This window comes from Snodgrassella sp. W8124, from assembly GCF_016100875.1.
Taxonomy (GTDB): domain Bacteria; phylum Pseudomonadota; class Gammaproteobacteria; order Burkholderiales; family Neisseriaceae; genus Snodgrassella; species Snodgrassella alvi.
In genome coordinates, this window is record NZ_JACFRP010000001.1 from 230,686 (window position 1) to 461,371 (window position 230,686).

General features: G+C 42.2%; 213 protein-coding genes, 1 tRNA gene and 1 pseudogene. 128 read left to right on the plus strand and 87 right to left on the minus strand.

Annotated elements, in window-relative coordinates:
* Positions 1 to 7 precede the first annotated feature (7 nt).
* The 4 genes from H3U73_RS00990 to H3U73_RS01005 form a co-directional block, all read right to left on the minus strand.
* The gene (locus H3U73_RS00990; RefSeq protein WP_198189836.1) at positions 8 to 1,000 is read right to left on the minus strand and encodes an MDR family oxidoreductase; all 993 of its coding nucleotides are present in this window, start codon (positions 998 to 1,000) and stop codon (positions 8 to 10) included.
* 172 nt (positions 1,001 to 1,172) lie between these two features.
* Positions 1,173 to 1,793: a TetR/AcrR family transcriptional regulator gene (locus H3U73_RS00995; RefSeq protein ID WP_084552107.1), complete on the minus strand. Its 621-nt coding sequence runs from the start codon at positions 1,791 to 1,793 to the stop codon at positions 1,173 to 1,175.
* A 49-nt stretch (positions 1,794 to 1,842) separates the two neighbouring features.
* Positions 1,843 to 2,685 (minus strand): SDR family NAD(P)-dependent oxidoreductase, encoded by an 843-nt coding sequence (locus tag H3U73_RS01000; RefSeq protein ID WP_198190320.1) that lies wholly within the window; start codon positions 2,683 to 2,685, stop codon positions 1,843 to 1,845.
* Between the two features lie 210 nt (positions 2,686 to 2,895).
* Entirely contained in the window at positions 2,896 to 3,855 is a 960-nt protein-coding gene (locus tag H3U73_RS01005) for a PhoH family protein (protein WP_084552105.1), read from the minus strand.
* Between the two features lie 242 nt (positions 3,856 to 4,097).
* On the opposite strand from H3U73_RS01005, the pseudogene hisB reads away from it, so the two are divergent.
* The 13 genes and pseudogenes from hisB to H3U73_RS01070 form a co-directional block, all read left to right on the plus strand.
* Positions 4,098 to 4,688 (plus strand): annotated as a pseudogene (hisB, locus tag H3U73_RS01010) (imidazoleglycerol-phosphate dehydratase HisB); the annotation flags it as partial.
* Positions 4,689 to 5,217: 529 nt separating this feature from the next.
* Positions 5,218 to 5,865, plus strand: coding sequence for an imidazole glycerol phosphate synthase subunit HisH (hisH, locus tag H3U73_RS01015; RefSeq protein ID WP_084552104.1), 648 nt, complete (start codon positions 5,218 to 5,220; stop codon positions 5,863 to 5,865).
* A gap of 49 nt (positions 5,866 to 5,914) precedes the next feature.
* Positions 5,915 to 6,652, plus strand: coding sequence for a 1-(5-phosphoribosyl)-5-[(5-phosphoribosylamino)methylideneamino]imidazole-4-carboxamide isomerase (hisA, locus tag H3U73_RS01020; protein ID WP_084552103.1), 738 nt, complete (start codon positions 5,915 to 5,917; stop codon positions 6,650 to 6,652).
* A 147-nt stretch (positions 6,653 to 6,799) separates the two neighbouring features.
* Positions 6,800 to 7,129, plus strand: coding sequence for a hypothetical protein (locus H3U73_RS01025; RefSeq protein ID WP_025331288.1), 330 nt, complete (start codon positions 6,800 to 6,802; stop codon positions 7,127 to 7,129).
* Between the two features lie 34 nt (positions 7,130 to 7,163).
* Positions 7,164 to 7,931 carry an imidazole glycerol phosphate synthase subunit HisF gene (hisF, locus tag H3U73_RS01030; protein ID WP_025331287.1) on the plus strand — a complete coding sequence of 256 codons (768 nt, stop codon included), beginning with the start codon at positions 7,164 to 7,166 and terminating at the stop codon, positions 7,929 to 7,931.
* 51 nt (positions 7,932 to 7,982) lie between these two features.
* Positions 7,983 to 8,399, plus strand: coding sequence for a phosphoribosyl-AMP cyclohydrolase (gene hisI / locus H3U73_RS01035; protein ID WP_025331286.1), 417 nt, complete (start codon positions 7,983 to 7,985; stop codon positions 8,397 to 8,399).
* 12 nt (positions 8,400 to 8,411) lie between these two features.
* Positions 8,412 to 8,759 carry a phosphoribosyl-ATP diphosphatase gene (locus tag H3U73_RS01040; protein WP_078475718.1) on the plus strand — a complete coding sequence of 116 codons (348 nt, stop codon included), beginning with the start codon at positions 8,412 to 8,414 and terminating at the stop codon, positions 8,757 to 8,759.
* Between the two features lie 84 nt (positions 8,760 to 8,843).
* Positions 8,844 to 9,044: a Sec-independent protein translocase subunit TatA gene (gene tatA / locus H3U73_RS01045; RefSeq protein ID WP_025331284.1), complete on the plus strand. Its 201-nt coding sequence runs from the start codon at positions 8,844 to 8,846 to the stop codon at positions 9,042 to 9,044.
* A 9-nt stretch (positions 9,045 to 9,053) separates the two neighbouring features.
* The gene (gene tatB / locus H3U73_RS01050) at positions 9,054 to 9,530 is read left to right on the plus strand and encodes a Sec-independent protein translocase protein TatB (protein WP_025331283.1); all 477 of its coding nucleotides are present in this window, start codon (positions 9,054 to 9,056) and stop codon (positions 9,528 to 9,530) included.
* Positions 9,531 to 9,543: 13 nt separating this feature from the next.
* On the plus strand, positions 9,544 to 10,311 hold the full coding sequence (gene tatC, locus H3U73_RS01055) for a twin-arginine translocase subunit TatC (protein WP_025331282.1): 768 nt from the start codon (positions 9,544 to 9,546) through the stop codon (positions 10,309 to 10,311).
* 111 nt (positions 10,312 to 10,422) lie between these two features.
* Positions 10,423 to 12,231, plus strand: coding sequence for a PglL family O-oligosaccharyltransferase (locus H3U73_RS01060; RefSeq protein WP_084552101.1), 1,809 nt, complete (start codon positions 10,423 to 10,425; stop codon positions 12,229 to 12,231).
* A 162-nt stretch (positions 12,232 to 12,393) separates the two neighbouring features.
* On the plus strand, positions 12,394 to 13,077 hold the full coding sequence (locus H3U73_RS01065; RefSeq protein ID WP_084552100.1) for a response regulator transcription factor: 684 nt from the start codon (positions 12,394 to 12,396) through the stop codon (positions 13,075 to 13,077).
* Positions 13,078 to 13,119: 42 nt separating this feature from the next.
* On the plus strand, positions 13,120 to 14,550 hold the full coding sequence (locus H3U73_RS01070; protein WP_084552099.1) for a cell wall metabolism sensor histidine kinase WalK: 1,431 nt from the start codon (positions 13,120 to 13,122) through the stop codon (positions 14,548 to 14,550).
* A 134-nt stretch (positions 14,551 to 14,684) separates the two neighbouring features.
* On the opposite strand, the gene yihA is transcribed toward H3U73_RS01070, so the two are convergent.
* Complete coding sequence (gene yihA / locus H3U73_RS01075; protein ID WP_198189838.1) at positions 14,685 to 15,332, minus strand: ribosome biogenesis GTP-binding protein YihA/YsxC; 648 nt, start codon at positions 15,330 to 15,332, stop codon at positions 14,685 to 14,687.
* A gap of 274 nt (positions 15,333 to 15,606) precedes the next feature.
* On the opposite strand from yihA, the gene H3U73_RS01080 reads away from it, so the two are divergent.
* Positions 15,607 to 17,172, plus strand: coding sequence for a TerC family protein (locus H3U73_RS01080; RefSeq protein WP_100116022.1), 1,566 nt, complete (start codon positions 15,607 to 15,609; stop codon positions 17,170 to 17,172).
* 63 nt (positions 17,173 to 17,235) lie between these two features.
* On the opposite strand, the gene H3U73_RS01085 is transcribed toward H3U73_RS01080, so the two are convergent.
* The 8 genes from H3U73_RS01085 to H3U73_RS01120 form a co-directional block, all read right to left on the minus strand.
* Complete coding sequence (locus tag H3U73_RS01085) at positions 17,236 to 17,439, minus strand: glycine zipper 2TM domain-containing protein (protein ID WP_025331276.1); 204 nt, start codon at positions 17,437 to 17,439, stop codon at positions 17,236 to 17,238.
* A 191-nt stretch (positions 17,440 to 17,630) separates the two neighbouring features.
* Positions 17,631 to 17,969 carry a ribosome hibernation-promoting factor, HPF/YfiA family gene (hpf, locus tag H3U73_RS01090; RefSeq protein ID WP_084552097.1) on the minus strand — a complete coding sequence of 113 codons (339 nt, stop codon included), beginning with the start codon at positions 17,967 to 17,969 and terminating at the stop codon, positions 17,631 to 17,633.
* Between the two features lie 64 nt (positions 17,970 to 18,033).
* Positions 18,034 to 19,410 (minus strand): RNA polymerase factor sigma-54, encoded by a 1,377-nt coding sequence (gene rpoN, locus H3U73_RS01095; protein WP_084552096.1) that lies wholly within the window; start codon positions 19,408 to 19,410, stop codon positions 18,034 to 18,036.
* A gap of 6 nt (positions 19,411 to 19,416) precedes the next feature.
* Entirely contained in the window at positions 19,417 to 20,160 is a 744-nt protein-coding gene (lptB, locus tag H3U73_RS01100; protein ID WP_110414528.1) for an LPS export ABC transporter ATP-binding protein, read from the minus strand.
* 9 nt (positions 20,161 to 20,169) lie between these two features.
* The gene (lptA, locus tag H3U73_RS01105) at positions 20,170 to 20,658 is read right to left on the minus strand and encodes a lipopolysaccharide transport periplasmic protein LptA (RefSeq protein ID WP_198190321.1); all 489 of its coding nucleotides are present in this window, start codon (positions 20,656 to 20,658) and stop codon (positions 20,170 to 20,172) included.
* Positions 20,654 to 21,238: an LPS export ABC transporter periplasmic protein LptC gene (gene lptC, locus H3U73_RS01110; protein ID WP_038648992.1), complete on the minus strand. Its 585-nt coding sequence runs from the start codon at positions 21,236 to 21,238 to the stop codon at positions 20,654 to 20,656. Before lptC ends, lptA begins: the two co-directional genes overlap by 5 nt.
* The gene (kdsC, locus tag H3U73_RS01115) at positions 21,235 to 21,768 is read right to left on the minus strand and encodes a 3-deoxy-manno-octulosonate-8-phosphatase KdsC (RefSeq protein WP_084585748.1); all 534 of its coding nucleotides are present in this window, start codon (positions 21,766 to 21,768) and stop codon (positions 21,235 to 21,237) included. Before kdsC ends, lptC begins: the two co-directional genes overlap by 4 nt.
* Positions 21,769 to 21,809: 41 nt before the next feature.
* Positions 21,810 to 22,784 (minus strand): KpsF/GutQ family sugar-phosphate isomerase, encoded by a 975-nt coding sequence (locus H3U73_RS01120; protein ID WP_041879033.1) that lies wholly within the window; start codon positions 22,782 to 22,784, stop codon positions 21,810 to 21,812.
* Between the two features lie 206 nt (positions 22,785 to 22,990).
* On the opposite strand from H3U73_RS01120, the gene tal reads away from it, so the two are divergent.
* A complete protein-coding gene (gene tal / locus H3U73_RS01125; RefSeq protein WP_084552094.1) occupies positions 22,991 to 24,046 on the plus strand; it encodes a transaldolase in 1,056 nt (351 codons plus the stop codon).
* A 494-nt stretch (positions 24,047 to 24,540) separates the two neighbouring features.
* On the opposite strand, the gene H3U73_RS01130 is transcribed toward tal, so the two are convergent.
* On the minus strand, positions 24,541 to 26,238 hold the full coding sequence (locus H3U73_RS01130) for a formate--tetrahydrofolate ligase (RefSeq protein ID WP_198189840.1): 1,698 nt from the start codon (positions 26,236 to 26,238) through the stop codon (positions 24,541 to 24,543).
* A 194-nt stretch (positions 26,239 to 26,432) separates the two neighbouring features.
* Between H3U73_RS01130 and H3U73_RS01135 the strand changes: the two genes are divergently transcribed.
* The 3 genes from H3U73_RS01135 to H3U73_RS01145 all read left to right on the plus strand — a co-directional run bounded on the left by H3U73_RS01135 (position 26,433) and on the right by H3U73_RS01145 (position 31,260).
* The gene (locus H3U73_RS01135; protein WP_198189842.1) at positions 26,433 to 28,286 is read left to right on the plus strand and encodes an NACHT domain-containing NTPase; all 1,854 of its coding nucleotides are present in this window, start codon (positions 26,433 to 26,435) and stop codon (positions 28,284 to 28,286) included.
* A gap of 696 nt (positions 28,287 to 28,982) precedes the next feature.
* The gene (locus tag H3U73_RS01140) at positions 28,983 to 30,146 is read left to right on the plus strand and encodes a sugar transporter (protein WP_198189844.1); all 1,164 of its coding nucleotides are present in this window, start codon (positions 28,983 to 28,985) and stop codon (positions 30,144 to 30,146) included.
* A gap of 58 nt (positions 30,147 to 30,204) precedes the next feature.
* The gene (locus tag H3U73_RS01145; RefSeq protein WP_198189846.1) at positions 30,205 to 31,260 is read left to right on the plus strand and encodes a nucleoid-associated protein; all 1,056 of its coding nucleotides are present in this window, start codon (positions 30,205 to 30,207) and stop codon (positions 31,258 to 31,260) included.
* A 428-nt stretch (positions 31,261 to 31,688) separates the two neighbouring features.
* Here H3U73_RS01145 and H3U73_RS10800 read toward each other — a convergent pair whose 3' ends face one another.
* The 4 genes from H3U73_RS10800 to H3U73_RS01165 all read right to left on the minus strand — a co-directional run bounded on the left by H3U73_RS10800 (position 31,689) and on the right by H3U73_RS01165 (position 35,358).
* On the minus strand, positions 31,689 to 33,275 hold the full coding sequence (locus H3U73_RS10800; protein WP_198189848.1) for a phosphoethanolamine transferase: 1,587 nt from the start codon (positions 33,273 to 33,275) through the stop codon (positions 31,689 to 31,691).
* 310 nt (positions 33,276 to 33,585) lie between these two features.
* Positions 33,586 to 33,660, minus strand: a tRNA-Arg gene (locus H3U73_RS01155).
* A 48-nt stretch (positions 33,661 to 33,708) separates the two neighbouring features.
* Entirely contained in the window at positions 33,709 to 34,683 is a 975-nt protein-coding gene (locus H3U73_RS01160; RefSeq protein ID WP_084547548.1) for a polyprenyl synthetase family protein, read from the minus strand.
* A 438-nt stretch (positions 34,684 to 35,121) separates the two neighbouring features.
* Positions 35,122 to 35,358, minus strand: a complete 237-nt coding sequence (locus H3U73_RS01165; protein WP_198190322.1) for a hypothetical protein — start codon at positions 35,356 to 35,358, stop codon at positions 35,122 to 35,124.
* Between the two features lie 341 nt (positions 35,359 to 35,699).
* Between H3U73_RS01165 and rplU the strand changes: the two genes are divergently transcribed.
* From rplU to obgE, 3 genes are all read left to right on the plus strand, one after another.
* Positions 35,700 to 36,008, plus strand: a complete 309-nt coding sequence (gene rplU / locus H3U73_RS01170; protein ID WP_025331258.1) for a 50S ribosomal protein L21 — start codon at positions 35,700 to 35,702, stop codon at positions 36,006 to 36,008.
* Between the two features lie 20 nt (positions 36,009 to 36,028).
* Positions 36,029 to 36,301: a 50S ribosomal protein L27 gene (gene rpmA / locus H3U73_RS01175; protein ID WP_025331257.1), complete on the plus strand. Its 273-nt coding sequence runs from the start codon at positions 36,029 to 36,031 to the stop codon at positions 36,299 to 36,301.
* Between the two features lie 176 nt (positions 36,302 to 36,477).
* Positions 36,478 to 37,611 carry a GTPase ObgE gene (gene obgE / locus H3U73_RS01180; RefSeq protein ID WP_198189850.1) on the plus strand — a complete coding sequence of 378 codons (1,134 nt, stop codon included), beginning with the start codon at positions 36,478 to 36,480 and terminating at the stop codon, positions 37,609 to 37,611.
* An 88-nt stretch (positions 37,612 to 37,699) separates the two neighbouring features.
* On the opposite strand, the gene H3U73_RS01185 is transcribed toward obgE, so the two are convergent.
* Positions 37,700 to 38,254, minus strand: a complete 555-nt coding sequence (locus H3U73_RS01185; RefSeq protein ID WP_198189852.1) for a hypothetical protein — start codon at positions 38,252 to 38,254, stop codon at positions 37,700 to 37,702.
* Between the two features lie 323 nt (positions 38,255 to 38,577).
* On the opposite strand from H3U73_RS01185, the gene H3U73_RS01190 reads away from it, so the two are divergent.
* The 6 genes from H3U73_RS01190 (at position 38,578) to argJ (ending at position 45,045) form a co-directional block, all read left to right on the plus strand.
* The gene (locus H3U73_RS01190) at positions 38,578 to 39,087 is read left to right on the plus strand and encodes a HugZ family protein (RefSeq protein WP_037392667.1); all 510 of its coding nucleotides are present in this window, start codon (positions 38,578 to 38,580) and stop codon (positions 39,085 to 39,087) included.
* An 86-nt stretch (positions 39,088 to 39,173) separates the two neighbouring features.
* Positions 39,174 to 40,703, plus strand: coding sequence for a ubiquinone biosynthesis regulatory protein kinase UbiB (gene ubiB / locus H3U73_RS01195; protein ID WP_198189854.1), 1,530 nt, complete (start codon positions 39,174 to 39,176; stop codon positions 40,701 to 40,703).
* A gap of 237 nt (positions 40,704 to 40,940) precedes the next feature.
* On the plus strand, positions 40,941 to 41,702 hold the full coding sequence (locus H3U73_RS01200) for a phosphatidylserine decarboxylase (protein ID WP_041878867.1): 762 nt from the start codon (positions 40,941 to 40,943) through the stop codon (positions 41,700 to 41,702).
* Positions 41,703 to 41,777: 75 nt separating this feature from the next.
* Positions 41,778 to 42,956: a GTPase HflX gene (gene hflX, locus H3U73_RS01205; RefSeq protein ID WP_174832084.1), complete on the plus strand. Its 1,179-nt coding sequence runs from the start codon at positions 41,778 to 41,780 to the stop codon at positions 42,954 to 42,956.
* 27 nt (positions 42,957 to 42,983) lie between these two features.
* Entirely contained in the window at positions 42,984 to 43,766 is a 783-nt protein-coding gene (gene pssA, locus H3U73_RS01210) for a CDP-diacylglycerol--serine O-phosphatidyltransferase (protein ID WP_041878862.1), read from the plus strand.
* A 61-nt stretch (positions 43,767 to 43,827) separates the two neighbouring features.
* On the plus strand, positions 43,828 to 45,045 hold the full coding sequence (gene argJ / locus H3U73_RS01215) for a bifunctional glutamate N-acetyltransferase/amino-acid acetyltransferase ArgJ (protein ID WP_198189856.1): 1,218 nt from the start codon (positions 43,828 to 43,830) through the stop codon (positions 45,043 to 45,045).
* A 52-nt stretch (positions 45,046 to 45,097) separates the two neighbouring features.
* Here the strand turns inward: argJ and H3U73_RS01220 are convergent, their stop codons facing one another.
* Positions 45,098 to 45,457 (minus strand): RidA family protein, encoded by a 360-nt coding sequence (locus H3U73_RS01220; RefSeq protein ID WP_037391759.1) that lies wholly within the window; start codon positions 45,455 to 45,457, stop codon positions 45,098 to 45,100.
* Between the two features lie 257 nt (positions 45,458 to 45,714).
* Here H3U73_RS01220 and ybaK point away from each other — a divergent pair, with 257 nt between their 5' ends.
* Positions 45,715 to 46,203 (plus strand): Cys-tRNA(Pro) deacylase, encoded by a 489-nt coding sequence (ybaK, locus tag H3U73_RS01225; protein ID WP_025331248.1) that lies wholly within the window; start codon positions 45,715 to 45,717, stop codon positions 46,201 to 46,203.
* Positions 46,204 to 46,270: 67 nt separating this feature from the next.
* Here the strand turns inward: ybaK and H3U73_RS01230 are convergent, their stop codons facing one another.
* Both H3U73_RS01230 and H3U73_RS01235 read right to left on the minus strand, forming a co-directional pair.
* Positions 46,271 to 47,308: an NADH:flavin oxidoreductase/NADH oxidase gene (locus H3U73_RS01230; RefSeq protein ID WP_198189858.1), complete on the minus strand. Its 1,038-nt coding sequence runs from the start codon at positions 47,306 to 47,308 to the stop codon at positions 46,271 to 46,273.
* Between the two features lie 244 nt (positions 47,309 to 47,552).
* Positions 47,553 to 48,737 carry a class I SAM-dependent methyltransferase gene (locus H3U73_RS01235; protein ID WP_370570138.1) on the minus strand — a complete coding sequence of 395 codons (1,185 nt, stop codon included), beginning with the start codon at positions 48,735 to 48,737 and terminating at the stop codon, positions 47,553 to 47,555.
* Between the two features lie 253 nt (positions 48,738 to 48,990).
* Between H3U73_RS01235 and mraZ the strand changes: the two genes are divergently transcribed.
* The 20 genes from mraZ to H3U73_RS01335 all read left to right on the plus strand — a co-directional run bounded on the left by mraZ (position 48,991) and on the right by H3U73_RS01335 (position 73,661).
* Positions 48,991 to 49,446, plus strand: coding sequence for a division/cell wall cluster transcriptional repressor MraZ (gene mraZ / locus H3U73_RS01240; RefSeq protein WP_025331245.1), 456 nt, complete (start codon positions 48,991 to 48,993; stop codon positions 49,444 to 49,446).
* Positions 49,443 to 50,387 (plus strand): 16S rRNA (cytosine(1402)-N(4))-methyltransferase RsmH, encoded by a 945-nt coding sequence (rsmH, locus tag H3U73_RS01245; RefSeq protein WP_198189860.1) that lies wholly within the window; start codon positions 49,443 to 49,445, stop codon positions 50,385 to 50,387. The genes mraZ and rsmH overlap by 4 nt, the downstream gene beginning before the upstream one ends.
* Positions 50,388 to 50,411: 24 nt before the next feature.
* The gene (gene ftsL, locus H3U73_RS01250) at positions 50,412 to 50,684 is read left to right on the plus strand and encodes a cell division protein FtsL (RefSeq protein ID WP_041878843.1); all 273 of its coding nucleotides are present in this window, start codon (positions 50,412 to 50,414) and stop codon (positions 50,682 to 50,684) included.
* A 69-nt stretch (positions 50,685 to 50,753) separates the two neighbouring features.
* On the plus strand, positions 50,754 to 52,496 hold the full coding sequence (locus tag H3U73_RS01255) for a penicillin-binding protein 2 (RefSeq protein WP_198189862.1): 1,743 nt from the start codon (positions 50,754 to 50,756) through the stop codon (positions 52,494 to 52,496).
* A 74-nt stretch (positions 52,497 to 52,570) separates the two neighbouring features.
* Entirely contained in the window at positions 52,571 to 54,049 is a 1,479-nt protein-coding gene (locus H3U73_RS01260) for a UDP-N-acetylmuramoyl-L-alanyl-D-glutamate--2,6-diaminopimelate ligase (RefSeq protein WP_198189864.1), read from the plus strand.
* A 22-nt stretch (positions 54,050 to 54,071) separates the two neighbouring features.
* Positions 54,072 to 55,430 (plus strand): UDP-N-acetylmuramoyl-tripeptide--D-alanyl-D-alanine ligase, encoded by a 1,359-nt coding sequence (gene murF, locus H3U73_RS01265; RefSeq protein ID WP_198189866.1) that lies wholly within the window; start codon positions 54,072 to 54,074, stop codon positions 55,428 to 55,430.
* Positions 55,431 to 55,580: 150 nt separating this feature from the next.
* Positions 55,581 to 56,666, plus strand: a complete 1,086-nt coding sequence (gene mraY, locus H3U73_RS01270) for a phospho-N-acetylmuramoyl-pentapeptide-transferase (protein WP_025331240.1) — start codon at positions 55,581 to 55,583, stop codon at positions 56,664 to 56,666.
* A 64-nt stretch (positions 56,667 to 56,730) separates the two neighbouring features.
* Complete coding sequence (gene murD / locus H3U73_RS01275; RefSeq protein ID WP_198190324.1) at positions 56,731 to 58,077, plus strand: UDP-N-acetylmuramoyl-L-alanine--D-glutamate ligase; 1,347 nt, start codon at positions 56,731 to 56,733, stop codon at positions 58,075 to 58,077.
* On the plus strand, positions 58,074 to 59,228 hold the full coding sequence (ftsW, locus tag H3U73_RS01280) for a putative lipid II flippase FtsW (RefSeq protein WP_025331238.1): 1,155 nt from the start codon (positions 58,074 to 58,076) through the stop codon (positions 59,226 to 59,228). The genes murD and ftsW overlap by 4 nt, the downstream gene beginning before the upstream one ends.
* A 37-nt stretch (positions 59,229 to 59,265) precedes the next feature.
* The gene (gene murG, locus H3U73_RS01285) at positions 59,266 to 60,333 is read left to right on the plus strand and encodes an undecaprenyldiphospho-muramoylpentapeptide beta-N-acetylglucosaminyltransferase (protein ID WP_198189868.1); all 1,068 of its coding nucleotides are present in this window, start codon (positions 59,266 to 59,268) and stop codon (positions 60,331 to 60,333) included.
* Positions 60,334 to 60,410: 77 nt separating this feature from the next.
* Complete coding sequence (gene murC / locus H3U73_RS01290) at positions 60,411 to 61,823, plus strand: UDP-N-acetylmuramate--L-alanine ligase (RefSeq protein WP_232336187.1); 1,413 nt, start codon at positions 60,411 to 60,413, stop codon at positions 61,821 to 61,823.
* Between the two features lie 65 nt (positions 61,824 to 61,888).
* Entirely contained in the window at positions 61,889 to 62,800 is a 912-nt protein-coding gene (locus tag H3U73_RS01295) for a D-alanine--D-alanine ligase (protein WP_198189870.1), read from the plus strand.
* Positions 62,784 to 63,560: a cell division protein FtsQ/DivIB gene (locus tag H3U73_RS01300; protein ID WP_198189872.1), complete on the plus strand. Its 777-nt coding sequence runs from the start codon at positions 62,784 to 62,786 to the stop codon at positions 63,558 to 63,560. The genes H3U73_RS01295 and H3U73_RS01300 overlap by 17 nt, the downstream gene beginning before the upstream one ends.
* Before the next feature lie 42 nt (positions 63,561 to 63,602).
* A complete protein-coding gene (ftsA, locus tag H3U73_RS01305; RefSeq protein WP_025331233.1) occupies positions 63,603 to 64,838 on the plus strand; it encodes a cell division protein FtsA in 1,236 nt (411 codons plus the stop codon).
* A 114-nt stretch (positions 64,839 to 64,952) separates the two neighbouring features.
* Positions 64,953 to 66,131 carry a cell division protein FtsZ gene (gene ftsZ / locus H3U73_RS01310; RefSeq protein WP_025331232.1) on the plus strand — a complete coding sequence of 393 codons (1,179 nt, stop codon included), beginning with the start codon at positions 64,953 to 64,955 and terminating at the stop codon, positions 66,129 to 66,131.
* Between the two features lie 344 nt (positions 66,132 to 66,475).
* Positions 66,476 to 68,794, plus strand: a complete 2,319-nt coding sequence (gene parC, locus H3U73_RS01315) for a DNA topoisomerase IV subunit A (protein ID WP_198189874.1) — start codon at positions 66,476 to 66,478, stop codon at positions 68,792 to 68,794.
* Between the two features lie 6 nt (positions 68,795 to 68,800).
* Positions 68,801 to 70,375 (plus strand): ATP-binding protein, encoded by a 1,575-nt coding sequence (locus H3U73_RS01320; protein ID WP_084565508.1) that lies wholly within the window; start codon positions 68,801 to 68,803, stop codon positions 70,373 to 70,375.
* A complete protein-coding gene (locus H3U73_RS01325; RefSeq protein WP_084565507.1) occupies positions 70,368 to 71,852 on the plus strand; it encodes a sigma-54 dependent transcriptional regulator in 1,485 nt (494 codons plus the stop codon). Before H3U73_RS01320 ends, H3U73_RS01325 begins: the two co-directional genes overlap by 8 nt.
* Entirely contained in the window at positions 71,852 to 72,613 is a 762-nt protein-coding gene (locus H3U73_RS01330; protein WP_084585935.1) for a class I SAM-dependent methyltransferase, read from the plus strand. The genes H3U73_RS01325 and H3U73_RS01330 overlap by 1 nt, the downstream gene beginning before the upstream one ends.
* Positions 72,614 to 72,683: 70 nt before the next feature.
* Complete coding sequence (locus H3U73_RS01335) at positions 72,684 to 73,661, plus strand: hypothetical protein (protein ID WP_198189876.1); 978 nt, start codon at positions 72,684 to 72,686, stop codon at positions 73,659 to 73,661.
* A 70-nt stretch (positions 73,662 to 73,731) separates the two neighbouring features.
* Here H3U73_RS01335 and amgK read toward each other — a convergent pair whose 3' ends face one another.
* A complete protein-coding gene (amgK, locus tag H3U73_RS01340; RefSeq protein ID WP_110414459.1) occupies positions 73,732 to 74,736 on the minus strand; it encodes an N-acetylmuramate/N-acetylglucosamine kinase AmgK in 1,005 nt (334 codons plus the stop codon).
* 59 nt (positions 74,737 to 74,795) lie between these two features.
* On the opposite strand from amgK, the gene H3U73_RS01345 reads away from it, so the two are divergent.
* The 12 genes from H3U73_RS01345 (at position 74,796) to H3U73_RS01400 (ending at position 85,171) form a co-directional block, all read left to right on the plus strand.
* Positions 74,796 to 77,132 (plus strand): LPS-assembly protein LptD, encoded by a 2,337-nt coding sequence (locus H3U73_RS01345; protein ID WP_078475687.1) that lies wholly within the window; start codon positions 74,796 to 74,798, stop codon positions 77,130 to 77,132.
* Positions 77,132 to 78,091, plus strand: coding sequence for a peptidylprolyl isomerase (locus H3U73_RS01350; RefSeq protein ID WP_025331224.1), 960 nt, complete (start codon positions 77,132 to 77,134; stop codon positions 78,089 to 78,091). Before H3U73_RS01345 ends, H3U73_RS01350 begins: the two co-directional genes overlap by 1 nt.
* Positions 78,092 to 78,226: 135 nt before the next feature.
* Complete coding sequence (gene pdxA / locus H3U73_RS01355) at positions 78,227 to 79,219, plus strand: 4-hydroxythreonine-4-phosphate dehydrogenase PdxA (RefSeq protein ID WP_084586099.1); 993 nt, start codon at positions 78,227 to 78,229, stop codon at positions 79,217 to 79,219.
* Positions 79,220 to 79,294: 75 nt separating this feature from the next.
* Complete coding sequence (locus H3U73_RS01360; protein ID WP_198189878.1) at positions 79,295 to 80,095, plus strand: ABC transporter ATP-binding protein; 801 nt, start codon at positions 79,295 to 79,297, stop codon at positions 80,093 to 80,095.
* On the plus strand, positions 80,095 to 80,871 hold the full coding sequence (gene mlaE, locus H3U73_RS01365; protein ID WP_078475685.1) for a lipid asymmetry maintenance ABC transporter permease subunit MlaE: 777 nt from the start codon (positions 80,095 to 80,097) through the stop codon (positions 80,869 to 80,871). Before H3U73_RS01360 ends, mlaE begins: the two co-directional genes overlap by 1 nt.
* A 24-nt stretch (positions 80,872 to 80,895) precedes the next feature.
* Positions 80,896 to 81,405, plus strand: a complete 510-nt coding sequence (mlaD, locus tag H3U73_RS01370; RefSeq protein ID WP_084547255.1) for an outer membrane lipid asymmetry maintenance protein MlaD — start codon at positions 80,896 to 80,898, stop codon at positions 81,403 to 81,405.
* Between the two features lie 57 nt (positions 81,406 to 81,462).
* A complete protein-coding gene (locus tag H3U73_RS01375) occupies positions 81,463 to 82,059 on the plus strand; it encodes a phospholipid-binding protein MlaC (RefSeq protein WP_025331219.1) in 597 nt (198 codons plus the stop codon).
* Positions 82,060 to 82,061: 2 nt separating this feature from the next.
* A complete protein-coding gene (locus H3U73_RS01380) occupies positions 82,062 to 82,346 on the plus strand; it encodes a lipid asymmetry maintenance protein MlaB (RefSeq protein WP_025331218.1) in 285 nt (94 codons plus the stop codon).
* The gene (locus H3U73_RS01385) at positions 82,343 to 83,263 is read left to right on the plus strand and encodes a VacJ family lipoprotein (protein ID WP_198189881.1); all 921 of its coding nucleotides are present in this window, start codon (positions 82,343 to 82,345) and stop codon (positions 83,261 to 83,263) included. Before H3U73_RS01380 ends, H3U73_RS01385 begins: the two co-directional genes overlap by 4 nt.
* Positions 83,264 to 83,341: 78 nt before the next feature.
* Positions 83,342 to 83,704: a VacJ gene (locus H3U73_RS01390; protein ID WP_198189883.1), complete on the plus strand. Its 363-nt coding sequence runs from the start codon at positions 83,342 to 83,344 to the stop codon at positions 83,702 to 83,704.
* Positions 83,705 to 83,926: 222 nt separating this feature from the next.
* A complete protein-coding gene (locus H3U73_RS01395; protein ID WP_198189885.1) occupies positions 83,927 to 84,550 on the plus strand; it encodes a lytic transglycosylase domain-containing protein in 624 nt (207 codons plus the stop codon).
* A gap of 84 nt (positions 84,551 to 84,634) precedes the next feature.
* A complete protein-coding gene (locus tag H3U73_RS01400; RefSeq protein ID WP_025331214.1) occupies positions 84,635 to 85,171 on the plus strand; it encodes a single-stranded DNA-binding protein in 537 nt (178 codons plus the stop codon).
* A gap of 252 nt (positions 85,172 to 85,423) precedes the next feature.
* Here H3U73_RS01400 and H3U73_RS01405 read toward each other — a convergent pair whose 3' ends face one another.
* Positions 85,424 to 85,858, minus strand: a complete 435-nt coding sequence (locus H3U73_RS01405) for a hypothetical protein (RefSeq protein WP_198189887.1) — start codon at positions 85,856 to 85,858, stop codon at positions 85,424 to 85,426.
* A gap of 648 nt (positions 85,859 to 86,506) precedes the next feature.
* On the opposite strand from H3U73_RS01405, the gene greA reads away from it, so the two are divergent.
* Positions 86,507 to 86,983 carry a transcription elongation factor GreA gene (greA, locus tag H3U73_RS01410; RefSeq protein WP_025331212.1) on the plus strand — a complete coding sequence of 159 codons (477 nt, stop codon included), beginning with the start codon at positions 86,507 to 86,509 and terminating at the stop codon, positions 86,981 to 86,983.
* Positions 86,984 to 87,069: 86 nt separating this feature from the next.
* Here the strand turns inward: greA and yhbY are convergent, their stop codons facing one another.
* A complete protein-coding gene (gene yhbY / locus H3U73_RS01415) occupies positions 87,070 to 87,360 on the minus strand; it encodes a ribosome assembly RNA-binding protein YhbY (protein ID WP_041881436.1) in 291 nt (96 codons plus the stop codon).
* A gap of 298 nt (positions 87,361 to 87,658) precedes the next feature.
* On the opposite strand from yhbY, the gene H3U73_RS01420 reads away from it, so the two are divergent.
* The 6 genes from H3U73_RS01420 (at position 87,659) to H3U73_RS01445 (ending at position 94,989) form a co-directional block, all read left to right on the plus strand.
* Complete coding sequence (locus tag H3U73_RS01420) at positions 87,659 to 88,213, plus strand: hypothetical protein (RefSeq protein ID WP_025331210.1); 555 nt, start codon at positions 87,659 to 87,661, stop codon at positions 88,211 to 88,213.
* 177 nt (positions 88,214 to 88,390) lie between these two features.
* Complete coding sequence (locus tag H3U73_RS01425) at positions 88,391 to 89,011, plus strand: RlmE family RNA methyltransferase (protein WP_041880460.1); 621 nt, start codon at positions 88,391 to 88,393, stop codon at positions 89,009 to 89,011.
* 85 nt (positions 89,012 to 89,096) lie between these two features.
* Positions 89,097 to 91,139, plus strand: a complete 2,043-nt coding sequence (gene ftsH / locus H3U73_RS01430; RefSeq protein WP_198189889.1) for an ATP-dependent zinc metalloprotease FtsH — start codon at positions 89,097 to 89,099, stop codon at positions 91,137 to 91,139.
* Positions 91,140 to 91,889: 750 nt separating this feature from the next.
* A complete protein-coding gene (gene folP, locus H3U73_RS01435) occupies positions 91,890 to 92,750 on the plus strand; it encodes a dihydropteroate synthase (RefSeq protein ID WP_198189891.1) in 861 nt (286 codons plus the stop codon).
* Positions 92,751 to 92,933: 183 nt separating this feature from the next.
* The gene (gene glmM, locus H3U73_RS01440) at positions 92,934 to 94,277 is read left to right on the plus strand and encodes a phosphoglucosamine mutase (RefSeq protein ID WP_198189892.1); all 1,344 of its coding nucleotides are present in this window, start codon (positions 92,934 to 92,936) and stop codon (positions 94,275 to 94,277) included.
* A gap of 37 nt (positions 94,278 to 94,314) precedes the next feature.
* Positions 94,315 to 94,989, plus strand: a complete 675-nt coding sequence (locus tag H3U73_RS01445) for a DedA family protein (RefSeq protein WP_084552052.1) — start codon at positions 94,315 to 94,317, stop codon at positions 94,987 to 94,989.
* Between the two features lie 70 nt (positions 94,990 to 95,059).
* Here the strand turns inward: H3U73_RS01445 and plsY are convergent, their stop codons facing one another.
* Entirely contained in the window at positions 95,060 to 95,662 is a 603-nt protein-coding gene (plsY, locus tag H3U73_RS01450; protein ID WP_078475673.1) for a glycerol-3-phosphate 1-O-acyltransferase PlsY, read from the minus strand.
* A 58-nt stretch (positions 95,663 to 95,720) separates the two neighbouring features.
* Between plsY and folB the strand changes: the two genes are divergently transcribed.
* On the plus strand, positions 95,721 to 96,080 hold the full coding sequence (folB, locus tag H3U73_RS01455; RefSeq protein WP_198186308.1) for a dihydroneopterin aldolase: 360 nt from the start codon (positions 95,721 to 95,723) through the stop codon (positions 96,078 to 96,080).
* Between the two features lie 33 nt (positions 96,081 to 96,113).
* Positions 96,114 to 96,734, plus strand: a complete 621-nt coding sequence (locus H3U73_RS01460; protein WP_198189893.1) for an NAD(P)H-hydrate epimerase — start codon at positions 96,114 to 96,116, stop codon at positions 96,732 to 96,734.
* On the opposite strand, the gene H3U73_RS01465 is transcribed toward H3U73_RS01460, so the two are convergent.
* On the minus strand, positions 96,731 to 97,354 hold the full coding sequence (locus H3U73_RS01465) for a CoA pyrophosphatase (RefSeq protein ID WP_198189894.1): 624 nt from the start codon (positions 97,352 to 97,354) through the stop codon (positions 96,731 to 96,733). The two genes, H3U73_RS01460 and H3U73_RS01465, sit on opposite strands and share 4 nt — an antisense overlap.
* 155 nt (positions 97,355 to 97,509) lie before the next feature.
* Between H3U73_RS01465 and H3U73_RS01470 the strand changes: the two genes are divergently transcribed.
* Positions 97,510 to 97,665: a hypothetical protein gene (locus H3U73_RS01470; RefSeq protein WP_198189895.1), complete on the plus strand. Its 156-nt coding sequence runs from the start codon at positions 97,510 to 97,512 to the stop codon at positions 97,663 to 97,665.
* Between the two features lie 126 nt (positions 97,666 to 97,791).
* On the opposite strand, the gene hemN is transcribed toward H3U73_RS01470, so the two are convergent.
* On the minus strand, positions 97,792 to 99,177 hold the full coding sequence (gene hemN / locus H3U73_RS01475) for an oxygen-independent coproporphyrinogen III oxidase (RefSeq protein ID WP_198189896.1): 1,386 nt from the start codon (positions 99,175 to 99,177) through the stop codon (positions 97,792 to 97,794).
* Between the two features lie 263 nt (positions 99,178 to 99,440).
* On the opposite strand from hemN, the gene fnr reads away from it, so the two are divergent.
* Positions 99,441 to 100,181 carry a fumarate/nitrate reduction transcriptional regulator Fnr gene (gene fnr, locus H3U73_RS01480; RefSeq protein ID WP_025331198.1) on the plus strand — a complete coding sequence of 247 codons (741 nt, stop codon included), beginning with the start codon at positions 99,441 to 99,443 and terminating at the stop codon, positions 100,179 to 100,181.
* Between the two features lie 130 nt (positions 100,182 to 100,311).
* On the opposite strand, the gene H3U73_RS01485 is transcribed toward fnr, so the two are convergent.
* The 5 genes from H3U73_RS01485 to H3U73_RS01505 all read right to left on the minus strand — a co-directional run bounded on the left by H3U73_RS01485 (position 100,312) and on the right by H3U73_RS01505 (position 105,548).
* Positions 100,312 to 101,094 carry a hypothetical protein gene (locus H3U73_RS01485; protein WP_084553045.1) on the minus strand — a complete coding sequence of 261 codons (783 nt, stop codon included), beginning with the start codon at positions 101,092 to 101,094 and terminating at the stop codon, positions 100,312 to 100,314.
* A 67-nt stretch (positions 101,095 to 101,161) separates the two neighbouring features.
* A complete protein-coding gene (locus tag H3U73_RS01490) occupies positions 101,162 to 102,478 on the minus strand; it encodes an FAD-binding oxidoreductase (protein WP_100126552.1) in 1,317 nt (438 codons plus the stop codon).
* 77 nt (positions 102,479 to 102,555) lie between these two features.
* Positions 102,556 to 103,437 (minus strand): ABC transporter permease subunit, encoded by an 882-nt coding sequence (locus tag H3U73_RS01495; RefSeq protein ID WP_100126551.1) that lies wholly within the window; start codon positions 103,435 to 103,437, stop codon positions 102,556 to 102,558.
* Entirely contained in the window at positions 103,430 to 104,398 is a 969-nt protein-coding gene (locus tag H3U73_RS01500; protein ID WP_078475665.1) for an ABC transporter permease subunit, read from the minus strand. The genes H3U73_RS01495 and H3U73_RS01500 overlap by 8 nt, the downstream gene beginning before the upstream one ends.
* A gap of 19 nt (positions 104,399 to 104,417) precedes the next feature.
* Complete coding sequence (locus H3U73_RS01505) at positions 104,418 to 105,548, minus strand: ABC transporter ATP-binding protein (protein ID WP_100126550.1); 1,131 nt, start codon at positions 105,546 to 105,548, stop codon at positions 104,418 to 104,420.
* A 525-nt stretch (positions 105,549 to 106,073) separates the two neighbouring features.
* On the opposite strand from H3U73_RS01505, the gene coaBC reads away from it, so the two are divergent.
* Both coaBC and dut read left to right on the plus strand, forming a co-directional pair.
* Positions 106,074 to 107,270, plus strand: coding sequence for a bifunctional phosphopantothenoylcysteine decarboxylase/phosphopantothenate--cysteine ligase CoaBC (gene coaBC / locus H3U73_RS01510; protein WP_232336088.1), 1,197 nt, complete (start codon positions 106,074 to 106,076; stop codon positions 107,268 to 107,270).
* Between the two features lie 82 nt (positions 107,271 to 107,352).
* Positions 107,353 to 107,814 carry a dUTP diphosphatase gene (dut, locus tag H3U73_RS01515; RefSeq protein WP_025331191.1) on the plus strand — a complete coding sequence of 154 codons (462 nt, stop codon included), beginning with the start codon at positions 107,353 to 107,355 and terminating at the stop codon, positions 107,812 to 107,814.
* A gap of 144 nt (positions 107,815 to 107,958) precedes the next feature.
* On the opposite strand, the gene ppk1 is transcribed toward dut, so the two are convergent.
* The 9 genes from ppk1 to aroQ form a co-directional block, all read right to left on the minus strand.
* Positions 107,959 to 110,019 (minus strand): polyphosphate kinase 1, encoded by a 2,061-nt coding sequence (ppk1, locus tag H3U73_RS01520; RefSeq protein WP_198189897.1) that lies wholly within the window; start codon positions 110,017 to 110,019, stop codon positions 107,959 to 107,961.
* An 86-nt stretch (positions 110,020 to 110,105) separates the two neighbouring features.
* On the minus strand, positions 110,106 to 110,720 hold the full coding sequence (locus H3U73_RS01525) for a serine acetyltransferase (RefSeq protein WP_198189898.1): 615 nt from the start codon (positions 110,718 to 110,720) through the stop codon (positions 110,106 to 110,108).
* Positions 110,721 to 110,726: 6 nt separating this feature from the next.
* The gene (locus H3U73_RS01530; RefSeq protein ID WP_198189899.1) at positions 110,727 to 110,999 is read right to left on the minus strand and encodes an oxidative damage protection protein; all 273 of its coding nucleotides are present in this window, start codon (positions 110,997 to 110,999) and stop codon (positions 110,727 to 110,729) included.
* Positions 111,000 to 111,061: 62 nt separating this feature from the next.
* A complete protein-coding gene (gene argA, locus H3U73_RS01535; protein WP_198189900.1) occupies positions 111,062 to 112,399 on the minus strand; it encodes an amino-acid N-acetyltransferase in 1,338 nt (445 codons plus the stop codon).
* On the minus strand, positions 112,396 to 113,196 hold the full coding sequence (locus tag H3U73_RS01540; RefSeq protein WP_084547888.1) for a hypothetical protein: 801 nt from the start codon (positions 113,194 to 113,196) through the stop codon (positions 112,396 to 112,398). Before H3U73_RS01540 ends, argA begins: the two co-directional genes overlap by 4 nt.
* A gap of 121 nt (positions 113,197 to 113,317) precedes the next feature.
* Positions 113,318 to 114,214 (minus strand): 50S ribosomal protein L11 methyltransferase, encoded by an 897-nt coding sequence (gene prmA / locus H3U73_RS01545; protein WP_084552131.1) that lies wholly within the window; start codon positions 114,212 to 114,214, stop codon positions 113,318 to 113,320.
* Between the two features lie 91 nt (positions 114,215 to 114,305).
* Positions 114,306 to 115,664 (minus strand): acetyl-CoA carboxylase biotin carboxylase subunit, encoded by a 1,359-nt coding sequence (gene accC / locus H3U73_RS01550; RefSeq protein WP_078475659.1) that lies wholly within the window; start codon positions 115,662 to 115,664, stop codon positions 114,306 to 114,308.
* A gap of 45 nt (positions 115,665 to 115,709) precedes the next feature.
* Entirely contained in the window at positions 115,710 to 116,171 is a 462-nt protein-coding gene (accB, locus tag H3U73_RS01555; RefSeq protein WP_025331183.1) for an acetyl-CoA carboxylase biotin carboxyl carrier protein, read from the minus strand.
* A gap of 41 nt (positions 116,172 to 116,212) precedes the next feature.
* The gene (gene aroQ / locus H3U73_RS01560) at positions 116,213 to 116,671 is read right to left on the minus strand and encodes a type II 3-dehydroquinate dehydratase (RefSeq protein WP_025331182.1); all 459 of its coding nucleotides are present in this window, start codon (positions 116,669 to 116,671) and stop codon (positions 116,213 to 116,215) included.
* A gap of 253 nt (positions 116,672 to 116,924) precedes the next feature.
* Between aroQ and queA the strand changes: the two genes are divergently transcribed.
* The 6 genes from queA (at position 116,925) to pntB (ending at position 123,285) form a co-directional block, all read left to right on the plus strand.
* Entirely contained in the window at positions 116,925 to 117,965 is a 1,041-nt protein-coding gene (gene queA / locus H3U73_RS01565; protein ID WP_198189901.1) for a tRNA preQ1(34) S-adenosylmethionine ribosyltransferase-isomerase QueA, read from the plus strand.
* A gap of 17 nt (positions 117,966 to 117,982) precedes the next feature.
* The gene (gene gloA, locus H3U73_RS01570; RefSeq protein WP_198189902.1) at positions 117,983 to 118,369 is read left to right on the plus strand and encodes a lactoylglutathione lyase; all 387 of its coding nucleotides are present in this window, start codon (positions 117,983 to 117,985) and stop codon (positions 118,367 to 118,369) included.
* 239 nt (positions 118,370 to 118,608) lie between these two features.
* A complete protein-coding gene (gene sugE / locus H3U73_RS01575; protein ID WP_025331179.1) occupies positions 118,609 to 118,926 on the plus strand; it encodes a quaternary ammonium compound efflux SMR transporter SugE in 318 nt (105 codons plus the stop codon).
* A gap of 142 nt (positions 118,927 to 119,068) precedes the next feature.
* A complete protein-coding gene (locus H3U73_RS01580; protein WP_078475656.1) occupies positions 119,069 to 120,010 on the plus strand; it encodes a siderophore ABC transporter substrate-binding protein in 942 nt (313 codons plus the stop codon).
* A gap of 347 nt (positions 120,011 to 120,357) precedes the next feature.
* A complete protein-coding gene (locus H3U73_RS01585) occupies positions 120,358 to 121,893 on the plus strand; it encodes a Re/Si-specific NAD(P)(+) transhydrogenase subunit alpha (protein ID WP_096765349.1) in 1,536 nt (511 codons plus the stop codon).
* A gap of 12 nt (positions 121,894 to 121,905) precedes the next feature.
* Positions 121,906 to 123,285, plus strand: coding sequence for a Re/Si-specific NAD(P)(+) transhydrogenase subunit beta (gene pntB / locus H3U73_RS01590; protein WP_084553034.1), 1,380 nt, complete (start codon positions 121,906 to 121,908; stop codon positions 123,283 to 123,285).
* 213 nt (positions 123,286 to 123,498) lie between these two features.
* On the opposite strand, the gene mog is transcribed toward pntB, so the two are convergent.
* Positions 123,499 to 124,074 (minus strand): molybdopterin adenylyltransferase, encoded by a 576-nt coding sequence (gene mog, locus H3U73_RS01595; RefSeq protein ID WP_084586123.1) that lies wholly within the window; start codon positions 124,072 to 124,074, stop codon positions 123,499 to 123,501.
* A 71-nt stretch (positions 124,075 to 124,145) separates the two neighbouring features.
* On the opposite strand from mog, the gene moaC reads away from it, so the two are divergent.
* Together moaC and H3U73_RS01605 are read left to right on the plus strand one after the other, a co-directional pair.
* Complete coding sequence (moaC, locus tag H3U73_RS01600) at positions 124,146 to 124,631, plus strand: cyclic pyranopterin monophosphate synthase MoaC (protein ID WP_084552037.1); 486 nt, start codon at positions 124,146 to 124,148, stop codon at positions 124,629 to 124,631.
* 1,276 nt (positions 124,632 to 125,907) lie between these two features.
* Positions 125,908 to 126,669 (plus strand): S24 family peptidase, encoded by a 762-nt coding sequence (locus H3U73_RS01605; RefSeq protein ID WP_198189903.1) that lies wholly within the window; start codon positions 125,908 to 125,910, stop codon positions 126,667 to 126,669.
* Positions 126,670 to 126,892: 223 nt separating this feature from the next.
* Here the strand turns inward: H3U73_RS01605 and H3U73_RS01610 are convergent, their stop codons facing one another.
* Positions 126,893 to 127,165: a DksA/TraR family C4-type zinc finger protein gene (locus H3U73_RS01610; RefSeq protein WP_198189904.1), complete on the minus strand. Its 273-nt coding sequence runs from the start codon at positions 127,163 to 127,165 to the stop codon at positions 126,893 to 126,895.
* Between the two features lie 449 nt (positions 127,166 to 127,614).
* On the opposite strand from H3U73_RS01610, the gene H3U73_RS01615 reads away from it, so the two are divergent.
* Positions 127,615 to 127,944, plus strand: a complete 330-nt coding sequence (locus H3U73_RS01615) for a four-helix bundle copper-binding protein (RefSeq protein WP_025331171.1) — start codon at positions 127,615 to 127,617, stop codon at positions 127,942 to 127,944.
* 180 nt (positions 127,945 to 128,124) lie between these two features.
* Here H3U73_RS01615 and dapB read toward each other — a convergent pair whose 3' ends face one another.
* Both dapB and H3U73_RS01625 read right to left on the minus strand, forming a co-directional pair.
* Positions 128,125 to 128,937 (minus strand): 4-hydroxy-tetrahydrodipicolinate reductase, encoded by an 813-nt coding sequence (dapB, locus tag H3U73_RS01620; RefSeq protein WP_198189905.1) that lies wholly within the window; start codon positions 128,935 to 128,937, stop codon positions 128,125 to 128,127.
* A gap of 3 nt (positions 128,938 to 128,940) precedes the next feature.
* Positions 128,941 to 129,300, minus strand: a complete 360-nt coding sequence (locus H3U73_RS01625) for an outer membrane protein assembly factor BamE (RefSeq protein ID WP_025331169.1) — start codon at positions 129,298 to 129,300, stop codon at positions 128,941 to 128,943.
* A 129-nt stretch (positions 129,301 to 129,429) separates the two neighbouring features.
* Here H3U73_RS01625 and fur point away from each other — a divergent pair, with 129 nt between their 5' ends.
* From fur to dapD, 3 genes are read left to right on the plus strand one after another with little or no spacing between them, the layout of a single operon-like run.
* The gene (fur, locus tag H3U73_RS01630; RefSeq protein ID WP_025331168.1) at positions 129,430 to 129,864 is read left to right on the plus strand and encodes a ferric iron uptake transcriptional regulator; all 435 of its coding nucleotides are present in this window, start codon (positions 129,430 to 129,432) and stop codon (positions 129,862 to 129,864) included.
* 29 nt (positions 129,865 to 129,893) lie between these two features.
* A complete protein-coding gene (gene aat / locus H3U73_RS01635; RefSeq protein ID WP_198189906.1) occupies positions 129,894 to 130,667 on the plus strand; it encodes a leucyl/phenylalanyl-tRNA--protein transferase in 774 nt (257 codons plus the stop codon).
* Positions 130,668 to 130,690: 23 nt separating this feature from the next.
* Positions 130,691 to 131,509, plus strand: coding sequence for a 2,3,4,5-tetrahydropyridine-2,6-dicarboxylate N-succinyltransferase (dapD, locus tag H3U73_RS01640; protein WP_198189907.1), 819 nt, complete (start codon positions 130,691 to 130,693; stop codon positions 131,507 to 131,509).
* Positions 131,510 to 131,582: 73 nt separating this feature from the next.
* Here the strand turns inward: dapD and H3U73_RS01645 are convergent, their stop codons facing one another.
* The 3 genes from H3U73_RS01645 to H3U73_RS01655 form a co-directional block, all read right to left on the minus strand.
* Positions 131,583 to 131,870: a hypothetical protein gene (locus H3U73_RS01645; RefSeq protein ID WP_084553029.1), complete on the minus strand. Its 288-nt coding sequence runs from the start codon at positions 131,868 to 131,870 to the stop codon at positions 131,583 to 131,585.
* Complete coding sequence (locus H3U73_RS01650; RefSeq protein ID WP_198186292.1) at positions 131,867 to 132,283, minus strand: phage holin family protein; 417 nt, start codon at positions 132,281 to 132,283, stop codon at positions 131,867 to 131,869. Before H3U73_RS01650 ends, H3U73_RS01645 begins: the two co-directional genes overlap by 4 nt.
* An 86-nt stretch (positions 132,284 to 132,369) precedes the next feature.
* The gene (locus H3U73_RS01655; protein WP_025331163.1) at positions 132,370 to 132,684 is read right to left on the minus strand and encodes a YqjD family protein; all 315 of its coding nucleotides are present in this window, start codon (positions 132,682 to 132,684) and stop codon (positions 132,370 to 132,372) included.
* A gap of 222 nt (positions 132,685 to 132,906) precedes the next feature.
* Here H3U73_RS01655 and H3U73_RS01660 point away from each other — a divergent pair, with 222 nt between their 5' ends.
* The 5 genes from H3U73_RS01660 (at position 132,907) to H3U73_RS01680 (ending at position 136,635) form a co-directional block, all read left to right on the plus strand.
* A complete protein-coding gene (locus tag H3U73_RS01660) occupies positions 132,907 to 133,770 on the plus strand; it encodes a phosphoribosylaminoimidazolesuccinocarboxamide synthase (RefSeq protein WP_025331162.1) in 864 nt (287 codons plus the stop codon).
* Positions 133,771 to 134,347: 577 nt separating this feature from the next.
* The gene (locus tag H3U73_RS01665; protein WP_198189908.1) at positions 134,348 to 135,145 is read left to right on the plus strand and encodes a polyamine aminopropyltransferase; all 798 of its coding nucleotides are present in this window, start codon (positions 134,348 to 134,350) and stop codon (positions 135,143 to 135,145) included.
* Positions 135,146 to 135,209: 64 nt separating this feature from the next.
* Positions 135,210 to 135,545 carry a ferredoxin gene (locus H3U73_RS01670; RefSeq protein ID WP_084552030.1) on the plus strand — a complete coding sequence of 112 codons (336 nt, stop codon included), beginning with the start codon at positions 135,210 to 135,212 and terminating at the stop codon, positions 135,543 to 135,545.
* A 5-nt stretch (positions 135,546 to 135,550) separates the two neighbouring features.
* The gene (locus H3U73_RS01675; RefSeq protein ID WP_198189909.1) at positions 135,551 to 136,186 is read left to right on the plus strand and encodes an alpha/beta hydrolase; all 636 of its coding nucleotides are present in this window, start codon (positions 135,551 to 135,553) and stop codon (positions 136,184 to 136,186) included.
* A 266-nt stretch (positions 136,187 to 136,452) separates the two neighbouring features.
* Positions 136,453 to 136,635: a hypothetical protein gene (locus H3U73_RS01680; protein WP_025331158.1), complete on the plus strand. Its 183-nt coding sequence runs from the start codon at positions 136,453 to 136,455 to the stop codon at positions 136,633 to 136,635.
* Between the two features lie 142 nt (positions 136,636 to 136,777).
* On the opposite strand, the gene purM is transcribed toward H3U73_RS01680, so the two are convergent.
* From purM to rpsP, 5 genes are all read right to left on the minus strand, one after another.
* Positions 136,778 to 137,812 (minus strand): phosphoribosylformylglycinamidine cyclo-ligase, encoded by a 1,035-nt coding sequence (purM, locus tag H3U73_RS01685; RefSeq protein ID WP_198189910.1) that lies wholly within the window; start codon positions 137,810 to 137,812, stop codon positions 136,778 to 136,780.
* Between the two features lie 387 nt (positions 137,813 to 138,199).
* Positions 138,200 to 138,565 carry a 50S ribosomal protein L19 gene (rplS, locus tag H3U73_RS01690; protein ID WP_025331156.1) on the minus strand — a complete coding sequence of 122 codons (366 nt, stop codon included), beginning with the start codon at positions 138,563 to 138,565 and terminating at the stop codon, positions 138,200 to 138,202.
* A gap of 13 nt (positions 138,566 to 138,578) precedes the next feature.
* Positions 138,579 to 139,325 (minus strand): tRNA (guanosine(37)-N1)-methyltransferase TrmD, encoded by a 747-nt coding sequence (gene trmD, locus H3U73_RS01695; protein WP_025331155.1) that lies wholly within the window; start codon positions 139,323 to 139,325, stop codon positions 138,579 to 138,581.
* The gene (gene rimM, locus H3U73_RS01700; RefSeq protein ID WP_078475139.1) at positions 139,325 to 139,837 is read right to left on the minus strand and encodes a ribosome maturation factor RimM; all 513 of its coding nucleotides are present in this window, start codon (positions 139,835 to 139,837) and stop codon (positions 139,325 to 139,327) included. Before rimM ends, trmD begins: the two co-directional genes overlap by 1 nt.
* 16 nt (positions 139,838 to 139,853) lie before the next feature.
* Positions 139,854 to 140,102: a 30S ribosomal protein S16 gene (gene rpsP / locus H3U73_RS01705; RefSeq protein WP_025331153.1), complete on the minus strand. Its 249-nt coding sequence runs from the start codon at positions 140,100 to 140,102 to the stop codon at positions 139,854 to 139,856.
* Positions 140,103 to 140,507: 405 nt separating this feature from the next.
* On the opposite strand from rpsP, the gene H3U73_RS01710 reads away from it, so the two are divergent.
* The 5 genes from H3U73_RS01710 to groL all read left to right on the plus strand — a co-directional run bounded on the left by H3U73_RS01710 (position 140,508) and on the right by groL (position 145,925).
* Positions 140,508 to 141,467 (plus strand): acetyl-CoA carboxylase carboxyltransferase subunit alpha, encoded by a 960-nt coding sequence (locus H3U73_RS01710; RefSeq protein WP_174833787.1) that lies wholly within the window; start codon positions 140,508 to 140,510, stop codon positions 141,465 to 141,467.
* On the plus strand, positions 141,445 to 142,758 hold the full coding sequence (tilS, locus tag H3U73_RS01715; RefSeq protein WP_198189911.1) for a tRNA lysidine(34) synthetase TilS: 1,314 nt from the start codon (positions 141,445 to 141,447) through the stop codon (positions 142,756 to 142,758). Before H3U73_RS01710 ends, tilS begins: the two co-directional genes overlap by 23 nt.
* Before the next feature lie 80 nt (positions 142,759 to 142,838).
* A complete protein-coding gene (locus tag H3U73_RS01720; RefSeq protein ID WP_078475141.1) occupies positions 142,839 to 143,435 on the plus strand; it encodes a sigma-70 family RNA polymerase sigma factor in 597 nt (198 codons plus the stop codon).
* A gap of 494 nt (positions 143,436 to 143,929) precedes the next feature.
* On the plus strand, positions 143,930 to 144,217 hold the full coding sequence (gene groES / locus H3U73_RS01725; protein WP_025331149.1) for a co-chaperone GroES: 288 nt from the start codon (positions 143,930 to 143,932) through the stop codon (positions 144,215 to 144,217).
* 61 nt (positions 144,218 to 144,278) lie between these two features.
* Positions 144,279 to 145,925, plus strand: a complete 1,647-nt coding sequence (gene groL / locus H3U73_RS01730) for a chaperonin GroEL (protein ID WP_100125841.1) — start codon at positions 144,279 to 144,281, stop codon at positions 145,923 to 145,925.
* Positions 145,926 to 146,553: 628 nt separating this feature from the next.
* On the opposite strand, the gene H3U73_RS01735 is transcribed toward groL, so the two are convergent.
* Positions 146,554 to 147,828 (minus strand): MFS transporter, encoded by a 1,275-nt coding sequence (locus H3U73_RS01735; RefSeq protein WP_198189912.1) that lies wholly within the window; start codon positions 147,826 to 147,828, stop codon positions 146,554 to 146,556.
* A 143-nt stretch (positions 147,829 to 147,971) separates the two neighbouring features.
* Between H3U73_RS01735 and H3U73_RS01740 the strand changes: the two genes are divergently transcribed.
* The gene (locus H3U73_RS01740; protein WP_198189913.1) at positions 147,972 to 148,853 is read left to right on the plus strand and encodes a LysR family transcriptional regulator; all 882 of its coding nucleotides are present in this window, start codon (positions 147,972 to 147,974) and stop codon (positions 148,851 to 148,853) included.
* A 50-nt stretch (positions 148,854 to 148,903) separates the two neighbouring features.
* Here the strand turns inward: H3U73_RS01740 and H3U73_RS01745 are convergent, their stop codons facing one another.
* The 6 genes from H3U73_RS01745 to H3U73_RS01770 form a co-directional block, all read right to left on the minus strand.
* On the minus strand, positions 148,904 to 150,436 hold the full coding sequence (locus H3U73_RS01745; protein ID WP_198189914.1) for a class I adenylate-forming enzyme family protein: 1,533 nt from the start codon (positions 150,434 to 150,436) through the stop codon (positions 148,904 to 148,906).
* Entirely contained in the window at positions 150,433 to 151,260 is an 828-nt protein-coding gene (locus H3U73_RS01750) for an SDR family NAD(P)-dependent oxidoreductase (RefSeq protein ID WP_110414519.1), read from the minus strand. Before H3U73_RS01750 ends, H3U73_RS01745 begins: the two co-directional genes overlap by 4 nt.
* 309 nt (positions 151,261 to 151,569) lie before the next feature.
* A complete protein-coding gene (locus H3U73_RS01755) occupies positions 151,570 to 152,031 on the minus strand; it encodes a hypothetical protein (protein WP_198189915.1) in 462 nt (153 codons plus the stop codon).
* A 714-nt stretch (positions 152,032 to 152,745) separates the two neighbouring features.
* Positions 152,746 to 153,456 carry an EcsC family protein gene (locus tag H3U73_RS01760; protein ID WP_025331142.1) on the minus strand — a complete coding sequence of 237 codons (711 nt, stop codon included), beginning with the start codon at positions 153,454 to 153,456 and terminating at the stop codon, positions 152,746 to 152,748.
* A gap of 69 nt (positions 153,457 to 153,525) precedes the next feature.
* Positions 153,526 to 153,963 (minus strand): ribonuclease HI, encoded by a 438-nt coding sequence (gene rnhA / locus H3U73_RS01765; RefSeq protein ID WP_025331141.1) that lies wholly within the window; start codon positions 153,961 to 153,963, stop codon positions 153,526 to 153,528.
* A gap of 31 nt (positions 153,964 to 153,994) precedes the next feature.
* Positions 153,995 to 155,401 (minus strand): FAD-binding oxidoreductase, encoded by a 1,407-nt coding sequence (locus H3U73_RS01770; protein ID WP_198189917.1) that lies wholly within the window; start codon positions 155,399 to 155,401, stop codon positions 153,995 to 153,997.
* A gap of 129 nt (positions 155,402 to 155,530) precedes the next feature.
* On the opposite strand from H3U73_RS01770, the gene H3U73_RS01775 reads away from it, so the two are divergent.
* The 6 genes from H3U73_RS01775 (at position 155,531) to purF (ending at position 161,037) form a co-directional block, all read left to right on the plus strand.
* The gene (locus H3U73_RS01775) at positions 155,531 to 155,890 is read left to right on the plus strand and encodes a hypothetical protein (protein WP_078475149.1); all 360 of its coding nucleotides are present in this window, start codon (positions 155,531 to 155,533) and stop codon (positions 155,888 to 155,890) included.
* A 6-nt stretch (positions 155,891 to 155,896) separates the two neighbouring features.
* Positions 155,897 to 156,382, plus strand: coding sequence for a protein YgfX (locus tag H3U73_RS01780; RefSeq protein ID WP_198189918.1), 486 nt, complete (start codon positions 155,897 to 155,899; stop codon positions 156,380 to 156,382).
* A gap of 4 nt (positions 156,383 to 156,386) precedes the next feature.
* Positions 156,387 to 157,691, plus strand: coding sequence for a bifunctional tetrahydrofolate synthase/dihydrofolate synthase (folC, locus tag H3U73_RS01785; protein WP_198189919.1), 1,305 nt, complete (start codon positions 156,387 to 156,389; stop codon positions 157,689 to 157,691).
* Between the two features lie 43 nt (positions 157,692 to 157,734).
* A complete protein-coding gene (locus H3U73_RS01790) occupies positions 157,735 to 158,904 on the plus strand; it encodes an SPOR domain-containing protein (RefSeq protein WP_198189920.1) in 1,170 nt (389 codons plus the stop codon).
* A 14-nt stretch (positions 158,905 to 158,918) separates the two neighbouring features.
* Positions 158,919 to 159,416, plus strand: coding sequence for a CvpA family protein (locus H3U73_RS01795; RefSeq protein ID WP_025331135.1), 498 nt, complete (start codon positions 158,919 to 158,921; stop codon positions 159,414 to 159,416).
* An 85-nt stretch (positions 159,417 to 159,501) separates the two neighbouring features.
* Positions 159,502 to 161,037: an amidophosphoribosyltransferase gene (gene purF, locus H3U73_RS01800; protein WP_198189921.1), complete on the plus strand. Its 1,536-nt coding sequence runs from the start codon at positions 159,502 to 159,504 to the stop codon at positions 161,035 to 161,037.
* A 180-nt stretch (positions 161,038 to 161,217) separates the two neighbouring features.
* On the opposite strand, the gene H3U73_RS01805 is transcribed toward purF, so the two are convergent.
* Positions 161,218 to 162,288, minus strand: coding sequence for a zinc-dependent alcohol dehydrogenase family protein (locus tag H3U73_RS01805; protein WP_084552987.1), 1,071 nt, complete (start codon positions 162,286 to 162,288; stop codon positions 161,218 to 161,220).
* A gap of 305 nt (positions 162,289 to 162,593) precedes the next feature.
* The gene (locus H3U73_RS01810) at positions 162,594 to 163,175 is read right to left on the minus strand and encodes a bacterioferritin (RefSeq protein WP_025331132.1); all 582 of its coding nucleotides are present in this window, start codon (positions 163,173 to 163,175) and stop codon (positions 162,594 to 162,596) included.
* A 619-nt stretch (positions 163,176 to 163,794) separates the two neighbouring features.
* On the opposite strand from H3U73_RS01810, the gene H3U73_RS01815 reads away from it, so the two are divergent.
* The 4 genes from H3U73_RS01815 to H3U73_RS01830 all read left to right on the plus strand — a co-directional run bounded on the left by H3U73_RS01815 (position 163,795) and on the right by H3U73_RS01830 (position 169,432).
* Complete coding sequence (locus tag H3U73_RS01815) at positions 163,795 to 166,872, plus strand: S8 family serine peptidase (RefSeq protein WP_198189922.1); 3,078 nt, start codon at positions 163,795 to 163,797, stop codon at positions 166,870 to 166,872.
* A gap of 243 nt (positions 166,873 to 167,115) precedes the next feature.
* Entirely contained in the window at positions 167,116 to 167,583 is a 468-nt protein-coding gene (locus H3U73_RS01820) for a YcxB family protein (RefSeq protein ID WP_110414409.1), read from the plus strand.
* Between the two features lie 741 nt (positions 167,584 to 168,324).
* On the plus strand, positions 168,325 to 169,026 hold the full coding sequence (locus tag H3U73_RS01825) for a phosphoadenosine phosphosulfate reductase (protein WP_078475158.1): 702 nt from the start codon (positions 168,325 to 168,327) through the stop codon (positions 169,024 to 169,026).
* Entirely contained in the window at positions 169,013 to 169,432 is a 420-nt protein-coding gene (locus H3U73_RS01830) for a hypothetical protein (protein ID WP_078475159.1), read from the plus strand. The genes H3U73_RS01825 and H3U73_RS01830 overlap by 14 nt, the downstream gene beginning before the upstream one ends.
* Before the next feature lie 83 nt (positions 169,433 to 169,515).
* On the opposite strand, the gene hrpA is transcribed toward H3U73_RS01830, so the two are convergent.
* The 11 genes from hrpA to H3U73_RS10610 all read right to left on the minus strand — a co-directional run bounded on the left by hrpA (position 169,516) and on the right by H3U73_RS10610 (position 182,180).
* Positions 169,516 to 173,538: an ATP-dependent RNA helicase HrpA gene (gene hrpA, locus H3U73_RS01835; protein WP_198189923.1), complete on the minus strand. Its 4,023-nt coding sequence runs from the start codon at positions 173,536 to 173,538 to the stop codon at positions 169,516 to 169,518.
* 282 nt (positions 173,539 to 173,820) lie between these two features.
* A complete protein-coding gene (locus tag H3U73_RS01840; RefSeq protein ID WP_037475112.1) occupies positions 173,821 to 174,060 on the minus strand; it encodes a hypothetical protein in 240 nt (79 codons plus the stop codon).
* Between the two features lie 11 nt (positions 174,061 to 174,071).
* On the minus strand, positions 174,072 to 174,830 hold the full coding sequence (locus H3U73_RS01845) for an ABC transporter ATP-binding protein (RefSeq protein WP_198189924.1): 759 nt from the start codon (positions 174,828 to 174,830) through the stop codon (positions 174,072 to 174,074).
* 60 nt (positions 174,831 to 174,890) lie between these two features.
* Complete coding sequence (locus H3U73_RS01850; RefSeq protein ID WP_084547950.1) at positions 174,891 to 175,847, minus strand: iron chelate uptake ABC transporter family permease subunit; 957 nt, start codon at positions 175,845 to 175,847, stop codon at positions 174,891 to 174,893.
* 7 nt (positions 175,848 to 175,854) lie between these two features.
* Positions 175,855 to 176,823, minus strand: coding sequence for an ABC transporter permease (locus H3U73_RS01855; RefSeq protein WP_078475186.1), 969 nt, complete (start codon positions 176,821 to 176,823; stop codon positions 175,855 to 175,857).
* A 91-nt stretch (positions 176,824 to 176,914) separates the two neighbouring features.
* Positions 176,915 to 177,883, minus strand: coding sequence for a siderophore ABC transporter substrate-binding protein (locus H3U73_RS01860; RefSeq protein ID WP_198189925.1), 969 nt, complete (start codon positions 177,881 to 177,883; stop codon positions 176,915 to 176,917).
* A gap of 81 nt (positions 177,884 to 177,964) precedes the next feature.
* Positions 177,965 to 178,771 carry a siderophore-interacting protein gene (locus H3U73_RS01865; RefSeq protein ID WP_198189926.1) on the minus strand — a complete coding sequence of 269 codons (807 nt, stop codon included), beginning with the start codon at positions 178,769 to 178,771 and terminating at the stop codon, positions 177,965 to 177,967.
* A 1-nt stretch (position 178,772) separates the two neighbouring features.
* The gene (locus tag H3U73_RS01870) at positions 178,773 to 179,714 is read right to left on the minus strand and encodes an alpha/beta hydrolase (protein WP_198189927.1); all 942 of its coding nucleotides are present in this window, start codon (positions 179,712 to 179,714) and stop codon (positions 178,773 to 178,775) included.
* Positions 179,715 to 180,029: 315 nt separating this feature from the next.
* Positions 180,030 to 180,539 carry a TonB-dependent receptor domain-containing protein gene (locus H3U73_RS10715; RefSeq protein ID WP_255516544.1) on the minus strand — a complete coding sequence of 170 codons (510 nt, stop codon included), beginning with the start codon at positions 180,537 to 180,539 and terminating at the stop codon, positions 180,030 to 180,032.
* Positions 180,511 to 181,074 carry a TonB-dependent receptor domain-containing protein gene (locus H3U73_RS10720; RefSeq protein WP_370570139.1) on the minus strand — a complete coding sequence of 188 codons (564 nt, stop codon included), beginning with the start codon at positions 181,072 to 181,074 and terminating at the stop codon, positions 180,511 to 180,513. The genes H3U73_RS10715 and H3U73_RS10720 overlap by 29 nt, the downstream gene beginning before the upstream one ends.
* Complete coding sequence (locus H3U73_RS10610) at positions 181,017 to 182,180, minus strand: TonB-dependent receptor plug domain-containing protein (protein ID WP_370570147.1); 1,164 nt, start codon at positions 182,178 to 182,180, stop codon at positions 181,017 to 181,019. Before H3U73_RS10610 ends, H3U73_RS10720 begins: the two co-directional genes overlap by 58 nt.
* A 415-nt stretch (positions 182,181 to 182,595) precedes the next feature.
* Here H3U73_RS10610 and H3U73_RS01880 point away from each other — a divergent pair, with 415 nt between their 5' ends.
* The 5 genes from H3U73_RS01880 (at position 182,596) to H3U73_RS01900 (ending at position 186,824) form a co-directional block, all read left to right on the plus strand.
* The gene (locus H3U73_RS01880) at positions 182,596 to 183,357 is read left to right on the plus strand and encodes a hypothetical protein (protein ID WP_198189928.1); all 762 of its coding nucleotides are present in this window, start codon (positions 182,596 to 182,598) and stop codon (positions 183,355 to 183,357) included.
* Between the two features lie 277 nt (positions 183,358 to 183,634).
* On the plus strand, positions 183,635 to 184,084 hold the full coding sequence (locus tag H3U73_RS01885; RefSeq protein WP_198189929.1) for a pilin: 450 nt from the start codon (positions 183,635 to 183,637) through the stop codon (positions 184,082 to 184,084).
* 200 nt (positions 184,085 to 184,284) lie between these two features.
* Positions 184,285 to 184,701: a pilin gene (locus H3U73_RS01890; protein WP_198189930.1), complete on the plus strand. Its 417-nt coding sequence runs from the start codon at positions 184,285 to 184,287 to the stop codon at positions 184,699 to 184,701.
* Positions 184,702 to 184,849: 148 nt separating this feature from the next.
* On the plus strand, positions 184,850 to 185,311 hold the full coding sequence (locus H3U73_RS01895; protein ID WP_198189931.1) for a pilin: 462 nt from the start codon (positions 184,850 to 184,852) through the stop codon (positions 185,309 to 185,311).
* Between the two features lie 523 nt (positions 185,312 to 185,834).
* Positions 185,835 to 186,824 (plus strand): sulfatase-like hydrolase/transferase, encoded by a 990-nt coding sequence (locus tag H3U73_RS01900; RefSeq protein WP_198189932.1) that lies wholly within the window; start codon positions 185,835 to 185,837, stop codon positions 186,822 to 186,824.
* Positions 186,825 to 187,009: 185 nt separating this feature from the next.
* On the opposite strand, the gene waaA is transcribed toward H3U73_RS01900, so the two are convergent.
* The 3 genes from waaA to H3U73_RS01915 form a co-directional block, all read right to left on the minus strand.
* A complete protein-coding gene (gene waaA / locus H3U73_RS01905) occupies positions 187,010 to 188,299 on the minus strand; it encodes a lipid IV(A) 3-deoxy-D-manno-octulosonic acid transferase (RefSeq protein ID WP_198189933.1) in 1,290 nt (429 codons plus the stop codon).
* A 136-nt stretch (positions 188,300 to 188,435) separates the two neighbouring features.
* Positions 188,436 to 191,915, minus strand: a complete 3,480-nt coding sequence (gene smc, locus H3U73_RS01910) for a chromosome segregation protein SMC (protein ID WP_198189934.1) — start codon at positions 191,913 to 191,915, stop codon at positions 188,436 to 188,438.
* Positions 191,916 to 192,040: 125 nt separating this feature from the next.
* Positions 192,041 to 192,448: a MerR family DNA-binding protein gene (locus tag H3U73_RS01915; RefSeq protein WP_100125856.1), complete on the minus strand. Its 408-nt coding sequence runs from the start codon at positions 192,446 to 192,448 to the stop codon at positions 192,041 to 192,043.
* A 110-nt stretch (positions 192,449 to 192,558) separates the two neighbouring features.
* Between H3U73_RS01915 and H3U73_RS01920 the strand changes: the two genes are divergently transcribed.
* The 7 genes from H3U73_RS01920 to H3U73_RS01950 all read left to right on the plus strand — a co-directional run bounded on the left by H3U73_RS01920 (position 192,559) and on the right by H3U73_RS01950 (position 205,813).
* Positions 192,559 to 192,765 carry a heavy-metal-associated domain-containing protein gene (locus H3U73_RS01920; RefSeq protein ID WP_025331110.1) on the plus strand — a complete coding sequence of 69 codons (207 nt, stop codon included), beginning with the start codon at positions 192,559 to 192,561 and terminating at the stop codon, positions 192,763 to 192,765.
* A gap of 38 nt (positions 192,766 to 192,803) precedes the next feature.
* Positions 192,804 to 195,014, plus strand: a complete 2,211-nt coding sequence (locus tag H3U73_RS01925; RefSeq protein WP_198189935.1) for a cation-translocating P-type ATPase — start codon at positions 192,804 to 192,806, stop codon at positions 195,012 to 195,014.
* A 289-nt stretch (positions 195,015 to 195,303) separates the two neighbouring features.
* Positions 195,304 to 197,055, plus strand: a complete 1,752-nt coding sequence (locus H3U73_RS01930) for an ABC transporter ATP-binding protein (RefSeq protein WP_198189936.1) — start codon at positions 195,304 to 195,306, stop codon at positions 197,053 to 197,055.
* Positions 197,055 to 198,812, plus strand: a complete 1,758-nt coding sequence (locus H3U73_RS01935) for an ABC transporter ATP-binding protein (protein ID WP_198189937.1) — start codon at positions 197,055 to 197,057, stop codon at positions 198,810 to 198,812. Before H3U73_RS01930 ends, H3U73_RS01935 begins: the two co-directional genes overlap by 1 nt.
* A 144-nt stretch (positions 198,813 to 198,956) precedes the next feature.
* Positions 198,957 to 200,174: an MFS transporter gene (locus H3U73_RS01940; RefSeq protein WP_084551996.1), complete on the plus strand. Its 1,218-nt coding sequence runs from the start codon at positions 198,957 to 198,959 to the stop codon at positions 200,172 to 200,174.
* Between the two features lie 28 nt (positions 200,175 to 200,202).
* Complete coding sequence (locus tag H3U73_RS01945; RefSeq protein WP_084551995.1) at positions 200,203 to 201,432, plus strand: MFS transporter; 1,230 nt, start codon at positions 200,203 to 200,205, stop codon at positions 201,430 to 201,432.
* Between the two features lie 841 nt (positions 201,433 to 202,273).
* Positions 202,274 to 205,813, plus strand: a complete 3,540-nt coding sequence (locus tag H3U73_RS01950; protein ID WP_198189938.1) for an SIR2 family protein — start codon at positions 202,274 to 202,276, stop codon at positions 205,811 to 205,813.
* A 141-nt stretch (positions 205,814 to 205,954) separates the two neighbouring features.
* Here the strand turns inward: H3U73_RS01950 and H3U73_RS01955 are convergent, their stop codons facing one another.
* The 6 genes from H3U73_RS01955 to H3U73_RS01980 form a co-directional block, all read right to left on the minus strand.
* Positions 205,955 to 209,785 (minus strand): DUF3683 domain-containing protein, encoded by a 3,831-nt coding sequence (locus tag H3U73_RS01955; protein ID WP_198189939.1) that lies wholly within the window; start codon positions 209,783 to 209,785, stop codon positions 205,955 to 205,957.
* A gap of 295 nt (positions 209,786 to 210,080) precedes the next feature.
* Positions 210,081 to 210,767 carry a GNA1162 family protein gene (locus H3U73_RS01960; protein WP_198189940.1) on the minus strand — a complete coding sequence of 229 codons (687 nt, stop codon included), beginning with the start codon at positions 210,765 to 210,767 and terminating at the stop codon, positions 210,081 to 210,083.
* On the minus strand, positions 210,767 to 211,123 hold the full coding sequence (locus H3U73_RS01965; protein WP_198189941.1) for a DUF4810 domain-containing protein: 357 nt from the start codon (positions 211,121 to 211,123) through the stop codon (positions 210,767 to 210,769). Before H3U73_RS01965 ends, H3U73_RS01960 begins: the two co-directional genes overlap by 1 nt.
* 32 nt (positions 211,124 to 211,155) lie before the next feature.
* Entirely contained in the window at positions 211,156 to 211,818 is a 663-nt protein-coding gene (locus H3U73_RS01970) for a CsgG/HfaB family protein (protein WP_025331098.1), read from the minus strand.
* 113 nt (positions 211,819 to 211,931) lie between these two features.
* Positions 211,932 to 212,678: a pseudouridine synthase gene (locus H3U73_RS01975; protein ID WP_198189942.1), complete on the minus strand. Its 747-nt coding sequence runs from the start codon at positions 212,676 to 212,678 to the stop codon at positions 211,932 to 211,934.
* A complete protein-coding gene (locus H3U73_RS01980) occupies positions 212,675 to 213,832 on the minus strand; it encodes a class I SAM-dependent RNA methyltransferase (protein WP_198189943.1) in 1,158 nt (385 codons plus the stop codon). The genes H3U73_RS01975 and H3U73_RS01980 overlap by 4 nt, the downstream gene beginning before the upstream one ends.
* A gap of 202 nt (positions 213,833 to 214,034) precedes the next feature.
* On the opposite strand from H3U73_RS01980, the gene H3U73_RS01985 reads away from it, so the two are divergent.
* Positions 214,035 to 214,319 (plus strand): YciI family protein, encoded by a 285-nt coding sequence (locus H3U73_RS01985; RefSeq protein WP_037391720.1) that lies wholly within the window; start codon positions 214,035 to 214,037, stop codon positions 214,317 to 214,319.
* A 121-nt stretch (positions 214,320 to 214,440) separates the two neighbouring features.
* Here the strand turns inward: H3U73_RS01985 and H3U73_RS01990 are convergent, their stop codons facing one another.
* Positions 214,441 to 215,499 carry a bifunctional transcriptional activator/DNA repair enzyme AdaA gene (locus H3U73_RS01990; RefSeq protein WP_037474843.1) on the minus strand — a complete coding sequence of 353 codons (1,059 nt, stop codon included), beginning with the start codon at positions 215,497 to 215,499 and terminating at the stop codon, positions 214,441 to 214,443.
* Between the two features lie 350 nt (positions 215,500 to 215,849).
* On the opposite strand from H3U73_RS01990, the gene H3U73_RS01995 reads away from it, so the two are divergent.
* From H3U73_RS01995 to H3U73_RS02025, 8 genes are all read left to right on the plus strand, one after another.
* Entirely contained in the window at positions 215,850 to 217,031 is a 1,182-nt protein-coding gene (locus H3U73_RS01995; RefSeq protein ID WP_198189944.1) for an SEL1-like repeat protein, read from the plus strand.
* Positions 217,032 to 217,069: 38 nt separating this feature from the next.
* The gene (locus H3U73_RS10725; RefSeq protein WP_255516545.1) at positions 217,070 to 217,198 is read left to right on the plus strand and encodes a hypothetical protein; all 129 of its coding nucleotides are present in this window, start codon (positions 217,070 to 217,072) and stop codon (positions 217,196 to 217,198) included.
* A 65-nt stretch (positions 217,199 to 217,263) separates the two neighbouring features.
* Entirely contained in the window at positions 217,264 to 219,111 is a 1,848-nt protein-coding gene (locus H3U73_RS02000; protein ID WP_198189945.1) for an SEL1-like repeat protein, read from the plus strand.
* 169 nt (positions 219,112 to 219,280) lie between these two features.
* Positions 219,281 to 220,471 carry an SEL1-like repeat protein gene (locus tag H3U73_RS02005; protein WP_084586634.1) on the plus strand — a complete coding sequence of 397 codons (1,191 nt, stop codon included), beginning with the start codon at positions 219,281 to 219,283 and terminating at the stop codon, positions 220,469 to 220,471.
* A gap of 175 nt (positions 220,472 to 220,646) precedes the next feature.
* A complete protein-coding gene (locus tag H3U73_RS02010; protein WP_198189946.1) occupies positions 220,647 to 222,041 on the plus strand; it encodes a tetratricopeptide repeat protein in 1,395 nt (464 codons plus the stop codon).
* A gap of 271 nt (positions 222,042 to 222,312) precedes the next feature.
* On the plus strand, positions 222,313 to 223,386 hold the full coding sequence (gene mutY / locus H3U73_RS02015) for an A/G-specific adenine glycosylase (RefSeq protein WP_084585913.1): 1,074 nt from the start codon (positions 222,313 to 222,315) through the stop codon (positions 223,384 to 223,386).
* A 438-nt stretch (positions 223,387 to 223,824) separates the two neighbouring features.
* A complete protein-coding gene (gene mgtA, locus H3U73_RS02020; protein ID WP_232336189.1) occupies positions 223,825 to 226,515 on the plus strand; it encodes a magnesium-translocating P-type ATPase in 2,691 nt (896 codons plus the stop codon).
* A 221-nt stretch (positions 226,516 to 226,736) separates the two neighbouring features.
* A complete protein-coding gene (locus tag H3U73_RS02025) occupies positions 226,737 to 226,979 on the plus strand; it encodes a helix-hairpin-helix domain-containing protein (RefSeq protein ID WP_198189948.1) in 243 nt (80 codons plus the stop codon).
* A 101-nt stretch (positions 226,980 to 227,080) separates the two neighbouring features.
* On the opposite strand, the gene H3U73_RS02030 is transcribed toward H3U73_RS02025, so the two are convergent.
* The 3 genes from H3U73_RS02030 to H3U73_RS02040 form a co-directional block, all read right to left on the minus strand.
* Positions 227,081 to 228,349, minus strand: a complete 1,269-nt coding sequence (locus H3U73_RS02030) for a glycerate kinase (protein WP_198189949.1) — start codon at positions 228,347 to 228,349, stop codon at positions 227,081 to 227,083.
* Between the two features lie 31 nt (positions 228,350 to 228,380).
* Positions 228,381 to 229,238 (minus strand): LysR family transcriptional regulator, encoded by an 858-nt coding sequence (locus tag H3U73_RS02035; RefSeq protein WP_198189950.1) that lies wholly within the window; start codon positions 229,236 to 229,238, stop codon positions 228,381 to 228,383.
* Positions 229,239 to 229,808: 570 nt separating this feature from the next.
* Complete coding sequence (locus tag H3U73_RS02040) at positions 229,809 to 230,261, minus strand: hypothetical protein (protein ID WP_198189951.1); 453 nt, start codon at positions 230,259 to 230,261, stop codon at positions 229,809 to 229,811.
* 87 nt (positions 230,262 to 230,348) lie between these two features.
* Between H3U73_RS02040 and H3U73_RS10730 the strand changes: the two genes are divergently transcribed.
* Positions 230,349 to 230,480 (plus strand): hypothetical protein, encoded by a 132-nt coding sequence (locus H3U73_RS10730; protein ID WP_255516546.1) that lies wholly within the window; start codon positions 230,349 to 230,351, stop codon positions 230,478 to 230,480.
* The last annotated feature ends 206 nt before the right edge of the window (positions 230,481 to 230,686 follow it).

Consider the following 230,686-nt stretch of genomic DNA (forward strand, 5'->3'; position numbering starts at 1 on the left):
TATCGGTTTAATGGTTTACGTCGACAATAAATCGTCCTCGGATTTTACCACTAATGATATCTTCTGCAATGTCGCGACACTGATTCAGCGATATGGTATGCGCGATATTTTCTAATTGCTGAATGTCCAGATGTCTGGCAAGAAAATCCCAGGCTGCAATACGTTTTGCCCGTGATGCCATGACGCTATCAATACCTGCCAGAGTAATACCTCGCAAAATAAATGGTGCAACTGTGGCCGGAAAATCCATACCCTGCGCCAGTCCACAGGCGGTAACAATGCCACCATACCGGATTTGTGCGCAGATATTAGCCAGGCTATGAGAACCAAGCACGTCAATGGCTGCCGACCATTGTTCCTTTTGTAATGGTTTGCCTGTATCAGACAAGGTTTTGCTGTCGATAATATGCTGCACACCTAGTTGCTGTAGATAATCTGTATCGTTGATTTTGCTGGTAGCTGCGGTAATGGTATAGCCCAGCCGGGTGAGTAACATAATCGCCACTGAACCGACACCGCCGGTGGCTCCGGTAACCAGAATATTACCCTGTTTTAGGGTAATGCCATGCTCGATTATACGTTGTACACACAAGGCTGCTGTATATCCGGCGGTTCCGATAATCATGGACTGTCGGGCAGTTATGCCTGCGGGTAGGGGGATAAGCCAGTCTGCATTGAGAAAAGCACGCTGGCTCATGCAGCCCCAGTGGGTTTCTCCACAGCCCCAGCCATTTAAAATCACTTTATCTCCGGCTTTGAAATGCTTACTGCTGGTGCTAATAACGGTTCCGACACCATCTATACCGGGAATCATCGGCCATTGCCGTACCACAGGTCCGCTGTTGGTAATAGCCAGAGCATCTTTATAATTCAAACTTGAATACTGCACCTCAATCATGGTATCACCTGATTGTTGCATCAGGGTGTCTTCACTAATATTGTGGATGTTGCAGAAAAATTCAGTCTGATTTTTTTCTAAGAGTATGGCTTTGGATAGCATGATGATATTCCTGTTGCAGTTAACTAGACGAATGGTCTGTTTTTATTATAGACCGGTTGTCTAGTTGTAAGTAATTATTGCCGAGTCTATCCGAGTATATAAGGGATTTTGATTAAATTTCAGTTAAGTAGAGTGTTATTAATTATGGCTGGCAACAGATATTGGAAGCTGACTAATGGTTTTTTATCAGATTAAAAAACTGTTCGGTAAAGATATCCAGCGGCGTTGCATTTTTGAGTAATTTGGCACGGCTGACTGCACCTTCCCAGCCAAGCCAGAAGAAGTAAGCCAGTTTTGTGCAGTCTGTTTGTGAACTGATTTCTTGCTGCTGTTGCGCCAGCTGCAAACAACCGGCTATTTTTTCCTGCCAGTTGTGCAGGATGTTATTGAGTAAAGCAGGATAATTTTGTGGCAGAAGAGATTCATCCTGCATTAGTTCACCCACCAGACAACCTCTGTTGAAATGATATTTGGCCATGCTGGTTTTGGCATCTGTGCAGAATGTATTAATTCTGGCCAGTGCGGAAGAGATATTCTGGTTTAATAAATGTTGTTCCAGTTTTTCAGTAAAAAAGTGGTCGTAGTATTGGAGTATAGCTGTGCCAAACTCTTGTTTACTCTTGAAATAGTGATAAAAAGAACCTTTGGGTACGCCTACCTGTTTCAGTATGCTTTCAATATTGGCATTGATGTAGCCGTGTGTGGTCATGGCTGCTATGCCGCTGCGGATAAGGGCGATTCTGGTGTTATTACCTTTGCGGGATAATGAGGGTGTACTGAATAATTCTGTCATTGTTATAAGATTTTTGCGGGCTGGTTGGGACAAATGGCTGTGGTGGGGGTCAGTTTGATTTTCCCTGTTTTCTGACGGCAGTGCGACACAGCCAGTCCAGACAGCTGATGGGCAGGAATTTTTTCAGATACCAGAAGAGGTGTGCCGGTACGGTAACCGGGTAACGTGCTTTAGGTTTGCTGGCATTGAGTGCACGGGCGCAGACCTGGGCGCATTGTTCGGCAGTCAGTGTAAACGGTGCGACAGAACCGGCAGCCTGCAGGCGGTTGAGCTGTGCCTGATAGGCGGCACGATGCACGCTGTTTTCAACATCTATATATTGTTTGAATTTAATCAGTGCATTGGGACGAAAGCGACTGGTGATGGGTCCGGGCTCAAGCAGGCTGATATAAATACCAATGGCATGAGTTTCATGACGCAATGTATCACATAGTCCTTCCAGTGCAAATTTACTGCTGGTATAAGCACTGCGCCATGGCATGGCTGCATAGCCCAGTATGCTGGAATTTACCAGAATACGACCATGCTGCTGACGCCGGAAAATTTTCATTGCTGCGTTGATGCATTGCCATGTGCCGAATACGTTGGTATTAAACTGTTCCTGTAAGGCTGCCCGGCAAAGATCTTCGGCTGCGCCTGTCTGACCGTAACCGGCATTGCAAAATAAAGCATCAAGGTGGCCGAATTCGGCTATTACGGTTTCGATAGCTGCCTGTATCTGTTCATCATTGGTAATATCCAGTTGCAGACTGTGAAAACCTTCTGAACGTAAGCGCTCTACATCTTCTGCCCGACGGCAGCTTGTATAAACGCGCCAATTGTCTTGTCGCAGAAGCTGAGCGGTTGCATACCCGATACCACTGGAACAGCCTGTGATCAGAATAGTTTTCATCATATTTATGTTGGTTGGAATTTATTTACCGTATGTAGTTTAACATGCCGGAAAATGGATATATCCGGGTTGTTTGACAGTTATGCTGTTAGCAACAGGCGGTAAAATATCATTTTCCTGTCTGTGCGGAATATGCAGCTCCTGTCGGGCCGGTAAACAAATTATTTTATTGCGTTATCAGTGTGCTTTGTTTAATCATTAATCAAAAGATTACTGTTCTTTTTCAGCTGCTTCATCATAAGCGTCGACAATTTTCTGTACTAACGGATGGCGTACTACGTCTTCGCTGGTGAACACGTGAAAATAAATCCCCTCAATGTTGCTGAGTTTTTCACGCGCGTCTTTCAGACCGCTTTTGATATTTTTAGGTAAGTCGATCTGGCTGATGTCACCGGTAATCACTGCTTTGGCTCCGAAGCCGATGCGGGTCAGGAACATTTTCATTTGTTCCGGTGTGGTATTCTGGGCTTCGTCCAGAATAATATAAGCCCCGTTAAGTGTGCGTCCGCGCATATAGGCTAAAGGTGCGATTTCAATCAGCCCTTTTTCCAGTAGTTTGGTCACACGGTCAAAGCCCATCAGGTCATAAAGGGCGTCATACAGGGGACGCAGATACGGATCGACTTTTTGTGCCAGATCGCCCGGCAGAAATCCGAGTTTTTCCCCGGCCTCTACAGCTGGACGAACCAGTACGATACGTTCTACCTGATGTTTTTCAATGGCATCTACTGCGGCGGCGACAGCAAGATAGGTTTTACCGGTACCGGCAGGTCCCAGACCAAATACGACATCATGTTTTAATAATGCCTGTATATAACCGTTCTGACGCGGGGTGCGCCCGCTGATGTTGCCGCGGCGGGTGCGCAGTGTCCAGACTTTGGGTTCATGGTGGTCTGAGTTTTCCTGGGTGGTGGTTTTGGCTTCTACCGCAGCTAAATGGATGTCACTATCGCTGATATCGCGCTCACGCGCTATGTTGGCCAGATTCTCCAATGCTTTTACTCCTTGACTGATATGTTCTCCGCTTAAGGTAAAATGGTCAAAACGACGGGTAATTTCAAGATCCAGAGCTTTACCCAGGCTGATAATGTGCTGGTCTAATACGCCGCATAGGCGTTGCAGAGAAATATTGTCTATCTGATGTAACTGATAATGGCTGGTTTGACTCATAATTACAAAAAATAAAAAGATAAATGTTGATTTTAATATGTAGTCAGGCTGATCGAAAGCAAGAGAGGATGATTTGATAATATTTTATCTGATAAAAGTGTTTTTTGTGTTTGCTTAAAGAAAACACCGGCTGACCTTGCCGGCAGAATTGAGTTGATATAGATTGTAGGTGTGGTGGAGAAATGCTGCAGGCAATTTATACTACTGCATATATAAATAATTCTGAAATGGAACATTGCATGCGAACTGCGACAATTACGCGTAATACCAGTGAAACAAAAATACAAATAAGTATTAATCTTGATGGCACCGGTGTAGGAAATTTTGATACCGGAGTGCCTTTTCTGGAGCATATGCTTGATCAGATTGCCCGTCATGGGTTGATTGATCTGGATATCCGTTGTCGCGGAGATCTGCATATTGATGATCATCATACTGTTGAAGATATTGGCATTGCGCTGGGACAGGCGTTAAAACAGGCACTAGGTGATAAATGCGGTATTACGCGTTATGGTCACAGTTATGTGCCGCTGGACGAGTCTTTGAGCAGGGTGGTGCTGGATTTATCCGGTCGCCCCGGTCTGGTGTATAACGTAGAGTTTACCCGGGCGTTAATCGGCCGGTTTGATGTGGATTTGTTCAGTGAATTTTTTCATGGTTTAGTGAATCATGCCATGATGACTTTGCACATTGATAATTTGCGTGGTTTGAATGCTCATCATCAGGCAGAAACGATTTTTAAAGCCTTCGGTCGTGCTTTGCGAATGGCTGTTACTCAGGATGAGCGAATGGCAGGGGTGATGCCGTCGACGAAAGGTACGCTGACTGCATAATGGTTTTGTATAGATTCTAATCCGCTGGTGTGTATACATTGGCGGATAAATTTATTTATGTCGGTCTGTACGAGTAATTATGAAACCATCTGCAATAATTTATTTTGCAAATCACAATTACTGATGGCTGTCTTATATACGTTATATTGTATTTGAAGTGATTGATTACAGTTTCTATCGGCTTGTACAACAAATTGCTGATGAATATGCCGGTTATTTATATCTTCAGGATTATTTTTTTACGGTTAGCTGTCATTGAATTTAACGGATAAAAATAAATGAAATCAGTCACCGGATAATAAAATTCTGATGGATAATATGGAAATAATCAGCATAATTGCTGATAAATATGTGTTTTTTTAGCAAGATTATGGCTACGTATCATAATCTGCCAGTTTCAGATTTTCAGCTATCCGGTGTTCATGTATGATAACAAGCTGTTTCTTTGCAGGCAGCCCGTTAGTGATAACCGGACTCCGGATAAACTTTTGCTGCAGGTATGTTCAGTTGATTTTATAAAGATATGAAGATGAAAGTAGCCATTGTCAATTATGGTATGGGAAATCTGCATTCAGTGCTGAAATCTGTACAGGCAGCAAACCAGTTACAGCAGATGCAGGCGGAAGTTATTCTGACAGCCGAACCGGATGAGGTATATCAGGCTGATAAAATTATTTTTCCCGGTCAGGGGGCTATGCCGGATTGTATGGCCGCTTTGCAGCGGAGCGGATTGGCTGATGCACTGGAAGACGGATTGTGGCGCAAACCGTTTTTTGGTATCTGTGTTGGCGCGCAATTGCTGTTTGAATGTAGCGAAGAGGGTAATACGGCCGGATTAGGCTGGTTTCAGGGTACGGTACCGCGTTTTCAGGCTGCATTAAGTACTGATGGCAGACCACTGAAAATACCGCATATGGGCTGGAATCGTGTACATCAGATGCAAGAGCATCCTTTATTTGCCGGTGTGGCTCAGGATGAATGGTTTTATTTTGTTCATAGTTATTATCTGCGACCAGAGGATCCGTCAATTATTCTGGGTACGGCTGATTATGCCGGTAATTTTGCCTGTATAGCAGGCAGAGATAATGTTTTTGCTACGCAGTTTCATACTGAAAAAAGCCATGCGGCCGGTTTGCAGCTGCTGGGTAATTTTTTGCGGTGGGATGGTACGTTTTAATTGAAGTAAAGGTACCGGTGTTTAACTCGTCAGTATATTTGAATTTAATATGTTATTGATTCCGGCAATTGATTTAAAAGGCGGACAGTGTGTACGTCTTCAACAGGGGCTGATGGAAAAAGCCACTGTATTTTCTGATGAGCCTGCACAGATGGCTGTGCACTGGTGTCAGCAGGGTGCGCGTCGTTTGCATTTAGTTGATCTGGATGGTGCTTTTGCTGGAAAACCAGAAAATATGACCGCCATCAAAGCGATACTTGAACAGGTAGCGGATAATGTGCCTGTACAGCTTGGCGGTGGCATTCGTGATTTGCATACAATTGAACAATATCTGCAGCTAGGACTGAGTTTTGTCATTATTGGTACAGCAGCTGTGAATAATCCCGAATTTGTGCGTCAGGCATGTGCAGCTTTCCCCGGACAAATTATTGTGGGGCTGGATGCTAAAGATGGCATGGTTGCCATTGATGGCTGGGCAAAAGTGACAGATATCCATGTTACTGAGCTAGCCAGACAGTTTGCGGATGATGGTGTTAACAGTATTATTTACACTGATATTGGTCGTGACGGAATGATGAGTGGTGTGAATATTGACGCCACAGTCAAGCTGGCACAGGCAGCTTCTGTGCCGGTTATTGCATCCGGCGGGGTGAGCAGTATGAAAGATGTGGAATCTTTATGTGCCGTAGCCGGGCAAGGAGTTGTCGGAGCTATTGTTGGACGCGCGATTTATGAAGGTTCACTTGATCTGGCCGCAGCACAGCGGATGGCTGATCAGTATAAGTAATAAATTTTGCTGACAGTGCTTGTATCAGAATATTTTCTGATAATCTGATTTTGTATAAATTAATAATAATCATATAGGACTCGATTAATACCGATAGCCAATATGATTTTTGGACTGTAACTGTACAGGTAATCAGGGAGGACGTTTATGGTTAGCATCTTAGGTGCGGTAGTAATAGTTTTATGGCTATTGTTTACAATGAACCGCCCGAGACAGACTTTTTTTCAGGCCAGTATATTTACGATGGCGATGATGGTATTCAGCAGCATCATAGAACATGCATGGCCGGAAGTTAACAATGTCTGGTTAGTAGGATGGATAGCACAATGGGTATTTGTATTCATTGTCATATGGCTCTTTGATATTATTGCTGTAAGTACTACCAGTGCCGTGATTTATACATTAGTTGTGGGTATTGTTTACTATTTTTATCAGAATCATATTTTTGCTCTGGTTGCGCAGTGGCTAGGTAAATGATTGCTGCTCAGTAGCAGAGAAAGATGGCATTATTATGGCTTTAGCCAAACGTATTATTCCCTGTCTGGATGTTGATAACGGGCGAGTAGTTAAGGGAATTAATTTTGTTTCTTTGCGTGATGCCGGTAGTCCGGTTGAGGTAGCACAGCGTTATAATGATGAAGGTGCTGACGAGCTGACTTTTCTGGATATTACTGCCAGTTCGGATAATCGTGATACGATTTTACATGTTATTGAAGCGGTAGCCAGCCGAGTGTTTATTCCGCTGACAGTAGGGGGCGGCGTACGCAGTGTTGAAGACGTGCGCCGCTTACTTAATGCCGGTGCTGATAAGGTATCAATTAATACCGCAGCAGTGACCAATCCTGAACTGGTTAGTGAAGCCAGTGCATTTTTCGGTAATCAGGCAATTGTTGTGGCGGTAGATGCTAAAGCAGTCAATGCTGAGAATACCTGCTGGGAGGTTTTTACTCATGGCGGACGCCGGCATACCGGACTCGATGCAGTAGCCTGGGCACAGGATATGGCCTTACGCGGAGCCGGTGAAATTTTGCTGACCAGTATGGATCGTGATGGTACCCGTGCAGGGTTTAATTTACCGTTAACCCGGGCTGTAAGTGATGCTGTGTCGGTCCCTGTTGTTGCATCAGGAGGTGTGGGCAATATTGAACATTTGATAGAAGGTGTTCAGGAAGGTCATGCTGATGCTGTACTGGCTGCCAGTATTTTTCACTTTGGTGAAGTACGTATTCAGGATGCCAAGATAGCCATGAAACAGGCCGGTATTGAGATGCGTATCTAATCTAGCTGCCGATAATGGTTGTATGTTTACCTGAAAATAAGGACAATTGCAGTGTTTGATACGCTTCTGGATGCGATAAAGTGGGATGATAAAGGTCTGGTTTGCGCGGTGGTGCAGGACAGACATACTCAGCGCGTTCTTATGGTGGCATGGATGAATGCCGAAGCTTTGCGTCAGACAGTAAGTACTGGTCTGGCTCATTATTACAGCCGGTCACGCCAGCAGCAATGGATGAAAGGTGAACAGTCCGGGCATACGCAAAAGGTATATGAAATGCGGCTGGATTGCGACGGTGATGCACTGGTGTTGCTGGTTGAGCAGTCCGGAGGTATTGCCTGTCATACCGGACATGCCAGCTGTTTTTATCGTGTTTATCATGATGGTGACTGGCAGAGCACTGACCCGGTTATCAAAAATGAAAATGAAATATATACATGTCCTGCCAAAGGACACACACATACTGATTAAAGAGGAAGCAGGATGACACAAGTGCCGGAAAAAGCAGATTTTTCCAGAGTATTAACTGAACTGGCTGATGTGCTGGACAGCAGACGTGAGGCTTCACCGCAAACTTCTTATGTTTCTCAGTTATTGCATGCCGGTGAAGATAAAATCCTGAAAAAAGTTATTGAGGAAGCCGGTGAAGTATTAATGGCATCCAAAGACGGAGATAAACAGCATTTAGTTAAAGAAGTTGCTGATGTCTGGTTTCATACGATGGTGTTATTAACTTATCATCAGATTCGGGTTGAAGATGTATTGCAGGAATTGCAGCAGCGGCAAAATGTGTCTGGTCTGACTGAAAAAGCCAGTCGCCAGCCACAGTAATTACAATGGAATTTTAAATATGCGCAGCTGTGAGTAAACAGCAGGCGCATGTTTTTTTAGGCAGTTGAAGTAAAGGATAACATCATGGGCAGTTTTTCAATTTGGCATTGGGCTTTGGTATTACTGATTGTTGTACTGGTTTTTGGCACCAAAAAATTACGTAATCTTGGTAAAGATCTGGGCGGAGCTGTACACGATTTTAAGCAGGGACTGAACGAAAGTGACCGGGAAAGCACAAAAAATGATGATGTAATCGAACATAATAAAGACGACAGCAAAGTGTAGAAAGCATTTATGTTTGGTTTGGGGTTTGGTGAAATTTTACTGATTGCTGCTGTGGCTCTGGTTGTACTCGGACCGGAGCGACTACCCAAGGTAGCACGCAGTGCCGGTCTCTGGGTCGGGCGCATTCAGAATTTCATTAATAATGTTAAAACCGAACTAAGCCAGCAGGCCGGTGTGGCAGAATTCAGGCAGGCGCGTGACAGTATTGAAGCCGCAGCCCGTTCTTTTGAGCATGATATCAATGCCAATGTGCATAGTATCCGCGGGGAAGTAGATGCACTTAAACGTCAGCTCTCTAAAGATGAACAGCAGGCTGAAACAGACAGTACGCCTGAGTTCTCTGGGTCGTCACAAAATTATCATTTGCCGGTAAGGGAAGCGCCATTGCTGCATCGGGTGTCGTTACGCCGGCAGGCTCTGCAACGCCGGCGGGATATGCGACCGCGGCACAGCATTACTCCTAAACTGCGGGTACGCCGACATTGATGGATAACCGATTGTGAAGCAGGTTGAAGAAAATACTGAATTGACGCTGATTGATCATTTGCTGGAATTGCGTCGCCGCTTGATGTGGATTCTGGGAATTCTGCTGCTGTGCTTTGCAGTTTTAGTGCCTTTTGCGCAAAAAATTTATACTTTTGTAGCTGAACCATTAATGGCGAATCTTCCGGCTGGTCAGCATATGATTGCCACAGAAGTGATTGCTCCATTTTTTGTGCCGTTAAAAGTAACACTGATGGCGGCATTTCTTCTGACACTTCCGCATACTCTGTATCAAATCTGGGCTTTTGTGGCACCGGGTTTGTACAGACATGAGAAACGTCTGATACTGCCATTACTGATTGCCAGTGTTTTATTATTTGCTTTAGGTATGGCATTTGCCTACTATCTGGTTTTTCCGGTTATTTTCCGTTTTCTTACCGGTGTTATTCCTGTTGGTGTCAGTATGGCAACTGATATAGATAAATATTTGTCTTTTATTCTAGGTATGTTTGTAGCATTCGGAGTAACATTTGAAGTGCCTGTACTGGTGATTCTGTTAAACAGAATCGGAGTAGTGTCTGTTCAGCAATTGAAAAAAGCCCGTGCCTATGTGGTGGTAGGTGCTTTTGTTGTAGCTGCCGTAGTGACTCCACCGGATGTGCTGTCGCAAACATTACTTGCTATACCGCTGATTCTTCTTTATGAAGTAGGAATTCTGGTGTGTCGCTGTTGGGGTAGTAGTAACAAAAAGACTGCTTTAACAGTCCACTCGGGAAGAGAATAGTTTTGTCACTTTTGCTTTTTTACTGAAATAACAGGCTGCCTGAGAATTTTCAGGCAGCCTGTTTAATAAATAATATAAGCCGGCTAATGATGTTATTCGTTGGAGAGTTGTATGAATCAGTCACAAATTGATTCGTGTCCGAGTATTTGCCGTCTGTCCACACTGATATGGTGGCTGGGGATGCTGACTTTATGCATTGTGCCATTTATGTCGAGTTGGCGGGTAGGTACGCTGTCAAGCTTTTATCTGGAAGCCGGGACGTTATTTTTTGCTCTTTGTCTGACTGGATTAACGGTACTGACACGCAAAACTCAGTTTTCATTTCCTCCTGCCTGTATCAGTCTGCTATTGCTCGCTTTTTTGCTGATGCTACAGGCAAGAGTTATGCATCTTACTTATATCAGCCAGTCTGATCTGACTGCTCTGGTATTTGTAGTAATGGCTTTGCTCGCATGGGCTGCACGGGCATGGGTGATTCGCATAGGCCAGACTCAGGCTGTCACTATTCTGGCGATGGCTCTTGTGCTGGGTGTATTACTGCAGTCAATCGTATGTGTAATGCAGTTTGCTGATATTGCAGGCCGGATACCGGGAATATTGCGCGGTCCGGGTAATCATTACATCTATGGTCAGCTGGCACAGCGCAATCATCTCGGGCATTATCTGATGTGGGGCGTGCTGGCACTGTGCTTTTTATGGGAACAGCGACGTCTGCCTAACTGGCTGGTATGGGTTTTATTAATCTGGTTTACCGGCATTATGGGACTGATAGGTTCACGGACGATTGTTGTCTATGTGCTGGTAATAGGACTGTCACTATTTTTCTGGCGCTGGCGTGCCGGCTCTGCAGCGAATCGCCTGTTGCTGATGCTGGGTATTGCCATAGGTCTGGTATTGCTGTTTCAGCTGATATTAAGCCCATTATTTGACATGTTGCTGCATATCAATTTTCAATCCGGAACAGCACGGCTGGAACAGGGTGGATTTGCCCGGTCAGGCAGACAAATGGAGTGGCATAAGGCCTGGCTGATATTTCAAAGCGCTCCGTGGTTTGGTTATGGCTGGGGCAGTTATTCATATCAGGGCTTTGCTATTGCAGATGTTTATCCGAATGGTTTTCGTCAGTATGAAAATACTGTGCTGTTTACTCATTGTCATAATCTGGTACTACAATTACTGGCTGAAACAGGCATAGTTGGACTGCTAATTGTCAGTGCCTGCTTTTTATGGGTTATCTGGCCTCATTTACGTAAAGGATTTAATCCGGCATCAATTGTGCTGATCAGTATGATTCTGGTGTCTTTATGCCACAGCATGCTGGAATATCCGCTGTGGTACAGCTATTTTCTTGCTGTGTTTGTTTTGTTTGTGGCATTAACGCCTGTATCACAGGAAGACTTGAAACGGTTTTGCCGTCCGGCGTCCGGCCGTGTAAATCAGTTTTGCGCCATAGTGGTATTGATTTCGATGGTTCTGCTTCTGTGGCAAATGATGAACTATCAGCGTTTTTTAAAAGTGCGTGCTGAACGTAATCTGCCCCAGGCTGAACAAGTAAGCCGTATGCATGATTTGCGTAATCAAATGTACTTTCTTCGTTATTATGTAGACATGGCAATTATCGAAAAGTTGAATGTTACTGATTCTTTTTTACCTTTATGGGGTAAACAGGCTGCATTGCTTGCCGGACGGTATCGCCCGTATAGCAACACTTTCATGCGCGGATTTTACTTAGAGCAAGCACATCAGAATAATGAGGCTAAAGAGTGGTTCAGCCATGTAAGTCATTATTATCCTGTACTTGTTCCTGGTTTTATAAGCAGATTTAAACAGCAGCCTAAGGCCGTGGCAGTAATACCACAATTGCAACAAGATTGCCTGAAATATCAGCAGCAAAGCATGCAGAAAGTGAATTGTTTATAAAGTTCAGACAAATATTTAACATAGTGCTTTTTAATGAAAAAATGAGCAAAAGCCTTGTTATTGTAAAGATAATCTCAACCTACATGTTAAGATACAAAGTGTAAATATAGTAAATTCGTCTGTAGTCAATACAGACAACGCACTTCCATTTAGGAGGATGATATGAATCGCGTATTATTAATTGATGATGATAATTTGTTGACTGAACTGCTCACTGAATATTTGACAGCAGAAGGTCTGGAAGTCAGCCGCGTTGCTGATGGTGAAGCCGGTGTTAAAGAAATTTTAACCGGTCAGTATGATGTAGTGGTTCTAGATTCCATGATGCCGAAAATGAACGGTCTGGATGTATTGAAAACGGTACGGGTTCAAAGCAAGATTCCGATTATTATGCTAACCGCCAAAGGCGATGATATTGATCGCATTATCGGTTTGGAAATGGGTGCGGATGACTATGTGCCGAAACCTTGTCAGCCGCGTGAATTGCTGGCTCGTATCAATGCTATCCTCCGCCGTACACATCAAAGTCATGACAATGACCAGAATGGCATTCCGAACAGTATTTCAGCCAGTGGTGTAGTACTTTATCCGGCTAAACGTCAGGTTACTATTGAAGAGGAACCACTGGAGCTGACCAGTACCGAATTTAATCTGCTGGAAGTTCTGATGCGTCATGCCGGACAGGTAGTTAGCAAAGAAACACTGTCTCTGGAAGCACTAGACCGGAAGCTGGCTAAATTTGATCGCAGTATCGACGTTCATATATCCAGTATTCGTCATAAGCTGGGCAATGCCAGTCTGATTCAGACTGTGCGTGGTCTGGGTTATCTGTTTGTAAAAAACTGAACCAGTGGATACAGGCTGTTAATAAACAGCCTGTTCTGATTTATGAAACTGTTCCCCCGTATCTTTGCTACTTTTTGTGCTGTTATTGTTTGTGCCATTTTTGTGGCCAGTTCTTCATTCTGGCTGGTACAAAACACTTTAGCCGAAACACGGTTTAAACAACAGCGCAATTTTGAAGAAAATCTGCTGAGCAGCACCATGAATGCGTTTCAGGCACGTGGTGATGCCGGTATACGCGAACAACTGGTTGAGTGGGGGAATAGTCCGGGTGGCGAAAACCTGTATGTTATTACCGGTGACAATAAAAACGACATACTTGGACGCCCTATTGATCCTGAGGATATTGATAAAGCACATGAGTTCGCTTTGTCACATCCGCACTCAAAACTCGTACAGATTGCCTATAATTCACTGGGTGAAGAATATCTCTTCATGATTCGCGGCTGGAATCATGAACGTACTCCTCGTCCGCCGAGCCCGTTTTTTATTCCCGGTTTACCCATTGCACCAGTCTGGCACGAATTTATCATTCTCAGCTTTATTATTATAGTAGGTTTATTAACAGCCTATATACTGGCTAATAATATTACTCAGCCAATCCGCGTATTGTGGCGCGGGATGGATCGTCTGGCTCACGGGAATTTGCAGACCCGTGTTTCTCATCAGCTATCAGAACGACGTGATGAACTGTATTCTCTGGCTGTGCAGTTTGACAATATGGCAGATAAACTGCAGAAGCTTGTGGAAAAAGAGCGTCACCTGCTGCACCATGTATCACATGAAATGCGCTCTCCGCTGGCACGCATGCAAGCGATTATTGGTTTGATTCACGTACAACCACAAAAACAGGAACAACACTTGCAGCGTCTAGAAAGTGAACTGGGACGTATGGATTTACTGGTAGGTGAACTGCTTACCTTGTCACGGCTGGAAACTTCTGATTTGCCTATTACGCTGGAGCCCCTGTCTTTGGTGCCACTAATCAAGCAAATCGTGGAAGACAATCAGGCTATAGCCATGCAGCATCAGCAGACTTTATCATGGCAGTGTGATATTCCTGATACAGCTATGGTAAAAGCCAATGAAAGCTATTTATATCGGGCTTTTGATAATGTTGTGCGTAATGCCATTAATTACAGCCCTGATGGCAGTGAAATTAAGGTTTATCTGCATGAGGGTGGTAAACAGCAATGGCAGGTTGATATCAGTGACAATGGTCCTGGTGTAGCAGAAAATCAGTTACCGCATATTTTTACTGCTTTTTATCGTGCAGACAGCAGTGCTAATAAACCGGGTACAGGTTTAGGATTGGCGTTAACCAAACACATCATTGATCGTCACCATGGCAAAATTTATGCAGATAATCAACAACCCAAGGGTTTAAGTATGCATTTTTTACTGCCTAAATTTACGCCGAGCAGAAACAGGAACCGCCAGAAAAATAAAAATCAGTTGCCTGTAGCCAGCCGATAAAGTTATTTATGCTCTTATCCGGCTGGCAGGTTCTCGCCGAAGAATACGTTGTAGTTGTATGTAAACCGCTACTATTTAAATTTCAATATCGATATGGTTCTAGCCTGGCAGATGTGTAGTACAACAGATAAATATTAATCTGTGGTTCTCTGGTCTGGTTTTTCCGCGTCTGTTATCAGGTTAGTTTGCCGGGTAAACCAGTCAGTGGCAATTTGATTGACCTCATCTATACCTTGCTTTTTCAGACTGGAGAACAGTTGTACCGTAACTTGTTGACGAGCAATGTAAGATTGAAGTGCTTTTTTAACACTGGACAAGGTTTTAATCTGATCGTTTTTTGATAATTTATCTGCTTTGGATAGCAGAATATGGACAGGGCGCTGGGTTACTGCGAAAAAATCAAGCATCTGTTTGTCCAGCTCTTTAAGTGGATGGCGGGCATCCATAATCAGAATCAGACCGATCAGTTGCTTTCGTGTTTGTAGGTAATCGCCCAGCAGTGTCACCCAGTGTCTGCGGATTGCCTCAGGTACCTGAGCGTAACCATAACCGGGTAAATCCACCATAAACCCGCCATTAGTCAGTTCAAAAAAATTAATGTGCTGGGTACGGCCTGGAGTTTTGGATACATAGGCCAGACGAGTATGGTTAGTCAGTGTATTGATTGCGCTTGATTTACCTGCATTGCTGCGGCCGACAAAAGCAATTTCAGCAGTTGTTGCGGGCAGGTCTTTCAGATGATTAACGGTAGTATAAAAACGGGCGTGACGAAACAGATTCATGAGTAATTAAAAAAATAGTAAGGTGATAGCATACCATATTTTGAGCCCAATCCGGATTCAGCTGTTTATGTAAATGCTTGCTTTCAGGCGGGGTACTTGATTTTTTGTTTTATGCTGCTAAACTGCATTTAAGATTATTTTAAGGAAACTTTCAGATGGAAGACGAGGTCTCGAGCAGTTGTATCGTGCATGTAGACGTGTTTTTTCTCTGATTTAAGGCAGCCTTGCTCATGTAGCAGGCTGCCTGTTTGTATTTAACGCATAGGAAAAGAAAATGGATTTTAGCTGGTTAGGAGAACCGGCCACATGGGTAGGGCTGATTACCCTGATAATTCTTGAAATCGTTCTGGGTATCGATAATCTTGTATTTGTAGCCATACTGGCGAATAAAGCCAGTCCGAAAAAGCGCGACCATGCCCGTGTAGCTGGTTTGTCTCTGGCAGTGCTGATTCGCATTCTGATGCTGGCACTGATGTCTTTTATCATTACCCTGACCAAGCCATTTGTACATATCAGCGGTTTTGCCATTTCAGTTAAAGATCTGATTATGTTCGGCGGCGGACTCTTCCTGCTCTATAAGGCAACAACTGAGTTGCATGAACGGCTGGAAGGGCATACTGCTATGGCGTCAATTACCAATGTCTCCGTTTATGCCAGTTTCTGGAGTGTGGTATTACAAATTGTCGTGCTGGACGCGGTATTTTCACTTGATTCAGTCATTACCGCTGTCGCCATGGTGCAACACATTACAGTGGCAATGCTGGCCGTGATTATCGCTATGGCAATGATGATTTGGGCAAGCGGACCATTGACAGAGTTTGTAAATCGCCATCCTACAGTAGTGATGCTGTGTCTGGGCTTTTTACTCATGATAGGGTTCAGCCTGATTGCTGAAGGTTTACACTTTGAAATACCTAAGGGTTATCTGTATGCCGCTATTGCTTTCTCCATTCTGATTGAGATATTTAATCAGATTTCTACCCGGAATACCCGTCGTAACGATATGATTGGCCGCTCTTGGCGTTATCGTACCGCTGACAGCGTGCTGGGTATGATGGGACTGCGTGAAAAAGAGCTGGCTAAAAATGGTACGCAAACTGATGATGACGAACATTTTGAAGAAAATGAAAAATCCATGATTCGCAGCGTGCTTACTCTGGCCGAACGTCCGATAATGGGTGTCATGACACCGCGCAGTGATATTGAACGTCTGGATTTATCTCAGCCGCGTGAGCAGCAGTGCCAACAATTACAAAGCACACCATTTTCACGGCTGGTAGTGGTAGGAAAGGCCGGAATTGATGAGCCGCTGGGATTTGTGAATAAAAAAGATTTACTTAACCAGTTATTAAGCGGAGAGCAATTAAATATTCAGGCTGCATTACGGCAGCCACTGGTCTTACCGGACAGCAGCACTGTACTTGATGCTATGGAGCTGTTTCGTTCGCGAAGTGCTGATATTGCGCTGGTAGTTGATGAATTTGGCGCTGTACTCGGACTGGTCAGCATGAAAGATTTAATGGAAACCATTGCCGGTGATTTCCCAGAAGAGTATGAGCGTGCCGACGCACCCAGTATCCAGCAAAATGCTGATCATAGCGTTACTGTAGACGGCAGTCTTGAATATGCTATTCTGGCTCAGCATCTGCATTTGCCTACCTTACCGGAAGATGCTGAGTACCATACTGTAGCCGGATTAATTATGGAAGAAATGCAGGATATTCCGGATGTCGGAGATACCATTGATTATGCCGGTTACCGTTTTGAAGTATTGAACAAAGACGGGCACCGTCTGGAACGGGTACGTATCAGCAAAATTGAACAGCCGGAATCTGAATAACCCAATTGATAGCCATAAAAAAGCCTGCTGTTATCAGCAGGCTTTTTTCGTTAACTAATTTGATTATTGAATCTGGCTACCGATAACACCACCCAGCGCAGCACCGCCTAAAGTAGCACCGGTATCTTTACCTAACAGATTACCGGCTACACCTCCTACCACTACACCAGCAGCAGTATTACGCTGAGCCGGGGTCATATCAGCACAGGCAGAGAGAGAAGCAGCTACTGCAGCTATTAAAGCCAGTGTTTTTAGACTTGATTTCATGTTAATACCTCTTTCTATTCTGAATAAAGAATTGCGTGTTAATTAATATTTATATGTTACCTATAAACTATTTAACTACAAATAAAATATTATTTCAAAGTTAATTATATACCTTTAGCAAAGCAGTTTAGTAAAAAACTGCAATCAAAATCACAAATGTATTTTAGAGAAATATTCAAAATATCTGTCGATTATTCAAGTTCAGTAGCAGTATCCGTATCAGTACATATTTCCGGTGTCTGATGTGAAGGCTGCCTTTTTTGTTTATATTTAATCACAGCCCTGTCCAGTTTATCCATCAGACAATCGATAGCAGCATACATATCATTATCCAGACATTCAATATGGATATCTTTACCGGAAAGATGCAAATCAATTTCAGCTTTTTTCTGTACTTTAAATACAGAGAAAGTAACAGTTGCGCTGATGACCTGATCGGCATGACGGATAATGCGCTCCAGCTTATTCAGTGTGTAGTCTTTCAGAGCTGCGGTAACATCAAGATTCTGTCCGATAAATTTAAGATTCATAGCCTGATCCTTTTTAAAGGGTTTAGGAAAAAACAGGATAAATTTTATGGAAGTTAACTGAAAATTAATGATTAGTGTACTGTACTTTACGTTGGTGCGCCGGAGGAATTTTCAAGTCCTCACGATATTTTGCAACTGTGCGCCGGGCCAGATTAATACCCTGCTTAGCCAGCTGATTTACCAAATGTGTATCAGAATAGGGATGTTGCGGGTCTTCTCCGTTAATTATACTTTGCAGCAGTGATTTAATTGCTGTCTGACTGTTACCTGTTCCATCATCCATTGCTGCAACAGACTGGTTGAAAAAATAGCGCAGAGGAAAAACACCTTGTGAACAGGTCAGGTATTTTTGATTGATTGCCCGTGAAACAGTACTCTCTGCCAGTTCAAGAGCCTGAGCTGTTTCTTTAATGGTTAAGGGAGCCAGCGCCAGAGAACCAAAATTGAAAAAATCCTGCTGTTGCTGCAAAATCCATTCGCCCAATCGTTGCAGAGTGGTTTTACGCATCTGCAGGCTGTGAAGACACGTTTGTGCTTCCTGCCATTTGTTTTTACACATACTATCCATTTCTGTGCTTTTTTGCTCTATCCACTCTTCGACACCGGGTTCTATTCTCAGCTGAGGAAAAGTATCATGCAAAAGGCGTATCTGCCATTTGCCACTCTTATTGATATAAACTTCCATATCAGGGCGTACAGACAGAATACCATTACGATCAGGTAATCCGTAACAGGGATAAGGATTCAGTGCGCTAATGAGTTTACAGGCTGCTTCAAGTGTGTTTGCAGAAAACTGGGGCAGTTGCCGACAAAGTTGTCTGAACTGATGGGTACTCAGCCATTGACCAAAGTGTTTGCTAATCAGTAAGCGCGCACAGGTATGAATTTCATCATTATCGACAGATTCAGCAGACAGATTATCCAGTTGCAGTAACAGAGATTCCTGTAAATTCCGAGCACCAACACCAGTAGGCTCAAACTGCTGCAGAATCGTCAGCGCCTGTGCCAGCTCTGTTTCGTCCAGCCGCCATTCCAGCGGTGCATTTTCTACCAGATCAGTTAAACTGCTGTCCAGATAACCCTGCTCATTCAGATTCTCTATCAGAAAATACACCTGTGCTGCCGTAACGTCATCCAGATTGTATTCACATACCTGCCGGCGTAGCAATTCATACATATCAGGATTGTCGGCCAGCGTGTCCCAGATATCACTTTCGTCTTGCATAATACCCAGCTGTGGCGGCTGTACATACTGAGTATCGGAAAAGCTGTCTTCAGATGTATTTTCTACTTCCTCAAGAAAAGGGTTATCCGCCAGCCAGCCGGCTACCAGTTCCTGTAATTCCAGCGTAGACAGCTGCAACACCTGTAGCGATTGTTGCAGCTTCGGACTAAGGCGGGTTGTAAGACTGAGTCGTAGATGAGTAGCTGGCCTTTGCATAAGCAGTTAATACTCGAAATGCTCACCCAGATAAACAGCGCGTACCTGTTCATTATTAACCAGCTCTTCCGGTACTCCGGAAGCCAGTACACTACCCTGATTAATAATATATGCACGGTCACAGATGCGCAGGGTTTCACGTACATTATGGTCAGTAATCAGTGTGCCGATACCACGCTGTTTCAGGAAAGAAATCAGATTCTGAATATCGATCACTGCAATCGGATCAACGCCGGCAAATGGTTCATCGAGCAGAATGAAGCGCGGGTTCATGGCCAGAACCCGTGCAATTTCAGCTCTACGGCGTTCGCCGCCGGATAAAGACTGTGCAGTGTTATTGCGCAGGTGCTCAATATGCAGGTCGGCCAGCAGCAGCTCCAGCTGTTCGGCTCGTTTTTCGGGTGGATAGTTAATTTCCAGAATAGCTTTGATATTCTGGGCTACTGTCATTTTACGAAAAATCGAAGCTTCCTGAGGCAGATAACCTAAACCAAGTCGTGCACGTTCATAAATCGGACGGTGAGTAATTTCTCGATTATCAAGCATAATACTGCCACCATCAGCTGCAATCAGACCTACAATCATATAGAAGCTGGTAGTTTTACCGGCACCATTCGGGCCAAGCAGACCGATTACCTCGCCACTGTTGACTTCCAGTGCGACATCATTAACTACCTGACGCTGTTTAAAACTTTTTTGCAGACCGCTGACACGAAGCTGGCTTGGCGGCACATTAGGCATTACATTCATGAGTATGGATTATTTCTTTTTCTGTTGCGGTTGGATAATAACGTGTACCCGGCCTTTAGGCGCGCTTTTAACGGTATAAACCTCAGTATTGGTGTTATAAACAATTACCGCACCGCGTGCCATATCACCACCACGGTTTACCTGAGCATTACCGGTAATCGTAACAATACCGCTCAGGCTTTCATAATGTACATTATCTCCGTGACCGGTTACCATGCCGTCTTTTTCCAGCTGCTGTCCAAACGTAGCAGGCTTACCATCAGCAATAATTGTCTGGTTACCGGCATTATCCTTATGCGCAGTGACACGGGCTGCATTCATATACATACTGCCCTGCCGCATTTTTACATTACCGGTAAATACGGTTGTCTGATTCTGTTTATCCAGAGAGCCTTGATCGGCTTCAATCTGAATAGGTTGCTGCCGGTCACTTTCCAGTGCCCATGCATGCATACTGCCGGCAAGCAGACAAAAGACTGCTAAAATTTTGCTGTTAATGAGAGTGCGGGTCATAAATAATCGCCTTTACGCGTGCGGGTAAATTCAGAAAGCCGCGTTGTTTGTCGTATTCGAAACCTTGTGATGTACCGTGAGATATACCATACTGGTAAGAAACCTGTGCATCAGTTTTGATTACCTGAGTTTGTGTATCAACATGTAATACACTGGTTTCCAGCTGTCCTGCCGGTTCATTTCCCACCGGATTTTTGTTCCAGACTACCTGTCCCAGTAAATCTACCTTGCGGCTGTCGGTATAGTACTGTCCGGTATTGGCCTTAATACGATAAAGTTCAGCACCGTTTTTATATAGTCCCATATTGGGATTATCAATATAAATAACAGTTTGCTGCGGAAACTGCCGGGCAGCTGTGGCGTGAATGGTTTCACTTAACTGACCGTGCTCATCAAATCGCTCACCGTCAATCGAATTAATCACATACTTAGGTTCTTTCGGATTCAGGGGAATTTCCACTGTCTTGATCTCAGTAATCCGGTCTAGCCAGAAGCTTATGCCGCCAAGGGCTACTGCCAGAATCAGCGGAAACGCCCAGTTACTGCGGCTGCGAATCACATTCATGCCAGATACTCCGCCATATCCTGAGCCAGAAAGCCCTGTGCATCCAGTAATAAATCACAGACTTCACGTACTGCACCGGCTCCGCCGGGCGCACGGGTAACATAATCAGCATGCTGTAATACCAGCGGATGAGAACCGGGTACTGCAACTGCCAGCCCGCAATGTTTCATAACCGGTAAGTCTACGACATCATCGCCAATATAAGCACATTGCTGCTCATCTAAACCAAGCTGCTGTAATAATTGCCGATAACAGCTGCGTTTATCCGAAATACCTTTGAAATAATGTCCGATGCCAAGCTGCTGTACCCGGATGCCGACAGAGGGTGCGTCGCGTCCGGTAATAATTGCCGTTTGAATGCCGTGGCGGTGCAACATCTTCAATCCGTGGCCGTCAAGTGTATGGAATGATTTGATTTCCTCGCCGTTATCACGGATAAAAATACGACCGTCAGTCAGTACGCCGTCTACATCCATAATAAACAGCCTGATTTTCCGGGCAGCTTCAACCATCGCACTGGCAGACATCATCGTATTCATCGGCATTCCTCAGTCATAACATTCTCATGCATTTAAACAATCCGTGCCTGTAATAAATCATGCATATTCAGCGCACCAACCGGACGATTATTTGCATCAATTACTGCCAGTCCGTTTACATGACTTTCCTGCATGATTTTCAGGGCTTCCGTTGCCAGCCGGTCGGCAGTGATAGTTTTAGGTGCATGTCCCATTACATCGGCCATCAGCCATTCCTTTAATTCTCGGTTATTCTGAAATAAACGGCGTAAATCACCGTCTGTAAATAAACCGCACAGCTCTCCGGCAGTATTGACTACCAGCAGCATTCCCAGACCTTTTTCACTCATGGTAACAATGGCTTCACGCAAAGGCGTATCTTCCTGTACCAGAGGCATATCTTTGCCGCCATGCATAACATCAGCCACCGTTAACAACAAGCGTTTACCCAGACTGCCGGCAGGGTGGCTCAGTGCAAAATCTTCAGGGGTAAACTGGCGTGCACGCAGCAGTGCCACCGTCAGCGCATCGCCCAATACCATTACCGCCGTCGTACTGGATGTTGGAGCCAGCCCTAACGGACAGGCCTCCTGTGATACATGAGCACATAAATGGATATCTGCATGTTTCGCCATACTTGAACTGGTTTTACCAGTTATACAGATCAGCTGCACATGCTTACGTTTGATGGCAGGTATCAGCGCCAGAATTTCCTCGCTTTCACCAGAATTGGATAATGCTATCAGCACATCGCCATCAACAATCATACCCAGATCGCCGTGTCCTGCTTCAGCCGGATGTACAAAATAAGCCGGTGTGCCGGTAGACGCCATCGAAGCGGCAATCTTACGCCCGATATGACCGCTTTTGCCCATACCGGTGATAATCACCCGTCCGCGGCAGTCGAGAATTGTGGTTACCGCCTCAGCAAAATGCTCATCCAGACTATTGGCAACTTCACGTATCGACTGCTCTTCAATAGCAAAAACTTCTTTACCCCAGCCTAAATATTTATCCTGTAAATTCATAACATCATCAGCAGTAATAATAAGCAAACGAAAACACAATAAATTTAACCGGATTATAACCTGATACCGGTTATTTTGTTTGCTTCGGAACTTGTCAAATTACACCATCCTCGTTAGAGTAATCCATAATTCATGAATAACCAGTTTAATCGATTGATTAACCTTAATAAAACATATCTAACGTATATTTACTATAAGGAAATAATATGGCCGTATTAGCACAAGTCAATACATTGGGGCAGCAAATCTGGCTGGATAATCTTTCCAGGAACCTGATTCAATCAGGTGAACTGGCACACATGCTTGAGGCGGGTATCAGTGGCGTGACTTCCAATCCGGCCATTTTTCAAAAAGCCTTTGCCAGCGATACACTTTACCAAAATGATATTAACCAGCTAAAACAGCAGCCACTGTCCCCCAAACAGCGTTATGAACAACTGGCCGTGGCCGATGTACAGGCTGCATGTGATGTCTGTCTGCACTTGTACGAACGCAGTCAGGGTAAAGCCGGATTTGTCAGCCTTGAAGTGGCGCCAGATCTGGCCGATGATGCTCAGGCTACCATTACCGAAGCCCAGCGACTATGGGAAGTTCTTAACCGACCCAATGTCATGATAAAAGTACCAGCAACAGACAGCGGAATACAGGCATTAACCACACTGGTTGCACAAGGCATTAATGTTAACCTGACCCTGTTGTTTTCTAAAACCCAGCTTAGCAAAGCATGGCAGGCTCACGCTGCCGGCATTCGCCAGCGTCTGGCGCAAAATCTGCCGGTTAACCATATTCAGGTAGTCGCCAGCTTTTTCCTGTCCCGCATTGACAGTGCTCTGGACATCACGCTGCCGGAATCTTTGCAGGGTAAAACCGCCATTGCACTGGCCAAAACAGCTTATGCTGAATGGCAGGAATTTATCCAGAGCCGTGAATTTACCGATCTGGCAGTACAGCAGGCAGCACCACTGCGTTTGCTCTGGGCATCCACAGGAACTAAAAATCCGGCGTATTCCGATGTTTGCTATGTAGAAAATATTATTGGTGCTGACACCATTAATACCGTACCCGCTAACACGCTTAATGCCTTTATCGATCATGGACATGCCGATACTACACTGACACAGAATGTGCAGCAGGCTAAAAACGTACTGATTGAAATTCAGAAGCTGGGTATTAATCTTGAATCCCTCGCAGTGCGCTTGCAGCAAGAAGGCTTACAACAGTTTGTGGATGCATTCGATGCATTACTGCAACCTCTGGCTTAAACGGAATAAATAAAACACAACAGACATACGGAAATCTGAATTGTGGCTTACCGGTTAGACTAATCAGAATAATCGGTAAGCTTTTTATAATTTTAGATTAAAAAAAGCACATTGAAAATACATTTGTAATATAAAGCTTAAAAAATATTAATTTAAATGATAAATCACACTTAATAATTTAAAGTATAGATAAATTAATTAACTTTTAAATTTATATTTAATTATTTTCAACTTTAAAATTAATAATAACAACTATAGTTTATAATCTAAACGTAAATAATAATCAGAACAATACCATATAAGCCGCGCTGAATTAATCTTAACCTTATAATCGGTATTGCAGCCAGCTTTTGGCCATAAGCCATAATCTTTATCCAAGGCTCAGATGTTCATGGCTGCTGAATTCAGACTAATATACATAAAAATGCCACAAAAGCACAAAACTCTTGTGGCATAAACATGAATTGTCACTCAGCCGGCAGCTCTGTTAAATTTTAATGTAAACCGACAATATTGCCCTCAGCATCTATATCAATCTGTTGATAAGCAGGCAGAGTACCCAGCCCCGGCATAGTCATCACATTACCCGCATATACACGGATAAAGCCCGCACCGGCTGATACTTGTAAACGGGCAATTTCTACATCAAAATCTGTCGGAACATTTTTCAGATTCGGGTCTGCACTGATAGATAATGGTGTTTTCACCATGCATAACGGTAAATGATCAAGCTTAAGCTCTTTGATTTCTTCAATATTCTGCAAAGCCTGTGCCGACAGATTAGCCTGACGCGCGCCGTATTTCTTCACCATGGTCTGAATTTTTTCCGGCAGTGGCATATTGTCAGCATAGGGCAGAGTAACCGAATTTTCCTGATTGCAGGCAGCGACCACATGCTGAGCCAGAGCCTGAGTACCCGCACCACCCTGAGTAAACGCATCACTGATTTCACATGCACAGGCACCGTGTTCCAGCGCATACTGGCGTACAAAATCCAGCTCTTCCTGATGGTCGTACGGGAAGCGATTAATAGCCACAATCACAGGCAGGCCATAGCTTTTCGCATTCTGAATGTGCCAGCCCAGATTAGCACTGCCTTCAGCCAGCAGCTCAACATTACACTGAGTAACTTCTGCCGGTAATGGCTGACCCGGCTTAATATTAAACCGGCCGCTATTCGATTTCAGACTGCGTACCGTGGCTACCAATACAACGCATGAAGGCGCCACACCTGTCTGGCGGTATTTAATATTAAAGAATTTCTCCATGCCCATATCAGAGCCGAAACCAGCTTCTGTTACCACATAATCCGCCACTTGCAGGCCGACCATATCGGCCAGCACCGAAGAATTACCATGAGCAATATTGGCAAACGGTCCTGCATGAATCAGTACAGGGGTCTGTTCTGCCGTCTGCATCAGATTCGGATTAATTGCATCTTTCAGTAACACCGTCATCGCACCGGCTACCTGAAGTTTTTCTGCCGTAACCGGATTGCCCTGAGTATCATAAGCCAGAATAATCCGCCCGATACGCTGGCGCATATCCTGTAAATCCGTCGCCAGCGCCAGAATCGCCATTAATTCGGACGCAGCAGAAATCTCAAATCCGTCTTCACGCTCCACACCATTAACACCACCGCCCACACCTACTTTAATCCGGCGCAATGCACGGTCGTTGTGGTCGATTACCCGTTTCCAGACAATCCGGTTTTTATCAATATTCAGCCGCGGCAGCTTGGTTTGTGCCGTAAACTCCTCGCCCAGATGTTCTTCATGGTATAAGCGTGCATCCAGTGCTGCAGAGGCGAGATCATGAGCCGCTGTAATAGCGTGAATATCACCGGTTAAATGCAGATTCAGCTTTTCCATCGGCAAAACCTGTGCTTTACCGCCGCCGGCTGCCCCGCCTTTTACCCCGAATACCGGCCCCAGACTGGGCTGGCGGATACAGGCAATCGCTTTCTTGCCGATAAAATTCAGCCCCTGACTCAGTCCGATAGTGGTTACTGTTTTACCTTCTCCCAGCGGTGTCGGCGTAATAGCCGACACCAGCACCAGCTTGCCCTGTTTGCTATCCGGCTGAATCACCTTTAAATCTACTTTAGCTACTTCACGGCCGTAAGGAATAAGGTATTGTTCGGGAATGCTGCTGTTGCGGGCAATTTCGGTGATGGGGAGTAGGGTAGACATAAAAAATCCTTAGAAATTGAATAAGTCAGTTTTTGTAAACAGAGTATTATTGCTGTATTTTAAATGGAAAACAAATAGCATTTATTTTAATTCAGAAGATAAATTATTTTTAGGTAAATACTGAAGCTTTGTTTAATGCTAAATGATATATAATCCTAATAACTTAAATATAAATTAAATAAAAGATATTAACTATGAGTATAGAAGAGCTGTCTAATAAAGGAATTGATTCATTTATTAATAATTTCGTTAGTTTTATTTCTAAAAAAGCCCCCGAATTCTGTATTGCGCAATATAAAAAACATGAAATGAAACTAAATAAAGGGCTGCCTGAATATATAAAAGCAAATTACCAAAGATGTGCTTATGTGCGTACCTTACTGAAACGGGATAGACCTACAGAGCTGGATAAAATTTACGAGCCACTGCAATTTAAAATAGATGATGATATTTTAAAAGAAGATGAAATAAAATCATCAATATCCACCGATTTACATAGAACTATTATTTCAGGCTATGCGGGAAATGGTAAAACGATTTTTCTAAAAAAAATCTATAAAGAATTAATTGATAGTCAGGTCAATTTTTATCCGATTTTTTTTGAATTAAGAAACATATCATCAGGTACTCAAACATTACTTGATTGTATATATGAATCTATCGTGACATATTCAGATAGTTTTACCCAAAAACAATTTACATATGGTTTAAAAAAAGGCTTATTTTATTTTTTAATTGATGGTTTAGATGAAGTAAGTGATTCGCAACAAAGCAATATTCAAGAGGAAATAATCAAATTAACTTTAAAATACCCGTATTGCCCCTTTGTAGTGACAAGCCGCCCGAATGAATTTACAACGTGGGAAAATTTTCATGTTGCGCACTTGCTTCCCTTTGATTATCGCCAATGCCAATCATACATAACAAAAATTGATTTTATTGAAGAAAGAAAAACAGAGTTTCTTGAGTTTTTAACGGAAGATGAATTTGAAGAGCATAAAGAATTTCTCTCAAATCCTTTATTAGCATCAATGATGTTACTTACATTTGATGAATATGGTGATATTCCAGCTAAAAGGCATATTTTCTATGAAAAGTGTTTTCAAGTGCTGATTAAAGAACACGATGCGTCAAAAGGACGATTTCACCGGCCATTAAAAAGCAAGCTATCCCATGAAGAATTAGAAAAAGTTTTTATGTATTTTTGTGCTATGACTTATCAGAAGCAAGAATATAGTTTTAATTTGCAACAAGTTGATAAATATATAAATTCAGCTTTAAAAATAGTGAATTTAGATAGCATTTGTAAAGAAAATGATATTCGATATGATTTTGTACATTCAGTGTCTTTACTTTTACAGGATAGTAATTATTTTGAATTTATTCATCGTTCGTTTCAAGAGTACTTCTTTGCTAAGCTTATTGTGAATGATAGAAAATATGAATTAGAAAACAAATTGGATAATATTGATGATCTTTTTTCATTAGCAAAAGCAAATCTTATCGCGATGATTGATGATATGGATCATGATTATTTTGAAACAGATTATGTATTAAAAAAATTAACAATATTGAATGAATATTTTGAAAGCATTGATGCAGAAAATGAACCGGAGAAGATTTTTGAACAATTCAATGACTCATTAAGTATATACTTTAAAAATGATAATTTTTATTTATTAATTTTTCCTGATTCTTTATTATTGATATCTGATATAGATGATAAAGAAAGAAAATTAAATTATTTCATTCTGAGCAATGTTGACATCAAATATAGAAATCTTATGTTTAATTATTCTCTTAATTTATCAAGTGATGATATATTAAAAGTTATTAGTAATCATAATTCATGTATAAAAAAAATTACAAATAGAAATAAAACAGATCAAGTGATTATAATTAGATTAGACAGAAAAACATTAATTGAACTTAACTGTACTAAATACGCTCAGCTTATAAAGAAAGGTTTAAATGATTATTATGATGATATATTATCCAGAATAACAAAACAGCGTTCAATAATTGATGAAATAATTTTTAAAAACTGAAATTTGTAAAATATTATTTCAGGATAAACTTTAATACAAATATACTCTCGGAAAAGATTTAATCTGAATAACATGCATAGCATACAAGCAAAAAATCAGTCTTGAAGATGGAATAATTATGTCAAAATTTGAACAACAATGTCGTCAGAAACTATTAGATAAAGATTTTTACCATTACTTTCAAAAAAGACTTACTAAACTAATTGGTCTGATTGATGGTGATATGAAAAGCAAAAGACGATAATGCTGAGTTTAAGGTAGAACTGCAATATCAACAAGTTAGTTTAGATTAAGTAGTAGAAAAAAGTTGTGGTGAGTTATTTGATAGGATGGAGCATAGTATAAAACTGATTAAGAGCTTAAATGATTATGTAGACAAATATAATCTTGCCAATCCAGATAGTGAAATGAGGAATATTAAATTAAGAAAATACTTTACAGCTAAACACTACTAACCTTATTAGGTTTAAGTATTTTATTAATTCCTGTATTGAATCAATAGTTATTGACAACAAAATTTGTTTCCAACAATTTTTATAAATCATATATTACTAAGTGACTAGGATAAATTACTGAATTTTAATTGATTGATAAGTTGATTGCTGGCGTTAATGCTAGCATACCAATTGAGCTTTTAATGGTTAATCTCCAGTTATAATTACCAACAATTAATTTATCCCGTCGTTAAGTAAAATCATGAACAATGCTAAAAAGCGCTCTCAGATATGGTGGTCGATTCTTTGTTTAGCTTTTGCCGGATTTATTTTCAATACCACCGAATTTGTACCGGTTGGTTTACTGCCTAATATTGCAGAAAGCTTTTCGATGGATGTCGCTCATGCAGGGTTATTATTAACGATATATGCATGGGCAGTATCATTACTATCCTTACCCTTAACCGTCTTAACATCCAGAATGGAGCGTCGCAAGCTCCTTATTTTGCTGTTTTGTTTATTTATCGGCAGCCACTTATTAGCTGGTTTTGCCTGGAATTTTTATAGCTTAATGACAGCTCGTATTGGTATCGCTTGTGCACATGCTGTATTTTGGGCTATTACCACGCCTTTAGCTGTTCAATTGGCGCCGAATGGCAAAAAAGCCAAAGCAATGAGTTTTATCGTAGTTGGCACATCAATGGCAACGGTGCTCGGAATTCCTATTGGTACCAAAATAGGGGAATTAGTCGGTTGGCGTGTCACGTTTTTATGTATTGGTGGTATTGCCTTTGGTATTTTAGTTTTATTGATTTACTTACTTCCTAAAGTTCCTAGTACAAATACCATTTCAATCAAAAATCTGCCAAAAGTGTTAAAACGCCCGGCCTTACTCAATATTTACTTATTAACGGCTATTATTATCACAGGGCATTTTACTGCCTATACATACATCACGCCATTTATGATGAAAGTGGGCGGATTCAGTCAGGAAGTTGTTGTCCACCTTTTATTGGTTATTGGATTTTCGGGCATGATTGGTAGTGTTATTTTTACTCGATACGCAAGTAAATATCCGACAGCGATATTAGTTGTCCCCGTGATATTATTGATGGCGTGCTTATTATCACTCTATTTTAGCTCCTTTAGTCTCTACACTGCGATGATACAAGGCGTGGTATGGGGATTAGCCATTACTATTATTGGTATGGTAATGCAAAGTAAAGTGATTGATGCAGCCCTTGATGCGACTGACATTGCCACATCTGTTTATTCAGGCATTTATAATATAGGTATCGGTGGAGGAGCCTTTGTCGGCAGCCAGGTATTAGTGAAACTGTCAACTCATTATATTGGGTTGGTTGGTGCTATTTTTGTTCTCCTCGCGTTAATACTTTTTTTCTTGTTATCCAGAAAAGCTTGGTAAAAAGCAAATAAGCGCAGGTGTAACCAGCATTTATTAATTTTGTTTATTGATTATAAGAATGTTTGAATCTATGCCGAAATTTGTTCTTGGAAATATTAGTAGATTAATCATACACAGTATTGGCAACAAAAGTACTGCGGATGGTGTGCGGCTGTGTGATAAATTAAGTAATTATAAAAATGTGGAAGAAACACTTAATAAATTAATTACTTCCAATTTTAAATTTGATGAGTTGTATCAGTTTCATTTTTTTCCTGATTTAGAGCTCAATCCGGTTTATACCATTATCAAAGCCATGTTTGAGCATACAGATATTGTTGATTTTATTAATCAGTCTAAAAATATGGGGCGTTATCTGTATGATAAAAGTAACCATCCGCAAATTAAGCCCGGAGAATTGGGCGTATTTTATCTTGCGGACTGTACGGTAGATGATGAAGTAGTGGATTGTATTGGCATCTTTAAATCAGAAAACAAGCAGAGAATTCTGAAAGTTGAAGACCGGCAGAATGGTTATGATTTAGCTGATATTGAAGGATTAAGCATTCAGAAACTGGATAAAGGCTGTCTGATTTTTAATCTGCATTCAGAGCAGGGCTATCTGGTTGCTGTTGTAGATAATACCAACAAACATGCAGAGGCCAAATACTGGACTGAAGATTTTTTAAGTATCAGACCTGTTAATAATGAATATCATCAGACTACTCAGATTATGGAAACAGCCAAGCAATTTATTGCTCAGACCATGGATACTGATGATGAGGCGAGTAAATCAGAAAAAATCGGTTTGCTGAACAGGTCTGTTGATTACTTTAAAAATAATGAGCAGTTTGATTTGCAGGAATTTGAGCAGCGGGTTTTTGCAAATGATGATCTGATTCAGCAATATCAGGATTTCAGCCAGTATTATGCTCAGGAAAATCAATTAGAACCGGTAAAAAGCTTTGCTATCTCTCCCAAAGCGGTAAAAAAGCAGGAGAAGTATTTTAAAAGCGTGGTGAAACTGGATAAAAATTTTCATATCTATATCCACGGTGGTAAAGATATGATTGAAAAAGGGCGGGATGAAGACGGGCGTAAGTTTTATAAAATTTATTACCAGCAGGAAAAATAGTAAACCTGACTTATTCAGTATTTTGGATTGTCTGCAAAATAGAATGACGATAAGTCTGACAAAATAATGTCAGACTTATCGTGTTTGTTTACAAAGAGAATAACTCTCTAATAAAAATTTATTTACCAAAAATATTACTAAGCGTTAAATAAGTATATTGATAAAATTGTTAAAAAATTTATGGTAGTAAGAGTAATTTTACTCTTATCAGTCTGCAACTGAATGTAAGTTTATGCAGAAAGTGGTTTCTAGCCAATAAAACAAAAGCTGGTTTCTGTAATATTAGAAATTGAAAATCTTCGAATCTAGCAGAAAATACAGCTATTTTTATAGCAAAAGAAATTAATTCAAAATTTTTAATCAATAAATTCCTATGAATGTATGACTAAATTAGTGATATTAATATATCCGTAAATGGAACTTATTTATTATTGATGTTTTATATTTACACTAGCCGAATTAACTTCAATATCAGTTATGGGAGGTTGATTTTTTACTAAATCAGAAAGACGTCTGTATTTTTTCCAGTAAATAATCGGATTAGAATTATCCGGAAGTTTATCAGCATAATAGAAGGTATAATTCTCATTCGTTACATTTGTTTTTATGTTAATGAAAGTAGAGTACAAATCAATTAGATTTAATCCGCTAATCACTTTTTTCACCAGAATATGTTTTTTTTCATCCGGAGCTAAATAAAACAATGGTACTTGGTATTCTTGTAATAAACCACCCAGATCATGAAAAATACGATCTGGTTCAACCGATAATCCGTGATCTGAAAAATACATTAATTTATATTTTTTTCCTTTCATAAGTTCTGTAAGTTTTTTTATAAATAAATCTAATTTTTCAATGCTTGCCACATAGCAGCCAGCTTGATTATTCAATTTAAAATTTGATTTAAAATCATTAATTTGCGAGCATATTGGTTCATGAGAGCCCATCATATGCACAAAAACTACTTTTTTGTTACTGTTTTTGTTTATTACTTCCGAAACAATGGGTAACATATGATCATCATCATTAAAGCTAGTATAGTATGGACCTTTTTTTAAAAATTTGGATTTATCAGTTGTACCAGCTAATGCAGAAAAAATATTATCTCCATATTCACTTGTGCCCTGATTGCTAACCCAGTAAGTCTCATACCCGGATTTTTTTGCTAAGGAAACGAAATTAATTTCCCAGTCAATCTTATTTTTCTCAGGATAAGCTTTAAATAAAGTTCTAGTTAAGGATTGTTCTGTATTCGGACCAGCAGCCACTAATCCATCAATAAAAATTCCATTAGCTGTATTTAAAAAAGGAGTAGTATTGAGAGGGTAGCCATATACGGATAAATAATCTTTTCGTACAGATTCACCGATTACGACTAAAAATATTTCTGTATTATCATCTTCATTTAACCGACTTACCCGTATATTGTTATTATTACTGCCAATATATTTTTTCATTTCTTCATGTATTGAATTTATTTCTTGATATGCAGATATGACATTTTTTAAAAATGCGCTATTATTTACTTCCAGGTGCTGATAAGAAATGCCGAGTAAAGTTATTATATAAAAGAATATAAAGCTCATTATTGAGACAAATTGTGAAGTTTTATTTTTCTTAATTTTTTGTGTTTTTATTATTTTATTTAAATAATAAATTAAACCTTGAATAAATATAAATACTACAGTAATTAAAATTTGCTGTTTAACAGCCATGAGATAACCAATAATTTCAAGTTTATTAGTTTGTAATAGTGGCATTAATAAATCAGCTGTTGGTTTGCCGTAATTTATCCCTGTAGGAAAATAAAATGATAATGCGGAAAACGTAACTAACAGACTTATTAGAGTAAATTTATTTGCCGAACTTAATATGTAACAACCTAAAAATAATAAACCAGTAGAAATAACTGTATGATCAAAATCATAGTAATAACCTAAACCATATACAAGAGCTAAAGTGGATATAATATATAAAATAGGTAATAAAACTAAGGCTGTTTTTCTGGTTATCACTCATATACCCCAATTATTTATTTAAAGCAGCTAGGTAAGAAATTTTACTATGTGCTTAAATAGTTTATTGATTTGTATTATGAAATTAATATTTGATTTCACTAAGCTGTTAATATTAGTTCTTAATGATAAATCTTTTTATCATATTATAATAAAGTTTTAGGTATAGTTCTCCGGTTTTAAATGAATCATAAGCCATTTGTTAATAAGCGACTTGTAAATAGTACATTGATAATATATATAAACACAGAGTAGAGATGATATTTTTTAATGTGTCTGTATCATCTAAGATGTATAAATAACAATTCTTTGGTCCCGCCGACAGGAATCGAACCTGTATCGCACGCTTAGGAGGCATGTGTTCTATCCGTTGAACTACGGCGAGACTTTTTAAAAACAGGGCTATGGCTGGAATCTGCCATAGCCCGCTATTTTAAGAGATTCGGGCTAAAGATGCCAAGGCTAAATCTCGCATAGCCTGGGTGGTTTCATTAACCGGTAACTCATTCAGGCAGTTAATTGCGGCATCTACGGCTTTTTTTGCCTGCATAGTGCAATAAGCCAGTGCATCAGAGTTGATTACGTGATCGTGAATTTTGTTGAAATAGCTGCGGTCGGCGTGTTCCAGAGCATGGCGTACATCGGCCTTGGCCGCAGCACTGCCCTGATTAAGCAGATAAATCAGCGGCAGGGTAGGTTTGCCCTCAGCCAGATCGTCGCCGACATTTTTACCAATGGTTTCTACATCACCGGCATAATCCAGTACATCATCGATAATCTGGAAAGCTGAACCAAGATATGTACCGTAATTTTTTAAAGCCAGTTCCTGTTGTTCTGTAGCCTTGGCAAGTATGGCACCTACCTGTGCCGCTGCCTGAAAGAGTTTGGCGGTTTTGTATTCGATTACCTGTAAATACTGTTCTTCAGTGACATCAATATTACCAATATTCATCAGCTGCATGACTTCACCTTCAGCAATGATATTGGTGGCTTCTGCCATCACTTTGAGAATACGGAGGCTGCCGGAGCCAACCATCAGCTGGAAGGCTCGTGTGTAGAGAAAATCGCCCACCAATACAGCAGCGGCATTGCCAAACAGATTGTTCGCAGTTTCCCGGCCGCGGCGCAGGTCGCTTTCATCCACTACATCGTCGTGCAGCAATGTGGAGGTATGGATAAATTCCACCATGGCGGCCAGTGAAAAAAGCGGGTCTTCTGTATAGCCCAGAGCTTTGCCGGCAAGGATGGTAATTATCGGGCGCAGGCGTTTACCGCCGGCACTGATAATATACTGGCCTATTTGTGAAATCAGGACAACTTCGGATTCAACAGCACGGTTGATTACCGCATTAACACGGTTTAAGTCTTCAGGCAGGTGTTTCTGGAAATAAGGCAGGTTCTCAAGCATGTGTTTAGTGTTTCTGCAACTGGTAATGATGATGTGTTTTAGCCATGTGTCCCCGAAACTGCCGGGCACTTTTGTGTATTATTATACTTGAAATTCATTTGGGAAATGAGAAAAGTTAGATTGGGTTAATAAAGATGCAATTGTGAATCGGACAGGTAAATTATGCTGGTGTATACACAAGCCGGAGCAGAAATTCTATGCTCAAAGCGGTGCATTCGTCACAAATGGTGGTATATCCGGCAGCCGGTTAACAGTTATGCTGTAATACTTGTAAAGTTTTTTTGCGTGTTTGTACGGTAGACCAGAGAGCAAATTTTATGACACTGAATAATTCAGCTTAAGTTTGAGTATGGTAAATTATTAATATAAATCAGTTATGTAGTACTTCGCCATTTTATCCATTAATTTACCGGAACTTAAAGCATTACTTGAAGAAGTTTATGCTAAAATAAATTGCATAAAATCAGGTGCATTACTAATCATGCCGGAACTGCCTGAAGGATAGGTTTCAGGATTAAATATGCGTTTCGGACTATAGGATAAAATCTCGTTATTCCAAGATTCATCTAATTGCATGCAATAAGGGCTTGGCATGGGTAATGGCTGCGATAAAGCATCATGATAGTGAGTATCTAGTTGGTGATTATCCGGTAAGGTAAAACCGGTATTTATCATATTTAAGGGAATGGTTATGGTGCTTTTTATTATTTCTTCTAATGACTGTTAAGTGACAGCAGTTAATACGCCATCTAAGACATCTAATGCCATAGTTTGAGTGGGCTTGCTTTGGCTGTGACTAGTCTGTGAATGTAACGGGTCTTGCATATGCTTGGCAACACTATAAATAGCTTTCGGTAGGGCTTAATTTTTAATTGACTTAACTAATCTGAGCTATATATGCCATGAGATATTTATTATTGTTTTGACAGTAAAATCATGCGTTGATATAATCGCGAATTCCGTTTTTTGCGGAAATTTAATTTTTGTTTTTAATTGAATTCCTATTGGAGTTGAGTATGTACGCGGTCGTAAAAACCGGCGGTAAACAATATAAAGTTGCCGTTGGCGAAAAATTAAAAGTAGAACAGATACCAGCAGAACTCGACAGCCAGATCGAACTGAATGAAGTTTTGATGATTGCTGACGGTGAAGCGGTGAAAGTGGGCACGCCTTTTATTGAGGGCGCTAAAGTAACCGCTAAAGTGGTTGCACATGGCCGTCACGATAAAGTACGTATTTTCAAAATGCGTCGTCGTAAACACTATCAGAAACGTCAGGGTCACCGCCAGAATTTTACCCAGATTGAAATCGTGGCGATTGCCTAATTGAGTGAAGGAATAACAGAATGGCACACAAAAAAGCAGGCGGTAGCTCCCGCAACGGTCGTGATTCAGAAGCCAAACGCCTGGGCGTTAAAGCCTTTGGTAATGAGCTGATTCCGGCTGGTTCAATTATTGTTCGTCAGCGCGGTACCCGTTTTCACGCAGGTGAAAATGTAGGTATGGGTAAAGACCACACTCTGTTCGCTAAAGTGGATGGTTATGTGGAATTTGCCGTTAAGGGCGCGCTGAACCGTAAAACCGTAAGTGTGCGTCCGTATACCGGCGCAGACGAGTAAGTTTTTACTGATGTTAAGCCCTGCCTTGTCTGGCAGGGCTTTTTTGTTATCAGGTCAGTTGGTGTGAAGAGGCAGCACAGATATTCTGTACTTTGGCTATAATCATGCTATGAGGTGTTCACAAGGGTATTACTGAGACTGGTTGCCCGGCATAAATATTGCAAACTGAGAATGATATGAAGTTTATTGATGAAGCAAAAATCGAGGTAGTTGCCGGCCGCGGCGGCAATGGTGCGGCCAGCTTCCGCCGCGAAAAATTTGTGCCTAAGGGCGGCCCCGATGGCGGTGATGGCGGCAGAGGCGGCAGTGTCTGGGCTGTAGCCGATGAAAATATTAATACTCTGGTGGAATATCGTTTTGTTAAACGCTATCAGGCCAAAAACGGTGAAAAAGGTCATGGTTCAGACCGTTATGGTCGCGGGGCTGATGATATTGAGTTGAGAATGCCGGTAGGTACGCTGATTCGTGATGTTGATACGGAACAGGTTGTGGCGGATTTAACTCATCATGGTCAGAGGGTATGTCTGGCTAAAGGTGGTAAGGGCGGCTTAGGTAATATTCATTTTAAATCATCAGTAAACCGTGCTCCTAAGCAGGCTACACCCGGTGAAGAAGGTGAAGCACGCAGTTTATTGCTGGAGCTGAAAGTACTGGCGGATGTGGGTTTGCTCGGTATGCCGAATGCAGGGAAATCTACGCTGATTAGTGCAGTTTCGGCTGCACGGCCAAAAGTGGCTGATTATCCCTTTACAACGCTGCATCCTAATCTGGGAGTAGTACGCAGTGATGACAATCACAGTTTTGTTATGGCTGATATCCCCGGTTTGATTGAAGGAGCTGCTGAAGGTGCCGGTTTGGGGCACCGGTTTCTGAAACATTTGTCGCGTACCGGTTTGCTGCTGCATGTGGTGGATCTGGCTCCTTTCGATGAAGGTGTGGAACCGGCAGCAGAGGCGCTGGCGATTATTGAAGAGTTACGTCGTTATGATGAGGCTTTGCACGATAAGCCGCGCTGGCTGGTGTTGAATAAAATTGATATGCTGGCTGATGATGAGCGTGCCGAACGTGTGGCTCAGTTTCTGGCAGATATTGGCTGGGATCACCCGCAGCCGGATGATCAGTTTGAATTTGATCTGACAACCCCACGGGTATTTCAAATCAGTGCACTGGCGCGTGAGGGTACGCAGGAGCTGGTGCAGACCATACAGCGTTATCTGGATGCAAAGCATGAATTACTGGCAAAACAGCAGGCTGAACAACCTGTTATGGCGGAAGTGCCGACTACAAACGGGCTGATACAGCCGGAATAATTCTGCTATCCGGATAACAGATACAGCCACCTGTTGCAGGTGGCTTTTTTGTATTGGAATGAATCAGAAAATTGATGGTACTGAGAAATTAGTTTGTCTTATCTTTGACAGAACGGCGGCGGATAAAACGATATATCAATTGCAGGAGCAAGACGCTGACTAATGCCAGAACGGCAGCCATTGATATCTGGTCTATTGCATATACCGTTGATTTTATCGGTGTGACTGTGCCGGCTGTAGCCTGATAGGTGGCAATGGTAATGCTGCGTGATGTACGCAGGCTGGTTCGTATCAGCTGTTGTTGTGCGTTTTGTTCAATAACTTTATAACTAAAGGTATCGTTATCATTTTTCTGTTTACTGCCGTCAGGCTTTTTAGCCAGAAAAGTGGTATTGGCCAGTGTGTGCTGCTGAACGTAAGAATAGGGCAGAGCAAGAAAGGAGCCGTCCGGTTCAAAGGCTGCAATAGTCAGATCGGGGTGCCATGGTTTGTGATTGGCCGTAGTTCTGCTGTCCTGACCGGCAAGCAAGAAAATAAATAAAATAAAGAAGCCGCAAAATAAAATCAGTTTAAGCAGTCGCTGTTTAAACTGACCGGAACGCTTCTGAGGCTGACTGGCTGCCGGATTATGCTGAGTACTCATGTAACTAACCACTGCTGATTGATTAAATTCAGCCTGAATAATGGCTGAAAGGTAATTTTACCTAATTTTTGGCCTGTGAAAGCTTATTATATTGTTATTAATACTCTGATACAGGTAAATCATTACCGATTTTATTGATTTTAATGGCATTCTGATTTAGTGATTTATTTGTGTTCATCTTTTTTTTCTGTGCCCGGTATGTTTGATAATGATGCCTTGCCGATGATAAATAATGGTATGACGGTCAAATGGAATTTGAATTTTCAGATGGAAATTATTATCATTAATTTTGGTTATTGTTAATCTGATACAGGAATGAGTGTATGAGTGAGCAACAGAATGTCGCTGAGCTTCAGGCTGCTGTAACACGTTTACAGCAATTAAATTCTCTGGTTCTGGCTACGGTAGCACAGGATGGTACCCCTCAGGCAAGCTATGCGCCTTTTGCTGAATATGATGGTTGTCTGTATATCTTACTATCCGGTCTGGCTCCGCATACACAGAATTTGCAGCAACAGGAGCAGGCCAGTGTGATGCTGATTGAAGATGAAACTTCGGCACGCAATATTTTTGCCCGTGCCCGGCTGAATTATACGGTATCGGTTACGGTAATTGAAAAAAACACAGCTGATGGCATTGCCGCTTTACAGGCAATGAAAACAAAACTGGGCAATACAGTAGATGTGCTGTCTGAATTGCCGGATTTCATGCTGTTTCGTCTGCAACTGGAAAAGGCTCGCCTTGTAACCGGCTTCGGTCGCGCTTATGTCTTTATGCCGGGTAAGGTTGATGGTGCAATACAGCTGACTGAAAAGAATGCTAAAACAGTGTGATGCCGCTGTGCGCAGCGATTGCTCGGTAAAGGTGGTTAAAATCCCGTACAATAGTCGTTTTATTCGGATAAACCGGAGCTGCGTGCATGTGGTGTTGGCCTAAACGAATTTGGGTAATTATCCATACGGTGTATGTATATGGTCTGCTGGATCTGGTTCAGCAGCATGTACATCCGTCATGGCTGCAAAGGCTGATACGTTTACTGCCGCGCGGACGCAAATACCGGCAGCTGGATGCAGCGGTACGGTTGCGTCTGGCTTTGGAAAGTCTGGGGCCGATTTTTGTTAAATTTGGTCAGGTATTATCCACCCGGCCGGATATAATCCCTGCTGATTACGCGCGTGAGCTGGCCTTGCTGCAGGACAGGGTGCCGCCGTTTGCCAGTGATGTGGCAATCCGGGTGATTGAAACTGAGCTGGGCAGGCCGCTGGCGGAAATTTACGCCCGCTTTAATCCGCAGCCGGTAGCCAGTGCGTCTATCGCTCAGGTTCATGAAGCCTATTTATTCAATGAGGTCGGTGGTATCGGTCAAAAGGTTGCAGTAAAAGTTCTTCGTCCGGACATCGCGCCGGTTATTGATCAGGATTTAGCTCTGATGGCTGTAGGAGCGCGCTGGGTAGAATGGCTGTTTGCAGATGGCAAACGCTTAAAACCACGCGAAGTAGTCGCAGAGTTTAAGAATTATCTGCATGATGAGCTTGATCTGATGCGGGAAGCCGCAAATGCCAGCCTGCTCGGGCGGCAGTTCAGTAAAAGCACTATGCTGATTATTCCGGCTGTTTACTATAATTATTGTGCGCGTCGGGTGCTGACAATTGAATGGATGGACGGTACTCCGGTTGCCAGTACCGATAAGTTGCGTGAAAAGAATATAGATTTGCACCAGCTGGCACGCTATGGGGTAGAAATATTCTTTACTCAGGTATTTGACAACGGTTTTTTCCATGCGGATATGCATCCGGGCAATATTATGGTTGCAGATGACGGCAGGTATATTGCACTGGATTTTGGTATTGTCGGCACGTTAACAGATTATGATAAGCGCTATCTGGCAATTAATTTTCTGGCGTTTTTCAATCGTGATTATCATCGGGTGGCTACTGCGCATGTGGAATCAGGCTGGGTACCGGCAGATACGCGGGTGGAGGAGCTGGAAGCAGCGGTGCGTGCTGTATGTGAACCGATTTTCAATAAACCGCTGGCAGAAATTTCTTTTGGTATGGTGCTGATGCGGTTGTTTGAAACCAGTCGTCGTTTTAATGTAGAAATTCAGCCGCAGTTGGTGCTGCTGCAAAAAACATTACTTAATATAGAGGGGCTGGGAAGACAGCTGGATCCTCAGCTGGATTTATGGGCAACTGCCAAACCGTTTCTCACCCGCTGGATGCATAACCAGATTGGTCTGAAAGCGCTATGGAAAACGCTAAAGCAGGAAGCACCGGACTGGGCGCAAATGCTGCCTGCACTGCCGCGTAAGCTTAATGCTCTTGTAGATGAAAAGCGTCAGCTTGAATGGCGTGATGCCTATATTCATCTGCTGCGTACGCAGCGGCAGCAGAATTTCTGGCTGGCGGTAATTGCTCTGGTGATGCTGGCAGTTTTTCTTTTTAAATAAAATTTAACTGTGTTTTCAATGTAAAGTTGTCGGATATCAGCTTGCGGTGCTGAGATGGTAACCGTTATGGTTCAGCTGGTCTTTGGTTAATAATTGTACTGTTTTTATATTGTTCTTATGCTGAAATCTGCTTATAGTTATATGCGGTGCTTTAAGGTACGGATTTCGGGTTATAATTTTGTCATTGTTTTAGCTCGCGGTTCATCCGCAGTATCTCATCTGTAAAGGAGTAGCCTTGTGTCGCGTGTGTATCCTTATCCTTTGATTGCTAAGGAAGGCTGGCCGTTTATTATTGGTAGCCTGGTGCTGAGCATATTAACTTTTTTCTGGTGCGGATGGTGGTCGCTGCCTTTATGGGTGCTGACAGCATTTGTGGTGCAGTTTTTTCGTGATCCTGCCCGTGATATTCCTGCAAATCCTGAAGATGTGCTGAGTCCGGCAGACGGACGTATTGTGGTTGTGGAAAAAACTACCGATCCGTACCGTGGTGTGAATGCTCTTAAAATCAGTGTATTTATGAATGTATTCAATGTACATTCTAACCGCAGCCCTATTGATGGCAAAGTGGAACGTGTAGATTATTTTAAAGGCAGTTTCCTGAACGCTGCGCTGGATAAAGCCAGTGCACAAAATGAACGTAATGCAGTCCTTGCGGTAACCAAAACCGGCCGGCCGGTAACATTTGTACAGGTTGCAGGTCTGGTAGCACGGCGTATTTTGTGCTACGTAAATGCGCATGATTTATTACATCGCGGTGATCGCTATGGTTTTATCCGCTTTGGTTCGCGGGTAGATGTTTATTTGCCGGAAGATGCTACTGCGCTGGTGGCTATTGGTGATAAGGTCAGTGCCAGTAGTACAGTACTGGCAACTTTGCCATTGCAGGCTCCTGATATCAGTGCTGAACCGCAAAGTAATACTGAAGAGCATGCAGATCTGGTCACAGAAGCTGCTAACCGGGCAGCAGCTGCCGCACGGCATGTACTGTCTCAGGAATAAAGGCTATTAATTGTTATACAGGCTGTTTGCCCTTTATAAGGTCAGGCAGCCTGTTGTCGTTCAAACCGGTAAATGATGAGCAGATTCGATAAGACCAATTTATCTGAGCAGCAGCCAGAACGGGTGCTGCTGGTAGGGGTATTGCTGGATAAGGATTTTCCGGTTGCTGCCGGGCGCCGGACAGTATTGTTTGAGTCGGCACTGGCTGAAGCTGAGGAACTGGTACGTGCTACCGGAGCAGATTTAGTGGAAGTTGTTCCGTGTAAACGTCAGCAGCCGGACAGTGCATTGTTTGTGGGTAAAGGCAAAGCAGAAGAACTGGCACAAACAGTAGCTGAAGCCGGAATTGATCTGGTGGTCTTTAACCATGCGCTGACGCCTACGCAGGAGCGTAATCTTGAAAGACTGCTCCAGTGCCGGGTATTGGATCGGGTTGGCCTGATTCTCGCTATATTTGCCCGCCGTGCACAAAGTCAGGAGGGGCGCTTGCAGGTGGAGCTGGCTCAGCTGGTTCATTTATCCAGCCGGCTGGTGCGTGGTTATGGTCATTTGCAGAGCCAGAGAGGCGGTATTGGTTTACGCGGCCCGGGTGAGACACGTCTGGAAACTGACCGCCGTCTGATCAGGCAGAAAATTACCCGTCTGCGCCAGCAATTGCAGCAGGTGCGCCGGCAGCGGGCAACTCAGCGTAAAAGTCGGTATCAGGGTACACTGCCGGCCTTTGCGCTGGTGGGCTATACCAATGTAGGCAAATCCAGTCTGTTTAACCGTTTAACCAAAGCTCAGGTCATGGCAGAAGACCAGCTGTTTGCCACCCTGGATAATACAGTGCGCCGTTTGTATCTGAATGACCAGACCAGTGTTTTATTATCCGATACAGTCGGTTTTATTCGCGATTTACCGCACGGACTGGTAGCTGCTTTTGCGGCGACACTGGAAGAAACTGCGCTGGCTGATGTACTTCTGCATGTGGTGGATATTACCCATCCGGAATTTGAGCGGCAAATAGATGCTGTGAATACGGTATTACAGGAAATTGATGCAGAAAACATACCGCAGCTGATTATTTATAATAAAATTGATAAATTGTCTGCTGAACAAAGAATGCAGGGAATTGTGCGTGATATACATGGACGTCCGCAGGCTGTTTATATATCGGTACAGGATGGCAGCGGACTGGATGATTTACGTACAGCTATGATAGAAATGGCAGGTATGAAATATGCACAACATAATAAACAGGATGAGTATTAATATTGCCTGTTGAGGATTTAGCTGAATATGACTCAAGAAAAAAATGATGTAATTAAACCAAATCGCCCCCATCGTCCGAACCGGCGCCGCCGGCTGCGTGATAACAGTATTTATTTGTTGCCTAATGCATTTACACTGGCGGCACTGTTTGCCGCTTTTTATGCCATTACTCAGTCGATGCATGGTCATTATGAAGTTGCAGCAATTGCGGTATTTATTTCTATGCTGCTGGATGGCATGGACGGTCGGGTTGCCCGTTTAACTAACAGTCAGAGTGCTTTTGGTGAACAGCTCGACAGTCTGGCTGATATGGTAAGTTTCGGGGTGGCACCTGCCTTGATTGCGTATAAATGGCAGTTATTTCATTTTGGTAAAATTGGTTACTCGGTAGCATTTATTTATTGTGCCTGTGCGGCCTTGCGGCTGGCATTGTTCAATACTCTGATTGGTAAAGTAAGTAAGAAATGGTTTATCGGAATTCCCAGCCCGACGGCAGCTGCACTGGTAATCGGCTTAATCTGGGTAAGCCATACTTTTCAGGGTTTACCTCATGTAGACTGGCTGTGCCTGATTATTACTCTGTTTGGCGGTTTATCCATGGTGGTTCAGATACCTTTCTGGTCATTCAAGGAAATCAATGCTTATCGTAAAGTACCTTTTTTTGTAATGATTCTGGCTGTTATTGGCTTACTGGTAGTGACATGGGAACCATCAGTAGTACTGTTTGCCTTTTTCCTGCTCTATAGTTTGTCCGGTTATGTGATGTTTATCTGGCGCGTGCTGACTAAACGCAAATTTCAGCCAGAATAATGATGAGCACTTTCTGTTGCTGAAAAAAATAAGCTGATATATTGATTAAAGGAGAATAGTAATGGCAGTTAATTTGTCCGTGCCTGGTGATGAGCAGATTTTAGCCATTGACGGCGTGCAGGTATTTGTCGGACAGGCCGGAATCAAAAAACCGGAACACGATGATTTAACGCTTATTGTGCTTAACGGGATAAACAGCATTGGCGCTGTATTTACCCAAAACCGTTTTTGTGCTGCACCGGTGCGGATTGCTAAACAGCATCTGGCTACAGACGCCGGAGTGCGTGCACTGGTAATCAATACAGGTAATGCCAATGCCGGTACAGGCAAACAAGGGCTGGATGATGCGCAGTTGATATGTGACAGGGTTGCACAGCAGATTGGTTGCAGTGCATCAGAGGTTTTACCGTTTTCTACCGGTGTGATTCTCGAACCCTTGCCGGTAGATAAAATTGTGGCTGCTTTGCCGAAAGTGAAAGTTGTACACTGGCCGCGGGCTGCTGCTGCCATTATGACTACGGATACTGTTCCTAAAATGGCCAGCCGTACGGTTTATATTGACGGGCATAAAGTACGTTTCACCGGTATTGCCAAAGGTTCCGGCATGATTCATCCAAATATGGCTACTATGCTCGGATTTGTGTTTACTGATGCGGCTATAGCCCAGCCATTATTGCAGCAAATGGTAGCTGAAGTGGCAGCCACATCTTTTAATGCGATTACTGTTGACGGAGATACTTCTACCAATGACAGTTTTGTGGTGGTAGCCACTGGTAAGTCTCAGCTGGGGCGGATAGAGTCAGTAGCCGGAAAGGATTACTTAGCAGTCAAAACTGTACTGGCTGATCTGGCACTGGAACTGGCACAGGCGATTGTACGTGACGGTGAGGGTGCAACCAAGTTTATTACTATTGATGTACGCAATGCTCTGACTGAAGCAGAGGCCAGACAGGTAGGCTATGCTGTTGCCCGTTCACCATTGGTAAAAACAGCTTTTTATGCCAGTGACCCGAATCTGGGGCGTATTTTATGCGCAATCGGTTATGCAGGTATTGCTGATTTGGATGTGGCAGCAATTAAGGTATATCTGGGTGAAGTGCTGGTGGCAGAAAATGGAGGACGGGCTGCCAGCTATACAGAAGAGGCTGGTCAGCAGGTAATGGCACAGAATGAAATTACAGTAACCATTGATCTGGCACGTGCGGAAGCACGGGCAAAGATTTACACTTGTGATTTATCCAGAGAGTATGTGACGATTAATGCCGATTATCGCAGCTAAGCTGTACTGAATCAGCAATTACTGAACCCGCGTTTAACGCGGGTTCAGTGCTTTAAAGGATTTCTTTTTGTACAGCTGTTAGTTTGATTTCTACTTTCCAGTCTGGGTTAGCCAGAGCAGCCTGTATACAGGCTCGTGCCGGCGCTCTTCCCGGTGTAACCCAGTTATCCCATGCCTGATTCATGCCTTCATATTCCTGCATATTGCTCAGGTAAATTACAGCTTCACAAATATGCTGCTTATCACTGCCACATGCTTCCAGAATAGTATCTATCTGTGCCAGAACATTGGCAGTTTGCGCTGTGATGTCGGCATCTTCATTAGTCGGAACTTGTCCTGCAAGAAATATCAGGCCGTTAACAATGGTGGCTTCTGCCAGGCGGTTACCGCTCTCGTAAAATTTAATACTCATAAAATTCTATACCCATATACTGGTTCTTGTGAAAATAGCCTGAGCTACAATGTTATCTGTTAATGCAAGAATTTATTTTGTGGCCGGGCAATACTGGACTGAAAAAAAAACAGACAGCAAAAGAATATAAGCAATACCTTTTTATATCAATACAATCTTCTGAATCTATCGAGATATCGCTATATGATAACCATCATTTTTCACTAAGTAGTAAAATAATAATCCGTTATCTTTGCCTGAGTTGATGAGAATAATTGATGAGTAAAAGTAAATTTCCGGTTACTCCTGCTATCCGTTTTTTGCGTGCTCACCAGATACCGTTTGAACCGCGTGAGTATGCTTATGTCGAGCATGGCGGAACAGCACAGTCAGCATTAGCGCTGGGCGTAGACGAGCATGCAGTGATTAAAACCATTGTGCTGCAAAATGAGCATAAGCAAGGTTTGATTGTGCTGATGCATGGCGACCGGCATATATCTACCCGTCAGCTGGCACGTGAACTGGGTATGAAGCATATAGAACCAGCCAGCCCGCAGCAGGCTAATAAATGGACTGGTTATCTGGTTGGTGGAACCAGTCCTTTTGGCAACAAGGCCGGATTACCGGTGTATGTTGAAAAAAGTATTTATTCTTTGCCACTGATTTATATTAATGGGGGTAAGCGTGGATTTCTGGTACAGATGCAGCCAGAATATCTGGCCTGCCTGCAGCCGCAATCAGTGCAGGTGGCAACAGAGACGGAATAATATTGACTAATTAACACAGGCCGGACGTGAAAGTCTGGCCTGTTTGTTTGCCGGTTAATAAAAATTTTTATTTAATTAGTCCGCGCTGATAAGAGTTATTAAAAGGCTGATAATTATGATCATGCAGCAGCTGGGCTGCTTCGGTTAACCAGTTGGTATTACGTAATAACACCCTTCCTTCCATAATCAAATCTGCCTGACCGGTTTGTAAAATATATTCAGCCAGATCAGGGCTGTCAAGCAGGCCAACGGTCGCTACCGGAATATTGACTACTTGCTTCATGGCAGTCGCAAAAGGTGTCTGATAACCGCCATGCACCGGGATATCCGGAGCGTAATCCATAACACCTCCGGTGGATACATCGATAACATCTATGCCGTCACGTTCTAGCCACTGACATATTTCCTGCCAGTCGGCAATACTGTTTTGCTGACCGGTTTTATCATAGTCGGATAGAGACATGCGTACCCATAATGAACCGGAAAATACTGCACGCATTTCGAGAGTAATTTCGTGCAGCAAACGATAACGATTCACTAAAGAACCGCCATATTCATCGGTACGCTGATTGCTCAGCGGTGAAAGAAATTCACTGATTAAATAACCATGTGCAGCATGGATTTCAATTACATCCACACCGGCTTGCCGGGCTCGTCTGGCTGCAGCGATAAAATCTTCTTTGATTTGTGTGATTTCCGGTTTAGTCAATGCTTTTGGCGTTTTCGAGCTGCTATTAAAAGGAATAGCACTGGGTGCAACCGGCTGCAATGCATCTGAAGCTTTACGTCCGGCATGTGCCAGCTGCACACCTACTTTGCTGTTCAGATAATGTAGTGAATCAACCAGCTGAGAGAATTTTTCTGTCTGACTATCATCCCATAAACCTAAATCGTGTTTGGTAATCCGTCCGTCCGGCTGTACGGCAGTGGCTTCTATAATAATCAGACCGACATTGGCAATGGCACGTGCGCCATAATGTGCAAAATGAAAAGGTGTAACGATGCCGTCTTCCTTTTTTACTTCATACATGCACATTGGTGCCATAACTACCCGGTTTTTCAGATTTAAATTACCAATGGTTATAGGAGATAATAATAATGACATTGATTGTTCCTTTTGATTATCTGATTCCTGATTGGGTGCAGTAAGTAATGTATAAAAACAATATTCAGATTATTTTTATTGATTTATTACTTCTTATCCAGTTCTCTGAATGATATCCGACAGGCAGATACAGCCTGCTATCAGCAGATATTTCATCAAGTTCATCATATAATAATATCTTGTTTGATAAACATAATTAATTATTATTTACTTACAAATAAAACTTATTTGTAATTTAAATTATCTATAATTTGTGACACAAATCCCCATATATGAATCCCTGCCAGTCTACGTCAATATCTTTTCCAAACGCGATGACTTTAAATAACTCGCCCATTTCATGTGCATCCAGCAGGGTATGACAGGCTGAAGCAGTCTGAATGTATGCATTTTCTTCCGGTTTGCCGGTTTTTGCGAGTAATTCGGTTATACCCAGATTAAGCAGAAATGTTGCCTGATTGGTATAACCAATTAAGTCCAGATGATTATCAATGCCGGCATCAGCAATACGGGTGAAATTAACATGAGCGGTTAAGTCAGTGAGTCCGGGATAAAAGAACGGATCATGGACGGTATGATGCCGGTAGTGGCCGATTAACGTACCCTGACGGCGCTGAACATGATAATACTGTGCTGCGTCAAAACCATAATCAATCCATATCATTGCTCCGCGTTTCAGCTTTTGTGCCAGTGTTGCTACAAAGGCATATTGTTGTGGATGCAGCTCAGACTGATAAGGTTCTGCTGTATCAGGGAAAGTTTCCATGACCTGTTGTATTGCTGCGCTGCTAGCAGGTTTATCCTGCCAGATAAACTGGTTATCCAGCCAGCTAACGCCCATTTCTGTTATCAGATTTGCCTGACGGAGATAGACCGGAACAGGCATGGCATCCAGAACTTCGTTTCCTATCAGGATACCGTCAAACTGTTCAGGTAACTTAGTCAGGTGTGTAACTTTATGTATCTGATCAGGTGCATGAGTCTGAATATATTCTCTCTGACGCTGCGCCAGTTCTGCAGAAAGTTCAATAATGTAATAGTGCTGAAAGTGCTGGCTGTGCAGAGCTGGTAATACAGATGCTGCCAGATGACCGGTTCCTGCACCGAATTCATAAATATTGCCTGCTGTTTGTGGCAATAGTGCATCTAATTGATGCGCCAGCGTCTGCCCGAACAAAGGAGTCAGAACAGGTGCAGTAATAAAGTCGCCATCACGACCGAATTTTTGTGCTCCGCCGGTGTAATAACCATAGTCAGGTGTATACAGTGCCATTTGCATGTAGTCGGCAAAAGAAAGCCAGTTATTTTGCTGCCGGATTTTCTGCTGAATAAGTTCAGACAATTTCTGCGAACTGATTAATGCGGCTTTTTCAGGAGTGGGTAAATTATCCATAGGATAGATGATGGAAATTGTAAAGAAGATGGTCATTATAAACGCTGATTTTGGCTTATGTTGACCCTGGTCAAGTATCTGAAAAGGCACATAGGGACTGGATTGGATGATTAGTAAAATAATGATTTGATTTAAATATATTTTTGTATTTTAGATTGCTTTTATTCGGCTTCGGAATTTGACTGGATTACATTGACCCTGTATGCAAAATTGCCTTATAGTGTGAATAAGTGTGTAAAGGTGTGGCGAAGTGGGGGATAATCCCGTTATATTGAATAGGAGCTGAACAGTGTTTGGCGGCGCGTATGAATTAAGTATAGACAGTAAAGGACGACTGGCGATTCCGGCCAAGTTTCGTGATTTGCTGGCGCGTCATTTCACTCCGGTACTGGTTGCCACACTGGAAAAGCGTACACATTTGTTACTGTATCCCGAGTCATCATGGCGCAGTGTGGAAGCTCAGCTGTTACAGCTTCCTGTGGCAGGCAACAGAGTATTGCAGGCTTATCAGAATTTACTGTTGCATAATGCGGATACTTTGGATTTAGACAGTGCCGGCAGAGTATTGCTACCGGCACATTTGCGCCGTCTGGTGAATTTTGAACGTGAAGTTTATGTTGTGGGTCGTGCCAACCGCATTGAAGTGTGGGGCAGGGCGCTATGGGAAGAACAGAATAATGCTGCACTGGATATGGATGAAGATATGCTGGCGGCAGAGTTGGGTAAGACTCAACTGCAATTATGAGTGAACAGATAAATAATGGCGGTCATGTTACCGTTTTACTGAATGAAGCAGTTGCCGGTTTACAGGTACAGCCGGCCGGCGTGTATGTTGACGGAACTTTTGGCCGTGGCGGTCATTCGCGTTTGATTCTGTCTCAGCTCGGGAAAGACGGGCGGCTGGTTGTTTTTGATAAGGATCCGCAGGCGATTGCTGTAGCACAGGAACTGGCAAGGCAGGATGCACGGGTACTGGTTGTACACGAAGGTTTTTCTGCATTAAAGCGGTCGTTACAACAGCTGGGTATCAGCCAGATAAATGGCGCCTTATTTGATCTGGGTATTTCCTCTCCTCAGATTGATGATGCAGGTCGCGGTTTCAGCTTCCGCTTTGATGCACCGCTGGATATGCGTATGGATACTACGCGCGGACAGTCAGCAGCCCAATGGCTGGCTGTGGCAGAAGAGCAGGATATACACGAGGTAATTAAAAATTATGGTGAAGAGCGGTTTAGTCGCCAGATTGCACGGACAATTGTGGCGCAGCGGGAACAAAGCCCGATTACCACAACCGGCCAGCTGGCGCGCCTCGTCGCACAGGTCGTCCGTACTCGTGAACGCGGACAGGATCCGGCCACACGTACCTTCCAGGCCATTCGCATCTTTATTAACCGTGAACTGGAAGAAATAACTGTGGTACTGCCGCAAGTGATGGAATGTCTGGTTGCCGGCGGACGGATGGCGGTGATTTCATTTCATTCACTGGAAGACCGGATTGTAAAAAGATTTATGCAGCAGCACAGCAAGCCGGCTCCTTTACCACGCTGGGCAGTAGTTAAAGAAGCAGAACGTGAGCAGCCGCCGTTGCGCCTGATAGGCAAGGCGCAAAAACCAGCTCCGGCAGAAATTGAAGTTAATCCGCGAGCCCGTTCAGCGGTATTACGGGTAGCAGAACGTAGCTATTAAATAAAGACTAATAGTTGATTAATTATGAATAAAATCAACATTATTTTGCTTATATTAGTACTGGCTTCAGCTTTTGCTGTTGTAACAGTACAGGATCGTTCGCGTCAGTTTTTTATTGCGCTGGATAAAGCGCAAAAAGGGGAAAGTCTTTTGAACGAAGACTTTAGTCGCTTAAAGTTAGCGCAGGCAAAGCTATCTAATCATCAGTTGATTCAGGATGCTTCAGCCCGGCAGAATCTGCATTCGCCGTCATTGGCTGAAACGCAGATGCTGGCTGCGCCGCGCCCGGTTAAGTAATGAAGTGAAGGGTCAGGGATTAATGGAGTACTGCTTCAGGCAGTATTTCCGGCAGTGGAACAAACTACTATGTTAATTAAAAACGATTATAAGCCACGCATGCTGCCCCGTGAGGTAAAACAGGCTAAGCCTGTAACCACTAACGGGCGGATTGTATTGGTATTAGGTGCTCTGGCTATAGCTTTTGCTATGCTAATCGGACGTGGTATCTACTTGCAGACTGAGAAACATGAATTTCTGAAAGAGCAGGGTGATCAGCGTTTTGTCCGTACTCTGCCGCTTACTGCTACCCGTGGCACAATTACTGACCGCAACGGAGCCGCACTGGCCATCAGTGCACCCGCAGATTCTTTATATGCAGTGCCCTCTGCCATGGAGCAGATGCCGACAGATACTCAGATTCAACAATTATCTGTATTAATTGATGTACCGGCGGCAACCATTAAAAGCCGCCTTAGCCGTAATAAAGACTTTATTTATCTGAAAAGACAATTGTCGCCGGAGATTGCAGAAAAAGTTGCTGCGCTGAATATTAAAGGTCTTGCCTTTCAGCATGAAAGTAAACGCCATTATCCGATGGGACCGATTTTTTCCCATATTATCGGTTTTACTAATATTGATGGTAAGGGGCAGGAAGGACTGGAATTATCGCGTGAAGACAGTCTGCATGGTATTGATGGTGCTAAAGTTGTTTTGCGCGACAATAAAGGTAATATTGTTGATAGTCTGGATTCTCCGCGTAACCGTCTTCCTCAGAATGGTACGGATATGGTGCTGTCTCTGGATCAGCGGATTCAGTCAATTGCATATGAATCGTTAAATAAAGCAATGCAGTATCACACTGCGTCAGCCGGTTCAGTTGTGGTTCTGGATGGTAAAACCGGTGAAATTCTTGCTCTGGTAAATTCACCGGGATATGACCCTAATAATCCGGGTGCTACCGATAGTGATGCACGCCGTAACCGTGCGGTAACTGATATGATTGAACCGGGTAGTGCGATGAAGCCGTTTACCATTGCTAAAGGGCTGGATAGCGGAAAAATCAAACCAGGCAGCGGTTTTAATACTTTACCGTATAAAATCGGACCAGCAACAGTACGGGACACGCATAATTATCCTTATCTGGATGTGGGCGGCATTATTCAGAAATCATCTAATGTCGGTACAAGTAAAATTTCTGCAATGTTTACGCCCGAAGAAATGTACAACATGTATACTTCTGTCGGTTTCGGACACCGGATGCATTCCGGTTTTCCGGGTGAAACACCGGGAGTAGTACGTGACTGGCATAACTGGCGGCCGATTGAGCAGGCTACTATGTCTTTTGGTTATGGTATACAGATGAGTCTGCTCCAGCTGGCACGGGCATATACTATCTTTACCAATGACGGTGCGTTACTGCCAGTGAGTTTTCTTAAGCTGAACAGTGCCCCGCAGGGTGAGCAGATTATCCAGCCAAAGACTGCAAAGGCGGTACGCCATATGATGATTGCTGTAACGCAGCCCGGTGGTACCGGTTTGCAGGGGGCAATTGACGGGTATGATGTAGCCGCTAAAACAGGTACTGCGCGAATGCTGGTAGACGGACACTATTCTGATTCCAAGCATATGGCTACATTTATCGGCTTTGCACCGGCAGACAATCCGCGAGTTATTGTGGCAGTCAATATTCAGAATCCTACTACTAACGGTTATTACGGGGGGCCGGTTGCCGGTCCGGTATTCCATGATGTAATGGTTGGTACTCTGAATGTACTTGGTGTTTCTCCGAGCAGACCGGTAAAATCCGCGCCACATTCTGAAACGCATTAATCTGAAGACAATCTGTGTTTGCACAGATTGTCTGTCTGTTTGTACCCGATAAAAATGTTTGAATCGACAGTATTATGTTTTCCCTGAAAAAAATTTTGCCTGAATATCATTTAAGTGCTGAAACAAGCCGGCTGATTGCCGGCCGTACACTGCGGGTGGATAGCAGAAAGGTACAGCCCGGAGATGTATTTGTAGCCTGTCAGGGTGAGTATAGTGATGGCCGTGATTTTATACAGGCTGCTATTGATAATGGTGCAGAATTTGTTTTCTGGGATGATGATGGTCAGTTTGTATGGCAGACCGGCTGGAAAGTAGCGAATGAGGCTGTAAAAGATTTACGTCAGCGTGCCGGACTGGTGGCTGCTGCCTGCTATGACTATCCGGGCAGAAAGTTGAGTGTCTGGGGAGTGACCGGAACTAATGGTAAAACGTCAGTGTCACAATGGCTGGCGCAGGCTTCCGATATTCTTGGCAAAAAATGTGCCATTATGGGTACGGTAGGGAATGGATACTGGCAACAGCTGCATGATACTACCAATACTACTATGGATGCGGTATCCAATCAGACATGGTTACGTGATTTTGCTGAAAATAATGCTGCAGCCGTAGCCATGGAAGTGTCCAGCCATGGTCTGGATCAGAGCCGTGTCGTTGGTGTCCCTTTTACCAGTGCTGTTTTTACCAATCTGACTCGGGATCATCTGGATTATCATCATAGCATGCAAAGTTACGGTGATTGCAAGGCTTCATTGTTTTACTGGCAGGGGCTGAAACACGCCATTATTAATATTGATGATGAGTTCGGCTATCGGTTATGGCAGGATTTATGCCGTGATTGTCCGCAGTTAACTGTACTGGCTTATGGTTTTCATGCTGATGCAGATATTCATATTAGTCAATTTCACGCTTCAGCAAGTGGTATGCAGGTGCATTTGCGTACGCCGTGGGGAAACGAAGTAGTACATACACGTTTACTGGGTCGGTTTAATGCTCAGAATCTGGCAGCCTGTATAGGTGTATTGTGTGCTAATGGTTTTACTTTTAATGAGGTAATTGCTGTCTGGCCGCAGATTAATCCTGCTACCGGACGTATGGATTGTCTGATGGGAAGTAATCAGCCGCTAGTGGTGGTTGATTATGCTCATACACCGGATGCACTGGAAAAAGCATTATCGACTTTGCAGGAAATTAAACCTGACGGAGCGCATTTGTGGTGTGTTTTTGGCTGTGGCGGAGACCGTGATGCAGGTAAAAGACCATTAATGGGAGCCGCAGCCGCTGCAGGAGCGGATTATGTTGTCGTAACCAGCGATAATCCGCGTACAGAAAATCCGCAGGCAATTATTAACGATATTTTGCCCGCTGTTGCTGAACCGGTGCTAGTAGAAGCAGACCGCAAAGCTGCGATTAATTATGCTGTAAATCATGCAGCAGTTGACGATATTGTTCTTATTGCAGGAAAAGGTCATGAAACCTATCAGGATATCGGTGGTCAGAAGCAGCATTTTTCAGACTTTGAAATAGCACGGTCAGCTTTGCAACAGCGAGTCTAAAGTTTTGTAATTGCTTAATAATATGTCAAATTTAGATCTTAATTTTATTTATCAGACTTTTGGACAAGTGTTACCTGATAATAATCAGCCGGTCACACGGGTAGTTATTGATAGTCGTCAGATTCAGCCGGGTGATGTATTTGTAGCCATTAAGGGTGAACGCTTTGATGGTCATGATTTTGTTGATGAAGTGCTCGCTCAGGGAGCTCAGTTGTGTATTGTCAGTCGCTCAGACTGGCAAAATAAGGCGAAATGTCTGGTAGTTGCAGACACAGAAAAAGCGTTGGGAGAGCTGGCACAGGCATGGCGAATGCAGGTTAATCCGGCATTGCAAGTGTTTGGTATTACCGGTTCAGCAGGTAAAACCACGGTAAAAGAAATGCTGGCTACAATTTTGCGGCATCATGCAGGTACTAGTGCGGTTCTGGCTACTGCCGGTAACTTTAATAATCATATTGGTTTACCGCTGACATTATTACAGTTAAAGCCGCAGCATTGCTATGCTGTGATTGAAATGGGTATGAATCATACCGGTGAACTGAGTTATTTAACCGGCCTGACCAAACCGGACTATGCTCTGGTTAATAACGCACTGCGTGCTCATATCGGCTGCGGCTTTTCAGATGTTGCTGATATTGCCCGCGCTAAAAGTGAAATTTATCAGGGGCTGAATGCAAATGGAACTGGTTTTGTTCCTACTGATGATGGTCAGTCAGATATTTATATTTCAGCTTTGCAAGGTAAGCAATGTGTCCGCTTTGGTTCAGAACAGGGTGATGTATATGCCAGCAATATTGTACTGCAGCCATTAAGTATCTGTTTTGATTTGTGCAGCCCGCAAGGGGTGGTTAATTTACAAATACCGGTTCCGGGATTGCATATGGTACATAATGCTGTGGCCGCCTGTGCACTTGCTCTGGGTGCCGGTTTGCCCTTAGCGGCATTACAGGGACTGAATTCATTTGAGAATGCTAAAGGCAGATTGCAACAAAAGCGCAGTGTGCATGGCGCTCTGGTAATTGATGACACTTATAATGCTAACCCAGATGCATTTAAGGCAGCTATCGATGTTCTGGCAGCTTTTCCTGCGCCACGAATTATTGTGATGGGTGCTATTGGTGAGCTGGGCAATAATGCTTCTGCTCTGCATGCAGAGGTAGGTGCTTATATACGGGCACGTGGTATTGATGCGGCATTTTTTATTGGTGACGAAGCGCGGTTTGCAGCAGAAGCTTATGGTGTACCAGATGCATTTTATACGGATCGAAACAAACTAATTGATGATTTACGTGCATGGGATCAGCAGACAGCTACCATTCTGGTAAAAGGTTCAAGGTTTATGCATATGGAAGATGTAGTACAAGCAATAACACAGAAATAAATTATTGCTAACTCTCGTCAAGTAGTGCTGAACGACTTAAAATAGCCGTTTTTATCCGGCTCAGGCTATCTGGATGATTATGCATCATTCATATGGTAATAAATTATTTAATAACGGTTATGGCTTTGGCTGTGACAAGGGAAAACAACCATGCTGTTGTGGTTAGCAGAAATTTTTCACTATTGGATAAATGGTTTCCATTTATTTCAATATACTACTTTTCGTGCCGTAATGGCGGCACTGACTTCCATGGGGCTGAGTCTGGCATTCGGTCCGTGGATGATTCGCAAATTAACTCAGCTCAAAGTAGGGCAGGCTGTTCGCGATGACGGACCAAAAACCCATCTGGTGAAAACCGGTACACCAACTATGGGCGGTACACTTATTTTACTGGCTATCACTGTTACAACATTATTATGGGCTAATCTGGCCAACATTTATATCTGGATACTTTTGCTGGTTATGTTGAGTACCGGAGCTCTGGGTTTTTATGATGACTGGAAAAAGGTAGTTTACAAAGATCCGCACGGGGTTTCAGCCAGATTTAAAATGATCTGGCAGTCTGTAGTGGCTCTGGTAGCCGGTCTGGTGTTGTTTTATGTGGCACACTTAAGCTCTACAAATACTTTTATTGTACCTTTTTTCAAGGAAATTACTTACCCGCTGGGTGGCATTGGTTTTGTTATTCTCACGTATTTTGTCATTGTTGGTACTTCTAATGCAGTAAATCTGACTGACGGACTGGACGGACTGGCTGCTTTTCCTATTGTGCTGGTTGCTGCTGGTCTGTCAATTTTTGCTTATGTCAGCGGTCATGCTGAATTTGCTCATTATCTGCAGCTGCCGCATGTCCCCGGTGCGAATGAAGTTATGATTTTCTGCGCCGCTATTTGTGGTTCTTGCCTGGGATTCCTGTGGTTTAATGCTTATCCGGCACAGGTATTTATGGGAGATGTTGGTGCACTGGCTTTAGGTGCAGCTTTGGGTACGATAGCTGTGATTGTGCGTCAGGAAATTGTACTGGTAATTATGGGCGGCTTATTTGTTGTTGAGGCAATGTCTGTCATGCTTCAGGTAGGTTCATATAAATTACGGCGTAAACGTATTTTTCTGATGGCACCGATTCATCATCATTTTGAACAAAAAGGCTGGAAAGAAACTCAGGTTGTAGTACGTTTCTGGATTATTACCATGATTCTGGTACTGGTTGGTTTAGCTTCCCTGAAAATCCGTTAGTAGTCAGATAAGCAGGATCAGACGATATACATTTGGGTTAAATTTAATGTAGGACTTAACCATGATTGACTGGCGTAATCAAAAGGTTTTAGTTGCAGGGCTGGGGCATACCGGAATTTCAATGCTGGAGTTTTTAGCTCAGGCAGGTGCTGATGTAGCTATTTATGATGCCCAGCCTAATACAGAACAATTGCAGTCTTTAACTGAGCGTCATCAGGTTGCCGTATATACCGGAGAGCTGGCAACAGTGTTTGAACAGCACCAGTTTGATATTCTGGCTTTAAGCCCGGGAATCAGTCAACGTCAGCCTGCTATTGTTGATTTTAAACGTGCCGGCGGTGTCGTACTGGGTGATGTGGCTATTCTGGCTGATTTACTTGAAAGCAGTAACAGTAAAATTATTGCAATTACCGGTTCAAACGGTAAAACCACTACTACCAGTCTGGTGGGTTTTTTATGTGCGCGATGCGGACTTGATACAGTGGTGGCAGGTAATATTGGTACCCCAGTACTGGAAGCCTATCTGGAGCGCGCAGGTAAAGCAGCAGATGTCTGGGTTCTGGAATTATCGAGTTTTCAGCTGGAGACTACCCCCTGCCTGAATGCGACTGCTGCCACAGTACTGAATGTATCAGAAGACCATCTGGATCGCTATGATGATTTTCTGGATTATGCGCATAGCAAAGACCGGATTTTTCGTGGCCAGGCCATACAAGTGTTAAATGCCGATGATGTTTTTTGTCGTGCTATGGTACGGAATAACCGGCCGGTGAAATGGTTTTCTTTACAGCATAATACTGATTTCTGGTTGAATAAAGATATGCTGTGTGCCGGTAATGAACCATTGCTGGCTTGTGATGCTCTGTCTTTACAGGGTACACATAATGCGGCCAATGTTTTGGCTGCATTTGCTTTATGTGAAGCCATTGGCTTGCCGCGTGCACAATTGCTTCAATATGTGCCCACTTTCAAAGGTTTACCGCATCGTGTGGAAAAAGTAGCCGAAGTGAAAGGTGTGACATTTATTGATGATTCCAAAGGTACTAATGTTGGTGCTACCTGTGCTGCATTGCTCGGGTTGGATAAACCTATTGTGCTGATTGCGGGCGGACAGGGTAAAGGTCAGGATTTTACTCCGTTGCAGGCTGCATTACAGGATAAGGCACGTGCAGTTTTACTGATTGGTGTGGATGGTCATCAGCTTGGTGCAGTTCTCGGACAAGCCTCCTATCCGGTAGAGTACTATGACGATTTGCCGCACGCTACTGAACGTGCTTTTGAACTGGCTCATCCGGGAGATATTGTGCTGCTTAGTCCGGCTTGTGCCAGCTATGATATGTTTAAGGGTTATGCACATCGCAGTGAGGTATTTATTGCCAGCGTCCGTCAATTGCAGGGTAGCGCAGCATGATTACTGAATCACGTCTGCTGGATCGCAAGCTATTGCGACGCGGATATACTTTTGATCAGTCACTGTTATGGATGGTGGTATTGATGGCCAGCTTCAGTCTGATCATGGTTTACTCGGCCTCAGTTGCGTATGCAAAGCATGATGGCGGCAGTACTTATTTTTATCTGATTCGTCAGGCTATTTTTCTATTGTGCGGCGGCGTACTTGGTTGTGTGGCTGCACGTATTCCTTTGCGAACATGGAAAAAGCTGACACCACTGGTGTTGCTGCTCAGTATCGTGCTGTTGATTCTGGTGCTGGTAATGGGTAGAGAAATTAACGGTGCCAAACGTTGGATTAATGTAGGGATGGTTAATATCCAGCCTACCGAAGTTTTTAAACTGGCGATAATTTTGTATTTATCCAGTTTTTTTACCAGACGTGCTGAAATCTTGAAAGAATTCAAAAAAGTCTGGTTTGCAGGTATTCCGGTAGGACTTGGTCTCGGGCTGATTATGCTGGAACCGGACTTTGGTTCATTTGTAGTGGTTTCTGTTATTGCGGTAGGCTTGCTTTTTCTGGCTGGTTTACCGTTTCGCTGGTTTATGGCTGTAGTAGGTTTTGGTTTGCTGGCCATGGTTATGCTGGTGCTGTTTGAGCCTTACCGTATGGCACGTGTAGCCGGTTTTCTTGATCCGTGGGCAGATCCCCTGGGTAAAGGTTATCAGCTTACGCATTCATTAATGGCAATCGGGCGCGGCGGCTGGTTTGGTGTCGGACTGGGAGCCAGTCTGGAAAAACGTTTTTATTTACCTGAGGCTCATACGGATTTCATTCTTGCGGTCATTGGAGAAGAATTCGGTTTTGTCGGTATTCTGGTATTAATGTTTTGTTATATCTGGCTGGTAGTCCGTGCTTTTTCCATTGGTAAACAGGCTCGAGATTTAGAGTTGTTTTATGGTTCTTTCGTCGCCAAGGGTATTGGTATCTGGCTGGGTATTCAAAGCTTTTTTAATATTGGTGTGAATATTGGCCTGTTACCGACTAAAGGGCTGACTCTGCCTTTACTGTCATATGGTGGTTCAGCTGTTATGATTATTTTAATCAGTGTGGGTTTGCTGTTGCGAGTGGATTATGAGAACCGGCGTGTGATGCGTGGATTCAAAGTATAAATAATCACAGAACTCTGATAGTTTTGACGGGAAAATAATGAGTGTAAAAACTTTCATGGTCATGGCTGGCGGAACAGGCGGTCATATTTTTCCTGCGCTTGCAGTTGCTCAGGCATTACAGGCACAGGGTCATCGTATTATCTGGCTGGGTAGTGACGGGGCGATGGAAACCCGTCTGGTTCCGCAGTACGACATACCACTGGAAACCCTGGCAATCAAAGGAATACGCGGTAACGGGCTAAAGCGTAAGCTAATGCTACCTTTTACCTTATTAAATACCATTGCGGCAGCACATCAAATTATTCGCAGGCATCAGGTAGATGCTGTCATTGGTTTTGGTGGTTTTGTTACTTTTCCGGGTGGTATAGCTGCAAAACTATGCGGTTTACCCTTGATTATCCATGAACAGAATGCGATTGCAGGTTTATCTAATAAAGTGCTGGCTCGTTTTGCCAATCAGGTAATGTATGCATTTCCACAAGTATTTGCAAATGAAAACGGACTGGTAGGTAATCCAGTACGTGCTGATATTGCTGCATTACCACCACCGCAACAGCGCTTTAACGGTAGAAATGGTGAGCTGAATATTCTGGTAGTTGGCGGAAGTCTGGGCGCTGATGTATTAAATCAGATTGTGCCGCAGGCTGTGGCTTTGTTACCGGCTGAACAGCGTCCGCGACTGCTGCATCAGTCCGGACGAAATAAACTGGCACAGTTAGAGCAGAATTATGCTCAGTGCGCAGTAGAGGCGCAATGTGTTGAATTTATCACAGATATGGTATCAGCCTATCGTAACGCCGATTTGGTGATTTGCCGGGCCGGTGCACTAACAATTGCTGAATTAACCGCTGCCGGAGTCGGGGCAATTCTGGTGCCTTATCCGCATGCGGTAGATGACCATCAGACAGCTAATGCACAGTTTATGGTTAAAGATGGTGCGGCAATATTATTACCGCAGACGAATCTGAATACGCAGACATTAATGACTACGCTGGCCGATTTATCGCGCGAACGCTGTTTAGACATAGCGATTAAAGCACGTGCGCTGGCTCAGCCTGACAGTGCGGCTAAGGTTGCGGCAGCAGCGCTGGCGAGTATCCGTTAAATTTTGATTGAGCCGGATGAATTGTTCAGACTCGAGCTATCAATCACAATTCAGACTGGCAGGAAAAGTTATAAAGTATGAAAGAAAACATGAAAGACCGTATCCGCCATATTCATTTTGTAGGGATTGGCGGAACCGGTATGTGCGGTATTGCAGAAGTTTTACATAATGAAGGTTATCAGATAAGTGGATCTGATTTGGCTGATAATGCCGCAACCCGGCATTTACGGGCAATCGGAGTGCATATTTGTTCTGGACACAGTGCTGAAAATATTACTGGTGCAGATGTAGTAGTGACATCAACAGCCGTTAAAAAAGATAATCCGGAAGTGGTAGCGGCGCAAGAACAAAAAATTCCGGTAATTCCGCGAGCCATGATGCTGGCTGAAATCATGCGCTTTGGTCGCGGTATTGCCATTGCCGGTACACATGGTAAAACCACAACAACCAGTTTAACTGCTTCAGTACTGGCAGCAGCGGGGCTGGATCCGACTTTTGTTATTGGTGGTCGGTTAACTGCAGCCGGAACCAATGCCAAGCTGGGTAAAGGTGAATATATTGTTGCTGAAGCAGATGAATCAGATGCTTCGTTTCTGTATCTGACACCATTATTTACGGTTGTTACCAATATTGATACCGATCATATGGATACATATGATCATGATGTAGAAAAACTACATCAGGCGTTTGTGGATTTTGTGCACCGCATGCCGTTTTACGGCAAAGCCTTTCTATGTATTGACAGTGAGCATGTGCGTCAGATTTTACCGTTGATTCAGAAACCTTTTGTTACCTATGGTCTGGATGAAAATGCTGATTTATATGCAACTAATATTGTTGCCGATGGTGCACAAATGCATTTTGATGTCCATACGCGTAAAAAAGGCATAAAACCATTTAGTGTGACGGTCAATATGCCAGGGCGGCATAATGTTCTGAATGCACTGGCTGTTATCGGGATTGCCCTGGAGATTGGTGTCTCAGTACCAGCAATTCAGCTTGGGCTGGAAAGTTTTGCAGGTGTGGGTCGCCGTTTTCAGCAGTACGGTGAGATTGCATTACCGAATGGTGGCGAAGCGTTACTGATTGATGACTATGGTCATCATCCTGTTGAAATGTCTGCAACTATAGCTGCTGCACGAGGTGCCTACCCTCAGCGTCGTCTGGTCGTAGCATTCCAGCCACACCGCTATACACGTACACGGGACTTGTTTGAAGATTTTGTTCAGGTTTTGAGTAAAGCTGATGGCGTGGTTTTAACGGAAGTATATTCTGCTGGTGAAGACCCGATTGTGGCGGCTGACAGTAAGGCATTAATGCGTGCGATCAGAGTGCTGGGTAAAGTTGAGCCGATTTATGTGGCAAACGTAGACGAAATGGCGCCCACGTTATTAAATGTCTTGCAAGATGGTGATGTTTTGCTCAATATGGGTGCCGGCAGTATTAACAAAGTACCTGCCATGCTTACCGGAATGTCTGCTGCAGTATAATGACTGCAGTTTAATTATTTTACATACTGTTCTTATTAAAAGAAAAACAGGATTAATGACAAACAATGAGTGATTTTGGTAAAGTTGCCGTACTGATGGGCGGTTTCTCCAGTGAGCGTAAAGTTTCACTGGCTAGTGGTGCATCAATTCTTACTGCATTGAAAAGCCGTGGTATAGATGCACATGCATTTGATCCGTCTGAGCGGTCATTGTCTGAACTGGTCAGTGCCGGCTTTGACCGGGCTTTTAATATTCTGCATGGCTCTTATGGAGAGGACGGAGTCGTACAGGGGGCATTGGAAGCATTTGGTATTCCTTACACCGGTTGTGGTGTTGCGGCCAGTGCGCTGGGTATGGATAAATTCCGTAGTCGTCTGGTCTGGCAGGGAGTTGGTTTGCCTTGCGTACCATTTATTGTGCTGCATGATGATAGTGATTTTGCTGCAGTAGAAGAAGAACTGGGTTTACCTTTATTTGTTAAACCTGCAGCAGAAGGCAGTAGTGTGGGTGTGGTGAAAATCAGGCAGGTTGGTGAGCTGGCACAAGTTTATCAGCAACTGAAACAATACCATGGTGAAATTCTGGCTGAACGGGCAATCGAAGGTGGTGAATATACATGTGGTATTCTTGGTGAACAGGTATTGCCCAGTATTCGCATCGTACCGGCAACGGAGTTTTATGATTATGAAGCTAAATACCATCGCGATGATACCGAGTATCTGTGTCCGGCTGATCTGACACCGGCGGATGAGCAGTATATGCGTGATTTGACAGCCCGTGCTTTTAAAGCATTGGGTGGTCGGGGCTGGGGGCGAGTAGATTTTCTGCGTGATGCGGACGGTACAATCTATATTCTGGAAGTTAATACTGTACCCGGTATGACCGGACACAGTCTGGTGCCTAAAGCTGCACGTGAAATTGGCTTGAGTTTTGAAGATTTGTGTGTTGAAATTTTAAGTCATGCGACTTTGGGATAATGCACAAGCCTTAAAACGGCTTTATCGGTGGTTATATGTATGTGTATTGTTCTGCCTGCTGGCAGCAGGCGGATCGTGGCTGGTGCATTCGCCATATTTTCCGGTCCGGCAAATTCAGGTAATACATCCGTTGAAGCATTTGCAGTCGGCTGAAATTGAACAAATCAGCAGACAATATTTGCAGGGTAATATTTTTACTGTGGATGTGAGTGCGGCACAATCTGCACTGGCTAAACTACCCTGGGTATATAAAGTACAGGTAAAACGAATCTGGCCGGATACGGTACAGTTAGACATTAGGGAGCGGGACCCTGTTGCACGCTGGAATGACCAGCAGCTGGTGGATACTGACGGACAGATATTTAATGCAGTAATTCATGAGCAGCTGCCGGTATTTGTTGGAAGCAGCGGTTCTGCTCGCTACATGACCGTACATTTGTTAACATTCGAAAATTTGTTGCAATCAACAGGTCTGCATATTCAGCAGTTGCAGTTAAGTAATCGTTCTGCCTGGCAGCTGACCTTAAGCAACGGAATTACCCTGAAACTGGGGCGGGAAAAGGTAGAACAGCGTTTGGCTCATTTTGTCTGGGCATGGCCACAGGTTTTACAGAAACAGGCCAGTAATATCGATTATGTAGATTTGCGTTATCCGGATGGTTTTGCGTTACGGTACAAAAATAAGGCTAATTCAGCTGCAAGTACCAGAACAGTAAATGCATCTGAAGTGGCGGATCAGTATGAAGCAAATCTGGATTGATCCGGACAGACCGATTGATTATTTGATTTTAAAGTGATGACCATGGTTAAAGGTAAAAAATACATCAGTGCACTGGATATCGGCACTTCAAAAGTAATCGCTCTTATTGGTGAGGTTCAGGAAGATAATGAAATCCACATTGTTGGTTTAGGACAGGCCCCGTCGCGCGGTTTGAAAGCAGGTATGGTGACCAACATTGAAACCACTGCACAAGCAATCAAGCAGGCCATGGAAGAAGCGCAGATGATGGCTGATGTACAGGTAGACTGTGTAACAACCGGTATTGCAGGTAATCATATTCGCAGTTTCAATTCACAAGGTGTGGTTAAAATCAAGGACGGAGAGGTGAGTCAGGCTGATATTGATCGTGCAATTGAAACAGCAAAAGCTGTCAATATTCCGCCGGATCACGATATTTTACATACAGTAGTGCAGGAATTTATTATTGATAATCAGCCGGGTGTGCGTGAACCCATTGGCATGAGCGGGGTTCGTCTGGACACGCGCATACATATTATTACCGGTGCTGTAACAGCGATGCAGAATATCCAGAAGTGTGTCAATCGCTGTGGTTTGCAAATCAATAAAATGATATTACAGCCACTGGCCAGTGGTCAGGCAGTACTGACTGAAGATGAAAAAGATCTGGGTGTCTGTGTTATTGATATCGGCGGCGGCACGACAGATATTGCCGTATATACTAATGGAGCTATCAGGCATACAGCTGTTATTCCGGTGGCAGGGGATTTGATTACCAAAGATCTGGCACAAGCGTTGCGTACACCCCACAGTGCAGCTGAATACATCAAAATCAATCATGGAGTGGCACTGGCAACCATGGACGGTCTTGATGATATGATTGAAGTGCCCAGTGTGGGCGACCGTAATCCGCGCCAGATTTCGCGTCGGACACTGGCAAGTGTAATTGGTCCGCGCGTGGAAGAGATTCTGGAACTGACACTGAATGAATTGCGCCGTTCCGGTTTTCCTGAGGATGTGCTGACTTCAGGCATAGTTCTTACCGGCGGAGCATCATTATTACCCGGAATGGTCGAGCTGGCAGAGGATGTATTTAATCTGCCAGCCCGAATTGGTGTGCCGCAGGAAATGGGCGGTGTCTCAGAACGGATTCGCAATCCGCGTTATGCTACTGCTATTGGTCTGTTACAGTCTGCCTGTGAAGAAGAAAACAAAACAGACATGCCTGTGGCAGCAGCTTCTGAACCGAAAGATTCATGGCTTAAAAAATTACAGACTTGGTTTAAGAACAATTTTTAACTAAACTCAAACATTAAATGACAGAACTTTTGCGCATTGTATATAACTGTCTATATAATGATAGCTATACAAGGGCAGATGACGTTTATGCATAGGTTTTGTCAGGAGACATAAATGCAATTGGTATATGATGTTGTGGAGACGGTAGTCGGTGCTGCAGTTATCAAAGTCATTGGTATCGGCGGTGGTGGCTGTAATGCTATTAACAATATGGTGGAAAATGCGGTTGCCGGTATTGAGTTTATCAGTGCCAATACTGATGCACAGTCTTTACAAAACAGTAAAGCATCTAAACGCATTCAGCTGGGCAATAATCTCACCCGTGGTCTTGGCGCAGGAGCCGATCCGGAAATTGGCCGTAACGCCGCAATGGAAGATCGCGAAGCATTATCTGATGCTATTCGCGGAGCGAATATGCTGTTCATCACCACCGGCATGGGTGGTGGTACAGGTACAGGTGCGGCTCCGGTAGTTGCAGAACTGGCAAAAGAGATGGGTATTCTGACTGTTGCTGTTGTTACCCGTCCGTTTGAGTATGAAGGTAAACGTATTCACGTTGCTAATAACGGGATTGAGATTCTTAAAAATACCGTTGATTCACTCATTGTTATTCCGAATGACAAATTAATGTCGGCACTGGGTGAAGATGTGAGTATGCGCGAGGCTTTTCGTGCGGCAGATAATGTATTGCGTAATGCAGTAGCCGGAATTGCTGAAGTCATTACTAATCCGGGTATCATTAATCTGGATTTTGCCGATGTGAAAAATGTCATGAGTATTATGGGTATGGCCATGATGGGGTCAGGCAGTGCACATGGTGTTGACCGTGCCCGTATTGCTACAGAACAGGCTATTGCCAGCCCGCTTCTGGATGATGTGACTCTGGATGGCGCACAGGGTGTGCTGGTTAATATTACTACCGCACCAGGCTGCCTGAAAATGTCTGAATACAAAGAAATTATGTGCATGATTGATGAATATGCACATGATGATGCCGCACTGAAATACGGTACTTCTGAAGATGCCAGTATGGAAGAAGGCGAAATCCGCGTAACCATTATTGCTACCGGATTGCAGGAACAGAAAGTTTTACATCACCAGCAACCAAGCAGTTTGCGTGTTTTGCAAACCGTACAAGCAACTGGTACTGAAGATGCCTATCCGGATATCGGAAGTGTGGTACGTTCAGGACGCAGTGCACGCGGGATGAATCTGGCTGCTGCTGATTTCTCAAATCAGTCTGTGCTGGATGACTTCGAAATTCCGGCAGTCATTCGCCGACAAGCTGATTAATTGATTAAAGTTATTAAAGCTGTCCGGGCTGAGCTCCGGACAGCTTTTTTATTTTTAAAATCAATATATAATTTAAATACGATATATTGCCGGCATAAGAAAATTTTTAAAAAATTAGATAAAAAAGTTTATTCTTTAGAAAAAATTGCAATTTCTGCAAAGTTTGTGTTGTATTAAAACCAACAATATTTAGCTGAAATGATAATGGTTTTTATAACATGAATTTCTGTTCTGTTATTTCATCAAACCAGAAGCAGTAGTTTTGGGTATAAAAGCAAAATCCTTTACAATAGGTAGCTTAGATAATCTGTTCCACAGAAGAATTTAATTAAGTCAGAATAAGTATGAGTGAATCTATTCAACAATCAGACCGCAGTGATGATCATCTGTTACTTGGTCAGTATGCAGAACGTGCTTACCTTGCCTATGCCATGAGTGTGGTAAAAGGGCGGGCATTACCGGATGTGGCTGACGGGCAGAAGCCGGTTCAGCGACGCATTCTGTATGCTATGAAAGATATGGGGCTGGCTCATGGTGCCAAACCGGTAAAATCTGCCCGCGTGGTTGGTGAGATACTAGGTAAATATCATCCGCATGGTGATTCATCAGCTTATGATGCTATGGTTCGGATGGCACAGGATTTTACCTTGCGTTACCCTCTGATTAACGGTATTGGCAATTTTGGTTCACGTGATGGTGACAGCGCAGCAGCTATGCGCTATACCGAAGCACGCTTAGCACCAATTGCTGAATTGCTGTTATCGGAAATCGATATGGGTACTGTGGATTTTGTGCCCAATTATGATGCCAGTTCTGCTGAACCCTCTGTATTACCGGCACGCCTGCCAATGATATTGCTTAATGGCGCCTCAGGTATTGCAGTAGGTCTGGCAACTGAAATTCCTTCACATAATTTACGCGAAGTCAGTGCAGCTGTTGTGGCTCTGTTGAAAAAACCTGAGCTGGATTCAGCAGCCTTAATGCAGTATTTACCCGGTCCTGATTTTGCCGGTGGTGGTCAGATTATTACTGCACCAGAGGATATTCAGGCAATTTATGCACAGGGTAAAGGCAGTATACGTGTACGCGCACGTTATGAAATTGAAAAACTGGCACGCGGACACTGGCGGGCTATTGTCACAGAATTACCTCCCGGTACTTCTGCGCAAAAAATTCTGGCTGAGATAGAAGAACAGACTAATCCCAAACCGAAAACCGGTAAAAAAAATCTCACTCAGGAACAGCAGAATACGCGCACATTAATGCTATCACTGCTTGAGCGGGTGCGTGATGAATCAGATAGTCAGGAACCAGTGCGTCTGGTGTTTGAACCGAAATCCAATCGTCTTCAACCTGAAGAATTTATGAATACTTTGCTGGCACAAACCAGTTTGGAAGGGAATGTGCCGGTCAATCTGGTTATGATGGGGCGGGATAATAAACCGGCACAAAAGAATTTATATCAGATTCTGCGTGAATGGCTGGATTTTCGGATACTTACTGTTACGCGACGTTTGCAATACCGTCTGGAACAGGTGGAAAAACGTATTCATATTTTACATGGGCGGCAAACGGCATTTCTTCATATTGATGAAGTCATCAGGGTTATCCGTGAATCAGATGAACCCAAAAATGAATTGATGTCTGCATTCGGTTTAAGTGAGATACAGGCGGATGATATTCTTGAAATCCGTTTACGTCAGCTGGCCAGACTGGAGTGGATTAAACTGGAAACAGAACTTAATAAACTACAGCAGGAACATGATCAGTTAACCACCCTTCTGGAAGATGATAAAGCTAAAAAACGACTAATTATCAAAGAAATTGAGTCTGATACCAAAATCTATGGAGATGACCGGCGTACACTGATACAGCCGGCAGAGCGGGCTACGCTTACCCGAACGACTGCAGATGAACCAGTTACACTGGTATTGTCACAGAAGGGCTGGCTGAAAACGCGTGTCGGACACAATCTGGATTTAAGCCAGACTACTTTCAAGGAAGGTGACGGTCTGCTTCAGGCAGTAGAGGGACGTACAGTCTGGCCGGTAATTTTACTTGATTCGCGCGGGCGAGCCTATAGTGTGGATGCTGCCAGTATTCCGGGCGGACGTGGTGATGGTGTACCTGCAGGTTCTCTGGTTGACCTAGATAAAGGTGCCAGAATTGTGGCTATGCTCAGTGCCTTGCCGCAACAGCATTATGTACTGAGTAATAGTGGCGGATATGGTTTTGTGGTTGCATTCAAAGATATGGTCAGCCGTACTAAAAACGGTAAAATTGTTATGACGGTTAATAGTGATGAGACATTGCTGCCGCCGCTTCCTGTACCGTCTGCCTGTCTGTCTGTAAACGGGCAGACTCAACTTATAGCCATCTCCAGTGCCAATCGCCTGCTGGCCTTTCCATTACATGAGTTGAAAGTGATGGCTAAAGGCCGTGGTCTGCAAATTATGAGTTTACCGGCTAATGAGAAACTGCTTTATCTTACTCTGACAAATAAATCAGAATTTAAACTGGAGACTCAGGGTAAACGTGGCGGACGCTATCAGGAAACCTTACGCGTTCAGGATATTCTTAATAAACGCGGACATAAAGGTAAGGAATTAAGCGTTTCGGGTGATATCGTTGCCGTCTATGGTGATCTGGATAACGGAAACTAAGCCGGTATGAAAACGCATATAAATGGCTGGCCGCAATATCTGGACAGACTTTCAGCTTTGCTGAATATTGCGCGTATAAGTCTGCTGTTTTCAATTATGACGTTTTATTTGCTGACCCGCAGCATGGATGAGCCCGGTCTGGCTGTACCTATATTCAATAAAATTGAACTGTATAGCTGGGCAGCGCTCTACGGTATTCTGATTGTCTTTTCCATGCTGGTACCACGCTGGCAGAATCAGCCGGATGCACTACCAAATGTTAATTCTGCTGTAGACATTACCATGATAGCCTGGCTGATGAATATGGGTGGAGGAGTTGATAGCGGTTTTGGTATTTTACTTCTGCCATTTGTCGGTTCGGCCTGTTTGTTCAGCCGTGGCCGGTATCCGATGATTTATGCCGGTTATGTAACTTTACTGATTGTCATCATTACCTGGACGCAGCTAAGCCGTAATGGTTTTGCTAATCACAGTATGCGGATATGCATTATTGCCATCATGCTGATTGCCGCTGTCTTTCTTGTGGCCGGTCTGACTGCCTATGCCGCTACTTTACTGGCGCGTTCACAAAGTTTGCAATATCAGCAGTCAAAAATGCTGAACAGTTACCGGAATTTGCTCGACCGTGCTTTTAATTATGTACAGGAGGGGGTAGTTGTACTGGATGAAAGCGGTCTGGTGTGGCTGATTAACCGGAAGGCGCAGAATTATTTCCCAATGCTGCTGGTTGATAAACAAACTGCTTTATTTCGTCAGGTTATGCATTACTGGCACACTGAACAGAAAAATATTTTCGAAATAAACTGTACACTGAATAATTGGCCGATGAGGGTGCATGCACGCTTGTTACAGGAAGCAAATACGCCTTTACTGATGTTATCAATGCGTTCGCGTACTGAAATTGATAAGGAGGCTATGGCCATTAAACTGGCCTCATTAGGCCAGTTAACGGCTAATCTGGCTCATGAAATTCGTAATCCGATGTCTGCAATAAGACAGGCCAATGAATTGTTACAGGAAGAAGAATATGATTCGACACGACTGCGGCTGTTTAATATTATAGAGAACAATATCAGTCGTATTGATAAAATGCTTGAAGATATCAGTATGCTGAATAAGCGGGATAAAAAAAATAAGCAGGCAATTGATTTGCGGGTATTCTGGACTGCCTTTATGCAGGAATTTATACTGATCAGGCAGCAGGCTGTGGATTGTATTGAACTACAAGCCGATAAAGGGGATTTAATCGTCTGGTGTGATTCGGTACACTTGCAGCAGATTATATGGAATCTGATGAATAATGCCTGGCGTCATAGTTTGCAGAATAAAAATGCTATTCGTGTTATTTTTTGTATAGAAGAGCAAAATGAAATTTCCATTACCGTAATTGATAATGGTGCTGGTGTCAGTGCGGAAAATCAGTTGTATTTGTTTGAACCGTTTTTCACGACTGAATCCAGCGGCACCGGTCTTGGATTATATGTGGCGCGCGAACTGGCTCAGGCTAATCATGGTCAGTTAATTTATCGCCCTGAAGTTAATGGATTTGAATTAACCTTGCCAAGGATGGTTGATGAATAATAATAATCAGATGGACTTAGAAAAGCCGGTACTGATAATAGATGATGAAGCCGATATTCGTGATTTAATGGAGTTAACCCTGATTAAAATGGGTTTGTCCGTAAAAACTGCTGCTGGTGTAGCTGAGGCAAAAAAGGCTTTACGTACGCATGCTTTCTCTCTGGTGCTAACGGATATGCGTATGCCGGATGGCTCCGGGCTGGAGATTGTTGATTATATTACTGCCCATAATCTGGATATTCCGATTGCAGTTATTACCGCTTACGGAAATGCAGCGCAGGCTGTACAGGCATTGAAAAATGGTGCTTTCGATTACTTACAAAAACCTATTACACTGGCGCAGCTACGTACTCTGGTTAAATCTGTTATTACAATCAATAATACTGCTGAAACCGAAATAGATAATAAAATGGTAACCGCATTTAAACAGTCTGAAAATAAACAAAAAAATGAAGATAATTCCGCAATGGTTAACGAACAGCAGGTACGTGAACGTTTACTGGGTAATTCTCCGTTAATAACAGAAGTACGTCAGTTGATCAGCAAGCTGGCTAAAAGTAACGTGCCGGTATACATCGCCGGAGAATCAGGCAGTGGTAAAGAGCAGGCAGCACGCAGTATTCATGAACAGTCAGAACGCAGAGACAAGGCATTTGTTGCTGTAAATTGTGGTGCCATACCTGAAGCATTGATGGAAAGTGAGTTTTTTGGTTATAAAAAAGGCAGTTTTACCGGAGCAGAATCAGACAGGGCCGGTTTTTTTCAGCATGCGGACGGCGGAACATTATTTCTGGATGAAGTAGCTGATTTACCACTATCGATGCAGGTTAAATTATTGCGGGCCATTCAGGAACGTGCTGTACGCCGGATTGGCGAAATGGAAGAAAAGCAGGTTGATGTCCGTATTATCTGTGCAACCCATAAAGATTTAAATGCTCTGGTTGAATCAGGTCAGTTTCGTCAGGACTTGTTTTATCGTTTGAATGTTGTATCTATTACCATGCCGCCATTACGTGAATTACGTGATGATTTGCCGCAGTTAATTCGGGTTTTACTGCAACGAATTTTGCATGATGAAACCATGACATTAACACCGGAAGCAAAAAAAGCACTGTTGCAATACAGTTATCCCGGTAATTTCCGTGAATTGGAGAATATTCTGGAACGTGCTATTGCACTGTCGAAAAATCATATTATTGAGGTAGATGATTTACAGATTCATAGCTATCAGCTGGATAATCCGCGTACTGAATCTGCAGAGAATGCCGGCAGTAATCTATCCGCAGATAGTAATGAGGAAATTGAGGATTACCAGTTCGGAAAAACTCAGATACAGGATTATCTGGATGAAATAGAGAGAAAAATCCTGGAACAGGCTTTAGCGCAAACCCGATATAACCGAACACAGGCCGCCAAATTACTGGGTATCAGTTTTCGTTCTATGCGTTACCGGATGGAACGGTTAGGGATTGTCTGATGGTAAAGCCTCTGATTTTAACCGGTCAGATAGCAGATAAAACTGATCTGATCACTCCTTTACAGAAATTGCTAGCCAGTAAAAAACTCTGTTATCAGCAACAACCACCCGAACAGGGATTATATCTGATATACGAAAATGACAGTCTTGCTTTAGCTAAAGCCGGGCAAAAAGGGGTCGTGCGGGTTGATTTTGTAGAAGGTACTGCACGGCACCGGCGGCTTTTTGGTGGGGGAGAATTACTGGCACGTGCTATTCAGGCCAAAAACCGGCCGCTTGTCTGGGATGCTACCGGAGGTTTAGGTCGGGACGCTTTTGTAATGGCATCATTGGGACTGGAAGTTGTGGTATTTGAACAGAATCCTTATGTATATGTTTTATTTGCGGACGGGCTGAAACGTGCGATGGTTGATAAACAGACTGCGCATATAGCACAGCAGATTCATCTGCATTATGGCAGTATCACTTTACCAGACGCGGAACAAAAACAGATACCATTGCCTGATGTGGTCTATCTGGATCCGATGTATCCGCAAAAGCAAAAAGCAGCAGCAGTAAAAAAAGAAATGGCTTATTTTCATGAATTGCTGGGTAATGCGGATATGAATAATGATCAGGCTTTATTACTCGCAGCACAGAAATTAGCCCGAAAACGGGTCGTGGTAAAAAGACCGGCTAATGGGGCAGTTTTAGCAGGAAAGACACCGGCTTTTCAGTATTTTGGTAAAACAACGCGATTTGACGGGTATATGCCTTTGTAGTTTTAAGGAAGAAATCAATTTTGTGAATCTGAATTATTTTGTTTAAACTTAATACAGGGGAGAATAACAATTGGCTAGAAAAATCTGGGCATATGCTAAAGATAAAAATCAATGTTTTATCTGCGAAAATCAATCTTTGCAGCCAAAAATTTTTTATATCTGGGATGTTCTGAGATTAAAAGAACAAAATTTTAAAAAATATCTGGAATTAACGTTTTACTCAACGGAATACGATGAAATTAATCGTCTGGAGTTAATTCCAACTGAACATGGCTTTTTTCGGTATAAATCCGACGAAATTGATGAAAACAATAAAGAGTCTATTTACCATTCTGCAGCGACAGTGATATTACTGGAAATGCCTGTAATTAAATTTACTATTGATAAAAATAAATATATTTTAAATTTTTCAAAATTTTTAGTTGAGCCGTGTCTTCGATTTAAGCATTTCGATCAAGATGAGGAAAAATATTATCCCGACCTTGTTGGCTATTTTTCTTCTGAGTGTGAATTGCAGGAAAAATGGAAAGGATGTCTGGCTATAGAGGTTGTTTATACTAATGCTTGTTATTCTAAAAAAATACACTCTTTTGAAAAAAATCATATACCGATCATTGAAGTGAGTATTTCAAAAAAATTAAAACTAGAGACAGAGTTTGGCGGTGAAATAAAGTTTACAGTTGCAGATGTTGAAAACTATTATTTCTCACTAAAGAAGATTTTTGAGAAAAATGTATATGGTAAAATACGTTCAGATCCGGTGAATCATAAATTTTATACGGATAAGATTATTTCTCTTGAAGACGCATATAAGCGTGAATTAGAAAATAAGCAGCTATTAAATGATAATGAACAAGCAAATTTAAAAAGAGAGCTTAATTATATAAATCAAAAGTACGAAGAAATGAAATCTGAAGCATCACATTTACACAATTTACTTGAACAAATGAAACAACAGGAATGGCACTTAAATAACCGGTTAAATAATTATGCAGTAATGGGATTTTGGCAGAAACTAAAATTTTTATTTAATATTTCTGCAGATTAAATAATAAAGCTGCTTAGGAATTAAGGCAGCTTTATTATTTCTTGGCAGATATTTAATAATTTTGATTTAATTAGAAAGTATAACCTGTCTGAACTTCTTCTGAGCCAATTAATTCAGTAATTAATTGCAGTAGCGGGCGCAATTCACCATAACGGCGGCTGGTTTTGCGTAAATATTTCAGGAAGCGATGAATTTCACCGCGATATTTATCTTTACCATCGCGGTAATATAAGCGGGCAAAGATACCGGCAACTTTCAGATGGCGCTGTACACCCATCCATTCAAAATCACGGTAAAACTGATCAAAATCAGTACGTACCGGTAATCCGGCAGCTCTTGCTTTTTCCCAGTAACGAATGACAATGTCAAGTATAAATTCTTCGTCCCATTCGATAAATGCATCACGTAATAGTGATACTAAATCATAAGTAATCGGACCATACAATGCATCCTGAAAATCAAGAATACCAGGGCGGTCGCGGGTGAGCATGATGTTTCGAACAATAAAATCACGATGTACATAGACCAGTGGCTGTGACAATATTACCGGTAATATATTGTTAACTGTTTGCTGCCATAACTGTTGCTGTTTCTCAGTTAATGATAAACCAAGTTCTTTCTGAACATACCATTCAGGAAAAAGTTGCATTTCCCTTTTTAGTACGGCTTCATCATATAATGGTAGTTGATCCGGCTGGCTTGAAAGTTGCAGTTTGATGAGTTCATCAATGGCTTCCAGCAGCAATACTTTGTGTACTTCAGCACGTTTATCCTGTTGCAGTGCAGCCAGATAAGGGGTATTACCAAAATCTTCCAGAGCCATAAATCCTTGCTGTGTATCCAGATGATAGATTTCGGGAACATTAAGAGCCTGAAAAAGCTTTTGTACCTTAATATATGGCAGGATACTCATTTTATCCGGAGGGGCGTCCATACAGATTACTGTACGGTCGTCAGTAAAAGTAGCGCGGAAATAGCGTCGGAAATCAGCATCAGCAGCTGCAAAACTAAGAACAAATTCCTGTTGCGGATAGCAGGTATGAAACCATTTTTTTAATTCAGATTCTCGTTGCATGACATTTTTCAGGTTAAAATAAACACTATTTTAACTGGCAAAGCCGTTTAGGTGATACTTTGTCCTACTTATTCTCTCCAAAACCATTAGCTCTGGCCTTAACAACGGTTTTTTGTACTTTGCCCGGGTTTGTTCTTGCGGCCTCACCTTTGTCTATGGGCGAAGGAAATGTTTGTACAGCGCCACAGCGACCGAAAAATTTTGTTAAACCTGTACAAAGCAGCGGTGAAGCTAATCCGGGTACTGATGTTACCCGGGTTGTGGCTGACGATGTCAACGGGCAGTCACAGGTTCAGGTACATGCAAAAGGGAGTGTCATTATTGAGCGTAATGATGTCACTTTGAATTCAGACTGGGCTGATTATGATCAGGAAAGCCAGATTGTTAAAGCTGGTGATCACTTTACTTTAGATAATGGTAAGGGACGTGTTACCGGTGAACATGTTACTTACGACATGGCTAAAAGTACGGGTGTCGGTGATGCCGGCCGCTTTGAAATGGAAAATGATAACCGGCGTCTGCAAGGTGTCGGGGACGAGATACAGATGGGTGGTAAAAATCGCTATCGTCTGCAAAGTGCTAAATTCAATACCTGTAATCCGGGCGATGACAGCTGGTATATCCGTTCAGGCAGTATTGATCTGGATTATGATAAAAATGTTGGGGTAGCCCGTAATGCAACGCTGGTATTTGGCGGTGTTCCTCTGTTTTATACACCATGGATCGATTTTCCGTTAAACGGCAATCGTAAAAGCGGGTTTCTGACGCCTACACTTAAAGGAGGATCTGACGGTTTTGAAATAATGACTCCTTATTATCTGAATCTGGCTCCTAATTATGATGCAACTATCCGGCCGCATTTTATTAGCAGCCGTGGTCTACAGCTGGGTGGTGATTTCCGTTACCTGCAGCCGACTTATCAGGGGCAGATTAGTGCTGACTGGGTGCCGAATGATCAGAAAAGCAGTCACAAAAATCGTGCTGAAATTGATTTTACCCATTCCCAGAGACTGGCAAAGGGATTAACCGGCGGTATTGACTATCATCAGGTCTCAGATGATGATTACCGGCGTGATTTCTGGAGCGGAGATAATGGCAGTTCTAATCTGAACCGGCAGGCATGGCTGAATTACCACCGGGATTTATGGGGCGGGACATTTGATGGCAGTTTAATGGTGCAAAAATATCAGACACTGGCCTCAATCAGTGGATATAAGGATCAGCCTTACTCACGTTTACCTCGTTTATCTGCTACGTGGAACCGTTATTTTGGTAATCATTACGCAGTCAATGTCTATGCTGAAGCAACCCGTTTTGAGGGCAGGGAAACTGGTCATAAAGACTGGTGGATACATAAATATCCCAATGGTACCCGTCTGGTGTTATTGCCAACATTTACTGCTGACTATTCCAATAACTGGGGGTATATCCGGCCAAAACTGAGTTTTCATGCCACTCATTATGATATGAACCGGCAGGATAATCAGGATAGCCGCAGTATGGATCGTGCCGTACCTTTACTTAGTGTGGATTCAGGCGTGACCTTTGAGCGTTTATGGAAAAACAATCGATTAAACAAGGGATATATTCAGACACTGGAACCACGTCTGTTTTATACCTATATACCGCGACGTAATCAGAATGATATGCCTTTGTTTGATACAGCCGAAAACAGTTTTACCTATGATCAGTTATTTCATGAAAACCGTTATTCAGGACAGGACAGAATCAATGCGGCTAATTTTATGACAACGGCGCTGCAATCTCGGATATATGATAGTACTAACGGTATTGAACGTTTCGCAGCCGGTATTGGTCAGCGCTTTTATTTCCGTGATGATAACGTCAAACTGAATGACAACACGCCTAAAAATAAAGAACGCAAACGCTCTGATATGGTGGCTTTTGGACGTGCTGCCCTGAGCGAGCACATCACAGCTGAAACTAACTGGCATTACAATCAGGATTTAAAAACATCTGAAAGTTATAACTTTGGCATCCGCTATACACCGAATGCAGGTAAAACTATCAGTGTTCGCTATAAATATGGTCGTTATGAAAATTTATACGATGATGTTTATGGCAAAATGCGTACAATAGATGTTGGTATTCAATGGCCGCTAACCCGTAATTACTATCTGGTTGCACGGCAGGATTATGATTTTAATAGTAGTACATCTCTGAATCAGACAGTAGGGATAGAGTACCAGAGTCCATGTCATTGCTGGAGTGCCGGACTGGTAGGTTCCCGCTATACAGATGATTACAAAAAACGCAAAACCGCCGTATTATTCCAATTGCAGTTGCGTGACCTGACAGGTATGGGAAATGGTTCCCTAAATCAGCTCACTTCACAAATTCCCGGTTACAGCAATACTTATGAGGTAAAACATTAATGAAAAAGATACATTCTTGGCTGGCAGCAACTATGCTGGCTGTAGTATTGCCTTCGGCAATGGCATTGGATATCAAACCAGTTGATAACATTGTGGCAGTTGTCAATGATGATGTAATAACACGTCGCGAGCTGGACTTAGTAGCAGCCCAGATGCGTTCACAGTTACCAAAAGGACAAAATATCAGTAATGCAGATTTACACGAGCAGGCACTTGCACAGCTGATACGTAAGGATTTACTGGTGCAAGCTGCCAAGCGCTCCAATATCCGCCTGACTAATGCCGATGTAAACGAAGCAATTGAACTGTTTGCTTCACAACGCCATATGACAGTTAAAGAGCTGATTCAGCGCATTGCTAAAGAAGGTGTGAATGAAGATCAGCTGCGCCGCACCATAACGGAAAACCTGCTGGCACAGAAAATTGAACAAAGTGAAGTAATGGGCAAAAGTCAGGTCAGTGATGCAGAGGTAGATGATGCTATTGCACGTGCCCAGCAGGAAGGACGACCTCTGCCGCCACCAGTTACAGCCTATTCCTATCATGTGCAACATATTCTGTTGAAAAACGATAACGATATCACACGAAAACTGATTGAACAGATTGCTCAGCAGGCACGTTCCGGTGCCTCATTCGATCAGCTGGCACGGCAGTATTCTCAGGATGGCAGTGCACAAAATGGCGGAGATCTGGGCTGGATTATCGATGGTGAGACTGTGCCGCCATTCGAAGCTGCGGTGAAATCATTGCAGCCGGGTCAGATATCCATGCCGGTGCGTACTCAGTTTGGCTGGCACGTAATCCGTCTGGTGGCTGTCAGAAGCAATGACAGCCCGCAAGAACGTCAGCGTAACGGGATGCGTGCAGTACTGGTACAGGAAAAACGCGAAATTCTACTGCAGAATTTCCTGAAACAGTTACATGATCAGGCCTATATCAGTATTCGTCCTTTGGATTAACTGCATAAAAACAACTTTTCTGCAATGCGTGCAGCCTGTATCAGTGTCGAAATGTCGAGTTTGTATATTCTGATAGCTAAGTATTTTTTATTGATTTTTCTGTGAAAAATATCATTATAATTCTGGCTTATTTTTATGAAGAATCAGTTAATTATTGCTGTTACTAGCGGAGAGCCGGCAGGTATCGGTCCGGATATCTGTCTGGATCTGGCCAGCCAGGACTGGCCGCAACGCATTGTGGTATTGGGAGATATGCAATTATTGCAGCAGCGTGCGGCACAACTGAATAAAAAAATTACCATACAGGCTTATCAGCCAGATAGTAACAAACCTGTATCCGGAGTACTGGAAGTTTGTCATATTCCAGTTCAGGTATCTGTTCAGGCAGGAAAATTAAACGTACAAAATGCTGCTTATGTATTGCAATTACTGGACAGAGCATATACTGGCATAGAACAGGGTGAATTTGCTGCTATAGTCACTGCTCCGGTTCATAAAGGAATTATCAACGATAGCGGTATTGCTTTTAGCGGCCATACGGAATATCTGGCTGCTAAGAGTGCTACTTCTCAAGTAGTAATGATGCTTACCGGTGGCGGTCTGAGAGTGGCTTTAGCCACTACTCACTTACCACTGCGGGCAGTAGCAGATACCCTGACACTTGAATTATTAACCGAAGTACTAACTATTCTGCATCATGATTTGCAGACAAAATTCGGGCTGATACAGCCGCGTATTCTGGTTGCCGGTCTCAATCCGCATGCTGGTGAAGGCGGTCATCTTGGAAATGAAGAAAATGATATTATTATTCCGGTAATCAGCCAGTTACAACAGCAGGGTATGCAAATAACCGGACCATTTCCGGCAGATACACTGTTTCAGCCTTTCATGCTTGAACAGGCTGATGCTGTTCTGGCTATGTATCATGATCAGGGATTGCCGGTATTAAAATATGCAAGTTTTGGAGAGGGCGTTAATATCACTCTGGGACTGCCTTTTATCCGCACCTCAGTGGATCATGGTACTGCGCTGAATCTTGCCGGTACTGGTGAAGCAACCAGCAGCAGTTTATTTGCAGCAATTCATGCTGCACTGAATATGAGCAGGCACTGGAAAGCAGAGCAGTAATTACGCACTTGTATTTGATAAATACCAACAGACATCATAAAATCTAAGTTGCTATACGGCATGGGAATTCTCAATATGGCTACGCCGTTTATTGAAATGAAAGATGTGGTTTTCGCTTATGGCGACCGACCCATTTTAAAAAATATTAATTTTAAACTGGAGCAGGGCAGTTTTACCGCTATTATGGGTAGTTCCGGAAGTGGTAAAACAACCTTGTTGCGTTTAATCACCGGTCAGATCAGTGCACAACAGGGCCAGGTATTGATCAATGGTCGTGATATTGCCGAATTCAGCCGCGAAGAACTGTATTACCATCGCCGTAACATGGGCGTACTGTTTCAGTTTGGTGCTTTGTTTACGGATTTATCAGTATTCGATAATGTTGCTTTTCCAATGCGGGAACATACTGATTTGCCGGAAAGCATGATACATGATCTGGTGGTCATGAAACTGAATGCAGTTGGTTTACGCGGGGTAGAGCAATTAATGCCATCCGAGCTTTCCGGTGGTATGGCAAGACGAATAGCACTGGCTCGTACAATTGCACTTGATCCGGGATTATTGCTATATGATGAACCATTTACCGGCCTGGATCCGATTTCACTCGGGGTAATAGCCAGTCTGGTAAGTAAGATCAATAAAGCCTTACATGCTACCAGCGTAATGGTGACACATGATATCCAGCAATCTCTGGATATTGCCAGCCATGTGGTTTTTCTGGCACACGGTGAAATTATTTTTTCCGGTTCACCGCAACAAATGCGTGAACTGGATTCACCATGGATAAATCAGTTTATTCATGGTCAGGCAGACGGCCCGGTAGCATTTCGTTATCCGGCTACCACCACCTTACAACAGGATTTAGACATCGCGTGATGAAAGCAATCGAGCAACTGGGTGCAAAAACCCTGAGTTTTGTCCAGCATCTGGGGCGGGCAGCATTATTTCTGCTTGCCGCCTTGCTGCGCAGCGGAACAGTTTTACGCCGTCCGCGCCTGATGATCCGGCAAATGTATTTTTCCGGTGTTCTTTCTATTGTCATTATCGCAGTATCAGGACTGTTTGTCGGAATGGTACTGGGGTTACAGGCCTATACACAGCTGGCTAAATTTAAATCTGCTGATATTCTTGGTTATATGGTGGCTGCCGCCATGCTGCGCGAACTTGGTCCGGTACTGGCTGCAATACTGTTTGCCAGCAGTGCCGGTGGTGCAATGACCAGTGAAATAGGTTTGATGAAAACCACTGAACAACTGGAAGCCATGAATGTCATGGCTATTGATCCGGTGGCGAGAGTTATCGCCCCACGTTTCTGGGCAGGTGTACTTTCCATGCCTTTACTGGCTTCAATATTCAATGTTGCCGGCGTTTATGGTGCTTATCTGATTGGCGTAAAATATTTTGGCATGGATAACGGCGTATTCTGGGGTCAAATGCAGAATAATCTTGATTTTTACTACGATGTTGTAAATGGTTTAATTAAATCATTGGTATTTGGCGTAGTTGTTACTCTGATAGCTGTTTATCAGGGTTTTTATGCAAAACCGACATCAGAAGGTATTTTGCGCGCCAATACACGTACTGTTGTATCCAGCTCACTAACTATTCTGGCAGTGGATTTTATGCTGACCGCTCTGATGTTTACCAAATAGGGTGCAGATTAACAAGGTAATGATATGAAAAAAAACAGTCTGGAAATGCTGGTTGGTCTATTTGTTTTAATAGGCATAGTGGCAATTCTATTTTTATCTTTTCGGGTAGCCGGCGGTAATGGTATCGGCTCTTCCCAGCCTACATATACTTTATCGGCCTCGTTCAGCGATATTGGCGGTTTAAAAACACAGGCGCCTGTCAAAGCAGCCGGTGTTGTGGTTGGCCGGGTAGACAAAATTGTACTTGATCCGAAAACTTACTGGGCTAAAGTGACTTTAAAAATTGATAAACAGTACCAGTTTAGTACTGACACTTCAGCGCAGATTCTGACTTCAGGTTTGCTTGGCGACCAGTATATCGGACTGGAGCAAGGCGGCGACCCGGATAATCTGGCCGATGGGGATAATATTACTATTACCAGTTCAGCTTTGGTGCTGGAACAGTTAATTGGTAAATTTATGACCAGTTTTGCTGAGGGTAATGCCAAAAGCGATAATAAAAAAACAGATACTGCTGCTTCTGCAAGTGAATAAGTAAAAGTAACAGTAGATAAACAAATTTGATTTAATTAAAGGAATATATTAATGAAACTGAATAAATCTTCATTTTTCGGGGCGGTAAGTATTGCGATTATGAGCATTAGTATGGCATTTGCTTCACCACAGCAGGCAGTAAGCCAGCTTAAAGACAATGCTACTCAGGTATTGAATATTTTAAGTTCAGCCAATGGTAAAAATGATAATCAGGTACGCCGTCAGGCTGAAAACTATGCTATTCCGTATTTTGATTTTGAGCGCATGACTGCACTGGCGGTAGGTGCTCCGTGGCGTACCGCCAGTACTGCACAGCAGCAGGCATTAACTCAGGAGTTTAAAACCCTGTTAATCCGTACTTATTCCGGCACTATGCTGAAATTTAAAAATGCTCAGGCAAATGTATACAGTAATCCTGTCGTTAATAAGGGCGGACGCGAAATCATTGTGCGTGTAGATGTTACAACACCTAACAGTAAACCAGTACGTATGGATTACACCCTGTATCAGGCAGGCAATATATACCGTATTTACAATGTAGCTGTAGAAGGTGCCAGTCTGGTGACTGTATACCGCAACCAGTTTAATCAGACTATCAGCCAGAAAGGCATAGATGGTTTAGTAGCGGATTTACGTGCCAAAAACGGTAAATAATCATGCAAACCAACGTGCAGGGTAAAACCCTGATGATTCATGACAAGGTAACTATGGGTACAGTAGGAGAAAACGATTTCAAACGTTTCTGTGACTATATCCAAACCGGACAAATAGAAAAAGTGGACGTCAGTGGTGTAACCGAAGCCGATTCTGCCTGCGTGGCATTGCTCGTGGCGGCTAAGCGGCTGGCGCACAGACAGAAATTTATGTTGCACATCGCCGGTGTGCCGGCGGGACTCATTACCCTGATGGCACTTTACGGTGTAGAGGAATCATTACAATGAGTAGTAAGAAAAAGTTGCTAACAGGCTGTGTACTGCTTGTGCTCAGTCAGGCTGGCTGGGCGGCAGCAGAACAGACCTATACTTATAAAGATCCGTATGAGGGTTATAACCGGGTGATGTTCAATATTAATGATCATCTTGATCGTTATATCATGACACCGGTTGCCCGCGGTTACCGAAAAGTCACTCCTTCACCTGTACGTACAGGCGTTAACAACTTTTTCAATAACTTGCGCGATGTAGTGAGTTTTGGCAGTAATCTGCTGCGTCTGGATATTGAGAAAGCCAGTACAGATTTCGTGCGCGTTGGTATTAATACTACATTTGGCTTGGGCGGTTTACTGGATATTGCTGATGCAGGCCGGATTCCGAACAACAAAAATACCCTTGGTGATACCTTTGCCTCATGGGGTTGGAAAAACAGTAATTACTTTGTTTATCCTCTTTTGGGTCCGTCGACAGTACGTGATAGTATCGGAAGTACCATTACTGATGTATTCCCGATAGAAAATGCTATTTTCAAGGAAGATGCTGTACGCTGGAGTCTTACCGGCCTGAATGGAGTAGCCTCGCGTGAAGCATTGCTGGATGTAACCGATAGCTTGAATGATGCTGCACTGGATCGCTATACATACATGCGTGATGTATATATGAAATTGCGTAACAATCAGGTAGGCGGCTCATTGTTTCCGGCAGATGATGAAGATGATGACGATATAGATAATCTGGTAGCTCCAGGTAGCGATAATGCCGTTACCCAGCCGGCTTCTGTATCATCAAGTCAATCTTTTAAAAAAGTAACTGAATCAGATGATAATGTTCCGGCAACAACTGATTCAACACCAGATAAAAATACAGGCGACAATTTGACTGAATCTCCGGTTTCGGTAAGTCAGCCCTATTGGAATGTGCATTAAACGTTAGTATTTTATAACAGTAAAAAGTATCATTCCGAAAACTGAAATTCAGATCAGTATAAAACAAGGAATAAGACTATGTATGAAGTTAATCGCAGTGTATTTTTGCTTGTTCCGCTTGAACCATTCTGGGCCTGGTTGCAAAAATTACCTGATATTGATCTGGAACAGTTATCTCTGGATATTTTGCAACAGGATGCCAATGCCTATCTGACTTCCGCCAGTGAAGATATAGAGAGCTTGTGGGTTGAAATCGAACAGCGTTATGAGGATATCTTTGCAGCAGAACTGGCTGACTGGTGTGAGGATGAAAGCTTGTGGCCTGATTTGAGCTTTGAAAATTTCAGAAACTGGTTTGGTGTACAATTTTCCACAGTAGTAACTGATCTGGCACAAGAAGAACTGGCGCGTGAAGCTTTTGTACCGATCGCCCTGAGTTAAGCAGTTCAGCTGTTATATCATGAAAAAAGCCAATATTGATATTGGCTTTTTTCTTTAAAACAGTTGTCTGGTATGGATTCTGTGAATTGAAAAACTCATATTGTCATAAAAATTACTGTATAAACTTTAAAATATCTAACTATATTTAATATAATCAATTAAAATTGCCTATCGTAATCTTGCAATCAGTTTGTATACAATACACAAACGGAATTAAATTATATGCCGTACAGAAATAAATCTGTCTCGCGACGCCGGCTGTTACAGGCAGGTGGTGCTTCCCTGCTGGGGATAGCTGTGCCGCGTATAGTGCTGGCAGGTGCACAGCGTGAAGAAACCCTTTCTGATGATGTCGCTTCGATCATGCGCAATGCAGTTAATAATGCCAATCCTCCGCGCCTGATTTTTTCTTCGCCCGCAGAGGCCAGCCGCTGGCTAAATGCCATGTCGGGTCGTCTTGCTTCACATATTCCTGATGATTATGCACGAAAACGTTTATTAACCAATATTCAGTATGAATCAATGCGTGCTGGTTTGGATACGCAGGTTATACTTGGTCTGATCGAAGTGGAAAGCCGTTTTCGTCAATATGCTATCTCCGGAGTAGGCGCCCGCGGTTTAATGCAGGTAATGCCTTTCTGGGTAAAACAAATTGGTCGTCCGGAACATAACTTATTCGATATTCGCACTAACTTACGTTACGGATGTACTATCCTGCGTTATTATCGAAATCGTGAGAATGGTAATATGGTAAGAGCGCTGGCGCGTTATAATGGTAGCTTAGGGCGTAGTACTTACTCGAATGCTGTTATCAATGCCTGGCAACGGCACTGGCAATGGGCCTGAATTTCCGGCATTCTGCGATATTTGTAATCTTTTAATTATGGGTTGTCATCTTGGACAGCCTGTATTCATTATTAGGAAACCACCATGTCTGTTAATAAAGTCATCCTGGTTGGCCGTCTGGGTCGTGATCCTGAAACACGATATATGCCCAGCGGAGATGCAATAACCAATTTTTCCATAGCTACTGATGAACAGTGGCGTGACCGTAATGGTGAACGCCAGACTCGTACTGAATGGCATAATATTACTCTGTTCGGTAAATTGGGTGAGATAGCCAGCCAGTATTTGCGTAAAGGCAGTCAGGTGTTTATTGAGGGCAGGATTCAAAGTCGTAAATATACCGGTAAAGATGGTATCGAACGCACCGCATACGATATTATCGGCAGTGAAATGAAAATGCTGGGCAGTCGCAATGACAGTGCTTCCGGCTCAGGTAATAGCTATGATCAGATGAATAGCGGAACCAACTACGCACAGGGAGGAGGTAACTATAATCAGGACGGTTATGATGCTGCACCTGCTGCTTCCAGTCCGCCACCGGCAGCTCCGCGCCGTCAGGCACCGCGACCGGCACCTACTCCTGCTCCGGTAGATGATATTGATGACGATATTCCGTTTTAATAACAAAGAATAGCATTGAATCTATTTTAAATTGATAAAAACCTGATAATTTTTATTAATCAATTTTATACCTTTCAGAGAAATATCTTTGAAAGGTATTTTATTTAATGAAATATTAATAATTGGATTGGATAGTGTTTATTTTTATGTTGATTGGCTGTCAATCAGATAAAATAATTAAATTTAGCTCTCAAGTTATAGTCAGGACTATTATTTATATAATAAGTTAATATTTAATGATTAAATAAATGTTTAAAATAAAGCATCTTTATACCAGATTACATGGTCTACCAGAACCCATTGATCCTGTTTTTTCTCATACCAGATAGTTAAATTTTCATCTTGATTGCAAGACCACGTTACTTCTCTGATTATAATGTCTCTGTTTTCAATTTCTTTTTCTGTAAATGTATTTCTTAAACTAATTCTGAATTCTGAAATCACACCATCTCCTTTGCCTAAAATAAAAGTACTATCTGTTAATGGCGGGTATTTTGATACTAAAGTATTAACTGGTATCTGTTGTATTTGGTTAATATTTATATTCTTTTCAGTAATAAATTCTGTATTTACATTCAGAGTATCTGTTTTATAACTTTCTTCTAATGATTTAGTTTTATTACAGGCAGACAACAATATTACTAATAGCATAGCTACAAAATTTTTATTTGTTTTAAATAGATTCATATTGAAATAATTTTGGATTTTTAAACGGGATTATTTGATTAGATATAAAGCGAGAGCGAAAGGATATACTAATAGTCTAATTTAAATCTAATTAGCGTAGTGATGTTGAATATTTTATTAACAAGCCAATCAATGTATATATTTTTTAAATGGTTAGCAGCAGTATTCTTTTGGTAAATTTGTTCTGATGAATTTTAGCAAAAAATTTATATCTGAGTGATTTTCCTTATCGGGCGAAACTGAATTTTTTAAAATTCATAAAAGAAAGCTGAATTGATTTACTATATATTATGAAATAATTAAAAGATTAGATAACCGAGGCATAAGCTAATAAAATAATTAAAATATGTATATTTTTATTAAAATATATTTAAATGAAGTTTAGACTTCAGATAAATCTGGCGATGATTGGTTCGATTAATCAGATTAATGAACATACAAAGCCGCAGTATTGATGATGAATATTATGGCAAATTAAATTAGCTGATTATTCTATGAAATAGTCGTTATAAACGTTGCTATTTTATACCGGTCTGCTAAAATAGCACCTATGGAACAGCGCAAGCCGCCAAAATCGGGCGGCTTGCTTTTTGTTATTAATACGAAATACCGTTGATGCATTCTGCAGCGGTATCTTGGAGAAATATGATGCAAAAAATTCCGTTGACCGTAATTGGTGCTAATTTGCTGAAACAAGAGCTGCAAGAGCTTAAAAGTGTAGCTCGGCCGGCTGTAATTGAAGCAATTGCTGAAGCACGTTCGCATGGCGATCTGTCGGAAAATGCAGAATATGAAGCTGCTAAAGAAAAACAGGGCTTTATTGAAGGCAGGATTGCTGAAATTGAGCACAAGCTTTCCCTGGCGCATATTATTGATCCAAAAGAAACCAATGCTGATGGTAAGGTGGTTTTTGGTGCTACAGTGAAAATGCAGGATCTGGAAACCGAAGAAGTAGTGAGTTACCAGATTGTGGGTGAAGATGAGGCAGATATTAAACAGGCTAAAATTTATGTCGGTTCACCTATAGCACGTGCTCTGATTGGTAAGGAAGAGGGTGATGTGGCAGAAGTTCAGGCACCGGGCGGTATTCGCGAATATGAAATTCTTGAAGTGTTTTATATTTAATTTATCTGCATTTAAAAAATTGTTTACTGTTTTACAGTAACTAGCCGGATAAAATAAAAGCGATTCATGTAATGAATCGCTTTTATTTATTCTGCCGGATTCTCTTTGCGGCGGAATAATATTAGTTGTTTGCCAATATGCTGAATTAATTCGGCATGAGTAGCTTTGCATAGTTCTTCTGCAATAGCTATACGCGCTGCACGATCGTCACCTGCTACCTGTACTTTAATCAGTTCATGTGCATCAAGATTACGATTGGTTTCGGTGATTACTTCAGTAGTCAGTCCGTGCTGACCAATCAGTACTACTGCATGTAATTGATGTGCACGAGCTTTTAATGCCATTTTTTCTTTACTGTTTAATTTATCTGTTGCCATTTTACTTTCCGGATTAATTACGATCTGATTAGCCTGTTATTCAAGTTAGATTCAGAGTTGAGCTATTTTAAATGAGACAGACGATTTTTTATAGTTGAGAGGTCTTGTATATTTGTATTGAAAATAAAAATTCAAAATCAGTATATTAATAAGGTATTTCTTATTTTAATTAAAATAGTAATTTATAAAACATTCAGGTATATTTAATTTCTGTGATATTTGTTTATTGTTGGTAATATTTATTCTATTTTAATTAGTTAGCAAAAATTAATATCTTTTTCGTTAAGTCATTATAATTATGAAATTTTCGCAGATTTTGTGCCTTGGCATACTGAGAGTTCTGGATACCTTTATTTTCAGATTGGTTGCAGGGCTTGGGTTGTGCGTGGTTTGTCTGCCGTTAGTGTCGCATATATATACTAGAAGCAGCATCAAAAACCAATCTCATTATCCTTTTGAAGTTGCGGTATTTCAGTCTGATGGTACTTTTACTCAGGTAAATTATAGTACTAATAGAGATTTTAAACCGGAAAATACGTCATTTCTGGCCAAATTCCCCAGCGGGCAGGATAAATCATCAGATGGTAATTATTCCTTCAGTTATAAGGTACTTAAAGAGGAGCCACAGCTTCAATTGATTGAGATTGAAACTATTGACCTGGAAAATGATAGAAATACATGGGCAACATATGTTGCTACGGCCGATACTATCATGCCATTGAGTACCAGAATTGAAACCCCTGCTTATCTGCCGCTATGCGCTCTTATAGCTTTTATTCTGGTGCAGCTAATGAAACAATTTATCAGATATGTGCGCTGGTGTTTCACTATGTCAATCTATTCAGATGAGTAACTTACACTACAAAAAAGATTTGGAATAAAACCTGAGAAACAGGTCTGATTAATTGCTGAGTATAGCCGGCGGATAAAATTATTTATGCTGATGAATTTATCTTTTATATAAGGGGAAATGCTGTATTCTGCATCAATTTCACGATACAATGTGGTGATTTTTTCAAGAATTTGCATCATGGGTGTTCGCTCTAAATCTTCCAGTGCATGGCTCAACGAGCATGTTAACGATCATTATGTTCATCTGGCTCAAAAAGAAGGCTACCGTGCACGCGCAGCCTATAAGTTGCTGGAAATCAATGATAAGGATCATCTGATACGACCGGGTGCGGTAGTGGCTGACCTTGGCAGTGCTCCGGGTAGCTGGTCGCAGGTTGCGGCCAGGCTGGCTGGTGCGGCTGGACAGGTATTTGCACTGGATATTCTGCCTATGGAACCAGTGACGGGTGTACGTTTTATTCAGGGTGATTTTCGCGAGAATGACGTGCTGGCAAAGTTTGAAACTTTGCTGGATGGTTGTGAACTGGATCTTGTAATTTGTGATATGGCACCCAATATGTCTGGCAATAACATTACTGATCAGGCACGCAGTTTTTATCTGGCAGAACTGGGTCTGGAGTTTGCTCAGGCACATCTCAAACCGGGTGGTGATTTTCTGGTGAAGGTGTTTCAAGGAGCAGGTCTGCAAGAGTTTCAGCAGGCTATGAAGGATTGTTTTGCTCAGGTAATGGTTCGCAAGCCGAAAGCATCCCGTGACCGCTCGAGCGAAATTTATTTGCTTGGTCGCGGTAAAAAATAGTAGTTATAGCCAATGCTATGTGAAGATGTGGCTATATTAACTATTCTGAACAACAATTAATTAACCTCCTTAGGAGTTTCTGACAGTGCGGAATACCGTAAAGAATCTTTTGGTCTGGCTGGTGCTGGCGTTAGTATTAATGGCCGCATTCAATGCCATTACTGAGAAAAAAGAGAGTAAACAGCAAATTGAATACTCTCAGTTTATTCAGCAGGTTAACAAGGGTGAGATTGCCAGTGTAAATATTGAAGGTTCAGTGATTAATGGTCTGCAACTGAAGGGCCAGCGTCATGATAAATCTTCTTTCATTACCAATGCACCGACACCGCTGGAAAATAATTTTGTTAGTAATCTGATAGCGAAAAATATTCGGGTTAATGTGATTCCGGAAGAAAAACCGGGTATTTTGACTAATATGTTTATCAGCATATTACCTATACTGTTGCTGATTGGTGTATTTTTTTATTTCATGCGCTCCACACAAGGCGGCGGAGGCAAGGGTGGTGCTTTTTCTTTTGGTAAAAGCCGTGCCCGATTGCTGGATAAAGAGTCTAATAAAACAACCTTTGCTGATGTAGCCGGTTGTGATGAGGCTAAGGAAGAAGTGCAGGAAATTGTGGATTATCTGCGGGCACCACAGCGTTATCAGACGCTTGGCGGACGCGTACCGCGCGGTATTCTGATGTGTGGCAGACCGGGTACAGGTAAAACATTACTGGCAAAAGCAATTGCCGGCGAAGCTCAGGTGCCGTTTTTCAGTATTTCCGGTTCCGATTTTGTAGAGATGTTTGTTGGTGTGGGTGCATCGCGTGTTCGCGATATGTTTGAGCAGGCAAAAAAGAATGCTCCCTGTCTGATTTTTATCGATGAAATTGATGCGGTAGGCCGCCAGCGTGGTGCCGGTTTGGGTGGCGGTAATGATGAACGTGAGCAAACACTGAATCAGCTGCTTGTGGAGATGGATGGTTTTGAAAGCAATACAACAGTTATTGTGATTGCGGCAACTAACCGTCCGGATGTGCTTGATCCTGCTCTGATGCGACCAGGCCGTTTTGACCGTCAGGTAGTGGTACCGTTACCGGATATCCGTGGACGTGAACAGATTCTGAAAGTACATGCTGCTAAAGTGCCTCTGGATAAATCAGTGGATTTACCTGTGCTGGCACGTGGTACTCCGGGTTTTTCCGGCGCTGATCTAGCCAATCTAGTAAATGAGGCTGCTCTGTTTGCAGGTCGTCGGAATAAGACCAAAGTAGACATGAGTGACTTTGAAGATGCTAAAGATAAGATTTACATGGGTCCTGAACGCCGTTCCATGGTTATGCATGAGGATGAGAAAAAAGCCACAGCTTATCATGAATCAGGTCACGCTGTTGTTGCTGAGACACTGGATTTTACAGATCCGGTACATAAAGTAACGATTATGCCCCGCGGGCGTGCTCTTGGTCTGACTTGGCAGCTGCCGGAACGTGACCGCATCAGTATGTATGAAGATCAGATGCTTAATCAGATTTCAATTCTGTTTGGTGGTCGTATAGCTGAACAGTTGTTTATTGGTCGTGTGTCTACTGGCGCTTCTAATGACTTTGAACGTGCTACTCAGATTGCGCGTGATATGGTAACCCGTTATGGTATGTCCAAAAAAATGGGACCTGTAGTATATGGTGAAAATGAAAATGAAGTGTTTCTCGGGCGCTCTGTAACGCAATCGAAAAATATTTCTGAAAAAACCATGCAGGAAGTAGATGCTGAAGTACGTCGCATCCTTGATGAGCAGTATGAAATTGCTTATAAAATTCTGGATGAGAATCGCGATAAGATGCATACCATGGCTAAGGCTCTGATTGAATGGGAAACCATTGACCGTGATCAGGTGCTGGAAATTATGGCCGGTAAGCAGCCTAGTCCGCCAAAAGATTTCAGTGAAAATATAGTTAAGGATGGCGATACTGAGCAGCCGTTAGCTGAGACTGAAACTGAAGCTAAGACTGATGCGGTAGCTGAAACCGAAACAGATGCTAAAGCGGATGGAGCAACTCAATCCGAAACTAAAGCTGATACTGTGACTGAGGATGTGGATAATACTGAATCTAAAGCATCTGCATCTGAACAGAAATCACAGGACTAATTAATGTAGTTATATGATTTTTAACGGCAGCAATAGCTGCCGTTTTTTCTATGTTTTATCTGAAAATAAGAGACACAAAATATAATAGTAATACTGAAAATAGTTATTCTGGTATATAGGTATATGCTATTTTGGTTCATATGAATTGTTGAAAAGCATGGTAATTTAAGTCAGGAAGATTCTGTATTATGTAAATGATAAAATACTGGTAAAAGCTGGTGTGATAAATTCAGCCAACGGTTCATTCATGAGAGTAGTAAATCAATATTTCCCATGAGGCAAATATTCTTTCATTTATTAATTTGGCTGGCTTTAAAATAGGTGAATTTATAAATTGAATATTTCTCCATTATTATCAGTTATAAATGTGAAATCACAGCAATTATGATGGTTATATTAGAGTCTGGATTATTTATATAACTCAGATAATGACAGGATATTTAAATCTTGAGATTTATCAATTTATTTTACATGAAGGTATTCTGTCTTAGTTCTGATAGCAATTCTGGTTGTAGTTCAATATATATCTTTGTTAATTTCAATATTTTTTGATTTGCAATGATTTTTAATAGATTTTATGTTTTTGTTATTTTCAGTGAGTCTGAATTTGTACTTTGTGGATAAAAAAATCAAGATGTGAAGAGAAATATCTTTATCTGGCTGAGCAGAATTTATTGCTAGTATTATGGGTTTAACCACAAATACAGGCTGTATGATTATTTGATAAATGTTAAGAGATTATGATTGAGTATGAATAATTCTAGTCAAAATTACTGGCAGTGCGGGCGTTTTCAAATTGATTTGGCGCAGCCGAAAATTATGGGAATCGTCAATTTAACGCCGGATTCATTTTCAGATGGTGGTAGTTACAGTACTTCTCTGACTCTGGCATTAAAGCATGCGGAACAGTTATTAAAAGATGGGGCGGATATTCTGGATATTGGCGGAGAGAGCTCCCGTCCCGGATCTGATTTTGTTTCACCTCAGGATGAGTGGAAGCGTATTGAGCCGGTATTAAGAGAGTTAGTTACCTGGAATGTACCATTAACTGTAGATACACGCCGCACTTGGGTAATGCGTCAGTTACTTGAGCAGCAGCTGGCTGACGGAATAAATGATATTCAGGCACTGGAAGATGCCGGTGCAGTAGATTTACTTGCGCAGCAGCAGAATATTGGTGTGTGTCTGATGCATATGCAGGGACAGCCTGAAAATATGCAGCATAATCCTGAATATCAGGATGTGGTTACTGAAGTTGGTCAGTATTTGCAGCAACGGGTATCTGTGTGTGAACAGGCTGGGATTGAACGTTTGCGTCTGACAATAGATCCGGGTTTTGGTTTTGGTAAGAGTCTCCAGCATAATATTGCATTAATGCAGTATTTTGCAGACTGGCATGCGGCCGCCGGTTGTCCGGCACTGATTGGGGTATCACGTAAAACGATGATTGGTTTACTGACTGATGAAACTGAACCAAGACAACGGGTTGCCGGAAGTGTGGTGGCTGCAGTAGCAGCCGTGGCACGTGGTGCAGCAATTATACGGGTACATGATGTACGTGAAACACGTCAGGGTTTACAGGTATGGGAGGCCCTGGGCGGAAGTATTTAATAAGATCGGTTACAGATTGTCAGCAGACGTGGGCTGCGGTTTTTATTATGTAATCTGAGTGGAATTTAATAGGATTCAGATTTATTGTGAACCGGATAGTTTTCAAATAACATTTTATTTACTGACTGAACAGCTATGCCTGTTCTACAATAATAGTCTTAAATTAATCGGTCGGAGCAGGTGATGGCAAAAAAATATTTTGGTACAGACGGGGTGCGTGGTGAAGTTGGTAAGTTTCCGGTAACCCCCGAATTTGTACTGAAATTAGCGTATGCTGCCGGACATGTACTGGTACAACATGGAACTGATCATCAGCCTACTGTGCTGATTGGTAAAGATACAAGAATTTCCGGTTATATGCTGGAAGCAGCAATGGAAGCGGGCTTTACAGCAGCAGGGGTAAATGTACTGCTTACCGGACCATTACCTACACCAGGTGTGGCTTATTTAACCCGTGCACTGCGTTTGGATTGCGGTGTGATGATATCTGCTTCACATAATGCTTATCATGATAATGGTATTAAATTTTTTGCAGAGGGTGGAGTCAAGTTAAGTGATATTCTGGAGCTGGAAATTGAAGCAGAGCTGGAAAAGCCGGTAAAAACTGTCCCTTCCAGCGAGCTTGGCCGCGCACGGCGCATAAATGGTGCTGTTGACCGTTATATTGAGTTTTGTAAATCTACTTTTCCGAATCATTTGAATTTGCGTGGTTTGAAGCTGGTGGTAGATACGGCAAATGGTGCGGCCTATGCTGTGGCTCCTAAGGTATTTCATGAGCTGGGTGCAGATGTGGTCTGCATCGGCGATCAGCCGGATGGTTATAATATCAATCAGAAAATCGGTGCGACATATACTAAGTCACTACAGGCAGCAGTATTACAGAATGAAGCCGATTATGGTATTGCGCTGGATGGTGACGGCGACAGGCTGATGATGGTAGATAAATTCGGCAAAGTCTATGATGGGGATGCGCTGATTTATGTAATTGCCAAAGCTCGTGCTGCAGCAGGCTGTCTGGATGGCGGTGTAGTGGGGACGGTTATGACCAATCTTGCTATGGAGCTGGCGTTTAAGCGGCTGGGCATTGATTTTGTTCGCGCTAAAGTAGGTGACCGTTATGTTCTGGAACAGCTGCATCAGCATCAGTGGTCACTGGGAGGAGAAGCTTCCGGTCATATAGTTTGTCTGGATAAGCATAATACTGGTGACGGAATTATTGCAGCTTTACAGGTCTTTGCAGCCTTACAGGTTTTACAGCAGGATTTAGCCAGTATACTTACTGACTGGCAGCCTTTTCCGCAAACTATGATTAATGTTCATATTGAGCCTGATCAGGACTGGCAGAGTATTGCGGCGCCGGTAGCTGATGAGGTGATGAAACAGCTCGGAGATAATGGACGTGTGGTACTTCGCCCGTCAGGAACAGAACCGGTGGTGCGGGTTATGGTAGAAGCTCGTCAGACTGAAGTTGCGCGTCAGGCAGCTGAAAAAATTGCCAATGCAATTAAGTCGGGTTTGGCAGAGTAAATCTGTCTGACAGGAATAAAAAAAGAACGGGCATTTTATGTTTGCATTGCTGGAAGCTTTTTTTACTGAGTATGGCTATGCAGCGGTATTTCTGGTATTGGTCGCCTGCGGCTTTGGTGTGCCGATACCGGAAGACGTAACGCTGGTTGCCGGTGGTGTTATAGCCGGACTGGGACATGCGCATGTACATACCATGTTTATGGTAGGTATGGCTGGTGTTCTGGTAGGTGATGGGATGATGTTTAGTGCCGGACGCGTATTTGGTCATCGTATTCTGAAATTTCGTTTTGTTCAGCGGGTAATGACGCCCAGGCGCTATGCTCAGGTACAGGATAAATTTGATAAATATGGTAGCTGGGTATTATTTATAGCACGTTTTCTGCCGGGTTTACGTACCCCGATTTATATTACCGCTGGGATCAGCGGGAAAGTTTCTATACCGAAATTTTTGCTGATGGATGGTCTGGCTGCAATGATTTCAGTACCCGTGTGGGTATATCTGGGTGAATATGGTGCGGAAAATATTGACTGGCTGATGCATAAGGTACATCAGTTCCAGGCAGTTGTGTATGTTGTGATTGGCGTTGGTGCACTGGCACTAGTCTATTACTGGTGGAAAAAGCGTCAGCGTATCCAGTTTTTTAAACGTAAAATTGCTGAAATTCGTCAGCGCAGGCGCAATCGTAAGCAGCAAAAACAAAATTTGAAGTAATATGCCTGAAATAAAGAAAAAGACAGTTGAGAAAACTGTCTTTTTTATTTATGGTCGCTATGTCAATTTATTATTTAGTTTCGCCAATTTTACCTTCACGACCGCTGAACAGGTTTTTGATATTGCTTTTATGCCGGTAAAGAACCAGTATATCAATCACTATAACAGCAATTACCCAGCTTAACTGAGGCATAAACCACCAGGCAGCAAACGGGCTGATCAGAGTAGCTATTAATGCGGCCAGTGAAGATACTTTGAAACCAAAGGCCATAATCAGCCATACTGCTGCACAAATAAGTGCAGTAGGCCATGATAAAGCCAGGAGTACACCCAGTGCAGTAGCTACGCCTTTACCACCTTTAAATTTGAAAAATACCGGCCACATGTGGCCAATGAGAACCACTACGGCAATTATGGCAATGGTATTGCTGTCCAGTTGCCAGACCGTCTGATAGTGTTTTGCCAGCCAGACGGCCAGCCAGCCTTTGAGTGCATCGCCTAACAGTGTAAGAGCAGCAGCACTTTTTTTGCCTGTACGCAAAACATTGGTAGCACCGGGATTGCCGGAACCATAGCTGTGCGGATCAGGCATACCCATACAGCGTGAAACAATAACGGCAAAAGACAGGGAACCCAGTAAATAGGCACCGATAATTGCAAGGTAATTGACCATAAAGCGGTTTCTTTAGTCTACAATCTGAGGGTTTGCATTTTAGCTCAGTAGGTTGGACATGGATACTATCTTTTTACACGGCATGACTGCGCAGACGCTGATTGGGGTATATCAGTGGGAGCGGCAGCAACAGCAAACATTGTTGCTGGATGTGGATATTGGTACAGATTTTCAGCAGGCAGCGCAAAGCGATAATATTGACGATACGATTCACTATGCCAGAGTGGCTGATGATTTGCGAGAGGCACTTGCTGAACAGGAATTTTTGTTACTGGAAGCACTGGCAGAGTATGTGGCGCAGTTTATATTGGACCGTTACGGGGCATTATGGGTGCGGGTAAAAGTGGTGAAGCCGGGTATTCTTGCTGGTATTAAGGAAGTGGGTGTACAGATTGAACGCCGGAATACCCAAGTATGATAATAATCTGTTTTTCCTGCTAAAGGACAAGATATGAATACGCCGGTCTGGACTGTGGCACAGATGAAAGCATGGGAGGATACACAGAATCGAAAAGGGTTGAGTTATGCCCGAATGATGGAACATGCAGGAAGTCGTGCAGCGAAGGATTTATTATGTCGGTTTCGTTCCCCGCAGCATACACTGATACTGTGTGGTAAAGGGAATAATGCAGGTGACGGGCTGGTACTGGCCCGAGTATTGTCTTTACATGGCTGGCCGGTAACGATTATGTTTTTACAGGAACAGCAATTATCAGCTCTTGCAGAAGCCAACCGGAAATGTCTGCCGGTTACTGTAGATTGTATTGATGTTTCGCAATTGCATACTGTGCTGCCGTCTGTGCATCTGGTTGTGGATGCTGTTTATGGTACTGGTTTCCATGGTGATTTGCCTCAGGATATTGAACGTTGTTTTGATGCAGTTTCTCAGGCAGATGCGTTTAAGGTGGCGCTGGATATGCCCAGTGGTGTGGCTGGCGATGGCGAAAAAATAGCTGCCGGAAGTTTTCAGGCTCAGCTTACTTATGCTTTTCAGGCCCTGAAACCGGCACATTGTCTGGAGCAGGTAAGACAGTTATGCGGAGAAATAGTACGTGTTGATTTACTGGATTAGTGTTGATGGTTTTGCCTGCTCCATACCTGATAGCATTGAGCCAGGTGTAATAGCATGCATGCAGTCGCTCCCCAGATATGCCGGTTCTGATAGTGTAAATGATAAACCTTAAGCTTAAGATGCTGATATTGAGTAATACTATGCTGGTATAGCCCGCTATCCAGAACAACAGGTAAGGGTACAGGGAATATTTCGCTGACTTCTGACGGGTTGAGCTGCCAGTGCAGAGATGAATTGGTCCAGGCCAGAACAGGAACAACTTTGAAACCACTAGGCAGATAGCATTGGGGTAAGGTTCCGACCAGCCGCCACTGATTACGGATTAGTCCGGTTTCTTCTTCGCTTTCGCGAAATGCTGCATTGATACTGCTTTCATTATTTTCCAGTTTGCCGCCGGGAAAAGCGATTTGTCCGCGGTGCTGGCGTAGTTGCTGACTGCGCTGAGTGAGCCAGATTTGCGCGTTACCATGATTCCAGTCAACAGGTATCAGTATCGCAGCGTAGCGAAAATTAACGGGCAGATGCTGTAATGCATCCTGGCGCTGATTAAGTATAGTAGGCAGTGTATTAGTGCATGTGTAATGTAAAAACTGATTCAGCTTATCAGGTGTAGTAAACATTTCAATGATGCCAGACTGTTCTTTTTTCAGGATACTAAGTAATTTATATATCGTTCAGACATAAATGACCAGAATAATTATAAGGAGGATTAATCAGTGGTTACCAGAGAGTGATTGAAGCACTGAAGTACTTAGGCGGAGCTGGCTGGCTAAGGATGTCAGTAAATAAATATGAGCAGGAGTTGAAAGCATCCGGAAGTATGCTTTATATCTGGCAATATGATTTACGTTGGGCTGCTCAGCAATTGCGTAATGAGAAAAAGTTAAAACCAGTTCATAAACGGCGTGATTTACCGTGGGAACTGGTTTAAGTATAAAACAGTAAAATTGGTTTGCAGTTAAGTAAATGGCGATGAAGGACAGTTGCAGTATTTATTAATTTTGGCAACGTTATTTATCTTGCTGATAAAACGATGGTAACTGTTGCGGTTTGATTATTATAATGTACGTGAATACTGGGCTTCGGTGCGCTTCTGACGCAAATAGTAGTCAAATACCATGGCGATATTGCGAATCAGCAGTCTCCCTTTGGGTGTAACCTGTAAATTCTGATCACTAAGATTGAGCAAGCCAAGCTGTTGCAGGTGCTGTAAATCAGACTGCTCAGCAGCAAAGTAAGTTTGAAAAGGCTGCTGCATGGCATGGCTATAATCAATGTAATTAAGCTGGAAGCGGCACATCAAATCCTGAATTACACGCCGGCGCAGTAAGTCGTCCGCATTAAGCTGGTAGCCGCGCATAACTGGCAGGCGGTTTTCATCCAGAGCCTGATAGTAGGCAGGCAGTTCTTTTTCATTCTGGCTGTAGATATTGTTGATTTTGCCGATGCTGGATACGCCGATGGCGATTAAGTCACAGTCTGCATGGGTTGAATAACCCTGAAAATTGCGTTGCAGGCGGCCTTCAGATAAGGCAATGGCCAGTTCGTCATCAGGTTTGGCAAAATGATCCATGCCGATGAAGATATAGCCCTGCTGTAACAGATATTGAACGGTGTTTTGCAGAATATCCAGTTTAACACTGCTGTTGGGTACGGCTGATGTATCAATACGCCGCTGTGGTTTGAACAGATGTGGCAGATGTGCATAGTGATACATGGCGATGCGATCCGGCTGCAGAGTCAGTACGTGATCCAGTGTGCAGCGCATAGAGGCTTCAGTCTGGTGCGGTAAGCCATAGATTAAGTCGACACTGACAGAGTGAAAACCATTAGCTCTGGCTGCCTCAATAACTGTCCGGGTTTCAGCTTCGCTCTGGATGCGGTTAACGGCCTGTTGTACCGCCGGATTGAAATCCTGAATACCGACGCTCATCCGGTTAAAACCGAGTCTGCCCAGATGAGCTACAGTTTCAGCTGTCACTTTACGCGGGTCGATTTCAATTGAATATTCCCCCTGCTCTGACAGTGTAAAGTAGCGGCTGATACTGGCAAAGATGTGACTGAGCTGGTCATCATTCAGAAAGGTTGGTGTACCGCCGCCGAAATGTAATTGTGCCAGCAGCGGTTTACCCTGCCAGTTTTGTGCCAGCAGTGCCAGTTCTTTATCCAGATACCGGATATATATATCGGCACGGCTGGTATCTTTGGTAATAATTTTATTACAGCCGCAATAGTAACAGATGGTATTACAGAAAGGCACATGTACGTACAGGGAAACTGGTTTGTCACCAATATTTTGCTGTAAAGCAGTTTGTAACTGAGTTGCGGTGAATGAAGTATTAAAACGGTCTGCTGTAGGGTAGGAAGTATAACGCGGGCCGGAAGACGGCAAGGAAGCAATAAGGGTACGGTCGAATTCTATGTTGATGCGTGGTGTGTTCATTGGGTAATGATGGTTATTCTTGTGTTGATCTGGTGAAATAGATAGGAGTGATAACTATTTATGGTAGAATACATCCGGCAGTAAAGTAAAGCAGTGAAAACATAATAAGCCAATTTTTTTATTAAATCAGGGTCTGAAGGAAATTCAATTCACTTTGTCTATAACAATACTATATTGGATAGTTTTTAAAAAATTGATTTATATCAATATGTTTGTTATATGATGTTCTGGGCAAAGTGTAATCAGTAATTATTAAATATATTATGATTAGATTGTATAAACAGGGTGAAATAGTACAGAAATTATGCGAAAAATGTTCTTTGCATATTCTCTGTATGCCGGTAATGCTTAAAGAGCGGGAACTAACCGATTTAGGAGCGATTATTCGTCAGAGTCGTCGTTTAAAAAAAGGGGAGTATCTGTTTCGTGCCGGTGAACCGTTTGATGCAATATTTGCCATACGAACCGGTTTTTTTAAAACCATGGTTAATAGCCGGGACGGACGAGATCAGGTAACTGGTTTTTTTATGTCAGGTGAATTGTTGGGGCTGGACGGTATTTGTCATAATGTTCATGGCTGTGATGCAGTAGCTCTGGAAGATAGTGAGGTATGTGAGCTACCATTCACTAATATGGAAGATGCCGGTAATATTTTGCCTTCATTACAAATACATTTTTATCGTCTGATGAGTCAGGAAATTCTGCGTACTCAGGAGCTGATGCTGATGCTGGGTAATATGCGTGCAGAAGAGCGTCTGGCTGCGTTTCTGGTGAATTTATCTCATCGTCTGAGTTTTCGTGGTTTTGCCGCAAATGATTTTATTTTGCGTATGTCACGTGAAGAAATTGGCAGCTATCTGGGGCTAAAGCTGGAAACAGTAAGCCGTACTTTGTCTAAATTTCAGCATGAAGGCTGGATAAAGGTTGAGCACAAGCATATTCAGTTATTAGAACCATGGATGTTGCAGAAAATGGTGATGCATTGTCAGCGGGCTGCAAGTTGAATTCAGTTAATACTTAAAAAAGCTGTAGCATATTATTGTTGCTACAGCTTTTTTATTTGATGAGGAAAATTATTTTACATACCTTAGTTTGCAAAATATCAATCATGATTGTGTGTTAGCCGGGCTTATTTCAGGCGTATCCGGCCATCGCGGCAAGCTTAAGTGTGTCTTTACCATAAAATTTAGCCTTTAGATGACGCATCCAGCGGATTTTATGTAAGCTTTTGTTGACAATACTGCTTACTTCATCAGGTTGATTATGCAGTACGCTATGCCATAATTCTTTAGCCTGAATAGTTACGCCGAATTCCTGCATTAAACGTGCACCTGAGTGCAGATAGCATAGCCAGTCGCGGGAATGGCATTGCGTTAATGTCATCGCAGATAAAGGATCATCTTCGAAATCGATAAAGCCTATGCTGTCCTGATTAATGTAAATCATATTGCGTGCAAAAGTTTCACTCAGGTATTGCTTGCGTTTATGTACATCTTCAATGGCGTTAAGACCAAGCTGCCAGCGTTGCAACAGAAGTTCAGGCTGATGCTTACAGTGTTTCCATTCTTTTTCCAGATTGTGATTGCCAATATGACTAATCATCAGTGCATCCGGTTGTTGCGCCAGAATGGCAGGAACCCGCACTCCTGCTGAGGCCAGAGCCCGCAGACGGGATGCTTCGGTTTGCAGTGCAGGTATTCCGCCCAAATTGGGAACAGGTTGCAGCATGTGAATACCACTTATTTTCTGAGCTATTTTTAATAAGTGATAGCGCCAGGCACTGTTGCGTGCACCAGCTTGCCGTACCCATACTTTTTCGCCGTTAGTCAGTATATGGCTTTGCATCAGGCCGGTTTGTATGAGCAGGCACTGTTGTAATGCATGCTGATAAAATGCAGAAGAGTCGGAAGCGGTCATGAAGCCTGTTGCTTGAATTCAAAAACGGGTATTGATTGTACTATAGTTAAGTTTATAACTTTTAAAATTAAGGTAATAAATCTTTTAGACGGTAATAACCTGTTCCTACCCATTGTATGGGCAGGCGCAGTAAACTGCCACCGGGAAAGTTGTGATGTATAATTTTTTCAAACATGTGCAGGCGGCTGTCATCACCACTGATTGCCTCAGCAATAATCTGCCCGCCCATACCGGCAGCAGCCACGCCATGTCCTGAAAATCCTTGTAAAAAATAGAGTTGCGGGTTAAGACGCCCGAAATGGGGCAGGCGGTTCATGCTGATATCAACCAGACCACCCCAGACATAATCAATTTCTGCATCAGCCAGTTGTGGAAATACTTTAAGCATATCACGGCGCATACTCTGAATGAGTTGCAGCCGGCCGGGTTCACGACCGGAATAATTGACTTTACCGCCGAATAACAGGCGTTTGTCTGCACTCAGACGATAATAATCAAGTACAAAACGGGTATCACATACTGCCATGTTATTTTTGATGAGTTGCTGAGCACGTTCCCCAAGCGGCTGGGTTGCAATCATGTATGTACTTACCGGCAGGATTTTGGCTTCGAGCGCCTTTATAGGTGTCTGCCGGAGACTGCGGGTAAAGGCATTGACAGCAATCACGACGTTTTTGGCAATGATATTCCCGTTTGGTGTGGTAATCCGGTATCCGTGCTGCCATGTTTCCAGCGAAAGCATAGGAGAATGTTCAAACAGCAATGCTCCGGCACGGGCAGCTGCACGAGCCAGTCCAAGTAAGTAGTTTAGTGGATGTAAATGTCCGGCCTGATGGTCAAAAATCGCGCCGGTATAACGTTCGCTGGCCAGTTGCTGTTGCAGCTGGTTTGAATTCCATACTTCATAATCATGAAAATGGTAGTGTTCGGCAGCTTCTTTCACCCATTCAGTTAAGACACGCAGCTGGCGCGGCCGGATGGCTGCATGAGCGTAACCGCGTTGCCAGTCACAGCTGATTTGATAGGTTTGAATCTGTTGTTCAATCAGAGTGACAGCTTCATGGCTCCACTGCCAGAGTGTTTGTGCATTTTTCAGTCCGATCATGCCGGCCAGATTACTCATTTCAGCAGCGTAACCATAAATGACCTGACCGCCGTTACGGCCGGAGGCGCCATAACCGATTCGGGCGGCTTCGATAAGTGCTACGCTATGCTGCTGTTGTGCCAGTGGCAATGCTGTACCGATTCCGCTCAGTCCGCCACCAATGATGCAGGTTTCCACTTCAACAGTACCTTTTAAACTTGGATAGTGGCTGTGGTCATTACAGCTGGCTGTATAGTAGCTGTCAATGCGTTCTGTATCTGGCGGTATGTAGGTAGACATAGTTACATGATTAAACTGATTAGGAAGATGAAAAACTGGCAGCTAACCGAAATCAGATAGCTGCCATGTATGCATTTTTATTTGTTAGCCTCAAGTAACAGACTCTGTCGATAGGCTTCTGCCATTTCCCGTTCACGTCTGGTATTTTGCCGCATCATAAAGTAATTAATACTAATAACCAGTGTACCTACCAGTGCAATGATGATGGTGGCCAGTACATTCATTTGCGGATCCAGACCCAGTTTGATTTTTGAAAATATAATCATTGGCAAAGTAGAAGAACCCGGACCGGACAGGAATGATGTAATGACCAGATCATCCAGCGACAGCGTAATGGACAGCAGAAAGCCGGATGCAATAGCCGGAGCAATTGAAGGCAGTGTAATCAGAAAAAATACCTTTAATGGCCTCGCACCAAGATCCTTGGCTGCTTCTTCCAGTGACTGATTAAGCTCAGACAAACGTGAGCGGATAATAACAGTTACATAGGCCATACACAGGGTGGTATGACCAAGCCAGATAGTAAAAAAGCCGCGTTCAAAATACAGAAAGCTAAAAACACTGTTTTGCAGCAATATCTGTACCTGAATAATTAACAGCAGCATGGACAAACCGGTAATGATGTCCGGCATAACCATTGGTGCAGAAACCATACCGGCAAACAAGGTATTACCACGGAAACGTTTGATGCGGGCTAGTGCATAGCCGGCAAGTGTTCCCAGAATGACTGCGGCTGCCGCCGAGCACAGAGCAATGCGTACTGAAAGCCACGCAGCATCAAGTATCTGTTCATTCTGTAATAATTTACTGTACCACTGAGTGGAAAAACCTCCCCAGACAGTGACCAGTCGCGAATTGTTGAATGAGTAGATAATCAGGACAACCAAGGGTATATACAGAAATGCCAGCCCCAGAAACAGCATTACTCTGAGAAACCAGGATGATATGTTTTTATGCATGGCTGGCTCCTTCTTCAATTTCCCGGTTTTCATAACGATGGAACAAGGTAATCGGAATCACCAGTAACAGCACCATAATGACAGCAACTGCTGACGCCAATGGCCAGTTATTCTGATCGAAGAAAGCCTGCCACAGTACTTTGCCAATCATCAGATTTTTTGGTCCGCCTATCAGTTCGGGTATCACAAACTCACCAACTGCTGGAATAAAGACCAGCATCGAACCGGAGATAATCCCGGCTTTGGATAGTGGCAGAGTAATGGAAACAAACGCTTTAATAGGGCCGGCACCGAGATCGGCAGCGGCTTCCAGCAGGCGGTTGTCCAGTTTTACCAGCTGAGTGTACAGAGGCAGAATCATAAAGGGCAGATAGGTATATACCATAACCAGATTCAGTGAGAATGAGTTGTATAGCATATTCATCGGGTTGTTGATGAGTCCCCATTTGATCAGATAAGTATTAATAATACCGTTATGGCCGAGCAGGCTCATCCATGCATATACACGCAGCAGAAATGATGTCCAGAAAGGCAGCATAATGGTAAGCAGCAGACCGTTACGGATTTTTTCCGGTGCCCGGGCGATAGCATAGGCTATCGGATAACCTGCCAGCAAACAGATAAGTGTCGTAGTGAAAGCGGTTTTAATTGATAACCAGTAAGTCAGCAGATAAATATTATCGCCTAGATTGCCAATAAACATTTGTCCGAGAGAATGCCAGAAATCATTGAAAATATCGGCATAATTCTGGTAGCTGACCAGAATATTTACCCGTCCCATTTCTGCATCTACATGATACAGCGGAGTATAGGGCGGGATGGCAATATCCTGTTCGGCAAAGCTGATTTTAAGTACGATAAAAAACGGGATAAGGAAAAGTACCAGCAGCCAGATATAAGGGATGCCGACAACCAGTCCCTGTGTCGGGCGTAAGCCTTTGAGGCGGTTAAACCAGTTCATGTTTAAGCTCCCGCGCCAATTAATGGGTCAGAGGGCTGGCCTGATTATCCGGCCAGCTGATGTAAACTTTTTCTTCCCAGGTGGGCATCGGAATGTTGTATTGTTCCCAGTATGAGGATAACACCTGACTTTTAATAATTTTGCCGGAAGGCAGCTGGATATGAAAAATACCAAAACTGCCCAGATAAGCAATTTCTTTGACAATTCCGGCTGACCAGTTATATTCCTGTTGAGGTTGCTCGCGATAGATGTTGATATCTTCAGGACGAATAGACAGCCAGATTTTCTGATATTCCGGTCCGCTGATACCGTGACCAAGATAAACCAGTTGCTGCATTTCTGGGCAGTGAATAATGGTATGGTCGGCACCGTCTTCAGTCACTTTGCCTTCCAGAATATTGGTTTCGCCCATGAATTCAGCTGTAAAGCGGCTATTCGGATAGTCGTAAATATCAGAAGGTGTGCCAACCTGTTGCAACTGTCCGTCCGACATGATGGCAATACGTGAAGCCATTGTCATGGCTTCTTCCTGATCATGGGTAACCATAATACAGGTAGCACCTACTTTTTCGAGAGTATTCACCAGTTCAAGCTGGGTTTGCTGACGCAGTTTTTTGTCCAAAGCACCCAGAGGCTCATCCAGTAACAGCAATTTAGGGCGTTTTGCCAGACTGCGTGCCAGCGCAACGCGTTGCTGCTGACCACCGGAAAGCTGGTGTGGTTTGCGTTTGGCGTATTTGCTCATTTGTACCAGACGCAGCATTTCTTCCACCCGTGCACTGATTTCATCTTTGGGCAGTTTGTCCTGCTTTAATCCGAAAGCGATGTTTTGTTCGACCGTCATATGCGGAAACAGGGCATAGCTCTGAAACATCATATTGATAGGGCGGTCGTAGGGTTGCAGTTTAGTAATATCTTCACCATCAAGGATAATCTGTCCCTGAGTTGGTGTTTCCATACCGGCGAGCATGCGTAATAAAGTCGATTTACCGCTGCCGGAGCTGCCGAGCAAGGCGAATATTTCGTTTTTTTTGATGGTCAGATTAATATGGTCTACGGCGTAATTATCGCCATAGGTCTTGACGATGTCTTTAATCTGTAAGTAATGTGCTGGATCGGCACCGGGTCTGGTGATTGCGTTTTCGCTCATAATTAAAGGTTACTCCAGAAAAATCGTTCCAGCCAATGCTCGGCATATGGATGTTTACTGTAATGTTTAAAGAACGGTGCAAAAACGATTCTGCTCCTGCTTTAGGGGACGCATTGTATGCAAGCATTTAGTATGGGGCAATGAAATTTAAGTGTTAATACGTTTAAATTCTCCACTTAGAGTATAACTTTGTATGTAAACAGGGATTTAGCGGTACTTTTTAAATTGAATAAAATTTTGTTAGGATTGAGCTAAAGTACGGTCTGACAGAGAACATGCTGTCTGGCAGGCTGAATATTGCCTAGTGTATCATGTAATTATTGGCTGCTATATTCATTTAAACCTGATCTACTCAGCGGTTGTATCTGATAATGAGATTGTACTGATTTCAATTATAAAATGTGAATATGAGTATAAATGGATTATGCAAAAAATTTTCCTTATAATCAAATAGTTTGTTTTATTTTTTTTCTGACTGGGTTAAATGAAAATTCGGTAGATATCTGTTTACGGCCGGTCATGACGATGGATGTAAAAGTAATGAAGAAAAAGGTGTTGCTGGGTATTTGTGGTGGTATTGCCGCATATAAATGTTGTGAACTGGTGCGGCTGCTTAAAAAAGCAGGACATCAGGTTAATGTTGTGATGACACAGGCAGCTACTGATTTTGTCAGTCCCACTACTTTTCAGGCACTGAGCGGAGAACCGGTATTGCTGGATACCCATGATGCTGCCGGCGGCAACGGGATGGCTCATATCAATCTGAGTCGTCAGGCAGATGTGATGCTGATTGCGCCGGCTTCTGCCAATACGCTGGCGAAAATTGCGCACGGAATGGCTGATAATCTGCTGACAACTCTGATAGCAGCCCGTACCTGTCCGCTGGCTGTTGCGCCGGCAATGAATGTACAGATGTGGAATAATCCGGCTAATCAGCGCAATCTGGCTTTATTACGTCAGGATCAGATAAAAATACTCGGACCGGCAGTTGGTGAGCAGGCCTGCGGCGAAACTGGCAGCGGACGCATGCTGGAAGCGGCTGAACTGGCGGAATTGCTGGCAGATGTCTGGACACTGCCGGTGCTGGCTGGTAAACGGGTACTGATTACGACAGGGGCAACCTTTGAAGCCATTGATCCGGTACGCGGTATTACCAATATTTCCAGCGGACAGATGGGTATGGCTCTGGCGCGTGCCTGTCGTGCGGCCGGAGCAAGTGTATCTTTGGTATACGGACAGATTAATACCTCAATGGCAGCAGGGCTGGCTTATTCTGAACAGGCTGTCAGCGCAGATTCTATGCTGAATGCAGTCGAGCGTTTATTGCCACAGCAGGATGTGTTTATTTCTGTAGCAGCAGTGGCTGATTACAAAGTAAAAAACCGCAGTGTGCAAAAACTGAAAAAACAGCCGGGGCAGGCTGTTCCTGTAATCGAACTGACTGAAAATGCCGATATACTGGCAACCGTAGCCAGCCGGCCGGATGCTCCTTTCTGTGTCGGCTTTGCTGCAGAAAGTGAGCATGTTCTGGAACATGCGCGTGTTAAACGGCTGAAAAAAGGTGTACCGTTACTGGTAGCCAATGATGTGAGTCAGGCTATGGGTAAAACGACCAATCAGGTAATTTTACTTGATGACGAGCAGGAAATGGCTTTGCCGCAAATGAGTAAAGCGGATACGGCCGCGGCTATTGTTGAACGGCTGGCACAATTATTGCCGTGACAGCAAAAGACTGTTACTGATGTGTTATAAGGGCTTGCTGTCCTGATATTTTTAATGATCTATTATTTAAAGACTGGTTTTTATGAGTGCTTCTGAGTTATCTGTACAAATTAAAATATTACATCCGTCAATGGCAGAACAATTACCTGAATATGCGACGATTGGTTCGGCCGGGCTGGATTTACGTGCCTGTATTGAAGCACCGGTTACTTTGCAGCCGGGAGAAAGTTTTCTGCTACCGACCGGACTGGCCATACATCTGGCTGATCCGGGATATGCAGCTCTGATATTGCCGCGTTCCGGTTTAGGGCATAAACATGGAATTGTACTGGGTAATCTGGTTGGTTTAATTGATTCGGATTATCAGGGAGAATTAAAAGTATCGTTGTGGAATCGCAGTCAGGAAGCGTATGTGATTGAACCTCTGGCACGGATTGCTCAGATGATTATTGTGCCGGTTATGCAGGCAGCTTTTACCGTGGTTGATGAATTTACGCAAACCAGCCGCGGAGAAGGCGGTTTTGGTAGTACCGGACATCAGTAATTTTTATTTAAGCAAACGAAAAGCAAGGTATCCGGATGGATAACCTTGCTTTTTTGCCATGGCACTGGCTACAACTGCTTACTACACAATTAATTCAGCATTCTGACCGGCTATTCGGTAGTTTTAGGTTTGAAACCAGTATTATTACTGGCGATAACGCTCAATAAGCATATTCTGCATATTGGTTACTGACTCTTTCTCTGCTGGTTTAATGCGTTCATACTGGCCATCCGGCTGCATCAGCCATGCACACTGATTATCAGCCAGCGCAAGCATCAGAGTTTCCTTGATTATACGTTGTTTTAGCTCAGGTGTTTCAATCGGTGTACAAATTTCTACACGACGGAACAGATTTCGCCCCATCCAGTCGGCGCTGGATATCCATAGTTTAGAATCACCGCCATTTTCAAAATAAAATACTCGCGCATGTTCCAGCAGCCGGCCGACTATAGAACGTACCCGGATATTTTCTGATAAGCCTTTAACACCCGGACGCAGCACACATATTCCGCGTACTATCAGCTCAATTTGTACACCGGCGTGGCTGGCTGTATATAGGGCATCGACAATAGAAGGCTCAACCAGTGCGTTCATTTTAGCAATAATACGAGCTGTTTTGCCGGCTTTTGCCTGCTCAATTTCGTTATTAATGCTGTTGAGAAGCATTTTGTGCAGAGTAAACGGGCTTTGCGCTATTTTATGCAGATTATTGGGTTGTCCCAGACCGGTGATTTCCATAAATACGGTATTAACATCCACGCTGATATCCTGATTGCAGGTCATCAGACCCAGATCAGTATAAATACGGCTGGTGCCCTGATGATAATTACCCGTACTGACATGAGCGTAGCGTTTCAGCCTGCCGTCTTCACGACGGACTATCAGTGCCATTTTGGCATGAACTTTATAACCGAAGACTCCGTATACGACATGGGCACCGGCAGCCTCAAGCTGACCTGCCCAGTTCAGATTGGTTTCTTCATCAAAACGGGCCATCAGTTCAACCACCACAGTAACCTGTTTGCCTGTCAGTGCTGCTTTCATCAGTGCTTTTACCAGGTCAGAGTTACTGCCAGTGCGGTAAATGGTCATTTTTATCGCAATAACCTGAGGGTCATCAGCCGCCTGCTGAATCAGACGAACTGTAGGTTCGAAAGACTGATAGGGATGATAGAGTAAAATATCGCGCTGGCTGATGATGCTGAACATATCGCGATTTTTATTCAGAATGGCCGGTGTGCCGGGAATAAATGGCGGAAATTTTAAATCATTGCGTTCAACCATATCCGGTACGGCCATCAGTCGTACCAGATTTACCGGACCGTTTACCCGGTACAATTCATCGCGTCCCAGATGAAAATGGCTAAGCAGGAAATCGTAAACGTGTGCCGGACAATTATCGGCTACTTCCAGCCGGACACCATCTCCATATTGTCTTCCCTGTAATTCACCAGCAATTGCCGTGCGCAGATTTTCCAGATCTTCTTCATCAACACTTAGGTCACTGTCGCGGGTAAGGCGAAACTGATAGCAGCCTTTAACGCTCATTCCGGTGAAGAGTGTATGCACATGAGCATGCAGGATTGACGACAGAAATACAAAACCATCATGCCCGTCACATAATTCTTTAGGCATTTTCAGTACTCTTGGCAAAATACGCGGAGCCTGAACGATGGCCATGCCGCCGGTACGCCCAAAAGCATCTTTACCTTCCAGTTCTACTGCAAAATTCAGTGATTTATTCAGTAAGCGCGGAAAAGGGTGCGAAGGATCGAGTCCGATAGGGGTCAGAATAGGTAACAATTCATGCCGGAAGTAATCAGCCACCCACTGGCGTTGTGCCTCACTCCATTCACTGCGCGGATAAAAAGATATGCCTTCACTACGCAGTGCCGGAATCAGCTCATCATTAAACAATCTGTATTGCTCGGCAATAATGGCGTGAGCTTCTTCGGTTACATTGGCAATGACTGTATCCGGTAGTTCGCCATTGGCCAGAGGAATATGTGGCGAAAGTTCACGGGTACGCCGCAGCCATGCCATCCGTACTTCAAAAAATTCATCCAGATTGGAAGAAACGATACATAAAAACCGTAAACGTTCGAGTAAGGGTACCTGTGTATCCTGCGCCTGTGCCAGAACGCGACGATTGAAAGCCAGCAGGCTAAGTTCACGGCAAAGTAGATGTGGCTGAATTTCGGACATTGGCTATACCTGTAACTGTCATTAAGGGTAAGAATTTGTCAGTCTGGTGTTAATGTTACTAACATTGGCACTGTTTTGCTGACAGGTCAAGCTTCATTTGTATTTTCTGGCGGCCAGCGGTTGTGGATATACTGTCCCGGATTCTGGTAATTCAGTACTTTAGCGTAATTGCCGGCAGCTGTGGCATTTGCCGGAATATTTTTAGTCACAACACTGCCGGCGCCAATAGTGGCATTGTCACCAATCTGTACATTTTCAATCAGATTACAATTGGGTCCGATGTAGACGTTATTACCGATACAGGCTGCGGGTCCGTTGTTAGCACCAATTACTGTGTAGGGTGAAAGATTGACATTATTACCCAGTCGGGCACTGCTATTGATAATCAGCGGGCCGCCATGACCAATGTACAAACCATAACCTACTGCTGTGCGCGGGCTGATAATGATACCGCTGCGGCGTTTTTGCCATGCATACATGGGGTAGGCAAGTTTGCGCCATATTCCCGGTACGGAGGCCAGCCTGAGCCAGAAAGTAAAGCGGAACCCCCGGTTAAACAGATAATGACGAATAAAACAAGACCAGTCTGTACGGCCGCTATAACGAAACAAATCACTTTTAATAAGATGGATAACCATAAAACAGTGCAAAGATGTCGGGAAAATAAAAGGCTGTTCGTCTCTGTGAAATCGAACAGCCATTAGTTTTTATTCCTGAGGCGGTATATAACCACTGATTTGATCGGCACCCTCGCCGAAGAAATAATTTTCCATTTGCTGAGTAATGTACTGACGGGCGCGGGGGTCGGCCAGACTAAGGCGGTTTTCATTAATAATCATGGTTTGATAACGTAACCAGCCATCCCATGCTTCCTGTGATACGTTATCGTATATGCGTTTACCCAGTTCATTGGGAAATGGCGGAAATTTTAATCCGGGCGCTTCTTTGCCCAGTTTAACGCAATGCACCATATGACTCATGTGTTTTCCTTCGTGTCATTCAGGGAAAAATACAGATTGTAAAATATTTTGCAGGAGTTGGTTTAAAGCTGGCGGCAAAATATTTTCGACTGGCGTTTGTTACTGGTGTACTGTTGCTGCCGCTCTGATGGTAATTGTTCCAGGTGAGCACTGATAAATCCGCGTTCGACAAACCAGTCGCCGGTATGTGTGCTCAGAGCAAACAGTTCTTTTAGCTGTAATTGCTGTGCCTGTTTAATAACATGAGTCAGCAGCAATTCTCCGTAGCCGCGGGCGCGGGCATTCGGTGAAACAATCAGACAGGCCAACTCACCGGCATTTGCTTCAGGATAAACATGTAAAGCAACACAGCCATAAACATAGCAATCCTGCTCCAGCACAGAAAATTCATGAATATGGTTTTCCATGTATTCACTGTCGCGCGGTAATAAAATACCGGCTGCTTCCAGTGGCGCAATCAGTTGCAGGATATCACCGATATCTTTATTGGCAGCCGGCCGGATACGCATAAAGGGCGCTTTAGCCATGGCTGTGCCGCTGCCTTCACGGGTAAATAATTCCTGTAACAGGCTGCCATCCTGCAGACCGGACAGTACATGCACCCGCTGAACACCGTGTTCAAGTACGTGTGCTGCTGTCTGTAACAGCTCTGTCTGGCGTCTGCTTCCGGTGTTTTGTGCCAGCAGACTGGCAATTTCAACACAGTTCAGTTCACTGATGGTCTGTTGCTGTTCATCCAGTAAACCTTGCTGCGTGCCCAGAAAGATGAGTTTTTCTGAGCTGATGGCTTCTGCCACAGCTTGTGCAACTTCATTTACCTGCAAACGATATGACTGACCGCTAAGCGAATGGCCGATCGGGCTGATTAATACCAGCTGATTGTGAGCCAGACGCTCTTCGATAGCGGCCGAATCTACTTTACGGACACAGCCGCTGTAGCCCATATCTGTTCCGTTAATTACGCCCAGCGGCTTGGCGCGCAGGAAATTGCCGGCAGCAATACGCAGGTTCGGAGTGCTGTGCTCCATAACCTGTGTAGGTATCATAGATAGAGCTGCTTCCAGATTGAAGCGTGCAATTCCGCTGGCCTGTTTGACTAACTCCAGAGCAGCATTATCCGTAACCGGATTTTCATCTATGCTGATTGCAGTATCACTGCCGGCTATGGCCTGAATATACTGGCTGCACCCGTGAATAAGAACCAGCCTCATACCGAGGCTGGTTAATAAATGAATATCGGCGGCCAGTGCTGCGAGTTTGTCGCTTACCAGAACATGGCTGCTGATTGCTAAAACAAGCGTTTTACCATTCAGATGGTGGATATAGGGTGAGGCCTGACGAAAGTCGTGAACAAACTGATTACTTTTAAAAATTTCTTGATTACCTGCATGAATGTTCATTTTACTGCCATTAAATAAAATAACTGCATCATCAGTACAGTTAACGCAACAATGGTTGCCAGAGTCCAGTTAAATTCTTTGGACAGTTTATCCTGCTGATGATGTAAAAATTCGGTTTTGGCATGAATGGCATCGGTTTTTTCGATTGCATCATTAAGCAGTAATGGTACATCTGCCTGATTTGGATTGTCATTAGGCAGTAAGGTAAAAACAAGATTATTCAGGTTATTCACATTACTGTTCATGGAGATGCTGGTGGTGTTTTCTTCAGGCACATGGACTGGTGTATTGACTATTGGCGGAGCTTCTTTTACCGGCTCTGCTACAGGTGGCGGGTTGCGCAGTAATTCACTGCTGGCTAGCTGCGGCTGCGGCGCAGACGAGTGTTCCGGTTCCGGTTCAATTACCGTTGGCACGCGGATTTCAACTTTATTAGCTACTTGATTTAATAAAGTATTCAGATTCGGTCTTTTATCAATAACCGCAGTATTTTTTGGTGTTGGTGCACTGGTAAATATCTGACTCTGGGCATTTCTGCTGTTGGTCTGATTTAAATTCAGAGCATTTTGCAGTAAATCCATTACTTCACTGGCACTGGGTACCTGTTGTCCGGAAGCAGCCGTATTATTTTTGCTTCCGGCCGGCGGGGTGACATTTTTATTCGTACGGATTTTGGATACAACAGTAAATCTGTGCCGGCATTGTTCACACACAACACGTCCTCCGTCACGTGGCGGTGTTGCTACGATATTTTCTGCATGGCATTTAGGACAAATAACAGTAATTGTTTTAGACATGATTTTTCAGCAAACCAAATAGTTAAAAAGGAGGCAATTAAGTACTGTCAGAAGCGGATAGCCGTGTTATCGCATTAGCATGTCATGCCGGTATTTTCAGATAAATAGCAGAACCGGACAATTATGCTCTTTTACGGCCACTAATACATACCCACCCGTCCAGTGTTTTAGGTGAGTTCAGATCAAACCACTGACGATATATTCCACTGAGCTCTTCTGTTTGTTCTGCCAGAATACCTGACAGGACAATTTCACCACCGGTACGGGTACGTTCTGCCAGCATTTGAGCCAGCATGCGTAACGGATTAGCCAGAATATTTGCAACAACGATGTCAAATTTCTGACCGGCTGGCAAATTATCCGGAAGATAAAATTCAGCACTAACCTGATTTTGTGCAGCATTATCCTGACTGGCACGGATTGCCTGAGGATCAATGTCTACACCACAGGCACGGCCTACACCCAGTTTTAGTGCGGCAATCGTCAGAATACCTGAACCACAGCCATAATCCAGCAGAGTTTCACCACTGCGCACATGCTTATCCAGCCATTGCAGGCACAACCGGGTAGTGGGGTGACTCCCGGTACCGAAAGCCAGCCCCGGATCCAGTTGCAGATTGATGACCCCCGGTTGAGTTGGCTGGTTATGCCATGATGGCGTAATCCATAAGCGTGAAGAAATCTGAATCGGATCGAACTGAGACTGGGTCAGCCGTACCCAGTCCTGCTCAGGAATGTTTTCAAGATAGTACTGTGGTTTAGCAATAGCACATTCCTGTGCCGCTGTAGAGACAACGGAATCAATATCAGTATTTTCATCAAACAGTGCCACAATGTTACTTTGCTGCCACACCTGTTCAGTGGGCATATCAGGTTCGCCGAAAATCGGCTGTTCATTATCATTGCCGGCATTGGCATCTTCAATGGCTGTACTTAATGCGCCGTTTTCAATCAGAGCATCGGAGAGCTGATCCACCTGATCTTGTGTAACTGTAATAACAACTTGTTGGTAGTGCATGGCTTTTTTACCGTAACTGGATGTTTTATAAAACTTCAGGCAGCCACCGCGGCTGCCTGCAAACAAAAGCGCAATGTATGCTTATTGTAAATTATTTTTGTGATTCTTTGTGTTTTTGTAACCATTGTTCAAGATAATGAATACTTTCACCACCATGAATGAAACCCGGATCAGCAAAAATATCACGGTGCAGGTTGGTATTGGTTTTAATACCGGTGATGGCCAGCTCCTGCAGGGCAACACGCATTTTGGCGATAGCTTCATTACGATCACGCCCGTGGGTACAAACCTTACCAATCATGCTATCGTAATAAGGAGGTACGGTATAGCCCTGATAAATATGGCTGTCAATGCGCACACCGTTACCACCGGGCTGATGGCAGCTGGTAATCAGCCCGGGGCTGGGAACAAAAGTATACGGGTCTTCGGCATTAATCCGGCATTCAAAAGCATGTCCTTGTAAACGGATATCTGCCTGAGTGTAGGATAAGGGCAGACCGGAAGCTACACGGATTTGCTCCTGCACAATATCCACACCGGTAATCAGCTCGGTAATAGCATGCTCAACCTGTACACGGGTATTCATTTCAATGAAGAAGAACTCACCATCTTCATACAGAAACTCAAATGTACCTGCACCACGGTAGCCGATGCGCTGACATGCGGCTACACACGCGCTACCAATACGTTCGCGTTCTTCAGCGGTGATAAATGGTGCCGGTGCTTCTTCAATGACTTTCTGATGGCGGCGCTGCATTGAGCAGTCACGCTCACCCAGATAAATGGCATTGCCATGTTCATCACACAGTACCTGAATTTCAATATGGCGCGGTTTCTGCAGATAGCGCTCCATATATACGGCAGGATTACCAAAAGCAGCCCCGGCTTCAGTACGGGTCATTTCTACTGCGGCCAGTAAATCCTCAGCCTTTTCAACTACGCGCATACCGCGACCGCCGCCGCCGCCTGATGCTTTAATAATGACCGGATAGCCTACCGCAGCACCGATTTTTTCAATTTCCTGCGGATCTTCCGGTAATGCACCATCTGAACCGGGTACGCAGGGGACACCGGCGGCCTGCATCGCCTTTTTCGCAGAAACTTTGTCACCCATCTGACGTATGGTTTCCGGACGCGGACCAATAAAAACGAAACCGGACTGCTCCACCTGTTCTGCAAAACCATCATTTTCTGCCAGAAATCCATAACCGGGGTGAATGGCATCAGCATCGGTAACTTCAGCAGCGGAAATCAGAGCAGGGATATTCAGGTAACTTTGGGTGGAACTGGCCGGACCAATACAAACAGATTCATCAGCCAGTTTAACGTGCAGAGCATCACTGTCGGCTTCTGAATGCACAGCCACGGTTGCAATACCCATTTCATGGCAGGCGCGCAGAATGCGCAGCGCAATTTCGCCACGATTGGCAATAAGAACTTTTTTTAACATGAGGCAGTACCTTGTAAAAAAGGGGAGTTATGACTGATATTAAGATTACTCAATAATAAACAGCGGTTCACCAAACTCTACAGGCTGCCCGTTGGATACGAGAATTTCTTTGACCACGCCACTGTGATCAGCTTCAATTTCATTCATCAGTTTCATGGCTTCGATGATACACAGAGTGTCGCCGGCATTAACGGTTTGCCCCACTTCAACAAACGGTGCAGAAGTCGGACTTGCTGCCCGGTAAAAAGTTCCGACCATCGGTGATTTCATCGCTTTGCTCAGATCAGGACCGGCTGCCGGTACGGCTGCTGCGGGAGCAGCTTCTGCCGGAACTGCTGCTGGTGCAGCCATAACAGCCGGCTGTTGTTGTACTGGTGCAGAATATACTGGCTGAGCAGCAGTAGTGCGGGTAATGCGTACCTTTTCCTCACCTTCGGTCACTTCGATTTCAGCAATGCCTGACTCTTCTACCAGATCAATGAGTTTTTTAAGTTTACGTAAATCCATATTATGAACCCTTGTGTGATTGGACCTGATCGCAATAGGTATTAGTGTTGGCGATCTGTCTCTTGAATGTATTCAATTGCGCGGTGTAACGCTGCCTCATAACCATATACGCCCAGACCACAGATTACCCCCATGGCAATATCGGACAGATAGGAATGGCGCCGGAACGCTTCGCGTGCATGTACATTTGAAATGTGTATCTCAATAAATGGTTTGCCGGCAGCTGCAAAAGCATCACGAATGGCTACGCTGGTATGAGTAAATGCACCCGGATTAATAATAATAAACCGGGTATCATCAGTTAATGCAGCCTGAATGCGTTCTGTCAGAACATGTTCGGCATTACTTTGCAGTGTTTCCAGTGTTAGGCCGGCTGCCTGTGCCTGTACAAGCAGTTTCTGATTAATGTCTGCCAGTGTGGTATGGCCATATATATGCGGCTCCCGTAACCCTAAAAGATTCAGATTGGGGCCGTTTAAAACCAGAATTGAGGCACTCATAAATTAATTGTTTATCGCAAAATTGCGCCATTTTTGCCGAAAATGCGCGCAAATGTCCAGTATTTTCGTAAAAATTCACTATATAAACTACAACTGTTTTCCCGTATAACAGTCTGGCAGCCTTATTTTGCGTACTTAATAAACTGATAAGCTGGATATTTAAACTGTGGCTGATAAGGGTAATATGCTACTGCTTCGCAGTCTGTGCAAGCCGGCTTATAATACGTCTTTTGCCTTTTTCGGGCACATATACATGCATATTAATGATTTTGATTTTGATTTGCCACCGGAACTGATTGCCCAGCATCCTCCGGCTGAGCGCGGCAGTAGCCGTCTGCTGGTGGCTTTGCCCGGGCAGTCTCCGGCAGACAGTGAATTTATCCGGCTGGCAGATTATGTGGCAGCCGGTGATGTTCTGGTATTTAACAATACCCGTGTAATGAAAGCCCGCCTTTTTGGCCGTAAAGCCAGTGGCGGTCAGATTGAAGCATTGATTGAACGAGTGCTGGATAACCATACTGCTCTGGCGCATGTGCGTTCGTCTAAGTCGCCCAAACCGGGTACAGAACTGATTTTCGAAGGCGGATTGCATGCACAGATGCAGGCGCGACAAGGTGAGTTATTTGTACTGCATTTTTCCGACGACAAAACTGTATGGGAGCTACTGGAAGCGCACGGCCATTTGCCATTGCCACCATACATTACCCGTTCGGCTGATCATGACGATGATGAGCGCTATCAGACGATTTATGCTAAATATGAAGGAGCAGTAGCTGCCCCTACCGCCGGTTTGCACTTTACCGATACTATTTTGCAACAATTGCGAGATAAAGGCGTACACCTGACCGAAGTAACTTTACATGTGGGTGCAGGCACCTTTCAGCCGGTTCGGGTAGAAAATATTGCTGAACATCATATGCATAGTGAATGGTATGACGTGAGTGAGGAAGTTGTAGCAGAGATTGAAGCGGCGCAGGCGCGAGGAAATAAAATCTGGGCGGTAGGCACAACAGCAGTTCGCGCACTGGAGTCTGCTGCATGCAGTGGAAAATTACAGGCAGGCCAGGGCGATACCAATATTTTTATTACGCCGGGCTATGAGTTTAAGGTAATTGACCGCATGATTACCAATTTTCACCTGCCTAAATCAACTTTACTCATGCTGGTAAGCGCATTTAGCGGTTATGATGAAATTCGTGCCATTTACCAGCATGCCATTGGTGCCGGATACCGCTTTTTCAGTTATGGCGATGCCATGCTGCTGGGTAATCTGGCAAAAACAAAAACAGAATAAGATATAAGGAACATAAAATGAGAATGTTGCATACTATGCTGCGAGTAGGTGATCTGGATAAATCACTGGCGTTTTATCAGGATGTGCTCGGTATGAAACTGCTGCGGCGGGAAGATTTTCCCGGCGGACGTTTTACTCTGGCTTTTGTCGGCTATGGTGAAGAATCTGACAGTACCGTACTGGAATTAACCTATAACTGGGATACGCATACTTATGATCCAGGTACAGGATACGGACATATTGCTATTGAGGTAGATGATGCTTATGCTGCCTGTGATGCTGTGCGCGCCAAGGGCTGTCGTGTAACCCGTGAGGCCGGACCCATGCAGCATGGCACTACTGTCATCGCATTTGTGGAAGATCCTGATGGCTATAAAATTGAATTCATTCAGAAGAAGAAATAAGTTCGCAGCATTATATTGATTGTAATTGTGGCAGACTGAACTGCGACCAGTATCAATATCCTGACAGATGGTCTATAGCCATCTGTTTTTGTTCCAATAGAGTTTTGATTGCTTGACGCTGATTCAGACTGCCTATTATGATGCCATTATTCATATGCTTATTTATGCATCCGTTCGGGACGACCCGGCCGGTAGATTCTCACGCAGGACGGCCTGCATCAGCCTTAACAGGAATCATTATGGCCTGGGTGTCATTATTGCTGGCCGGCATACTTGAAATAGTCTGGGCAATTGGTCTTAAGTATTCACAGAATTTTACTAAATTCACCCCGAGTATCATTACATTGGCTGCTCTGGTTGGCAGCTTTCTTCTGCTGGCACAGTCCATGCGTTCATTGCCGGTAGGTACAGCTTATGCAGTCTGGACTGGTATTGGTGCTGTTGGAGCAACCATTGTCGGTATTATTGCTTTTAAAGAACCGGCTGGTGCCATGCGTCTGATTAGCCTGACACTGATTATTGCCGGTATTATTGGTCTGAAACTGGGCGCACACTAAATTCATACTGTCCGGCAAGTTATAACACCAGCTTATTAAATTTATATTAAGCCGGATTGTATTGCAAAGCTGGACATTTATATTAAATAATGATAATAATTATCATTATTTAATAATTTAAAGTTCAAGGGGTAATTCAGTTATGAAAAAAATAATAACGCTGGCTGTTGCATCGGCTCTGATGATGGGGTTAAGTGCCTGTCAAAGCACTGCACCGTCAATTAATCTTACTCAGGCTGGCGAAGAAATTAAGATACCGGTACAACCGCAAAAAATTGTTGTGATGGATTTCGGTGCTTTAGATACGCTGGATGCACTGGGTGCCGGCAACCGTGTTATTGCTGCTCCGGTAAGTAATATTCCGGCTTATCTGCAACAATATCATAATGCACAGGTACAGGATTCAGGCAAAATGAAGGAGCCGGATATTGCCGGTATTAAAGCTGCCAGTCCGGATCTGATAATCATGAGCGGAAGGCAAAATAATTTCTATAAAGATTTGAGTGCCATTGCACCTACACTCAATTACTCAATTAATTCCGGTGAAAATTATTATTCTGCGGTCAAGAATCAGATCAGAATGCTGGGGAAAATTGCCGGTAAAGAAGTACTGGCGCAGGAGCAGTTGAATGCACTGGATTTAAAAATGGATGCAGCCCGTCAGCTCGCACAGCAATCCGGTAAAAAAGCCATCGTGGTATTACATAATGATGGAAATGTGATGCTGATGAATCAGGGTAGCTATGCTGCGCTGATATTCGATGAATTACATGTAAAACGGGCTGTAAATGCCAATGCTCTGCCTGTACCGGATAAAACTGAAAATGGCCGGCCGGCACGTATAATGGTTGATAATCAGTTTATTGCTCAATATCATCCGGATATTATTTACGTTGTTGACCGCAGTAAAGCAATAGGCAATACACCGATGCGCAGCGATTATTTTGATAATAAAGTTATGCAGAATGCAGGTACACAAATCGTTAATCTTAGTGCTGACTTGTGGTATTTATCCGGCAACGGGCTGGAAAGTCTGAACCGTCAGATTGATGAAGTTATCCGGCCGCTGAACAGCATGAATTAAATTTTGTTCCTGTCAACATTACAGCCAGCCGTTATTACTAATGGCTGGCTTTTTTGTTGAAAACAGATAATAGCCTATCCTGATAATAGACATTACTGATAAAGACATATTATATGTAAATGTAATTGTTAAATTTTTTAAATCAGACACAAATAATGACCTGAATAAAGGTTTTATTGCTGTGTTTTCGATAATATAGTGGTTGTAAACAACAGAAAATATTATCTTCTGATAGTTATGAGTTAGGCAGGCAGTCTATACTGATTAACTCTGACCAAATATATCAGAGCAGATAAATATTTACAGTTACAACTATTTTACGGCACCTTCCTCGGAAAGGAATAAGAATGAAGATAGGTATTCCACGCGAATCTCTTGCCGGTGAAACCAGAGTAGCGGCTACGCCGAAAACCGTTACCCAGCTAATTAAATTGGGGCATGAAGTTGTTATTGAGCATGATGCCGGTAAGGCAGCCAGCTTGTCTGACGGTTTGTATCAGGAAGCAGGCGCAACAGTAGCCGATGCAGACACTGTCTGGCAGTGTCCGCTAATATTTAAGGTAAATGCACCGAATAAAGAAGAAATTGCCTCCATGCAATCCGGTACGATACTGGTCAGCTTCATCATGCCGGCGCAGCAGTCAGAGCTGGTACAGCAGTTACAGGCGAAAAAAATTACTGTGCTGGCAATGGACATGGTACCGCGGATTTCACGTGCACAGGCAATGGATGCATTGTCGTCAATGGCTAATATCAGTGGCTATCGGGCGGTAATTGAAGCTGCTGAAAACTTTGGCCGTTTCTTTACCGGTCAGATTACTGCTGCCGGTAAAGTTCCTCCGGCAGAAGTGCTGGTGATAGGTGCAGGGGTGGCCGGTCTGGCCGCTATTGGTACAGCCCGTCAGCTTGGTGCCGTGGTTAATGCATTCGATACCCGTCCTGAAGTTGCTGACCAGATTGAGTCCATGGGTGGTAACTTTCTGCAACTGGACTATCAGGAAGAAGAAAGCAGTAGTGGCGATGGCTATGCTAAAACCATGAGTGCTGCTTATATTGAAGCAGAAATGAAACTGTTTGCCGAACAAGCCAGACAAGTTGACATTATCATTACAACTGCAGCGATTCCGGGCAAACCTGCTCCCAAACTGATTACCCGGGAGATGGTAGACAGCATGCGTGAAGGTTCGGTAATCGTGGATCTGGCTGCTGCTACCGGCGGTAACTGCGAATATACCGAACCCGGTAAAATTATTACTACCGCCAATGGGGTGAAAATAATTGGTTATACCGATATGGCTAACCGTCTGGCCGGCCAGTCTTCACAGCTTTATGGCACAAATCTGGTTAATCTGGCACGCCTGCTTACACCAAATAAGGATGGTGAGCTGGCATTAAACTTCGAAGATGTGATTATCCGTAACATGACTGTTACTCATGAAGGCAACAGCATGTATCCGCCACCACCGATTCAGGTATCCGCCGCGCCAAAAGCAGAACCGAAAGTTGCAGCTCCGGCTCCTGTTGCGACAGCACAGCCGGCATCAGCAAACAAAAAAATCATCTGGGCAGCAATTGCAGTCATACTGATGTTGTGGATAGGTGCGGTTGCTCCGGTGGCTTTTCTGAATCACTTCATGGTATTTGTACTTGCCTGTGTAGTGGGTTACTTTGTGGTATGGAACGTGAACCACGCCTTGCATACCCCGTTAATGTCAGTAACTAATGCCATATCGGGCATTATTGTAGTAGGTGCATTGCTGCAAATCGGGCAGGGACATGGTTTCGTATCGTTGCTGGCCTTTATTGCAGTAGCGATAGTCAGCGTTAATATCTTCGGTGGCTTTGCTGTTACCCGCCGTATGCTCAATATGTTTCGTAAATAAGGGGGAAACGGTATGTCTCAAGGTATCGTAACTGCTGCATACATCGTTGCTGCAGTATTGTTTATTCTGAGTCTGGCCGGACTCTCACAGCAGGAAAGTGCCAGACGTGGCTGTTATCTGGGCATAGCAGGTATGGCTATTGCGCTGATTGCTACGGTTTTCAGTGAAAATGCGCACGGTCTGGGCTGGGTGATTATTGCCATGGTTATTGGTGGTGCAGTGGGTCTGCAACAGGCTAAGAAAGTAGAAATGACCCAGATGCCGGAGCTGATTGCTATGCTGCACAGCTTTGTCGGATTAGCTGCCGTACTGGTGGGTTTCAACAGCTATATCGATCCTCATGATGTAGACTCAGACATGTTCACCATCCATCTGGTTGAAGTATTTCTGGGGGTATTTATTGGTGCAGTAACCTTTAGTGGTTCATTAGTAGCTTGGGGAAAACTGAATGGTAAGATTGCCAGCAGCCCCCTGCAACTGCCACACCGGCACCTGCTTAATCTGGGCGCACTGGTATTGTCATTTTTACTGATGCTGTGGTTTGTAGGTGTTGGCGGTTCTGGTTTTGCTCTGATAGTCATGACTCTGATTGCACTGGTATTCGGTTATCATCTGGTCGCTTCGATTGGCGGAGCTGATATGCCGGTAGTCATTTCTATGCTGAATTCTTATTCAGGCTGGGCTGCCGCCGCTGCCGGTTTTATGCTTGATAACGATTTACTGATTGTTACCGGTGCATTAGTCGGTTCGTCCGGTGCGATTTTGTCATATATCATGTGTCAGGCGATGAATCGCAAATTTCTGTCTGTAATTGGCGGTGGTTTCGGCGCAGCGCCGGTAGCCGCAAACAGTGACAATGTACCAGCCGGCGAAGTTCAGGAAATCAAACCGGAGCAGGTAGCAGATACACTGAAAAATGCACATAGCGTTATTATTACGCCGGGATACGGTATGGCGGTGGCTCATGCACAAAATGCAGTGGCCAGTATTACCGCCAAACTGCGCCAGCAAGGTATTAATGTCCGCTTCGGGATTCATCCGGTAGCCGGACGCCTGCCCGGACATATGAATGTATTACTGGCTGAAGCAAAAGTACCTTATGATATTGTACTGGAAATGGACGAAATCAATGATGATTTCAGCGATACTGATGTGGTACTGGTGATTGGTGCCAATGATACGGTCAATCCGGCAGCAGTAACCGATCCGAATAGTCCTATTGCCGGTATGCCGGTATTGCATGTCTGGGAAGCCAAAAACGTGATTGTATTTAAACGTTCGATGCAATCCGGTTATGCAGGCGTAGATAATCCACTGTTTTATGAAGAAAATGTCAGAATGTGTTTTGGTGATGCCAAAGCTACGCTGGATGAAGTGGATAAAAATATTTAACAGTGAAAAAACAGTCTGGTCATTTACCAGACTGTTTTTTTATAAAGCTCAATAAATAAAAATTTTAAGAAATTCAAAATAAATCTGGATATTACCCTATCTGCTAAAGATTACAGAATGTTATTTATTGAATAAAGAATCACACCTTCCCATTTTCCGCCAATCAAATCCATTTCCAAATTAATTGGTCAGTGAACATCAGGCATTATTCAATCAGCGCTTGGGTAATACTACCGGACAAAAATCGGAATCTGTACGGATAAGCGGGCCGCCAACGGCATCTACTGCAATAGGTATTGAAGCAAAAATACCCGGTATCAGGGTTTTTCCCTGTTCATCTTTCACGCCCCCCAGTGTTTCTGCAATTGCAGATGGTTTACCGGGTAAATTCAGAATAAGACTATTGCCACGCAGTACCCCTACCTGACGCGATAAAATAGCAGTAGGAGTGAAATGCAGACTAATTTGCCGCATTAATTCACCAAAGCCCGGAATTACCCGGTCGGCTACTGCCAGCGTTGCTTCCGGAGTTACATCGCGTAAATAGGGGCCGGTGCCGCCGGTAGTCAGAATCAGAGGGCAGGCATCTTCGTCGGCAAGCTGAGTCAGAATACTTTCAATCAGTGGCTGTTCATCGGGAATCAGGTGCTCAACAAATTCCAGAGGATTCAATACCGCACGCTGTAACCATTTTTTCAGTTCAGGCAAACCCTGATCCATGTAGACGCCAGTAGAAGCCCGGTCACTGATAGAAACCAGACCAATTTTTAATAAAGACAGTGTATCCATTTTCAGAGCTCATCCAGCATTACAAAGACAATTATTGTAATATAGACCCTTTAGCCTGTCAGTGAAGCAAGATGAATTCAGACGAGTTAACTCATTTTAATAACCGTGGCGAAGCTCATATGGTAGATGTGGGAGCCAAACCGCACAGTAAGCGCATTGCCATTGCAACCGGTATTATCAGTGTCAATGAAACTGCATTTAATAAAATACGCAATGGTGACAGTAAAAAAGGGGATGTACTCGGTATTGCACGGATTGCCGCAATACAGGCATCTAAACAAACCAGTAATTTAATACCTTTATGCCATCCGATAGCACTTACCCGGGTTAATGTTGATTTCAGTCTTGATGATGAAAAACGCAGTATTACTATTTGTGTACAAACAGAAAATACGGGGCAGACCGGAGTTGAAATGGAAGCATTAACTTCTGCCAGTGTCGGACTGCTTACTATTTATGATATGCTCAAGGCAGTAGATCGCAGTATGATTATCAGCAATATCTGTCTGCAACACAAAGAGGGCGGTCAGTCCGGTACCTGGCATCGCCAGTCCTGATACTGCTAAAATAAATATAAACGAATAGTCACTGAAAAATAAAATAGTTGCCTGAGCAATTTAGTCTTAGAAATATTCTGTCAGTGACTTTAAATAAGCAAAGTTACTAATAATAAAATAGCTATGGTAATAAACTGTACTCAAACTGTCTATAACATTGAAGATAAATTGTCTTAGATCCTATTCTGCTACAGATGGATTGTATCAGTATTATCATTAAATCCAGCAAAGCCAATCTGTAAGTCACCTAAATTAATTCTCTGCTATTTGAAAGCTTCGCCTGTCTTCTCGTATCTAATTTAATTATTATTAAATACAAAGCGTGTTGATTAAACAGAACGCTGAATAAAAAATTTCCGCTTATCTGAATCTTCAAATTTATACTGATAATGAGTTAATCGTTTGATTTCACTATTATTTATCTATGCATTTGTAGGTTGTAACTTGATTTATAGTTACACATTAAAAAATTAATATAAAAAGTGAAGTGTTAACTTTATATATACTTTTTAGTTATAATAAAAAAATTTAATAGTATAATTAAAATCAATGAAAAATAAATGAATTTGCTGTTTTTGTTTACAAATTAATTTTCCAAAAAAAATTTTGAAAGTTTTATTTGTATATTAAAGAAAATTTTAGTGTTGGAAATATATAACTAGAAATATAAATATAAATTTACTAATTGAAATTTATTTAAAAATTAATCAAAAATTAAGATTTAAAGGGTTTTTATGGAGGTTTATTTTAAGAGTATTTATTTTGAAATAATAGTAAAATACTATATGTTTAACAAAAAATTCACATATAATGACTTGAAAAATATTGCTTTAGGTTAAACAATTGTTTCAGAAAATGTGATATTTTATTTTATTTGGTCAATTTTTTTATACAAAAAAAGTACAAAGACACGAAGTCACCCATTTTCTGGCATTTCCTTGCGCATGACAAAATGGTATTATTCATTCAGTGCCAAGCAAGCAAAGTGAATGTTTAGCCAATGTACGTTATTTAATATTAAATGCAATACTGTAAGTGAATAGTATAGCATTAACGTTAAAAATTTAACGTTAACTTTAATTATATTAAAGTAATTAGTTAATACTCCTAATATATTTACATACTAAATTATATAGTAAAAGTTATATTTTGCAAGTTTTAATTTAAATAATGTACCAAAATGTTGCTTTTTTATAATTTTAAAATTGTAAATTATTGTTTGCAAATATATTTTAAATTTGACCTTACATATTTTTTATTTGAAGGTAATTCCCATATGGAAAATTTTAACGTCGGCTTTGCCTCTAGAATGCAGGAAGTAGTAGATATTCTGAAAAGTGTTTCTGAATTAGCAAGAAGAGTAGGGGTTGCTTATCCGACTGCATCTAAATGGGTAAAAGATGGTGCGGAACCAGGTACCAAAAATTTAATTAAAATAGCTGATGCTGCACAGGTAAGTCTATTATGGTTGGCAAAAGGCGAAGGACCTAAATTTGAAAAGGACAGAGAAAATAATCAAAAAGATTACTATGCAAAGCTGTCCAATCCTTTATCTGTGAATACCGGTGCTCACCTCAGTGAAAGCAGTTGTGATTATGCCGGCCGCTCAAATGAAATATATGCCGGAGATTATGCATTTATTCCAGAGTATTCTTTGCAGAATTCATATGAAGTCAATGCAAATGAGAGTAATGTTTTATGCATATTTGCATTTAATCGTATCTGGCTGAAAAATATCCTGAATGTAGATCCGCAAAAACTGAGTACCTTTATTATTAAAGATGACAGTATGGTCGGAATACTTAATCACGGAGATCATGTACTGATTAATCATGATAAAAAAGAAGGTGGTGATGGTCTATATGTATTGCGTATAGGAAATAATATACAGGTTAAACGTACGCAGCTGAAACCGAATAATCAATTACTGGTTACTTCTGCTAATAAAGAATACGAAGCATTTACTATTGATCTGAATAATCCTGAGGAAAATTTTGAAATCATTGGTAAAGTAGAATGGTACTGCAGAAAAATCTGATTGGTATTGATAATTCCGGCATTGAAATGCGGTGGTATTGTCTGACTCAATTTATATGGCGGTATTAATACAGAATCAGACCATCACCGGCAAAAAACTCTGTAAGAGGATTAAAACAGACAAACTGCTTTATTTTTACTTTTAATATCCATTGCTATTTATTTTGTTCAATCAAATATACAAAATTGGCAAATGTATTTTCATTGTGTTATTTATACTGAATTTAGCGTAACTGACTGTCTTTGCTGCCACGCCGGTTATATAAACTGAATGTTTTCTGCATTTCCTTATCCCGTTCGGCCTGACAGTGAACACAAAAACGAACGCCCTGAATAGCCTGACGACGCCCGACAGGAATTGCTTCGCCACATTCTTCACAAAATTCTGCGCTTTCATCTGCGGTATCTATTTGCTGGCGAACATGATTGATGGCATCTTCTATTGTGCTTTCAATCTGCTGATTTACCGCATCATCTGATGCCCAGCCGCTGGCCATAATAAACTCCTTCAAAATAATAGATTATTAATATGGAGTTATATTGTTTGATTTCAATATATTACTGATTAATATAGATATTTATTGATAATGTAAAGAGGGGACGAATCTGGATTACTGGATTTTTATGATCAAACATAAAGTTAATCATTGAAACGGTTTTAATATTTTACTTTGAAAATAATCAATCTGTTTTATGAATGGCTAATTAGAAAATAAAAATTTATATTCTGAAATTATTTTTCAATTATATTTTGCTTACTTACGTGAATAAACAAATTTCACCTGTTATTTGGCATATGAAATACAGATTCGGATAAAACTTAAATTAATCTATCTAAATCATAATTTTATTTACCTGTAAATGGATTGCAATATGCGCTATGGTTTTATAGACTGATTTTGATTTCTCTTGTTAAATCAAAATATTGCTGAATAGGATATCAACCATGGATGCCCAGAAATTTAAAGAATGTATAGAAGCCTGTAACCGCTGTATTGCTTTATGCCAATATTGTTCTACTGCCTGTCTGCAGGAAGATGATGTCAAAATGATGGCTAAGTGTATTCATCTGGATATGCAATGTGCGGCTATGTGCACACTTGCTGTTAATTTTATGTGCATGAACAGTGCTTTTATCGTACAGGTGTGTCAGCTGTGTGCTGAAGTTTGCCGTGCCTGTGCTCAGGAATGTGGTCGTTTTAAAATGGATCACTGTCAGCGCTGCGCTGAAGCTTGTAATGCCTGCGCGGATAAATGTATGGCTATGGCTGCATAAATAATGAAGTATGTATTGCAAAATTTTTTAAGCCATTGTTTCTGACAATGGCTTTTTTCTGGTTGTTATATTATTGAAAATATAATTAATTCTATACCATTTTTAGTTCTAAAATGTCTAAAATAAACAGGGTTAGCCAGATTAATAGCTAACCCTGTTTACTGTGTTAGTAAGATAGCTTTATTTCAGACCAAGTACATCCTGCATATCAAACAGACCGTGCGGATGCTGACGCAGCCACACTGCCGCCCGGACAGCACCATTAGCGAAAGTAGCACGGCTGGAGGCTTTATGGCTGATTTCTATGCGTTCACCATCAGTAGCAAACAATGCCGTATGTTCGCCGACAATGTCACCAGCGCGGATAGTTGAAAAGCCGATTGTCTGCGGGTCACGCGCTCCGGTATGTCCTTCGCGCCCGTAAACGGCACAGGTTTTTAAATCACGACCTAGTGCATCGGCAATTACTTCTCCCATGCGCAGAGCAGTACCGGAAGGAGCATCAACTTTATGGCGATGATGTGCTTCGATAATTTCAATATCGTAGCTTTCATTTAATACTCGGGCAGCGGTATTAAGCAGAGCAAAGGTCAGGTTGACACCTACACTGAAATTAGGGGCAAATACAATGCCAATTTTTTCAGCGGCTGAGGCAATGCGTTGTTTACCTGTTTCATCGAAACCGGTCGTGCCGATAACATCATTGACACCAAGCCGTTCACAGATAGCCAGATTATTCAGTGTGGATTCCGGTTTGCTGAAATCTATCAATACATCGGTATTGTCCAGTACTTTTTCCGGGTCGTGACAAATACTAACGCCCAGCTCAAGACCGATGGCAAATCCGGCATCTAGACCGATAGCCGGGGAAGCGTCGTGTTCCAGTGCGCCGCTCAGAACACAATCCTGGCGCTGACTTATGCTTTGAATAAGAGCTCTGCCCATACGCCCGTTGGCACCGGCTACAGCAATTCTTAAACGTGATGTAGACATGTTTTACTCCGTTACAGGTACAGGCTGAGCAGTTAAAGCATCACCTTCGGCATGTATCAGTTTTCCGTTGGCATCAAAGTAAAGAGTCAGCTTCTTCTCTTCCTGAATTTCATTGGCACGGGTTATAACAAACAGATAATCCCAGCGATTGGCATGAAACGGATCACGGAGTAAAGGAGTGCCAAGCAGCATTTGTACTTGTTCACGGCTCATACCGGGCTGTAAAGAGTTCACAACATTCTGGTCCAGCTCGTTACCCTGAATAATTTTCAGTTTGTACGACGGAATTTGTGTCAGTTTTGCTGTGGAGCATGCGCTCAGGCCTAGAACGGCCACTGCCAGCAGGCAGTATATTTTTTTCATACTGATACCTCTGATCCGGGACGAAACAGTTAGCAATGGCGATGGCGACATTGTATGACACCCAGTGGGCAATTGCCTTAAAAGTGCGTATTATAGCGAGTATTATTACTTAGTGGTGAAATAAGCATCATGAATAGCAATGTAGCTCAATTAAAAGATAACGGTTTAAAGGTTACTGGCCCCAGACTGAAGATTCTGGAGCTATTTGAAGCCCAGCCTGAACTGCATATGAGTGCAGAAGATGTATACCGGCGCCTGCTTGATGAAGGCGTGGAAATCGGTGTGGCCACCATTTATCGAGTGCTTACCCAGTTTGAACAGGCCAATATTCTGTTACGCCATCATTTTGAAACCGGTAAAGCCGTATATGAATTAAATCGCGGCGGTCATCATGATCATCTTGTATGTATTAAATGCGGTAAGGTAACTGAATTTTGCAGTGAAGAAATTGAAAAGCTGCAAAAGAAGATTGCTGATGATAACGGCTACCGTATTGTTGACCATGCCTTATATATGTATGGTGTATGCACTGAGTGCCAGCAGTTTGACAATAAATATCTCTGAAACTGAAATAAAGGGCAGGATATTCAAATATGAATCAGCCTGAATACCGCTTACGTGTTCCGGTTCTGAGCAGGAATAATCTGGATTTTCCAGATATTGAAACTGCACAGCAACAACGTGACGGATTGGTGGCTGTTGGCGGCGATTTATCTCCTGCCCGAATACTGGCTGCATACCGGCAGGGTATTTTCCCTTGGTATTCACCTGATGAGCCTATTATGTGGTGGTCTTTTGCGCAGCGGATGGTACTATTTCCGGCAGAGTTGAAAGTCAGTCGTTCTCTGGCGAAAAATCTGCGCAATAAGCCTTATGCCGTGACCATGAACTATGCTTTCCGGCAGGTGATTGCCAACTGCGCCCAAACGCCGCGCCCCGGGCAGAACGGTACATGGCTGAGCGCAGAAATGCAGCAGGCTTACTATTCGTTACATCAGCAGCAGTATGCTTGTTCATTTGAATGCTGGTATCGGGATACAGATGGCAATACTATTCTGGCTGGAGGCTTATACGGCGTGCTGATTGGGCAGATATTCTATGGTGAATCCATGTTTGCTCATGCTTCGGATGCTTCCAAAATAGCTTTTGTGCATGCCGTGCATTATTTGCAGCAACAGGGTGTACCGCTGATAGATTGTCAGGTTTACACTGACTACTTAGCCAGCTTCGGTGCCCGTAAAATTCCTTATGCGGAATTTGCAGCTTGTCTGCATAAGTTTAATCCGCGTTCACTGACACAGCCAGACTCTTTCAAACCACAGATACTGGCAGATAATGGTGTTATACCCTTGATAATCCGGAACTGAATTATTGATTATAGGAATATTGTATGTCTTTACAACAAGTAATTGAAACTGCTTTTGAAAACCGCGCGGAAATTACTCCGGCTTCTGTAACTGCCGAAGTAAAGGAAGCTGTAGCTGAAACTTTACAGCAACTGGACAGCGGACATCTGCGTGTGGCTGAAAAACAGGGTAATCAATGGCTGGTAAATGAATGGGTCAAAAAAGCAGTATTGCTGTCTTTCCGGATTAGTGACAATGTACTGGCAGATGATGCAGTCAATCGCTATTTTGATAAAGTACCTACTAAATTTGCCAACTGGACTGGCGCAGATTTTCAGCAGGCAGGCTTCCGTGCAGTTCCGGGTGCAGTAGTACGTGCCGGCAGTCATATTGGTAAAAATGTAGTACTGATGCCTTCATTTGTTAATATTGGTGCATTTGTTGATGAAGGTACGATGGTTGATACATGGGCAACGGTAGGTTCCTGTGCTCAGATTGGTAAACATGTTCACCTGAGTGGCGGGGTAGGCATAGGTGGTGTACTGGAACCTTTACAGGCAGCACCAACAATTATTGAAGATAACTGTTTTATCGGCGCCCGTTCTGAAATTGTTGAAGGGGTAATTGTCGAAGAGGGCAGTGTAATTTCGATGGGTGTATTTATTGGTCAGTCTACTAAAATTTATGACCGTGAAAGCGGTGAAATCACTTATGGTCGGGTACCAGCCGGTTCTGTTGTGGTTTCAGGCAGTCTACCGGCGAAAGATGGCAGCCATAGCCTGTATTGTGCAGTGATTGTCAAAAAGGTAGATGCCAAAACCCGTGCTAAAACCAGTGTTAATGATTTGCTGCGTGGAATCTAAGTTCATTCAGGTTTTATAAATAAAAGCCTCTTATTTGCTGATAAGAGGCTTTATCTTTATTATCTGTTGTATTTTAACGTATATTGCGGCTAATTTTATTGGCTATCAGAGTAGCCGCGGTTATTACTGCACCCACCAGCAGCTTGTTGCGCCAGCGTTTGGGTTTGTTTGCCAGCTTAAGTGCTAAACCTCCTGCTGGAATTTTATCCACAATATTCAGCGAGCGCTGCCATAAACGTGATTTATGGGTATTATCGCCATTCCTGAGCTGCTCTGCGAGTAATTTTAATCTCGTACCTTGTGCCTGTATGTCCAGCAATTCGCGTTGTTGTGCGATATTCAACTTATCGGATTTACTCATGGTCGTCTGTGTTCTCCATTGGCTTCATGCTTGCCGGTGTGTCTGAGATAGCTTAGATCTTCACTCATTGCATCCAGTGTTTTTGTCATAAACTGGCTTTGCTTGCGTAACAATTTAATAATTAATATAGTCAGAAGCAGAATCAAAAGTAAAAACAGAATGGCAAGACCAAAAAATACCCATACTTTAGCCTGAGGGGAAAGTACAGTATTCAGACCGAATAATAAACTGATAAATCCCAGAAAAAACATTACTCCGGCAAGTACAACAAGTACCATCAGTACAATAATACTTTGCAGCTGGACAATCGCATCCAGACGCAGCATACGTAAGCGAATCCATAATAACTCAGTGCCGTAAGTCAGCCAGATTTTCAGCTGGCGCAGGTCACGACCAAGATTGCCTATACTCATGGTATATTATCCGTTAAAAAGTAAATTATATTCAGGCAACCGATCGTCAGACCAGATTGCCTGAATGAACTTATGCCGTAAGTTGTTTAGTGTCTGCAACGTCCCAGCAACACTCCGGCAAGAAAGCCGACTGCGGCAGCAACACCCATAGCATAGTATGGTTGTTCATGTACCAGCTCATCAGTGCGTTCTGCTGTAGCACGGGCTTTTTCTGCCAGTGTACTTTCGATATCGCACAGTTTGGATTTGGTATTGCTTAGTTTTTTACGAAACTGATCTTTCAATGCTTTGGCCTGATCAGACCCGTTGTCGCCGGCGTTTTCATATAAATCTTCAACTTCATCCAGTACAGAACGTACTTCTTTCATTAAATCTTTTTTTTGTGAATCAAAATCAGCCATGGCAATTCTCCTTCCAATTGGCGTGGAATTTATCTACGATTTAACATCAGCAACCGGCTTAACCCTTGCAGTACGGCAAACAGACTGTCTGTTGTATTGCAATATCGGTTAAAATAATCATTGGCTGCTAACATTTGTTGCACAATGATTACCTTAGCACAAGGTTATTGATTTGCACAGGTATATTATATTGGCGATTAACCGCTTGAATAGAGGTAGATGATGACTGAGCTGGCGCTGGAAAAAATATATTCGGGTAAAGTACGCGATTTGTATGCAATTGACGAGAAACGCATGCTGATGGTAGCTACAGACCGCTTATCGGCTTTTGATGTAATTTTACCTGAACCTATAACAGGAAAAGGCGAAATTCTTACCCAGATATCCAATTTCTGGTTTAAAAAACTGCAACATATTATGCCTAACCATTTTACTGGTGAAACAGTTTATGATGTGCTGCCACGCCAGCAGGCTGACAAAATTGCCAAACGGGCAGTTGTGGTAAAAAAATTAAGCCCGTTGAAAATAGAAGCTATTGTTCGCGGTTATCTTTCTGGCAGTGGCTGGCGTGATTACCAGCAAACCGGAGCTGTTTGCGGAATTAAATTGCCAGCCGGATTACGGGAAGCTGAACAGTTACCAGAGGTAATTTTTACTCCTTCGAGTAAAGCTGCTGTAGGCGACCATGATGAAAATATCAGTTTGTCACAATGTGCTTCTCTGCTGGGAGAAGAACTGACAGAGCAGGTAAGTGCTAAGGCGATTAAGCTATATTCAGAAGCCGCGGATTATGCTCGCAGTAAAGGCATCATTATTGCCGATACCAAATTTGAATTCGGTTTGGATGAGAATGGTGTTTTGACGCTTATGGATGAAGTGCTTACCCCGGATTCCAGCCGTTTTTGGTCTGTAGACAGCTATCAGGTTGGTAGCAATCCGCCTTCATTCGATAAACAGTTTATTCGTGACTGGCTGGTAGAGTCCGGTTGGAATAAACAACCACCGGCACCACATATACCGGCAGACATAATTGCCAAAACACTGGCTAAATATGAAGAAGCTCTGCATCTGATTGCCGGAGCATAAAATATTATGAATGGCAGGCAAGCGGTCCTGCCAGTATCATCCTATGTATATCAGCTCATACTCTTTCCGACAGGAATATTGAGTAGTAGAGATGGTTTGCCTGCTTTTATTGCTGATTTAGAGCACCATTATCGGATTGTGCTTTGCTTGAGATTTTGCTGATAACGCATTAATAATCAGTCCATTGACCTTATTCTGTATCTGTACTTGTTAAATCTTACTACATAGATAGTTATTAAATTACTCTTTGGATATTACAAATCTCATGATAGATAGTTTGTGATTCAGCAATTCAAATGGAAACACCGGATTTATAGGTTGCAGTACCAGAAAATTGATTCAATAAACCATTTGCTATCTAAAGTGACATAATACTTTATAAAACAAAAAATCTGTTATAACTATATAATACACCACCAACTGGCCTCACTGTATTTGCTGTTTATTCCAGTCTTATCAGTGAGGCTAATATTATTTTTAAACGGTTTACTGCTAATCTGATATTGAATATTATCAGACTGCATATTAGCCATCCGGCCAATTGCTACTTTATTGTTATCTGATGACGGAAATTACTATGCCACAACACCCCTATCGTCGTTTACGTCCTGCGCACTATGAGTTACCCGAAGTAGGCATATCCGAGTCAGGCAATATACGCTCTCTCCATCTGGGTACGTCTACTATACAAAGTTCTATGAATGTCGATGATCCGGCAGAACTGGTGCTATCGTATAGCCGGGCTATGATGGCATGGTTATTGTTTGCCGACAGTATGCCCCGGCATATTACCCAAATAGGTTTGGGCGGTGGTTCATTTGCACGCTGGATAGATGCTTACCTGCCTGATACCTGTCAGACTGCTGTCGATATCAACCCTCAGGTTATCAGCATTGCCCGTAGTATGTTTGAGCTGCCATTTGAGGGCGAAAAATTCGAAATTATTGAAGACGACGGTGCCGAATACATCAAGATACTGCGAGGAAATACAGATATCATTCTGGTTGATGGCTTTGATGGTGAGCAGATTATTGACAGTCTGGTTGCTGAACCTTTTTTTGAGGATTGCCGTCAGGCACTGAGTGAGCATGGCATCTTTGTTACTAACTGGTGGCAGGGTGACAAGCGGTTTCAGAGTTTTGTACGCCGGTTGCGTAGTGTATTTGACAACAGAGTACTAATGGTGCCGGCTGAAACTCATGGCAATATTGCCGTACTGGCCTTTCAGCAGCCACCTTCAGTACGTGACTGGGATAAACTGAAAAAACGGGCTGCACAGCGTGCAATTGAATTTAATCTGGATTTGCCTGCTATGCTGGCTTCAATTAAAGCTCAGCAATCACACAGTAATCGTGTGCTGACATTTAATGATTAAATATTTCATACTGGCAAAATGGATATTGCCGGTGTGAACAGAAACAAAGAATAAAGGAAAACCCGTGAGTTATTATGCTAAACATCTTTTTGTCTGCACCAATCGCCGAGATAATCCGTGTCGTCAGAGCTGTGGAGACGATGATGTTGGTGCAGATGCAGTTAATTATCTCAAAGGTCATGCTAAGGCTATGGGGCTGATGGGAGTAGGTAAGCTGCGTATCAGTAGTGCCGGCTGCCTTGGCCGGTGTGATGAAGGGCCGGTTATGGTGCTTTATCCGCAGGGGCGCTGGTATACCTATGTAGACGAAAGTGACCTGCAGGAAATATTGGATGAAGAACTGGCAAACGATCGTGTTGTTACCCGATTGTTAATGGATAAACCTGAAAGTAATGAGTAAATCTGATGCTGAAGCAACAACCGAACATCTGGATTAACGGGCCGGCAGGACGGCTTGAAACTATTTATTTACCTGCGCAGGGTACTGCATGTGGTGTGGCTGTAATTAATCATCCCAATCCTTTACAAGGCGGACTGAATACCAATAAAGTGGTTCAGACAGCAGCAAAAGCACTTACAGGAATGGGTTTTCACTGTTATCTGCCTAATTTGCGTGGCGTGGGTAATAGCGAAGGAGAGCATGATTATGGTCGCGGTGAAGTGGCGGACTGCCTTGCCGTGGTTGACTTTGCCCGTGCTCAGCATCCGGAAGTTAATAAACTGGTATTATCCGGTTTTTCTTTTGGTGGCTATGTAGCCTTGTTCAGCGCGCTCACTGCCAGACCGGATGTTTTATTGCTGATGGGTCCGGCTATAGGTATGTATACCATTGATGCACCCAGTGCCTATAATCCGGCTACTACATTACTGATTCATGGTGAAAAGGATGAAGTGGTACCGCTGCAGAACAGTCTGAACTGGGCTGAAGGGCAGGACTTACCTGTATTGGTTGTACCCGGTTCCGGCCATTTTTTTCATGGCAAACTGATTTTACTGCGTCAATGGATTGAAAGGCTACTTCCTGCATTATTGACGAAATAAACGATGATATGCCTTTTGCCGGCAATCAACTGATGTTGGCAAAAGGCTATATTTAATTATTACAGTTTTTAAAAAATATAAGCTATTATTATTTCAACTAACTGATTCTATTATTTTCTTAATAATCAATCTTCATAAATAGATTTTAATATTTAATATATACATGTTTGATTAAAATCAAATATTAATATATGCATAAATTGCATTTAATTTTAATATTTAATTATAATAAATTTACTTATTAAAGATAAATAACAGGAGAAGCAATGAAAAATTGGGTTTTAGCTTTTAGTGCTGCTATTTTTATGTTTAGTGTATTTAACCCAGCTAATGCCAGAGGTCGTGAACCATGTTCTGGTAAAAAAGGGGGTATTTCCCATTGTGCCGGTACAAAATTTGTATGTAATGATGGCAGTTACAGCGCTTCTAAGAAAATTTGCAGGCGTTAATATATCATTTGTAATATTTATTATGACATAATAAATAGGCAGCCAGACGTGGCTGCCTGTGTTTATAAGTTTATAGTATTACTAAAAAAAATATTCTTAACCTGAAAATTTATAAATTTAAATCAGTTATCAAAATTATCCTTTAATTTATCTGGGTTTGATGTTCGTCCCCTTGACGAGAACGAATACGACCAATCTGATAAACAGTTTCGCCTTGTTGCTGCAAAAATTTCTGTATCGCATCTGCATCTTCTGCATTCACCACCAAAACCATACCAATACCGCAATTAAAAGTACGGTACATTTCCTGAGTTTCTACATTTCCAGCTTGTTGCAGCCATTGAAAAAGTTTGGGCAATGGCCATGATTGAGAATCAATGGCGGCCACGGTGTTTTCAGGAAGAATGCGGGGTACATTTTCACTGATACCGCCACCGGTAATATGAGCCATACCTTTGATGGTAAATTGTTTTAGTGCCGCCAGAATAGGTTTTACATAAAGCCGGGTCGGGGCAATGATTGCTTGACGCAATGTTTTACCCTGATTAAATTCAGCGTCAAGCTCCGGCTGGGCACGTTCGATGATTTTACGAACCAGTGAGTAGCCATTGGAGTGAATACCGTTTGAAGCCAGACCTAATACAACGTCACCTGCAACAATGCTGCGTCCGTTAATTACCTGTTCTTTTTCTACAACGCCAACTGCAAAGCCGGCCAGATCATATTCGCCATCGGGATACATGCCCGGCATTTCTGCAGTTTCACCACCAATTAGTGCACATCCGGACTGTTCACAACCGGTTGCAATGCCTTTAATAACAGCGGCGGCACGTTCAACATCTAGTTTGCCGCAGGCAAAATAATCCAGAAAGAATAATGGTTCTGCCCCTTGCACAAGAATATCATTGACACTCATAGCTACCAGATCAATGCCTACGGTGTCGTGCTGATCCCATTCAAAGGCCAGTTTCAGTTTGGTACCTACACCATCGGTACCGGAAACCAGTACCGGGTGGCGATATTTCTGGCTGATTTCAACCAGAGCACCAAATCCGCCCAAATCACCTAATACTTCAGGCCGCATGGTACGCTTAGCAAATGGTTTAATTCTTTCAACCAAAGAATCACCAGCATTAATATCAACACCGGCATCACGATAACTCAGGGACTGGCTCATTTGGTGTGTTTCCTTTGGGTAAGACAAAGCAAGTTAAATTAGGGTGGAGTAAACCAAAAACCGGATAATTTTAACATTTTTCACCTTTTGCCGCTGTGTAAATTATTAGAGTTTGTGAGCAGAGGAGAGGATAGGCGTGGCTGGCATTCACAGATTTGGATTGTTTCTGTGAGAGAAATTAATTTTTAAAAATTCAATTATCTATTCAGTATTTTTTATATAACACTATTTCAATAAGTATTTATTGATTATTTCATGCTATTTAAAAGTTCTGACATTTTCTGTTTTACCAGTTTGACCGAAAACATAAAGAAAAAGGCCGAATCTGATGATTCGACCTGAGTATTAGCTCTGCCGCAGGCAGCTAATAGTAATTGTAAATACTGCTTAGGCTTTACGAGCCGGCAGTTTTTCACGGATGCGGGCAGCTTTACCGGTTAAGCCACGCAGGTAGTACAGTTTGGCACGACGTACATCACCACGACGTTTAACTTCGATTTTTTCAACGGCTGGAGAATATAACTGGAATGTACGTTCTACACCTTCACCGCTGGAAATTTTACGAACGATGAAGTTACTGTTCAGACCACGGTTACGACGGGCGATTACAATGCCTTCATAGGCCTGTAAACGGGTACGGCTACCTTCAGTAACACGTACAGAAACAACCACGGTATCACCTGGTGCAAAAGCCGGAATTTCTTTATTCAGGCGAGCGATTTCTTCTTGCTCTAATTGTTGAATTAAGTTCATATTAAGCTTCCTATTATAATGGGATATCCCGTTCCTCTTGTCTGATCGTCTGCAAGAGTCTGGATTCCTCTGGGGTTAATTCACGATCGGCCAGTAAATCTGGACGGCGTGTCAGTGTGCGCCTGAGCGCCTGAGTTAATCGCCACTGTGCGATTAAAGCATGATTACCGCTACGTAAAACGTCGGGAACTGTCTGCTGACGAAATTCTACCGGACGGGTGTAGTGTGGGCAATCAAGTAAACCATTGGCAAAAGAATCTTCTACTGCTGAGCGTGTATCGCCAAGTGTGCCGGGTAACAAACGGATTACTGCATCCATTAACATCATTGCCGGCAATTCACCGCCGGAAACCACAAAGTCACCAATACTGATTTCGGTTACTTCGTTGCTGGTCAGGATGCGTTCATCAATACCTTCATAGCGGCCGCACAGTACAATCAAAGCTTTTTCTCTGGCCAGATTTGCTGTCTGTGCGTGATTCAGTGGCTTGCCCTGCGGACTCATATAAATCAGTCGTCCTTCGGGACAAGTCTGTCTGGCTGTATCAATGGCTGCCTGTAAGGGCGGAGCCATCATAATCATTCCCGGACCACCACCAAACGGCCGGTCATCAATATAACCCAACGGGTTATCAGCGAACTGGCGCGGATTAATGGTAGCAAATTCCCATATACCTTTTTGTAATGCACGACCGGTTACGCCACTGCCGGTAAGGGCGGTAAACATTTCTGGAAACAGGGTAATGGCCTGAATGTGCATCAGTAATCACTGCCCCAGTCAACAACAATTTGCTGTTGAGGCAAGTTAACTTCATCAATGTACTGTGAGACAAAAGGAATCAGTTTACGGCCAAAAGCACCATCTACTACCAGTACGTCATGCGCACCGGTTTGCATTAATGAACTGACAGTTCCCAGATTTTCCTGTGTACGGTTATGTACCTGCATTCCGATCAGGTCTGTCCAGTAATACTCATTGTCATCGGTTTCGGCAAAGCTGGCGCGGTCTATTTCGATGGTAAAGCCGCGCAGTAATGCTGCGCTGTCACGATCGGTTATGCCGTCAAATCTTACCTGTAATTCATCGCCGCTGATTTTACTTTCGGCTATGCTTACAGTTTTAATCTGGCCATCTTTACTCAGCTGCCATTGCGGATAGTCGAGCAGACTATCGGTATATTCAGTATCAGAATGGACTTTCACCCAGCCTTTTACTCCGAACACACCTTTTATATAGCCCATTGCTACCCATTGTGGCTGTGTACTATTCATTTGCTTTACTGCTAAATCAGGCCGCAGCCTTTTGTTCTTTAACCAGCTTGGCAACAGCTTCGCTTAATTGCGCGCCCTGACCAATCCAGTGGTTCAGACGGTCTGCGCTCAGACGTACGCGTTCCTGTTTCTCATTGGCAACAGGATTGTAAAAACCAACGCGTTCGATAAAGCGGCCGTCACGACGGTTGTGAGAGTCTGCTACGACAATGTTATAGAAAGGACGGTGTTTAGAACCACCGCGAGCCAAACGGATAACTACCATAGTGTATTCCTTAGTGAAAAAATCGAAGTAATTTTATTCTGCCAAGATAACAGAAAATCGCTAATTTTAGTGGGTAATTCCTAGTCTTGGCAAGCTGTTAATGCATATTTGTTGCGTATATAGTGTTTCGAATCTGCTTGTTATCGGATGTTTATTTAATTAGCATTGCTGCTGAGGCATGTGATTTAAGTTGTTGCTATATCTGTTTAAATTGATAGAAAATGGTAAAGTATGATTCGGATGCGCAGATGGCTGTAGAGATGTTTTTTTATAATTATATTATATAAATCATATTGTTATTATTGTAATCTATAATTGTGCTATCAGGTTTTTATTAATAAGGGCTGCATAGCTTCATTTCTTCGCGTATCATAGCTGATACATGTTTTTGCGGATATTTTAACAATGAAACAGATTTTTTTGGATTTTGAACAACCTATAGCTGAACTGGTACAGAAAATTGATGAATTGCGCTTTGTACAGGATGAATCGGCTGTGGATATATCCGAAGAAATCGCGCGCCTGAAAAAGAAAAGCGACGATTTAACCAAAAATCTTTTTGCCAAACTGACGCCGGTGCAAATTTCGCAGGTATCCCGTCACGCACAGCGTCCGTATACCTTAGATTATATTGATGCTCTGTGTACAGATTTTGAAGAATTGCACGGGGATCGTGCATTTGCTGACGATGCTGCTATTGTTGGCGGTTTGGCACGCTTTAATGGTGAAAGCGTAATGGTTATTGGTCATCAGAAAGGCCGTGATACCAAGGAAAAAATTCGCCGTAATTTTGGTATGCCTAAGCCCGAAGGATACCGTAAGGCTCTGCGCCTGATGAAGCTGGCAGAAAAATTTCAAATACCTCTGCTAACCTTTATTGATACACCGGGAGCTTATCCGGGCATCGGAGCGGAAGAAAGAGGGCAGTCTGAAGCCATCGGCCGTAATTTATACGAGCTGGCACGGCTGCGTGTACCGGTTATCTGTACGGTAATTGGTGAAGGCGGTTCAGGCGGAGCGCTGGCAATAGCTGTTGGTGATTACATCAATATGCTGCAATTTTCGACTTATTCGGTGATTTCACCTGAAGGGTGTGCATCTATTCTATGGAAAACCGCAGAAAAAGCTCCGGAAGCTGCTCAGGCTCTGGGGATTACTGCTAAACGCCTGCATGATTTAAAATTAATTGATACTGTGATTGAGGAGCCTCTGGGAGGAGCGCATCGTAATTATCCGGAAATTATGCAGCGGGTAAAATCGGTGCTTACCCGTCAGCTGCAAGATGCTAAAGACAAACAGTTGTCGACATTACTAACCCGGCGTTTTGATCGTCTGATGAGTTATGGTCAGTTCAGCGGTAAGTAAACTATGTGACAATATTACACAACAATGGTCAGCCTCTATGGCTGGCCGTTGTATTTTAGCAGTCGGTCTCAGCGGCGGGCTGGATTCGGTGGTATTGTTACATGCGTTAACGAAATTGCGTGATAGTCTTCCGGTGCATATATCAGCAATTCATGTGCATCATGGTTTAAGCAGATATGCAGATGAATGGGCGGTATTTTGTGAGCAGTTATGCGCATCGTGGTCTGTCCCGTTGAAGATTGTCAGGGTAAATGTGCGTACAGCAGGAGAGGGTATAGAAGCGGCTGCACGCAAAGCACGTTATCAGGTTTATGCTGATAGTGAAGCTGATGCAGTAGTATTGGCGCATCACAGAAATGATCAAATTGAAACCTTTTTTTTGGGGGCTCTGCGCGGAGGCGGTTTACGTTCACTTTCAGCTATGCCGGCGATACGTTCATTAACTGAACATACTGTTATCTGGCGTCCGCTATTGCATTTTTCCCGGCAACAGCTCAAGGCATATGCAGATGCCGCAGGACTTGGGCATATTGAAGATGACAGTAATAGTAATTGTGCCTATTTACGCAACTGGCTGCGTCTGGACGGTTTGCCATACTGGCGCAAACATCTGCCACATCTGGATACCCAGATAGAAGCGGCAGTAGAACGTTTACAGGATGAACTGAGCTTATTGAATGAAATAGCTGAAGCTGACTGGACTATGCTGCATGCACAGCAAAAGGGGTTTCAGATACCTTTATGGCGTAATTTAAGTGAATTACGCCGTCGGCAGCAATTGCGTTTATTTGCGCAAAAGCATTGTTTGGGAATGTCTACGTCTGCGGCTCTAACAGAATTTGCACGACAGTTGATGGAAAGCAAAACTGGTGCACAATGGGCTTTACCGCATGCGCGTGTGGTCTATTATGATTCCAGATTATGGATTGATAAGTATGATGTAAGCGGGCAGTGGCACTGGTATGGATTGTTACCGGTGTCCAGTCAGAAACTGGTTACTGCCCGTTATCTGCAATGGAACCGGCATCCTTTTGGTTTGGCGGAAACTGATGCTGCGTGGATAGTGCGTCAGGCAGATAATGAAGATACTATTGTTCTGAGAGGAGGAAGAAAAAAAGTTAGAAAATTATTACAAGAAAGGAAGATCCCTCCTTTTATGCGTACTGTCTGGCCGGTTTTATGTGACTCAGACAATCAGTGTGCCGCTGTTATTAATGTTGCTATTGATATTGACAGAGGTGTAACTGACGGATGGATGCCAATTATAGAGGATTTGCCTCTAAGGCTGTAAAACTTTAAGGCTGATACTAGATTTATCGCAGATTCAGCTGCTGATTGATGCAACAACAATAATGACTAGAGGATAATAAAATGCATGATGATTCTACCCGGCAGGTGGAAGAGCAGGTGTTGGTGCGAAGGGCTCAGCAGGGTGATGCTCAGATTTTTAGTTTGCTGGTCAGAAAGTATCAGCGTCGTTTAAAACACTTTCTGCATCGTTTTACTCATGATGAGCAAACGACGCTGGATGTGGTACAGGAAACATTTCTTAAAGCTTATAAAGCTATGCCGCAATTTCGTGCCGGAAGTCAGTTTTATACGTGGCTTTGCTGTATCGGTATGAATACGGCTAAGTCTATGGCAGCTGTTTACGGACGTGAACCGCAAATGATTACTGAGATTATGGATGAGGACGGAGATGAAACTGATGTACTGGAACATTTGTCAGATTATCAGACTCCGGAGGATTTGTTACTTAATCGTGAGCTGATTGATGCTGTTGATGAAGCAATTAATCAATTGCCGGCCAATCTGCGTCAGCCGATTATTTTATCAGAGATAAATGGTCTGACTTATGAAGAAATCGCTCAGGAATTAGGCTGTCCGGTAGGTACAGTGCGTTCACGTATTGCACGTGCCCGCGAAACGTTATCAGCTCAGATTGATACCAGATTTGAAAGAAAATAAGCCCCTCTGTAAATTGAAATTCTGATTTTCAGAGTTTGGTAAAATAATTCTGGTAATTAAGTTAATCAGCATTATTTGGCATTTCACCGCTTATATTTTAATCTGGTATATACTTAATATTATGCAAAAAACAGTTTATCTGTAATTAGCAGATAAACTATCTTTTTCCTTGATGTGTTACCTGTGTCCGGAATCTGTCCGGCGGGCTGAGGTAATATATTTACTCTGTCTCAAATTAATTTATCGGTTGAAACGGGATGCAGGAGATCTGCTTGTAATTGCAGCTATCTGTCTGTAATCACTAAGATAATTTGTCAAATTTGCTAAGTATTTGTAAGAGTAAGGAAAAAAATTATTTTACTTACTCTTGAATTGCAGCAAGCCAGCCTTACTTTAAGTAGCGAATAAATTTATATTTACGCCCCGCTGAAAATGCGGGTTTGTATTAACCAACTTTGCTGTGCCTCGGGCACTAAAGATGTGGAGAAGATAATATGACTATTCGTCCTTTGAATGACCGCGTTGTCGTAAAACGTCTGGAAGCTGAAGAAAAAACTGCTTCTGGTATTGTGTTACCCGGTTCTGCTGCTGAAAAACCTGATATGGGTGAAATAATTGCCGTAGGTAATGGCAAACTGCTGAAAAACGGTGACCGTCAGAAACTGGATGTTAAAGTTGGCGATAAAGTAATTTTCGGAAAATACAGCGGCCAGACTGTTAAAGTAGACGGTGAAGAGTTGCTGGTAATGCGCGAAGAAGATATTTTCGGTATCGTTGAATAAATTATTTATCCAGAAATTTAATTTTATTGCGTAATTAATTATTAAAGATTAGGAGTTGCAAATGGCAGCAAAAGACGTGAAATTCTCTGACGAAGCCCGTCAGAAAATGGTTGCTGGTGTCAATGTATTGGCTGAAGCAGTAAAAGTAACTTTAGGCCCTAAAGGTCGTAACGTGCTGCTGGATCGTGCCTTTGGCGGACCACACATCACTAAAGACGGTGTGTCTGTTGCTAAAGAAGTAGAATTGAAAGACAAATTCGAAAATATGGGCGCACAGCTGGTTAAAGAAGTGGCTTCTAAAACCAATGACGTGGCTGGTGACGGTACCACTACGGCAACTGTTCTGGCTCAGGCTATTGTTACTGAAGGCATGAAATACGTTACTGCCGGTATGAATCCGATGGATTTGAAACGCGGTATCGATAAAGCTGTTGAAGCTGTTATTGCCGAACTGAAAAATATTTCTAAACCGGTTCCGGAGAAATCTAAAGAAATTTCTCAGGTTGCTTCTATTTCTGCCAATGCAGATGAATCTATCGGTGAAATCATTGCCAAAGCCATGAATGAAGTGGGTAAAGAAGGCGTGATCACTGTTGAAGACGGCAAATCACTGGAAAATGAAGTAGAAGTTGTTAAAGGTATGCAGTTTGACCGCGGCTACCTGTCTCCTTACTTTGTTACTGATGTAGAAAAACAGATTGCCGGTCTGGACAGCCCGTATATTTTGTTGTTTGATAAAAAAATCTCTAACATCCGCGATTTGCTGCCTGTGCTGGAACAAGTGGCAAAAACCAGCCGTCCGTTGCTGATTATTGCTGAAGACGTTGAAGGTGAAGCTCTGGCTACTCTGGTAGTAAACAACATTCGCGGCATCCTGAAAACCGTTGCTGTTAAAGCTCCGGGCTTTGGTGATCGTCGTAAAGCCATGTTGCAGGATATTGCTATCCTGACAGGTGGTACTGTTATTGCTGAAGAAGTTGGTCTGTCTCTGGAAAAAGCCACTCTGGAAGACTTAGGTCAGGCTAAACGTGTAGAAGTTGGTAAAGAAAATACTACTGTGATTGACGGGCTGGGTAACAAGGCTGCTGTTGAAGCACGTGTTGCTGAAATCCGCAAACAGATCGAAGTGGCTACCAGCGACTACGATAAAGAAAAATTGCAGGAACGCGTGGCTAAACTGGCCGGCGGTGTGGCAGTAATTAAAGTTGGTGCTGCTACTGAAGTTGAAATGAAAGAGAAAAAAGATCGCGTGGATGACGCCCTGCATGCTACCCGTGCTGCGGTAGAAGAAGGTGTTGTAGCCGGTGGTGGTGTTGCCCTGCTGCGTGCCCGTGCTGCGATTAAAGACCTGAAAGGTGCTAATGCCGATCAGGAAGCCGGGGTGAAAATCGTACTGAAAGCAGTTGAAGCACCATTACGCCAGATTGTTGCCAATGCCGGTGATGAACCAAGCGTTGTAGTAAACAATGTGCTGAATGGTTCTGGTAACTACGGCTATAACGCTGGTACTGGTGAGTATGGTGATATGCTGGAAATGGGTGTACTGGATCCGGCTAAAGTTACCCGCACTGCTTTGCAGCATGCTGCTTCTATCGCTGGTCTGATGCTGACTACTGATTGCATGATTACCGAATTACCGGAAGATAAACCTGCTGCTCCTGATATGGGTGGCATGGGCGGTATGGGTGGCATGGGCGGCATGATGTAATAGTCGTGTCTGGCTAACTAGTCAACATATAGCTAATAGTGAGCATAACGGGTGTTATGCTCACTATTTTTATATTGAATGGTTTAACTATAATAATGGCCAGATGCTTCAGATTTTATAACCCATATATCAGACAAAGTAATCATTCTTTTGCTGTTAAATGTGTTGAGGATGATATTGTGTAAAAGTATAGTATTAACCACATTTCTTTTGTTAGTAATTGCTTATTATTAATTTTTCAATGTGTTAACTATGCTTTAGTTTAAAGCAGATTTATAAGCTTTATACCTTTTATTGTAGCTATTAGTTTTTTACGTCTGTGGAAAATATCTTTATTTCGATTTGATTTTTTCAATAAATCTTAGTCAATAAGAATGTTATATAGCTGAAATATTGTTAAATGAAACTTTTACCAATATTTCAGCTCATATCATAAAATGACTAATTATCATAATGTGAAAAATGAAATTTCAAATCTAAAAAACTGTTTGGCTATTTTCAAAATAATCTTCATAAATCAATTCAAAATTTGATAAATTAAATTTATCGGTAAAATCACCAACAAAAAATTCAGTCTGTTTTATGCAGAGTAAAGCAGGTTGGTACATTCCTACCTATGAATAAAAAATTATTTTTCAGATGATGAATTCTCAAATAAGAAATAGCTTATTGCGCAAATAACAGCCATGACTGCCCAAACGCCAACCCAGGAGAATTGATGTAATAACCATGGAATTATGGCTGGAGTTGCAAACAGAATGAAATATACTACTGTATTAGCCATGGCTAATACGGTTGCAACACTCTTTTGTCCGGCAACGGTAGCCAGTTCGGTATATCCGATTCCATGCCAGGAAGAAATTGATATACCAGATATAAGAATAATGAAACTAACAAAGTAGGCAAAATGATGTATATTGAATTTATATGAAAAATAAGTAAATACGGTAAGGGCTGCGAATAAGATGAATGACAGGGCTGTAACCGCTTTCAGAAAAAATTTTCTATTTCCCTTTTTATCTGTATAAAAGCCACTACCGATACGTGTTGGTATTGAACTGATTTGTATGAAAAATAGTAGGATACTGATATATCCAATACTTAATCCGGCAAAATCGTGCAAGAAAAGCATTGAAAATGTCATCAATGCAAACTGTGGCGCACATAAAATACCCACAGCTAATACAATGCGCCATACTTTCAATGATTTCATTGGCTGAGTTGATTTATTTTTTAGTGATTGTGTTATATCCGGTGTTTTGCGTTCACTCTTACTATCCGGGTCAATAATCCATAGATAGCTGAATAATGCAGCCAGAATACAAATAAATGCCGATATAAATAGTGTGGTCGAGAATCCATAATGAATTGATATATAAGGGTAGAATAATGCTCCCAATGCATAACCAAGTGGTACAGCTGCCTGCCTTACACTCATTGCTAATCCGCGTTGCTGTGGTTTAAACCATTGTATGATCGCTTTGCCACTGGAACCATTTACACTGCTCCCAAAAAGACCGACGACTAGTAAACCGGCACATAAAATAATACTTATTGAAGTGTGTGATGATATTTTTGCAAAATAAGCCAGGGTGAAAAGAGCTATGGCAGTTGTGGACAATCCTGTAATTAATATCGGCCGATCTCCGAAGCGATCGGTGGCAATTCCCCAGGGTAATTCACTTACAGCAATTCCAAAACCTACAATGCCCATTAAAAGCCCTAATACAGATGTTGGGATATGGTAATCATTACGTAGAATAATGGAGGCTGCAGGTACGCCGCCGATAACAAAAGTAAAGCATGTATTAGCGAATGCACCTGTAAATAAAACTTTCCATTTATGGTTATCAGAAAAAAAATTTTTATTTTTATCCGGCAATTTGTTTGAATTTAAAGACATTAATGTACTCCTGATGTTTTTCCAGAAAATAATAGCTAGAATTTTTTATATCTGTAAAACAGGATTTTTTGATTTATTTATAACGGAAAATCCGATATATTAAAGAAATCTAATGACACTAACCGATGAAGACTGATTACACTATGGAAAAACTTGATTTAGAAATTCTTCACACATTTGTTGTCATTATAGAAATGGGCAGCTACACAAAAGCTTCGAATATTTTATTTAAATCTCAATCGGCTATCAGTGAGCAAATCCAAAAGCTTGAGGTATTTTGTGATGCACAGCTACTGCATCGTGGCAGATACGGTGCGAAACCAACAGCTATCGGTGAAAAAATGTATAAGCATGCAAAAAAGATATTATCTTTAAATGATAATATCATAGCTGATATTAGAAACCATGATTTGGTATATGAGCTGACACTTTCAATTACAGATTATTTTATGCCTGCTACGATAGCATCTGTATTAAGAGGGCTACGTGACCAATGTCAGAATATTCAATTTAATGTCTCAATTCAGAGCAGTTCAAAAATGCTTCTTGAACATACTCTGGAACAATATGATATCGCTTTATTTATTCATTTAAACGGACAGCGATTACCCGATAATGATAATTTTATGGTTGTAGGGCATGAACCGCTCTGCTGGGCTGGCTCGAAAGATCTTAGTATAACCGGATCTGATCCGCTGCCAATTATAACTTTGCCAAAAGGCTGCTTATTACAAAAATTAGCTATAGATAAATTAGAAAATAATAAAATATCTTATAATTTATCTCATTATGCTTCCAGTGTTATTGGTATGCAGTCTGCTATTGAGGCTCAATTAGGCATAGGCTGTCTGAACAGATCGTCAATGTCTAAGAAATTTATCGATTACACCGATATCCTGAAACTTCCGGCATTACCAGATATTGATTATATTATGTATTATAAATCGGAGAAAAATCCTTTTATAAATACGATAAAAGGATTAGTTGAGCGGGTAACAAGCAATGATAATGCTTTCGAAAAATAAAAATTTTAAAAAATATTATTATGTTTATCAGTACTGGTGTTTTCGCTAACTCAGATCTTAGATAATTCATAATATCGATTGATAAGTTGTTTTCTGTCAACTTTGCCAATATGAGTCATGGGCAATTCGTCAATGATATATATTTTTTTTGGCATCTGGTAACGTGCAATTTGTGGTTTTAACCAGTCTATTAAAGTATCTTCGGTTTGTTCAGTATGCGCTGCTAATACCACAAATGCCACTAATCTCTGTCCGAATTCCTCATCATTAACACTAATAACGGCTAAGTCGTTAATGTCAGGATGGTTAACTAAGCATTGTTCGAGTTCGAATGGGTAAACATTTTCACCACCTGAAACTATCATGTCATCAGCCCGACCATTTAGATAATAATTATTTGTACTGTCTTTTTGAACTATATCACCAGTAGCTGTCCAGTTTTTGCCCTGAGTGGACCACGCACATTTGATATAGAGTTCACCTTTTATCGCATCCTCTTTGCCATTGTTCATTAATTTGGCTGATAGTCCTTTAACAGGCTTACCTAGAGTTGATGGGTGAGTGATCAAATCATCCGGCGTTGCAATCAGGCATATTCCAGCTTCCGATGTGCCATATAAGTTAAATAACACTTTACCAAGTTGATTAATTGTTCGTTGAACCAGTGTGACAGCAATTGGTGCGCCGCCGGTGATGATGCATCTTAAACTACGTAACTGCGTTACAGAATAATTCATCATTCGACTGAGCATTAAGGGAACAAGGGTGATAACTTCAATGTTATGTTTGTTAATAAGTTGACAAACTTTGGCGGCATCAAAGCGTTTATTGATAAATATAGTGGCACCTAATAGTACCGACATACACAATGTTGCAATACCAAAACCATGGTAAATCGGTGTTGCTATATAGATTCTGTTATATTTGCTCAGGTTTAATTTCATCAGCAATTGATAAAAAGGACTGATAAAATTTTGTGCTTTACTATTGCGTCCTGCCATTTTAAAACGTCCTGTTGTACCACTGGTTAACACAGTAAGTTTATTAAAATGGGTAACTTTAAGATTGCCGGAATAGGGGGGCATCTTATCCTTTAAGAGCGAGTAAATGGAAATTTGCTCTGGATGATCTGTTGGTAATGATTTGACATCAATTAAGATAGGAATTTGAGGATCATGTATGATCCAATTAAATTTTACCGCATCTTGTATATTTTGTAATTGCTTGGCTGATAGTTCTGTATTGAGTAAGTAAATATCTGCACCTAGCCGGGCAATAGCAAAGAGAGTTTGAATCATAATAGTATGATTACTTGCCATTATGGCTATTTTTTGATGCGGTTTTATGTCACAATGCGCCGCTAATTTTTTGGCTAAATGCTGTGACTGCGTATAAAGTGTACGATAATTTATGCAATTGTCATTTTCATTAATGGCGATTTGGTCTGGGCTCAGCTTCTGACGTACATAGAGCAACGCCATTAAATTCATTCCAACCGAACGAAAACTCATTAATAAATAAAAAATTCCTTTAAAAGTCAAAAGTTTAATGGTGTATAGCGCTTTGATTGTTTTTATCATCATTTTCTCTTAATGTAATAACAATTTAATTTAAACCAGATGCCATTAAACAGGACGCCGGCCAATTGCACTATCATCGCCCACCATGGTTTATATTGGCGTTTTTGTGTTTGTAATAAATAACTTATAATTGTAGCAGCTTGCTTTGGCTGTAATGCAGGTAAGTTCTGATAAGCTTTGGTCGGCTCGATCATCCTTGTTTTTACTAAAGGTAAATATGCTGTCGATACTTTGATTTGCCGGTTTTGTAATTCAGGCATTGCTGAACGCAGCCATTGATCGAATGCCGTTTTTGAGGCTTGATATGCTGACCAATTCACCGCTGGCGCAAACAACACATTGACAGCCGAAACGTTAATAATATGTCCTTTACTTTGCTGTAATTTGGGGATAAGTGCAAGGCATAATTGTACCGGAGTCAGGTAGTTTAATTTTATGGTTCGTTCAAAATCATGCTGGCGATCTAACGATTGCATGACCGGGCGACAAATCGATTTACCGGCATTATTAATAAATATATCAACAGGTAAATTTTGTATATATTTTATGAATCCATCAAGTTGTTCCTGGTCACGCAAATCAGCTGCATAAATGTCAACTTTAGCTTTGCTCATAGTGAGCCGTTGCTTTAATTCGCGCAGTTTATCAACTGTGCGCGCAACCAATATTAAGTTGCAATCAATATCGGCTAAAAGATAACAAAGCGACTCACCAATGCCATAACTGGCGCCTGTTATAATGATAGTTTTATGTTTTAACCGCTGCGTTAAACGGCGGATATTAGGTTTATGTACATAAAACAGCAAAAAGTTAAGCAGTTTAATCAAAGCAACGGATTTCAATTGTAAATAATATGAACAGCAGCATGAAGGTAGCAATTAATAAATCAATAGGTTATTTATTTTTGTTACGTCATCATTTTAATTTCATATGTTAAGTAATTAGTCTGGTTAAATCCTGTCCTAAGCATAGATCAATAAAGCAGGCTATCATCATGACGGAATAAATAGCGGGAATGTAAATCATCCTAGAATATCATATATTCCAAAAAGATAAACAAACCTTGCCAAAGATAGGATAAAAAATTAATGCTACAAGTTTAATTGAAAACTTTATAGATTTAGTAAATGAAAAAGTTATATGCCTATAATATAGAATGAACCATACTTTTGTATAGTTACATCAATCCAGGCTATAAAATCGATAATCATCTGAAAAAGCAATGGCTTGGATTTAGAAAACTTGTGAGCCGTTTCTTTTAAATAATCGTCTTCCAGCATACAGACAAAACGAAAATCAAATAAATCACTTTTAAGTTCTTTTAAATTCTGGGCTTGATCAACCCTGGTCTTAAGCCTTAATAGTGACGGTTTTATAAGTAGCCATTGTTCTGTATTAACTTCGGTGATTCCCCAATGCCCATATTCCCCGTATTTAGGAACATACTGGTATATAATGCCCTCAATAAAGCTGAACGCACCTTCTGTCAGGTATTTAGATGTAGTACTGTAGACGGCTTTTTTATTAGGAGGTATGGCGAATTCAAAAATAAGCCCGCCTATGTTCTTATAATATGATTGTAAATTAAAATTAATCATGCACACACCATTATATTTCTCAAATGAGATTAAAACTGTATTAAATACAGGTACACTGAATATATTTTTAATTCAATTAATATATTATTTTAAATGGAAATTTGATTTATTTTAAAAAAAATTCAACTAGATACTGAGTTATATTTTAGGTGAAAAATTAGGTATTTTATACATGTATTTATAGCTTAATTATAAATAATCATTGCAGTTGTGTTATTGTCTTTTCAATAATATTAAAATATTTTAGCATGAAATAAAAAAAAACGGTTTAATTAAATTAATATGTTTTTTCCATAAAATTTCTTCGAGTCCACAGTTACCAGCTTTGGCTAAATATTAAATTCTTCTACGCCGATACCAAAACTTTTCGAACAATATGTTTTCTATGCTTGATAGTACTATTAAGGTAGTTAAGAAGTGGGTGGGTGATAATAATTTATAAAGAAATTAAAGCTTTATTCAGCTGGTTCTACGCCACGGTTAGCCAGTTCATCAGCTTTTCTTTAGTATGCAGCTTTTATTACAGGTCTGATGATGAACTGATTGTTTGATTATCAAATTATCGGAAGATAAACCTGCTGCTCCTGATATGGTTGAAATGAATGGCAAAATATAATGTTACCTTAAACATTTAAATACAAAAAAATCCAAATAATTATTATTTGGATTTTTTGTTAATGGAAATAATTTTAACAAATAAGAAAATTGAAATAACTATTTAATTTCTATTACATTGGAATTTGACTCAGAATATACTTCTTTTAGAAAAAAATCTCTGGCGGCATTCCCAATAAGATTTGTTGTAACGCCATCAAATGTTGCACCTACTAATCCACCTACAAAAGGTACAGCTTTTGTCAAATTTATTACTCCTGTCTTTCCAGCTTTAGTAATGAGTCTAAATCCGATAGCTTTATTAATATTATTAATAATATCTCTAGTTACGTATTTTTGTATCATTGCAACAGTACATTTTTCCGCAATTGTTACGCCAGCTTGTTTTAGAACTTCTATAGTATTATTTCCTGCAAGACAAGCAATACATAATGTTCTTACTTGATCCTCGCTTAATTCATGTTCATTTACGCTAGAATTATATTTACTTATGCAAGCTATAGCAGCAATCATCCTTAATTGAATATATATACTTGAAATTAAATTGGCTGGTATTGAAACAGGCAGTGTTGTTATACCTCCTAAATTTGTAATAAATCCTCCTGTTGCTGCTTTAGCATTTTGCCATCTTATAAGACTATTAATAGCTTCTAATTTATTATAGTTGTTTGATTGTAAGTATTCTTTAGCTAAATCCTCTGCTCTTCCTATACCACCAACTCCATTAACTGCCTTATTATATGCCCATATAAGTATTTCTGGCATTTTTTTTTGTAAATCTTCGTCCTTATTAATAATAGAATTATCCATCAAAATCTCCCTTATTGAAGTAGAAATTTTATTTCAAAATAATATTGTTTAAATTTACAAATAAAAAGATTATTTAAAAAAAATTTGTACACCTTTATTAGCCAGTTCATCAGCTTTTTCATTTCCCGGATGTCCGGCATGACCTTTAACCCAGTGCCAGTGTACCTGATGCTTACTTACTTCGCTGTCCAGTGCCTGCCACAGTTCAGCATTTTTTACCGGCTGTTTTGAGGCAGTTTTCCAGCCGCGTGCTTTCCAGTTATGAATCCATTCCTGCATGCCGTTTTTAACATATTGTGAATCTGTGTAGATGTTAACAATACACGGGCGTTTTAATGCTGCAAGTCCTTGAATTACAGCTGTGAGCTCCATGCGGTTATTGGTGGTATTAGCCTCTCCGCCGAAAAGCTCTTTACTGTGGCTGCCGGATTGTAAAAATGCCCCCCAGCCACCCACGCCGGGATTGCCTTTGCAGGCACCGTCGGTATACAGAGTAACTTCACTCATATTCATAGTTGATTTAAAAATGCTTACTATATCACGTATGCACAGGTAAAACTTTTCCGGGATTCAGGATACCTTCAGGGTCGAGGCTGTGTTTTTGTGCCTGCATCCATTTGATTTCTGCATTACTGCGAACACGTGGCAGCCACTGATTTTTTAACTGACCGATGCCATGTTCGGCAGCTATACTGCCATGGTAGTTTAATACCTGTTCATATACGACTTTATTGATGTTTTCTTCATATTGATAAACATCATTGTTCATTATATCAGCAATAAAAACGTTGTAATGCAGACTGCCATCACCGAGATGGCCGAATAAAATGGTCTTGGTTTGCGGAAAGGTTTTAATCAGTTGTTGCTGGCAGTTTTCGACAAAGTCGGCAACATGTTCTATCGGAACGACAATATCATGCTTGATACTGGCTCCGAGGCTGCGTTGTGCAGCAGATATGTTTTCACGCAAGCTCCATAAATGCTGACGTTCTGTTTCAGACTGAGCAATAACTGTATTAAGCCAGTTACCTTGTTCCAGTACGCTGATTAAGGGATCGGTTAAATTTTGTGCCGGCAGGCTATCGCTCAGTTCTACCAGAATATGCCAGCTCGCATGAGTTGGTTCGCGTAACTGACTATAGCTGGCTGACAAACTCAGAGCCGCCTGACTGATCAGTTCAAAGCTGGACAGGCGCTCGGCAAAGTGATTCTTCAGTGCGGCTAGCAGACTGGTGGCAGAGTGAATATTGTCTACGCCAATCCATGTTGTTAATACACTTTGCGGCGGAGCAAACAGTTTTAGTGTGGCTGCGGTAATAATCGCCAGCGTGCCTTCACTGCCAATGATTTGTTGACGCATTTCATAGCCACTGGTGTTTTTATGCAGTGGATACAGGTGACTGACCAGTTCGCCATCGGACAGGACATATTCCAGACCTATCACCAGATCACGCATTGTGCCATAACGCACTACATTCAGCCCGCCGGCATTACAGGCAATATTTCCACCTATCTGACAGGAGCCTTCACTGGCCAGACTCAGGGGAAAATAGCGATTGGCAGTTTGAGCGATTTTCTGTACTTCAGCGAGTATCATGCCAGCTTCTACGGTAATGGTGTTGTCAGCCAGATTGAGTTTGCGCATGCGGTTAAGTTTACTTAACGACAGGATAATTCCTTTACCGGCAACAGAAGCATGCGGTGTAGCACCGCCGCACAAGCCGGTATTTCCGCCTTGCGGAGTAACAGAAATATGCTGCTGATGGCAATAGCGCATAATCTCCTGTACAGCGCTGACAGTATGCGGTTGTAATACTGCGAAAGCCTGTCCATGATAACGGCCGCGCTGGTCGGTACAAAATGGTTCGATAAGCTGATTGTCAGTGAGGATTTCATCAGGCGTAAGGATTTGCTGAAACCGGGCTAGATGAATGGTGTGAGGCATGGCAGTTAACCCTGTAGACACAATAAGCTGATTGTACGGTAATTAAAAATTGCGGGGCGGTAAATATACGCTATCGCTGAACGTTTACAGTACAATATGGTTATTCAGTAATATTAGTAAGGATAGGGCATGTATTTTGTTGATCGCAGTGCTGTTGTGCTGAAACCTGCTCAGGCTTTTCTCGACTGGCTGAAAAGTACCAGTGATGATTTGCCTGAGTTAACTTTGTCACAGCTACAGAGTAATTGTACTACATTGCTGGTACCGGAATTTGAAACTCCGGAACAGGTCATTGGTTATATTGGTGAACGCTTTAATCTGATTTTTGAGGCAGAGCTGTCTGCATGGGAGGTAGAGCGTAAGCTGTGGCCGGTATTGGATATTGATCAGTTCTGGAATTTTTTTACAGTAGAAGTACATGATATGGTACTGGATCTGGTAGATACAGATATACATATATCTCCAGTATATGGTGAAGAACAGGTTTAGTATCTGATGATGGCGTGTGTTGTGCGGCTGAAGCCATCCCGATGTGCTTTTTATCTGGCGGTAATTATGCATGTACTGACACTAGTGGCTATTGTGTTCTACAGCACAGGCTGGTTGTGTCTGGTATGGCTGCTGGCATGGTTATTATCTGCATTATGGGCAGGTTATGGCTTGCGGCAAAGCAGAGTCAAAAAAATTGAAATCAGTCCACAGGGGCAGGCTTCACTGCTATTTACACAGGGCAAAGCTGCTGTACCGGCTAAACTGTGTTGCAGTGGTATTGTTATCAGAGCAAATATGATGGCTTTACACTGGCAAACTTCGCACGGCCGTGTATACCAGCTTTTGCTACCGGATATGACCGATGCGCAGGCATGGCGAAGATTACAAGTATGGGTACGCTGGTGTCAGCCAAACAATACACAATCTGTTTTGAGGCAATCAATCTTGAATAAGGTAATCCGCAGGCTCAGGCTGAAGGATAAGAATTAAAATAATGGCAGAAAAATTTCATGCAACTGGTTTGTCCTCATGGCTGCAACATCTGGAAAATGGTGTGGCAGGAGGCGAAATTGAAATGGGGCTGGCCAGGGTAGGCGCTGTTCGTGACCGGATGGATTTAAAGCCGGTATGTCCGCTGATTGTTGTTGGCGGAACCAATGGTAAGGGTTCTGTGTGTGCCTATATGACACAGATTTATCATGAAGCCGGTTATCGGGTTGGTACCTTAACCAGTCCGCATTTGTTACGTTTTAATGAACGTATTGCGATTAATGGTGAAGCTGTTGCTGATGATTTGATTGTCAGTGCGTTTGAACATATACAGACAGCACGGGCTGAGATACCGTTAACCTATTTTGAGTTTAATACGCTGGCTGCCGTAGATGTATTTATACGTCAGCAGGTAGACGTAATGATACTGGAAGTAGGGCTGGGCGGGCGGCTGGATGCTGTCAATATATTTGATGCCGATGTGGCAGTGATTACCAGTGTTGATTTGGATCATGAGGCATTTCTTGGTGATACAGTAGAAAAAGTGGCATTTGAAAAAGCAGGCATTATGCGTGCTGGAAAGCCTGTAATTTGTGCTCAGATTCCTGTACCGCACAGTCTGTCATCGCATGCGGCAGAGGTAGGAGCAGATTTACTTTTGTTTGGCCGAGATTTTGATTGCCATAAGATGGAAATGCAGCAGTGGTCGTATCGTTTTCATCCACAAGAAAGTAGTTTATATACAGGTGAACATGCCCGTCATGCTTTACCGATACCAGTATTGCGCGGTAATTTTCAGCTTAGTAACGCGGCTTGTGCATTAACTGTGCTGGAATGTTTGTCTGAACGTTTGCCTCTGGATATTGGTGCAATTAAACGCGGCTTGTTGCGCGTACGCCATCCGGGAAGATTTCAGGTGTTACCCGGACGACCGGTTACGGTACTGGATGTGGGGCATAACCCTCATGCAGCAAGGGCATTGCGCAGCAGTTTAATTGCTTTACCCTATGCAGAAAAACGCATGGCTGTATTCAGTATGCTGGCTGATAAAGACATTGATGCGGTTTTGGAAATTATTAAAGATCAGTTTGATTGCTGGTTGATAGCTCCGCTTGCTTTGCCGCGCGGTATGACTGTACAGGCTTTACAAGAAAAATTTATTCAGCATAATATTACTGCTGTGACAGCTTATCCTGATGTTAAAGAAGCTTATCAGGCTGCTTTATCAGAGGCCGGTGAGAATGATAGAATTGTTGTATTTGGTTCGTTTCATACAGTAGCAGAAATAATAGATTTATCTTCAAGGTAAATTCTGAAAATAGAAACGATAAGGTCAGAGGAGTTAGTGATTAATGAATGCACAGGAAAATTATGAACAGCTGAAACGGCGCAACAGGCGCCGTTTGGTAGGTGCATTAATTATGGTAGTCATTGCTGCTATATTGCTGGTTATTATGCTGAGCCGTCGCACGCCTCAGTCTGTACCGGCACCGCAGCTTGAAGTCAGAACTGCTTCGTCAGAAACAGCTTCCGGCACAGCAGGTATGGTGTCTCAGGCGAGTGTTGTGGCGCAGGCACAATCTGCTTCAGCTATAGTACTGGAACCGGTAACGGCGGCAAGGTCATCTTCGGTGAATACAACTGTCGGTTCGGGTAATGCATCTGCGGTATCTGAACATAAACAGGAAAACAGTATATCCAGACCTGTAATGCGTGAAGAAACAACACATCCTAAACCTGTCTTGCCAGCTAAAATAAATAATACACCAGTACCGCCAGAGCGGTGGCCAAATGATACTGATTCAGCAGGTATCAAACCGTCTTCTGAAAGAAAGTTTGTTGAAAAAAATAACAGACAACAAGTACATAGTGAAGCAGTACCAGTTGTTAAACCAAAACCGGTTATTAACAGAACTCCGGTAGAAACAACAGAAAAAACTAAACAGGTTCCTGTTAATACGGCAAGCAGTAACCGCCCTAAAACTGAACCTGTAACAGTAAAGCCGGCAAATAAAACACCAGCCAGTACAGTTGATACTACACCTGTAGTAAAAAACAGAAGTGAAGTTGCTAATACAGACAAAAAACCTGTGTCTGCAACACCTAAACCAATAAATAAAAATCCAGTACCCGTAAAACCGGCGGCGACAGCAAAACCGGCAAATAATACGGCAGGCGGTAAACTGACACCGCAGCAGATATTGGAAAATAAAGCAGCCGGTACGGTGTCTAAAAATTCTGCTTCCGGTCAGAATCGAGGCAATGCTACCAGTAGCAATAATAAACCGTCTGTGGAACGGACTGTAATTCAGATTGGTGCCTATACCACTGAGGCGCAGGCTAATCTGGTACAGCAAAGGCTGGCTGTTGCCGGTGTCACTACCAGTATCAGTAAAAGTCAGACTAGTAAAGGCACACTGTATCGGGTACGCAGCCAGGTTTATAATAATCGCAGTCAGGCTTTGCAAAATCTGGATAAAGTGCATGCTGCAGGACTGGACGGACTGGTAATTGGTTTATAGGAAGTTGGTATTGCATGACCCTTTTTGATGTGCTGGCTCTCGGCCTGATATTGTTAACAACTCTGGTTGCTATGATGCGCGGGCTGGTGGGCGAAATAGCTTCACTGTTATGCTGGGTGGTCGCATTTGTCGGAGCCAAGTTACTGGCCGCACCTGTGGCAGATATGGCTTTTACGACTATGCAGCCACGGGCACTGGCTGTTTCATTATCATATGTGATGGTATTCGGTGTTTTGTGGATTATCCAGCGCCTGATGCGCACAGTGATTACTTCAGCATTGAAATCGATCGGGCTTGGCGGAGTTAACCGTATGCTGGGCGCCTGTTTCGGTGCGATTAAAGGAATTATTATTGTTACTTTGGTGGTGCTGATATGTTCTTTTACTGATTTGCCGAAATCTCCTGTGTGGCGGGATTCATTTACAGCAGGCATGTTTGAAAGGCTGGCGATGGTGGCGGTGCCTTATCTGCCGTCTTTTCTTGCTGATAAGCTGAATTCACCATCGGTATAACAGCATGAATATAAGTAACCGAATACAACGCGCGTTTTTAATAACAAAAAACGCGCGTATTTATTTGTCTTGAATGGAGAAAGTAATGTGTGGTGTATTGGGTATTGTGGCACATGAACCGGTAAATCAACTTTTATATGATGGTTTACAGATGCTGCAACATCGCGGACAGGATGCTGCCGGAATTGTTACCGCTGAGGGTAATATGTTTCACATGCATAAAGGTCGCGGTATGGTACGTGATGTATTCCGTACCCGTAATATGCGTGAACTGATAGGTAATGTTGGTATTGCTCATGTCCGTTACCCGACAGCCGGAAATGCCAATTGCAGTGCTGAAGCGCAACCTTTTTATGTAAATTCCCCTTTCGGAATTGTGCTGGCACATAATGGTAATCTGACCAATACCGAGGAGTTATTTAAAAATGTCTGTTTTACTGAATTACGCCATGTAAATACCCGCTCTGATTCTGAAGTGCTACTTAATGTATTGGCACGAGAGCTGGAAAACCAGGTTGGGAATCGTACTGCACTGGCTTTATCGGATATTTTTGCTGCTGTGGCCGCACTGCATAAACGGGTACATGGTGCGTATGGTGTGGTGGCATTAATTGCCGGTTATGGTTTACTGGCTTTTCGTGATCCGCTTGGTATCCGGCCTCTGTGTCTGGGTAAAAGGGAAGAGAACGGTCATACAGATTATGTCGTTGCTTCTGAATCTGTGGTTTTCCCTAGTCTGGATTATGAGCTGGTAAGAGATGTGGCACCCGGTGAAGCTATTTTTATCAGTAATGAAGGCCAGTTATTTTCACAGCAGTGCGCACAGGAACCTCATTTGATGCCTTGTCTGTTTGAATATGTATACTTTGCCCGCCCGGACTCTGTGATCGATGGAGTATCGGTATATCAGGCTCGCCTGAATATGGGGGTAACTCTGGCAGAAAAGGTAAAACGGACACTGGATTTAGCAGACATTGATGTAATTATGCCTGTACCGGACACCAGCCGTCCCAGTGCTATGGAGCTGGCTTTGCATTTGAATAAGCCTTACCGGGAAGGACTATTTAAAAATCGTTATATCGGCCGGACATTTATTATGCCCGGGCAGGCTGTGCGTAAAAAATCTGTGCGGCAAAAGCTTAATCCGATGAATTATGAGTTTAGCGGTAAAAAAGTTCTGTTGGTAGATGATTCTATTGTACGTGGTACAACCAGCCGGGAAATTGTGGATATGGTGCGTGAAGCAGGAGCGATAAAAGTTTACTTTGCTTCCGCCGCACCGGCTGTATTGTTTCCGAATGTTTATGGTATCGATATGCCAACCCGGGAAGAATTGATTTCATACCGGCGTAATGCAGAGCAGGTGGCTGCGGAAATTGGTGCCGATGGTGTTGTATTTCAGGATTTGGATGATTTGAAAGATGTCGTTTTAAAGCTGAATCCGCAAATTGAAGGTTTTGACAGTTCTTGCTTTGACGGCCGTTATATTACGGGTGATGTTGATGAAGCTTATCTGCAACATCTTTCTGAGAATAAAAATGCATTAGCCACTTCTTTTGTGGTTCCCAGTTTGATTGAACACAGTGTTAGCGTGCAGGAAGATGAGGATGAAGAAGAATAAATTGATATTTTAAATTCTACGGCGAATCGGATAAATAACAGAATTGCTGAATATTCGATTTTTCAGCGGATTTAAAGAGATAATCATTTTGTAAACAGACAGTAATCAATAAAGCAGCCTTAATGGCTGCTTTATTTAGTAGGGCTGATTTCATTAAAGCTTTTATCTGCTCGGCAGTATTTAATAATCAATAATAACTTTCATGGCTTTTTCATCTGCAGCATGCTTAAAGACATCATAAGCTTTTTCCAGTTCATTAAAGTGGAAGTGGTGAGTAGCCAGCTTTTCCATCGGCAGTTTGCCTGAGCAACAGGTTTTTAGCAACATGCCGGTAGTGTTGGCATTAACCAGACCTGTGGTAATGGTAAGATTTTTAATCCAGAGTTTTTCCAGCTCAAAGTTGACTGATTGCCCATGTACACCTACGTTAGCCAAGTGTCCCCCTTCTTTTACCACACGCTGACAGATATTCCATGTGGCTTCAAGCCCTACAGCTTCCATAGCGCAGTCTACTCCGCGGCCGCCTGTGTACTCCAGAACACGCGCCACCGCGTCTTCACTGGCAGAATTAATGATTTGCGTGGCACCCAGCTCTTTTGCCATATGCAGGCGGTTATCATCCATATCAATCATGATAATCTGGGAGGGAGAATATAATTGTGCGGTTAATAGGCAACTCATTCCTACCGGGCCGGCACCGACAATGGCTACTGTATCGCCGGGTTTAACATCACCATATTGCACGCCGATTTCATGTGCAGTAGGTAAGGCATCTGACAACAAAACGGCCACATCTTCATTTAAATTTGCCGGTAATCGGTAAAGTGAATTATCTGCAAAGGGAGTACGTACGTATTCAGCCTGAGTACCATCAATCATGTAGCCCATAATCCAGCCGCCACCACTCTGGCAATGTGCATAAAGCTGTTTCTGACAGTTTTCACAAGTACCGCAGCGGCTGACACAGGAAATAATGACTTTATCGCCTTTTTTAAAGTTTTTAACCGCACTGCCTGTTTCTTCAATAATACCAATCCCTTCATGCCCGAGAATGCGACCGTTGAATTGACCGTCTTTTTGAATGGCGGTTTGTTCAATTTCCGGATTTTTTCCTTTCCAGATACCCAGATCGGTACCGCAAATAGTTGTCCGGGTTAAACGAATGATTGCATCAGTTGGTTCGATAATAACTGGTTTAGCCCGTTCTTCAAAACGAATATCACCTGCTCCGTAGTACACCATTGCTTTCATGTTGTTTACTCCATAAACTATTGAAAAATAATCCAGATATCTTTCTGGAAACCTCTTGATATGATTGTAGTGCAAAGAGGTTCACACCACAATTTACCTGAGTATTTTCTTTAAAAGGTTTGTCGGATTATTAATCTGCCTCAAGTTTGAGCGATTTATCGCTATAAAGATAAATAGAATTATGTCATAGTAGATGGTTTGAAATAATAATAAATATAAAATTCAAACATACACTATTAGCTAGAAAAGCAGTCTGAAAAAATCCGCAGACTAACTACGGATTTTTATGTTAAATCAATAAATTATTAAATTATTTTTTTCGATACGGGTTTGCCATCCAAACCTTCCATCATGTCGGATAATTCGTCTGCATGATCTTCTTCTTCAGCAAGAATATGTTCGAGTATGCGTTTAGTAGTAGTGTCATAATCGCTGACATACATAATGGCCTGCCGGTAAAGATCAATCACAATACGTTCTGCAATCAAATCTGACTCTACCATATCCCGTAAAGTTTCTCCCTCAATATATTCTGTCGGTGAACGCTGAATAAACACATCCGGATTCAAATCCGGTTCACCGCCAAGCTGGGTGATACGTTCAGCCAGCATAGCTGCATGTTTTTGTTCCTGCTCTGCATGTTCCATAAATTCTTCTTTAACGGCATCCATAAACAGGCCGGTTGCCATGTAGTAATGTCGCAGATAACGCAGTACACACACCCATTCTGAAGCCAAAGCTATATTAAGCAGTTCGATTACCCGTTCTACATCCAGCTCATACGTAGAAGTAATCGGTCCGTCTTCATAATTTTTGCGTGCATTTTCCCTTAATTCTTCAGTGGTGCTGAATTTAATATCTCTTTTTAGCGGTTTGCGTTTGTTCATGCTTATCTCCTTATTTATCTAAACAAGTTACGGTTTGTTGCCTTGTGTTCCTTTTATAACGGTAACTGATTGTATAAGTTGTTGTCTATGAAAGTATTTTTAATATAAGTAATAATTAGCTGAATTTAATCGCATATTGTTTATTTAAATGTTTTCTTCTAAATATTTAATATATCAAGTCAAATATAATTAATTTATAAAGCATATATTTATGTTTTATGAGTAAAAAATTTAAAAAATATTATTCTTTATGCGTAAAAATTTTATTTTTTTTAATGAGATACTGCATTAATGCCTTTTAGTACCTATATTTCGCTGGTTTAAATCAATATTGTAAATAAAGCTATAAATTATTTATTTGGTATATTTATTTATAATTTACCAATCTGAAATTAAATACATAATAGTACGGAATATTAAAATAGATAAAAAAAATCTTATTTGGTTAATAAATATATAGACAAGTAAATCAGTAATTTAGACCATGTATCATGCCTGAATGCTAAACCCGAACTGAATAAGCAAATCAATGTTCATTAAGGTTATCAAGAAATATTAATAAAAATGAAATTTAAATTTTTATATTTATTTTTCAAATTAAGATAAAGGAACAGCCAGTATGAAACATTCAGCTTTAATGCTTAAATCAATAGTGATTGCTGTTTCATTTGCTTTAACGGCATGTGGTGGCGGTGGCAGTGGTGTTCATTCTAATTCTACTGAAACTGGAGGTAAACCGGGCGGAACCGATCCCGGTACCGGAAACCAGACACCGGGAGACGGAGAAAACACACCAAATGTGCCTTCACCAGTTACTCCTCCTCCGGTTACTCCTCCTCCGGTTACTCCTCCTCCGGTTACTCCTCCTCCAGTTACTCCTCCTCCAGTTAATCCAGATCCAGACAAACATGAGCCGGTTGATCCGACTCCGATAGATCCGGCTGATAATATTCCTGTTCCTTCATCCAATCCGTCGAGAATGGACAGTACCGAATCAGCAATAAAAGTTCCGTTGAGTAAAAACCAGTATCCCCGCAGTGTATACGGTGAGGATAATACACAAGCTAACCTGCTAAATCTGAAAGATGCACGGGATCAGGGGCTTGATGGTAAGGGGGTGAAGGTCGGTATTGTTGATTTGCCAGTCGATGTTAATCATCCAGCTTTACCTGACAATGTTGTTGATCTGGGACAGTTCGGGACACCTTATAATGGTAAGGCTTACCCGCATGGTGATGCAGTAGCTTTAAATATTGCCGGTAAAGATGTCAGGGGTAAAAAAATTGGAATTGCTCCAGAGGTGCAAATTTATTCAGCCAGTGCAACAGATAGCCGTGGGCCGGGATTAATCAATTTACTGGCTACCATAAATTCGTTTAACGCGCTTGATAAGGCTGGCGTGAAAATCGTCAATAACAGTTATGGCGCTAATTATTATAGTAATAAGCAATGGTATACTAATATAGCTAAAGCTTATTTAAATGCAGATAATCCTGCTGATAAATCTGCATCCTATATCGGTCGTTTTGTTTCACTGGTTCAGGATGATATGCTGTTTATCTGGGCAGCTGCCAATGACGGGCAAAGTCAGCCCAGTATTGAATCGTTATTTCCTTTAATTGAACCTGAATTGCAGAAAGGCTGGATTGTTGTTGCTGGTGTAGATAGCGACAATACAATTGAAAAGTTTTCCAACAGATGCGGCGATGCTAAAAATTGGTGTATGGTGGCTTATTATCAGTATCAGATTGCTAATTTGTACGCAAAGCCCGGCGATGATATTAATGCATTGCCACTAACCAGTATCACAGGCACTTCATTTTCGGCTCCCCAGGTTACTGCCGCTGCGGCACTGGTTAAACAAAAATATCCCTGGATGACCAATAATAATTTGCGAACCACACTACTGACTACGGCCACTGACCTGGGCGCTAAAGGTGTAGATTCGGTATATGGCTGGGGACTGCTGAATATTGGTAAGGCGGTTAACGGACCGGCACAATTTGCCTTCGGTGATTTCTCAGCAAATGTAACCGACGGTAGCTATGTATTCAGTAATGATATCAGCGGGCAAGGCGGGCTAATCAAAGATGGTACCGGAACACTGATATTGCAGGGTAATCATACTTATCAGGGTAAAACGCAGATTAATTCTGGTACGCTGGCCGTAAATGGCAGTAGCCAGTCTGCAACGCAAATTGGTAAAGATGCTGCTTATCTGGTTAAAGGCTTCACTGGTTCAGTAGATAATTCAGGTACATTTATTAGTCGGGATGCCACTGTTAATGGTAGTTTTAACCAGACGGCAGCGGGTACTTTTCAGACCAGCCTTGGTAGCCGAACTACTGTCAATGGTACTGCCAGACTGGCCGGCAGATTATATTTCGATGCGCTTAAAGCCGGTTTTGTGCCTCAGACAGGGATAAAAGTAGCTGTTATTAATGCACAAAAACGCTTGGGTGAATTTGACTCAACTGAATTTTCCGGTGGAATTCTGCTAGATGGTAAAACGGTTTACGATGACAATAACGTAGATTTTGATATTACCCGTATTTCTGCACAAAAAGCTGTTATGGATAATGGTCTGTTAACCCGCAGTATTGCCGATCCGGCAATAGAGTCCGCTGCCAGAGCTGTGGATACGGCTTTCAGCCAGCTGGATGGTATACCCGCAGCGAACCAATATAGTGAACAGGATAAAGAATTATTCGATGGTGCGGCCAGAATTCAGAATGTACAGTCCGCTCAGAGTTTAAGGCGGTCGTTATATTCTTTATCCGGTGCGGTTTACAGTAACGCTAATATGGTCAGCACTCTAACATTAGGAAAACTGAATAGTGACTTTATGTCATCAATTCAGAATAACTCTGATGAGGTTAATGTGATTATGGAATTTAATCATTCACAGAATCGCTGGGATCCCACTGTTGTCAGAGGAAAACAGAATACTAATAGCGGTATATTCGGTATCAGTAAAAAATTTGGTAACGGATTATCTGCAGCGCTGGCCTATACTTTTCAAAATACCGGCTGGAATGAACAATATGGCAATGCTGATATTAAAACCAATGGTTTAATTGCTGGTTCATTTTATGCGCCAAACCGATGGAACGGTGTCTACATATCCGGCAGCTTTGGATACAACCGTTTTTCCAATGATGTCAACCGGCGAATATGGCTGGGTGAGTCGTCAGAAGCTACGGGAGCGAAAGCTAAAGGTAACGTATGGCAACTGGCTTTTAAAGGGGGTAAAGCATTTTATCTGAATCAATTAATTCTGACACCGCAGCTAGGTCTGAGATATGATTATTTGCAACAGAATCATTTTAGCGAAGAGGGGGCAAGCGGTTATGGTTTATATGCCCGAAAGCTTAATAAAGGCGTTGTAGCTGGTTCGGCCAGTATTCTTACTCAATATCGTTTTGGTATACGGGATACTGTGTTTGATATTTTCGGACTGCTGGGTATTGAGCATGATTTTCGCGACAGAGAATATGCAATGCGCGGAGGTTTTGCCGGAATACACGGAAATGAACGTTCCGGTAAATGGGCTTCAGCAAAAACACGCTGGAATGCTGCTGTAGGTGGAAACGTACAGATCAGCCGTAATCTGAAAGCCGGTATTCAGTATCAGTATGAAAATGGTAGCCACTGGCACAGTAATTCAGGGATGGCAAACTTAAAAATCACTTTCTGATTATGATAAGTAGTAAAACGGATAATTAACCGGATTTCAGGTTAACTAAAATTCTTTTTTTAAGAAATTAAAATTTTAATTTAACAGAATGCTGTCTGACTTGAGGATTTATGGTCGATGTTAAGTTAACAAATAAATGTATAATGTAATGGCTAAAATGAAAAAATCAGGCGTTAAAAAAAATTTATATACTGGTAAGTAAAACATCAGTAATTATAAATTTATTTTTACCGGATTAATCCTATGATTATTAAAATAAATACTAAAGCCTTTTATGCTTTTATTATGACACTTCCAATATTGATTATAGTAATTGGTATTGATGCTTATAATATTTATATAAATAGAATAACAATTTCTCTGATAATTCTGAATATTATAACTATTTTCTATCCGATATTTAAAATCAAGGATGAATTTGAAAAAATAGGCGGATTTGGCAATTATATTATTGAAATTACTTCTGAGTGCCTGACAAAAGAAAAAAAAGGAAATAAGACATGCTTTGAGTGGCAGGATTTTTATTCAGTGATTAAATTTCACAATAGAATTTATTTGTATTTAAAGAGAAAAAATTCTAACAGATCATATAGACGTTTAATATATTTGGATAGAAAAGACTTTAGCAGTAAAGATGAATTTGATGCCTGCTTCGAAAATTGTAATACCTATATAAAAAAGCAAAAGTATAAAAATTTGATTAATTTGTAAAAAAACCACAAATAATCTGCTTCAAATTAACAAGTATTTATGAGGAAATTTTTTTATTCTGTTTTTTAATGAATTGAGAAGAATAGAATAGATAGAAAAAGAATAAAATTTTAGTAATATAAAATAGATTTCTGAATTTATATAAAAAAAACCCGTCATTAAAAATTTATAAGCCGGAGTGTAGGAGAAAAGCTTATAAACAAAATGACCGGGTCAGGGAAATAAATAGCTTAGATATTCAGGTGTTAATAATATCAGTCATATTAATCTATGTCTACAAATATTTTCTTATTATTACTGAAATATACAAATTATTTTAAATATGGTTTTGATATTTATATAAATATTTTTAAATCTGGGTTATGAGTGATGTTAAATCAGGAATTAATGTAATGTTTGATATTTTAAACTATTGATTTTTATTTTAATTTTTTTATATAAGTTGACTTGTCAATATGTGCCAGGAAATAGCTTTTAGTGTCAAGAAGCAGGTTGAAGCAGGAATCGAAAACTTTACCAGATATATCATTAGGTATTTATTTGCATAATAAGCTGAATGCCAGACATAAATTTATTTAAATAAGGTTGGTTATGCTTTTTTATTGCTGGTTTAATGAGTATGCAGCTATTTTTTATATTTTTTAATAGTTTATGGTGATTGTAGCATGTTGAGCATCTAAATTTATTTTAGCTATACTAATTGAGTTATGCAGTGTTGGTTTATAAGGGAATTTTGCGAATATGGCTATTTTATCTGGGGCCAGAACAGTCCGGAAGATGGCCTGTGATCATCGTCAGAGTATTCTGGCATTTAGCACAGGTAAGAATGCTGTTGCTGCGTATCTGGCAATTAGGGATAGTTTTACTGAGATTTATCCCTATTATTTGTATCTGGTGCCCGAGCTGGAATTTGTAGAAGAACAGCTTGATTTATATGAACGCCAGTTTAATTTCAAAATTACCCGTTTGCCGCATCCAGCACTGTATCAGATGCTCAGTGCACATGTTTTTCAGCCACCATCTAATATATCTGTGATTGATAAGGCAAATTTGGTGAATTTTGATTTTGCTGATATCCGCCGGATGATGTGCAGAAAATTTAATTTACCGTCCAATACCCCGGTAGCGAACGGTACCAGAGTGGAACATAGTTCCAAACAGCGCCTGAGTATGCAGAGACACGGATCGATTGTGAAGAGTCAGTGTCAGTATTATCCAGTATGGGACTGGAAAAAAGGGGATTTGCTCCGCTGTTTTAAGCAGCATAACATCAGGCTGGGAAGTGATTACAGGGTGTTTGGCTGCTCATTTGATAGTCTGGATTTACGTTTTTTGTTACCTGTTAAAGAACTCTATCCGAAGGATTACCGAAAAATTCTGGAGTATTTTCCGCTGTGTGATTTAGAAATTTATCGCTGGGAATGTGCTAATGGAAAAAGATAAAACAATGAAAATTAAAGTATCTGCACAATCTGTTTATAACAGGGGAAGGCAGAGAGGTAAATCCGAACCGGTTTCATGTTCAAAGCATGCTGACAGGAATACAGATGCAGATGCATTAGAGCAGATGAGAGGGCTGAAAGAAGAGTTTCAACAGGTTAAAAAAATGCCTGCGCAGCTCAGACAAAGAGTGACTGACAGTGAATATTGGTGTGCTGTCTGTTTTCAGTCCTATGAACAGTTGATGGTTTTTCTCGGTGAATTAACTGTACCGGTTTTTGAAAATAAGTATATTGACGGTCAGTTACTGGCACAGAAAATGAGTATTGATCTGCCCCCGGTCAAAGTGAGATTTCGTTTGCCTGGTTATATAGATAAAGATTTCCAGGAGTTAGCAGATGAAAAGTAATAGAAATCTGTGTCATAACTGCCGGTAAAACGGACGGGATAACAGCTCTGTTTTTCTGAACAGAGCTGTTTTATTGAGTACATTTATAAAATAGCCGTGCGTTTATCCCATTCTTTGCTCAGGCGTTTTGCTGAAACCGGATAGGGTGTTTTCAGCTCCTGAGCAAACAGGGAGACGCGCAGTTCTTCCAGCATCCACCGGAATTCGGCAATGGCAGCAGGTACCGGCTGATTTTGTTGCCGGTATTGCTGTACTTTTTTTTGCCAGGTATCAGTAAGTTCCTGAATGTCGTTTTCCCGCGCATTATCACGTGCCGGATTACTGCCGTATTTATCCATACGCCTGAGCATGGCTTGCAGATAAACCGGCAGACGCGGCCACTGCTGCCATGGTGTAGCACTGGCAAAACCCGGATAAACCAGACTGTTCAGATGCTCACGCAGAAGCGGGGTTAACGGGTGTTTACCCAGATGGCTGCTGACTTCAGTATAAGCCTGCGCTGTTTGCAGGGCATATTGATTAACAGCTTCTTTAACTGCCGGTAAACGGCTGCGGGCACGTTTTATCTGTTCTTTAAAAGCTTTTTCATCACGCGGCAGTTCATCTTCACCTATCAGAGCCCGATCCAGAACGGCATGAGTCAGGTCTTCACGCAAAGTATCAGTACCCAGATGTTTAAGCAGCATGGCGATTTGGGTGAAGTCGGGCAGACCTTTATTCAGGTCTTTAACCTGTTCTTTCAGTTGCAGACTCATCAGAGCAAGTACGCCGCTGCGGTGTGCCTGTTCGGCAGCTGCCGCTGTATCAAACAGCCTCAGGGAAATACTGCCGTTTTTTTGCAGTTGCAGGCCGAGATAGCCGGTAAGCTGTTGCTGAGCACGGGCAAATTTGATGCTCTCCGGTAGTTTACCTATATCCCAGCTGGTAATGTTATCTCGCTCAAACTCATTACTGTTGTCACGGAAAGTAACCGCAGCCGCCTGTCCGAGCTGTTGTTGCAGGCTAATAAGATCACGACCGCTGGCCAGTTCTGTGCCGCTGTCATCAATCACCTGAATATTGAAATAACAATGTGCCGGCAGTTGCTGGGTTTGCCAATGTTCGACGTCTATCTGGTTAAGCAGACGCATGTCTCCGGCCTGACGGGCAATGGCCTGTGCCAGCTGAGGCAGTAAAGGCGCATTGATATCAGGATGACTGCTGAGAAATGTAGTGATGAAATCAGGTACAGGCACGCAGATACGGCGAATTTGTTTGGGTAAGGCTTTTATCAGTAACTGCAGCTTTTCTCGAATCATGCCGGGAACCAGCCATTCCAGTCTGGATGCATTGATGCGGTTAAGCAGTGGCAGAGGCACAGCTATAGTGACACCGTCAAACGGATGATGGGGTTCGAAACGGTAGCTGAGCGCACAGCGACCATCTGTAGTATCAAGATATTCCGGAAACTGGCTTTCAGTAACATTACTGGCTGCATGTTGCATCAGGTCGTCACGGCTCAGATACAATAGTTTCGGATTTTCTGCCTCCGCCTGTTTACGCCACATTTCAAAGGTACGGATATCGGCCAGCGGCAGAATACGGCCTTTGTTTTCTACATTTGCCGGCAGACGCTGGTCGTAGAAACTGAACAGTGCTTCTTCATCTACCAGTACATCCTGCCGGCGTGATTTATGTTCCAGTTCGGTGATTTCTTCGATCAGTTGATGGTTATGCCGGAAAAAAGCTGCTTTAAGATCGCATTCCTGTGCTACCAGTGCACTGCGAATAAAAATTTCGCGTGCTTCTTTGGCATTGATGCGCCCATAGGCGACCGGGCGGCGAGGCAAAACAGTGAGACCATAAAGAGTAATGCGTTCACTGGCCACCACTTCACCGCGTTTCTGTTCCCAGTGTGGCTCAAAATAATGATAGCGCAGAAGATGAGGTACTTCGCTTTCAATCCATTCCGGTTCAATCTTGCCGACATCACGGGCATATAGTCGTGAGGTTTCGGTTAGCTCAGCAGCAATAATCCATTTAGGCTTACTTTTAAACAGAGCGGATGCCGGAAAAAGGTGAAAATGAATTCCTCGCGCACCGGTATAGTCGTGGCCTTCGGGGCTTTTCAGTCCAACGTTGGCTATTAGTCCGGTCAGCAGGGCACGGTGAATTTGTTCGTAGCTGGCTTCTTTTACCTGTTGCCGTTGCTGACGCTGCTGCCGGCGGACGATTTGCTGCTGTTTGAGTTTTGCGGATAAGTCCTGATCACTATTGTCAGTTATGGCTGGACGGGGATGATTGTCCGGTAATTGCCGGTAAGCACCGGCCTTATCGGTAAGTTCCATATCTATGGCAATTTGTGCCAGCTGGTGATGCAGCTCGCGCCATTCGCGCATACGCAGATGAGAAAGGAAATATTGATGACACCACTGCACCATCTGACGATTGGATAATCCTTTGTCACGTTCGCGCTGATAGGAGTCCCAGATATTCAGATAGGCGAGAAAATCCGACTGCTTATCGTTAAAACGTTCATGTGCTTTGGCAGCAGCTTCACGAGCTTCCATTGGTCGTTCACGCGGATCCTGAATCGACAGCGCAGCCACAATAACCAGCATTTCGGCAACGCATTGCAAGCGTTTCCCCGCCAGCAGCATGCGGCTAATACGCGGGTCTACTGGCAGACGTGCCATTTGCTCACCAAGTTTGCTTAGCTGATTATGTTCATTTACTGCGCCCAGTTCGAGCAATACCTGATAGCCGTCATTGATATAGCGCTGGTCAGGTGCTTCGAGAAAGGGGAATGCACTAACATCGCCGAGTTTCAGGCTGATCATGCGCAGGATTACAGCCGCCAGATTACTGCGGATAATTTCCGGATCTGTAAAGGCAGGGCGCTGATTAAAATCCTGCTCGCTGTAGAGGCGTATACAGATACCGGCGGCAACGCGACCGCAACGGCCGGCGCGCTGACGTGCCGCAGCCTGACTGATAGGTTCGATATGCAGTTGTTCGACTTTAGCACGGGCTGAATAGCGTTTTACCCGCGCCAGTCCGGTATCGATAACATAACGGATACCGGGTACGGTGAGTGAGGTTTCGGCAACATTGGTAGCCAGTACGATACGCCGCTGACGACCATTGGGATGAAAGATTTTATGCTGTTCGGCTGCTGACAGGCGTGCAAATAGAGGCAGAATCTCATCATTGCGACGCAAGGGTGATTGCTGTAATGCATGTGCTGCTTCGCGAATTTCTCTTTCACCCGGCAGAAAAATCAGAATATCACCTTCACCTTCTCGTGCCAGTTCATCTGCGGCATCAACGATGGCATCATTGATTTCTATTTCAGCTTCGTCTGCATCTGTGGTGTGCAGCGGACGGTAACGTACTTCTACGGGATAGGTACGTCCGGATACTTCAATCACCGGTGCTGCTACACCGTTCTGTGTGAAATGTTTACTAAAACGTTCGGCATCAATCGTAGCTGAGGTAATGATGACTTTCAGGTCCGGGCGCCGTGGCAACAGTTGTTTGAGATAACCAAGCAGGAAATCAATGTTCAGGCTGCGTTCATGCGCTTCATCAATGATGATGGTATCGTAAGCACTGAGAAAGCGGTCGGTCTGGCTTTCTGCCAGCAAAATGCCGTCAGTCATCAGCTTGATGTAGCTTTCCGGCGCGGTTTTATCATTGAAACGCACTTTATAGCCGACATGCTGTCCGATCCGGCTATGCAGTTCTTCGGCAATTCGTTCGGCTACTGAGCGTGCGGCCAGCCGCCTTGGCTGAGTGTGACCAATCAGTCCGGCTACGCCACGGCCTAGCTCAAGACAGATTTTCGGTAACTGGGTGGTTTTACCGGAACCGGTTTCACCACAAACGATAACGACCTGATGCTGACTGATTGCCTGCTTGATTTCTTCGCGTCTTTCATGCACAGGTAAAGTGTTATCGTATTCGGGTACAGGCAGTCCGGCCAGACGTTGCAGATAAGCCTGATGAGAGCGCTGGTAACGGCTGTTTACTTTTTCCTCGCCACCGAAACGGGCAGGATTTTTACAGGCTCGATACAGGTAATAGCGGTCTTTACTCAGGATTTGGTTAAGTTCGTATACAGACATGGCACAGAGATTGCCGGAAAATTAGTAGTATGTGTATTATACCAAATCTGCCAAAACTGCTTTTTTACAGGCATTCCATGGCAGATTTATATCTCAGAATCAGATAAGGATATAAATGAACAACAAGATAATAAGAATACAGATTTTTAATTGCTATGCGGAATAATTATTAAGTCTGAGCCGGAAAGCAGCAGAAAAATTATTTTAATAAACACGCTGGTACTAAGTTATGCGGATTAGCATAACTTTCAGTTTGGCTTTTGGCTTTGAATCTATGCGTTTTTAGTGATGCGGGTGTTGCCGGCGCCAGATTTTCGCGCCAATCATAATAAATACGCCAAACAGAAAAGTACACACCAGCCCCATAAAAATGAGCATAATCCGTGCCATTGACATCCGTACGGCAGCATCATCTCCCAAAAACAGCCAGATAAACCATGCAGCCAGTACGACAAACAAAGCAATCATGGCAGTAATCAGCCCCGTCATTTTGCGTGAACCGGGGGTATTATTGTTTTGCATAATAAAGCCTGCTAGAAGTGATGGATAACAAGAGGTTTCCCTTTATGGCTGACAACTTCTGTATTCAGATTAAATATGGTTTGAATATGGTCTACAGTAATAATATCTTCTGGTGTACCTTGCATAACAATCTGCCCGTCTTTAAGAGCAACAATATGGTCAGCATAGGCTGCTGCCATGTTGATGTCGTGAACCACCATAATGGTAGCCAGACCCTGTTCGCCGGTAAGCTGGTGTAATAAACGCATCAGCTCACGTGCATGATACATATCCAGATTGTTAAGCGGTTCATCAAGAATAACATGTTTGGTTTGCTGGCAGAAAGTCATGGCTACCAGTGCGCGCTGGCGCTGACCGCCGGAAAGTGCACTAAGATAACGCTGTTGCAATGGTTCCAGCTCAAAGCGCTGTAAAGCCTGATCAACAATTTGCTGGTCTTCTGCTGTGATGCGTCCCTGATTATGCGGATAGCGGCCAAACAGTAATAAATCACGTACGGTAATACGGCTCTGTATGTTGTTCTCTTGCGACAATATAGCCAATTTTCTGGCTATGGCAGTTGATTTGCTGTGGCTGACTTCAAGTTCATCAATATGGATATTGCCTTCCTGTAAAGGTTGCAGGCGGGCAATCAGTGAGAACAATGTAGATTTACCTGCACCATTGGGACCAATCAGCGCAGTAATGCTTTTATCCGGAATATCAAGATTAATATCGCGGAGAATGGGTGTACCGTTGATGTGGTGGTTAACATTTTTTATGGTAATCATAATGCTGTCAGGTTAAATCGGTGCAAAAAATGGTGATGATAAAAAAGCTACTGTTACAGCTTAGCGTTTGCGTTTTAATACCAGCCACAGAAACACAATGCCGCCGCAAAATTCAATAACGGCACTCAGTACGCCCTGCATCCCAAGCAGCTGCTCAAATATCAGCTGGCCGCTGACCAGTACCAGTGCCGCAACCAGAAATGCTGCCGGCAGCCGCAGTTGATGTTTCATATCGGGGGCGCAGGTATTAACCAGTGCACATATCAGTAAACCGAAAAAACTGACCGGACCGACCAGTGCAGTGGAGACCGAAACCAGCAGAGCAATCCATAACAAAATGCTGTGGCTCAGCCGTACATAGTTAATACCCAGTGCAATAGAGGCATTACGTCCGAGCATAAGAACATCGAGCTGATAGCGCATCCGCCAGATCCAGACTGTACTGAACAGCATGATACTCATGCCGATAATCAGCATGGTGACATTCACGGAGGTAAACTGGGCAAAATAGCTGGTTTGAGCAACCGTAAACAGAGTAGGGTCAATCAGGCGTTGCAGCAGACTATTGAAACTGCGAAACATGACTCCGAAAATCATACCGGTAAGTATCAGTCGGGCCAAGTCACCGTTACTGTTCCGGGTTAAAGTGCGAAACAGCAGGAGCGAGGCAACCATCATTATTGGTGCTTCGATAACAAATTTGCTCAGCACACTCATACTGGTGAATCCTACTGCACCGAATACAAACAAAGTAATGGTTTGCAGCAACAGATAAAGCGAATCGTAGCCAAGTAATCCCGGTGTAAGAATAGGGTTATGGGTCAGAGTCTGGAAAAGTAAAGTGGATACACCAACTGCGTAGGCAACAGTAAGCAGCATCAGCAGCTTTTTACCGCGCAGCTGCAGTACAAAATCCCAGCTTCCTTTAACGCCATATGTCATAAACAGAATACTGGCAATAATTAACAGAATACCGAGCACACCGAAAAAACGTGCACCGGAGCGATGTGACGGCATAGTGGAATTAAACTGCATGTACAGAAGGCTTTCTAAACAGCAAATACAGGAAAATCACGGTTCCGACGATACCGAAAATCAGAGACACCGGTATTTCATAAGGCGGGTCGATAGTGCGGCCGATAATGTCACAGATCAGCAGAGCGTTGGCACCCAGGAGTGCAACTGCGGGCAGATTCTGACGTAAACGGTCACCTGCCAGCCGGGAAATAATATTAGGCACTACAAGCCCGATAAAAGGAATCTGTCCGACTGTTACCACGACAATGGCAGTAATCATGGCCACGGTAATCAGGGAAATCCACATCATTTGTGCATAGTTGATACCGAGGCTGGTACTGATATTTTGTCCCAGTCCGGCAATGGTAAGCCGGTCAGCCAGAAAATAAATAACTAATGTCATCAGGCCCGTAATCCACAGCAATTCGTAGCGTCCGGCGAGTACTGCAGAAAAATCGCCGGCAAACCACACTGCCAGCAATTGCAGGGTATTGGTTTCCACGCCGATAAAATTTACCAGTGCTTCAATAATACTGCCATAGATTATCCCGATTAGCGGAATCATTAATTGCCGGTGTGCAGGCAGACGCCGAAATAAAAATAAAAACAGCGTCATCCCCAGCAAAGCAGTCAGACTGGCGCAGCTCATTTTGGTCAGCTGACTGGCCTGCGGCAACCAGATGGAGACCAGTAATACCCCAAGTGCTGCACTTTGGGTAGCACCAACCATACTCGGTTCCAGAAAACGATTGCGCAATACTATCTGTAACACCATACCCGCTACGGCCAGTGTGGCACCGGTGAGAATAATCGCCAGAGAACGGGGTAAACGGCTATACAAGAGCAAAGAACGGGTATCATTACTGATAAACAGATCACCCCAATGAAAAGAAGCTGCACCAATACTAATGCTGATAATCAGTAAAATAGGTAATAGCAAAAAATTGATTGCATTAATCTGAGAGGAACGAAGCATATGACAGAAAAAATACAGACAACAGGTTTGCGCTAATACTGCATATTTATGCAGCATAGCACAACCTGATTATCGTGAATAAAACTCCGGCTTAGTGTGACATTGCCGCTTTAATATTGGTCAGATCAGTTTTCATTTGCTGTACGCCGCCTGCGGCCAGATAGGATGCACTGCTCAGATAAATAACGTGACCTTCTTTCCATGCTTTAGACTGACGTACCAGATCATTATTCAGTACAGCCTGAGCGGTTTTACCTTCTTCGCCGATGGCAGCAGTACGGTCAATAACGAATAACCAGTCCGGATTGATTTTCTGCACGTATTCGAAAGAGACAGACTGACCATGCGGAGAAGCCGGAATGCTGGTATCTGCAGCCGGTACGCCAACCTGAGTATGAATCCAGCCAAAGCGAGAGGAAGAACCAAATGCTGAAAGTTTGCCGGCATTAACCATCAGTATCAGACCAGTGCCTTTTCCTTTGGCTGCCTGCTGGGTTTCATTAAGCAGATTCTGGATATCATCATGCAGTTTTTTCGCTTCAGCTTCTTTCTTAAACAGCTTACCGTAGCTATCAAGCATTTTCATGCCATCGCCAATTAAATCCTGTCCGCTGTCAGACATATCGATAGTAGGAGCAAGAGCAGCGAGTTCATCATATTTCGGAGCGGTACGACCTGCGATAATAATAAGCTGTGGTTTCAGCGCATTAAGTGCTTCCATATCCGGTTCAAATAAAGTACCGGTATTATTTACCGTTTCCAGAGTTTGCTGCAGATACGGTACCAGCACTTTTTTCGGGGCACCGATAACCGGCACTTTCAATGCCTGTAAATCATCCAGTGTAGCCATATCAAATACTACAACTTTAGACGGATTCTCCGGTACGGTTATTTCTCCGCGGGCAGTATTTATTGTCACTGTTGGTCCGTTAACAGCAGTTGCAGCAGCAGACGAAGCATTACTGGCAGTGTGATTCTCATTGGTTTTTTCGCCACAGGCAGAAAGCAGAGACAAAGTTAAAACAGACAAAGCAAAAGGTTTCCAGCAAGATTTAATCATTTTTCAGTATTTCCTATCATTATCGTTTGCATTAATTATACCGCCTGAACAAGGCTAAAGTTAATTTTCTTGAGCAGGTATCTATTTATCAATAAATCTGTGTCGTGTTTCATGATAACTATCTTCATTTTCTCCCTGACGCCAGTAGGGGACGGCATAATGGCGCTGAGGCGGTAATTGCCACTGTGTACGCAGCAATTCACGCAGTGGCTTAACCAGTGCTGCTTCACCGGCAACCCAGGCAAAGTCATCATCATTCAACGGGGCAAAACTATTTATATGCTCTACTACAGCAGGAATCTGGTTCAAATCACCAAAAAAGGTATGCAGATGCATTTTTTCAGGTAACGGGAGTGATGCTGGCAGATCTTCTGCTTGCGGTAATAACAGCACAGCGTCACCGCTCGCATCAGCGGCAATATCTGCCAGCAGAGATTCAATAGCCGGAAGAGCTGTAATATCACCGGCAAATAAATAGCGTGACGCTGTTTTCAGCATCGGATTCGGTCCGCCGGGGGAAGAGATTCCAAGAATATCTCCAGCCTGAGCATGCTCGGCAAAAGATGAAGCGGGTCCGGTGTCTCCGTGTTTGACAAAATCAATACTTACCGTACACGACTGTGCATCATAATTGCGAATGGTATAGGTACGCACAATCGGTTTATTATCCGGCTCAGTCCAGTTAAAACCATGACCGGAAAACTGGGGTAATTGCGGTGTTATCTGACCATCCGGTGCCAGAAATATTTTGATATGGGCACCATTGTACTGATGCGGATAATCGGTCAGCTCCGGACTATGCAAAACCAGCCGGCGTAAATTCGGGCTCAGATCGATAATATCCTGAACGCGTGTCAGATAAGCCTGATGTGGTGAACGTTTATTCATTTTATTGCCTGATTACTGGATAAAATAATGCCTGCTGCAGGCTTTTGCCAAACAGGCTGCCATGATTTTCCTGCGGATAATGCTCATATCTGATAGTTAAATCAGTTTTTTGCTCTAATTCGTTAATGAATTTGTTAATCAGACCGGCATATCTGGCTGTATGCTCATTGCGTATGCGGATACGTGCGGCCGCCTGAGGATTTTTCGGTAATTTACCGGCTTTGAGTTTGCTGCTTAAAACCCATAGACTGCTGCCGGAAAAAGCCACCTGACGTTTAAGCATGGTTTCAGCTTCCTGCTGTAACAGATCGCCGTGTAACCAGACGGACGGATCGGCAGCAATATAGTGCTGAAAAAAATTAGGCTGAGTAAACAAAGTATGCATAACCATCAGCCCGCCGTAAGAGTGCCCCCACAGAGTTTGTGCATTGGGATTAATCCGAACCTGTTGATTCACTGCCGGCATAATTTCATTCTGAATTAAATCCAGAAATATATCAGCCCCGCCGTTTATTCTGGTTGAATCAAGAGGATCGGTATTGTCATTGTCCGGCGCAATGGTGTAATCGTAGGCCCGTGCCTGCGCATCAAAGCGTTTATCTGTGGCATAGCCAATCAGTATCAGCACCGGAGGCTGAGGCTGTGCGGACAGTGCCCGCATATTTTCCGGCGTAAGAAAATCCAGTGCAGCATTTCCGTCCAGAATATAGAAAGCAGGAAAACCCTCTGCAGAAGCTTTGCGGTCGGGAGCTGCTATATAAACCCGGTAATGACGCTGTCCGTCTGTAGAAGTAAACGCAAGCGTATTAAACAGATAGCCGCTGTCTGATTGCTTTAATGCAGCAAAATTAGCTGGTTCATTCAGATTAGGCTGAGCTTTGGCTGTGTTGTGCAAGATTAAGGCCGTAAAAAACAATAAAAGAAAAATAATAATCTGGCGCATATTTAATCTTTCCGTCAGTTGATTGGTATTACAGAATATATGGAGACAACAGGACGGGTGTGCGGTAAGATTTTGTTGCTGCATGGTAAAATTAATCGAATACCAGTTAAAAATATTGCCGGATCAGGTGGTTTGGTTAAAGTACAGTCAGATTGAATAACCTTTGTCTGTTTACTTAATAAAGTTGCTCATTATGTGTAAACAATAATCATTACTATTTATGATAGTAACTGAAATTGATTGATAAGTCACGGTGAAAAATAATTTGCTTATAAAAAACAGGCTGCCCGAATGGCAGCCTGTTTGCAGAAAGTATCAGAAAGAAACTTTCATACTGCCCCATACTGCTCTGCCGCGTTCATTGTATGTATACGCAGTGCCGCGCAGTGTGGAGGCGTAGATACGTTTATTGAATATATTTGACATTCCGGCTCTGATATTAATATTTTTATTTACAGCGTAACCGGCGGAAATACCCCAGATACCATAACTGCCGATTTCTTCTCTGCTCAAACCGGTAGTTCCTTTTCCTCCGTTACCGATACCTGCTTCAACAGGATTTACCGGTACTGTGCGCGGTTTCTGGCGGCCATAATAAGTATAGGTAAGTAATGTGTCCCATTTTTCAGCAGGATTCCAGGCCAGAGACGAATTAATCGTATATTTAGGGATGACAGATACAGGATTGCCGGTTTCCTTATTTTTGGAGTTAAACATATAAGTAAAATTGTTTACCCATTTCCATTTGCTTGAAAACGGCAGGGTTAAATTGCCTTCCAGTACTTCTACCAGCGCTTTACGGGTATTGCCATTGAAAATAATCATATCCGCCTGAGCGAGAATTCGTATCAGTACTGTCTATTAATATAATCTGCCGGCCGGCTTCAATCTTATTTTTGTAATCATTGCGGAAATAAGCCAGAGAAGCCAGATAACCATTTTTATTAAATTCAAAACCCAATTCTTTATTAATACTGGTTTCCGGTTTGAGATTACTGTTACCTATCAGATAGCAGCCACGGCCGCTTCCGGAAGAGGTGGCACAACCATTGCCTTTGCTGTACAGCATATAACTGTCTGTACTCTGGTACAGATTCGGAACTTTGTAGGCACGTGCTATTCCGCCTTTAATCAGCCAGTTCGGATGAAGCTGCCATGACAGATTAACTCCGGGGCTGACATTGCCGCCCGTTTTATTATTGTGATCATAGCGCAGCATTGGTATCAGTTTTAAATAGCCGGCCCAGCTGCTTAGTGACGGTGTGTGGTTAGCCGGAGCCGGATAAACTGCCCCGGGAAGAGTTATACGGCGCAGACCATCCGGGTCATCCAGTTTATCGTGCTGATATTCCGCACCCACACGTGCGACACACCTAATGTAAACGGAAAGTGTATTTCACCCGTCAGGCGTTTTGTTGTCAGAGTACTGTCTTTATAAGTAATATCTTTGCTGCCCAAATCCTGACACAAGCCTTCAGGACCACCTGACAGCGCTTCAGAGCAGTGGCTGTTGGTAGTTTTATCGTATTGAGCTACCAGTTTGCTGTCACCCCAGTACCATATACCTTCATGAGTCAGTGCAAAACTCTGGCGGTATACTCGGCGGGTTTCCTTACCATATAAACTTTGGGTGTAATCAGTCTGTACATTATTGGGACCATCACCGTTATAGCAATTGCCCTGCCGGCTGTAGGTAGTATCCAGTGTCAGAGTTTGTGCCGGAGACAGGCTCCATGCCAGCCGTCCGCCAATATCTTTATTAATCAGACCTTCCTGTCCGGCAGCCAGCGATTTACTGCCTTTATCATTCGAACGCTGATTAATGAATGGTGAATCTGCATCAGTACTATTCAGATTGCCATATATCTGAAAGCCGATACGATGTGTATCGCCTTCTTCTTTATCTGCCGGCAAATTCATAAACGCATTGATAGAACCGTGAAACTCATTACTGACTTTTTTTGTCACAATGTTCACTACACCGCCAGCTGCACCAGAACCATAGCGTGTGGCAGCCGATCCGCGAATAACTTCAATTGATTGAATTTCTGCTACCGGTACCCAGTTTCCGTCGCCAATGGTGTCACGTTCACCGCGCCAGCTCATGCGTGCACTGTTGCGCGAAGTAACCGGCCGGCCATCAATCAGTATTAAGGTGTTTTCCGGACCCATTCCACGAATATCAATCTGGCGTTTATTGCCATGCTGACCGGAAGCAGTATTATTGGTCAGATTGACACCGGGCATTGTACGCACCAGCTCAGAAATATCATTGACCGGTGTTTTGCGTTCAATATCCTGACTATCAAGTTCAGAAACGCCAAGAGACTGTTTAACCTGCTGTTCGGCGGTGACGTAAATATCGTCCAGCTTTGCTGAATTATCCTGAGCATAAACAGTACTGCCGGTAAAAATAATGAACGGAATTAATCCCAGTTTAAAAGAAGGAAAAGGGTGATCAGATATATTATTGAGTTACGAAAAGAGAAAAATTGATAAATCCGCGAATAGGTAATGAATACCATTATTATTTTTAACTAAAACCATACTGATTAATCAAAAAATACAAATTCATACTTAATCAGTATAATAACTATCGGTACTTACATAATTCAGTTTAATGTGACAAAATTTGACACATTTGGCAAATAATCTATTCAGTGAGATGACGAGAAATGTATATTGATAAATTAAAAAATTGATTTATTTAAAAAAACTAACGGAGAATTTTGTTTTCAGACTGGATATTCAGCAGAAAATGTAATTCTGACAGGCATATCTTTATCAAAATTAAAATATATACAAAGAATTGAAATTAAAATAGAAAATAATCAGCTAAATGAGAAAATCAACTTTTTATATTTGTCAGTATATTTTTTTATTGTTATTGATTACAGGTGTCTTACCTGCGCAAGCAGAAGATTCTGTTTCGAATTCCTTTAATACAACCGGACAAGTAAAAATATTACCGGTGACTCAGACTTGTACGGGTACACCATGGCAACATATTGTATGGGTGCATGTACATGATAATGAAGAAACTGCACGTCAGACCGCATTAATGGCATTAAACCAGATTCAGCAGGGCTGTTTGCTGGATTTTCGCCATGGTGGCAGCCGGGAAATCAGGATACAAACAAATGAAGTAAATTATCACTTTGATCCAAATAGAATTTTTACTGAAACCGGCCGGAAGAATGCATTAAAATGTCTGCGCGGTAATTGTGCTCAGGCAAGAGAAGAGTTAACTCAAGAGGTCGACAGTTTTCTGAATCAGTATATGATTCACGCCAAATTGATTGTTGCTTTGCATAACAATCATCCAAGTGGATTATCCATACGAAACTATGTGCCTGGTGGCTCAATGGCGCAAGGGATGAGCCAGGTAGCGGTCAGCCCCGATAAAGATCCTCATGATTTTTTCTATGTTACCAGCCAGCGGGCCTTTGAGTTTTTGTCCGGCCGTAATTTCAATGTCGTTTTACAGAATAATCAAACTGTTCGTGATGATGGTTCATTATCAGTATGGGCAGCCCGGCAAGAGATTGATTATATTAATTCTGAAGCCGGTACAGGAAATCTGGCCAGTCAGATGGTTATGCTTGCAGCAGTATGGGCGTATATGCAGGAATATTACCTGTAATTTTCTAGATTAAGTCTGGAAAGAGATATCTAATTTACAATTATATACGTCGGATATTATTGTCTGACTATTAATAATAAAAAACTTAATTTATAAATTTTGTCAAAAATTTTATTAAAAATAATTAAATCAATCAATTATTTATAAAATAAAAGTACATATCTGATTTTTTAATTAAAATAAATAAATTTTTGTATTGAATAATCAAATATAATAATAAATATTACATTTGCAAGTTAGTCGGACAATCAATCAAATTTAAACATACAAAATCATCATGAGTTTACATCACCAGGGTTTTACATTAATTGAAATAATGATTGCGATAGCAATAATAGGGATACTGACTGCCATTGCCGTGCCCACTTATATGGATTACAGTGCAAAAGCTCAGCTTGCTGAAGCAGCAGATTTGGCAGGAAACCTGAAAGCGCAGGTTTTAGATAGTTTACAGAATCAAAAATGCCGGGCACAAAATCCATCAGAGTATAGTTATAAAGGAAAATACGGAATTGCAGAGATTACGACAGAATTTCCTGTCGTGAATGCACAGCATTCGGCTACTGCCAGAACAGGCTGTTCTATCCGATATACGGTATATTCGCAGAATGCTTCATTTGTTCTGGTAAATAAATATCTGGAATTAGATGTGCTAAGGAACGGAACATTAAAACTCAATAACGGTACTATAGAACAGAAATACTTGCCTAGAGCTTTGGTTATTTAATTAGCCGCAGCATCATTGTTGAATTTAAATGAATCTATATACAAAATTTTGAGTAATTCAGATTTAACATTCTTTTGAAAAATATATGCCATTTGCAAAAAAAAGTGGTATGTATGTTGTTTTCACTTCCATAAATATCTGATCTGGTCGGACAATGAAAATATATCTATTGGAAAAAAGTATTCACTCTTATAGAGTTAATGATCGTTATTGCTGTAATCGGGGTACTGGCGGCTATAGCGCTTCCTGCTTATAATGATTATATAGCTCGGACGCAAGCTAGTGAGGCTTCGAGTATGGCTGGGATTTTGAAATTACAAATTTTTGAGAATCTGCAAAATAATACATGCATTGATTCAGGAACCAATTCTGTTGAGAGTCAGACCGGTAAATACGGTACGGCTACTATTGATAGTAATGCTTCAATATCATCAGGGGCTTCGGCTAATTCAGTTACAGGATACACAATTACTTACAAAGTAAAAAATACAGATGTCTCTGCTGCTATTGCAAATAAAATACTGGTAGTGGATGTTTTGAAAAACGTATCATTACGTAAAAATACTACTTTAACCATAAATGATAAATATATTCCCAGCGTATTTCGGAATATTTAAAATATAAAAATCAAAATATTATCTTGCAAGATGCATTTTTGTATTTTAAAAAATAATTAAATTTTAAAATCTGGCATGAAATTTGCTCCAGTATTATACAAATTGATGTGTTAATGAATTTTCAACCGTTTTTAAGATGGAGAATAAAATGAAAGCTTTTCAAAAAGGTTTTACTTTAATTGAATTGATGATCGTTATCGCAATTATCGGTATCCTTGCTGCAATTGCCGTACCTGCTTACTCTGATTATATTGCCCGTTCTCAGGCTTCAGAGGCTTCCAGTCTGGCTGCTGGTCTGAAAACTCAGATTATCGATAATTTGCAGAATAATAATTGTATGTCAGGTGACAATAATTCACTTGATACCACCATTGATGAGCAGACTGGTAAATACGGTGTAGCAAAAATCGGTGGTACTGCTAAAACCGGCAGTATTTCTGCTAACGCTCCAACAGGCTGTACAATTACATATACAGTAAATCCAAACAAAGTATCTGCTTCTATTGCTACTAAGACCTTAGTATTGGATGTATTAAAAAATGGTTCACTGAAGAAAAATACTTCTTCAACTATGCCTGATAAATATATACCTAAAGCATTCACAATCTAAATATTCAGGAAATGTATACATACAAAGCCGCGGTAGCGGCTTTTTTTTCATTAAGCATATGTACATATGAAACGAATTAAGTATGAGTTTTGATAAGAATTTTCCAACAATTATTAAAATAGCAAATCTGTTAAAGTGTTATTTTCCATTACGATTTTGGATTTTTTTATTACTTTATTTATTAATAACCAATGGTTTGTTCTGGCTGGCTCATATTTTTGTTTACTCTGAAAGATATATTATTGTTTTAGAGTATATATGGATTTTGCCCTTAATATTCCTGCGCAGACGCTGGTCATTAATATTATTTGCTCTGGCATACACGGTAGTATATATATTTGATATTCTGTACTGGATTAAACAATTTTATCATTATGATAATATTGTCGAGTTTATTGAGATTTTACGTTTTATTCCTCATGCCCCGAAATTATACTGGTTATTTATAGCAATATTTGTTCTGTATTTAGCAATAAGTCTGTTTCTCATACTTAAATATATTGTTCGGCTATGTTCTGGCAGAATGATATGGTCATTGGGCATACTGTATCTGATTTTTGCAGTTTTCTTCTTTGATTATCGCGGGGTCAATCTATCCAATCGTTATCAGACAACTGGCTGGTGGGGAAGTTATTATGAAACGATTCAAAATCTGAAATTCAATCATGAATTTTTCTGGCGAGGTACGGTTAAACCGGAATTTTATGACTGGCCGCACGGCGGTGTATTGCAAAAGCAGATTGATATGCAGAATCCGCCTAAAAAAATATTGTTCATTCTAAATGAGTCGTGGGGAACGTTTATACCTGAACACGGAGCTGTTAATCCGTCTGTTGATGCTCCGTTAAAGAATATTCCGAATGTGCAGTTAATTGCACAGGGAGAAAATCCCGCACTGCACAGTACTATTATGGGAGAACTGCGTGAGTTATGCGATTTAAAAGCTAAAAGTTCTAATTTTGTTCTGGGTCCGTTTGATAAATTCAAACAATGTGTTCCTGTACACCTGCAAAAAGAAGGTTATCTGGTTCAGGCTTTTCATGGTTCATATTCTAAAATGTATGACCGTAAAGACTGGTATCCGCATATGGGTCTGCAAAACGCCCGTTTTTTCCCGCAATTCAGTAATATCAAACAATGCCATTCATTTCCCGGCGCTTGTGATTATAATATTGTGCATGATGTGTCTGCCGCAAATAAAGCTGCGCAAGGCAAATCATTTATCTATTGGCTGACACTCGACACTCATCATCCGTATTCTGAAAAGGATATACTTGGTAATTATACTTATGATTGTAAACAGCCGATATTTGACGGCCGGCAGGAGGCATGCCGGAATCTGAATTTACAGCATCAGTTTTTTACTGTACTTGCCAATGAAATTAAGGCCGGAGGTTTTAAAGACACAGACATAGTGGTTGTTGGTGATCATAGCCCGCCAATTATCCTGGATAAATATAAGGACAGTTTTAAGGAAGATTCTGTGCCATTTATTCATGTACGTGTACATTAATGTAGCTTAGCATTAAAAAAGCCGGACAAATTTCTATTGTCTGGCTTTTTTTATCTGCTTAGAAAATTCAGTATGCAGTTTATCGGCCAAATATAAAAGTTGTTAATTGATATTAATAGAAATTAGTATTTATCTAAGATTTTTTATGCTCTCAGTTTAATTTTAAATCTCTGATTTTTTAAAATTCAATCAGCTGATTGTTCATTGGTATGACTACTCAGACAATCATAAATGGTTTGTGCCATGCGCTCACTTGCTCCCTGATGCTGCCGGATAAAGGCTTGTGCACTGGCAGACATCTGCTTTCTTTGCTGTAAATCATCCAGCAAAGCCAGCGTTGTTGCTGCCCAGTCTTCTGCAGACTGAATTTGCCTGGCTGCGCCGGCGGCAATTGCTTTGGGCGCGGCGTCGGCAAAATTATAGGTAGAAGGACCAAACAGAGTAGGGAGTTTGCACACAATCGGTTCGATAATATTATGGCAGCCGCTGTCGACCAGACTTCCGCCTACAAAGGCAATATCGGCACATTCATAGTAGGCAAACAGTTCGCCGATACTATCACCTATCCAGACCTGAGTCTGTTCGGCGATATTCTGGTTATCACTGCGTTTTTGGGTAATAAAATTCAGTTTTTCGGCATATTCGTAAGTTGGCTCAAAGCGCTCAGTATGACGCGGAACGATAATCAGCAGGATATTACCGGTTTTTTGTTTTGCCCATGCATCAAGCAGTAACTGAGCTTCGTCTGTGCCGTGATAAAAGCGGGTACTGCTGCACACAACTACCGGCCTGTTGCCAATACGCTGTCTGAATGTTTGTGCCAGTTCAGCCATTTCTGCCGGCGGAGTAATATCATATTTGGTATTACCACAGACCTGAATATTGGCAGCACCGATTTGTTTAAGCCGCTGAGCATCCGCCTCAGTCTGGGCGTAACAACCGGTTAACGTGCCCAGAGCCGGCGTAACCAGTGAGCGTACTCTCAGATAACCGTGCAGAGACTTTTCGGATAAGCGCGCATTAGCCATAAACAGCGGAATCTGATTGTCGGCGCAGGCATTAATCAGATTCGGCCAGATTTCTGTTTCCATTAATACGCCGAATACAGGCTGGTGATCCCGGATAAATTGTTTAACCCAGGATTTTTTATCATAGGGCAGATAACGGCATTGTGCTTCAGGAAAAAAATGCTGTACCGTGGCACGGCCGGTAGGTGTGGTTTGCGTCATCAATAATGGCTTATCCGGAAAATGCTTTTGCAGCGCACGGATAAATTGTAATGAAGCACGTGTTTCACCAACAGAAACCACATGAACCCAGATGCCGTGTTTTACCGGATCGGGATAAGGTTTGCCGAAACGTTCAGACCAGTTAAGCGCATATGCCGGTGCCAGCGCAGCACGCCGGCGTAAATACCTGCGTAAAAAGGGTGGTGCTATCTGCCATAAGATTTGGTATAAAAAATTCAGTAGCATAGGTATTGCTTGTAATGGTCTGTTGCAGAGAATTATAAATTAAAAAAAGACTGATTATCAGGAATGATTCAGCAGCCATGAATCGAAAAAGCAGAAGCTGTATTGTGCAGTTAGTGCCATTCTGTTATCTGCGCACTTAAGCTTCAGCCATATCCAGTGCCTGGCGGATATTGACTTCAACAATACGCGAAACACCTTTTTCCTGCATGGTTACCCCTACCAGCTGCTCGGCCATTTCCATCGTCAGCCGGTTATGGGAAATATACACGAACTGAGTCTGTGCCGACATTTGCTGAACCAGATTGCAAAAACGGCTGGTATTGGCATCATCCAGCGGGGCATCTACTTCATCCAGCAGACAGAACGGAGCGGGGTTAAGGCTGAACAGGGCAAAGACCAGACTCATGGCAGTTAAGGCTTTTTCTCCGCCGGAAAGCAGATGAATAGTGCTGTTTTTCTTGCCCGGCGGACGCGCCATAATGGATACGCCGGCGCTGAGTAAATCATCGCCGACCATATCCAGTCTGGCCTCACCACCACCAAATAAGGTAGGAAAGTAGCTTTGTACTTTTTCGTTTACCGCATCAAAAGTAGTTTTAAAGCGGGTTTTGGTTTCTTCATCAATTGTACTGATGGCTTCTTCCAGTAAGGCAATAGCCGCCTGTACATCCGCTGTTTGTGTCTGATAATACTCAGCGCGCTCATGTGCTTCTTCCAGCTCCTGTAATGCCGCCAGATTAACCGCACCCAGTGCATTGATTTTCTGTGCCAGTGCCGCAATTTCCTGATTTAATTCCGGTACAGCCTGCTGTGACTGATTAAACAGTTCGGCTAATGGCTCCAGATCAGCCTGATTCTGTTGCAGAGTTTCGTGAAAACGTCTGGCATTCAGCAAGGCTTCCTGTTGCTGCAACAAGGCAGTCTGAGTATCGGCCTGTAACTGCGGAAGCTGGCTGTTGAGATTGTGCTGCTGTTGCTGTATGTGCTGTAATTGCTGCTGGAGCTGTTCAAGCACTTGCTGTGCAGTTGTACACTGTTCAGTAGCTGCATCGATTTGGGTATTCAGTTCTTCGGTTTGCAGGGTTTGTTCGTCTTCCATTTCCTGCTCGGCAATCCCGAGTGCAAGCTCGCTCTGACGTTCCTGCCAGCGTTCCGTTTCGCATGCAATACGCTGCTGTTCCTGTGTGGCAGTCTGAATCCGCTGTTGCAGGCGTACTATAGCCATTTCTACTAAACCCTGCTGCCGTCGCGCTTCCAGCAATGCCAGCTGGCTCTGTTTCAAAGTTTGCTGCTGGTTTTGCTGGCTGGCAGTATGATTTTGTAATTGCGGACGCAATTGTTCTACCGCGAGTGTAAGATTTTCAGTATCAGCCTGCGTTTGCTGCTGCACATGTTGCTGTTGCGCCAGCTCACTGATGATTTGTGCGCTTTCCTGCTGAATATGTTCCTGCCGCAGTTGTCCCTGGCTGGTGCGTGCCAGTAACTCAGTAGCCTGAGCAGAGGCTGTTTGCCAGCGCTGTTGCTGTTGTTTAAGCTGTTGCTGACACTGATTCAGCCGTTCTTCCGTGTTCTCAAGGTTGCGCTGTGCCAGCTGCATGGTTTCTGCAGCCTGCTGCAAAGGTTGTTCCAGTGCAAGCAGTGCCTGTTGCTGTTCGCGCAATTGCTGCTGCTGTTGCAGCAGACCGGTGCCATTATCTTCAGCATACAATGTCACACTGATGGCATCTATGCAGTGGCCTTCAGGAGTAATAATAAGCTGTTGTGCCTGTAAATCAGCCTGCCCGAGCAAAGCCTCTTCCAGTGTTTCTGCACAAAATACCTGTCCGAGCCAGCATTGTATGGCTTCGGAAAATGGAGCCTGAACTTCTATATGCTGTAAAAGGGCATTTGTTGCCCATTTTTGCCGGTTGGTTTCAGCTGTCTGATTAACCCAGACGGTTGTGTGTTCTGGCAGAGTATCTCCAGGTTGCAGCTGTTCGGTATACTGTGCCTGTAGTCTGTGTCCGAGGACAACGGTTGTCGCATGCTGCCATTTTTTGGCAACCTGCAAATGTTGCCACAATAAAGGAATATTACTATCTGTTTCTTTTTCAATACTGCTGCGCTCAGCTTGCGGAAGCATGGCTGTTAACGCTTCTACCTGTGCGCTAAGAGTAAGCTGCTGTTTGTCCAGCTGCCGGTATTGCTGCTGAGCCAGAAGCAGTGCTTCCCGTGCGCTTTCACGCTGCTGTTCATATTGCAGCAGGTTCTCTTCCAGCGTAGTTACAATATGTTCCAGCTCTGCCGCTGTCTCACGGGCGGTTTCCAGCTCTCCGTTTTGCGGTAAGGCCAGTTGCGTCAATTCTTCTTCCAGACGCTGCCGGCGCTGCTGCAATTGAGCAATGGCCGCTGTCGCATGCTGGTGCTGCTGTTGTTTGATGGCCAGTTCACGTTCCAGACGTGCCAGCTCATTTTGCTGGTTCTGACGAGTGCGCTCGCCCTGATGAGCCAGTTCTTCCAATTCAGGCATGCGCGCTTCATGTTCGGCGGCCTGTAAAGCCCATTCTTCACGCTGTAATTGCTGTTCTTCCAGTTCTGAACTGGCCGATTCCAGCTGTTGCTGTTGCTGAATATTTTCATTGTGCAGGCGTTGCAGCTCAGTTTGTGCCTGAGTCTGTTCACGGGCAATACGCTGCTGCCAGTCACGCCGGTGGCGAATCTGTTCTTCCAGCCGTGCCCATTGTTCACGCAGACCGGCTCGCTGCATTTCAGCTTCGCGTACTCGCTGTTGCTGTTGCTGTTCCTGTTCGCGCAGCTGCTGTAATTGCTGTTCCAGTGTTTCCAGTTGCAGCTTCAGTGATTCCTGTGCATTGCCATGCTGCTGGTAAAGTGCTGTGGCACTGTCTGCCTGATGCAGAGCCTGCTGCCACTGGCTGTAATCAAATAAATTCTGTTTATCGGCTATCTGAGCTTTCAGCTCCTGATAGCGCTGTGCGGTATTTGCCTGTCGCCGGAGTTTTTCTACCTGACGATCCAGCTCGCTTTGTAAATCGGCCAGTCGCTGTAAATGTTCACGGGTATCGGCAAGACGATTTTCAGTTTCACGGCGGCGTTCTTTGTATTTAGACACGCCGGCGGCTTCTTCGATATGGGCACGCAGCTCTTCCGGCCGTGCTTCAATGATGCGGGAAATCATTCCCTGCTCAATAACGGCGTAACCGCGGGCACCAACGCCAGTTCCGAGAAACAAATCGGTAATATCACGGCGGCGCACAACCTGATTATTAATGAAATAAGTAGAATCGCCCTGACGGGTCAGCTGGCGTTTTATCGCCACTTCGGCATATTGTCCCCATGCTCCCTGAAGCTGGCCGTCACTATTGTCAAATACCAGTTCGACACTGGCACGCGGTGCCTGGCGGCGGGTATTGGCACCATTAAAAATCACGTCCTGCATGCTTTCGCCGCGCAACTGCCGGGCGGAAGCTTCTCCCAGAACCCAGCGCACAGCATCAATCACATTGCTTTTGCCGCAGCCGTTTGGTCCGATTACCGCTACCAGTCTGCCCGGTACCGCAATCGTGGTGGGATCAACAAAGGATTTAAAGCCGGAAAGCTTGATATGGGTAAGACGCATAGCAACAATAAAGCCCGGGAAAAGTGCCGAAAAGCGACTATTTTAGCTTGTTTTAAGTAAAAAGACAGTTTTAGTTACTATGAATAACAGCCAGTCCTGAACGGATAACACAAACCGGAGCCGGCTTAACTGTGACTACCGGCATAACCATGCTTATCCAGCCCGTCGATAATCGCACAGTGTGGTGAAGCATCACCGCCACAGCGGTTGTACCAGTTTTCCAGTGTCTCTTTCATGCTGGATAAATCATTAATTTTCTGGTTAAGACGCTGTATGTGCTCACCTGCCAGTGCTTTCACATCAGCACTGGTGCGCTGCGGATTGTTGCGTAATGCAAGCAGCTGGGCAATCTGCGCCAGCGAAAAATCTACTTCGCGGGCATGTCTGATAAAGCACAGTGTGGCAATATCGGCTTCACTGTAATCGCGGTAGCCATTACTCTGGCGCACAGGCTGAATCAGTCCGGCAGCCTCATAATCACGGATAGTTTTACTGGATAAACCGGTTAATTTTTCTGCGGCACTGATATTCATAAGATAAAAATCTGAATTTGCATATGTAAAGCTTGACTCTATCACAGTGTTAAGGTTTAAGCTGTACTTTATCTACTTTTTATTAAACCCGAATCCATAAGGAGACAGAAATGCAAATGGTTCAGTTTAAAATTGACGGTATGACCTGCGAAGGTTGTGCCAAAAGTGTGACATCAGCACTGCAGGGCAGCCCGGGTGTGGAAACTGTGGCGGTTAATTTTGCAACCGGTATTGCCGATATTGGCTTTGACGACAGCCTTACTAACGTAGATACCCTCAAAGCCGCGGTTGAAGCTGCCGGTTTTGATGTAGTTTAATCCTCAGATATGCGGCTGGAAAACAGAAGGACAGAACCATGGAACAAACTCAGCACACTAACGGCAATACAGCCGAAACAGCGCGCTTTGCCATTGAAGGCATGGACTGTCAGGCCTGTGCCAACCGCATAGAAAAAGTATTGCGTCGGCAGCAGGGTATTATTGCTGCCGATGTTAACTTTGCCAGTGATGAATTACAAACCTGTTTTGACAGTAAGCTGCTGAGTACAGACGATATAGTTCAGATAGTGGCAAAAACCGGATTTAAAGCCACAGCCGTAACCAGTGCCAGTATCGAAGCACTGGCTGAAATGCAGAATGAGGAGCATAAAACGACAGCGATACCGTGGCGTCTGGCGGTTATCTGGATCATTGCTCTGCCTTTTGTTATCGGTATGCTGGGCATGCTGCTGGGACAGCACTGGATGCTGCCGCCATGGTGGCAGTTTGTTCTCGCTTCGATTATCCAGATTGGTCTGGCGTGGCCGTTTTACAATAGTGCGATTAAATCCCTGCAAGGCGGCGTAGCCAATATGGATGTACTCGTGTCTCTGGGCACGGTCGCTATCTGGCTCTATTCCAGTATTATGCTGTTTAATCATCAGCATGATGCGCATCACTATATCTATTTCGAAGCCAGCGTGATGGTAATTGCCTTTGTTTCGCTGGGCAAATATCTGGAACAGCGGACTAAAAAACAAAGCCTCAACAGCATGAGCATGCTACTGCAACTAACTCCGAAAATGGTGCGCAGACAAACAGACAACGGCTGGCAGGAAGTACCGCTCAGCCAGATACAGAAAGGTGACATCCTGCAAACCAATGCCGGCAACCGCATCGCTGCCGATGGCATTGTGCACAGTGGTGAAGCATGGTGTGATGAAAGCTATCTCACCGGTGAATCTAAACCATTACTGAAACAGGCTGGTGATAAAGTACTTGCCGGTGCATTACTGAGCAATGGCGGTCTCACCTATCAGGCACAGACCCTTGGCAGTCAGACTCTGCTGGGTGACATGATGCAGGCACTGGCGCAGGCACAGGGCAGTAAAGCGCCGATTGCACGGCTGGCTGATAAAGTATCCATGGTATTTGTGCCTGCCGTAGTTGCCATAGCCGTATTAACTTTTATTCTGAACTGGTGGTTTGGTGGTGATTTTAACGAAGCAGTGACCCGCGGCGTAGCCGTACTGGTAATTGCCTGTCCGTGTGCGCTGGGTCTGGCCACACCGGCCGCGATGATGGTGGGTATGGGGCGCTCGGCGCGGTACGGAGTATGGTTTAAAGATGCAGCCTCACTTGAGCGTACCAGTCAGGTCAATACGGTTGTACTGGATAAAACCGGCACTCTTACTCAGGGTAAACCTCAGATTGTTGCCCAGTGGCGAAATCCCGCTTGTCAGTATGATGCGCAAACTATTCTGCAACTGGCTGCCGCCGCTGAACAGCTCACCACTCATCCGCTGGCGCAGGCGGTAATTCAGGCTGCTGAACAGCAAAACCTGCCGGTACTAACCGCCAGCAATAGCCACAGCGAAATCGGGCAGGGTACACAGGCGCAAGTAGACGGTTATGGCGCGGTAAAAGTCGGCAATCCTGCATGGTGCGGTTTCAGCATACCCGGGCAATTACAGCAGCAGGAAATCTGGCAGATTGCCAGTATTGTGGTTGTCGCTATTAATAATGAAATAGCAGGTGCATTTGCCATTGCTGATGCTTTAAAAGAAGACACTGCCAGTGCAATTAAACGCTTACAGCAGCAAAATATTGATATTCATATTATGAGCGGTGACCAGCACAGTGTAGTTGAATACATTGCCAGACAACTGGGTATCAGCTATTATCAGGCAGAAATGAATCCGCGTGCCAAGGCCGAAGCGGTGAGAGCGCTGATGCAGCAGGGCAAGGTGGTAGCGATGGTCGGCGATGGTATCAACGATGCGCCGGCACTGGCCGCGGCGGATGTCAGCTTTGCCATGTATGGCGGGGCAGATGTGGCCACCAATACTGCTTCAGCTACGCTGATGCGTCATTCGGTGACTCAGGTAGCCGATGCGCTGGCTCTGGCTCACGCTACTGTACGTGTCGTTAAACAAAACCTGTTTTTTGCTTTTTTCTATAATATTCTCGGAATCCCGCTGGCTGCAATTGGCTGGCTCAGCCCGGTAATCGCCGGCGCGGCAATGGCAATGAGCTCGATTTCAGTATTGCTTAATGCTTTACGACTGCGAAAAAGCAGGCTGGACTGAATAATAAATTTTCTGTACAGGCAGATAAATCGCTGCTTGCATAACAATAAAAATAAAAATATCAGTTTCTTAACCCTACCAAAAAATCTGCAACTAAAGTAGTAGTACTCTACTTTGGCAATGTATTTTTTTATCTGTCTGATTGTAAATAATTTATCAGATGATAATCAATTGCCGAATATATGATTTAAAAGAATCATAACTTAACGAATAATCAGAAAAAAACAGCTTTTTTTCTATTCGGATTTTCTTATTGCATGATAGATATGGGCTAAGGAGAAACTTTATTATGAATCATACGGATATATTTCTGCCAGTAAAGAATAAAGTATCTTATTCTATATTTTTGGCATCAATTGCTCAGGTGCTTAAACTGAGTATCTGGCTAATGTTGATCTGGGTCCTGTACCAATTAATGTTGGATGCCAGTGTCTTCCCAGGACTGCCCATTCTCTCTCTGCTTGTGCTGAGCATTCTTTTTTATACGCTGAGAACTTATGCCCACGATAAATCTCACTATGCGGCATTTGAACTAGAAGAAATATTACGAACCAGGCTTATCAAAAAAATCAATCAATTGCCGATTGAAACGGTTAGAAACATGGGCAGTGGGAATCTTGTTAAAACATTAATTGATGATATTAAAGAATTACATGCTTTTGTGGCTGATGCTCTGCCTTTAAAAGCTGAGGCATTCGTTACCCCATTTTTTACCTTACTCGTTTTATTTATCTTTAATTGGGTCTTTGCAAGCATTGTATTTGCAATCACTTTAGTTACTTTTCTGCTGCTGAGTTTTATCATGAAAAAAGCTAAGCTTTTAAAGGAAAGCTATAACAATGCAACTATTCAAATCAACGGTAAAATCATTGAATATATTCAGGGAATGAGTGCAGTAAGAACATTTGATGCCGGGGAGGGGGCATTCGGTCAATATAAAAAAGCGCTGGAAAATTATAGTCAGGTGGTCTTTCATTGGTTGCAATCTATGCGATTGTCTACAAAAATTGCCCGCAGCCTTTTCTCTGCTATGCCGATGAGTATCATATTAGTTGTTGGATTGAGCATAGCCCAGCTAAATGACCAAATCTCTTTTATCACGACGTTCTGTTTTTTATTGCTGGCGATCGGTATTGCAGAAAGTGTTTATCCTGTGATGAGCCTGTTTCAGATATTACAAAAGTCAAAAGCAGCAATAGAAAGGATATTTGAAGTTGAAAATCTGCCAATTTTAAAGGCTCCCACCAACCCGCTATTACCTGACAATAATGAGATTATTTTTAAAAACGTTGGGTTTTCTTACCAGAATTCTGGCACTGTTTTATCCAATATCAATATCAAAATTCCTGAAAATTCATTTACTGTTCTTATAGGTACATCTGGTTCTGGCAAGACAACGCTGGCTAATCTCATTCCTCGCTTTCTTGATACAACCTCTGGAACGATAACTTTAGGTGGCGTGAATATAAAAGATATTGAATACGCTGAACTTATGTCGAGAATTTCATTTGTCTTTCAGGATAACTTTTTATTCTCGTGTTCGATCGCAGATAACATACGCTATGGGTTAAACGGTATCTCTGACGATGACGTTATTGAAGCCGCCAAAAAAGCTGAAATTCACGACTTCATTCTGACCCTTCCTGAACAGTATAACACTCTGGCAGGAGAAAGAGGGCAGCTATTATCAGGTGGTCAGAAACAGAGAATCACCATTGCCCGGGTTTTTCTGCAAAATCGACCAATCGTTATTTTAGATGAACCGACGGCTTTTTCTGATGCCCGAAATGAAGCTTTGTTGTTAAAAGCCTTTAACCGTCTAATTGATAGAAATAAAACTGTCATTATGGTAACTCACCGCTTATCGACGATTGTCAATGCCGACCAAATAATATTATTGGATAAAGGGATGATTAAAACTCATGGGACACATAATGATTTAATCGAAAATTCTAGTGACTATAAATTGTTGTGGCAAGAGTATAACAAAGCAAAAAGTTGGTCGATTCCAGTCAATAATTTGGCTGATGGAGAAAAGTGATGAAAGAGTATCTTAATACACACACACGCACAACAAAATCATTGCTGACAACGTATACTGGCTTAATTAATGCGGCAGGTAAGCAAAAGAAAATATTGATCCGCAGTCTGATTTATACTGTGATTTCCTCTTGTCTGTTTGGCATTTCGCTGGTTTTACTATATCCCTTATTTGCTGCGCTAGAAGCCAAAAATATTACTGCAACACTCACTCATTTAATTATTGTCGTTGTTCTACTGGCGGGTAGTTTTATTTTTAAGGTGCTTTGTGAACGCTATGATGCGGATGGTTATTCGACCTTAGCCGTTACCGAGTTAAGGGAAAAATTAGGCAATAAGTTACGTAATATTTCCTTAGATTATTTAAGTCAGTTTAGATCTGGCGAAATAAATCACCTTATGATGCAAAGCGTAAATGAAGCGGCAGTATTTACATTTATGCTGCTCAATATCATCATTACCGGCGTGGTTATACCACTGTCAGCTGCAATTGCCTTGTTATTTTACAGCTGGCAACTTTCTTTGATGATGCTCTTGGTTTTTCCAATGGCAATTCCACTCTATCTGTGGCGCAGGAAGGCCTATCGCAGAGGTTTTAGCATTCTGGCAGAAGCCAATGCAAAATTAAAAGGTGAAGCTGTCGAGTTTGTACAAGGACTTGATGTATTAAAATCGACAGGCCAAACCGAAGAAAAGATGACAGAGTTTGTTAAGGTAACAACAGATGTGGCAAATATACTGCGCATTGGCACGAAAAAAGGGGAAAAACCTAATTTAATTATAACCATCGTGATTCAAGCTGGTTTAATCCTTATCATCTCGTTAGGTGCGTATTTGGTGAATGCTGCAACCATTTCCTACCTCTTGCTAGCCTGCGTGTTATTAATCGTTGCCCGTTCCACAGATGTATTAAACTTTTTTGTACAAATGTCATCGATGCTTGAATCATTGGTTATAGGGTATGAAAAATTGCAGGAACTGTTGAATGCACCGTCATTACCTGAAAAAAAGGCAGAGATTATGCCTGAGCACTATAATATTGAATTTGAAAGAGTTAACTTTTCGTACCGGAGTCAGGACAAGTACGTACTTAAGAATATATCCCTTCATATCCCGGAAAAAGCATTAACCGCTCTGGTCGGTGCCAGTGGCTGCGGTAAAACTACAATAACCAAGCTTATTCTCCGGTTTGCTGATGTAATATCAGGCAGTATTAAAATCGGTGGTATTGATATACGAGATATGTCTCAGAGGCAGTTAATGAGTCTAGTCTCTGTCGTATTTCAGGATGTTTATTTGTTTCAGGATACCATTATTAATAATATCAGAATGGCAAAATTATCCGCTAGCGACGAGGAAGTCATCGAAGTTTGTAAACAGGCGAATTGCCACGAATTTATCCAGAATTTTCGCGACGGTTATCAAACACAACTGAATGATATTGGCAAAAGTCTCTCTGGTGGGGAAAGGCAGCGTATCTCTATTGCCAGAGCCATTTTGAAAAATGCACCTATTCTTATCCTCGATGAGCCAACTGCCGCTCTCGATACTGAGAATGAACTGGCAGTGCAAAAGGTGATTAATAAGCTCGTACAAGGGAAAACAGTATTAGTTATTGCCCATCGGCTTTCAACTATCATCGGAGCTAAGCAAATTGTAGTAATTGATAAAGGCGAAATAGTGGAAAGTGGTACTCATCAGCAGTTATTGCAACAAGATGGGATTTATAAGGAGTTTTGGCATCTCCAGCAAAACTAACTCCATCTGCCACATTAATGTTATTGCCCATTGTGAATTAAGCAGTATAGACAGCTTAATGTGTTGCAACATTCTTAGTCGTTTACTCTGCATCTTTGAAATTGGGTAGTAAATCTTTCAGTAAATTGTTATTGTGAGGTTGGTATGCAAAAGAAGACCTTGTCTTTATCGTTTATTTGCTTGTTGATAACCGTTTTTTTAGACCAGATTGGTTTATTTCTTATCTACCCGATTATTCCCTCTTTGCTGGAATCGGTAACTCACGAGAGTGTCGCAGATAATGCGCTTATCGGTGGGTGGCTGCTAGCGACTTTTGGTATTATGCAGTTTATTTTTGCGCCAGTAATGGGGGCTATTTCCGATAAATTTGGTCGCAAGCCAATTTTAATTATTTGCTTCACGGCATTCACCCTCGATTATTTTTTATATGCGATTAGCCAAAATCTGAATCTTTTATTTCTAGCCCGAATTATCGCTGGTATTGCCGGCTCTTCCGTCATTGTTTCTTTGGCAAGTGTCGCGGATATGAGCGATGAAAAAAGTAAAATGCAGAATTATGGGTTTATTTTTGGTGTAATGAGTTTGGGCTTAGTTATCGGACCGGCTATCTCAGCAGTTGTTGTTCAGCCAGGGATAAGAGTTCCTTTTTATGTTGCCGCCATTTTTAGCTTGCTGGGGTTACTGTGTGTTATTTTCTTATTTAAGGAGACGCTGCCTAAAGACAAGAGAAGAGCATTCAAAGTTGATAATCCGTTCTCTTCGGTAGCCTATTTTCTTAAGTATAAAGGTTTATTTCATCTGTTTATTGTGCAAATTATTTTTATGTTTGCGACGCAGTTCTCTATTACTCTGTGGCCGTTTTTTACAAAATATCGTTTTACATGGAATGATAGTCAAATTGCAACCTCTTTTGTTATCCTTGGGGTCGGTGGCTTATTTGCCCAAACAGTTTTGCTTAAGCTGGTCCGCTATGTACTAAGCGATCGTCAGATTCCTCTGTTAGGTTTCATTTTATTTGCGCTGGGGTTGATATGTATTGCTCTTTCCAATAGTATTTTAGCGATATATATGGCGATGATGATTTATAGTTTTTCAAGCATCAGTAACTCCTCCATGGTAAGTATTTTTTCGTCGCAGGTTGCTGATTCTGAGCAAGGGCAGCTAATGGGGGCATTATCGTCTATTACCAGTTTTTGGGCTGTATTAGGGCCAGTTTGTGCTACCAGTATGTATTACTTTACGGTTAATCAACCCTTACCAAATAGCGATGGTTACCCATTTATTTTTTCTGCAATCCTGGTATTGATATGCTTAATCCCGCTCTCTAAAGGATTAAAAATAGCAATCGCTGGACATAATTAATCTTTGTCACGTTGAGGTTTGTAATAAAATGTCCCATAAAGAGATCAAAAACATCCCCAAACAGATTCAGAAATTATTTTTTACTTTATATTACACGAGGTATATTGGCTCTGGATTTTTGGCTAGTGGTTTGTTTTTAATTTTACGCAATAAAGGTATTGCGCTGGATAAATTAAGCCTTATTCCACTCATGTCTTTGCCACTTAGCTTTAAAGTGTTATGGGCGCCGTTTATTGATAAATATTTAAAAACATCTTCAGGCCATTATCGGAACTGGCTGTTGATTGCGCAATTTTTGATGATATTGGGTTTATTTGCGATTGCTTTTATTGATCCGGTTAATAATTATTTATTAGTTTTGTTGGCCATTTTATTTTTTTCATTTATTATCCTCACGCAAGATTTGGCGTTGGCAAACTTAACCAGCAACATTTCTGAAGAGCATGAGAGAGATCTTATTGCTAGTCTAGATGTTAGCGGTTTTATGTACGGCAATATTATCGGTGGGGCCATTGTGTTGGTGCTATATTCTTACACAAGCTGGAGTGTCTGCATAATTTTTCTCTCTGGGTTTTTGGCATTTTTATTTCCATGGAGGCAAATATGGTTTTTTAATGAGTATAAGTTCAGTAAAAACAGTCGTATTTCTGAGACTACTGACAAAAATTATTGGAAAAATATTGTTTCAGTCTGGAAGGGAAAGAAAAGCTGGTGTGCTTTGCTGGTTATTATCCCTTTTGGCATTTCTCCCTCTTATAATCTGATGCCTCTAGCGCTGCTTGATAGTGGCTGGTCGTTAGCTAATACTGCCCTTTTGCTAAAATTATTCGGTACGATGATTTTGGTGATAACTGTTTGCGTTGGTAATCGTCAGCTTAGAAAATTGACCCGGAAACAAAGCTTGTCGTTTTCTATTATATTCTATGCTTGCTGTTTATTGTCATTTATCCCTATCTCGCTTGGTCATAATAATGCCTTGTTAGTTTATTTTTCATTTTTCCCGTATTTTGTTAGTTTGCAGTTTGTTCGTACCTGCCTACATACCATTATTTTGGATAATGCTGCCAGTAGTGTAGCACCGACTACAGCCACCAATGCTCAGATGGCAATTTTGTGGGGCTTTGATTTAATTGTTGCATCCTTAAGTTTTTATTTTGCTCAAAAGTGGGGATATTTTGTCATAATCACTGGTTCTGTTGTGATCGCTTTTTTTGCCGCATTTTTGGCAACCAGAGTCGTCCAAAATCAGTCCGATTAGCATTAACACTATAACTATTAAAACATTAAGTAACACGATGACATTCAATCAACAAAATTTTTCTATCAAAAAAAATATTTGAACCGTCCGTTACTTATTTGCAGCAATAAATTATTTAGCGTATTAGGAAATTTACTGAGCAAAAAGATGTGGCTAACTCTTATAACAAAAAAGAAGAGTCAGATAATATCTTTTCGACTTTAATCGTTCCTGAAACGCCCGCAAGTATCGAATCCTATATTGATAATGTAAAAAATACTATCATTCCTATTTGGTCTCATTGAGCAAACCCAACGTATCTAGGGCATATGACCAGACCCATGCCATCGTTAATTCCAGAAATGGGTCGATTAATCCAGACATTAAATCAAATTATAGTTTAGCTGGAAACCAGCAGAGGATTAACACTGCCAGAGCATCAGTCGCTTACATTATTGCATAAGGCAGTATTTAACTATAATGATGATTTTTAAGCGGATGTTAATCAGGATTTTAGTATAACACCGAGGATTTTTACTAATAGCTAGTTGATTACTACCCTTAATTTTTTTTAAAACTAAGCTTGTTTATGTAAGCTGGAAATTATTTCTTAGCTTCTGCTAACCCATGTTAAATTCAAGCAGCCGGAATAGGGATATTGACAGCTATAACGGTGTTTTTTAGAGTAAAATTACACTTTATTGATGCTGATTACACTATAGATAAGCCGTGTTTGTTTGATTAAGTCAGTTTTGAAATTTACAGCAGCTATTTTGCTGAACTAACAGTAAATTCACTTAACAGAAAATGTCCAACATGGTTTCTCAATGTATTAATTGATTTCTCAGGGGGGAAACAGACTATGACTGAAAGAGATATTACCAAAATAATTGATTATCCCTTAATTCAAAAGCTGGCACAGGCATTGTGGCAGAGTGAAGATGATGGTCATGGAGTAGCCATTATGGTTGGTGCGGGCTTTAGCCGCAGTGCTGCTACAACACAGGATATCAATAAGAAAATGCCAATCTGGGCAAATTTGGCTAAAAAAATTGCTGAAGAACTTGGAGAGGAGGAGCATACAGATGCTTTACGTCTGGCACAAATGTATCAGGATTACTTTGGTAAGCAGACACTGAATGATTTATTGAAAAATGAAATTGATGATGAAATATGGCAGCCGGCAGAGCTTTATCAGCAGTTATTAACATTACCCTGGACTGAAGTATTAACCACAAACTGGGATACATTGCTGGAGCGTGCGGTCAGAGATATACATGAACCTGTCTATGATGTAGTCAATAAACAGGAGGATTTAGCTTGCTGTCATCCCCCCCGGATTGTAAAATTGCATGGCACAATTAATCTCAGTAACGATTTGATTTTTACCCAGGAAGATTACCGTCATTATCCGCAGAAATACGGCATTTTTGTTAATTTTGTCCGGCAGGTATTTGTAGAAAATGAATTATGTCTGATAGGCTTTTCAGGAGATGATCCGAATTTTCTCCAATGGATAGGCTGGGTAAGGGATAATCTTCAAAGCAATGCGCGACGTATTTATCTGGTAGGTGCATTGAATTTATCTTCTGCTAAACGTAAGTATCTGGAAAGTTTGAATGTAGCACCTATTGATTTATTTGAGCTTGTTGCCGATATCGATAATAGAGATTTAAAACATAAAATGGCAATTGAATTGTTTTTAACACAACTGTCAAACTTAGAGGTAAAGAAAGCTTGGGATTGGACTCCTGAACATTTCAATGAAATTATTACGCTTTATCCATACAATCAAATAGAAATAGAAAAAGCTCTTCCCGCTTTAAGAATGGATAGAGAATCATATCCGGACTGGATTATCTGTCCATATTCATTAAGATTAGATATATTTCATCAATTACAGAATTATATATGCATATTATTGATTCCAGAACTGGAAAATTCAATAAAAAACAAGCTGCTTTATGAAATGGTTTGGAGATATGGGATTATTTTTTATTACAATATCAGCTCAAATTTCCAAAAAATGTTATTGGCAATATGTGAATCTGATGCTAATAGTGGTTTGTCTTTAAAGCAGCAATTAGAAATAGCTTTGTATTTACTTAAATGTACCCGGTCCACAAAAAAAGATTCTGACCAGCAAGAGATTATTGATAAAACCACTAAAATTTTAACAGAACACCGTGAGTATTGGAATGAAGGTCTTGTTGAACTTTATTACCACCAAGTTCTTGTAGCTCGGGATGAATTAAATTATCCGCTAATGGAAAAATTAGTAGATAAAATACAAGGAGCTGACCCAGTTTGGAAACTAAGGAAAGCATTTATTTTATCAGAATTAGCTCGTTATAGAGAAAGTGCCGGCTTAATAAATGAAGTTTATGCAGAACTTGTACGTGGCTATCGTAATAACAGAAATTCAATTTTTATACTATCAAGATTAGCCTGGGCACATATGATGAAAAGTATAGTAAATTTAGAAGAATTTAAAGTCAAAGCTTATAGTCAGCAAAATTGTAATCCATATGACATAATTGATTTCTTAAAAAAAGAAATATCAGATTGTATTGAAGAGCAAGAGGAACCTATTTTAGAAGCATCTTTTAATCCGGGAAAAATTATTGATAATTCTTCAACAATAAAGTTTATTTCTAATATGAAAATTCCCCCGGAAATTTTGTTTGATAATATTACTAATATTGTCGGTTTGCCTGTTCGATGGACAAATTATGCAATTGCTAAAAAAATTGCACTTGATATAGCTAATTCTATTGAAAAAAATTATTGGAAGAAATTTTTTTTACTAATACAAATTGGTGATAATAAGGAGTTTGAAAATGTACGGAAAATCTTTAATAGAATAGCAATTGCCCAATTACCTGATGAAGAGGTAGATAAATTTGTCAAATGCTGCTTCGAAGCTGTAGTATATTGGCAAAATAAAGTAATTGAAGAATATAGTCATAACAACAGCTCATCATATAGTATTGAACGTTTATCAATATTTATTGAAATTTTAGCCAGATTTCAGCCTAGGCTTTCATCAGAAGAAGCCAGAAAATATTACAGATTGGCTTTAGATTTAGGTAAGAATGATTGTTATAAATCTTCTATTTTAAAAAAATCAATAACTGATTTATTCAATTATTCATTGCAAAGTATTCCTATTAATCAACACTGTGAACTTATTACAGATGCATTGCAGTTTCCTGTACAGAATAATGGGTTAAATCCAATAATTCAGTATCCTGGTAAACGTAAAGCTGAAAACAAACTTAATTATGCAATTAGTGAACTTATTAATAATATAAATAGTATAAATGAATCTGAAATCAATTTCGAAATAGTGGATCGTATTCTTCCTTTGATTAATAAAAAATTTCTTTATGAACATGAAAAAAAACAATTAATTCGAAATTTATATGGCAAAAATTCTGATTATCAGAATTTACTTGATAAAAATAACATTTATCCCAGTTTTTTTATAAATTTGCCACCTGAAAAAAATACAGAACAAGTATATAGTTTCATTAAAGATAAAGTATTTACTGTACCTCCTTCTGATGATTTTCGTTTTCTCAAAACATTACTTAATACACTTGCATGGCAAAAAAAAGAATTAATACCTAATATTAGGGTAGTAATCGAATATTTCGATTATTTTACGAGTTGGAAATATGATAAAGAACAAAATATAGAAGATATAGTAAAGATGCTTGATCCTGAATATATGCATGCAGAGGAAAAAGTAAAATTTATAAGTCGTATTTTATATTATTTGGTGCAATATTTTCCTGAAAAATCTTTAAACCAAGATAATTTTGAAAAACTTAAGAAGTTCTATACTAGAAATCATTTTCCATGCTATTTAATTAGGGCATTTATTCCATTTGTTTTAAACAATTCGCAATGGCAGAAACAGATTATCGATATTATTAAAAAGGGTTTGAAAAGCAAAGATGAATTAATAGTTGCGGATGCTGCTAATGCAATTCTTCAGTGGGGAGATAAACTATCAAATAGAAAAGTGATTCGTCCGTTAATTAAAAAATTGATTAATCATGTAGAGTCAGTAAAATTAATTGGTATAGTAAATCTATTACCAGTTATCAATGAAATGCTGAATCAAAACTGGCTAACTGATGATGATATTAATATTTTAATTGAAAATTTACCAGAAATTTATCATGAGTGTAATTATATAAATTTTATTGATGGTAATAACTACGAAGTAAGCAAAATTTCTTTTATTCGAGCTAGATGTGTGAAACTAGCACGGGATATTCTGCAAAGAAGCCAGCAACCGCTTACAGAGTTACAAAATATTCTGGAAGAAGCTAAAAATGATGCATTGCCAGAGGTGCGTTTTGCCGAAACTGATGAATTTTATGAATTATAAATAAATTAATCTGCTAAACCATATTAATTAAAGTGCCAATGAATAAAATATTTATATTTTAGTGCTTAATTTTCAGCTATTAAATCAGACTTAATAAAAAAGGTTGCTACTTAGTCAGGTAGCAACCTTTTTTAATCCTATTTACAGTAACACCCGCTCAATCCCTCCGTTACTGGCTTTCTGCACAAATTCATCCTGCCAGTTTTCGCCCAGTATATGTTTGGCCATTTCAATTACTACATAATCGGCCTTGATATTTGCATCATCAGTATAACGGCTCAGGCCTTGCAGACAGGCGGGGCAGCTGGTGAGGATTTTTACTGGTTCGCCCTGAGGCAGCTTGGCTTTGCCTTTTTCGATTTCCTCCTGTTTGCGGAAGCGTACCTGTGTGGCAATATCCGGCCGGCTGACGGCAAACATGCCGGATTCACCGCAGCAGCGGTCTGACAGAGGTACGTTCTGCCCCATCAGCTCATTCACAACTTTTATCGGCTGGGTGGTTTTAATCGGGGTATGGCAGGGGTCGTGATAGAGGTACTGACGGCCTTTTACGCCGTTCAGTTTCAGGCCTTTTTCCAGCAGGTATTCGTGAATGTCGAGTATGCGGCAGCCGGGGAAAATTTTATCGAAGTGATAATCTTTGAGCTGGTCGTAACAGGTTCCGCAACTTACGACTACGGTTTTGATATCCAGATAGTTAAGGGTATTGGCTACACGATGGAACAGTACGCGGTTGTCCATGGTGATTTTATCGCCTTTGTCTTTATTACCGCCGGCAGTTTGCGGGTAGCCACAGCACAGATAGCCCGGCGGTAAGACGGTTTGCACGCCTACATGCCAGAGCATGGCCTGAGTAGCGAGACCTATCTGGCTGAACAGTCGCTCAGAACCGCAGCCGGGAAAGTAGAAAACAGCTTCGGCTTCATCGCTGATTTGCGGATTGCGGATAATCGGTACCGTTGTGCTGTCTTCGATATTCAGCAGTGCACGGGCTGTTTTAATCGGTACGTGGCGCGGTAAAGGGCGGTTAATAAAATGTATTACCTGTTCGCGGATTTCCGGCTTGGCGGTGGTGGCACGCGGTGCGGTTTTCTGGCGCTTCAGCCAGCCGAGGCTAAAGTGCTTACCCATTTCATAGCCCCAGTTTTGCAGTCTGAAGCCGGCTTTAACGACGCCTGTACGCAGGGCTTTGATGGTTCTGGGGTCGGTGGCGTTAAGAAAGGCCATGCCCATATAGACGGTAGGATTGAATTTCTTTTTACCGGCTTTGCGCAGGTAGTTGCGCATGGCTACGGTGACGTCGCCAAAGTCGATTTTTACCGGACAGGGTTTTATGCAGCGGTGGCACACGGTACAGTGATCGGCCACGCTGTTCAGTTCATCAAAATGTTTCAGGGAAACGCCGCGGCGGGTTTGCTCTTCGTACAGGAAGGCTTCGGTAAGCAGACCGACACCCAGAATTTTATTGCGCGGTGAGTACAGCAGGTTAGCGCGCGGTACATGGGTACTGCACACGGGTTTACATTTGCCGCAGCGCAGACAGTCTTTGATGGAGTGGGCAATTTTACCCAGCTCGGACTGTTCCATAATCAGGGATTCTACGCCCAGCAGCTCAAATGAGGGAGTATAGGCTTTGTCGAGGTTGGCACCGGGCATCAGTTTGCCGCGGTTAAAATGGCCGTGCGGGTCTACCTGCTGTTTGTAATCCCAGTAGGGCTGCATTTCTGCCTGTGTCAGGTAGTCGATTTTGGTAATGCCGATGCCGTGCTCACCGGAAATAACGCCGTTAAGGCTGCGCGCCAGTGCCATGATGCGGTCTACGGCATGATGAGCGGTTTGCAGCATGTCGTAGTCGTCGGAATTAACCGGGATGTTGGTATGGACATTGCCGTCACCGGCATGCATATGCAGGGCAACGAAGACACGGCCGCGGATGATATGGCGGTGAATTTCGTCGAGTTTTTCCAGTATCAGGGTATCGGTTTTGCCGCTGAATATTTCGGCCAGTGGCTGCATGATGTCGCGTTTAATGGATACGCGCAGATGAAAATCACGCATGGCGATAAAGCAGCTCTGGTCGCCAGCCGGTTCGTTGTCTTCGAGTTTTTGCGGAAACTGCTGCAGATAGTCGGCCAGTGGTGTGTCGAGATGGTTGAGCAGCCATGTCCAGCGGGTCTGGATACCGGTGATGTAATCAAGGGCATGCTGTTTGCGGGAACCGAGCAGCTCGGCGCTGGAAAGGTCGGTATCAAGTTTATCTACCGGCAATTTGGTTTGCAGATATTCGATGATGGCCGCGCACAGGGCAAGTTTGTTCTGAATCGACAGCTCAATGTTGATGCGTTCGATACCGTCGGAATAGCTGCCAAGCTGCTCAAGAGGTATCACAACGTCTTCATTGATTTTAAACGCGTTGGTATGGCGGGCGATGGCGGCCGTACGTGAGCGGTCGAGCCAGAAAGTTTTGCGTGCTTCAGGGGTAACGGCGATAAAGCCTTCGCCGCAGCGGGCGTTGGCCAGCCGCACGATATGAGCTGCTGCTGCCTGTACTTCATTTTCATCATCTGAAACGATGTCGGCCAGTAATACCATTTTCGGGCGGCCTTTGCCGGCTGCTTTGGTGGCGTAGCCTACGGCGCGCACGTAGCGCCAGTCGAGATGCTCCAGCCCCGCCAGTTTGACGGTTTTATGGTTAAGCATGTAGTTGCGCACTTCGACGATAGACGGGGTGGCATTGGCTACGGTGCCGAAAAACTCCATACAGATGGTACGGGTGTATTTAGGCATGCGGTGCAAAACAAAAGCAGCAGAGGTGATGATGCCATCCGTGCCTTCTTTCTGCACACCCGGTACGCCGGCAAGGAATTTATCGGTAACGTCTTTACCCAGACCTACTTTGCGGAAACGCTGCCCGGGTACTTCGAGACGCTCGGTTTTAAGGATGCTGTAGCCATCGTTATCAAGGGTATGTATGTCAAATATGGCGGTGGTTTCGTCGTGGATTTTGCCGAAATTATGGCGTACACGTTCTATTTTCAGCCATTGCCCCTGCGGGTTGACCATTTTCCACCACGCCAGATTATCCAGAGTGGTACCCCATAATACGGCTTTTTTACCGCCGGCATTCATGGCTACGTTGCCGCCGATACAGCAGGCATCGGCAGATGTCGGGTCTACGGCAAAAACCCAGCCGGCAGCACTGGCGGCTTCTTCTACACGGCGGGTAACTACTCCGGCACCGCAGGTAATTACCGGATAAGTGCCTTCCAGCCCGGGCAGTTGCTGTAAGGCAACCGGGCTGTACTGGTCGAGTTTTTCGGTATTAATCACGGCGCTCATGGCGTCCATCGGAATGGCACCACCGGTATAGCCGGTACCGCCGCCGCGGGGAATGATGGTGAGCTCCAGTTCAATTAAAGCGCGTACAAGCGGTGCGACTTCTTTTTCGTGATCCGGGTTGATAACTACAAAAGGGTATTCAACACGCCAGTCGGTAGCATCGGTAACGTGGCTAACGCGCGCCAGCCCGTCGAACATAATGTTGTCTTTGTGGGTGATTTTACGCAGGCTGTTGAATACCTGTTCGCGTTTGCTGCGGGTTTTACCAAAGCTGCTGTCAAAATCGCTGATGGCCTGCTCGGTGCTTTTTATCAGCTGCCCGACCATCTGGTTGTTGTCGCGACGTTTCTGAATTTCGCTGAGGCGATGGCACATTTCTTTAACCAGCGCCTGCTGGCGGTGCTGGTGTTCGAGCAGGTCGTCAATCAGGTAAGGGTTGCGGATAACTGCCCAGATATCTCCGAGTATTTCAAACAGCATTCGTGCTGAGCGACCGGTTCGTCTTTGCTCGCGCAGCTGTTGCAATAAATCCCAAGAATGGCTGCCGAGCAGGCGGATGACTATTTCTCTGTCGGAATAAGAGGTGTAGTTATAAGGGATTTCGCGTATACGCTGACTGGCTTGTGTGCTCATTAAACGTGTTCCGTTCCGCTCTGCTGGCGTTAAATTGGTAAGGCTGTAAATTGGTTATTTTAACTGTTTACTTTACTTTTCGCAGTTTTGTCTAATAACAATTTAGGTGAAAACAGTGGTAATGGCAATGGAAAAATCTGCTGGTTTGATGGTATTTTGTTTCATGTACCCGTTTTTAAAGGTGCATTTTATTATTTGGCCGGATGCTTTCCGGCTTTTGGGTAATTACAGTTTAAATGCAGAATGATTGATTGGCATGTAAGTCTGTAAAGATGCTTTTATTGAGAGAGGTAAGTTAATTTACAGATTCAACGGGGATAACCGGTTTTTTATATCCGGGATTGTAAGGTCCGAAGAGTATGCCATTAGTTTCCTCAGCTGACAGTAAACCGGTATCTACTGCACCGGCAACGATATAAGCTTTATCGGAGACTTTATTTGAAATCTGTGTAATCACGGCATTGACCATCAGTGAAAAAATATCATTGTTGCTATTATTACTGGAATCTATGGTGATATTTTTTTCTCCGCTCCAAATAATCGAACCGTTTTTAGCATCTATCAGTTTGGCTTCTACGGTAACTGTGGTAACGCTGCTGATTACTTTGTATTTTGTGCCATAGTCTTTTACGTTTAAGTAGAGGATGGCATCAGGATTGTAAATCTGTCTGATTTTGTTTATGTCTATTGCCTGAATTTCAGCTCCATCATTCAGACCATTGTCTTTAAATGTTTCATTAACCAGAGCTACAGGAAAGACATAATAACCTGATTCAGCTAATGGTTGTGTTGTCTGAGCTAATACAGCATACGGTGCTTTTGTATCAACTGAGGAGCTGGTGGGCAGTAATACCAGAATAGAATGCGGATCACTTTGCCGGAATTTTCTGTAATCATGTGGCTGTGGCTGGTAATGGGTGGTGGAACAGGCGTAAAGTAAAGTAGTAACCGCCAGAGAAAGCAGTAATTTGAAAAAGCGCATTATGATTTATCTTTGTCAATATTTTTTAACAGGAAGTTCATATAAGTTACTGATTCGGGAAAAGCGGCTTTTTCTTTTTCAAACTGAGCTTTAGCACCGGCGCGGTTGCCGGCCTGTGCATAGAGCATCCCCAGATGTGCATGGGCTCCCGGTGCCGGCTTACTGTGATGATTGGCGGCATCAATAAAATATTTTTCCATACCGGCAATCTGTTCTTCCAGTGAGGTTTTACCGTCCAGTGCCTGATATTGCAGTTTGTGATAATCACCCCAGTAGTAAAGTGTGGCAGACTGACTCTGATGAGCGCATACAGCCAGTATCAGGGTCGCGATGGCGGTTGTTATTATTTTTTTCATTTCGGATTTGATGTGTGCAGAAAGGTTTTATGTTAAGGCTGAGGATTCCATTGTCCTGATTCAATGCCATTAACCAGATTGTTTACTGCTTCTCGAATAGCTAAATCAAGCACTTTTCCGTTAAGGGTTCCGTCATAGCTGGCATAGCCGCCGGTACCGAGTATTTCGCGTGTGGAAAGTTTGAATTCTCCGGCACCCTGACTTGAATAAACGATTTCTGCTGTTTGCACATCAATGATGTTAAGAGTAACTTTGGCATAGGCTACCTGAGTTTTTCCCTGACCAAGAATGCCGAATAATTGTTCATCACCTATAGTTTTACGTCCGAATTCTGAAATATCACCAGTTACAATGTAGCGCGCGCCCTTGAGCTTTTGTTGCATACCGTTGATATTGGCTTCATTACGGATTTCATCCAGATTAGTACGATCCAGAACAATAAAACGACCTGTTTGCTGTAAATCAGTCATCAGAATGGTTTTCGCCTGACTGGTAAGTTGATTATTGCTGTTGCTGAAAATACCGCCGCCCAGATTACCACGGCTGTCAAACTTCCCTACAGCCAGCTGAGTTTTTATGCCGTTGTATGCTTGCTGATAAGTGGCTACTTTGGGAGTGTTGATTACTTGTGATGTTTCTGTTGCACAAGCGGATAGCAGGCTGGCACTCAGCAGGGTAAGATAAATTTTTTTCATATTGAGCTGCATATATTATTTCTTCAGCCTGTATCTGGGAAAATATTGATGTTAAAAGATATTATTAGTATTTTCAATTAAATATAATTTATATCCGTTCAGGATGCAGAGTATCAGAATTTTTCCTGCGGGCTTAAATAACGCCATTGTCCTGGTGGCAGGGCACCCAGTTTGATTTTACCCATGCGTACCCGTTTCAGACCGGTTACACGTAAGCCTACCAGTTCACACATGCGCCTGATTTGGCGTTTTTTACCTTGTTTAAGTATAAAGCGCAGCTGATCCTGATTTTGCCAGCTGACTTTAGCTGGCCGCAGTTTTTCACCGTCAAGACTTAATCCGTGGTTCAGCAGCGCCAGACCGCTTTCACTCAGTTTGCCGGTTACGCGTACGAGATATTCTTTTTCGATACCACTGTGTTCACCGATCAGCTGTTTGGCAATACGCCCGTCCTGAGTGAGTACCAGCAAGCCTACTGAATCGATATCCAGACGGCCGGCCGGTGCCAGATGGCGTGTATGCTCGGGCTGAAACTGAATGCGGCTTTTGTCTTCCTGCCAGTGGTTGGCTTCGATAATCAGCTCAACGGCCGCGCGATAACCTTTTTCCGGCTGCGCGCTGACAAAGCCTACTGGCTTATTCAGTAGAATGGTAACGCGTTCGGCTTGCTGACGGTGTGCCTGCCGGTCGAGGTCGATGCGATCACTATTAAAAACTTTTTGTCCGAGTACGGCAGTTTTACCATTAACTTTTACCCAGCCCTTTTCAATATAGTTGTCTGCTTCACGGCGTGAGCATAAACCCAGTTGCGCCATGCGCTTTGACAGACGCTGAGCTTCGTTTTGTTCTGTAGTTGTCATGCTTTATGCTCTTTTTGTCGATTAGAACCGGCTACCATATCCAGCAGGAACAGGCGGCAATCCAGATTACCGTTAAACAATGGGATTTTACGTTTTGGTGACAAACGCATCAGTTTGGGCATATCACGGTCGGCGCTGAACATACCGATCAGCCAGCCGGCAAAATGTTGTTTCAGCCAGCTGCCTAATTGGGGATATAAAGCATGTAAGAGCTGAATTTCAGAAAGGCGGACACCATAAGGCGGATTGCTTATCATGATGCCGTTATTCCCGTTCGGATGGGTATCCAGGGCATCTGTTACCTGCCATTGAATATATTGCTCCATACCGGCATAGCGGGCGTTGTCCTGAGCCAGTCTGATTAGCCTGCTATCAATATCTGCTCCGAAAATCGGTGCAGATGGCTGGTGTATGGCTGCCTGAGCAGCGCGACGCAGCTGCTGCCATAAATTATCATTATAATTATTCAGCTTTTCAAAACCGAAAGCACGTTCCAGCCCGGGTGCTGTGCCGGTGGCAATCAGTGCGGCTTCAATGGCAAGAGTACCACTGCCGCAAAAAGGATCCATAAAGGGCTGGCTGCCGTTATAGCCAGCCAGTAACAGTAAACCGGCTGCCAGATTTTCACGTAATGGTGCTTCACCGGTGTCACTGCGGTAGCCGCGTTTAAATAAGGCTTCACCACTGCTGTCCAGATAAACAGATATTTCGTTTTTCTCAATAAAGACATGAATGCGGATATCCGGACGAAATTTTTCTATACTGGGGCGGCGGCCGGTTTTATCGCGAAATACATCGCAGATAGCATCTTTTACTTTGAGGGCAGCAAAATTAAGGCTGTTGATTTGTGCCTGTTTGCCTTCGATATGAATTTTGAAATTTTTATCTACGTCAAACCATTCAGGCCAGCAGATTTTCCGGGCCAGTTGATAAATTTCGTTTTCGTTGCGAAAGTGGCCGGTAGTCAGACGGATAAGTACCCGGCTGGCTACACGGCTGTGCAGATTAATTTTGTATACGCTGGCTAAATCACCTGTAAGTGCGATCCCACCGTCACGATTATGAATCTGCTCACAGCCCAGAGTAACCAGTTCCTGATTTAATATGGTTTCCAGCCCGCGCGGACAGCTTACGAAAAGAGAATATGAATTCATGCAGTACTTTATTTAAAGAAGATAGGACATGCTAAATTGGTTTGCGCATGTATAAATAGTATGATTGTAATATTGAAGTTTATGTGCTGACTATTGTTTATGTTTTCGGGCTTGCAAATTTGAGTGATTAAGCGTGAAGATAACCTTAAGATGAAAAGGGACAAGAAGTCTGTATATGTCTAATTAATCGGGGATAAATACCATGTTTATTTTTAAACTGCATTATTTGAAGTCGATAGAAGAAGTAGAAAAATATTTGCCTGCTCATCTGAATTATTTGCAGGAACACTATGATAGTGGTGATTTTATTGCTTCCGGCCGGCAGGTACCGCGCATCGGCGGAGTTATTCTGTGCCGGGCGGCCAGTAAAGAATCGGCGCAGTCTATTATGGTTAAAGATCCGTTTTACATTCATCAGATTGCCGAATATGAACTGATTGAATTTATACCGACAAAATATGCATCAGGTTTTGAAGCGTTTATTTAAAAAACATTTTCAGAATGATGTTTACTTGTTTTTTGTGTTACAGGCAGATAAACAGTAAATCATCATTATGCTGACGCTCAAATCGCATTACTGGTTTTATTAGCCTGATGTGTAAACAATTTTATGATTTAAGATTACTTTTTTCATGGTCAATCAGCCATTTTTTACGTTCCAGCCCACCGCCGTAGCCGGTTAATTTACCATTGGAGCCGATTACTCTGTGACAGGGGATAATAATAGCAATACGATTAAAACCATTGGCATTGGCTACAGCCCGGACTGCCTGAGGATTATGCATTTTTTCTGCCTGTTGTTTATAGGTAGTGAGTTCTCCGTAGGGGATCTGTTTGAGACAATTCCAGACTGCCTGTTGAAAATCAGTGCCGGGAGTATGTAGTGGAATAGAAAAATATTTTCGTTTTCCTTCAAAATATTCCTTAATTTGAATTCTGGTCTGAATGATATGTTCATTTTCACCAAAAATAATTGTAGCATTCAGTAATTGCTGTAATTGTTTAAACTCTGTTTCTAACATCCGCCGGTCGACGAATTCCAGCAAACAGACTCCCTGTTGCGTGGCGCAGACAAACATCGGACCTATAGGTGTGGTCAGTCGGTTAATAAGTATGATGTTGTTGTTTAAATGGCCGGATGGTGAGTTTTTAGCAATTTTTTTATAGATATAGCCAAAACCGCTTAATGATCCATAACCATTATCGAAAGCGACATCTATTATTTTTTTACCGGTTTTCAATTCCTGATATGCCTGATTAATCCGGTACATTCTCTGATATGCCTGAAAAGTAATTCCATAATTTTTTTTAAACCAGCGGCGAACAATTTCCGGACTGATTTCATGTGCTCTTAATACGGAATCAGAAATTTTTGTCTTCGGATTCTGAGTAATCATTTTTATGGCATTAATAATCTGTTCGGGTGCCTCATTGGCATTTTCAGTCGGTCGGCAAATTTTACATGGGCGGTAACCTGCATTCAGAGCTTCTTTGACTGTATAAAAAAATTCTGTGTTTTCTAATTTAGGCTTTTTTGCTCTGCATGTTGCGATACAAAATATTGAGGTGGTTTTCACACCTGCATAAAAAATACCAACATAACTTTGATCTTTTGTGAGTAAGGCCTGATAGTATTTTTTGATTTCATTTATCTCTGTAACTGGCATTTAAAATATACTTTCCTGTATTTTGTGAACACTGTAAACCAATTCATCTGCCTGCAATGGTGTAGTTAAATTACTTTTTTTGCATAATTTCATTAGGCTTATTTAAAGTTAAAAGATTATGTAATTAGGTTCTGGAATGAGCATAGCTAAATTTGCTCCGATGTAGTTTCTGTTGATGTAGCAGTAAATAAAAAGATATTAAAAATTAATGCTGACAATAACAACCGAAAAATGGATAACTATTTTTATAATTTGAATTATTAGATTGTATGATTTAATCTCTTTGTAATTTAAAATAAAAATATTGTGAAAATAATATAAATCGGTTTTGCAAAATGAGTAATGAAAAGATGGAAACAAAAAAATCAGATAAGTTTTTAAGTACTCTGGAAGCGGCTCAAAAAGGAGATGCGGATGCCCAATTTGCTCTGGGTGGTATGTATAAACATGGTATAGGAGTCGCACAAGATTATCCAGAAGCATTCAAATACTATAAGCAGGCTGCCGATCAGGGAAATATTGATGCGCAATTTGCTCTGGGTGATATGTATAAGCATAGTATAGGAATCGCACAAGATTATGAACAAGCATTCAAATATTATCAGCAGGCTGCTGAGCAGGGAAATATTGATGCACAAGTCGAATTAAGTGTTATGTATTATGATGGTCAGGGTGTAGAACCGGATCGTGAAAAATCATATGAACTTCATGCAGTCGCTTTAAAAAATCTTCAAGAGGGATATAAAGAATATCTGTTGGGTGCTGAACAGGGAGAGGCTAAAGCACAAGTCAGATTGGGTTATCTGTATAAATACGGCTTAGGTGTAGAACAGGATTATGAAAAGGCATTTGAATATTATTCAGCGACAGCAGCTCAAGGAGATGCTACCGCACAGTATTATTTAGGTTGTTTATATTATTGCGGTGAAGGTACAGAGCTGAATTACGCTAAAAGTTTTGAATATTTACAGTTAGCTGCGCAACAAGGCAATAGAGATGCCCAATATGATCTGGCTATTATGTATGAGAATGGTGAGGGAGTAGAGCAAAATTATGCTGAAAGCTGTAAATATTATCAGCTGGCTGCCGAGCAGGGGGATGCTTCAGCACAATTTAATTTAGGTAATTTTTATTACTACGGTGTGGGAGGAGAAAAAGATTACATTAAAGCAATTAAATATTATCAGTTAGCTGCTGATCAGGGTGATAGTTCTGCTTTATATATTTTAGGACGTATTTATAAAACAGGTGAGGGTGTTGCTCAGGATTTTGTTAAAGCAGCGAATTATTTCCAGCGGGCAGTAGAATCGGGCGATAGTTCTGCACAAAACGAATTAGATTTTATGTATAAAAACGACAATGGCGTAAACCAAGATTACAAAAAAATCTTTGAATCTTATTCAGTCGGTGTTGAACAAAGAGATATTTTTTCTCTATCTAATTTAGATAAAATGTACTGTTATGGTAAAAGTCTGAAACAAGATAATATTCAAGGTATTGAGCATTATCTAGATAAGCACAATTTGTTTTAGGTTGTATTTATTTTGTTGAAAAAAGTGTCGTTCAGGATATGGCTAAAGCTGAGAATTATTTTCAGCAGGCAGCCATGCAAGAACCTCCTGAAGCTCAGCATTTTCTGGAGCTAATTCATAAAAATAATTCTGGAGTAAAAATAGATGTATTTTTAAAGATTTTATAAAAACTTAGTATAGAAAATAAAATATTTATAGTTAAAAGCGATATTGCAAAATGAGTAATGAGAAGATGGACACAAAAAAATCAGATAAGTTTTTAAGTACTCTGGAAGCGGCTCAAAAAGGAGACGCGGATGCCCAATTTGCTCTGGGTCTTATGTATGAGGATGGAAAAGGAACAGAGCAAAATTATGTAGCTGCCTATAAATACTATAAACTCGCTGCAGACCAGGGAAATATTAATGCACAGTATAAATTAGGTATTATGTATTACGACGGCAAGGGTATTGAACAGAATTACATTAAAAGTATCGAATATTTTCAATTAGCTGCAAATCAAAATGATAGTGATGCTCAATTTAATCTGGGTGTTATGTATGGGGATGGAAAAGGAACAGAGCGAAATTATGCAGAAGCATATAAATACTTTAAGCTGGCTGCCGAGCAAGGAAATAGTGATGCACAAATTAATTTAGGTATTTTATATGAAAACGGTGATGGTGTAGAACAGAATTATGCAAAAGCATTTGAGTGTTATCAGGCTGCCGCTGAGGAAGGAAATCCTATCGCTCAATATTATGTAGGTAGTATGTATTATTTTGGTAAAGGTGTAGAACAAAGCTTCATTAAAAGTATTGAATATTATAAGTCAGCTGCGGAACAGGGAAATAGTGATGCCCAATTTACTCTGGGTATCATGTATGAGAAAGGTAAGGGAACAGAGCAAAATTATGCAGAAGCATATAAATACTTTAAGCTGGCTGCTGAACAAGGAAATATTAGGGCACAAATCAATTTAGGCACTTTGTATTATGAGGGTAAGGGTGTAGAACAGAATTATGCAAAAGCAATAAAGTATTATCTATTAGCTGTGCAACAAGGTGATAGTGATGTGCAATTTCATCTGGGTAATATGTACAGAGATGGAGAGGGGACAGCACAAGATTATACTGAAGCATATAAATACTATAGACTGGCTGCTGAACAGGGAAATATTGATGCACAAATTAATTTAGGTATTTTATATAAGTATGGTTTTGGTGTAGAACAGGATTATGCAAAAGCATTTGAGTATATTGCAGCAGCTGCTGAACATGGAAATGCCACTGGACAGTGTAATTTAGGTGATTTGTATTATTTCGGTAAAGGTGTAGAACAGAATTACATTAAAAGTATTAAATATTATAAATTAGCTGCGCAACAGGGTAATAGCGATGCCCAAAATAAACTGGGTGTTATATATGAATGTGGACGGGGAATAGAACAAAATTTTGCAGAAGCATACAAATATTATAAGTTTGCAGCAGAACAGGGAAATATTGATGCACAAGTTAATTTAGGTGATTTGTATTATTTCGGTAAAGGTAGAGAACAGAATTACGCTAAAAGCTTTGAATATTTTCAGTTAGCTGCGCAACAAGGCAATAGCGATGCACAATTTTCTCTGGGTCTTATGTATGCAAAAGGAGAAGGAAAGGAGCAAAATTATACAGAGGCATGTAAATATTATAAGCTGGCTGCGGAACAGGGAAATAGTGATGCACAAATTAATTTAGGTATTTTATATGAAAACGGTAATGGTGTAGAAAAGAATTATAAAAAAGCATTTAGGTATTATCTGGCTGCCGCTGAGCAAGGAAATCCTATCGCTCAATATTATGCAGGTAGTATGTACTATTATGGTAGAGGTGTAGAACAAAGCTATATTAAAAGTATTGAATATTATAAGCTAGCTGCGGAACAGGGAGATAGTGATGCACAATTTTCTCTTGGTCTTATGTATGAGGATGGAGAAGGAACGGAGCAAAATTATACAGAGGCATATAAATACTATAAGCTGGCGGCAGTACAAGGACACTCTGGAGCTCAGCATAATCTGGAGCTTATGCAAGAAAATGGTTTTGGAATAAAGAAATAAAAGTATTTTCAGAAAATTTATAAAAAAAGTAGTACAAAAATCTTTGATGATGTCTGAATGCTATATAACTTTTTTATTATTGATCTCTATGATTGAGGTTATTTATATTTGCAGATAAAAATATTCTGAAAAAAATTTAAAAGCTTACTGTAAAAGGAATAATAAAAAGATGGAAACGAAGAAATCAGATAAATTTTTAAGTACTCTGGAAGCGGCTCGAAAGGGAAATGCGAATGCACAATTTGCTCTGGGTGTTATGTTTGAGAATGGAGAAGAAACAGAGCAAAATTATGCAGAAGCATATAAATACTATAAGCTGGCCGCAAAACAGGGAAATATCGATGCACAATTCAATTTAGGTTTATTGTATAGCGAGGGCTATGGCGTAGAGCAGAATTATGAAAAGGCAGCTGAATATTATGCGGCTGCAGCTGCACAGGGAGATGCTTCCGCTCAATGTAATCTGGGTATATTGTATAGTGATGGTTATGGTGTAGAGCAGAATTATGAAAAGGCAGCTAAGTATTATTCAGCTGCAGCAGCACAAGGAAATGCAAATGCTCAGAGTAATTTAGGTATATTGTATGAAGATGGTTATGGTGTAGAGCAGAATTATGAAAAGGCAGCTGAGTATTATTTGGCTGCAGCTGCACAGGGAGTTGATATTGCCCAAAGTAACTTAGGATTTTTATATTACAACGGCTTTGGTGTAGAGCAAAATTATGAAAAGGCGGTTGAGTATTATTCAGCTGCAGCTGCGCAAGGAGATGTTACTGCCCAGTATAACTTAGCTAATTTATATTACTATGGAAAAGGCGTAGAACAAAATTATACTAAAAGTATTGAATACTATCAGTTAGCAGCGCAACAGGGTAATAGTAAGGCACAATTTACTTTAGGATATATTTATAAAACTGGTGAAGGTGTTGCTCAGGATTATGCGGAGGCATATAAATATTATAAGCTGGCTGCAGAACAGGGAAATAGTGATGCACAAATTAATTTAGGTATTTTATATGAAAACGGTGATGGTGTAGAACAGAATTATGCAAAAGCATTTGAGTATTATCTGGCTGCCGCTGAGCAAGGGAATCCTATTGCTCAATATTATGCAGGTAGTATGTATTATTATGGTAAAGGTGTAGAACAAAGCTTCATTAAAAGTCTTGAATATTATAAGCCAGCTGCGGAACAAGGAAATAGTGATGCACAATTTGCTCTGGGTTTTATGTATATAAATGGTGAAGGAGCAGAGCAAAATTATGCAGAGGCATATGAGTACTTTAATCTGGCGGCAGAACAAGGACACTCTGGAGCTCAGCATAATCTGGAGCTTATGAAGAAAATGGTTTTGGAATAAAGAAATAAAAGTATTTTCAGAAAATTTATAAAAAAGTAGTACAAAAATCTTTGATGATGTCTGAATGCTACATAACTTTTTTATTATTGATCTCTATGGTTGAGGTTGTTTATATTTGCAGATAAAAATATTCTGAAAAAGTTTAAAAGCTTACTGTAAAAGGGATAATAAGAAGATGGAAACAAAAAGTTCAGATAATTTTTTATGTGTTCTGGAAGCTGCAAAAAAAGGAGATGTTAATGCCCAATTTACTATTGGATTAATGTATTACAAGGGTGCAGGCGTTGAGCAGAATTATATTAATGCTTTTAACTATTTTAAGTTAGCATCTGAACAAGGTGATAGTGGTGCTCAATATAATTTAGGCGTGATGTATTACTATGGAGAAGGAGTAAAACAGGATTTTACAAAGGCATTTTATTATTGCCGGTTATCTGCTGAACAAGGGAATGAAGATGCTTTGCTCAGTCTGGCAAACATGTATGAAAAAGGTAATAGTCTTCAGCAGGATTATGATAAAGCTATATATTATTATCAGCTAGCCTCTGATAGAGGAAATATAAATGCACAGTTTCATTTAGGATATGTTTACTATAATGGTATAGGGGTAGAACAAAATTTTGCGCAGGCATTTAAGTATTATCAACTGGCTGCTAAACAAGGACATGCCGATGCTCTGACTAATCTGGGTATGATGTATAGCGAAGGTTCAGGCGTCAAACAGAATCACAAACAAGCCTTAAAGTACTTTCATATTGCAGCTTTAAAGAACAGTCCGGAAGCACTATTTAATCTTGGTGCATATTACAGATATGGCTATGGTGGTATTGAACAAAATGATACCGAAGCTATTAAATATTATAAATTAGCGGCTGATCAGGGTAATGCAATTGCACAATATAATCTGGGCGTAATTTATGAGTTTGGTCAGATTGTCCCGGCTGATTATTCTAAATCTGTTAAATATTATAAACTGGCAGCCAAAAAAGGGTATTCTTACGCTATCTATAATTTAGGGCTGATGCTGTTTAATGGTAAGGGTATTGAACAAGATTATCAGAGAGCTGCTCAGTGTTATCGTCTTGCTGCCAAAAAGGGATTGGCAGCTGCACAATATAATATGGGATTAATGTATTTCAAAGGTACAGAGATAGAACAGAATTATGAAGAGGCTGTCAAATATTTTCAATTAGCGGCAGATCAGGGAAAAATTAGTGCTCAGGCTCATTTGGGGTATTTGTATCGTGAGGGAGAGGGTGTTAAACAAGATTATATAAAATCATTAAAATACTACCAATTGGCTGCCGACCAGGGAGATTCGTTCTCACAAAATAGCTTAGCTAATATGTATGCGAATGGTGAAGGAGTGAAACAGGACTTTGCAAAAGCAGCCAAATATTATCAGCTGGCGGCTAAACAGGAAAATGCAGATGCTCAGTATAATCTGGCCTATATGTTTTTGAATGGTACCGGTATCAAACAAAATAAACGGATAGCTAAAGAATTATTCGGTAAGAGCTGTAAAAATGGTAATCAGGAAGCTTGTGAAATATACAATCAATTGAAATAAAACCATATTGGTTATCATGGATATTATTTTTTCATTTTAAAACTATGAATTCTGAAATTTTTTTACAGTAGATTTTAATAAGTAGTCACTGTTATTTAAATTTTATATCATGAAATTTAACACTATTGATAATATTTCTCTGTTTATGATTATGAAATAATTTTGCTTTTCTAAAGCAAATTCTTGTTTTATGTCTATAATCACCCATATTAGTTTATTACCTGAATTATTCAGGCTGATCATGATTTTTTTTATGTTAAATTAGGGTGTTATGAATAAACAAACAGTGCAGGAGGCGGAGTTTGCTCCTCGCCTGGTAAGCTGGCAGCGTCAGCATGGCCGGCATGGTCTGCCATGGCAGTGTCGTGAACCATATAAGGTATGGTTATCGGAAATTATGTTGCAGCAAACGCAGGTGTCCACGGTACTTGATTATTATCCGCGCTTTCTGGCTGCATTTCCTGATGTCCAAGTACTGGCGGCGGCTGATGAAGATGAAGTACTGGGTCTGTGGCAAGGGCTGGGCTACTACAGTCGTGCACGCAATTTGCATAAGGCTGCCAGGCAAGTTATATCTGAATTTTCAGGAAATTTTCCACACAGTCGTGTGGAATTACAAACTTTATATGGTGTAGGTCGTAGTACGGCAGCAGCGATTGCTGCATTTTGCTTTGATGCACGCGAAACCATTCTGGATGGTAATGTAAAGCGGGTATTGTGCCGGGTTTTTGCTCTGGACGGTGATATTGCGAATAAAGCTTTTGAAGATCAGCTTTGGCGCAAAGCAGAAGTCTTGCTGCCACTTAATGCAGCAGATATGCCGGCTTATATTCAGGGGCTGATGGATTTGGGAGCAACGGTATGTAAGCGCAGTAAGCCAATATGCTGTTCATGTCCGATGAACGATCTGTGTCAGGCATATGCCCAGAACCGTATTGCTGAATTACCGCGTAAGAAAAAAGCTGTAAGTGTAAAAAATTTATCGCTATATTGGCTGGTTTTACGTAACTGTGATGGTGCGATATTTTTACATAAACGTTCTGCCAAAGGAATATGGGGTGGTTTATGGTGTGTACCATGTGCAGACAGTCTGGATGATTTGTATCAACTTGCAGCAAAATTTGGTTGTACTGCTGAAGATTTAACAGAAGGTATTGAATTCAGTCATCGTTTAACTCATCGTCAATTGCATATTCTGCCTTTTGCTGCTCAAATAAATACCGGGCAGGATGCTGCATCTTCTGCAATAACTGGTGAATGGGTATCAGCTGATAATCTGAATGCGTATGGTATCCCTAAACCGTTATATGATTATCTGAACGTAAAACAGAGCAGTCTTTTCTAATTTGATTATTATGTTAATAGCATAATTTTATTGCTATTTTGCTGCGTATATTTATTTTTAAATTTGTCTGTTTTATGTGCGTATTATTGTTATTAATATTATATATTGTGAATAATATTGTTTTTTGTTTTGTATAGCGTAAATATAATTGACGCTGACATCACAAATATGTATAAACGCTATCTTGCTGAAATATTGCTGTCTTTCAGATTTTTTAGTTATTCAGACGGAATAAAGAAGGGAAGGCTGTTATTTCAGTAAGGTGTGCTTAATTCTATTTATTAGGTATCTGATTATTTAACCGGGAATAAAACAATGGAAGAAGATTCGAGTCGACCGTTTATTTTATTAAAACAACAACTGCAACAAGGCCGTTGATGTTTCCGGGTTAACAGTATCTGCCGACCGGGAAATATCATGGTCGGTGAGGTACTGTTTATGAAAAAATTCAAAAAAATCATTTCCCAACCAGTGGTAATCAAGGCTGTGCTGGAGTCTCGCAACAGTCTTGACCGTACACTGTCTAATTTACAGACCAGTTTAAATGGTCTGACTGAGCAGGATGTTAAAGAAAGACTGATCAGTTTTGGCAATAACGATGTAGTGCACGATAAAGCACCATCAGTCTGGCTGCAATTATTACTAGCCTTTAAAAATCCGTTTATTTTTGTTTTACTGGCGCTGGCTTTAGTAAGCTTTTTCACTGATTATCTGATTCCTTTGCATAATGGTGAAGAAACCAGTGTGAGCGGTATTACAATAATTCTGGTAATGGTTCTGCTCAGTGGTGTACTCAGTTTCTGGCAGGAATATCGTTCCAATAAGGCTGCACAGGCGCTGAAATCTATGATCAGCACCACTGCTACAGTAGTGCGCCGCAGCCATAGAGATATCAATGCAGAACAGCTTGAAGTACCGATTAAAGAAGTGGTACCGGGAGATATTATTTTGTTATCTGCCGGCGATATGGTACCGGCTGATGTGCGTCTGATTGAATCACGTGACTTGTTTATCAGTCAGGCTGTACTGACCGGTGAGTCTATTCCGGTAGAGAAATCTGATACTCTTGGTATGAATAGCACGCTTGCTATTGAAGAGCAGCCATTATCAGCTGATCCGCTGGATGCAGAAAATATCTGCTTCATGGGTACTAATATTGTCAGTGGTACGGCTAAAGCCGTGGTTGTGGCAACAGGAAATGATACCTATTTTGGCTCTCTGGCCAAATCAATTGTCGGTACACGCAGCCAGACTGCGTTTGATCGCGGTGTAAACAGTGTTAGTCATTTGCTGATTCGTTTTATGCTGGTTCTGGTACCGGTGGTGTTGCTGATTAATGGCTTCACTAAGGGAGACTGGGGTGATGCTGCTCTGTTTGCACTTGCTGTTGCTGTCGGGCTGACTCCTGAGATGCTGCCAATGATTGTCAGTGCCAATCTGGCTAAAGGTGCTATGGCCATGGCACGGCGTAAGGTAGTGGTAAAACGCCTGAGTGCTATTCAGAATTTCGGTTCAATGGATATTTTATGTACAGACAAAACCGGTACATTAACCCAGGATAAAATTATTCTTGAGCATTACACGAATATTCATGGCAATAATGATAGTGAAGTTTTGCAACTGGCCTGGTTAAACAGTTCCTATCAGAGCGGTATGAAAAATCTAATGGATAAAGCCATTGTGCGTTTTGCACAGGAGCCTGAAAACAGGGCAGGTATCAGCGATGGCGGCTATCATAAAATTGATGAATTACCGTTTGATTTTATTCGCCGGCGTTTATCTGTGGTTTTACAGGATGAAGAACAGCGCCATGTGCTGATTTGTAAGGGCGCAGTGGAAGAAATGCTGTCTATTTCCAGCTGTGTTTATGAGCACGGAGAATATCTGCCATTAGATGCAGCGCGGCGGGAACAATTGCTGGCTTTAGCTGAAAGCTATAATAAGGAAGGCTTCCGGGTGCTGGCGATTGGTAAAAAATACATTAGTACTGAAGCTCAGAAAGCACAATATGCTGTTGCTGATGAAACTGAGCTTACTCTGTGCGGCTTTCTGACTTTTCTAGATCCGCCGAAAGACAGTGCTGCACAGGCTATTGCTGCGCTGAGTGAAAATGGTGTGGCTGTTAAGGTTTTAACTGGTGATAATGCGATTGTTACTCGTAAGATTTGTTATGAAGTCGGAATTGAAGCCGGACAGCCTTTACTAGGTAGTGAAATTGAGGCTCTAAGTGATGAGGTACTGAAACCTCTGCTGGAAAAACACACTGTATTTGCCAAACTTACACCATTACAGAAATCACGCATTATTCGTCTGCTTCAGGAAAACGAACATACAGTTGGTTTTCTTGGTGACGGTATCAATGATGCTCCGGCTCTGCGCGATGCCGATGTCGGTATTTCTGTAGATACAGCTACTGATATTGCCAAGGAATCGGCTGATATTATTTTGCTGGAAAAAAGTCTGATGGTATTGGAAGAGGGGGTAATCAAAGGACGTGAAACTTTTGGCAATATTATTAAATATCTGAATATGACTGCCAGCTCTAATTTTGGCAATGTGTTTTCTGTATTGTTTGCCAGTGCGTTCCTGCCATTTCTGCCTATGCTGGCTATTCAGTTACTGATTCAGAATCTTCTGTATGATTTTTCTCAGCTATCACTGCCATGGGATAAAATGGATGAGGAATTTTTGCGTAAACCGCGTAAATGGGATGTATCCAATATCAGCCGTTTTATGCTGTTTATCGGTCCTATTTCCTCTATATTTGATATCAGTACTTTTGCGCTGATGTGGTTTGTGTTCCATGCTAATGCGCCAGAAGTGCAGAATCTGTTTCATTCCGGCTGGTTTGTAGAAGGTTTATTGTCACAGACTCTGGTAGTACATATGCTGCGTACCCGCAGAATACCGTTTGTACAAAGTACTGCTGCTTTACCGGTATTGCTGATGACAGGGTTAATTATGGCTATTGGTATTTATATTCCGTTTTCGCCGATTAGCAGCTGGATCGGGCTGGTACCGCTGCCATGGCAATATTTCCCCTGGCTGGTACTGACACTGGGTTGTTACTGTATTGTGACTCAGATAGTGAAACGCTGGTATATTCGCCGTTTCGGACAATGGTTCTGAATATTATGTAAAAAAGCGAGTTGAGTACTCGCTTTTTTCAGGTCTGAATCAGACAGGGACAAGCTAAATACTGATTTTATTGCCTGAATACTTTTATCAGGATGAGTATAAGAACTGGCAATTTTAAGATTGAATCTGATTATTTTTCAGTTTGCTGTATAACTGATATTTATAGTATTTTAAATCATATTGAAATTATTATATTCAGAAGAGGGAAATAAATGGCATTTACTGAAACTGAAAAAGCGGCTTTGCTTACTGTAAAAGGGGTAGGAGAAAAGGTAATTATGCGTCTGGAGCAGATGGGTATTGATTCATTGGATAAGCTTGCCCGTGCTAACCCGCAGGATATCACTGAGCAGGCAGCCAGTCTGGTTGGCAGCAGCTGCTGGAAAAATAGTCCGCAAGCCAAAGCAGCTGTCACTATGGCAGTAGATTTTGCGCGCGGAAAAATTCAGAAATGAGTAAATCTGTATAGTTTAGAGCAATTAACTACTATATGTCTGATAAAAATATATTATTTATTAACAACAATTTATCAGGTTAGTTTTTATTATTATTTAATTTACAGCACTAAGATCGCACGAAAGTCATTGATATTGGTTAATGTCGGGGTTGTCACCAGTAGTTGTCCGGTTGTGCTAAAAAAATTATATGCATTATGATTATTCAGCATGTCTTGTGCTGATATTCCGGCCTGTTCAGCACGGAGTAATGTATCAGGTGTTAGCCATGCTCCGGCATTATCTTCGCTGCCATCAATACCATCTGTATCGGCTGCCAGTGCATAAATATTATTTGCTCCATTCAGAGCAATAGCCAGTGCCAGTAAAAATTCAGTGTTACGACCGCCGCGTCCTTGTTGCCGGTTCAGGGTAACAGTGGTTTCTCCACCGCTGAGAATCAGCAAAGGTTTACTGCGTTGATGCCGGTTTTGCTGAAACAGTGCGATTCCAGCCATCACCTGAGCCACCTCCCGTGCTTCGCCACCTATACGGTCTCCCAGATACAGTACTTCAACTTCCTGATTGATTGCCCAATTTTGCACGGCAGTAAATACCTGATCAGGGTTAATAATTATGTGAGCACTGCTGTTTGGAAGATTTTTAGGTGTTTCTGCATCAGCTTTGTTTAAATAGGTGATAACACTTGCGGGGAGGTCGATTTGGTATTGATTAACAATACGTTTAATATCAGCCAGGGTGGTAGGATCGGGCACACCTGCGCCAGAGCCTATGGTACTGATATCATCACCAACTACATCTGAAATAGCCAGGGTGGTGATATGTGCTGGTGCTGCTGCGGCAGCCAGTCGACCGCCTTTGATGCGAGAAAGATGTTTCCGCAGTGTATTCATGGCGTCTATGGGAACACCATTACTAAGTAACTGGCGATTAATATATTGCTTATCAGCCAGTGTAATGCTGCTAACAGGCAGTGTGGTCAGAGCGGAAGCACCGCCGGAAACGAGATAATATACCTGATCGTGCGGATTTAGTCCGCTAACAGCATTAAGTAAGGCCTGAGCAGCAGCCTGTCCGGCAGTGTCCGGCAGGGGATGACTGGCTTCAAGTACTTTGATGTGCTTTGTAGGGGTAGTGTGTCCGTAGCGGGTAACAACGACACCGGATAATGGCGGATAGTCTTGCGGCCAGATTCTTTCCCATTCAGCCGCCATGGCAGCAGCAGCTTTGCCTGCACCGACAACTATCACTCGTCCGCATGGATTGGTCTGTGGTAACCAGTTACTCATTTTATTCACCGGACTAGCTTCTTCGATAGTATAGCGAAATAATTGCTGTAAAAAGCTGATGGCATTATCGTGGCTGAGCATACTGTTCTCCCCTTAGACTTTTTATTGGATTTTAGCGGTTTTTAGAAGTTTCAAATTTTTCTGCCAGAAAATCAATAAAACTACGCACTTTAGCGCTGAGAAATTCACGATTCATATAGGCTGCATACAGTGTATGGCTTTCCGGACAAGCGATGTGTTCGATGATTTCTAAACGTTTTTGTTGTATATCTTCTCTCACCATCCATTCAGGCAAGTATGCCAGTCCCATATGATTAAGCGCCATCTTGTGTATTAGCAAAGCACTGTTACTGGTACAGGCAGGAATAAGCGGTAAATCAAGATGAACGTATTGTGGTAACAGACCATAATGCTGTTTCAGGTCTGCTACTGTATGCGGCATGCCGTATTTTTGCAGATATTTCGGGCTGGCTACCCATAAAAAATCAATGCAGGTAATGGGTTTAACAATGAGATTGGGTTCAGGGTTATTGGTGACACGTAAAGCAAGATCGATACCCTCTGCAACCAGATCGGTACGCCGGCTGTCCAGGTTGATGGATAAACTTACTTCCGGAAATTGCTGCCGGTATTCTGATAGAATTTCACCAAACTGGCGTGAAGCACACCAGTTAGGAGCGGTAATTTTAAGTAAGCCCTGCGGTTTGACCGTACCAGCCTGTGCAACACGTTTGGCTTCGGTAAGTGTATCCAGTGCTTCTACACAGCGATGATAGTATTCCTGTCCGGCTTCGGTAAGGCTGATGCGACGGCTGGTACGGTTGAGTAGTTTAGCCTGAATGTTTTTTTCCAGATGATGCAGGTGTTTACTGGCCATCGCAGTAGAAATATCCATAAATTCAGCAGCTTTAGTGAAGCTGCCTAACTCTACTACGTAACGGAAAACCCACATGCTTTGTAATGTGTCCATTCTGTTTCTTTAAAGGAAATAATTATTTAATAAAAATGATATCGTTTCTTTTTAGTAAATTCAATACACTATTTTCATGTTTTTATGAGTGAATGGCAGAAATTACTATGTTTGAGATAGATAAGATTCATACTATGGAGGCTGAGTTTGCTTTGGGGTTACTACGTATAGTCACAGCATTTTTATACATACAGCATGCCACGGCAAAATTTTTATAGCGGCGATTTTCAATGACTGACGGGAATGGATCAATAGTGTTATTTTTGATAATAAGTGTTGCTGGTATGCAGGAATGATTGGGAAGTTTTCTGTTGCCGGCGGTGGTCATTTTTAAGACGGAAAATCGGTTTCAATAATTGCAGATTGTTACTTAAATGGCATTTTAAGCAGATGCCGGTGCTAGCGATAATTTTATGTATCTGCTGAAATAATTATTATAAATCTGGAATTATGTCTGATAAGAGTTATAAAGGTTTAATTGGAATGGATTGGATTTTTTAGGAATATATGCCAATTTCATTAGAAAAAAGATTATTTATTTTGTACTGAATTTTTTATTTAAAACTGATGCTAATATCTTTTTTTAGATTTCCAATAATCCGGAGTTGATTTAGATTTTCGATAATAATAAATTGCAGTAATAATAATTATAAAAGATAAAAATAAATAACAATAAAACTCAAATTTACGGCTATGATTGCCTTTGATATCTGCTACTTTAGGAAAAAATTTACTATAGATAATTTTAATTGTATTACCAGGAGATAAGTGATAATCGCTACGAATATTTGTAATATAAGTTTTATTGTGTTTGTCGGTATATATAACTGTCAGTATATAGACTTCCCCGGTTTTTCTTGAGGAAAAGATAGATTCTTTGGAATCTATTACCGTAGCGAATGTTTCTTCACTGTAACTGGAAAGTATGAAAAGTAATTTTGCATCATATAAAGTTGTACCTATAATCTTAAAGCTAAAAAATATGGCAACCACTAACAAGAGGATTTTTTCTATTTTACTCATAATATAAAGAATAATAATAAATATTTACATATTAAATTAATTAAATAATATAATTTATTTATTTTTACAATTCAAGCAATATATAGAATGTTCAGAGTGTTTCAAACCATGTGCCGGTTGTGTGCTCTGAACATCTTTATCAGCGATGACTTAATTAAAACGGCGGATATAACGAATTTCATTCTGGCTGATCCGGTACCTATGCGCACAATATTCTGATCATGGTGATTTTTATAACTGACGAGACTGGATCAATAGCATTTCGATAATAGGTGTTGCTGATATGCTGGAATGATTAGGAAGTTTTCTGTTGCTGACGGGTCTGTTTGTGCGGGCTGAGTGGTTTACTGTTGTTGGTCGTTTTAAGACAGAAAATAGGTTTAAATAATTGCAGATTGTTACTTAATTGGCATTTTCAGTAGACA

Bases quoted from the DNA above. Each gene is read 5' to 3' on its own strand.
- H3U73_RS00990 (WP_198189836.1), bottom strand. From the start codon at position 1,000: ATGCTATCCAAAGCCATACTCTTAGAAAAAAATCAGACTGAATTTTTC.
- H3U73_RS00995 (WP_084552107.1), bottom strand. From the start codon at position 1,793: ATGACAGAATTATTCAGTACACCCTCATTATCCCGCAAAGGTAATAAC.
- H3U73_RS01000 (WP_198190320.1), bottom strand. From the start codon at position 2,685: ATGAAAACTATTCTGATCACAGGCTGTTCCAGTGGTATCGGGTATGCA.
- H3U73_RS01005 (WP_084552105.1), bottom strand. From the start codon at position 3,855: ATGAGTCAAACCAGCCATTATCAGTTACATCAGATAGACAATATTTCT.
- hisH (WP_084552104.1), top strand. From the start codon at position 5,218: ATGAAAGTAGCCATTGTCAATTATGGTATGGGAAATCTGCATTCAGTG.
- hisA (WP_084552103.1), top strand. From the start codon at position 5,915: ATGTTATTGATTCCGGCAATTGATTTAAAAGGCGGACAGTGTGTACGT.
- H3U73_RS01025 (WP_025331288.1), top strand. From the start codon at position 6,800: ATGGTTAGCATCTTAGGTGCGGTAGTAATAGTTTTATGGCTATTGTTT.
- hisF (WP_025331287.1), top strand. From the start codon at position 7,164: ATGGCTTTAGCCAAACGTATTATTCCCTGTCTGGATGTTGATAACGGG.
- H3U73_RS01040 (WP_078475718.1), top strand. From the start codon at position 8,412: ATGACACAAGTGCCGGAAAAAGCAGATTTTTCCAGAGTATTAACTGAA.
- tatA (WP_025331284.1), top strand. From the start codon at position 8,844: ATGGGCAGTTTTTCAATTTGGCATTGGGCTTTGGTATTACTGATTGTT.
- tatB (WP_025331283.1), top strand. From the start codon at position 9,054: ATGTTTGGTTTGGGGTTTGGTGAAATTTTACTGATTGCTGCTGTGGCT.
- H3U73_RS01060 (WP_084552101.1), top strand. From the start codon at position 10,423: ATGAATCAGTCACAAATTGATTCGTGTCCGAGTATTTGCCGTCTGTCC.
- H3U73_RS01065 (WP_084552100.1), top strand. From the start codon at position 12,394: ATGAATCGCGTATTATTAATTGATGATGATAATTTGTTGACTGAACTG.
- H3U73_RS01070 (WP_084552099.1), top strand. From the start codon at position 13,120: ATGAAACTGTTCCCCCGTATCTTTGCTACTTTTTGTGCTGTTATTGTT.
- yihA (WP_198189838.1), bottom strand. From the start codon at position 15,332: ATGAATCTGTTTCGTCACGCCCGTTTTTATACTACCGTTAATCATCTG.
- H3U73_RS01080 (WP_100116022.1), top strand. From the start codon at position 15,607: ATGGATTTTAGCTGGTTAGGAGAACCGGCCACATGGGTAGGGCTGATT.
- H3U73_RS01085 (WP_025331276.1), bottom strand. From the start codon at position 17,439: ATGAAATCAAGTCTAAAAACACTGGCTTTAATAGCTGCAGTAGCTGCT.
- hpf (WP_084552097.1), bottom strand. From the start codon at position 17,969: ATGAATCTTAAATTTATCGGACAGAATCTTGATGTTACCGCAGCTCTG.
- rpoN (WP_084552096.1), bottom strand. From the start codon at position 19,410: ATGCAAAGGCCAGCTACTCATCTACGACTCAGTCTTACAACCCGCCTT.
- lptB (WP_110414528.1), bottom strand. From the start codon at position 20,160: ATGAATGTAATGCCTAATGTGCCGCCAAGCCAGCTTCGTGTCAGCGGT.
- lptC (WP_038648992.1), bottom strand. From the start codon at position 21,238: ATGAATGTGATTCGCAGCCGCAGTAACTGGGCGTTTCCGCTGATTCTG.
- kdsC (WP_084585748.1), bottom strand. From the start codon at position 21,768: ATGATGTCTGCCAGTGCGATGGTTGAAGCTGCCCGGAAAATCAGGCTG.
- H3U73_RS01120 (WP_041879033.1), bottom strand. From the start codon at position 22,784: ATGAATTTACAGGATAAATATTTAGGCTGGGGTAAAGAAGTTTTTGCT.
- tal (WP_084552094.1), top strand. From the start codon at position 22,991: ATGGCCGTATTAGCACAAGTCAATACATTGGGGCAGCAAATCTGGCTG.
- H3U73_RS01130 (WP_198189840.1), bottom strand. From the start codon at position 26,238: ATGTCTACCCTACTCCCCATCACCGAAATTGCCCGCAACAGCAGCATT.
- H3U73_RS01135 (WP_198189842.1), top strand. From the start codon at position 26,433: ATGAGTATAGAAGAGCTGTCTAATAAAGGAATTGATTCATTTATTAAT.
- H3U73_RS01140 (WP_198189844.1), top strand. From the start codon at position 28,983: ATGAACAATGCTAAAAAGCGCTCTCAGATATGGTGGTCGATTCTTTGT.
- H3U73_RS01145 (WP_198189846.1), top strand. From the start codon at position 30,205: ATGTTTGAATCTATGCCGAAATTTGTTCTTGGAAATATTAGTAGATTA.
- H3U73_RS01160 (WP_084547548.1), bottom strand. From the start codon at position 34,683: ATGCTTGAGAACCTGCCTTATTTCCAGAAACACCTGCCTGAAGACTTA.
- H3U73_RS01165 (WP_198190322.1), bottom strand. From the start codon at position 35,358: ATGATAAATACCGGTTTTACCTTACCGGATAATCACCAACTAGATACT.
- rplU (WP_025331258.1), top strand. From the start codon at position 35,700: ATGTACGCGGTCGTAAAAACCGGCGGTAAACAATATAAAGTTGCCGTT.
- rpmA (WP_025331257.1), top strand. From the start codon at position 36,029: ATGGCACACAAAAAAGCAGGCGGTAGCTCCCGCAACGGTCGTGATTCA.
- obgE (WP_198189850.1), top strand. From the start codon at position 36,478: ATGAAGTTTATTGATGAAGCAAAAATCGAGGTAGTTGCCGGCCGCGGC.
- H3U73_RS01185 (WP_198189852.1), bottom strand. From the start codon at position 38,254: ATGAGTACTCAGCATAATCCGGCAGCCAGTCAGCCTCAGAAGCGTTCC.
- H3U73_RS01190 (WP_037392667.1), top strand. From the start codon at position 38,578: ATGAGTGAGCAACAGAATGTCGCTGAGCTTCAGGCTGCTGTAACACGT.
- ubiB (WP_198189854.1), top strand. From the start codon at position 39,174: ATGTGGTGTTGGCCTAAACGAATTTGGGTAATTATCCATACGGTGTAT.
- hflX (WP_174832084.1), top strand. From the start codon at position 41,778: ATGAGCAGATTCGATAAGACCAATTTATCTGAGCAGCAGCCAGAACGG.
- pssA (WP_041878862.1), top strand. From the start codon at position 42,984: ATGACTCAAGAAAAAAATGATGTAATTAAACCAAATCGCCCCCATCGT.
- argJ (WP_198189856.1), top strand. From the start codon at position 43,828: ATGGCAGTTAATTTGTCCGTGCCTGGTGATGAGCAGATTTTAGCCATT.
- H3U73_RS01220 (WP_037391759.1), bottom strand. From the start codon at position 45,457: ATGAGTATTAAATTTTACGAGAGCGGTAACCGCCTGGCAGAAGCCACC.
- ybaK (WP_025331248.1), top strand. From the start codon at position 45,715: ATGAGTAAAAGTAAATTTCCGGTTACTCCTGCTATCCGTTTTTTGCGT.
- H3U73_RS01230 (WP_198189858.1), bottom strand. From the start codon at position 47,308: ATGTCATTATTATTATCTCCTATAACCATTGGTAATTTAAATCTGAAA.
- H3U73_RS01235 (WP_370570138.1), bottom strand. From the start codon at position 48,737: ATGACCATCTTCTTTACAATTTCCATCATCTATCCTATGGATAATTTA.
- rsmH (WP_198189860.1), top strand. From the start codon at position 49,443: ATGAGTGAACAGATAAATAATGGCGGTCATGTTACCGTTTTACTGAAT.
- ftsL (WP_041878843.1), top strand. From the start codon at position 50,412: ATGAATAAAATCAACATTATTTTGCTTATATTAGTACTGGCTTCAGCT.
- H3U73_RS01255 (WP_198189862.1), top strand. From the start codon at position 50,754: ATGTTAATTAAAAACGATTATAAGCCACGCATGCTGCCCCGTGAGGTA.
- H3U73_RS01260 (WP_198189864.1), top strand. From the start codon at position 52,571: ATGTTTTCCCTGAAAAAAATTTTGCCTGAATATCATTTAAGTGCTGAA.
- murF (WP_198189866.1), top strand. From the start codon at position 54,072: ATGTCAAATTTAGATCTTAATTTTATTTATCAGACTTTTGGACAAGTG.
- mraY (WP_025331240.1), top strand. From the start codon at position 55,581: ATGCTGTTGTGGTTAGCAGAAATTTTTCACTATTGGATAAATGGTTTC.
- ftsW (WP_025331238.1), top strand. From the start codon at position 58,074: ATGATTACTGAATCACGTCTGCTGGATCGCAAGCTATTGCGACGCGGA.
- murG (WP_198189868.1), top strand. From the start codon at position 59,266: ATGAGTGTAAAAACTTTCATGGTCATGGCTGGCGGAACAGGCGGTCAT.
- murC (WP_232336187.1), top strand. From the start codon at position 60,411: ATGAAAGAAAACATGAAAGACCGTATCCGCCATATTCATTTTGTAGGG.
- H3U73_RS01295 (WP_198189870.1), top strand. From the start codon at position 61,889: ATGAGTGATTTTGGTAAAGTTGCCGTACTGATGGGCGGTTTCTCCAGT.
- H3U73_RS01300 (WP_198189872.1), top strand. From the start codon at position 62,784: ATGCGACTTTGGGATAATGCACAAGCCTTAAAACGGCTTTATCGGTGG.
- ftsA (WP_025331233.1), top strand. From the start codon at position 63,603: ATGGTTAAAGGTAAAAAATACATCAGTGCACTGGATATCGGCACTTCA.
- ftsZ (WP_025331232.1), top strand. From the start codon at position 64,953: ATGCAATTGGTATATGATGTTGTGGAGACGGTAGTCGGTGCTGCAGTT.
- parC (WP_198189874.1), top strand. From the start codon at position 66,476: ATGAGTGAATCTATTCAACAATCAGACCGCAGTGATGATCATCTGTTA.
- H3U73_RS01320 (WP_084565508.1), top strand. From the start codon at position 68,801: ATGAAAACGCATATAAATGGCTGGCCGCAATATCTGGACAGACTTTCA.
- H3U73_RS01325 (WP_084565507.1), top strand. From the start codon at position 70,368: ATGAATAATAATAATCAGATGGACTTAGAAAAGCCGGTACTGATAATA.
- H3U73_RS01330 (WP_084585935.1), top strand. From the start codon at position 71,852: ATGGTAAAGCCTCTGATTTTAACCGGTCAGATAGCAGATAAAACTGAT.
- amgK (WP_110414459.1), bottom strand. From the start codon at position 74,736: ATGCAACGAGAATCTGAATTAAAAAAATGGTTTCATACCTGCTATCCG.
- H3U73_RS01350 (WP_025331224.1), top strand. From the start codon at position 77,132: ATGAAAAAGATACATTCTTGGCTGGCAGCAACTATGCTGGCTGTAGTA.
- pdxA (WP_084586099.1), top strand. From the start codon at position 78,227: ATGAAGAATCAGTTAATTATTGCTGTTACTAGCGGAGAGCCGGCAGGT.
- H3U73_RS01360 (WP_198189878.1), top strand. From the start codon at position 79,295: ATGGCTACGCCGTTTATTGAAATGAAAGATGTGGTTTTCGCTTATGGC.
- mlaE (WP_078475685.1), top strand. From the start codon at position 80,095: ATGAAAGCAATCGAGCAACTGGGTGCAAAAACCCTGAGTTTTGTCCAG.
- mlaD (WP_084547255.1), top strand. From the start codon at position 80,896: ATGAAAAAAAACAGTCTGGAAATGCTGGTTGGTCTATTTGTTTTAATA.
- H3U73_RS01380 (WP_025331218.1), top strand. From the start codon at position 82,062: ATGCAAACCAACGTGCAGGGTAAAACCCTGATGATTCATGACAAGGTA.
- H3U73_RS01385 (WP_198189881.1), top strand. From the start codon at position 82,343: ATGAGTAGTAAGAAAAAGTTGCTAACAGGCTGTGTACTGCTTGTGCTC.
- H3U73_RS01390 (WP_198189883.1), top strand. From the start codon at position 83,342: ATGTATGAAGTTAATCGCAGTGTATTTTTGCTTGTTCCGCTTGAACCA.
- H3U73_RS01395 (WP_198189885.1), top strand. From the start codon at position 83,927: ATGCCGTACAGAAATAAATCTGTCTCGCGACGCCGGCTGTTACAGGCA.
- H3U73_RS01400 (WP_025331214.1), top strand. From the start codon at position 84,635: ATGTCTGTTAATAAAGTCATCCTGGTTGGCCGTCTGGGTCGTGATCCT.
- H3U73_RS01405 (WP_198189887.1), bottom strand. From the start codon at position 85,858: ATGAATCTATTTAAAACAAATAAAAATTTTGTAGCTATGCTATTAGTA.
- greA (WP_025331212.1), top strand. From the start codon at position 86,507: ATGCAAAAAATTCCGTTGACCGTAATTGGTGCTAATTTGCTGAAACAA.
- yhbY (WP_041881436.1), bottom strand. From the start codon at position 87,360: ATGGCAACAGATAAATTAAACAGTAAAGAAAAAATGGCATTAAAAGCT.
- H3U73_RS01420 (WP_025331210.1), top strand. From the start codon at position 87,659: ATGAAATTTTCGCAGATTTTGTGCCTTGGCATACTGAGAGTTCTGGAT.
- H3U73_RS01425 (WP_041880460.1), top strand. From the start codon at position 88,391: ATGGGTGTTCGCTCTAAATCTTCCAGTGCATGGCTCAACGAGCATGTT.
- folP (WP_198189891.1), top strand. From the start codon at position 91,890: ATGAATAATTCTAGTCAAAATTACTGGCAGTGCGGGCGTTTTCAAATT.
- glmM (WP_198189892.1), top strand. From the start codon at position 92,934: ATGGCAAAAAAATATTTTGGTACAGACGGGGTGCGTGGTGAAGTTGGT.
- H3U73_RS01445 (WP_084552052.1), top strand. From the start codon at position 94,315: ATGTTTGCATTGCTGGAAGCTTTTTTTACTGAGTATGGCTATGCAGCG.
- plsY (WP_078475673.1), bottom strand. From the start codon at position 95,662: ATGGTCAATTACCTTGCAATTATCGGTGCCTATTTACTGGGTTCCCTG.
- folB (WP_198186308.1), top strand. From the start codon at position 95,721: ATGGATACTATCTTTTTACACGGCATGACTGCGCAGACGCTGATTGGG.
- H3U73_RS01460 (WP_198189893.1), top strand. From the start codon at position 96,114: ATGAATACGCCGGTCTGGACTGTGGCACAGATGAAAGCATGGGAGGAT.
- H3U73_RS01465 (WP_198189894.1), bottom strand. From the start codon at position 97,354: ATGTTTACTACACCTGATAAGCTGAATCAGTTTTTACATTACACATGC.
- H3U73_RS01470 (WP_198189895.1), top strand. From the start codon at position 97,510: ATGTCAGTAAATAAATATGAGCAGGAGTTGAAAGCATCCGGAAGTATG.
- hemN (WP_198189896.1), bottom strand. From the start codon at position 99,177: ATGAACACACCACGCATCAACATAGAATTCGACCGTACCCTTATTGCT.
- fnr (WP_025331198.1), top strand. From the start codon at position 99,441: ATGATTAGATTGTATAAACAGGGTGAAATAGTACAGAAATTATGCGAA.
- H3U73_RS01485 (WP_084553045.1), bottom strand. From the start codon at position 101,094: ATGACCGCTTCCGACTCTTCTGCATTTTATCAGCATGCATTACAACAG.
- H3U73_RS01490 (WP_100126552.1), bottom strand. From the start codon at position 102,478: ATGTCTACCTACATACCGCCAGATACAGAACGCATTGACAGCTACTAT.
- H3U73_RS01495 (WP_100126551.1), bottom strand. From the start codon at position 103,437: ATGCATAAAAACATATCATCCTGGTTTCTCAGAGTAATGCTGTTTCTG.
- H3U73_RS01500 (WP_078475665.1), bottom strand. From the start codon at position 104,398: ATGAACTGGTTTAACCGCCTCAAAGGCTTACGCCCGACACAGGGACTG.
- H3U73_RS01505 (WP_100126550.1), bottom strand. From the start codon at position 105,548: ATGAGCGAAAACGCAATCACCAGACCCGGTGCCGATCCAGCACATTAC.
- coaBC (WP_232336088.1), top strand. From the start codon at position 106,074: ATGGATGTAAAAGTAATGAAGAAAAAGGTGTTGCTGGGTATTTGTGGT.
- dut (WP_025331191.1), top strand. From the start codon at position 107,353: ATGAGTGCTTCTGAGTTATCTGTACAAATTAAAATATTACATCCGTCA.
- ppk1 (WP_198189897.1), bottom strand. From the start codon at position 110,019: ATGTCCGAAATTCAGCCACATCTACTTTGCCGTGAACTTAGCCTGCTG.
- H3U73_RS01525 (WP_198189898.1), bottom strand. From the start codon at position 110,720: ATGGCTGTTCGATTTCACAGAGACGAACAGCCTTTTATTTTCCCGACA.
- H3U73_RS01530 (WP_198189899.1), bottom strand. From the start codon at position 110,999: ATGAGTCATATGGTGCATTGCGTTAAACTGGGCAAAGAAGCGCCCGGA.
- argA (WP_198189900.1), bottom strand. From the start codon at position 112,399: ATGAACATTCATGCAGGTAATCAAGAAATTTTTAAAAGTAATCAGTTT.
- H3U73_RS01540 (WP_084547888.1), bottom strand. From the start codon at position 113,196: ATGTCTAAAACAATTACTGTTATTTGTCCTAAATGCCATGCAGAAAAT.
- prmA (WP_084552131.1), bottom strand. From the start codon at position 114,214: ATGCACTACCAACAAGTTGTTATTACAGTTACACAAGATCAGGTGGAT.
- accC (WP_078475659.1), bottom strand. From the start codon at position 115,664: ATGTTAAAAAAAGTTCTTATTGCCAATCGTGGCGAAATTGCGCTGCGC.
- accB (WP_025331183.1), bottom strand. From the start codon at position 116,171: ATGGATTTACGTAAACTTAAAAAACTCATTGATCTGGTAGAAGAGTCA.
- aroQ (WP_025331182.1), bottom strand. From the start codon at position 116,671: ATGAGTGCCTCAATTCTGGTTTTAAACGGCCCCAATCTGAATCTTTTA.
- queA (WP_198189901.1), top strand. From the start codon at position 116,925: ATGCATATTAATGATTTTGATTTTGATTTGCCACCGGAACTGATTGCC.
- gloA (WP_198189902.1), top strand. From the start codon at position 117,983: ATGAGAATGTTGCATACTATGCTGCGAGTAGGTGATCTGGATAAATCA.
- sugE (WP_025331179.1), top strand. From the start codon at position 118,609: ATGGCCTGGGTGTCATTATTGCTGGCCGGCATACTTGAAATAGTCTGG.
- H3U73_RS01580 (WP_078475656.1), top strand. From the start codon at position 119,069: ATGAAAAAAATAATAACGCTGGCTGTTGCATCGGCTCTGATGATGGGG.
- H3U73_RS01585 (WP_096765349.1), top strand. From the start codon at position 120,358: ATGAAGATAGGTATTCCACGCGAATCTCTTGCCGGTGAAACCAGAGTA.
- pntB (WP_084553034.1), top strand. From the start codon at position 121,906: ATGTCTCAAGGTATCGTAACTGCTGCATACATCGTTGCTGCAGTATTG.
- mog (WP_084586123.1), bottom strand. From the start codon at position 124,074: ATGGATACACTGTCTTTATTAAAAATTGGTCTGGTTTCTATCAGTGAC.
- moaC (WP_084552037.1), top strand. From the start codon at position 124,146: ATGAATTCAGACGAGTTAACTCATTTTAATAACCGTGGCGAAGCTCAT.
- H3U73_RS01605 (WP_198189903.1), top strand. From the start codon at position 125,908: ATGGAAAATTTTAACGTCGGCTTTGCCTCTAGAATGCAGGAAGTAGTA.
- H3U73_RS01610 (WP_198189904.1), bottom strand. From the start codon at position 127,165: ATGGCCAGCGGCTGGGCATCAGATGATGCGGTAAATCAGCAGATTGAA.
- H3U73_RS01615 (WP_025331171.1), top strand. From the start codon at position 127,615: ATGGATGCCCAGAAATTTAAAGAATGTATAGAAGCCTGTAACCGCTGT.
- dapB (WP_198189905.1), bottom strand. From the start codon at position 128,937: ATGTCTACATCACGTTTAAGAATTGCTGTAGCCGGTGCCAACGGGCGT.
- H3U73_RS01625 (WP_025331169.1), bottom strand. From the start codon at position 129,300: ATGAAAAAAATATACTGCCTGCTGGCAGTGGCCGTTCTAGGCCTGAGC.
- fur (WP_025331168.1), top strand. From the start codon at position 129,430: ATGAATAGCAATGTAGCTCAATTAAAAGATAACGGTTTAAAGGTTACT.
- aat (WP_198189906.1), top strand. From the start codon at position 129,894: ATGAATCAGCCTGAATACCGCTTACGTGTTCCGGTTCTGAGCAGGAAT.
- dapD (WP_198189907.1), top strand. From the start codon at position 130,691: ATGTCTTTACAACAAGTAATTGAAACTGCTTTTGAAAACCGCGCGGAA.
- H3U73_RS01645 (WP_084553029.1), bottom strand. From the start codon at position 131,870: ATGAGTAAATCCGATAAGTTGAATATCGCACAACAACGCGAATTGCTG.
- H3U73_RS01650 (WP_198186292.1), bottom strand. From the start codon at position 132,283: ATGAGTATAGGCAATCTTGGTCGTGACCTGCGCCAGCTGAAAATCTGG.
- H3U73_RS01655 (WP_025331163.1), bottom strand. From the start codon at position 132,684: ATGGCTGATTTTGATTCACAAAAAAAAGATTTAATGAAAGAAGTACGT.
- H3U73_RS01660 (WP_025331162.1), top strand. From the start codon at position 132,907: ATGACTGAGCTGGCGCTGGAAAAAATATATTCGGGTAAAGTACGCGAT.
- H3U73_RS01665 (WP_198189908.1), top strand. From the start codon at position 134,348: ATGCCACAACACCCCTATCGTCGTTTACGTCCTGCGCACTATGAGTTA.
- H3U73_RS01675 (WP_198189909.1), top strand. From the start codon at position 135,551: ATGCTGAAGCAACAACCGAACATCTGGATTAACGGGCCGGCAGGACGG.
- H3U73_RS01680 (WP_025331158.1), top strand. From the start codon at position 136,453: ATGAAAAATTGGGTTTTAGCTTTTAGTGCTGCTATTTTTATGTTTAGT.
- purM (WP_198189910.1), bottom strand. From the start codon at position 137,812: ATGAGCCAGTCCCTGAGTTATCGTGATGCCGGTGTTGATATTAATGCT.
- rplS (WP_025331156.1), bottom strand. From the start codon at position 138,565: ATGAACTTAATTCAACAATTAGAGCAAGAAGAAATCGCTCGCCTGAAT.
- trmD (WP_025331155.1), bottom strand. From the start codon at position 139,325: ATGCACATTCAGGCCATTACCCTGTTTCCAGAAATGTTTACCGCCCTT.
- rimM (WP_078475139.1), bottom strand. From the start codon at position 139,837: ATGAATAGTACACAGCCACAATGGGTAGCAATGGGCTATATAAAAGGT.
- rpsP (WP_025331153.1), bottom strand. From the start codon at position 140,102: ATGGTAGTTATCCGTTTGGCTCGCGGTGGTTCTAAACACCGTCCTTTC.
- H3U73_RS01710 (WP_174833787.1), top strand. From the start codon at position 140,508: ATGAAACAGATTTTTTTGGATTTTGAACAACCTATAGCTGAACTGGTA.
- tilS (WP_198189911.1), top strand. From the start codon at position 141,445: ATGGTCAGTTCAGCGGTAAGTAAACTATGTGACAATATTACACAACAA.
- H3U73_RS01720 (WP_078475141.1), top strand. From the start codon at position 142,839: ATGCATGATGATTCTACCCGGCAGGTGGAAGAGCAGGTGTTGGTGCGA.
- groES (WP_025331149.1), top strand. From the start codon at position 143,930: ATGACTATTCGTCCTTTGAATGACCGCGTTGTCGTAAAACGTCTGGAA.
- groL (WP_100125841.1), top strand. From the start codon at position 144,279: ATGGCAGCAAAAGACGTGAAATTCTCTGACGAAGCCCGTCAGAAAATG.
- H3U73_RS01735 (WP_198189912.1), bottom strand. From the start codon at position 147,828: ATGTCTTTAAATTCAAACAAATTGCCGGATAAAAATAAAAATTTTTTT.
- H3U73_RS01740 (WP_198189913.1), top strand. From the start codon at position 147,972: ATGGAAAAACTTGATTTAGAAATTCTTCACACATTTGTTGTCATTATA.
- H3U73_RS01745 (WP_198189914.1), bottom strand. From the start codon at position 150,436: ATGATGATAAAAACAATCAAAGCGCTATACACCATTAAACTTTTGACT.
- H3U73_RS01755 (WP_198189915.1), bottom strand. From the start codon at position 152,031: ATGATTAATTTTAATTTACAATCATATTATAAGAACATAGGCGGGCTT.
- H3U73_RS01760 (WP_025331142.1), bottom strand. From the start codon at position 153,456: ATGGATAATTCTATTATTAATAAGGACGAAGATTTACAAAAAAAAATG.
- rnhA (WP_025331141.1), bottom strand. From the start codon at position 153,963: ATGAGTGAAGTTACTCTGTATACCGACGGTGCCTGCAAAGGCAATCCC.
- H3U73_RS01770 (WP_198189917.1), bottom strand. From the start codon at position 155,401: ATGCCTCACACCATTCATCTAGCCCGGTTTCAGCAAATCCTTACGCCT.
- H3U73_RS01775 (WP_078475149.1), top strand. From the start codon at position 155,531: ATGTATTTTGTTGATCGCAGTGCTGTTGTGCTGAAACCTGCTCAGGCT.
- H3U73_RS01780 (WP_198189918.1), top strand. From the start codon at position 155,897: ATGATGGCGTGTGTTGTGCGGCTGAAGCCATCCCGATGTGCTTTTTAT.
- folC (WP_198189919.1), top strand. From the start codon at position 156,387: ATGGCAGAAAAATTTCATGCAACTGGTTTGTCCTCATGGCTGCAACAT.
- H3U73_RS01790 (WP_198189920.1), top strand. From the start codon at position 157,735: ATGAATGCACAGGAAAATTATGAACAGCTGAAACGGCGCAACAGGCGC.
- H3U73_RS01795 (WP_025331135.1), top strand. From the start codon at position 158,919: ATGACCCTTTTTGATGTGCTGGCTCTCGGCCTGATATTGTTAACAACT.
- purF (WP_198189921.1), top strand. From the start codon at position 159,502: ATGTGTGGTGTATTGGGTATTGTGGCACATGAACCGGTAAATCAACTT.
- H3U73_RS01805 (WP_084552987.1), bottom strand. From the start codon at position 162,288: ATGAAAGCAATGGTGTACTACGGAGCAGGTGATATTCGTTTTGAAGAA.
- H3U73_RS01810 (WP_025331132.1), bottom strand. From the start codon at position 163,175: ATGAACAAACGCAAACCGCTAAAAAGAGATATTAAATTCAGCACCACT.
- H3U73_RS01815 (WP_198189922.1), top strand. From the start codon at position 163,795: ATGAAACATTCAGCTTTAATGCTTAAATCAATAGTGATTGCTGTTTCA.
- H3U73_RS01820 (WP_110414409.1), top strand. From the start codon at position 167,116: ATGATTATTAAAATAAATACTAAAGCCTTTTATGCTTTTATTATGACA.
- H3U73_RS01825 (WP_078475158.1), top strand. From the start codon at position 168,325: ATGGCTATTTTATCTGGGGCCAGAACAGTCCGGAAGATGGCCTGTGAT.
- H3U73_RS01830 (WP_078475159.1), top strand. From the start codon at position 169,013: ATGGAAAAAGATAAAACAATGAAAATTAAAGTATCTGCACAATCTGTT.
- hrpA (WP_198189923.1), bottom strand. From the start codon at position 173,538: ATGTCTGTATACGAACTTAACCAAATCCTGAGTAAAGACCGCTATTAC.
- H3U73_RS01840 (WP_037475112.1), bottom strand. From the start codon at position 174,060: ATGCAAAACAATAATACCCCCGGTTCACGCAAAATGACGGGGCTGATT.
- H3U73_RS01845 (WP_198189924.1), bottom strand. From the start codon at position 174,830: ATGATTACCATAAAAAATGTTAACCACCACATCAACGGTACACCCATT.
- H3U73_RS01850 (WP_084547950.1), bottom strand. From the start codon at position 175,847: ATGCCGTCACATCGCTCCGGTGCACGTTTTTTCGGTGTGCTCGGTATT.
- H3U73_RS01855 (WP_078475186.1), bottom strand. From the start codon at position 176,823: ATGCTTCGTTCCTCTCAGATTAATGCAATCAATTTTTTGCTATTACCT.
- H3U73_RS01860 (WP_198189925.1), bottom strand. From the start codon at position 177,883: ATGATTAAATCTTGCTGGAAACCTTTTGCTTTGTCTGTTTTAACTTTG.
- H3U73_RS01865 (WP_198189926.1), bottom strand. From the start codon at position 178,771: ATGAATAAACGTTCACCACATCAGGCTTATCTGACACGCGTTCAGGAT.
- H3U73_RS01870 (WP_198189927.1), bottom strand. From the start codon at position 179,714: ATGCGCCAGATTATTATTTTTCTTTTATTGTTTTTTACGGCCTTAATC.
- H3U73_RS10715 (WP_255516544.1), bottom strand. From the start codon at position 180,539: ATGATTATTTTCAATGGCAATACCCGTAAAGCGCTGGTAGAAGTACTG.
- H3U73_RS01885 (WP_198189929.1), top strand. From the start codon at position 183,635: ATGAGTTTACATCACCAGGGTTTTACATTAATTGAAATAATGATTGCG.
- H3U73_RS01890 (WP_198189930.1), top strand. From the start codon at position 184,285: ATGATCGTTATTGCTGTAATCGGGGTACTGGCGGCTATAGCGCTTCCT.
- H3U73_RS01895 (WP_198189931.1), top strand. From the start codon at position 184,850: ATGAAAGCTTTTCAAAAAGGTTTTACTTTAATTGAATTGATGATCGTT.
- H3U73_RS01900 (WP_198189932.1), top strand. From the start codon at position 185,835: ATGATATGGTCATTGGGCATACTGTATCTGATTTTTGCAGTTTTCTTC.
- waaA (WP_198189933.1), bottom strand. From the start codon at position 188,299: ATGCTACTGAATTTTTTATACCAAATCTTATGGCAGATAGCACCACCC.
- smc (WP_198189934.1), bottom strand. From the start codon at position 191,915: ATGCGTCTTACCCATATCAAGCTTTCCGGCTTTAAATCCTTTGTTGAT.
- H3U73_RS01915 (WP_100125856.1), bottom strand. From the start codon at position 192,448: ATGAATATCAGTGCCGCAGAAAAATTAACCGGTTTATCCAGTAAAACT.
- H3U73_RS01920 (WP_025331110.1), top strand. From the start codon at position 192,559: ATGCAAATGGTTCAGTTTAAAATTGACGGTATGACCTGCGAAGGTTGT.
- H3U73_RS01925 (WP_198189935.1), top strand. From the start codon at position 192,804: ATGGAACAAACTCAGCACACTAACGGCAATACAGCCGAAACAGCGCGC.
- H3U73_RS01930 (WP_198189936.1), top strand. From the start codon at position 195,304: ATGAATCATACGGATATATTTCTGCCAGTAAAGAATAAAGTATCTTAT.
- H3U73_RS01935 (WP_198189937.1), top strand. From the start codon at position 197,055: ATGAAAGAGTATCTTAATACACACACACGCACAACAAAATCATTGCTG.
- H3U73_RS01940 (WP_084551996.1), top strand. From the start codon at position 198,957: ATGCAAAAGAAGACCTTGTCTTTATCGTTTATTTGCTTGTTGATAACC.
- H3U73_RS01945 (WP_084551995.1), top strand. From the start codon at position 200,203: ATGTCCCATAAAGAGATCAAAAACATCCCCAAACAGATTCAGAAATTA.
- H3U73_RS01950 (WP_198189938.1), top strand. From the start codon at position 202,274: ATGACTGAAAGAGATATTACCAAAATAATTGATTATCCCTTAATTCAA.
- H3U73_RS01955 (WP_198189939.1), bottom strand. From the start codon at position 209,785: ATGAGCACACAAGCCAGTCAGCGTATACGCGAAATCCCTTATAACTAC.
- H3U73_RS01960 (WP_198189940.1), bottom strand. From the start codon at position 210,767: ATGCGCTTTTTCAAATTACTGCTTTCTCTGGCGGTTACTACTTTACTT.
- H3U73_RS01965 (WP_198189941.1), bottom strand. From the start codon at position 211,123: ATGAAAAAAATAATAACAACCGCCATCGCGACCCTGATACTGGCTGTA.
- H3U73_RS01970 (WP_025331098.1), bottom strand. From the start codon at position 211,818: ATGAAAAAAATTTATCTTACCCTGCTGAGTGCCAGCCTGCTATCCGCT.
- H3U73_RS01975 (WP_198189942.1), bottom strand. From the start codon at position 212,678: ATGACAACTACAGAACAAAACGAAGCTCAGCGTCTGTCAAAGCGCATG.
- H3U73_RS01980 (WP_198189943.1), bottom strand. From the start codon at position 213,832: ATGAATTCATATTCTCTTTTCGTAAGCTGTCCGCGCGGGCTGGAAACC.
- H3U73_RS01985 (WP_037391720.1), top strand. From the start codon at position 214,035: ATGTTTATTTTTAAACTGCATTATTTGAAGTCGATAGAAGAAGTAGAA.
- H3U73_RS01990 (WP_037474843.1), bottom strand. From the start codon at position 215,499: ATGCCAGTTACAGAGATAAATGAAATCAAAAAATACTATCAGGCCTTA.
- H3U73_RS01995 (WP_198189944.1), top strand. From the start codon at position 215,850: ATGGAAACAAAAAAATCAGATAAGTTTTTAAGTACTCTGGAAGCGGCT.
- H3U73_RS10725 (WP_255516545.1), top strand. From the start codon at position 217,070: ATGGCTAAAGCTGAGAATTATTTTCAGCAGGCAGCCATGCAAGAACCT.
- H3U73_RS02000 (WP_198189945.1), top strand. From the start codon at position 217,264: ATGGACACAAAAAAATCAGATAAGTTTTTAAGTACTCTGGAAGCGGCT.
- H3U73_RS02005 (WP_084586634.1), top strand. From the start codon at position 219,281: ATGGAAACGAAGAAATCAGATAAATTTTTAAGTACTCTGGAAGCGGCT.
- H3U73_RS02010 (WP_198189946.1), top strand. From the start codon at position 220,647: ATGGAAACAAAAAGTTCAGATAATTTTTTATGTGTTCTGGAAGCTGCA.
- mutY (WP_084585913.1), top strand. From the start codon at position 222,313: ATGAATAAACAAACAGTGCAGGAGGCGGAGTTTGCTCCTCGCCTGGTA.
- mgtA (WP_232336189.1), top strand. From the start codon at position 223,825: ATGAAAAAATTCAAAAAAATCATTTCCCAACCAGTGGTAATCAAGGCT.
- H3U73_RS02025 (WP_198189948.1), top strand. From the start codon at position 226,737: ATGGCATTTACTGAAACTGAAAAAGCGGCTTTGCTTACTGTAAAAGGG.
- H3U73_RS02030 (WP_198189949.1), bottom strand. From the start codon at position 228,349: ATGCTCAGCCACGATAATGCCATCAGCTTTTTACAGCAATTATTTCGC.
- H3U73_RS02035 (WP_198189950.1), bottom strand. From the start codon at position 229,238: ATGGACACATTACAAAGCATGTGGGTTTTCCGTTACGTAGTAGAGTTA.
- H3U73_RS02040 (WP_198189951.1), bottom strand. From the start codon at position 230,261: ATGAGTAAAATAGAAAAAATCCTCTTGTTAGTGGTTGCCATATTTTTT.
- H3U73_RS10730 (WP_255516546.1), top strand. From the start codon at position 230,349: ATGTTCAGAGTGTTTCAAACCATGTGCCGGTTGTGTGCTCTGAACATC.